This is a genomic window from Sorangium sp. So ce362, assembly GCF_051519845.1.
In the GTDB taxonomy this organism is placed as follows: Bacteria; Myxococcota_A; Polyangia; order Polyangiales; family Polyangiaceae; genus Sorangium.
The window spans coordinates 2,588,616-2,819,301 of record NZ_CP150332.1; the positions used below are offsets into that span (position 1 = coordinate 2,588,616).

Genomic DNA, 230,686 nt, shown 5'->3' on the forward strand with positions numbered 1-230,686 from the left:
CGTTCCCGAGGATCAGGCAGTGCACCTCGTCGGTGCCCTCGTACGTGTACACGCTCTCCAGGTTGAGCATGTGCCGGACGACCGGGTAATCGAGCAGGATCCCGTTGGCGCCGAGGATGCCGCGCGCGGTCCTCGCGATCTTGAGCGCCCAGCCCACGTTGTTCCGCTTGCAGAGGGAGACCTGCACCGGGCTGATCCCGCCGGCGTCCTTCTGCCGCGCGAAATGCAGCGCCATGATCTGCCCCTTCGCGATCTCGGTCGCCATCTCCACGAGCTCCGCCTGGATGAGCTGCCGCGACGCGATCGGCTGGCCGAACTGGACGCGCTCGCGCGCATAGGAGACGGCGGTCTCGTAGCAGGCGCGCGCGGCGCCGAGCGCGCCCCACGCGATCCCGAAGCGCGCCTGCGTCAGGCAGCCGAGCGGGCCCTTCAGACCGACCACCCCCGGCAGCACGTTCTCCTCCGGGACGCGCACCTCGTTCAGGACGATCTCGCCCGTCGGGCTCGCGCGCAGGCTCATCTTGCCGTGGATGAGCGGCGTCTCCAGCCCCTTCATCCCCCGCTCCACCACGAAGCCGCGGATCGACTCGGCCCCTCCGTCATCCACCTTCGCCCACACCACGCAGAGGTGCGCGATCGGCGCGCTCGTGATCCACATCTTCGTGCCCGTGAGCACATAAGAGCTCCCGTCCTTCCGGGCGCGCGTCTTCATCGAGCTCGGATCCGAGCCGCTGTCGGGCTCGGTCAGGCCGAAGCAGCCGATCAGCTCGGCGGCGGCCATCCCCGGCAGCCAGCGCTGCTTCTGCTCCTCGGAGCCGTATTTCCAGATCGGATACATCGCCAGCGAGCCCTGGACGCTGACGAAGCTGCGCAGGCCGCTGTCGCCGTACTCGAGCTCCTGCAGCGCGAGGCCGTAAGCGACAGAGTTCATGCCGGCGCAGCCGTAGCCGGTCAGCGAGCCGCCGAGCAGGCCGAGCGCGGCGATCTCGGGGATCAGGTCGGTCGCGAACTCCTCCCGGGCGAACAGGCTCGCGGCGCGCGGGAGGTACCGCTCGCGCACGAAGCGACGGACGGCGTCGCGGACCATGCGCTCCTCGTCGGAGAGCAGCGGATCGATCGCCATGAGCTGATCGAGCGAGAGGGGCTCCTGCGTGGCCATGGAGCCAGCGTGTAGCGTGCCTTCGAACGGCGCGGAAGACGGAAGGGGCACAGCGCCGGCGAGCGCCGCGGCTCACGGGCGGATGGACCGGCTCACGGACGGATGGAGACGAGCGTGCCCTTCCGCAGCGAGAGCGCGCCGTGCCAGTCGGCCGGCACCTCGGGGGTCGTCCACTCGAACAGCCAGGCGGCGTCGAGCGGCGAGAGGTTCACGCAGCCGTGGCTGCGCGGGGTGCCGAAATCGTCGTGCCAGTAGGCGGCGTGGAACGCGAAGCCCCCGGTGAAGTACTGGACGAACGGCACGTCGCGGAAATCGAACGGATCCTCCTCCTCCTCGTCGCCATCCATCGTGACCGTGACGTGCTTCGTGTGGATGCGGAACAGGCCCTGGATCGTCGAGCGCGTCGTCTCGGGGTCGCCGAGGCCGTCCGCCCCGGCCGAGACGAGGGTCACGTAGACAGGGCGGGTGCCCTCGTACGCGACGAGGCTCTGCTGGTTGATGGAGACGTCGATCCACTTGCGCCCGCGCACCGCCCACGCGGGCGTCCTGGGGAGCGGGTCGATGCGCACGAGGTCGTCGGCGCGGACGAGCGAGCCGTCCCGCGCCTCGTGGTAATCGATGCCGCCGACGCGCCGAGAGGCGCCGGACAGCGGGATCGCCTCGCGGAAGCGAAGCGGGGCGCGGGTGAGGCCGCCGCGCTCGCCCGGGACGAGGCGCGCGGCGTGGCGGCGCCGGGAGAAGGCGACGGGCAGGGGGACGCCCTCCGGGAGCAAGAGCCCGGCGAAGGCGCTCGGCCGGATGACGCGGGTGCGGTCGAGCGGCAGGGCGGCGAGGTCGGTGGTCAGGCCGAAGCGGCGCCCGTCGTGCTCGAAGGTCGAGAGCAGCGCGAAGCCGGAGCGCGTCCGGGCGCGGCCCAGGACGAGCGCGTCGGGCGCTCGGCGGTCGCCGGCGAGCCCGGGCGCCGGACGGCCGTAGAGCAGGACCGAGGGGGTCGCGTCGAGGGGCGGCGGCGCGACGAAGTCCGGCGCGCGGGCGGCGGTCGCGGCGCGGAGCAGGTGCGCGGCGAGATCGGGCTCGGCGCTGCGCTGCTCGTCCTCGCTCGGCAGGCGCGCATAGAGCGGCGGGGTGGGGGAGCGGGACATCACGTACGTGTAGGGCAGCCCGCCGAGCAGGGCCGTGATGTCGCGCGCCTCCGGCGCCGTGTCGCCCGTCTGGAGAGCGGCCGGCGCGGTATCGCCCATCTGGAGAGCGGCCGGCGCGTTATCGCCCGTCTGGAGAGCGGCCGGCGCGGTATCGCCCGTCTGGAGAGCGGCCGGCGCGGTATCGCCGCCCTGCATCGCTGCCGGTGCGACCTCGCCGCGGACGTCCAGTAAGGCGGGCGAAGCGAACCGGCGGACCGGACGGCGCGACGAGGCCTCGACCGCGAGGTCGTGAATGTTGAGCGTCGCGCTGGCGCCAATGCAGACGTAGCCGTTCGGCTCGATGCGGTACCAGCCCCCGGCGCACGACTCTCTGCCGGATGGCTCGGGCCGGCGCGCGACCACGGCGCCGGCGCGCAGGTACCCGATGCGCCGGCCGGTCCAGCGCGGCTCGGCGAAGATCCACGTCTCCCGGGCGATGCTCGCGAGCTCGTGGACCTCCTCGGCCACCGTCGGCGAGGTGGCCGGGGGCGGATCCAGCTCGGGCAGCTTGTCGGATCCGTCATCGACGAGCTCCGGCGGCAGCTCCTTCAAGGCGAGCGGGTCTCCGCCCGGCGTCGCGGCGTCCGCGGGCGGCGGTGTCACCACGGCGCCCGCGCCGGTCAGCGCGGCGTCCTCCGCGGCGGCGGAGGGCGCCGGGGCAGCGACGGCGGGCACCGCCACGACGAGCGGCGCGGTGACAGCGGACGCCGGCGCAGGGGCCGGGGACGCCGCCGTCGGCTCGGAGGCAGGGCGCGGGCAGCTCGCGCTCAGCGTCGAGAGCGCAACCGCTGGCAGCAGGAGAAAGCCTCTCACGCGCATGGAGCGCGCGTACCAGGAGGCGCGGGCGAGGGCCAAGTTCAAGAGGGGAGCCGCGAACCGCGCGCGGGGCCGCGAGCGAGCGCCTCGCCGGCGGAGGCGCTCGCCTGGCGCTCCAGGGCGCGGCCGGCGGCGGGGGAGGGAGGGCGCGGCGGACCCGCGCCCGGAGGGCCTCAGCTCACAGATCGCGCGCGCACGTGGCCGTGACGTAGTAGCGGCGCGAGTTGCTCGCGTAGGAGACCTGGTAGTCCGTCGTCTGCTTGAACCCGGCGGCCAGGAAGCTGCCGCCATGCATGAAGCGCGCGACGGAGTTGTTGTCGAGCCGCGAGCAGTCGTTGCAGGGCGTGAGCAGCTGATAGATATCCGATCCGTCGCGGGTGGCCTTGTACGCATTGCCGGCCAGGTCCATGTGGCCCCACCGCCCGGCGCCGTTCGGGAACTTGCCGACGTCGGTGAGGTCCGTCTGGCTGCACGGGTAGAGCGAGGGATACGACATCTTGCAGGAGCCAGCGACGCTCCCGTCGCCCTGGCAGCACCACGAGGCGTCGTCGATCTCGATGTCCTCGACGCTCGTGCCGCCCCAGGGATAGATGCGCTGCTCGTCGCCGCCGGCAGACGCGTAGTTGATCTCCGCCTGGGTCGGCATCCGGCCGCCGTCCCACGCGCAGAACGCGAACAGCTCGAACCAGTTCGCGCAGACGATCGGCTTGTGCTCCTTGGCCCCCGGGGTGTTGCTCCAGGACGGCCAGCCATACGGATCGCAGATGAGCGCCGACTTGAGCGCGCTCGTGTCGGCCGCGAGCTGCGAGTTCCACGACGGGTCCCAGCCGCTGTTCGGGATCTTCGGGTGGGCGCCCGAGCCGGCGGGCGGCGGGTTGGCCTGCGTCGGGCCGCCGGTCTGCGCGATGTACTGCCGGAAGCGCCCCACCGTGATCGTGTACTTGTCGAGATAGAAGTCGCTGACCGTCGCCGGCAGGCCCGCGTTGTTGAGCCGGTTGAACGTGCCCCCAGGGACCGGGAGCGTCGAGCAGCAATCATCGTTCCCGTTCACGCCGCAGTTCTCGCCGGCGCCCGGCGTGTTGCTGGCGCAGCTGATCGGCGGGCCAGGCACGCCGCCACCACCGCCGCCGACCCCGCCCGAGCCACCGGTGCCACCACCCGAGCCGCCCTCACCGCCAGAGCCCGACGTTGTGGTGGTTGTGGTCGAGCTGGAGCTGGAGGCCGTCGTCGAGCTGGAGCTGGAGGCCGTCGTCGAGCTGGAGCTGGAGGCCGTCGTCGAGCTGGAGCTGGAGGCCGTCGTCGAGCTGGAGCTGGAGGCCGTCGTCGAGCTGCTCGTCGTGGTGGTCGAGCCGGTGCCCGTGGCGCTGTCATAGCAGACCTCGAGATACGGCCGCCGCTCCAGCGCGGCGTTCTCGCTCGCCCTGATGTGGGTGCGGTTCGTGGTCTGCTCGAAGAGGATTCCGTGGTTCGTGTAGGTGCCGTTCACCCAGCTTTGTACGAGTGCGGTGAGGCTGAGCGAGTGGTAGCTGTAGGAGTACCCGGCGCTCGCCGTGAGGGTCCCCAGGTTGCTGCGTTCACCTTCAGGCTTAGTCGCATCGACCCACGCTTCCGCGTGCGTGTTCCAGCTCACGGTGCTCTCCTCCCAGGCCGTCGTGATCCGGTGCGCGCTCATCACCTCCTGGGCCGCGGAGCCCATGTGAACGAAGAGGTCCGCCGAGGTGATGACGGCGTCGGCGGGGATCGACGAGAGGTCGAACCCGATCAGCGAATACAGGCGCTTGCCGTTGCTCTCCGCGCCGGCGTACATGTTGGCGTCGTTCTGCCGGTCCTTGGGCAAGGACTCCTGGATCATCGCGTCTTTGATCACGCCTGTCGTCCCGGTGCGCTTGAGCGTCACACAGACCGTCGCCGCCTGCTGCGCCTCACCGAGCAGCTCGCTGCCCGCGTCCTCTGCGCCGACGCACCCGGCGAGCGCCGCGCCGGAGGCGGCGGCGAACGAGGCAAGGAGCAGATGCCGAGACCCTTTGACGAACGTCCGATTCCTCATGATGCTCTCCGATCCGCGTCGTCGGGCGTGCTCCGCCCGCGAGGCCACATGTGATGCCGTCGCGCAGGAGCGCCAGAGAGCGCACCTGCAAAGCCATCATCTGCCTGCGCGCCGTAAAGCATCACCTTCATCAGGTCAGCCCTCGGATCGTTCTGGCGTTGAATGGCGCGCGAGGAAAACGATACCGTTGTACGGCGTTGAGCGGAATGCGTCAATTGCGAATCGATATTCGTCGTCAAAAACCTGTTGGGGTCACTCGTGACATCGGCACAAAATCTACATTATTGCTCGGTCTCCTCGTGGTTGTCCAGCGCCGCGGACGCATGATCGGCGACGTCGGCGACGTTGGCGACGTTCTCCTCCGCCTGCTCAGCCGCCTCTGCTTCTGCTTCTGCTCAGCTCGCCACGGTCCCGCCGGTCGCGAGGGCTGATGGCCGATTTTGCCGGTCAACAGGTATGAGCGGATGGCGTAGGCGCAGAGAAGCTTGGTTCCGCCTACCTGCCTGCCTGTTTGCCCACCTGCCTGCTCAGGCTGCTTGTCGGCCCATCTGGCGCACCTGCCGCGGCCTATGGGTCGCCTTGTCCGGGCGCGGGATCGTGGCTGGCGGCCGTGGTGAGGCCCTCTTCGACCTCCGTGACGATCATCGTCGCGAGGAGATCGAGCAGCGCGCGGCCCTCGTCCTCGGAGGCCTCGCGCGGAGCGCCGGTGTACGCGGCGTCCATACCCAGCTCGCGGAAGCTCTTCACCCCTGCCTTGATGCCCTCCGCCAGGCTCAACTCGAGATCCGGCAGGTCCCGGGCGATGTCCGCCCGGACGAGCGCGGGGGTCGCGGCGAGGACGAGCGATGTCTCGTAACGTCCGGCGTGGCAGGCGCCGCTCCGGAACTCGGCGGAGAGCGTCCGCGCCCAGCGGCGCGCGAGCGGGCAGGCCACCGACGCGCGGCCCGGGGGCAGGCCGCTCGCGGCGGCGCGCACCGCGCGGTCGTGCTCCGGCTCGAGGTGGTTGTTGATGAAGCAAACGTGCGACAGGCCGGCCGACAGGTGGGCCTCCGCGACAGCACGCAGGAAGGCGGTGAGCGCGGGCGCCGGGATCGAGATCGCTCCGGCGAAGCCCGCCGCGAAGTCGGTGACGCCATAGCCGACGGGCGGCGCGAGGAGCGCGGCGACGCCCCGCTCCCACAGCCGGCGGCCCGCCCGCTCGGCCGCGGCCTCGCCGATGAGCGTGTCCGTTCCGAGCGGCAGGTGCGGGCCGTGCGGCTCCACCGACCCGACCGGGACGAGCGCGACGCACGGGGCGCCGGCCGACAGGAGCGCGGCGAGCTCCGCCGTCGTCAGCTCGGCGAGGCGCGGCGCGGCCTGCATGCGCTACAGGCCCGCCGGTGTCTCGCCGCCGGCCTCGCGCTGCCGGAGGGCCTTGCGATCGACCTTTCCGCGGTCGTTCCTGGGGACGTCATCGACGAAGACGACCCATCGCGGATACTTGTGCTTGCTCAGCCGGTCCTTCACGAACGCCTTGAGCTCCGCGGCGAGCTCGGCCCGCCCCGCCCCGGTGGCGACGCGGCCGCGCGCGTCGTCGCGGACCACGATGAACGCCTTCGGCTTCACGAGGCCCGCCTCCTCGGCGCCGATCACCGCGGCGAGGCTGACGGCGGGGTGCTCGGTCAGGCACTCCTCCACCTCGACCGGCGCGACCCAGACGCCGCCCACCTTGAGCAGCTCGTCGGCGCGCCCGCTGAACCAGAGGTAGCCTTCGGCATCCATGCGGAAGAGATCCCCGGTGCGGCACCAGTGGCCGTGGAAGGTGCTCCAGCTCTTCTCGCGATCCTGGAAGTAGCCGAGCGCGACCGAGTCGCCCTTCACCCACATCACCCCGGTCTCGCCCGGCGCGAGCTCCGGCGCGCCCGGACCGATCGCGTCCGAGGGGAGGATCTTGATCGTGTACCCCTCCACGACGCGGCCGAGCGACCCCGGGCGCACGTCGCCGGGGCGGTTCGTGCAGTAGATATGGAACATCTCGGCGGAGCCGATGCCGTCGTAGACGTCGGCCTGGAAGCGCGCGCGGAAGCGCTCGAGGAGCGCGGGCGGGAGCGCCTCGCCCGCCGAGAGGTGGAAACGGACGCTGGAGAGGTCGAGGCGCGGCTCGCCGCGCGCCGCGCTGGCGTCGTCGTGCTCGAGCAGCTTGCCCATCATCGTCGGGACGTTCGTGACGACGGTGGGGCGGTAGCGCTCGATGTACCGCCCGAGCGACTCCGGCGTCGGCCGCTCGACGAAGAGGCCGGCGGTCGCGCCGACGGCGAACGGGAACATGAGGTTGGTGCCCGTGGCATAGCCGAAGAACAGGCGCGGCACCGAGACGGTGATGTCCTCCTTGCGGTAGCCCGCGGTCGCCTTGGCGTAACACTCGGTGTTGAAGGCGAAATCGCGGTGCGTGTGGACCGCCGCCTTGCTCCTGCCGGTCGAGCCGGACGTGAACAGCCAGAGGGCGATGTCGTCGCGCCGCGTGGGGCGGGGGCCGATCGGAGCGCTCCGCGGCACGAGCGCGGTGCGCCCTTGCGCGAGGGCATTGCGGAGCGAGATGCACCTCAACGGATCGAGGGCCGGCGAGGCGGGGAGGTCGGCCTCGAGGTCGCCGCCGGTCGCGACCTCCGGCACAAGCACGAGCGTCCGGAGGTCCGCGGCCGCGAGCGCGTCCTGGATCGACTCGGCCACGCGCTGGATCGTGACGACCGCCGCGGGCCGCGTGTACTCGATGAGGTACGCGAGATCGGCGGCGGGCGCCTCGGGGTTGCCCATCGCCACGACGGCGCCGTGGTGCAGCGCCGCGAAGAACGCCCAGACGAACGCGGGCGAGTCGTGCAGGACGATGAGCACCCGCTGCTCGGGCGCGACGTCCTCGACCGCGAGGTGCGCGCGGAGCCGGCGGACCTGCCCGGCGACGTCGGCGTAGGTGTGCCGCTGATCGCCGAAGAGCAGGGCGACCTTGTCGCCGAGCCCCTCGCGCAGCCGATCGAACAGGTAGTAGTCGGCGAGGTTGAACTCTTCAGGGAATGTCGGTGCGTCCATGGTCACGCCTCCTCGCGCCTCCACGGCGGCGCCGTGAGCCGCCGCTTTCCTCCGTCCGTCGTCGCCACACCCGGCTCGTCGAGCCCCTCGCGATCCCAGAGCTGGCACGTCACGGGCCGGTGCCGCTGATCGAGCGCCTCGCAGTAGTTGGAGTAGATGCAGCGGCGCACCTCGCCGCCGCGGCCGAGGCGCGCCTTCAGGAACCAGTCCGGATCGGCCAGCGTCTGCCGGGCGGCCCCGATGAGGTCCGCCTCGCCGCGCGCGAGGATCGCCTCGGCCTGCGCGAACGTGCAGATCCCGCCCGCCACAACGACCGGCGTGTCGAGGCCGGCCTCGCGCACGGCCCGCCGGATCTGCGCCTGCTTCGGGACCTGCCGCCCGAACGGCCCGGCCGCGTCCGAGAGCGCCGTCGGCATGCACTCGTACCCGCTCGGGCCGGTGTAGGGGTACGCGGCCTCGCCGACCTTGGGCTGCTTCGCGTCCTCGAACTTGCCGCCGGTCGAGAGCGAGAGGAAGTCCATGCCGGCGCGCGCGAAGGCGAGCGCGAAGAACGCCGCGTCGTCGACCCGGTTGCCGCCGGCGACGACGTCGTCGCAGACGAAGCGGCAGCCCACCGTGAAGCGGGAGGACACGGCGTCGCGCACGGCCGCGTAGACCTCGAGCGGGAGGCGCGCGCGGCGCTCGCGATCGCCGCCGTAGCCGTCCGTCCGGGTGTTCAGCGCGGAGAGGAACGAGGCCATCGTGTAGGCGTGGGCGTAGTGGAGCTCGACCCCGTCGAAGCCCGCCTCCCGCGCCCTCGCCGCCGCCGCGGCGAAGAGGTCGGGCAGCGAGCGCGGCAGGTCGCGGATGTGGGGGAGCGCGACGTCGGTGACGCGCTCGCGCTCGCCGAAGCGCAGCGCCTCGAGCTCGCGCGGCGCGAGCACGGCCTCGAGCCGCGCGTCGTCGAGCGCGAGCAGCCGCGCGCGCACCTCGAGCTCCGGGGCGTCCCGGAGCGGCGGCTCCCCGAGCACCGCGGCGAGGGCGCCCCGGTGCGCGCCGGTGATCTCCAGGAACTGCCGCAGGAACCGCTCCTTCGGCGGGCGCCGGCGGATGCGGAGGAAGTCGATGAGCTGGAGGAGCAGGCGCGTCCGGCCCGCGCTCCGGGCGCGGACCGTCCGGACGAGCTCCCGGAGCCCCGGGACGAACCGATCGTGGCCGGCGCGGAGCAGCGGCCCGCTCGGCACGTCGCGGATGCCGGTCGCCTCGACAACGAGGGCGCCGGGCTGGCCGTCGGCGAAGCGGCCGTACCAGTCGAGCACGTCCTGCGTGACGACCCCCTCCTCCGTCGCCCGCCAGGGGACCATCGCCGGCACCCACGAGCGCTCGGCGAGCTCGAGGCCCGAGGCGAGGCGGAGCGGCGAGAAGAGGCGCGCGCCCGCCGCCTCGCCCGCGGTCGGGGGCTCCTCGCGGGGCAGGGCGTGGCGGATCCTCTCGGGCGGCTTCCACATCGCTACCGCGCCTCTTCTTCTTCTACGCCGCGCGCGGGAGCGTCCTCCGCGAGCTCCGCGGCGGCGCGCTCGAGGATCCCCTTCGCGATGATGAGCTTCTGGATCTCCGTCGTCCCCTCGTAGATGCGCAGCGGCCGGATCTCGCGGTACAGCCGCTCCACCTCGGTCCCCTCGATGACCCCGAGGCCCCCGTGGAGCTGGACCGCGCGGTCGATGATCCGCTGCGCCGCCTCGGTGGCGAACATCTTCGCCATGGCCGCCTCGGTCGAGACGCGCGCGGCCGCGCCGCCCGCGTCGCGCTTGTGGGCCGCGCGGGCCACGAGGAGGCGGGCCGCGTCGAGCTCGGTCGCCATCTCGGCGAGGTAGGCGCGCACCATCTGCTGCTCGGACAGCGGCGCGCCGAACTGCCTGCGGCGCGTGACGTGCGCTACCGCCTCGCGGAGCGCGCGCGCCGCCATGCCGTTCGCCGCCGCGCCGACCGAGATCCGGAAGGCGTCGAGCGTCTGCATCGCGAGCTTGAAGCCGCCGCCCACCTCGCCGAGGCGCGCGCTGTCCGGCGCGCGGCAGCCCTCGAAGCGGAGCCGGCCGATCGGGTGCGGGACCGACATCGGGAGCGGCTCCGCGGCGACGCCGGGCGCGCCGCTGTCGACGAGGAACGCCGTGATCTCGGCGCGCCCGCCGCCGCGTCCGCCGCCGCCGTTGTCGCCCGTGCGCGCGAAGACGACGAGGTGGTGCGCGAGCGGGACGTTAGAGATCAGCACCTTCTCGCCGTCGAGGACCCACCCGTCGCCCTCGCGGCGGGCCTCCGTCCGGAGCGAGGCGACGTCGCTGCCCGCCTCGGGCTCGGTCAGCGCGAAGGCCCCGATGCGGCGCCCCGAGAGCACGTCGGGCAGGATCGCGCGGCGCTGCGCGTCGCTGCCGGCCAGCACGATCGGGTACGAGCCGAGCCCCTGCACCGCGAAGATCGCGTCGGCGAGCGGAGAGACCTGGCCGAGCGCCTCGCGGATGAGGACCAGCGACCGCACGTCGACGGCCATCGGGTCCGCGGGGAGGCCGCCGCCCGCGGGCGCGCCGCCGAGCGCCGCGGGGACGAGGTGCGCGTAGAGCCCGAGCGGCTCGCCGAGGCAGCGCGCCACGGCGGCGGGGTCGCGCGCGCCCGCGAGCGGCGCGAGCGCCTCGGGGGTGAGCCGCGCGGCGAGCGCCGCGTGGCGCTCCTCGAAGAAGACCGGGAGATCGGCCGAGGAGAGCGCGAGCCGGTTCATGTGCGGGGCGTCGCCGGGCCGGTGGACCTCGGGGTGGGGGCCGCGTCCGCGTCTCCGGACGCTGCCGCGGCGTCGCCCTCGAAGCGCGGCGGGCGCTTCGCCTTGTTCGCCTCGTAGGCCTCGCGGAAGTCGGGGTGCGCCATGCAGAGCGCCTGCGCCTGCGCCTCGGCCTCGATCGCGGCGGCGAGGGGCATCGTGCGCTCGCTCTCCAGCATCTGCTTGGTGATCGCGTGCGCGAACGCCGGCCCGCGCGCGAGGCGCTCGGCCCACGCGCGCGCCGCCGGGAGCGCGTCGCCGTCGGGGACCACGCGGTTCACGAGGCCGATGCGGAGCGCCTCGTCGGCGCCGACGAGATCGCCGAAGAAGAGCAGCTCGGCGGCGCGCCCGTGGCCGACGATGCGCGGCAGGAGGTAGGAGGCGCCCATGTCGGCGCCGGACAGGCCCACCTTGGGGAAGATGAACCCGAAGCGGGCGCTCGCCGCGGCGATGCGCAGGTCGCACGCGGCGGCGATCACCGCGCCCGCGCCGACGGCGACGCCGTTGACGGCGGCGATGACCGGGCGCCGGAGCTCGCAGATGCTCTGGATCAGCGCGCCGGTGGCGCGGGTGAACTCGAGCAGCCCCCGCGCGTCGCGCGCGAACAGCTCGGCGATGATCCCGTCGACGTCGCCGCCCGAGCAGAAGCCGCGCCCCTCTCCGGTGAGCACGACCGCGCGCGCGGCCGAGCGCTCGAGCGAGCGGAACGTGGCCGTGAGCTCGCCGTAGATCTCGAAGGTGAGGGCGTTCAGCCGGTCGGGGCGGCTCAGCGTGATCTCCGCGACGCCGCGGCTGACCTCGAGCTGGAAGGAGCGGGGAGTGAGGGTCATCGGGGGGTCTCTGTTCGGTGCGCTGCTCTGGGACGGGTCCGCGCGGTCAGGGCTTGGTTCGCGTGCGCCGCGGCGGGCTCCGCGCGCTGCGCTCCGCGTGCGCGCGGCTGCTGCCGGGGCGGGACGGGACGGGCATGTCCGGCGCGCGGAGCGTGGTGCGCAGCTTGTCGAGCAGCCGCGTCAGGGTGGAGATCTCGGCCTGGCTCAGCCCGGAGAACACCTTGGCGACGCGCGCGGCGTGGCGCCGCTCGGCGTCGCGGAACGCGCGCTGCCCCTTGGGGGTCACGTGCACGCGCCACGCGCGGCGGTCGCTCGGGTCGGCCCGCCGCTCGACCATGCCGTCGCGCGCCGCGCGGTCGACGAGCCCGGTGAGGTTGCCCGCCGTGACCAGCATGCTGCGGGAGAGCGACGCGAGCGTCTGCCCGTCGCTGCGCACGAGGTTCGCGAGGAGGTCGAAGCGCGGGAGGGTCATCTCGTGCTCCAGGTCCTCGCGGATGGCCGCGAGCGCGCGCTTGTGGACCGCGAGGATGCGGACCCAGGCGCGCACGGCCGCCTGATCGCCGCGCGCGCTCTCGGGCGGGGGGGCGGCGAGCGGTCGCCTCGCCGGCGCCCCGCGCCTCACAGGCCGCCCTCGTCGTCCACGCCGCGCGCGCCGGGCGCCGCGACGGCCTCGATCTCGACGAGCGCGCGCGGCTCGACGAGCCCCGCGACGCCGACGAGGGCCATCGCCGGGAAGTGCTTGCCGAACCGCGCTCGCCACGCGGCGCCGATCGCGGCGCGCGAGCTCCTGTACGCCTCGAGGTCGGTCACGTACACGGTCATCCGCGCGACGTCGCCCGGCTCGCCGCCGGCGGCCGCGACGACCGCGAGCACGTTGTCGAGCGCCTGCGCGAACTGCTCGGCCAGATCGTCGCTCCGGATCTGCCCCGACGCGGCGTCCCACCCGATCTGCCCCGCGACGTGCAGCGTCGTCCCGCGCGTCACGACGCCGTTGGCGTAGCCTCGCGGCGCCGGCCACCCGGCCGGCTGCACGATCTCGAGGCCGCCCTTCACCGCATCACCTGTCCGCCGTCGACCGGGATCGCCTGGCCGTGGATGCTGCGCGCCTCGTCGCTGCAGAGCATCGACACGACGAGCGCGACCTCCTCGGGCTCGACCATCCGGCCCTGGGGCGACATCGCCTCGAGCGTCCGTCGCGCCGCCTCCTCGCCGCGCCCGGTCTTCTCGGCGATGCGGGCGATCGCCTCGTCCGCCATTCTCGTGTTCGCCCACCCGGGGCAGACGCAGTTGATGGTCACCGGCGTCCGGGCGATCTCCAGCGCGATGGCGCGGGTCATCCCGACCATGGCGTGCTTCGACGCGCAGTACGCGGTCGAGTAGGCGCACCCGGCGAGCCCCGCGGTGGAGGCGACGTTGACGACGCGCCCGAACCCGCGCGCGATCATCTTCGGGAGCAGGGCGCGGCACAGCACGAAGGCGCCGGTCACGTTGACCGCGAGCATGCGGTCCCAGAGCGCGTCGGTGGTCCTGTCGAACGGCGCGCTCTCGGCTGCGCCCGCGTTGTTGACGAGCACGTCGACGCGCCCGACCTGGCCTTCGAGCGCGGCGAGCGCGGCGAGCGCGCCCTCGCGATCCGCCACGTCGAGCCGGACGGCGACGCCGCCGACGGCCGCCGCCGTCTCCTCGATCTCGGCCTGCGTGCGGCCTGCGACGGCGACGCGCGCGCCGTCCCGCGCGAGCCGCTCGGCGATCGCGCGGCCGATGCCGCGACCCCCACCCGTGACGAGCGCGACCTTGCCTTCCAGGGACATGCGGAGCACCTAAATCATATATATATGAAGTACAGGCCGAAGTCACCCTCGACGCGGCTCGCTGCGGCCTCCCGCTCGCCGGGGCGCCGCGTCTTGCGCGTTCCGGGCGCCTCGTTGCTCTGCCCACTCTGCTTGCTCTTCACTCTCCTTAATCTCCTTACTCTGCCTACTCTGCCTACTCTGCCTACTCTGCTTACCGTGATAGCGCGCATTCATTGATAGCGCGCTTTGCCCTGATGGCCTGTCGCGTAGCGGACGGAATGTGACTGTGCGGAGGACCTGAAACGCGAACGGAGCGGGCGCACCGTGCGCTCTGTCACGCTCGCGTCCGCGACGTAGGCGAGCGCGTCGCGAGGAGGCGAGCGCGTCCGTGACAAAGCGCCTTCGTAAAACGCATCGTGTCGCGCCTGCTCGACTGCTTCTTCGCGCGCTCGGCCTGTCGATCTCGACGGGTGCGTACGCCACCATCTCGTCATGCGTCCCTCCTTCGCGGCGGTGGTGGCCGTGACATCGTCGCTCGTCGCAGCGCTCGGCTGCGGCGACGCGCGCCCGAGCGTCTCGTCGATCTGGATCTCGCCGGCGCAGCACCGCGAGCTCCGCGGGGAGCGCTTCTTCGACGCGCCGTGGCCGAGCGATCTGCGCCGCGAGGGCGGCGCGGTGCGGCTCGACGGCTACCACAACCCGCGGCGGCTCAGGATCCTCGACGAGTACGTCCGCGAGATGGACTCGGTCCTCGACGGCTTCTCTCCGGCGGCGGCGGGGTTCATGCGCTTCGCCGGGCCGATCGACGTCTCCTCGCTCCCCGCGACGCCCGCGTTTGCCATGAGCCCCGTCGCCGCCGTGCAGCTCATCGACGTCGATCCGGGCTCGCCGGCGCGCGGAGAGCGGCGACAGATCTCGGTCCATTTCCGGCGCGAGGCCGGCGTCTACTGGCCAGAGAACACCCTCGCCTTCATGCCCGTCATGGGCTTCCCGCTGAGGCCGCGGACCCGGTATGCGCTCGTCGTCACGGACGCGCTGCGCGGCGAGGGCGGCGGCCTAGTGGAGGCGAGCCCGGCGCTGCGCCAGGCGCTCGGGATCGAGCCGGCCGGCGCCGATGTCGAGGCCGCGCGGGACGCGCTCGCTCCGGCGGTGGACGAGATCGAGGCGGCCGGCGTCGGCCGCGAGCGCATCGTCCACCTCGCGGTCTTCACCACCTCCGACCCGACCGCGGAGCTCTTCGCGCTGCGCGATCACCTGCTCGCGAGCGTCCCGCCGCCGGAGGCGCGGCCCGCGCTCTGGCAGGTCGTGAAGCACGCGCCGTCATGGGACGAGTACACCGGCGTCTACGGGCCGTCCCCGATCTACCAGAGCGGCCGGGCCCCGTACGCGAGCCACGCGGACGGCGGCGGCTTCGCGAGCAAGGCCGGCGAGCCGGTGATCTCCGGCTACTTCGACCTGCGCTTCTCGATCACGGTCCCCGCCGCGGGCCGCTGCCCCATGCCGGAGGCCGGCTACCCCGTCGTGCTCTACGCCCACGGCACGGGCGGCGACTACCGCTCCTACGTCCGCAGCCACACCGGTCCTTCGCTCGCGGAGCGGTGCCTCGCGGTCATGGGCGTCGACCAGATCTTCCACGGCGCGCGCCCGGAGGCGCCAGAGGACGCGGGGCAGGCCGGGTTCCTGTTCTTCAACGTGCAGAACGTGGCCGCGGCGCGCACGAACGCGCGCCAGTCGGCGCTCGACGAGGTGCAGCGGGCGCGCCTCTTCACCGAGTCGCGCATGACCGTGCCCGCCGGCGTCTCCAGCACGGGGGCGGAGATCCGGTTCGACCCGTCGAAGATCCTGTTCTTCGGGCACTCCCAGGGCGGGCTGAACGGCCCGCTCTACCTCGCGGCGGACGACTCGGCGCGGGGCGGGGTGCTCTCCGGGGCGTCGGCGGCCATGTCGGTGACCCTGCTCGAGAAGACGAACCCGCCGCCGAGCATCGCGGCGCTCGTCAAGTCGGTCTTCCTCGGGCTCATGGACGAGGAAGCGGCCGAGGTGAACGAGTTCCACCCCGCGATCTCGCTCGCGCAGTCGATCGTCGACGTCGTCGACCCGATCCACTACGCTGCGCGGCTGTTCGTCGCGCCCCGCGACGGCTTTGCGCCGAAGAGCATCTACATGACCGAGGGCATCAACCCGGACGGCAGCGGCGACACGTACGCGCCGCCGCGCGGCATCGAGATGCACGCGCTGGCGATGGGCTTGCCGCTGCAATCGCCCGCGCAGCGTCTGATCCGCGAGTACGGCTTCGGCGGCCCCGCGCCGGTCGAGGTGCCGCCCGGGGGCCTCGCCGAGAACCTCGCTGGCGGCCGCGCCTCGGGCGTGCTCGCGCAGTGGCCGGTCGCCGAGGGGAGCGATGGTCACTTCGTGATCTTCGACGTGCCCGCCGCGGCCGCCCAGGCCCACGGCTTCCTCCAGAACCTCGCGGCCGCGCCCCGCGGGCGGGTGCCGGCGCCGTGAGCGCGGCCGGCGATCTCGCGTCGCGCGTCGCCGCGCTGCTCGCGCACTCCGGCGTGGAGGCGCGGCCCGCGCCTTCGGACGCCGACGCGTGGCCCCACGGGCTGGCCGAGCCGCCGGACGTCGCGGCGCTCTACGCGGCGACGGACGGCCTCGCGCTCCCGGACGGCACGCGGATCCTGCCGCGCGGCGAGCTCGCGCGGGCGACGGCGTGGCTCGCGGAGGATCGCTCGCTCGACTGGGCGCGCGACCTCCTCGTCATCGGGGAGCGCGAGGATCTCGTGATCGTGCTCGACCTCGACGCCGAGGGGGCGCGCGCCGGGGGCGGCGTGCTGGAGGTGCCGACCGACGGGCTCGCCTCGTTCCAGCGCGTCGCCCGCTCGGCGGTGGGCTACCTGGAGCGGCGCCTCGGCGTCGCGTGGGCCGAGCCCGCGGCGCCCGAGGTGCGGGCGCGCGAGGCGGGGGCGCGCCGCGACCTCCCGGCGCTCCGCGAGGCGCTCGCGGAGGCGATGTATCCGGGCGCGGAGCGGCAGATCGCGCACGCGGCGCTCACGCTGGGTGCGCTCCTGTCGGAGCGCGGGGACGAGGCGGCGCTGGACGCCTTCGCGCGCTCGGTCGAGGCGCGGGTCGCGGCCGCGCCCCGCGGCGCGGGGGCGCCGGAGCGGCGCGCGGCGTGGCGCGCGTGCGAGATCGCGGCGCGGGAGGCCGGGGCGGAGGCGATCGCGGCGGCGTGCGCGGCGCGGGGCAGGGCGTAGGGGAAGAGACGACGCCCCGCCGCTCAGCGGACAGAGCTCACCTCGGGCCCCGCTCCCGGAGCCTCGCTCGCCACGCGCGCACCACCGTCGTCTGGTCCCCCTTGCGCAGCATGAGCTCCGTCAGCTCCCCGACGTCGAGCCCCGGCAAGAACCGGCTTTGCCCCGCCTCGGCGTAACCCTCCGGGCCGAGGAGGTGAATGGAGAGCTTCCCCTTCTTCAGGAACCAGACCTCGGGCACGCCGAGCCCCGCATAGACGGAGAGCTTGTCGATCGTCCCGCTCTTTTCGATCACCTCGATCGCGAGCTCCGGGATCTCCCCATCCTCCGCTGTTCCGAGCACGTAGCACTCATCCGGCTCCACCCCCCGCGCCGCGAGCCGCTTGCGGAGGGTCATGCTGCCGTACCCGCTGAGCGGCAGCTCCGCCTCCTCCGCGTAGGCCTCGACGAGGCGGGCCAGGATCTTCTTTCGCCCCTCGTGCGGTCCGCCCGGGCTCATCAGCTCCAGCACTCCCTCGCAGTACGTCACCCGCACGCCCGCGCGGTCGCCGAGGACCGCCAGGAGGGCCTCGTACTCCTCCCACGAGACGTCGTGGACGACGAAGAGCTGGTCTTCCGAGCCGTCCGCGACCGCGAGCGCGCGTTCGACAGGGGGGGCGAGGAGGGGTGCAGCGGCGGCCATGACAGCGTGCTCCTCCGGGGAGTATCACCGCCGCGCCGCGCGCTGGCAACCCCGGCTCGAGCGCCCGCGCGGCGCTGCCCCGCTGGACGGTCCCGACGCGCGCCATGGTCTCGCCGAGCGCCGCTCGGGGCGATCCCGGGGGGCTCCCCTCAGAACACGCGCCCCAGCCCGTCGAGCGCCGCCACCCGGTAGGCCTCGGCCATGGTGGGGTAGTTGAACGTCGTGTTCACGAAATACCGGATCGTGTTGTTCGGCGAAGGCTGCGACATGATCGCCTGTCCGATGTGGATGATCTCCGCGGCGTTCTCGCCGAAGCAGTGGATCCCGAGCAGCGCGAGCGTCTCGCGGTGGAAGACGAGCTTCAGCATCCCGACCTGCTGGCCCGTGATCTGCGCGCGGGCGAGCGTCTTGAACGTCGACTTCCCCACCTCGTAAGGCACCTTCTCCGCCGTGAGCTCCCGCTCGGTCTTGCCGAGCGACGAGATCTCCGGCGTCGTGTAGATGCCCGTGGGGATGTCCCGGACCAGCTTCTCGTCGGCCTGGCCGCAGAGGTGGCTGGCCGCGAACCGGCCCTGGTCGTAGCTCGCGCTCGCGAGCGCCGGGAAGCCGACGACGTCGCCGACCGCGTAGATGTGCGGCTGGCTCGTCTGGAAGGTCTCGTTGACCTCGATCTGACCGCGCTTGTTCGCCGTGATGCCGAGGCTCTCCAGGCCGAGATCGGCCGTGTTGCCCGACCTCCCGTTCGCCCACAGGAACACCTCGCTCCGGAGCTTCTTCCCGCTCTTCAGCGAGAGCACGACGCCCTCCTTCGTGGCCTCGACCTTCTCGTGCTCCTCGCCGTTCAGCACGCGGATCCCGGTGTCGCAGAAGTGGTACCCGAGCGCGTCGGTGATCTCGTCGTCGAGGAACTCCAGGAGATGGGCGCGCGTGTTGATCAGGTTCACCGCGACCTGCATGTTGCGCAGCATCGACGCGTACTCGCAGCCGATGACCCCCGCCCCGAAGATCGTGATGCTGCGGGGGGTGCGATCCATGCGCAGCAGCGTGTCGCTGTCGAAGATGCGCGGGTGGCTGAAGTCGATGTCGTCCGGCCGGTACGGGCGCGAGCCGGTCGCGATGACGAAGCTGTCGGCCGTGAAGCGCCGGCGCTGGCCCCCGTCGCTCTCCACCTCGATCGCGTGCGGATCGACGAACCTCCCCCGCCCCGGGATGAGCCGGACGCGGTTCCTGTCGTAGAAGCTCTCGCGCAGATCGACCTGGTCGTCGATCACGCGGTTCGCGGTCGCGAGGAGCTCGCCGAACGGGTACTCCGGAACCACATCCATCCGCTTGTAGATGGGGCTCTGGTTGATCAGGTTCATGTGGTAAATCGCGCGGCGCAGCGCCTTGCTCGGGATCGTCCCCCAGTGGGTGCAGCCCCCGCCGACCCGCGTGTAGCGCTCGATCGCCGCGACCGATTTGCCGTGCTTCGCGGCCGTCATGGCGGCGCCTTCGCCGCCCGGCCCCGTTCCGAGGATGATGAGATCGAAGTGCGGGGTGGTCGCCATCGCGTTCCTTGCCTCCGGGGCGCGCCGCGCGCGCACGGGAGAGGCTACTCGAACTGGAGCGGCTCGTCGTCGCCCCCGACGCCGAGCATCTCCAGGATCTGGCGCACCTCCATCGCCGCCTCGACCTCGGGGCCCGCTTCCAGGAAGCCCTGGAGGTGCTTGCGGGCGAGCGCGCGGTTCCCGCGGGCCGCGTAGGCGAGGCCCATCGCGTGCATCGCGTCGCCGTCCTTCGGGAACCGCCGGAGCGCCTCCTTCGCCTGCGCGATCGCCCCGTCGGTGTCGCCGAGGCGCCGGAGCGCGTGCGACAGGGCCACCCGCGCCCCGAGGAAGCTCGGCGCGAGCCGCACGGCGGCGCGGTAGGCGTCGCGCGCCGGCTCGACCTGGCCGAGCTCGTAGAGCGCGTGCCCGAGCAGGCTGTACGCGTACGGGTTCGACGGGGAGGTCTTGATCACGTCGCGCAGCGCGACGAGCGCCTCCGGGATCTGCTCCGTCTGCAGGAGCTCGGCCGCCTCCTCGACCGCCTCCCAGTGGGCGGCGTCCACCGATTCGTCCACCACAGCTCTCAGCACCATGTCCGCAGTTTAACCAGAATCGTCGCGCCGTCCCGGCCCCTTCGTGGTACCGGCCGGGCCGTGTGGCGCGCGCCCCGGATCCGGCTGCTCCTGTGGCACGCGAGCGCAGCGATCCCGGTCCTCGGCGCGGCCGCGGCGTTCTACGCGCCCGCGCTCGCCAGGACGGGCGGCGTCTGGCCGGCGCCGCTCGACGACGTCTACATCCACTTCGGCTTCGCCCGCGCCGCGGCCCTGGGCCACCCGCTCTCGTGGATCCCTGGCAACGGCTACTCCTCGGGCGGGACCAGCCTGACGTACCCCCTCGTCCTCGCGCCCGGGTACCTGCTCGGCTTCCGCGGCCCCTGGCTCGGCCTCTTCGCCGCGCTCCTCGCCTGCGCCGCGCTGCTCGACCTGTGCGGCTCGCTCCGGCGGCTCCTCGCGCCGCGCGCCGGGCCCGGCGCCGCCTCTTCCGGCTGGGTCGCCTGGGTCGCGCCGCTCTTCGTCGTGGCCGTGCCGCTGCTCGACTGGAGCTGGTTCTCCGGGATGGAGGTCGCGCTGCTCGGCGCCGTGCTGGGCCGGGCGCTCGTCGCGGTGCGGCGCGTGGAGCTCGCCCCGCCGGCGCGGCGCCCGGCCGAGCAGCTCCGGGTGGGGCTCCTCGCCGCGCTGCTCGTCGCGACGCGGCCCGAGGCCATCGCGCTGGCGGCGCCGCTCGCCGTCGCCGCCGCCCACGCGGCGGGCTCGCTCGGCGCGGTCGCGTCGCTCGCGCGCGCGTCGCTGCCCGCCGCGCTGCTCCTCGGCGCGCACGCCACGGCGAACCGCGCGCTCACGGGGGAGTGGGGCGCCGCCGGGGCCGTGCGCAAGCTCATCCTGGCGAACCCGTACCCCACGCCGCTCGAGAAGGCGGTGGAGGTGATCAAGAACCTCGCCGCGCTCCGGGTGCAGGCGCTGGAGAGCGCGCTCGGCGGCCCCTCCTGGGCGCTCCTCTTGCCGCTGCTCGGCGCGATCGCGGCGCTCGATCGGCGCTCGCGGCGCCTCGCCGTGCCGCTCTTGATCGGCGCTTACGGCTCGCTGCTCCTCGTCGCGCTCAACACGACGGCGCGCTACCAGAACCTCCGCTACGCCGCCCCGTCGCTCGCGATGCTGCTCATCGCCGCGGCGCTCGGGGTCGAGGCGCTCGCGCGGCGGGGCCGGCTCGCCGCGGGCGTCGCGGCGGCGCTCGCCATCGCGGCCCTCGCCGCGCCCTCCGTGTGGTTCGCGCGGCAGATCGACCACTTCGCCCGCGCCTCGGCGAACATCGCCGGGCAGCAGGTCGAGGTCGCGCGGCGGCTCGGCGCGCGCGCGCCGCGGCCGCGGCGGGTGCTCCTCGGCGACGCGGGCGCGATCCCGTACCTGTCGGGGATCCCCGCCATCGACGGGCTCGGCCTCGGCGGGTACCGGGGGATGCCGTTCGCGCGGGCCTCGGTGCACGGGGTGCCTGCGGTTGTCGAGCTCATCGAGCGGCTCGACGCCGCCGAGCGGCCGGACGTCTTCGCCCTGTACCCGTCCTGGTGGGGCGGGCTCGCGGACGTCTTCGGCAGGCGCGTCGACGCGGTGAAGATCGAGGACAACGTGATGTGCGCCGCCGACGAGAAGGTGATCTACGAGGCGGACTGGTCGACGCTCGCCCCGCCGGGGGAGCGCCGCGACGGGGTCGTCGACGAGGTGGACATCGCCGATCTCGTCGACGAGCGGGCGCACCGCTACGCCTTCCCGTCGCCGCGCGGCGGCTGGGTCATCGGCGCGGTGCTGCCGGGCGGCGGCGACGGCGGCGACAGCGCGCCGCGGTTCGACGCGGGCAGGATCATCCCCGAGGGGCGCGAGCAGTCGTTCGCGATCGGCTCGGCCGCCGCGATCTCCCGGGGGCCCGCCGTGCTCGTGCTGCGCACCGACGGGGGCGGCCCGATCGCGCTCGGCGTCGCGGTCGCCGCCGGCGGCGAGGTGCGCGTCGAGGTGCCCGAGCGCCCGGCGGACCGCTGGTCCGAGATCCGGGTGCCCCTGCGCGACGTCGCGCCGGGCGATCGGATCCGGATCCGGTCGCTCCTCGGGACGTTCCGCAGCTTCCATGTCTGGCTGCTGCGGCCGTGATCGGCCGGATCGGCCGGGACGCAGCGCGTCGGGAGGGCGCGGGGGGCGTCGCGCGACGGATCCATGGTAAGAGCCACCACGTGGTGAGGTGGTTCCGTGCGTCGGCCTTCGCGGCGAGCGCAGGCAGGGAGGTGGCCTCGTTTGCGCGGCAGGCGGTCCTCCTGCCGTACGACACCCTCGCGCCGGTGATCCCCGCCGGGACGTCCGACGGCGACGACGTGGTGATCATCCTGCACGGGCTCTTCGCGTCTGCCGGCGTGCTCCGGCCGTTGCGAACGGCGATCGAGCGCCACGCTGCCACGTCGCGGGCGCCTGGCCGGCGGGGCCCGGCGCACGCCGGTCCTCCCGCGGGGTCGGTCCACACGGCGACGATGTCGTACGCGCCGGGGCCTGGCGTCGAGGCGCTGTCGGCGCGCCTCGCGGGCCTTGTCTCGGCGTTGCCGGACGGGGCGCGCTTGCACCTCGTCGGCCACAGCATGGGCGGCATCGTGTGCCGCTTCTTCGCGCAGGAGGTCGTCGATCCTCGGATCGTGCAGACCATCTCCATGGCGAGCCCGTTCGGCGGCATCCCGCGCGCCGGGCTGCTCGGCTTCGGGGGCGCGCGGGATCTCGACGCCTCGAGCCCGCTCCTCCGGCGTGTCCTCCTCGGGACGGCGCGGTCGAGCGTCCCGCACCTGTCGATCATCGCGGGCGCCGACACGCTTGTCCGCTCGCCCATCGCGCACGCGCTGCCGGGCGGCGAGGTGCGCGTGATGGAGGCGCGCGGGCACAACACGCTCCTCTTCGACCCCGAGGTGGCGGCGCTCGTCGCGCGGCGGATCGTCGAGCGGCGGGGCGGCGCGCGCTGACCTATCGCCGCTCGGCGCTTCGTGGTAGCTCGCTCGCGTGCGTTCGCCGATCGCCTGTCTCCTCGCCCTCGGGGCCCTGCTCGCCCCGCTTGCCTGGTCATCGCCCTCGCGCGCGGACGCCTCCGCGTGGACCTTCGTCGGCGCCGGCGCGGTCGGCTGGAAGCAGGGCGACGGTGATCTCGTCCTCGACAGCGCGCTGTCGCTCGACGTCGGCGTCGGCACAACGCCCGACGCGCCCGTCATCGTCGGCGGCCTGCTGCGCGCGACCCCCCTCCTCGACAGCGGCATCGATCTCGCGTTGCTCGCCCGGGTCGCGACGCGCGGCTTCCAGGCCGGCCAGCTCGGCTTCGCGCTCGACGCGGGCGGCTACCGGCGATTCTGGGGCGCGGGCTCCACCGGCGTGGCCGGCGCGCTCACGCTCGGGGCGCCGCTCGGGATCAGCCTGTCGCTCCAGGGGAGCTACGGGACCGACGACGCCGTGGCGTTCGGCGCCATCGCGGGCATCGACCTGCTGCGGCTCACCGTGTACCGAAAGGCGCTCCTGCCGGTGTGGCCGAACCCGTTCCCCGCGCAGGAGCGCGGCCGGGACGTCGCCTCGCGCTGAGGGGCGCGCGAGAGGCTCTCCGGACAGGACGACGGAGAGCAATCGAGCCGGGAAGCGGGCAGTCGAGGACCGGGCGCGCGGCGCGCATTCGCGCCGCGGACGCCGATTGACCGGCGAAGTCGTGCCCCGGTAGGGCGGCGGCCAGGGGAGCGTCATGGATGTCGTCGCCGCGCTCGCCATCCTCCTCCTCGCGTTCATTCACGTTGCCCCTCGCCGGAACGGATGTCACGCGCGGAGGGGTGTCCGTAACCTAAGCAAGGCGAGGGCCATTCCTGCCGCGACGGCGAGATCAACCGGAAGACGAGTCGACCCTCTGTGGGATTGAAGTTCCCGGTCCCGCCGATGCCGCGAATTGGATGTGAACGAAGTGGGCGACGGGACGGGCCGGAATCGTGTGAGGCAGGCCACCCCGCCTGGCCGGCATCAGCGGGGTGGTCTCATCGACGTGTTCTGTCTCTATGGCAAGAAACGGAGCTGCATCGTTGCTCAGCGATGGCCGCCTCGATGGCCTGGGCCGCTCTGCACCTGCAGCGACGGCACAGCGGAGCACAGGAGCGCAAAATCGTCTTTGGTCATCGTCATGGAGCACAGCTGCTCGTGAGCTACCGACGCAAGCCAATCGTCAGTACCTCTCAGGAGCACGAGGTCCGTCGGCCGATCAGGCCATTCCCAATCGAATATGCCTTCGGCCAGCTCGGACAGCTTCTTTGCCAAGTCGGAATCGAATCGATAGATGTACCGCTTTCTCCGCGATTCACTGTCAGAGATCTCCGCGTTCACCGCAGGGCCACCGATCTGATGAGGCAACAGCTTGTTGAATACATGCATACACCGCGGGTTGATCGTGCCCAGGGGACGCAGGGTCGCGCGATCAACCCTTCCAACCGCAAACCGCAAGAGCTGTCGATAAGTCTCACCTCTCGGCTCGTCGAGATACCAGGTGTAAGTTTGACGAGAGTCCTTCGGCTTTCGCGGATGCATACCTAGCTCCAAAGTTCACGCCTCGGGCGGTGCCGAAGAGGGGAAGAACAGGATCGGGCCTGGCACGAGGTCAAGCAAGATGTCGAGAAAGCTGTCTTCTTCAGACGAGCCGCCCCCGTCAGTCGCCCCCATGGGCATAGCGGCAGGCAACTTACCATCGACGAAACTATGCCCCGGGAATCGATCACGCGGCCCGGTGTGCTGTGCATGGGCATGCGGCAACTGGCCGGGGCCATGCGGGCCATCGCAGACCGCCTTCCCGTTGCCACCCAGCGCCCTGCTAACGTCTTTTTCCAGCTTCCGCGCTGAAGCCATCGAGTCCGTGACGACATCCTGGCCCAGCTTCCGGGCCTCCAGCGCCTCTTTGCGCGTTAACCGACGACCGTAATTCAGGATCGTCTGACCGAGGCGCTGGGCGGCGCGCCACTTGTCCATTCCGGTCGAGTCGATGTAGTTGACCGGATCGTTCCCGCAGTACTCGTACACGTTGATCCCACCCGCAAACAGGATCGGATCCTTCGCCGTCCACTGCCCAGTATGCGGATCGTAGTCCCGCGCCCCCAGGCGTACAAGCCCCGTGTCGCGGTCGTAGAGGCCGCCCGCGAAGCCGAACGGCGTGAAACCCGGGTTGGTGTCGAGGAGCACGCGTCCGAACTCGTCATAGTCCATCCGCTGCGCCACCGTGCCCGTCGCGACGTCCACCACGAGCCGCGGGCTGCCGAGGTGGTCCGTCAGGATGCGGTACGTCACGCCTCCCTTGATCATCAGATCCGGCACGTTCCCCCCTTGCGCGTAGACGAAGCGCGCCACAATGCTGCCCGCACCGTCGAGCTCTGCCGCCACCTGAAGGTCGCTCCGGTACAGGAAGCCTTGGACGTTGACGCCGTTCCTCTGCTTCCAGATGCGATGCCCTTCGCCATCGACGAGGTAGTCGATCTCGGTATCATCCGGCAGCTCGGTGTACCGCAGGTTGCCACGGGCGTCGTAGGTGAACGTCGTCGTTTCCCCCGTCGCCGAGTCGGTCACGCTCGTCCGGTCGCCCGCGGCGTTCATCGCGTATGTCCTGGTCCCGTAGGTCAGGACCCGATCCTGGTCGTCGTAGGTACCGCTCTCCGTCCCTGCGGGCGACGTGCGCGCGAGGCGGTTGCCGTTCGCATCGTAGTCGTAGTGGGCGGTGAGCACACCATCTCGGAACACGTCGGTGAGCCGCCCGACGAGATCGTACTCGTACTCGTAGGAGTGGGTCGCTCCCTGGATCGTCTCCGTCCTCTGGTCGATGCGGCCCAGAGCATCCGGGGTATCGGTCACCTGATAGAGCGCAGTGCCACCCACCCGCGCCACGTACGCCTGTATGCCGCCATCGGCGTTGGGTGTCACGGTGTCGCTGACGACGCCGATGCTGCTCCCGGTGTACAGCCCGTTCTGCGGATGGTGGGCCAGCGTGAGATCGCCGGCCTGGTTGACGAAGCCGTCGACGTCATAACCGAAGCTCGTCGTCGCGCCGCCGTTGACCGTCTCGCTGCTGATGCGGAAGTCGTTGTCGTAAGCCCAGCTCACCGTGCTCGCGCCGCTCCCGAACCCGGCGCCTGTCCACGTCCGGCTGGTCGTCAGCATGCCGTCGTGACCGTAGGCGATCGAGATGCCGGATGGCCCTGCGATGCTGTCGATTTTGCCAGTCGTTGGATTGTACGCGATGCTGATATTCCCCATGCCGAGGGGCAACGTTATCTGGCTGAGCCGCCCGGTCGCCGGTTCCCGCGTGTAGACGCTGGCCGCCTCGCCGGGACGGGTCGAGCCCGTGAGCAGACGATCCAGATCGTAGGCCCAGGAGGTCGTCCTGGGGCCGGATCCGGCGTCGGGAGCAACGTACTCGTCCAGCAGATCTACCGGGGTGTAGCTGAACGTGTGCGCCGGCCGTTCCGGGGGAGTGACCGTATGAGCACGTCCGCCAAGATAGTAGCTCCTCTCGATGATCTCCCCGTCGGCCCTCGTCCTCTGCGTTGTCCGACCGACCGCATCATGGACGAACTGCTCCGTGTGAAGCAGCGGATCCGTCACGCTCGCCAGCCAACCGTTTTGGTACGTGTAAGTCCAGGTCTTCGACCCTTGGGACACGGTATGGAGCCGGCCATCTGGATAGTACACGAAATCGATCGGGGAGATTCCGGGCAGCGCGATGCGTCCGATCCACCCCTGTGGCGTCAGCGTGGTCGTCATGCTCCGCCCTGACGGCAGCGTGGAGACAACGGTGTTCGTGGCCTTGTTGAACAGCTGCGTGAACGGACGCCCGTTGATCGTGAACGTTTCGGTCATCGACGTACCGCTCAGCGCGTTGCCGGGATCCGATAGCGTCACGGAGCGCGCCCCGGTGACCTGCCGCGTCCTCCCGAGAGGCGTCGTGGTCGTTTCTTTGCTGAGGATGGGCGCCTGCATACCGAAGCGCGGATCTCCCGTGACCTCGACGGAGAGCACGGTACCGTCCGGCGTCGTGATCGTCCGGGTGCCGCTCGTGCTGATCTGCTCCACGGTCGAGAGGCCGTCCGATCCGGTGCGGGTGCGTTGCACGCTCCCGTCCGGGAGCTTCGCAATCTCGTATTTGCGGGTCAACCCCATCGCCGTCGTGACCGTGACACGGCGGCCCGCGGACGTCTTGGTCAGGGTGAGCAGCTTGTATCCGTCCGCTGGATCGGAGTCCCTGATGAGGCGTCCTTTCGCGTCGAACTCGAACTCGTGCAGCCTGCTGAGCGGATCCTCCAGCGACTGGAGCAGTCCGGTGTTTGGGTAGTACGTGAGCGTCGTCGTCTCGTTCGCCGGATTCGTGACCGTCCAGAGATACCCCTCGGCATCGTACGTGAGCGAGGTGCTCTGCCCGGTTGGCGCCACGATGGCCGTCGCCTCGCCGCTCGCGTCGCGCTGGATGGTCGTGACCTGCTGGTCGACATCGGTGATCGCGCTCAAGCGACCGGCGTCATCGTAGGCGAACTGGTAGCGCACAGTGCCGAGGAGCGCGTCACGGGTGGCGAGGTGTCTCCCCTGCGGGTCGAAGACGTACACCTCGGTCCCATCGTCGCTCGCGATGACGATATCGGACGCTATGATGCCGGGAAGCGCCAGATCGATGCGGCCCACTAAAGTCGTGTTCGTGCGGGCGTCCACGAACACCAGGCTACCATCAGGTGCTATTGCCAAGGCTGTGGGGGACGTGAGCCATGCCGCGGTCGTTGGACCGCCCAAACCGCAAGGCGATTGGTCGCATCCTGCAGGAACGGGAGCTCGGTTACCAGCGACCGTCGTGAGAATGCCGGCGGGCGTGATCTGTCGAATGAGCTTCGGCGACCCAGACGTCTCGGCGTCCCGGAGGAAATACACGCTGCCGTCCGGTCCAACGGTCAACTTGCCGGGGTAGCCAATCGAGGCCGAGAGCGCGTTCACGCCATCGTTCGACATGCTCGACAGGCCATTGCCTGCGATCGTGACGATGATCCCGCTGCGATCGATCCGCCGGATCCGATTGCTCAGCTTCGCAATTCCATACGCATCCGAAACGTAGATGGATCTATCGGGCCCGATGGACAGATCCCGGATATTATAGAAATACGCCTGGAGAGCAGGCCCACCGTCGCCGAGGCTAGGGACAGCCGGCACGTCCCATGTGCCTGCGACCGTCGTAATGATGCCGTCGGGCGCCACTTTGCGTACCTTCTTGGAGAAGGCCAAGTATAGGCTACCGTCATTGGATACGGCCAGACCATGGACGCTATCATCGATCGAGCCGGACGTGGCAGGTGCGCCATCGGGTACACGCGTGCTCCCGACATACGAGACACCATTGCCCGCAACGGTGGTAATGATGCCGTCGGGCGCGATCTTCCGAACGCGAAAATTGCTCAGGTCAGACACATACAGGCTGCCATCGGGCCCGATCGCGAGTTGTCGAGGAGTGTCCAGGCGCGCCTGCGTGGCGAGCTGATTATCGCCGTTGTATCCTCCTTGATTGCGGATGCCGGCGATCGTGAACACGCTCCCGTCAGGCATGACCTTCCGGATACGGTCGGCCCCCTGCTCGGAGTAGTAGATGCTTCCGTCTGGTGCGACCGCAACTCCCCAGGATCTATCGACATGCACCAATTGGCCCTGGAATCCCTCGTCGTTAAGATTGCTTGACGTGAGAGGCTGGGCACCAGCAACGCGCCGAAGCACGTAGGCAATGTTACGGCTGTCGCGACGCGAGCCGTCGCCACGGTAAAGCGTGGATGTGTTCGGATCGTAGATGTGATGATGACTCAAACTGAAGCCCCCTAGCGCCGCCGAGCCGTTGTGCCAGCCTCCTAGCGCGCTTTCCCAACGTCGGCCCAAGGAGATCTCCTCCCGCGCGCGGTTCCCTGTGATAATCACATGGGTGTAGATCCTTGGCGACGACAAAAGTCCGTGCGCTTTCATGGTGTTGCGCCGAAGGCGCGGTCCCTGGGACCGCGCCCCTATCACATCGACGCAGACGCCCGTCGACGTAGCCGGTGGACTTGGCCCCCCTGCGACGTTGATGCCGTGCACTTATCCGCCGGCCCAAGCGCGAAGCCGCAGCCCAGGTTCGGCCGCGAGAGGTGAAAGAATCCGGGCGCGGGCGAGGCCACATTCGACGGATTGACGATCGTATACTTCGCCACAGGTGATAATTCCGGGCGCGAAAATGCAACGCGTTGAAATTCCACGAATCTGACGTATCCATGGCCTCTGCAAGAGGCCGGTCCCGACAGGCAGGTTGGACCGGCAGGAGGACTTGGTCGTGAGCGCCGCGTACGCCGTTGCAGCAGGTCAGGACCCTTTCGAGAGCGCCCGGGAGCAGGCAGAAGCCATGGAGAAGCATCTTCGGTCATCCGAGTCGATGGAGAGCACGCATGCCGAGCTGGAGGGGTTCGTCGTCGACGAGGGGCGCGAGTACCAGCGGCGGCTCCTCCAGGCCCACCTCGAGCTTCGGGCCGAGCGCGAAAGGCCCGTGGAGGTCAAGGGCGCGGACGGCGTTCAGCGCAAGCATCGACGTCTCAGCAGCAGAGCGCTCATGTCGGTCGTCGGAGAGGTCGATGTGCCACGCGCGGCCTATCAGGCGCCGGGCGTCCCCGGTCTTCATCCGATGGATGCGGCGCTGAGCCTCCCGGACGAGCTCTACTCGCACAGCGTCCGTCGCTACGTCGCCGAGAGCGCCGCCCGCAGCTCGTTCGATGAGGTCGTTGAGGGATTGAGAAAATCGACCGGCGCCGCGGTGCCGAAGCGCCAGGTGGAGGAGCTCGCGGAGCGCGCCGCGCAGGACTTCGATGCGTTCTACTCCACCCGCGCCGTCGAAGTCGAGGACACTCAGGCGCTGCTGGTACTCAGCTTCGACGGCAAGGGGATCGCGATGCGGCGCGAAGACCTCCGACCTGCGACGCGGAAGGCTGCGGAAGCGGGGAAACACAAGCTCACGAAGCGCCTCGCCAAGGGCGAGAAGCGCAACCGGAAGCGAATGGCCGAGGTCGCCACCCTCTACACGATAGACCCCTGGGTCCGCACGCCTGACGACATCGTGAACGACTTGCGCCCTGTGCATGACGTCGCCGCGCAACGGCCGCGGCCGGTGAACAAACGGGTCTGGGCGAGCGTGGAGAAGTCATCGCGAGAGGTGATCTCGGCGGCGTTTGCTGAAGGCCTGCGTCGCGATCCGGAACGCCTTCGGCGGTGGGTGGTGCTGGTCGACGGCAACAAGGACCAGATCACCCTGGTCAAGCGCGCCGCGAAGAAGGCATGCGTCGAGATCACAATAGTCCTCGATATCATCCACGTGCTTGAATATCTCTGGAAGGCCGCGCACTGCTTCTTCGCCGACGGGACCAAGGAGGTCGAGCAGTGGGTGACGTGCCGGCTGCACGAGCTGCTCGCGGGGCGCACGGCCGGAGCCATTGCCAGCACCATCCGGCGCCATGCCAGCAGCCGCGTGGTGGACATGGGGACAGCGGTGACGCTCGATACCTGCATCGGCTACCTCGTGAAGCATCGGACGCTCTTGCACTACGATCGCGCGCTCGCAGCGGGGCTGCCCATCGCCACGGGGGTGATCGAGGGCGCATGCCGCCATCTCGTCAAGGATCGCATGGACCGCACCGGGGCTCGCTGGTCGCTCCAAGGCGCAGAGGCGGTGCTGCGCCTCCGCTCGCTGCGCTCGAGCGGCGACTTCGAAGCCTACTGGGCGTTCCACCTGCAGCAGGAGCATGACCGAACGCACCGTGCACGTTATGCAGGAGGCGATGTCCCCTCACCGCTGCCGCCGCCTCGACCCAAACTGCGCCGGGTGAAATGAGCAAAACGCCCTCGTTCCAGAAGAGCCGCACCCTAATCACATCGGAGGGAGCTCCGAAGGACCGCGGACCTCCGCTCGAGCCGCCGCTCGAGCCACCGCCGGTCGAGCCGCCGCCGCTCAACGTCGCTCCCTGCGCGGCTGGCACAAAGTAGAAGGCTTTGTATACGTAGGCGATGTCCACTGTGACCGGCTGCACTCCGGGGACCGGGCGCCCGAACGCATCTCTGCCGTCCCACTCGAACGTGTACTGCTGGTTCGGCGAGCAGGGACAGTCGACGTTCATATCGAATGTCCTCCCGGCCACGGTGACCTTGAACTCAATCCGCTCCAGATCGCTGGGCACAGCCGACGTCGTCAATGGAATCGCGAGGCGATAACGCTCCCGGTTTCGTCCAGCAGTTCGATCGCTCTTGTAGTAAATGGAGTACGGCGTCGCGGTGATGGGAAGCCTCTCCCCAAGCACCTGATTTTCGCACTCGATGATGGATCCACACTCGGAGCTGGGATCGTCTGTATCCGAGTCGTCGCCTTCATCGCCGTCGCCGCCGCCATCGCCGCCGCCGCCATCGCCATCGCCGCCGCCATCGCCATCGCCGCCGCCGTCGCCGTCGCCGTCGCCGTCGCCGTCGCCATCGCCATCGCCGCCACCAGGGCCAGCCGGCGGCCCCGGAGCGCCAGGGCGCGGACCAAACGGCCAGTTGCAGTCCCACGGGGTGAAATGCGTGACCTGAGACCGCCAGAGGCTCGTCCCCACCGCATAGTGCGCGCCGAGCTGTCCGAGCTCCTCGGCGCTGATCCCGAGCGCGTCGAGCTCGCTCGCGTCGTCCGCCGCGCCGTCGCCGTCGATGTCGACCGACGCTACCCCGCCGCTCACGGCGAGGATCTCGATGACACGCCCGTCCTCCGCCGGCACCCACACGCCCTTTTCCGCGTCGTAGTAGCCGAGCGGCACGTGCATCCCGACCGGGAAGTCGAGGAAGTTCTCGACATAGAACGGAATGGGCTGGTTGAACTCGACCTTCGTAGCCCCGGCGGCGACCGCCTCGTCGAGCCCGAGCTCCACCGCATACGTGTAGCCGCTGGTCGGCGGCAAGGTCCCCGGCATCGCCTCGGGGCCGTTCGGACCGACTGTGTACTCGGTCGCGCGCACGTGCACCTCGGCCGGTAGGGCCACGGTCGTCGTCGCCCCTGGCGGACCGCTCGGGTCCGGCACGGTCATGGTTCCCGTCGTCCCCGAGGGGAAGAGCAGCGTCGCCTGGCGCGTGCCGCTGTCGTCCGTCTGGACGCTCCCGCGCGCGACCTGCGCTCCGGCCGAGCTGCCCAGCGCGACGGGCGTCACCACCGGATCGCTCTCGATCAGCACGACGTCGGGCGCCTCGGACCAGCGCTGCCACTGGGTGCCCACCTGCCGCTGCACCGGCAGATAGCCGGCCTTCTCGTATTTCATCGTGAGCGGCTGGCCTCCCCGCACGACCAGCTCGAAAGCCCCGTCCGCGCGCGTGAGGACCTGCCCGTAGCTCTCCGCGTCTCCCGCGTCGTGGTGCAGCACGCTCACCTTGGCGCCCGAGATCGGAACGCCCGCTCGCGTCGCGACCTTGCCCTTGACGACCGCGACCGAGGCAGGGGCGATCGTCGCGGTCACGCCCGTCTGCGGCGCGTTCGGCCCCTGGTAGATGCAGCCCACGGCATCGATGAGCCGCGTGGCCACGGTCGGATCCAGCGCCGGACAGGCGACGTGCGCGACGGTGCCTGTCGCCGGATCGCACGTATCGATCGTGGTTGGATCACTGTCGTCGGTCGAGATGGGCGTGTGCAGAATGCCCAGCACAGGATCGCAGGTATCGGTCGTGCACGCGTCGTTATCGTCGAGCGTGCCGGTGCAGGTCGCCGCGGTCGTGTAACAGACCTCGAGGCTCGGCCGGTCGTCGACCTGCGGATCGTCGCTGCTCCGGAAGCTCGTCGTGAGAACCGGCGGCTCCTCCAGCAGCATGCCGTGGTTCGGGACGGTGCCCGCGAGCCACGCCGCGGTGAGCGAGGTCAGATCGGCCGTGCGGATCCCGGCGCCGGGCATCGACTGGAACGAGGCCGCGATAGCCGGGTCGAAGTCGCTCCCGTTTCCCAGGTTCTGCCATGTCACCGTCGACTCGGTCCACGGCGAGAGCAGCCGGTGAATGTTGATGGTGCTCGAGGTGGTGTCGTCCCGGTAGATCTGCTCGAGCCGCAGCGTCGCGGAGACGACCGTCGCGGCGGTGGGCACCGGTGAGAGGTCGAAGCGGATGACGGCGTGCCGTACGCCGAATCCGTCCAGGGTGCCCGTGCGGAAGAGCACGGTCGAATCGCTCCAGGTCGGGAACGTCTCCCAGATCGTCGCGTCCTCCACCGCGCCGGCCGTCCCGCGCTGGATCGTCACGCAGGTCGGGTCCTCGGTGCCCGCCGCGAGCTTCGCGGTGCCGTGCAGCTCCTCGTTCGGCGAGCCCGAGCTGCAGGCGGCGCTGAACGCGATGGCGCTCAAGAGGATGCCGCTCGTAAAAAGAATGGGGTGTAGATCCTTGGCGACGACAAAAGTCCGTGCGCTTTCATGGTGTTGCGCCGAAGGCGCGGTCCCTGGGACCGCGCCCCTATCACATCGACGCAGACGCCCGTCGACGTAGCCGGTGGACTTGGCCCCCCTGCGACGTTGATGCCGTGCACTTATCCGCCGGCCCAAGCGCGAAGCCGCAGCCCAGGTTCGGCCGCGAGAGGTGAAAGAATCCGGGCGCGGGCGAGGCCACATTCGACGGATTGACGATCGTATACTTCGCCACAGGTGATAATTCCGGGCGCGAAAATGCAACGCGTTGAAATTCCACGAATCTGACGTATCCATGGCCTCTGCAAGAGGCCGGTCCCGACAGGCAGGTTGGACCGGCAGGAGGACTTGGTCGTGAGCGCCGCGTACGCCGTTGCAGCAGGTCAGGACCCTTTCGAGAGCGCCCGGGAGCAGGCAGAAGCCATGGAGAAGCATCTTCGGTCATCCGAGTCGATGGAGAGCACGCATGCCGAGCTGGAGGGGTTCGTCGTCGACGAGGGGCGCGAGTACCAGCGGCGGCTCCTCCAGGCCCACCTCGAGCTTCGGGCCGAGCGCGAAAGGCCCGTGGAGGTCAAGGGCGCGGACGGCGTTCAGCGCAAGCATCGACGTCTCAGCAGCAGAGCGCTCATGTCGGTCGTCGGAGAGGTCGATGTGCCACGCGCGGCCTATCAGGCGCCGGGCGTCCCCGGTCTTCATCCGATGGATGCGGCGCTGAGCCTCCCGGACGAGCTCTACTCGCACAGCGTCCGTCGCTACGTCGCCGAGAGCGCCGCCCGCAGCTCGTTCGATGAGGTCGTTGAGGGATTGAGAAAATCGACCGGCGCCGCGGTGCCGAAGCGCCAGGTGGAGGAGCTCGCGGAGCGCGCCGCGCAGGACTTCGATGCGTTCTACTCCACCCGCGCCGTCGAAGTCGAGGACACTCAGGCGCTGCTGGTACTCAGCTTCGACGGCAAGGGGATCGCGATGCGGCGCGAAGACCTCCGACCTGCGACGCGGAAGGCTGCGGAAGCGGGGAAACACAAGCTCACGAAGCGCCTCGCCAAGGGCGAGAAGCGCAACCGGAAGCGAATGGCCGAGGTCGCCACCCTCTACACGATAGACCCCTGGGTCCGCACGCCTGACGACATCGTGAACGACTTGCGCCCTGTGCATGACGTCGCCGCGCAACGGCCGCGGCCGGTGAACAAACGGGTCTGGGCGAGCGTGGAGAAGTCATCGCGAGAGGTGATCTCGGCGGCGTTTGCTGAAGGCCTGCGTCGCGATCCGGAACGCCTTCGGCGGTGGGTGGTGCTGGTCGACGGCAACAAGGACCAGATCACCCTGGTCAAGCGCGCCGCGAAGAAGGCATGCGTCGAGATCACAATAGTCCTCGATATCATCCACGTGCTTGAATATCTCTGGAAGGCCGCGCACTGCTTCTTCGCCGACGGGACCAAGGAGGTCGAGCAGTGGGTGACGTGCCGGCTGCACGAGCTGCTCGCGGGGCGCACGGCCGGAGCCATTGCCAGCACCATCCGGCGCCATGCCAGCAGCCGCGTGGTGGACATGGGGACAGCGGTGACGCTCGATACCTGCATCGGCTACCTCGTGAAGCATCGGACGCTCTTGCACTACGATCGCGCGCTCGCAGCGGGGCTGCCCATCGCCACGGGGGTGATCGAGGGCGCATGCCGCCATCTCGTCAAGGATCGCATGGACCGCACCGGGGCTCGCTGGTCGCTCCAAGGCGCAGAGGCGGTGCTGCGCCTCCGCTCGCTGCGCTCGAGCGGCGACTTCGAAGCCTACTGGGCGTTCCACCTGCAGCAGGAGCATGACCGAACGCACCGTGCACGTTATGCAGGAGGCGATGTCCCCTCACCGCTGCCGCCGCCTCGACCCAAACTGCGCCGGGTGAAATGAGCAAAACGCCCTCGTTCCAGAAGAGCCGCACCCAAAAGAATGTGCTTCTGCCAAGGGATGCGTGAGCGCCTGAATAGCTCCAGCTTGCGAAGAAATAATGGATCGTGCTGTTTCACCCGAGTCTCCTGGTTAACGCGGAGGCGCTGCAGAGCGTCACGCAAGAAGTCCGACGCATGGATCTGCAGATCCATAACGACGAGCGGTCTTCGCCCGTGTATCTTGTCACTTCATTCTTCACGATCGGTGATATTGGCCGACCGTGACATGGAACGCAGCTTACATCGCGTCGGGATGCTCGGCGTATAATAAAATAAGAAGAAAGAAGCTTCGCGATTCCTCATGCGGAGTGAACCGAGTGTCTCGTGCTTGCATCCACATGAATGCTCAAATGCCCACTCGCTGTCCGTTCAGGCAGCCGGGAAAAGCGTGATGCGTGTCGCTACCGGAAGCCAAGCTCGGTGGCGTCGCCCGCGAAGGCGACCGATGGGCGGCTGCTCGTGTCGGATCGCGCGCACCTTCGGCGAGCGGTTGCGGTTGGTCGGCGGGGAGTACGACTCGGTGACCGGGCGCCCGCGGCGGACCGGCTGGCTCGACCTGCCGGCGCTGCGCTATGCGGCGCGCGTGAACGGCCTGGACGGGATCACGCTCACGAAGCTGGACGTGCTGACGGGCATGCCGGAGCTCAAGGTGTGGTCGCCTACGACACGCCGTCGGGGCGGACGCGGGAGTTCCCGATCGACGAGATCGCGACAGCGAAGCCGGTGCTCGATCGCTGGGGGCGGCGCGGGCGGGTGTGGGGCCCCCGCGGGCGCGCGGCCGGCGTTCGTGCGTCGGTGACGGCTTAACGCAGCCGCAGCCCGTGATAGCTCATTCCTGGTCGGAGGGGTTGGAGGAGGGGGCTACGTTGAAGAGGTAGGATCCTGCTTCTCCCAATTGAGTATCAAGCTCCGAGCGATGGCCCGTCCATTGGCCAGATGATAGGCGACCCATGCATCGAGGCCGTCGGCAGTTCTCTCATTGGGATCTAGCCAACTCGTAAAGCCACCAGATACGGAACCCGCTGACTCCTCCAGCTCGCGCTTGATCGACGCTGGATCAACTTGGACCCGAACGAACAACGATTCGAGGTATTCGGCCAAGGCGGTGCATGGATGATTCCCGATGGCCCGCAGTCGCTCGATAATCTCGGCGTCGCTCAGCGAGAGGATCCAGACCTCCTCTGGACCATACAAACTGGTGAACTCAGCAAGAATCTCGTCGATCGACTTGGCCATCTCTCGCTCGCAGTGCTCATTTCGCTATACATTGACCAAAGCAAATAGGTCTTTTGCTGCGATCAATACCAGGCCTGTTCCCAGGATACGAACTGCTCCTGCCTCGTCGGCTGCTTCTACAAGGGGAACTCGGTCGAGACCTGCACCAGCCCCGCGCACTGCGGCGCGGCGTCGTTCACCTCGATGGCGACGGCGGAGTGCCTCAACCTGGCCTGCGGCGACTGCTCGGGCGCCGCAGGCCTCGGCGAATCCCTCTGCCCCGAGGCACCGCCCGACCCCTCGTGCACGGGCTCTTCCCTGGGCGGCGAGACGTGCTCGCGGGACAGCGAGTGCATCTCCTGTTTCTGCGACCCGGTCACCCGGACCTGCGATTGACCGCAGCCCGGCGGGGCTGCCGATCGCCGGCGGATCGGCCCGATGATGCGGCTCCGGCCCCGCCGAGCAGGGCCACCGTCGCCCTCCGGAAGCCCTGTCGGGCGGTCCGGAAGGCCACCTCCTGCGGTCCGGAGGCCAACTCGGCGGGCCTCGAAGGCATGCATGGAGCAGTTTATTTCACAAATCCGGCTCCGAGCAGGCCGGATAGAGAGTTTAACTTCACGCCGTGGACCTCGGACATCCGGGATGGAGAATTTAACTTCACGCCGTTGGCTTCGGACATCCGGGATGGAGAATTTAACTTCACTATCGTGACAATTTTCTTCGACCCATGTGAAAATAACCGCACAAACAGGTCCAATTCCCGGCGAAACCCGGCCTCGATCCTGTCAAGATTCATGGCAGCTTGCCGCTTTCCCAGGCTATGCTCCGTCCGAGGAGGCAGCCCATGCCGAGGAACGACGGGTACACCATCGGGGAGATCGCCGAGGAAGCCGGGGTGAGCGAGCGCACTATTCGCTACTGGTACAAGCGGGACCTCTTCGTGCCGCCGCCGTTCGCCGGACCGGGGACGCGGTACTTGCGCGAGCATCGGCTCCAGATCCTGTCGATCCAGAAGCTCCGCGAGCGGGGGCTCAAGCTGCCCGAGATCAAGCGGAAGCTCGCGACGATGTCCCCCGCCGACATGGAAGCGCTGCTCGTGCCGCCGCCGCCGGCGGTCCGGCCGCCGCCGCCCGAGCCGACCTACGCGGCGGAACGCTGGGAGCGTGTCGTGCTGGTGCCCGGCCTGGAGCTCCTCGTGAGCAGCGCGGGCGGGCCGATCCTTCGGCAGATCGCGCAGCAGATCGTGAATCACTTCGGCGGCGCGGCCCCCGGACCGCGCCCGCTCTAGAGCACCGAACAGGCCGGTGCTCCCCCCCGCGGCGCCGTGTGCCTCTTCAGCCCGGGAACCCCGCGAGCGCCTGCACGAGCCGGTCGAGGTCCGCGCGGCTGTGCCGCTCGGTCACGGCGACGAGGAGCTCGTCCCGCCGCCGGGCGTCGATGCGGCCGAGATCGAGCCCCGCGATGACGCCCTGCTCGGCCAGCGCCCGCGTGAGCTTGCCGGCGTCGCCGCCGCGGACCTTCACGACGAACTCGTGGAACGTCGGCGCCGGCAGCGGCAACGCGTACCCGTCGAGCCGCGCGATCTCCCGCTTGAGGTGCTCCGCCTTCGCGAGGCACTGCCGCGCCGCCTCGACGAAGCCGCGCTTGCCGAGCATGCACATCCGCATCGTGACCGCCGTCGCGCACAGGCCGCTGTTCGTGCAGATGTTGCTCGTCGCCCGCTCCCGGCGGATGTGCTGCTCGCGCGTGGCGAGCGTCAGCACGTACCCCCGGGTCCCGTGCTTGTCGACCGTCTCGCCGACCAGCCTGCCGGGCACCTGCTGGAGGTACTTGCGGTCGTTCCTGCACGCGAACAGCCCGACGTTCGGGCCGCCGTACTGCGGCGGCAGCCCGAGAGGCTGGCCCTCCGCCACCGCGATGTCGGCGCCGAGCGCGCCCGGCGACTCGAGCAGCGCGAGCGCGTACGGATCCAGCGTGACCGTGACGAGCAGCGCGCCCTTCTGGTGGCACGCCTCGGCCACCCTCCGGATGTCGCCCACGGCGCCGAAGAAATTCGGATAGCCGACCACCACGCACGCGGTCGTGTCGTCGATCGCCCGCGTCAGCGCGTCGACGTCCGCCGCGCCGTCGCGGCCGACGCCGACGCGGACCAGCGACGCCTTGCCGGTCCCGATGCCGTGCACGTACGTCTCGACCGTGCCGACATAGTCGGGGTGCACGCCCTCGGACAGGACCGTGCGCTCGCGCCCCGTGAGCCGGCGCGCCATCAGCACGGCCTCCGCGACCGCGCTCGCGCCGTCGTACATCGACGCGTTGGCGACCGGCAGCCCGAGGATCTCGCTCACGATCGTCTGGAACTCGAAGATCACCTGGAGCGTGCCCTGGGAGACCTCGGGCTGGTACGGCGTGTAGGCGGTGTAGAACTCGCTGCGGAGCAGCAGCTGATCGGCGGCCGGCGGGAAGTGGTGCTCGTAGGCGCCGGCGCCCAGGAACGAGAGCATGCGCCCGGCGCGGTTCTCCTGCGCGAGCTCCTCGAGGTGCCTCATGAGCGAGGCCTCATCGAGGGCGGGATCCATCGAGAGCGGGCGCGTGAGGCGCGCCTCCTTCGGGATCGCGCTGTAGAGCTCCTCGAGCGACGACAGGCCGACGGCCTGCAGCATCTCGGTGATTTCCTCGGGCGTGTGGGGCAGGTAGCGCATGGTGTCGTGCAGCGGGAAGGGGGATCGGGAGGGGGCTCGGCGCTCAGTGCGCCGCGGTCTTCAGGAGCTCGGCGTAGGCGGCGGGGTCCATGAGCGCGCCGAGCTCGCCCGGGTCCGAGGGCGCGACCTCGATCATCCACGCCGCGCCGTAGCAGTCCTCGTTCACGAGCTCGGGGCGGCTCTCGAGGTCGCCGTTCACGCGCGTGACCTTGCCGCTCACGGGCGCGAACAGGTCGCTCAGCGTCTTGACGCTCTCGATCGTGCCGAAGGCCGTGCCCGCGGTGATCGTGTCGCCCGGCTTCACGTCGAGGTTGACCAGCGTGATGTCGCCGAGCTGATCGACCGCGAAGGCGGTGATCCCGACGACGACGTGGTCGTCCTCCTGCTTTGTCCACTCGTGGTCCTTCGAGTACCGCCGGTCCGTTCGCACATCATCGCTCGCCATGTGACTTCTTCTCCCTTTGCCTTGCCAACCTGGGTCTCTGGTCGTCTCGGCGCGGCCGCTCGGTCAACGCGCCGCACGCGCCACGCGCCCGCGCAGCCGCGCGTCAGGCCCGCTTGTAGAATGGAGTCTTGACCACGATCGCCTCGACCGTGCGCCCGCGGCAGTCGACCTGGAACGCGGTCCCCACCTTGGCCATCGACGCCGGCAGGTAGCCGAGCCCGATGTTCTTGCCGACGGTCGGCCCCGGGCTGCCGCTCGTGCAGACGCCGACCTTCTCGCCGCCGGCGTCGAGCAGCGGGTAGCCGTGGCGCGCGATGCCGCGCCCCACCATCTCGAAGCCGATCAGCTTGCGCGCGGGCCCCTCCTCCTTGATGCGCTGGAGCGCGGCGCGCCCGACGAAGTCGCCCTTGTCGAGCTTCACCACCCAGCCGAGGGCCGCCTCGATCGGGTTCGTCGTCTCGTCGATGTCGTTGCCGTACAGCGACAGGCGCGCCTCGAGGCGGAGCGTGTCGCGCGCGCCGAGGCCCGTCGCCTCGAGGCCGAGCGGGCCGCCGAGCTCGACGAGCGCGCGCCAGAGCCGCTGCGCGTCGGACGGGGAGCAGAAGATCTCGATGCCGTCCTCGCCGGTGTAGCCGGTGCGGGCCACGGTGCAGCGGACGTTGGCGAGCGTCGCGTCGCGGAAGTGGAACGGCGGCAGCTCGCGCAGCGCCGGGCCGTCGCCGCCCGCGAGCGCGACGATGTCGAGCGCCTTCGGCCCCTGGAGCGCCATCATCGCCGTGCGGTCCGACGCGTCCTCGAAGCTGCAGTGGCCCTGCGCCGCGCTCCGGATGTGGGCCGCGATCTTGTCGCGGTTCGACGCGTTGCAGACGATGAGCCACTGCCGCGCGTCGATCCGGTAAACGATGAGATCGTCGAGGATCGTGCCGGCCTCGTTGCACGCGCACGTGTAGTGCGCCTGGCCGTCCTCCAGCTTCTTGACGTCGTTCGTGACGAGGTAGTCGACAACCTGCCCGGCGTGCTCGCCGCTCAGGATCATCTCGCCCATGTGCGAGACGTCGAAGAGCCCGGCGGCGGTGCGCACCGCCCGGTGCTCCTCGGTCACGCCTTTGTACTGGACCGGCATCTCCCAGCCGGCGAACGGGACCATGCGGCCGCCGAGCTTGATGTGCTCGTCGTAGAGCGGGGTCCTGCGGAGCGGAGCGGTGGGGAGCTGCTTGGTCGACACGGGCGCGATCTACTTCGAAAGGCCGGGGATGTCGACCGGCGCGGCGGCCCCCCGCGGCGCGCCATGTCGAGGCCGCCGCCGCCGACGCCGCGCCGGTGCCGCGCTCACTCGAGGCGGGTGGGATCGAGCACCTTGCCGTCCGGCGTGAGCCCGTTGCGACGCCAGCGCTCCTCGACGGACAGCCCCCGCTCCGCAGGCGGTCGGGTCTCGTCGCGGACGACGAGCTCCGAGACGTGCGCGCGCGAGACGACCTCGATGCGGATCATCCGGTGCGGCGCGCTCTTCACGGTCGCGCGCGAGAAGATCGTCTTCGCCGGCCCGGTCTCGACGTTGCTGGCGAGCACGCGCGTGCGCACGTAATTGGCCACCCGCTCGGCCGGGATTTCCCCGACCGCGAAGACGGCATCGGAGAAGCGCGCGCGCACCTTCATGCGCCGCGGGATGGGCAGGCCGAACGCCTGCTCGACGCCCTCGGCGAGCTCGCCCGGCAGCGCCTGGTCGACCGGCGGCCTCGGCGCCGCGGCCTCGCTCGGCGGCGGCGGCGGCGGCGCCGGCGCGCCCGCGTCGCTGCGGCAGGCGAGCGCGGCCGACGCGCACGCGAACGCCGCGGCGAGCGCCACGGCGGCGCGCGACAGGACGCCGCGCTTCATTCGACGAGGGTCGCCCACGAGTCGATCTTAACGACCTTGCGCGGCGGCTGCAGCGTCTTCGTGCTCGTGCGCGTCTCGCCCCCCTGGGCGTCCTCCTGGCCCGCGGCGCCGGTGTGGAACACGAGCTGGAACTCGGGCGGGCTGGACTGCCGGCTGATCGTCTGCACGCCGAAGTACGGATCGTTGTACTCCTCCGTGTTCACGCAGGTCGGCTTCTGGGTCACGGCGACGCCGAAGACGACCGTGCCCGGCGGCTGCACGTCCTCGTGCTCGGGAGGCGCGGGCGGATCCGCGAGCGGATCGACGACGAGGCAGGGGTTCGGGGTTCCCTTCTCCTCGGTGTCGAGCAGGTAGTCGACGCCCCAGATCGAGCCGAACCCGTCGGCGCACGCGTAGGTCCCGGGCGCCGCGGGCGTGAACGTCGCGAAGTACGCGCAGCCGTTGAAGAGGGAGATGGGCCCGGTCACGCGCTTGCCGTTCGTGAAGGGCACGACCCAGTTCTCGGTGAAGCGCAGGGTCGTGTTGTGCGGCCTCTCGGTGATCGACCAGACCCGCGTCTGGATGTCGCCCCCCGCCGTGAACGCCTCCTGATCGCCGGTGGAGAACAGGATGACCGCGTTGCCGAGCGGATCGGTGGTCACGACCGGCGTCGTCTCGATCGGCTGGCTGCTCGCCGCGGTGTCGTCCTCGAACGAGTACGCGTCCCAGGCGAGGGACACGTTCCAGTCGTCCGGGTTCGTGCTCGACAGGCTGACGCGCCAGAGCGTCCCGTCGGCGTCCCCGACGTAGATGCGCTCGGCGACCTCGCCGACGCCCGCAGGGAACGGCACCGGGACGCCGGTGATCGGCGAGTCGAAGTCGACAACCTGGAGCCGCGACGAGTTCAAGGTCGGCGCCTCGCCGGTGTGGCCCCGGAACGTGCGGATCACCTCGCCGGTGTCGAGCCGGACGATCGTGAGCGAGCGCGCCGGGCCAACGGGGTTGCCGCTGCCCGCGCCGCCCCAGCACCGGACCGAGCCGCGGACCTCCAGGTCGCCGGTCGGATAGAAGAGCGGGTACGTCGCGCTCTGCCGGGGGCACGCGGGCTGGCTCGTGTCGAGCGGGGCGGAGCCGCCGGGCAGGATGGCGACCGCGATCTCCCGGGTCACGCCGTCGGATGCCATCTCGACCATGCCGATGGCCGGCGTCGGGGTCGTCTCGCCGAACAGCGCGTTGCCGTCGCGGTCGGTGGAGAGCTGCCAGAGGAACCGCGGCGCGAGGGGGTTCGTCACGTCGAGCGCGTAGTAGAAGCCGCCGCCGAGGCCGCCGCCGGCGAGCAGCACCGTGTTCCACGTCGCGTTGGCGCCGCTGATCTGCTCCGGCGTGCGCTCGAAGACGACGTTCTTCACGACGGGCGCGCCGTCGAGCAGGATCGATTGCTGGTTGAACGTCTGGAGGAGCCGGGGCAGCACGTAGGGCGGCAGGAAGGACCAGAGCTCGTTGTTCTGGACCCGGTCCACCTTGAGATCGTCGTCCGCGTCCGCCGCCGTCACCTGGAAGGCGTGCAGCTGCCCGTCGGTCGTGGCGGTGTAGAGCACCAGCGGCCGGTTCGCCTGGTCGGGGTGCTCCGCGAAGAGCCTGTACGAATCGTCAGGGATGTAGTCGCGCGGCGGTCCCATGACGACGGGGGTGGAGTGATAGATGCTGCCGAGCTCGTTGCCATCGCGGGAGGCGACGTTCGCGGGCATCGCCTCGCCGATCTCCCACTTGATGAGGCGCTCGGCGCAGCTATCGGCGGTGTTCTCCAGCAGCCCGCCCGAGCACTGCGGGGGGACGGCGGCGCTGGGATCGAGGTTGAGCGCGCGCGGCGCGTTGCGGAGCTCGCCCGCGAACGTCGCCGCGAGCGCCGGTGCGCCGCCGTAGGTCTCCGTGCCCGTGTAGTTGCTGAGCCCGTCCTTGTTGGCGGCCGCGGCCGCGGGGCGGATGCTCCGCTGCGACCAGATTTCCTGCGTGGTGGGGTCGAGGTCGCCGATCACGCTGAAGAACCTCCGCGGCGGATCGTTCGAGTTGAGGTTGGCCGCGAAGTCGTCGCCCTTGGCGGGGTCGAAGTCCTCCAGCTTCGTCGTCATCACGCCGAGCACCGACTCGCAGACGAAGCGCTTGCGCTCGAGGTTGCCGCTCCAGAGCGAGCCGTCCGGCGGCGGGCTGAACGAGGCGCCGAACTGGTAGGCGACCCCCGCGTCGCTGCCGTTGTCCGAGGTCCTGGCCGCCGTGGCGAAGACGGGGAGGGTGCGGCTCGTCGAGTTCGCGGCGATGCGCGCGAAGATCTGCGACATCACGGCGGACAGCTCGTTGGCGTCGTCCGGGAAGTAGCCGCGCTCGGTCCCGCCCTCGATGGCGATGCGCGAGAGCGTGCAGCACGCCTTGAGCGCGCCGGTCGCGCTGTCGCAGAGGCCGCCGGTCAGGAAATCGGACGAGGAGATCGCCGAGCAGTCGGTGCCCGCCTCCGTGGAGAGGCCGAACCCGACGGTATAGGTCGGCACGCGCCGGTTCGGGTTCACGTGGGTGTTGAGCGCGTGCGCGATGACGTGCGGCTCCTCGTAAGGGCAGCCCGTCCCTTCCGGGCCGGGGCCCGGGCCCGAAGCGCAGGTCGGGCGCAGATCGAGGTTCGGCTCGCCGTCGGAGATGAGCACGACCGAGGTCTTGCGGCAGCCGCCGCTGATGTACGGATCGTCGCGCGGCCCGAGCGGCTGGCCCTCCCAGATCGAGATGTCGTGGAGGACGTAGTCGCGCGCGTCGGACAGCATCCCCGCGAGCGGCGTGGCGCCGTACGGGCGCGTGGCGATGAGCGCGTTCTGGATGCGATCGTTCCGCGTGCGCACCTCGGTGATGTCGGCGGTGAAGGTCGGGAAGGGGATGAGCGGCCCCTCCCAGAGCGGCGCGGCCGGGTTCCTGGCGCCGACCTCCACGTCCTCGACGGCGCAGTCGGGCGGGTTGCCCCGCGCCGGGTAGCCTGTGCCGTTCTCGAACCCGAGGAAGTAGCTCCACATCCCGCGCATGCCGGTCGCGGCGTTGGGCACGCTGCCGGCGAGCCCGGTGCCCGCGTCGGGGAGCGTGTCGAACGTCATGAGCGAGAACCGGATCCGGTCCCGGTAAACGTCCAGCAGGCCGGGCCCCTGCGCGGGCCACGCGCAGGCCTGGGCCGCATCGTCGTACCTGTGCCATCCCACGCTGCCGTAGGTCGCCCCGGGCCCGGGCGTGCAGCCGTTGGAGAGCAGGCGATGGAAGGGGATATGGTAGTTCGCGTCGTACGGCCGCTCCGAGTCGATGCTGAACTCGTCGATGAACTCGGACTGGGTGCGGGGCTGCGCGTAGCACGAGAAGTCCTGGATCGGGCCGGTGAGCGACTCGACGAGCTTCGTCCAGCGGCTCTTCAGGTCCTCCGAGGCGGGGGGCGTGAGCGGGTTGCAGTCCGGCTCTCCGCCCGCCACCGTCTTCTCCATCGAGCCCGACGTGTCGACGAGCAAGAGGACGTTCGGCAGCGGTGGCTCGACATCGACGGCCTGCGCGCGCGCGCGTGCGGCGAGGAGGCCGACCGTCGCCGCGGAGCCCATCGTGACAAGGACCTTCGTCAGGTTTCGCATCGTGAGCTCCGGTTCGTCACTTCGAGCAGAGGACATCGGCAACGACGGACATGGATTCCTGGCTGCCCTCGGCGGCCAGGGCCAGGGCCGTGTCGCCGGGCCAGGCGATGAGCCGTGCGTTCATGGTGACCGTGCAGTAATCGGCGTTCACGGCGTTCTGGCCACCCTGGTCGCTGCCGGCGCGATTCCCTATCGCGGGCTTGATCTTGTCGGTGATCTCCACCTTGGCGATCCACTGGACGGCGGCGCGCCCGAGGCTCCCCGGTGAATCGGGCTCGGGCGGCTCCACGAGGTCTTCCGCCGCGTTGAAGGTGTGCGGCAGGAAGGACCAGCATTCGTCGGTGATGACCGAGCAGGTCGCCGATCTGGGCATCCCGTCCAGGCCGCCCTGTCGCTCGATCTCGGCGATCGCGAGCAGCATCGCATATTCGGTGAGGTAATGCGTCTGCGTCATCCGGCGCTCATGGCCGCTGGCGATGGTCGACAGCGTGGCGGCGTGGGCCGCGAACAGTCCGATGGCGGTGAGCATCGTGATGACCAGCACGACGATGAACACGGCGGCGCCCCGCTCGCGGGAGCGCCTGCGGGACCGGGCGATGCTTGCGCTTACCATGTGACGTAGGCCTGGTTCGGGAGCGCGATGTCGGCGTAGAGCGTGCGCATCCGGGCGAACACCGGCGGGGCTCCGGCAGGTATGGCTCCAGCAAGCTGCGCGGCCGCCAGCGTGTCGACGCCGGCGACGATGCCAGGGATCAGGAATCTGCGCCTGCGGCCGTCGGGGCCCCCGGGGAGGTCGGCGTCGCGATCGGGCGCCCGGGTGCGGGTCGCGAGCCGGACCTGGACCGACCGCACGCGCTGCGGCATGGCCCCTGACTGGCTGTTCTCGGCGGCGATGTTATACACGTTCCCGTTGTCGGTCTCGGTGATCGGAAACCGCTGGATGGTAGGATTTGTCACGCCCGGAACACCGCCCTCTACCGCGGTGGAGATCCCGAACTTGAGATCGACGGCGTACTCGGCGATGAGCTCGTGCGTCCCCGGGATCGGCTGATCTTCATCGTCCAGCTCGACCCGTACGAGCTCGGTGCGGCCGTTGTCGCCGGTCTGCGCCGGCGCGATGGGCGTCACGAGGGGGTCGTAGGGCGTCCCTTGGCCGACGAGGCTCCGGATCTCGTAGCGGACGCGGTTGACGACGTTCACCCATCCACCGTCGCCGGTGTTGCCGCCGGGGGTCACGCCGCACCGAGCGAGCCCCTCCAGCTTCGGCAGGCCGGGAGCCAACTTGAGGGTGATGGCGATGAGGGTGGGCGGATCGCCCTGCACGTTGGCGCTCTCGATCACCCCATACTGGAACTGGGTCTGACCTCGGACCATGACGCGCAGGATGCGGTTGGGGGCGAAGATCTGGAGCAGACCCTCCCCGCTGCCGTTCGCTCGCGCGAGCGTGCGTTGCACGGCGGCGCTGTTCGGATTGAGCTGGACGATCAGGTTGCCGCTGGCGTCGCTGATATTCCTGAACTCGAAGAGCTCGGTGCTGCTCAAGCTGCCGCCGATGACGATGGAGTCCGGATCCAGCTTGTTGGCCACCACGCTCTGGCCGAGATCCCCCGGGTTGTGGAACGCCGACCCTCCACGGAGGATCGAGATGCCCGCGAGGTGCCGCAGGCCGATCGGCGTGAGCGGGACCTGGCAGACCTCCGGATCGACGAGGATGTTGGGCGTCGAGAGGTACGCGGCGCGCTGCAGGTCCGCGGCGAGCCGGTTCAGCCCGATCGTCGCCGCGAGGTGCGAGGCGGAGGCCCTCGTCTCGTTCTGGAAGAAGCGCGTCGCGTTCTTCGAGAGCAGGAAGGCCGCCAGCGACACGACAAGGCCGGCGGCCATCGCCACGATCAGCTCCACGAGCGTGAAGCCTCGCTGTCCTGAAGCGCGCGCCCGCGCGGGGGGGAGGCGGCGGCTCGTCGTCATCGTCGGTCCTCGCTCGTGTTCCGGAGAATGCCGGTCGTCAGGTACACCGCGCCGAAGCGCCCCGGAGCCTGATCGACGAGGACCGGGTCGATCGTGCAGTCGATCGGGTTTCCATTGCGCTCCCAGATGACGCGGATCTCGGCGCGGATGAGGCTCTCCCAGATCCGCGTACCCGTCACGGGGTCGTTGAACTGGCGGAGGCGGACGTGCGTGCAGAAGGCGACCTGCGACGTCGTGTCGCCCGCGTAGATGTCGGTCCCGAACACGTCGGCGCTCGGCGCCGCCCAGAGCCTGTCGACCCATGGGGGCGTCGCCTTCGCCGAGGTGGGGTTGGTCAGCCGGAGCCAGTCGGTGTCGCTTCCAAGGTCGGGGACCCGCAGGGGGTCGTTCCACTGGAGCGCGTCCACCCGCAACCGCTCCGCCCACGTCATGGCGATGTTGTTGGCGATCACGAGGTTGCGCGCGTTCGTGTTGCTGATGAGCGTCGCCTTCTGCAGCGCGAGCACCCCGGTGGCGCCGATCGCGAGCACGCCGAGCGCCGCCATGACCTCGATGAGCGTATAGCCGCCGCTCGCCGCCCGCCTCGCGTGCGCCGCGCTCACAGGCCGAGCCTCGCGACGCCGTTCGGCGGGACGAAGACCGAGCGCAGGAGGCCGGTCCCGCTGTTGGTCACGTTCACCCGGAGCGCGCCGAGCAGCGGCACGAACTGCCCGCCGGGGTTGTAGCGGACGTACGTCCGCCCCCGCGGCGTGAAGCAGACATCGGCGTCCGCTTGCACGACGCCGTCGGGGGCGGTGGGATCGCGGAGCTCCACCGCGGCCAGCTCGATGCCCGTGGTGCCGAACGTCGTGACGGGGGCGGTCGTCGTCGGATCCATCCAGTTGTCGACGCTGCCGCAGCTCTGCGAGATCAGCGCGCCGGCGACGGTGCCCTGGACCTGCGCCTGCCGCACCTGGAAGTCCCCCGCGGAGGCCGTCCACCGCACGAGCACCGCCGTCCCGCGCCCGATCGCCTGGTAGCGGGCGAGCCGGTAGATGCCGCTGATCTCCATCGCGGTGCGGTTCACGCGGCGATCGCGCATGCCGTTCACGAAGCTCGGCGACGCGGCGGCCGCCAGGATGCCGATGAGGACGACCACCGCGAGCAGCTCCGGGAGGGTGAAGCCACGCGCATCGCGGCGGCGCCGCGCGCGCGCTCGCGGCGACGAAGCCCGCGGTCGATCGGGATCACGAAGGGGAGGTCGCGAATAGGAGAAAGGACGCACCAGATGCCCGGGAAAGGCAAGCCGCATGCCTTTGGCAGTGCGCGCTAAACCATCGAATTGCATGGTGAATCTCTCAAAGCGGTCCAGGGCGGGCGCTAACGATTGCGGCGCTATGAAAAAAGGTGCAAGGCGAACGGGCCATGCGATTCCCGCCGGAAAGGTGTTCATCGAGCGTCCCGTCCACCCACAGCGCGCCTGTCGCGCGCCGCGCCAGGCCCCGGCGCTTCCGCGCGGGGAGGTGCGCGCTGCTCGCGGGCGCGCTCGCCGCCGCGCTGTCTGCGGGCTGCAGCAAGAAGGAGGAGCCCATGGGCGCACCGCCGCCTCCGCCGCCGGCTGCCAAGCCGGAGGCGTGCGCGGGGGGAGGCGGGACGATCGGTGACGCGGCGAGCGCGCCGTTCTTCCCGCGCATGACGGGCGGGTTCTGCCTCGATCCGAACGGCGCCGAGAAGACGTTCGGCGAATCGGCGTCCCTGCCGCTCGACAGCATCTGCGACATGTTCGACGGGGAGTGCGAGATCTACAAGGGATTCGGCGTGCGGCGGGTGGTCGAGGCGCGGTACGTGAGCGGCGCCGGGGGCTCGGCGACCGTCGATGTGCACCTCTCGAAGTTCGGGTCCACCGAGGGCGCCTACGGGATGTTCACGAAGCGCATCGTGGGCGACGGTGACCCCGCCGACGAGGCGACGCCGCGCCAGATCGACGGCGGCGGCGCGGCCGCGATGGGGGTCGGGAACGCGTACCTCTGGCGCGGGCAGTACCTCGCCGAGATCACGTACAACGACGAGGCGCTGGCCGAGGCGGCGCTCAAGTCGTCGAGCGAGAAGGTCCTGCCCGGGCTCGTGAAGGAGCTGGGCTCGAAGCTGCCCGGCGAGCCGTCGCTGCCGCCGGCGGCGGCGGCGCTCCCCAAGGACAACATGATCCCGCTCGGGATCCGCTACGAGACAAAGGACGTGCTCGGGGTCGGCGGCGCGGGGCCCGGCGCGTTCGGCTACTACACGGAGGTCGACAAGCGCTACCGGGTGGTCGCGATCGTGCGCGACGACGTCGATCAGGCCAAGGACGTGCTGTCGACGCTGGCGAAGCTGCCGGGCGCCGCCCGGGAGAAGGGCATCGGCGACGGCTCGGTGCGCCTCATGCACAAGGAAGGCGAGGGCCCCGCCACCGAGTGGATCTTCGCCCGCGCGGGCAAGACCGTCTACGGGGTCGGCGACGAGGCCCGCGTGCTCCGCAGCGGCATGACGGCCGACGAGCACGCCAAGCTGACGCTGCCCAAGGAAGAGAAGTCGGCGAGGCTGAAGAAGTTCGTCACCGCGCCGGCGCGCTGAGCGGCGCGGCGCGGCTGGAGAACGGGGCGCCCCGGCGGCCTGCGGCGCTCTCGGCGCCGCGAGCCGGGGCGCCGCGCGCTCACTGCGTGCGGAGGATGACGTGGAAGCCGAACGGCGTCTCGACGAGCTCGCTCACCTGGCCGACCTTGATCTTCTCGAGGCCCGCCTGGAACTCCGGGACCATCGCGCCCTTCGGGAACTTGCCGAGGTCGCCGCCGCGCCTGTCGGCGCCCGGCTCGTCCGAGTACTCCTTCACGATGTCCGTGAACTTGTTCGGGTCGGCCTTGGCCTTCGTCATGGCCTCGGTCGCGCGGGCCTTCGCCTCGTCCTTCGAGCGCGTGACGGTCGGGGGCGCGCGGCGGCTCCCCGTGTACATCACGAGCAGGTGCTTCGCGCCGAACATCTCCCGAGGCGCCTGCGCTGACTGCGCCGGGCGGGGCTGCGCCTGCGCGGGCGCGGGGGCGGGAGACGCGGCGACCGCGTGCGCGTGCTCGTCCGGCTCCGGGGCGACAGGGGCCGCGAGGCGAGCGAGCGGCGTCTGGTTGAACATGCCGAAGAAGCCGAGGAGCCCGATCAGCACGAGCGCGCTGAGCACCGCGTGCGGCGCCCACCAGTACGGTTCTTCCGCGACGACGCCGTCGTCCTCCGCGTCGTCGTCGTCCTCGTCGTCGTGAGCGTGGCCGCGACCGCGGACCGCGGCGGCCTTCGTTTCTTCCTCCTCCCCGTCGTCGTTGCCTTCGTCGGTCGACTCGTCCTCGTCGAGGTCCTCGTCGTCCTTGGCCCTGTCCTTCTCGGTCGTCTTGCTCATATCGCTTCCCTGATCCGGGCCTCGGCACTTAGCACGCGGCCGCGCCGGCCGTCAGCCGATCTCCGCCCACGCGCTCGTGAGCACGGGATCAGGGCGATCCTTGACGGCGGTGACCACCGCGACCTTGCCGCCGTCGAGCGTGTAGCCCCGCGTGATGAGGGTGTCGCCGGGCCACACCGGCTTGCGGAACTGCGCGCCGTAGGCCCGCAGCCGGCTCGCATCGCCGCCCGCCGCCTTCTGGATGATCGCGCGCGCCGCGAAGCCGTACGTGCAGAGGCCGTGCAGGATGGGGCCCTGCGTGAAGCCCGCCTCCGCCGCGACCTCCGGGTCGGCGTGGAGCGGGTTCTCGTCGCCCGAGAGCCGGTACAGCAGCGCCTGTTCGGGCGCGGTCGCCTGCTCGACCACCCAGTCGGGCTCGCGGTCCTTCGGCACCGGGGCAGGAGACTCGCTGTGCGGCGGGCGCGGCCCGCCGAAGCCGCCGACGCCGCGGGCGATGATCGACCACACCGTGTCGAAGAGCGGCTCGCCGTCGAGCGTCGTCTTCGTCGCGACGATCAGCTGCGCGAACTTCTTGAGATCGTAGATGCCCGTCAGGGTGGCGGTGGTGAGCAGCGTCCCGCTGGTCGGGAGCGGCCGGTGCACGCGGAGCGTCTGACCGCCGTGGACGATGAGCGGCAGCTCGGCCCCGGCCTCCTCGAGCGCCTCGAACACGGCGTTCTGCGAGGGGATGACGCCGAACGTGGGGTAGACCTTCATGCCTCCCGGCGCGCCCTCGTAGAGGTACTCGAGCTCCTCGCGCCGGGCGCCGATGCCGAGCGCGTACGTGGCCAGGGTCTTCCAGTTGACGGTGAAGGCGCTGGGCTGGGTCGTGTGGCCGACCTTCGAGAGATTCAGCGGCATCGGGGGCTCCTCGCTGGATGAGAACGACCGAGGAGGCGTACAGACCTGGCGATGTCGCGTCAACTGCCGGCCGCCGGGCGATCACGGCGGGCATGCCCGCCGAGTGATCGCGGCGCGGGCAGCGGGATCAGAGCGCCACGCGGTACGCGATGAGGACTCCGATGTTGAACATGTCGACGCGCTCGGAGAGCGAGGCGCGATCGCGGGTCGGCGAGACCTTGCGCTGCTCCGGGAGGAACCAGCTCGAGTAGCGGAGGTGGCTCCCGACGCTCCAGTTCTCGGCGAAGGCCCAGTCGCCGCCGATCGCGAGCCCCGCGGCGACCCCTTCGGTGCCGATCGTCGCCGCCCTCGGACCGACGTAGGCCGTGTCCGAGTACGGGTTGCGATCGGCCTCGACCGACCAGGAGTCGTTGACGACGACGCCGCCGAGCGTCGCGCCGACCCACCACTCCGTCTTGAGCGTGCGGAGGGCGTAGTAGCGGAACACTCCGTCGAGCATGAAGTAGCGGCGCGAGTGCTCGCGCTCGAGGCTGCGCGCGCCGCGCGCGGCGTCGGTGCTCAGCGTCGCCGCCCAGAAGATGCCCGCGCCGAAGCCGATGTCGCCCCAGCGGAAGAGGTTGTGGATGCCGAGGGAGACGCTCGTCTCGCCCTGCTCGCACGTGTCGGGGAACAGCGAGACGGGGCAGACGTCGGCGCCGGGGAGCGTCATCACGCCGCCGCTCACCTCCACCATGGTGTAGGGGCGATCTCGCTCGCGCGCGGCGGCGGCGCGGCGGGCGGCCCTGCTCTCGTCGGCGCGCCCCGGGGCCGCGAGCAGGAGCAGGGCGAGCGCGGCGCCGCACGCTGCGCCCGCGGCGCCGCGCTTGGGTCGAGCGCTCTCACGGCGCGGCGGTGCCGCTCGGTCGCGCTCCCCAGCGCGGACGTGGGTGGGCGCTCGCGATGTCGGGTACCAACCGCCTGGATTCACCTTCATTGAATTATAGCCAAGGACCCGTGGACGAGGGGAGCGGCGACGTGGCGTCCGTGGGCAGCGGCGGCGGCGAGGGGGGCAAGACCGGCGCGGGCGTGTCGCTGGCCGGCGGCGAGGCGGCGCCTGTCGTGGCGGGCGCGCCTGAGCCCCTCGGCGCCGGCGGCGGGGCCGGCGCGCCCCGGGGACCCGGCGCCGGCGGCTGGCCGGGGGGCGCGCGGCGGTCCTCGGCCGGCGGGGGCCGGCGCGGCGGGGGCCTGCGGTCGGGGCCTGCGGTCGGGCGCCCGGTGCTCTGCGGGGCGACCTGGGGGGGCGGCTCCGGGGGGGCGGCCGGCGGGCGGTCCGAGAGCTCGGCGACGAGGTGCTGGGCCGTGGTGAGCTCCGGGTGCAGCTCGATCGCGAGCCTGGCCAGGCGGATGGCGCCGGCCCTGTCCCCGGCGTACTTCCGCCCGAGGGCGTCGGCGACGATGCGCTCGGACGACTCGCGCCGGAGCTCGACGAGCCGCGCGTCCCTCGGCCACCGCGCGAGCGCCTGCGAGACGATGTCCCTCACGTTCTCGCCGGGCGGGGTGTCCCACGCGTGCCTGCCCATGCAGTCGCGCGCGCGCTCGATGTGTCCCTCCAGGGAGTCGCTCGCGGCCGGCCCCCCGAAGGCGCCGAGGTGCCGCCCGCCGAGGAACGCGACGAACCCCACCGCGCCGGCGCACGCGAGGAGGGCGGTGGCGCGGGCGATCATCGCGCGGCGGGGGAGCGGCGGCGCTGCGGACGCGACGCCCTGCATGGTCGACGGGGCGGGCGCGGAGTCGCGCAGGGGGTCGACGCCGAGGCCGACCGGCGTCCGCGCGGGCTCGTCCGCCGCGCTGCCGAAGTCCCCCGCGCTGCTGAAGGAGGAGCGCTCGACGCCGCTCGCTCGGGGCGAGGAGGAGCGGTCCGCGTCGCGCACGGAGGAGAGCTCGACGCCGCTCGCTCGGGGCGAGGAGGAGCGGTCTGCGTCGCTCACGGAGGACCGATCCTCCTCGCGGCGAGGCGGCGGAGGGTCTCCGTAGAGCGCTGCCGCGCTCCCCGGGAGGAGCGGCTCGAGGTCGCTGACGTGGGCGCTCTCCAGCGTGGGCGCGGCGATGCCTCCGATCTGGGCGGCGAGGGCGGGGGAGAGGTCGAGCGACTTGGTGCGCGACTTCGAGGCCAGCTTCATGACCGCGCTGGCGCGCAGGAGCCCCGGCTGGGCGGCGATCTCGTCGGGGTCGAGGCCGCTCGCGCGCACGGCGAGGGCGAGGTCGCGGCCCAGGGCGCGCGCGTCGGGGGCGCGCTCCGAGGGCTTCTTGGCGAGGTTCTGCATGACGACCTGCGCGATGGGCGCGGGCACGTAGCTCGATCGCGCGATGCTGCGCAGATCCGCGGGCGGGGCGTGCGTGTGCTGGACGAGCAGCGCGACGGGGGAGTCGCCCTCGAACGGGGCGCGCCCGGCGAGGCACTGGTAGAGCATCGTCGCGATGGAGTAGACGTCCGCCGGCGGGCCGACCCGCTGCCCCTCGGCGCCTTCGGGCGAGATGTACTTGGCGGTGCCGAAGATGAGCCCGGCCTGGGTGGTCATCGCCTTGTCGGCCCAGTCGAGGCGGGCGATGCCGAAGTCGAGCACCTTCACGTAATCCGGGTCCTCGCCGCGGCGGACGAGCATGATGTTCTCGGGCTTGAGATCCCGGTGGACGATGCCCTGCGCGTGCGCCTCGCCGACCGCGTCGCAGACCTGGAGGACGATGTGGAGCGCCCTCGGGAGCGGGAGCGCCTCGCTCTCGCCCGCGGTCCCGGCGGCGGCGAGCGCGGAGAGCAGCGAGAGGCCGTCGAGGTGCTCCATGACGAGGTAGAGCTCGCCGCCGAGCCGGGCGTCGGTCGTGGCGGGGATGCTCCCTGTCATGAGCACCTGGACGACGTTCGGGTGGACGAGCCGGCTCGCGATCTTGGCCTCGCAGTGGAAGCGGCTCACGAGCTCGGCGTTGCTGCTGAGCTCGCGGTGGAGGACCTTCACGGCCACGTCGCGCTCGATCCCTGCCTGGAAGGCGCGGTAGACGCGGCCCATCGAGCCGATGCCGATGAGGTGGCGGAGCTGGATCTGCCCGCCGAGCGTGAGGCCCACGTAGGGGTCGCGCTCGGCGGCGCCGAACGAGGCGCTCTTGCGCGAGCTCGCGAGCGGGGTGCCGTCGAGCGGGCAATAGAGCACGCCCGCGTCGTAGCGTTCACCGCACGAGGGGCAGCTCTTCGCGGGGGACGGCTTCATCGACCGCGCTGATCCTAGCACCGCTCCCGCCAGAAATTCTCGCACGGAGCGGCGTTTTGGCGCGTCGCGCCGCCCGGGGACGCTCGGGCGTGGACCGACCGGCGCCTTGCGATTACGGTCGCGGCGTGAGCGGTTCCAAGGCGGGCGCAGCGAGGGCGCGCAGCGGCAAAGGGCGCGGCAACGCGGGCGCCACCCCTGCGCCCGCCGCCCGCCAGGGCGCCGCCTCGGCCCGCGACGCCGCCGCCGTCGCCGCCTCGCCGGTCCGCGAGGCGGCGGCCGACGCGGGGCCGCGGGAGGGCGAGTACGTCGTCACGCTTCCCACGTTCGAGGGGCCGCTCGACCTGCTGCTGCACCTCATCCAGCAGCACGAGCTCGACATCCTCGACATCCCCGTGAGCTTCGTCACGGAAAAGTACCTCGAGTACCTGAAGATCATGGGCTCGCTGTCGATCGACCTTGCGAGCGAGTATCTCGTGATGGCGGCGACGCTGGCGCACATCAAGTCGAAGATGCTGCTGCCGAGCGTGCCTGCGGGGCAGGACGACGACGGGATGCCGGGCGAGGAGGAGGATCCGCGGGCCGAGCTCGTCCGCCGGCTGCTGGAGTACCAGAAGTACAAGGTCGCCGCGGCCGAGCTGACCGAGCGCGGCACGCTGGGGCGCGACGTGTTCACGCGCGGCATGAGCGAGAGCGAGGTGCCCCAGGGCCCGGCTCCGTTCACGTCGACGCCGATCTTCAGCCTGCTGGACGCCTTCGAGCGGGTGCTGAAGCGGACGAACGTCCAGATCGATCACGAGGTCGTCTTCGATCGCATCAGCATCACGGATCGCATGGTGGAGCTCACGGAGAAGCTCTCGGCGCGGCGGTCGATGCGCTTCGAGGATCTGCTGCTCGACAGCGTGTCGAAGGGGGGAGTCATCCCGCGCTTCGAGCTCGTGATCACGTTCCTGGCCGTGCTCGAGATGTGCAAGCTGAGGCTCATCCGGGTCCACCAGACGGACCCGCTGGCGCCGATCCACATCCAGCTCTCGGCGGCGGACGGCGCGCCTGAGGCAGATTTCGACCCCGAGGACGGGGCGCCGGCGGTGGAGCGGGTCGAGACGGCCGGGGTGGAAGAGGCAGGGGCCCCGCCTGTTGCCGGCGAGGGCGGCGTGGCGGAGCCCGCGGAGATGGCCGAGCCTGTTGACGAGAGGAGCGTCGAGGCGGAAGCACCGGAGCCTGCGGAGATGGCCGAGCCTGTCGACGAGAGGAGCGTCGAGGCGGAAGCACCGGAGGCTGCGGAGGCGCTGAGCGACGAAGCGGCAGGGCCGGAGCTCGCCGGGCCGGCGGAGGAGGCGAGTCGCGTACACGACATCGCAGGGGGCGAGCCTGCGGCGGAAGCAGATGCCAGCCCCGCTCCGGAGGGGACGGAGGGCGATGCGCTCGCGGATCCGAGCGACCTGTCGGCCCCGGAAGACATCGGAGCGCCGCCGACTGAGGTCGATGAGGTGGACGTAGGGAGTGGCCGTGACGGTGGCTGATGCCGTGGCGAAGCGGCGGCGTGTGGCGAAGACGACAGGACAGAGCGCGCCGGCGCAGCTGAGGGCGGCGGCGCATGCATGGCTCGGCGGAACGAAGCGGTCGCGGGGCGCGAAGAAGGAGCCGCGGGCGCCGAAGACGGCCGGGCAGGGCGCGCCGACGAGAGCGGGCGCGCAGGGCACGCCGGCGCGGCTGAGGGCGGCGGCGCACGCGTGGCTCGGCGGAACGAAGCGGCCGAGGGGCGCGAAGAAGGAGCCGCGGGCGCCGAGGACGGCCGGGCAGGGCGCGCCGGCGAGAGCGGGCGCGCAGGGCACGCCGGCGCGGCTGAGGGCGGCGGCGCACGCGTGGCTCGGCGGAACGAAGCGGCCGCGGGGCGCGAAGAAGGAGCCGCGGGCGCCGAGGACGGCCGGGCAGGGCGCGCCGGCGAGAGCGGGCGCGCAGGGCACGCCGGCGCGGCTGAGGGCGGCGGCGCACGCGTGGCTCGGCGGAACGAAGCGGCCGCGGGGCGCGAAGAAGGAGCCGCGGGCGCCGAAGGGGGCGCGGCAAGATCCGGCCGCTCGTCTCCGCGCCGGCGCCTGGGCCCAGCTCGGCCATCCGGCGCGCCGCACCGATGTTCCCGCCCGGAGCGCGACCTCGGCGCCTGCGCAGGCGCCCGGCCTCTCTGCGGTCGCGCGCAAGCACCTGAAGGGAGTGCTGGAGGCGCTCATCTTCGTGGCAGAGCGACCGGTGCCGGCCCGCGAGCTCGCGCGCTCGGCGAACGCAGAGCACCGCGTCGTGCGCGAGCTGCTGGCCGAGCTCGTCGCGGAGTACGACGGGCGGGGGTTCCGCCTGGACGAGGTCGCCGGAGGGTACGTCTTCCGGACGAGCCCTGCATTTGCGCCCTTCGTTCGCGAGGTGACCGATCAGAAGCCGGTCAAGATGTCTCGCGCCCAGACCGAGGCGCTCGCGATCGTGGCTTACCGGCAACCGATCACGCGGCCCGAGATCGATGAGATCCGCGGCGTCGATTCCGGCGCGGCGCTCAAGTCGCTCCTGGAGCGTGATCTCGTGAGGATCCTGGGCAAGAAGGACGAGCCCGGTCGCCCGATGCTGTACGGCACGACGGCGCAGTTCCTCGAGTTCTTCGGCCTGAAGGCGCTCGGCGAGCTGCCGACGCTGCGCGAGTTCACCGAGCTGACCGACGAGTCGCGCCGCGCCTACGAGCGCGAGCTCGGCGAGGAGCCGCCGGATGTGGCGGTGGCGACAGCGGGACAGGAGAGCTTCGCCGGCGCGGAGGGATCGATCCGGACGACCGTCGTCAGCGCGGGGGAGGACCTCTCGGAGGACGTCGGCGTGTCGCCGACTGCGCCGCGGGAGGGAGATGTTGCGATGGAAGCGATGGAAAACGATGTGCGTGAGGAGCGCTCGGTCGTTGGGGCGGATGCCGGGGCTGGCGAAAAGGACGCTGTCCGGCACGGCAACGATGTCGAGGAGGATGCGTTGCGCGACGAAAAGGGGGAGGCCGAGGACGCCGAAGACGAGGACGAGGACGAGGACGAGGACGAGGACGAGGACGAGGACGAGGACGAGGACGAGGACGAGGACGACGAGGACGACGAGGACGAGGACGCCGAGGGCGAGGACGCCGAGGGCGAGGACGCCGAGGGCGAGGACGCCGAGGGCGAGGACGCCGAAGACGACGAGGACGACGAGGACGAGGACGAGGACGAAGACGAAGACGACGAAGACGACGAAGACGACGACGACGACTGAGTTGTCATCTCTCGCTGGTCCTCAGGCGCATCGGCCCGTCGCTCACGACGGTGGAGCGTCCGTCGGGTCCGGATAGGCTTCGGCCAGCTTTATCGCGGCGCTCCTCAGCTCGGGGTGGGAGAGGAGCTTGCGGAAGAGCCGCCAGAGCTCGGGGTCCGAGAGCAGCTGGAGCGGCGAGGCGGTCGCCTGCTTCCTCTTCTTGCGGGGGATCGCCTCCGGACCTTGGCGCCGCAGCTCCTCCATCCTCCCGACGAAGCGCTTCGTTGGAAAGAGGTCGCCGTGCTCCCAGGCGAGCACCGTCTCTTGCTCGATGCCCAGCGCTCCGGCGAGCTCGCGGGCCGTGCAGCCAAGCTCCTGCCGGAGCTTCTTGATGTCCTCGGGGGCCATGCGAGGCGAGGGTAGCGGCCTCGAAAAAAAAAGCGACGCCGAGCAACCGGCGGCGAGCTCCCGCCGAACTCCGTGTCATGACCCAGCACCCCCCGATTCGCCCCGCGTGCACCTCCCGCGCTCTCCGCGCCCTGCCCCTCGCGCTCGCGCCGCTCGTGGCCTCGCCCCTGTCCTGCGCGCCGGAGCTCGCGGCTCCCCCTCGCTTCCATGAGGAAGCGGAACCCGAGACCGCCGACCCCGCAGCCGCAGCCCCCGAGCTCCAGATCGAGCCCGAAGCGCCGCTTCATGCAGCGCCTCCGGTGCTGCGGCTGCGGGTGCCCCTCCCGGGCGCCTCCCTCGAGGGCGTCGATCCCGCGCGTGCGCTGCTCCTCCGCGGCAAGATCGGCGCGGCGCACCTCCGGCAGATAGAGCAAGGCGAGCTGTCGAAGGCGCTCTTGGAGCGCGTCGTCCCGTCGATCGTCTGGCTGAACGGGACGCCCCCGGGCGACCTCTCGCTGACCGTCGCCCCGCTCGCCCCGCTCGCGCCCGGCGAGACCTACGTCGTCGCGAGCGGCAGCCCTGTCTTCTCGCACACCATCGAGATCGCCACGGAAGGCTCACTGCCGGTGCTCCCGCGGCTCTGGCCGCCGCCCGGCGTCGGGGCGAGCCTTGGCCTCGGCGTGTGGTGCGGCGATACGCCCCTCCCGGAGACGGTCGCCGCGGTGACCCTCGAGCCGAGCGGGACGGCGGGCGAGCTGCGCCGCGGCGCCGTCGACGACATCGGCGCGCGCTGCGTGCGCTTCGAGGGAGCGCCGCTCCCCACGGCGCCAGGCGAAGCGGACGAGCTGCGTTTCGTGGGGCCGCCCGTCGCGTTCCCGGGCGAGCCGGCGGCCGTGAGCCTCGATCCCCGTCCGTTTGTGCTGGAATCGGAGCCCCTCCCCACCGTGGCGGCGGCGTGCGCGCTGGACGAGGTGCCTCTGGGGCCGGGTTGCGCTCGGATCGCCGATGATCGGATCCTCGTCCGTTCGCCGGATGTGCCGCTGCTCTGGGCGATCGCGGGCGAGGGGCTGGACGAAGTCCTCGCCCTGGCGCCGGGCGAGCCGTTCGTCCTCGCCCCCTTGCCGCCCCTCACGGCCGTGGAGCTCGCCATGGCCACCGTCGATAACGCCGGGCGCGTGGAGCGACGGACGTTCTCAACCATGACGCTCGCGCCCATGCCCCACGTGATCATCAACGAGGTGCTGGCAAATCCCGTCGGGCCGGAGCCGGGACAGGAGTGGGTCGAGCTCTACAATGACGGTGGGGTCCCAGCTGACCTTACAGGGTATGTCCTTGCCGATGTGGGTGGAGAGACAGAATTGCCCTCTATTTCGCTGGAGCCCGGCGCGTACGCGCTGGTCGTCAACGAGGGATTCGTCTCCGATGATGAGCTCGATCCTCCGGCTCCTCCCGACACGCTCCTGCTCCGTGTGCCAAGACTTGGTAGCCATGGGCTGTCCAACTCGGGAGAACCGCTCAAATTGATGGATGGAGGAGGTGCAGTCTTGTCCAGGTCGCCCGCCACGCCCGGGCCGAAAGCGGGGATGAGCCTGGCCCGCGTCGGGCCCCGCGCTCCCGATGGTTCGGTTGGCTCTTTCATGACCAGCTGGCCGACACCCGGTCGCGTGAACATAATGAACCAGGAGATCCCCTGAAGGATGGGGAGTTCGCCTCCGTACAGGGCGATCTCTCCGAGGGGCCGAGAAAATTCGAGCAAAGCGGGTGACGGACCCGTCTATGAGAGCTAGGTTTCAATCGAGTAGACAGACGGGTGGGGGGGGCCGCCACCTGAGGAGACGCTGCCGCGCTGTGAACGCGAGCTGTGCGGCAGGTGCCTTTCGCGTGGAGTTCGGCGATGGCTGGTGTTCGTGAAAAGCTGTTGACGGCATCGGACCTCGCAGCCTTGTGCGAGGTCGACTTGAAGACAATCCATAACTGGGTAGATCGAGGGAGGATTGCCCATTTTCGTACGCCAGGGAGACACTTGCGCTTCAAGGCGGCAGATGTGGCTGAGTTCCTCCGTGCATGGGGTTATTCGGTGCCCCGGGAGCTCGCCAAGGCGACCTCCAAGTCGATGATGGCCATCGGGAGCAAGGACACGATGGCCCACGTGGCGCGATCCCTGGGGGAAGGCGTGCCCATCCGGCACGCGAGCCACCCGTACGACGCGCTGATCTTCGCGGGGGCGGACCCCGCGGACGTGTACATCGTCGACGTTCGGGCGGTGTCCAGCGACGTGGACGTCACCTCTCTCTTCGAGGCGCTCCACCGAGCGAACTCCCAGGGGACGTTCGTCGCCTTGGCGGACGAGCCGATCAGCCTGCCCTCGTTCGTGGGCAGGATCGGCCGCAACGACGCGCAGCAGCTGAAGGCGTTCCTGATGCCCGAAGCGGCCGCGCAGCCTGGAGCGCCGCTTCAGGCGGCCGCCGGCGGGGCCCCGGAAGAGCCCCCGCGGAGCCTGGCCGCAGGCGGGTCCTCGCGCTGAGCGAGGGCCCCGGCCGTCCTACGCCAGCAGGAGAGGCTCGGCGAGGACGGCCGCGGGCGGCGGGCAGGTGACCCGCCAAAGGACGCAGCACTGCAGAGCGACCCGCTGAGGACAGAATCCCCCCCTCCCGCAGCACAACCCGGGGCCGGTTGAGGGGTCGCTCGCAACCCTGCTGCCGAGTCCGCTCCTGCGCCTGCTGGATGAGCTGAAAACGAAGAGCCCGAGGAGCGCGGCTCCTCGAACGGAAGCGGCTCAGCTTCCGGCGATGGTCATGGCCGAGACCCGGAAGGTCGGAGAGGACGTTGCCGTCCGGAGATCCAGGTCGCTTCCGACGGCGTCGATCCGCTGCAAGAGCTCGTCGAGGTTCAGCGAGATCGTGACCTCGCTAACGGGGTAAGATATCTCACCATTTTCGATCCAGAAGCCGGCGGCGCCCCGGGAGAAGTCGCCGGTCACGGAGTTGAAGCCGAAGCCCATCATCTCGGTGACGTACAGCCCGCGCGGCGTGGAGCGCACGATCTCGTCCGCCGGCGTGGAGGTGGGCTGCAGGATGAAGTTCGAGGTGGAGGGGCCGACGCCGCCGCCGCCGCCGCGCGAGGCGCTGCCGGTCGAGGGGCGCTTGAGCTTCCGGGCGCTGTAGCTGTCGCAGAGGTAGGTCTTCAGGATGCCTTGCTCGACCACGACGTTGCGCCTGGCCAGGAGGCCCTCGCCGTCGAACGGGCGCGAGCCGGGAGCGCGCGGGATCAGGGGGTCGTCGACGATCGTGATGAGATCGCTGGCGACGCGCGTCCCCTCGCGGCCGACGAGGTAGCTCGACTTGCGCCAGACCGCGCTGCCCATGATGCAGGAACCGAGCAGCCCGAGCATCGAGCGGGCGACGTCCGGGTCGAAGACGACGGGCGCCTCGCAGGTCGCTACCTTGCGGGCGCCGAGCTTGCGCAGCGTCCGGCGGGCCGCCTCGCGGCCGACGGCGTCCGGGGCGTCCAGGTCCGCGAGGTGGCGTCGGCCGGTGAAGTAGAAGCCGCGGCGCTTCTTGTCGCCGTTGTCGTCGGCGATCGGAGAGACGACGAGCTGCGCGTACGAGCCGGCGATGCCGCCGCGGAACCCGCCGGACAGGACGAGGGCGTAGGCGCCCGCGCTCCGCGAGAACGTCGCGCCCTCGCTGTTCGTGATGCGGGGGTCGGCGTCGCGCGCGGCCTGCTCGCCCCGGCGCGCGATGTCGATGGCCTGCGCTGCCGTGACCTCTCCGCCCGAGGGATCATAGAGATCGAGCGCGGGGAAGCTCCCCTTGGCGATGAGCTCCGGATCGGCGGGGCCGGCGAACTCGTCCTCCTGCGAGATGTCGGCGAGCTCCAGCGCGTCCGCGACGAACCGATCGAGGCCGCGGGGCGTGAGGTCGGAGGTCGAGGTCAGCGCGACGCGCTGCTTCTTGATGATCCGCATGCCGAGGCCCTTGTGGACGGCCTCCTCGACGAGCTCGGGCTCGCCGAGGCGCACCTTGGTGGTGAGCTCGGAGCCGGAGCGGGCGATTGCCTCCGCGACGTCGGCGCCGCCTTTCCTGGCGCGGGTCACCACCTGCTCGGCCAGCTCCGTCAGTTCTGCGATCTGCTGATCCATGCGGGCTCGTTCGGACATGGGGCGACAGGGTGGTGGAGCGCGGTGGCTCCGTCAACGCGGTGACGCGGCCTGCCACCGCGGTGGCTCCGTCGACGCGGTGACGCGGCCGGCCGTGCCCGCGGGATGCGTCTCAGCCCGGCCGGTTGGAGCGGCCGCCCTTGCCGAGGCCGAGCCGGCGCTGCGGGCGCGTCGAGGCGGGCTGGGGCGGATCGGCCGCGGGCGCCGGCTCGCTGGGGACGGCGCGGGGGCTCGGGCCGAGGGGGGGCCCGGCCTTCTGCCCGCCGCCCGGCGGCTCGCGCCGGAGGAGGGCGCTCACGGTGACCGCGAATCCGGCGGCGAGCATGGTGTGCATCCAGAGGAGCGCGTAGCCGAGCGGACCGCCGGCGACCGGGTGGACGCCGAAGTCGCCCTCGACCTGCCGGTAGGTGCCGTCGATCGCGAGGCGCCGGGACAGGGCGATGACGGCGATCAGGGCGATCGCGAGCGGACCGCCGGAGAAGATGGCCAGCGCACGGACCGATCGCTGCGCGGTCGGCCTGCCGCCGGCGCTCGCGGCGAAGCGCTGCGCGGCGGCGAACCCGGCGGGCACCGAGGCGACGTCGAGGAGGAGCAGCACGAGGTCGACGGCGGACGGGATCCGGCCGGTGTCGACGAGGTACGCGAAGCTCCAGTCGGGCGCGAAGACGAGGAAGTAGGCGCAGACCGGGGCGAAGACGAGGACGGCGAACAGGAAGACGAGGGCGAGCGGCCGATCGCGCGGGCCGGGCGCGAGCCGAGCCTCCGCCGCGCGCAGCGCGCCTGGGCGGTGAGGGGCTGCCGCGCTGAACCAGGCGAGCAGCGCGCCGAGAGCAAAGCCGACGAAGGGAGCGACGAAGGCGGGCACGCGGCGCCGAAAGTAGCCCTGTCGCCCCCTCTTGCGCAAAGAGACTGGAAGATTTTAGTGGGGCCTGCGTCCGAGGAGCACGCGCGCGCGCCGAGCTTCCGGAGGCGTACAGGCGCTCGCCCGGCCAGCCAGGGGGACGGGCGGACGGGGCGGAACGTTTGCCCTGGCCGCGCCGCCGCGCTAAGCGGCTGCGCACATGGAGCCGCGCCTCGTCCGGGAGATGCTTGAGCGCGTTCGAACCGGCGAGCTCGCCGTCGAGGAGGCGCTGGAGGCGCTCCGAGGCCTGCCTTTCCGGGACCTGGGCGTCGCGACCGTCGATCACCACCGCGCGCTCCGGCAGGGCGTGCCCGAGGTGATCTTCGGCGAAGGGAAGACGCCGGAGCAGATCGCTCTGATCGCCCAGGAGATCGCGAGGGCCGGGCAGAACGTGCTCGTGACCCGGATCGACGCCGCGAAGGGCGAGGCGGTGGCGTCGCTCTTGCCGGCGTTTCGCTATGTTCCCCTGGCGCGGACCGGCAGCATCGAGGTCGCGCCCACGCCGAAGCGCGCCACCGGGCCGGTCGCGGTCGTCACCGCGGGCACGAGCGATCTCCCGGTCGCCGAGGAGGCCATCGAGACGCTGCGTGCCGTGGGGCTCGAAGCGAAGCGGCTGTACGACGTCGGGGTGGCGGGGCTGCATCGCTTCCTCCATCGCATCGAGGAGCTGCGCAAGGCGTCCGCCGTGATCGTGGTCGCGGGTATGGAGGGCGCGCTGCCGAGCGTGGTCGGCGGGCTCGTGGCCGCCCCGGTCGTCGCGGTCCCGACCTCGGTCGGCTATGGCGCGGCGCTGAGCGGCTTCACCGCGCTCTTCTCCATGCTCACGTCGTGCGCCTCCGGCGTCGCCGTGGTCAACATCGACAGCGGCTTCGGCGCGGCGATGGTGGTGCATCGCATGTTGCCGAAGGAGTGAGCGCGGGACGAGCGCGACCGCGGGAGCGCCGCACAGCGCAGGCGCCCGGCGAACGGAGCAGGCGAGATATGGGACACGGGCACGATCACGGGCACGACCATGCGCACGGGCATGATCATGCACACGAGCACGGGCATGATCATGCGCACGGGCACGCGCATGATCACGCGCACGCGCATGATCATGCGCACGCGCACGAGCACGAGCACGGGCACGGGCACGCGCATGATCACGAGCACGCGCACGACCCTGCACACGAGCACGGGCATGATCACCCGCGCACGCCGCTCCTCGAGGAAGGCGCGGGCGCCGGCAAGATCCTGTTCTTCGACGCGTTCAGCGGGATCGCGGGCGACATGACCATCGCCGCGCTGCTCGATCTCGGGGTGCCGCTCCTCGTCATCGAGCGCGCCGTCGCGGCGCTGCCCATCGAGGGATTCCACCTGCACCGTGGGCACGCCCACCGGAGCGGCATCGTGGCGACCTCGTTCGACGTGCACGTCGAGACGCCGCAGCCGGAGCGCACCTACGGATCCATCGACGCCATGCTCGCCGCAGCGCCGCTCGATCCGCCCGTCGCCGCGCTGGCGCGCCGGATCTTCCGGCGCCTCGGCGAGGCGGAGGCCGCCGTGCACCGGATCCGCCTGGAAGACGTGCACTTCCATGAGGTCGGCGCCGTCGACGCGATCGTCGACATCGTGGGCGCCGCCGCGGCCATCGCGCACATCGGGGCGGAGGTCGTCGGATCGCCGCTGCCCATGGGCCGCGGGTTCGTCAAGGCGCGGCACGGGATCCTCCCGCTGCCTCCGCCTGCCGCGGTCGCTTGCCTCCGCGGCGTCCCGACGTACGGCGTGGAGCTCGACGCCGAGCTTGTCACGCCCACAGGCGCGGCCATCATCGCCGCGCTGGCGACCCGGTTCGAGCGCTGGCCGACGTTCGCGCCCGACCGGATCGGCTTCGGCGCCGGCCAGCGAGAGCTGCCGGACCGCCCCAACCTGCTGCGGGTCGTCCTGGGAACGCGCTCTGGCGGGGAAGAGAGCCTCGGCAGCGCATCGCACGTGATCGTCGAGGCGAACGTCGACGACCTCACGGGCGAGGTGGCAGGGCACGCGATCGAGGCGCTGTTCGCGGCGGGCGCGCTCGACGCGTGGGCGGCGCCGATCACGATGAAGAAAGGGCGGCCCGCGCTGACGATCGCGGCGCTCGCCGCCGCCCCCCAGGCCGATGCCGTCGCGACGGCGCTGCTCCGCGAGACGACCAGCATCGGGCTCCGGAAGATCCCGGTCGCCCGCACGGAGCGGCCGCGGCGGATCACGACCGTGAAGACCGCGTACGGCGCCATCCGGGTGAAGATCAGCGAGGGGCCGTTCGGCCCGCCGCAGATCAAGCCGGAGTTCGACGACTGCGCCGCGGCGGCGAGGACGCACGGCGTGCCGGTGCGCGAGGTCGTCTCGGCGGCGCTCGCGGCCGCCAAGGGGTGACGCCGCCGGCCGCCGAGCGGTGACGCCCCGCCGCAGCGCCGCGCGCTTGCCTCCGTGACGCGCGCTCGCCCGGCTGGACGCGCGAAGGCGCGCTCAGTCGGGGCGCTCGATCGGCAGCGCCTCGGCTTCCCACAAGAGAAAGCCGCCCTCGAGGAACGCGACGGGGACGCCCTCCTGGGCGAGCTTCGTGGCCACATCCTTCGACTTGTCGCCGGAGCGACAGTAGAGGACCGGCGCGCCGGTCAGCATGTGGAGCTCGGCGAGCCGGCCCTCGATCTCGTCCAGCGGGATGTGCACCGCGCCGGGGATATGGGCGCGGCCGTACGCGGGGCCCTCGCGCGTGTCGACGGCGACCACCTGACCCTCGCGGATCAGCTGCGCCAGCTCGACCGCCCGGATGGCGCCCTCGGCGCGCGGGAGGAATGGATCGAGGAGCTCGCGGAGCTGCTTGCGGTTGAGGACGCCCTGCTCGGCGGCCACCGGGCGGCCCCGGTGGAAGACCATGAACGTCGGGACGGACTGGATGCGCAGCGTGGTGGCGATGCGCTTCGACCGGTCGATGTCGACCTTGACCACCTTGGCCTTGCCTTCGAGCTCGCGCGCGATGGCGTCGACCTCCGGCGCGACCGTTTTGCACGGCCCGCACCAGGTGGCGGTGAAATCGATGAGCACGGGCAACTCGCTGCGGAGCACCTCGCGCTCGAACTCCTGCTCGCTGATCTCGGGAACAGCCATGGCGGGCGAATTCATAGCGGGCCTTTCCATCGAGATCGAGTGGCGCGAGGCCCCCGCCGCCGAGATCGCGGAGATGAGGCCGATTTCGGCGAAATCTCGGCGCTACCTCGGCGCCATCTCGGCGCAGGGCGCCCCCGGGCGGCCGCGCCGCCGGCCGCGGGCGCTCCGTCCAGCTGCCCGCGCCCTCAGCGCGGCATCCGCGCGCGCACGGTGCGCGCGTCGACGGCGTCGCGCAGCGCGTCGGCGATGAGGTAGGAGCCGCCGACCGTCGCCAGGAGCAGCAGCCCGGGGAACACGAGCAGCCGGATCTCGCTCGGGTGCCGCGCCGCCTGGCCCAGCGTCTCCCCCCACGACGCCACGCGGGAGGGCGCGCCCATCCCGAGGAACGAGATCGCCGCCTCGAGCAGGACCACGGAGGCCACGCCGAGCACGGAGCTCACGATCGTGGGGCCGAGCGCGTTCGGGAGGATGTGGCGGTAGAAGACGCGCAGCCGGGTGCTGCCGAGCGCGTGCGCGGCCATCACGTACTCCTCGCTCGACGCCCGCAGCACCTCGGCGCGCACGAGGCGCGCGATCTCCGCCCAGCGGACGAGCGCGACCGCGAGCACCAGCGACAGCGCGGAGGGCTCGCGCTCGATGGCGCGCACGATCGCCACGACGAGGATCACCGGGAAGGTGTCGACCGTCTCGACGAGGCGGACGAGGCCGTCGTTCCAGACGCCGCGCAGCGTGCCGGCGAGCCCGCCGAGCACGACGCCGAGGAACATGCCCACGAGCACCGCGCTGAGCGACAGGCCGAGCGCGGTGCGCGCGCCGTAGATGAGCCGCGCGGCGAGATCGCGGCTCTCGAAGTCCGTGCCGAGCGGGTGGTCGAGCGAGGGCGACGCGTTCGGGCCGGCGTCGGTGCGCTGCTCCGGGCCGTAGCGGATGGGCGGCCAGATCGCGACGCCCACCTCGAAGCGCACCCGGAGCTCGGCCTCGGTGAGCGACTCGAGCTCCGCGGCGTCGGTGACCGCGGGCAGGATCTCGGCGCCGTCCGACCCGAACCGGGCGATCGGCGCAGGGGCGGCGAGGAGCTCGGCGAAGATCGCGAGCAGCGCGAGCACGCCGAGCAGGACGGTGCCCGCGGCGACCCGCTTGCTGCCGACCATCCGGCGGAGGAACGCCGCGGCGTGGGTCACGCCCCGTTCCTCCGCGAGAGCACCGCCGGGCCGAGCCGCGGATCGACGAGCACGTAGGCGAGATCGGTCGCGATCACGCCGAGCGCGGCGATGCCGGCGGCGCCGATGGAGATGGCCATGAGCCAGCTCACGTCGCGCGCCTGCACGGCGAGCAGGGTGAGCTCGCCGAGCCCGTGGAGCTCGAAGACGCGCTCCACGACGAAGGCGCCGCCGAGCGCCATCGGGGGCTCCAGCACGGCGAGCGTCACGACCGGGAGCGCGGCGTTGCGCAGGCCGTGGACGGCGATGGCGCGCGCGGTGCCGGCGCCGCGCGCCCGCGCGGCCCGGATGAAGTCCTGCGTGAGGACGGCGACGAGCGCGGCGCGCTGCTGCCGCGTCGGCGCGGCGATGAGCGAGAGCGCGATGAGGCACGTCGGCAGGAGCAGCGACCGCGCGCCGCCCGAGAGCAGCGCGGCGGCCACGGCCACGACGGCGGTCGGGAGGACGGCGAAGATGAGCACGGCGGCCGCGATGGCGGAGTCGCTCCGCCGACCGCGCGAGGCCGCGCTCAGCGCGCCGAGCGGGACGGCCACGGCGTACGCGAGGGCGATCGCTCCGAACACGAGCGTGAGCGTGACCGGCGCGCGCCGCGCGAGCTCGTCGAGCACCGGCTCGCCGGTCGCCGCGACGCCGAGGCGGTGGGTGACCGCGCCGAGCGCCCACTTGCCGTACCGGGTCTCGAGCACCGTCGCCGCGAGCCGCGCCGGGCCGGAGAACACCTCGAAGTCGCTGCGGTACACGTTCCAGAAGGACTTCCACCGCGTGACGCACGCGCGGGCCTCCGCGAGGTCCTCGCCCGGGGCGATGCGGTCGTCGATCTCCGCGATGTGGGCCGCAACCTCGACGAGGGCGCGCGCCTGAGCGAGCGTCGCCGCGTCGCGCGGCGGCTGGAGCGCGGCGATCACCGGCTGCAGGGCGAACGTGTCGAGCTCGAGCAGCTCGGAGGCGCGCGACGCGGAGCCGTAGCGGACCAGGCGCCGCACCGCGCTCCGGACCGACGCGCTCCGGAACTCGATGCCGCGGTCGTCCCAGAAGCGCGTCCAGAAGGCGACGGCGTGCGCCGGATCGGCGGCCTCGTCGGCGCGCGGCAGGCCCATCCGCGCCGCGACCGGCGCGAGCGCGAGGGCGACGCGGGTGCGCGGCTCGGGCGCGAGCGCGTCGAGCGGCAGGATGTGCGGAAGCGCGGCGCCGCCGAGGCGCCGCAGCTCTTCGGCCGCGGCGGCCGCGCCGTCGCCGCCGGCCGCGATGGCCTGCGCGGCCGCGAGGGCGCGCAGGCGCACGTCGCGCGGCTCCAGGTTGATGAAGCGCGGGAGATCGAGGAAGCGCTCCCGGCGGAGCCGCGCGAGCTCCGCGCTGGAGAGGGAGCTGGCGAGGAGCGGATCGTCCGTGGGATCCGGGACGAAGGAGAGCACGAAGAAGGTCAGCAGCGAGACGCCGACGAGGGTGGGGAGCGTCCAGAGGAGCCGGCGGAGCGCGTGGCGGAGCATGTCTCTCGCGCGGGGATCAGCGCAGGATGGCGTCGAGCAGGTCGATGCGCATCCCGAACTTGTAGGGGGAGGCCTTGACCACCTCCGTCTTCTGGCCGGAGATCGTCTCGTCGTTGCCCTCCAGGTAGCCGCCGGCGTTGATGCCGATGACCTTGCCCTGGCCGTTGAAGATGGGGCTCCCGTTCATGCCGCTCGTGCTGCGGGCGTCGTGCTGGATCAGCCAGGCGTCGGCCGCGGCCGCGGGCCGCCCGTTCGCGCCGGTGGTCCGGCCGATGTTGGCGGCCAGGAAGGTGGCGACGGGGTTCGCGGCGTCCGTGAGGCGCTCGGGGAAGCCGATCAGGTACACGTCGTCGCCCGCGCCGGCCGCGGCGAGCTCCTCCCGGGTGGCGAGCTCCAGGACGGCGGCGGCGCGCCCGGTGATCGACACGATCCCGATGTCCGGGGTGAGCTGGTCCGCGCTCTCGCGGTACAGGGGGTGTGGCCGCATGCTGGTCACGGCGAAGCTTATCTGGCCCCGGCCCTCGTTCTCGAGCGCCACGATCGCGCCGCCGCGGCGCTTGGCCGCGGAGATGCAGTGCGCGTTCGTCACGAGGATGGAGGGCCGCACCGCGAACGCCGTGCAGAACCCCTCGCGCCCCGAGGCGAGCATGAAGATCCCCTTTCTGACGCGGTCGTGGAGGTTGCGCCCGAAGTTCGCGTTCGAGGGGTGAAGCGTGCCGAGGCGGCGCTCGATCTCCTTGCGCCGCGGGTCCTCCGGCGGGAGGCGCGCGAGCTCGGCGCGGAGCTGGCTGATCTCGTCGTGGGAGGAGCGGTTATAAACGATGAGCCCGGCGAGGCTCGCGAGCGCGACCACCAGGAGCAGGGCGAGGACGTAGGTCGTGCGGCGCTGGCCGGCGGTCGCGGCGCGCACCTCCTTGTGGAGCATGGCGTTGATCTCGACGGTGCCGCGGGGCTTCGCGCGCCCCGTGGCGGCCGAGACGGCCGAGGAGATCATCATGGCGATCGTCCGCTCGCCGACCCGCCGGGCGCCGGCCGGCGGCGCGGCGGCGACGTGCCCGGAGTGGGCCGCGGTGGGCGCGGGGCAGCCCGCGGCCGGTGCCGGGGGGGCCGCGGTGGGCGCGAGATAGGCAGCGGCGGGCGAGGGATAGGCAGCGGCGGGCGAGGGATAGGCAGCGGCGGGCGAGGGATAGGCAGCGGCGGGCGAGGGATAGCCGGCGGGCGCGGGGTACGCGGCGGGCGCGGGGTACGCGGCGGGCGCGGGGTGAGGCGGCGGCGCGTGCGCATGCGGCGATCCCGGCGCATGTCGCTCGACGAGCTCGAGCCGCACCCGCGGGCCCTTCGTGCCGAAGGTGAGCTCATCGCCCGAGGCGATCGGGTGCCGCTTGATCCGCTGCCCGCCCGCGTAGGTCCCGTTGCGGCTGTCGAGGTCGTAGAGCACCCAGCCCGCCGCCTCGAGGCGCGCCTCGGCGTGGTGGCTGCTCGCGTCGCGATCGTGGTTCGGGTCGAACACGACGTCGTTGTCCGGCGCGCGACCGAAGCGCACCACGCGTCTGTCATGGAGCTCCACGGACCCGGCGTTGCGCCCGAACGTGTGCACGACGCGCAGCATCACGGCGCGGGGACCCCCTTCAGCAGATCGATGCGCATCCCGATCCGGAACGGCGAGCTCTGCGTCACCGTCGTCTTGCGCCCGTCGATCGTCACGTCGTTCTCGTCGTCGATGTGCGCGGCGTGGATGCCGATCACGTGCCCGTACTGGTTGAAGATGGGGCTCCCGCTGTTGCCCCCGCGCGTGACCGCATCGTGCTGGATGAGGACGGCGCGGTCCGGCGTCGTCGCCTCCTCGTCGATGCCGGTCACCCGCCCGATGCGGCCCTCCAGGAACGTCGCCGAGGGGCTCAGCGGGTCCATCAGGCGACCGGGGAAGCCGAGGACGTAAGCGTCGTCGCCCGGCCCGATGGCCCGCAGCTCGGCGTCGTTCGCGAGCTTCACCGTGTGCGACGCCCTGCCGTCGATGCGGAGCAGGGCGACGTCCGGCGAGCCGGCCCCCGCCTGCCCGGGCTTGTACGCAGGGTGGGCCGACATCGCGACGATGCGGAGGCGGGTCTTCCCCATCGAGTCGTTCTGCGTGGCGATCGAGGTGCCGCCGCGCGCGCGGCAGTCGCGGACGCAGTGCGCGTTCGTGGCGAGCAGATCGGGCGCGATGGCGAAGGCCGAGCAGCAACCGCCGATGCGGTTGTCCACCTTGTAGCCCATCACGTAGAGCGCCAGCCGGTTCTGCTCGAAGATCGCGCGGCCCGAGAGCACCTGCTCCGGGATCTCGCCCGATGGCCGCGCCGCGGGCGTGACCCCGAGCCCGACCTCGCGCGCGAGCGCGTCGGCCGCCTGGCGCGACCGGTACGCGACCACGCCCGCCACCCCCACGGCGACGAGCGCCGCGGCGACGCCGAGCCCGAGGAGCAGGTTGTTGCGCGCCACCCGGCGCTGCGCCTCGTCCGCCTTGGCGCGCACGAGCGCGAGCGCCTTCTCCTCGCGCTGCATCGCCTGCACGACGGCATCCCTGATGATGCGCTGCGCGGTCTCCACGTCGACGCGGCCGTCCGCGTCCGATCGTCGCGGGGCGGACCCTTCCTGCGGTGCGGCCGGAGTCTGCCGGCCGCGCTTGTCGTTGCTGCGCAGCATCGCGGTTGGGGGCGCGCGCACGTGCGCTGCGCGCGCCCTAACGGAGCAGGTAGTAGCCGGCGATGGTAACGCATGCGACAGCGCTCACGATCATCAAGATCACGAGCCACTGCGGCGCGCCGTCGGTCGGGATCATGATCGGCTCGTCGCCCTGGACGGGCGCGCGGGCCTTGCGCTCCTCCAGCGCTTCGTCCGGGGGAAGCGCCGCGATGACGGGGTCGTAGTCGTCGCCGTCATCGCCCAGATCGCCGTCTGCGCCGGTCAGCCACGACTTCGGTGAGGGGGGGCGCTGCGAGATCTTCTTCTCGTCGAGCTCTTTCACCTTGCGCGCCGGCTCGGAGGCGACGGCGTTCTGGGCCAGGAGGTGCTCGGGCAGCGAGTACTTCTGGTAACGGAGCTCCTCGATGTCCACGAGGTCCGCCTCGGCGAGCCCGTCGCCGTCGAACTTCGCGACGACCACCGTGATGTTGTCGTGGCCGCCGGCCTGGTTGGCCCGATCCGTCAGCACCTTGCAGGCCTCGATCGGATCGTCGACGGTCCGCAGCACCTCGCGGATCTCCTCGTTCCGCACCATGCCCGAGAGCCCGTCGGAGCAGAGCATCAGCGTGTCGCCCCGCTTGAGCTCCACGAAGGTGAGGTCGACCTGCACCGAGTCCGCCGTGCCGAGCGCCTGGAGGATGATGTTGTTGTGCTCGAAGGTCTCGGCCTCCTCCTCCGTGAGCTGGCCGGCCTCGATGAGCTGGTTCACGAGCGACTGATCGCGCGTCACCTGCACGAGCCGATCGCCGCGCAGGACGTACGCGCGGCTGTCGCCGACCTGGCCGAGGAACAGGTGATCGTCCATGAGCGCGGCGATGGTCGAGGTGGTCCCCATCCCCCGCCGGGTCCGATCGAGCTTCGCCTCGCTGAAGATCCTGAGGCCCGCGGCCTCGATCGACTGCACAAGCCGCGCCGCGAGCTCGTCGTGGTCCTGCGGGGGGCCGCCGGCGCTCATCCGCTGGTAGATGATGTCGACCGCGAGCTGGCTCGCGACCTCGCCGGCCGCGGCGCCGCCCATGCCGTCGCACACGCCGAGCAGCGCGCCGCGCTCGCCGACCACCTGGTAGCGGTCCATCTCCATCAGGCCGCGGCTCGCCTTGGTGAGATCCGCGACGATGAAGTTGTCCTCGTTGTGCTCGCGGACCTGACCCACGTCGGTCCGGCCGAACAGCCGCAGCACGACCTCGGGTCGTTGCGGCTCGGCCGGCGTTGCTGCCTCGCTGTCCATGTCGTCGGGGCGCTGCGCGCCCTCGGCCGGCTCGCGGCCCGCCGTCGCCTCGCCCGCAAGGGGGCGCCCGGTCGAGCCGTCGCCGACGGCGGCCTCCGCGGCGGGGGGCTCGTCGAGCGCGCCGTCGTTGCGCGACGTGGCGATCGCCGGGGCCGCGCGGGCGGCCTGCGCCTGAGCGGCGGCCGGCGGCGCGTCGGGGATCGCCGCGTCCGCGAGGTCGTCCGACGACCTCGTCGCGCTTCCATCCGCGTCGTCGTCGCGCAGCCCGCCGGCGGTGAGCCGCACCCGCGGCGGTGGGGGGAGCTTCCTCCCGACCTTGTCGGGGCTCGGGGCGCTGGGCGCTTTCATGGGTTTCACGGCGATGCCAGCCTTCTGCTCGCGCGCGGCGTTCACGGCCGAGCGCATCTTGGGCGGCGTGGGCGGCTTCCAGTTCACGGGCTTGCCTGCTTCCAGAGACCCCGCCTTGCCGGACTCGAGCGACGCGGCGCCGTGCGGGGAGTCACCAAGGGCCTTGCCCGCGTTGCTGCTCGAGTCGGTCCCTACCGACGCCGCGCTCGGGAGCCCCTCGACTTCCAGCGCATCGGTCGGCGTTTCGCGGACGGTCTGGTCGCTCATCGGGAGAGATCCACGCGGAACAGGTGCTGCCCGATGCGCACGAAATCGCGATCCAGGAGGCTGACGTCCTCGCGTATGGCGACGTACGTCCCGTTCGACGACTCCAGGTCGGTGAGCGCGTACTCCCCCGTGGCCGGGTTCCTCCGGATGGCGGCGTGGCGTCGCGAGAGGAACGGATCGGCCGTGAACACGATGTCTCCCGTCTCCCGTCCGATCACCGTCTCATCCCGGTAGAGGTGGTACACGTCTCGCGTCACGCCCTCCACCGTCCGCTGGCAAAGTCTCGCCCGCCGGTGGATGGCGGGCGAGCCAAACAGCAACGTTCCATGCTGGATGGCATGGCCGAGGCCTCGCTCCCCGTCGTTCACGGTCTGAAACTGTAACACCTCGAGGCCCAGGAGGAGCAAGTCGCCATCTCGAAGGGGGTGCGTCTTCCGGATGCGCAGGTAGATGCGGTTGACGCTGCCCAGGTCGCGGAGAACCCAGGACCCGCTCTGCGGAATGATCCGGGCGTGCCGCGGCGAGACGTACAGGTCGTCCTCGAGGACGATATCCCCCTCGCTGCGGCCAATGTCGATCTGCGAGCCGGTGAGGGAAAAACTTTTTCCCTCGGTCCCGTCTTCGACGATCACGATGAGCTTGCCCTCGGGCGCCCGGGTCGGCCGCGTGTCGGTCGGGACCCACGCCGGCGGGCGCACCGAATAGGACGCCCGCAGCGGAGCGAGCGGCGCCTGGGAGGGCGGCGGCGTGCTGCCCGTCTCGATCGAGCTCGGCCCGGCGGCGTCGCCCTGCGGCGGCCGCGGCGGGGCGCGCCCGACCTCCGGGACGGGCGAGGGCGCAGGCTGCGGGCGGTCGGCGGCGGCCCGGGACGGGCGCTCGGAGACCGGCCGCTCGCCGTCGAGCGGCGCCCCGCAGTACTTGCAGAACCGCGTGCCCGAAAGGCACTGGCCATGGCAGCGCGCACACTCGATCGGCGGGGTCGGCGTCTGGCGCGACGACGCGATGTCGAGCACCGGCGAGCCGACGATCTTGTCGAGGGGGTTCCCGCTGGTCGCCGGAGGGGGCAGCCGTGGGGGCGGCAGGGCGACGGGGGGCAGCGGAGGAGACGCCGCTCGGCCCGGCGGCGAGGCGCCGGGGCTCTGCCGCTGCGTGTCCCCGCCGCCGGGGCGCTCGTCGCGCGATCCCGATCCGGGCGGAGGCGCGGCCTCGGGCGGAGGCGCGGCCTCGGGCGGAGGCGCGTGCCGGAGCGCAGCGTCCTGGACCCCCCGCGCCGTCGTCCCCGTCTCCTCGAGCGGCGGGGGCGCCACGTCCGGCGCGGCAGGGGAGAGCGCGGCGTCCGGCTCGCCGCCCCTCCCCCTCCTCGACGCGACGCTCGCCGGCTGCGGTGCGCCCGCCGGCGCGGCGCCGTCCTTCCGGTGGAGCGGCGCGCCGCACGTCACGCAGAAGCGGTAGCCCGGCGGGTTGTCCACGCCGCAGCTCGGGCAGGAGAGCCCCAGCAGCGCCTCGGTGATCGAGGGGGTCGCGATCGCCGCGGGCACCGGCGCGTCGCCCCGGCCGGTGATCCTCGGCCCTTGCAGCGCCGGCGCCATCTGGATGGCGCTGTCCAGCGCGCCCGCGGCCGGCGTCGCGGCGCCCTCGCGCGCCGGACGGGCGGTGATCTCCGCGCGGCCGTGCATCGCCGGCATCGCGGGCTCCGTCCTCGCCGAGCCGATCGGGCTGAACGAGAACACCGGCGCCTCCGGGCGAAGGCGCCCCGGGGCGCCGCGAGCGCCCGGCGCCCGGGCGCTCGCGCGGGCGTCGTTCGCCGGCGGCGCGTCGCCCTGCGCGGGCGCCGCCACGGCCGGGAGCGACACCTGCGGCAGGCCGCTCGGCGGCGTCGGCGGGGCGACGCGCGCCTCGCGCACCTTGAGCCGTCGGCCGCAATCCTGACAGAACGTCAGATCGCCCGCGTTGTCGCGACCGCACACATCGCAGATCACGCTGCCGAGGGGACCGCGGAGCGACGGTCGAGTCAAGTAGACGGTGCGTTCTCTCGATCGGCAGGGGAGCCGCTCAGCGCCGACCGAGCTCGGTCCGCACCTCGAGCAGGAGCTCGAAGCCCACGAATTGCGCGATGGCGGTGGCCCGCTCATAGTTGGCCGTGTCCTTCCAGCCCGAGATCAGCACCGGCCGGTAGACGCAGCTGACGCCGAGGACGGCGCGGCGCGACACCTCCAGCTCGACGCCGACGCCGCTGAAGATGAGCGCGCCGCCCGTCTCGACGCCCCACTCGTTGCCGTAGACGATGCCGCCGATGCCGGCGGAAAAATACGGGGCCGCTCGGTAGCCGATGTCCGGCAGGTACCTCATCTCGGCGCGCAGCTGCTGGAAGATTCCAAGCCGGTAGAGGTTGCTCGAGTCCATCTTGGTGAACTGGTACGCGCCGCCGAAGTACCAGGGGCCCGGCGAGCGGTAGCCGCCGCGGATCGCGAGCCCGCCGCCGCTGCCCAGGATGCACGAGTACAGGGGCCCCGACCGCGGGCAGACGGCGCCGGGGTCGAGGCTGATCTCCGCCACGAGGGCGACGCCGTACTGCACGTACTCGACGTGCAGCGGCGGCGGCCGGGCGGCGAGCTCGACGCGCGGCTTGACGGGAGGAGGCAGCGGCTGCGCGGGGGTGGCCTCGTTCCCCTGCGCGGCGCCCTCGGTGGGCGTGGCGAGGCCGCCGTCGAGCCTCTCGTCCGCGGCCTCGCCTGTCCTGGCGCCGGCGGGTGCGTCCGGCGCGGCGCGGGGGAGGTCGCTCTCGGTCTTGCGATCCGGCGGCGCGGCCGGTGCTGTCAAGGACAGCAGGGCTCCTGCTGCGAGGGTCGCGGCCGGGAGCGCGCCGGGCGGAGGTCGTAAACGCACGAGCTGCTTGAGATACGCGAGAGATCTGCCGCCGGCAACGCCCCTCCGCGGCGCGGGGGACGGGGCCCGCGGGCGGCCGTCCAGACCCTGGCCTCTCGGCGCGCCGGCGGCACGCCCCAGGAAAAGAGGGGACGGGAAGGGGAGGCGAGCGGTCTCTTGAAGCTCGACGCCATACGCCGCTTGACGGCGACTGCGAGGGTCGCCTAAACGAAGCCACCTTCATGGAGATTCACCTCGACAAGCGTGCCGTAAAGCAGATCCGCCTCTCTGCGGCGGATGCCGTTGAGGAAGGCGACACCGAAGCGCTGCGCGAGGACGTCCTCGAAGCGTTCTCGGAGGAGCAGGTCGAAGAGATCGAGCGTCGTCTGGACAGCGGTGATTTTTTTGAGTTCTTGACCGACGTGCTCGACGAGTGGGGGGGCGACGACGTGGACGAGCTCTTCGAGCTCCTCGAGACGCAGCTCGGCGACATCGGCATCGATCTGAAGTACGAGCCGCGCGAGGACGACGATGACCTCGACGAGGCCGAGGACGACGACCTCGCCGACGATGACGACGAGGAGGACGACGACGCCGAGCTCGAGCCCGCGGACGACGAGGACGACTGATCGCGGGCGGGGCGCCGCCAGGGCGGCGCCCCCGCGTCAAGGGGCTTTTTCGCCGTCGAGCTCGCGGACGATGTAGTCCGCGCACGGGCGCTGCGCTGCCGGGAGCGACGGGCAGATCGCGTGCGCGCAACGCGCGTAGCGCGAGTCGGGGAGCTCCCGGGTGATCAGCGCCGCGGTGGCGCACGCTTCCCTGGTCCGGCCCTCCTCGCGCCACAGCTTCGCCTCGGCCCAGAGCGCGTCGTCGCGCAGGATGGACGCGGGGTGGTTCGTGTAGAGCTTGCGCAGCTCGCGCCGCGCGGCCGCGCGATCGCCGAGCGCGTCGCGGTAGAGGCGCGCGATCTCCAGCTGTGCGTCGTCGAACTTCTCGCGGTCGTAGCTGCCGGTCACGGCGGGCTCGCGCGGCGCGAGCATCTCCCTCAGGTAGCCGATGGCCTCCTCGGGGCGCCCGAGGGAGGCGGCGAGCTCCGCCGCGTGGAAGAGCGCGTTGTCCGTCAGGTTGCCGGCGGGGTACGGGTGCGCGCGCGCGGCAGCGACGAGCGCGCGCAGCGCGCCCTCGCGATCGCCGCTGCGCTCGAGGAGCAGGCCCGTGTGGTAGGCGACGTCCTGATCGAGCGCTGTCCCGCGGAACGACGGGCCTTGTTGCCGCAGCCACGCGAGCGCGCCGCCCGCGCCGGCGCGCTCCTCCTCCCGCTGGATGAGCCGCTTCAGCGCGTTGCGCGCGAGCCCGTGCGACGGGTGTCGACGCGTCGCCGCGAGGAGCCTCGCGAAGCCCGCGTCGGCGTCGCCGTGCTCGATCGCGAGATCGGCGAGCTCGAACTCCGCGCGCACCGAGCGCGGCCCATGCGGCGAGTCGGCGAGCAGCCGCTCGTACGACGCGCGCGCCTCGCCCCAGGCCTCCGCGCGCTCGAAGGCGCGCGCTTGCATGAGCCGCGCCTCGTCGCGGTCCTTCACGCGCAGCGCGCGCGAGGCGGCGCCGTCGAACGAGCGGGCCGCCTCGTGGTAGCGCCCCGCGTGGTAGGCGCGCTCGCCGGCGGCCAGCGCGGCGAGGTAGGCGTCGCCGCGCGCCGGCGCGCACGCGGGGCCGAGCAGCGCGGCGATCGCGAGGGCGACCGCCGCGGCGGAGGCGTTCGCGGCGATGCGACGGCTCATGCGCGCACGCCCGCGGCGCCGCGATCGCGCGGCGAAGGCAGCACCTCGGCGAGCGCCTCGGCGAGGGCGCTCGCCGCGTGCGCGACCTGCTCGGGCGCGACGTCGAGGTGGGTCACGGCGCGGACGGTGCACCTGCCCGTCGTCCCGATGAGCACGCCGCGCCGCCGCGCTGCGTCGACGAGCCGCTCGGCCGGGATCCCCGGCGCGTCGACGTAGAGGATGTTCGTCTCGGGCTCGTCGATCGTCGCGGGCGGCGCCTCTGCTCCGGCCGAGCGGGCGGCGCGGTGCGCCGCCTCGCGCATCGCCCGCGCGATGGCGCGCGCGGCCTCGTGGTCCTCGGCGATGCGGCCCTGGTGGTGCGCGAGCGCGTACAGGGCGGCGGCGGCGAGCACGCCGGCCTGCCGCATGCCGCCGCCGAGCATCTTCCGGAAGCGCAGCGCGGCGCGCGCCACGTCGGCGCCGCCGCACAGCGCGGAGCCGACCGGGGCGCCGAGCCCCTTCGAGAAGCACACGCTCACCGTGTCGAACGGCCGCGCGAGCTCGGCGACCGTCCGGCCGGAGGCGACCGCCGCGTTCCAGAGGCGCGCTCCGTCGAGGTGGAGCGCGAGCCCGTGCGCGCGCGCGACGGACGCGATGGCGAGGACGTCGTCTTGCGGGAAGACCCGCCCGCCGGCGCGGTTGTGGGTGTTCTCGATCGCGACGACGCGCGTGCGCGGCAGGTAGTACTGCGGCGGCTTGATCGCGTCCTCGACGTCCGCCGCCTTGAACAGGCCGCCGCGCCCGGCGAAGACGAACTGCACGCCGCTCCAGGCGGAGGCGGCGCCGCTCTCGTAGAACGCGCAGTGCGCGCCCTCGCCCGCGATCACCTCGTCGCCGCGCTGCGTGTGGCAGAGCAGCGCGATCTGGTTGCTCATCGTCCCGCTCGGCACGAACAGCGCGGCTTCCTTGCCCGTCAGCTCCGCGACGCGCTCCTCGAGCCTGCGCACGGTGGGGTCCTCCCGGTACACGTCGTCGCCGACCTCGGCCGCCGCCATGGCCGCGCGCATGGCCGCGGTCGGTCGGGTCACCGTGTCGGAGCGGAGATCGATCATCGCTTGCATCCTGAAACCTCGGCTGTCGGCCCGCGCCGACATGCTAGCACCGCGCCCTGCGCCCCTACGCGGGGCTCTCCGCCGCGAGCCTCGGGAAGCGCTCGGCCATCCGCCACGCGATGCGCGTCGCCATCGCCATGATCGGCACCTGCGAGTTCACGCCGATGCTCGTGGGGAGGATGGATCCGTCGGCCACGAAGAGCCCCGGCAGCTCGAAGCACTCGCCGTCCTGGTCGACGATCCCGCGCCGGGGATCGTTCGCCACCCGCGCGCTCCCGAGCGGGTGGAACGCCATGCACTCGATGCGGCGCGCGTCGATGGGCGCGCGCTCGGCCGCGAGCGCGGCGTCCATCGACGTGATCGGCGGCTCGCCGATCATCGCGGTGTAGACCTCGCGCGCGCCGGCGGCGATCGCCATCTCGCTGAGGAGGGTGATCGAGCGGCGCAGCCGCGCGAGATCCCGCGGCGCCATCGCGTACGAGACGAGCGGCTCGCGGCCGGGGCCGGGGCGGACGCGGCCGCCGCCCTCGTCGTGGATCATGGCGCCGAAGACGGCGCAGCGCGGCAGCGCGCGGACCCGCCGCCGCAGCGCGGGCCCGACGCCGGGGAGGCCCGCTGCGAGCACGTTCACCGCCGAGTAGACGCCGACGAGCTTGATCCCCTCGGCGTCGAAGTGGTCGGAGTAGACGCTCTGGAGCGCGCCGTCCCAGCCGTTCAGCGCGTCGTCGAACCGCGCGACGACGCGCACCGCGGGGTGCAGCGTCACGTCGTTGCCGAGCGCGCCGCTCGCCTTGAAGGCGCCCGCCGTGCGGAGGAGCAGCGGCGTGTGCAGCGTGCCGCACGCCGCGACCACGGCCTTCGCGCGCACGCGGAACCGGCGCGGCGGAGCCCCCGGCTCGCCGCCGAGCAGCCTCCCCTCGACGCCGGCGGCGCGCCCGCGCTTCACGTCGATCCGCTCGACCAGCGCGTCGGCGACGACGCGCGCGCCGTGCGCGGTGGCCGACGGCAGGTAGGCGACGTCGACAGAGCGCTTCGCGCCGGCGGGGCAGGTGAAGTTGCACCGGCCGTTCCCCTCGCAGGCGTCGCCGGTGTTGCGGCGGAGCGGGCGCATCGGGATGCCGAGCCGCCTCGCCCCCTCGACGAACCGCGCCGTCGACGCGGAGCGCATCGCCTCGGGGACCTCGCGGACGTCGAGCCGCTGCTCGACGCTCTCGTACGCCGCCTCGAGCGCTCGCTCCGACAGCTCGTCGAGGCCGAGGTCGCGCACCCACCGCGCGTGGACGCTGCCCGGGATGCGGAAGCAGACCCCGCCGGTCACCACCGACGAGCCGCCGACGGCGCGCCCCTGCGTGAGCGAGATGATCGGCGTCTGGCCCACGCCGAACGCCGTGACCATGCCGCCCTCGCGGAACAGCCGCCGCAGCGACTCGCTGGGCTTCCAGCGCTGGTAGTCGTCGGGGCGGTAGTAGGGGCCCTCCTCCAGCACGATGACGCGGCGCCCCGCCTCGGCGAGCAGCGCCGCGACGACCGCGCCGCCGGCGCCGGAGCCGACCACGACGACGTCGCACGGCTCGTCGAACCCGGCCGGCAGGTCGCGCCCGCGGACGATCGGCGCGCTCGACGCGATGGCGTGGGTCACGCGTCACCCCCTGCGCCGGACGTGGCGGCGGGCTGCGCGCGTGGGCCCTCGTCCGCCTCCCCGCGCGGCGCGGCGGGAGCGACCGCGGCCGGGCGGAGCTCGGGCAACCTGCGCCGCGCCGCGGTGCTCTCGCGGTCGAGGCCCGTCAGCGCGAGCTCCGCGCCCTCCTCGAAGGCGGGGATGCACATGGGCACCTTGAAGGCGACGAGCAGCATCGCGAGGAGCCCGGAGCGGCTCGACTCCAGCGCCTCGAGGTAGGCGAGCCGCCGGCCGAGCGAGAGCCGGCTCATCCGGCCGAAGGCGCCGATCACGAAGAGCGGCAGCAGCTCGAGGCACGCGGCCAGCAGCGCGAAGCCGCGCCGCGTCTCGGGGCTTGCCTGCCCGAGCGAGAGATCCAGCGCCGCGACCGCGCGCTCGCACACCTCGGCGCCCGGCGGGGCGAGCTCGCCCCGTTCGTCCTCGTCGCAGAGCATCGCCTCGGCGGCGGACCACGCGACGCGGCGCGCCCACGGCGAGAGCCCGCGCCCGGGGCGGTCCAGCCGATCGAACCCTCGCGCTGCGCGTTCGCGCGCGCCCTCTCCCGCGTCCTCCTGCATGGCCGCGAGAGCCTAGCCCGGATCGACGCCGCGCCGAGATCCAAGGCGGCGCGCGTCGCGGCCGGGTGGCCTCGGGCGCTGGCCTCGGCCACGCAGAGGGGGCGCCCTTGAAGATCGGCCGCTGCTCGCCGCTGCGTTCGCGCGTCGTTGCAGAACGACATCCTGGCGGTCCGCGGGAGATGCGCGCCGCGCGCTCGCGTCGAGGCACGGGTCGCGCCGGGCCGGAGCGCGCTCCGCCGTCGCGCGCGCGGGCTGGGCGTCGCGGATCCGGTTCTGGTATTCAGCTGAACAGCCGGGGGAAGACGGAGGAACGATGGCGGAGCGATCGCTGCAGCACCGGGATTCCGAGAGCAAGGACGACGAGACGCTGAGGAGAGAGGCGCGCGTGCACCTCGCGAGCGAGCCTGCGCTGCAGCTCGTGGCCGAGCTGATCGCGCGCCTGCGCGAGCTCGATCTGCCGTGGTGGACGCCGGTCAAGCTGCGCGAGCGGTTCGGCGCGGTCGAGCGGATGGACTGGTTCCGCGAGCGGGGCGACGTTCGCCAGCAGATCACGACCTCCCTCACCGGCCTCTCGCCGCGGGCCGCCCGCCGCAAGACGCCGGACTTCCAGGGCGCGCTCATCGACTCCGTCATCGACGAGGGCGACATCACCCCGCGCGCGTTCGAGGCCGCGTTCGATCCGCGCGATCTCTCCGTGTACGGCCCGGCCGGGGGTTACTGGCAGTTCTTCCGCGAGTCGATGCCGTGGGATCAGGACACGCCGCAGCACCAGGAGATCGTCGCCTGGCTGCTCAAGGCGCTGCTCGCGGACCGGAGCCCGTTCGAGGGCATCGGCAGGACGCCGATCCTGACGCCGTGGGACGTGCGCACGGCGATCGACGGCCGGCTCTGGCAGACCCGGATCCCGCTCGAGGTCCGCGTCGCCATCGACAACGCGCGGCTCAAGCAGGAGCGCGAGCGCCCGGGCGTGCCGTTCCACGCCGACGGCGAGCTCGCGATCGCCGGGCCAGACGTGATCGCCGCGAACATCCCGCCGCGCGAGATCCTCCCCGTGGTGCAGCTCGCGCAGAAGGCGATGCGCTTCGACACGCCGCGCGCCGCCACGCCGAGGGCGGCGCCGGCGGAGCTGTCGTCGGGCCGCAGCGGCGCGCCCGCCGCCGCGCCGGGCAGCGCGCCCGCGCCGGCGGCCGGCGCTCCGGCGGGGCCGGCGCCGGCGTCGTCCGGCGGTGCGCCCGTGTCGAAGCCGGCGGCGTCGGCGCCCGTCTCGCCGGGCGGTGCGCCCATGCCAGCGTTTGCGGCGTTGGCCCCCGCCTCATCCGGCGGCGCGCCCGCGTCGGCGGCGCCTGCCTCCGTCTTGTCCGGCGTCGCGCCTGATCCGGGCCAGGCCGGCAAGCCCGCTGCGGGCGCCGCTCCGGGCGGGGCCTCCTCCGGGGCGGCGAGCTCGCCGTCGGGAGGTCTCCCGCCCTCGGTGAGCAGCTCGCCGACCGGCTCTCCCGCGGGCCCGAGGCCGGCCGGGAGCATCACGTCCCCGAGCGCCATCGTGGCGAAGCCGTCGGCTGCGGCGGGCCCCGCAGCGGCGTTCATCTCATCGCAGGTGGCCGAGCCGCCGCGCAGCAGGCTCCCGAGCGACCCGGGCACCTCGTCGGCGCGCCCGTCGACGCCGCCCGCGCCGCCCGCGCCCCGTGCGTCGACGCCGCCCGCGCCGCCCGCGCCCCGCGCGTCGACGCCGCCTGCGCCCCCGGCGCCCCGCGCGTCGACGCCGCCTGCGCCGAGCTCCTCGCCGGCCGGGGTCGAGTCGCTCGACGACCTCGAAGAAGAGGGGGACGACGACGGAGTCGACGGTGCTGCGCCCGACAGCGAACGCACGAATCCGTGGGCGGTCTCGGGCGACGAGAAGGCCAAGGCCGACCTGGACGACATCGGCGAGGTGGAGCCGGCGAAGTAAAGCTGTCCGAGGGCGCGAAGCCGCCCGCGCGACACGACGCACCGCTCCGTCGCAGCACGGCGCGGCCGCAGCACGGCGCGCCGCGTCGTCCAGCACCGAGCGCCGCGCGGCTGTCTTCATCTTTCTTCACGCGCGTTCCTGCACATCCTTCACATGCCCTGCGCAGCTTCGTCGTGGCTCGGGGCCGCGCGTCTGCGGCTCCGACCTCGCAGCCCGGGGCCGCGCGTCTGCGGCTCCGGTCACCTGCGGCCGGGGCCGCGCTCGCGTCCGGACGAACCGGGGCCGCGCGGACATTCCCCGTGCACGTATCGACAGCGGAGACGCTCACGGAGGGTACTCATCATGTTGGGATTCGTCGTTGGAACGGCCTGTCTGATCGGCCTGATCATGACCCTGAGGCGCGGCGGCCGGTACGATTGCGGCGGGCACTGGGGCTCGGGGCCGCGCTCCTTCGGCCGGCGCGGCTTCGGCGGCTTCGGCTTCCGCCGTCGCTTCTTCCTGTCGTTCCTCTTCGACCGGCTCGGCACCACGCCGTCGCAGGAGAAGGTCATCGTCTCGGCCGTCGACGAGCTCCGCGCCGCCGCGGACGCGCACCGCAGCGAGATCCGCAGCACGCGCGCGGACGTCGCGGCCGCGATGCGGAGCCCGAGCCTCGACGAGACGCGCCTCGGCGAGCTCTTCGCGCGGCACGACACCGCCATCGAGTCGCTGCGCAAGGCCGCGGTCGGCGCGCTCGGCAAGGTCCACGCCGTGCTCGAGGATCGCCAGCGCGAGCAGCTCGCGGATCTCATCGAGATCGGGCCGGCCGCCTTCCGCGACCTGGGGTCCGGCAGGGCCGGCGGGCGCGGCCACCGCGCCGATCCCTACAGGACCCACGGCGAGTGGGCGTGAAGGAGGCAACGAGACCATGATGCGACGCCAGATCACGATCACGCTGCTCGTCCTCGGCACCGTCTTCGGTTACGCCTCCGGCTTCTCCTCGCTGCGATGCCGCGCAGAGGCCCGCCGCGACGCCTTCCAGCGCCACGTCGCGTCCCTGTGCGTGGACGCCGCGCGCGGGGCCGAGCGCTCCTCGTGGCGGAGCGCCGCGCCCGCGCGCCCCGGAGCGCCGGAGCCCGACACCGGCGCGGACCGCTGAGCTATACACAAAGGAGGCGGCAGCCGCGCGCTGCCGCCCCTGCTCCCCGGGGTCCTCCATGGCGCTGCGGCTGCTGCTCATCGACGACGACACAAGGCTCCACGCCCTGCTCGCGAGCTACCTCGAGCAGAACGGGTTCATGGTGACCGTCGCGGGCGACGGCGCGCGAGGCCTCGCGGCGCTCGCCGCGGGCACCTTCGACGCCGTCCTCCTCGACGTGATGATGCCCGGCATGGACGGCATCGAGGTCGTGCGCCGCATCCGGCAGAAGAGCTCGATGCCGATCCTCATGCTCACCGCCCGCGGCGACGAGGCCGATCGCGTGGTCGGCCTCGAGATCGGCGCCGACGACTACATCGCGAAGCCGTTCAGCCCGCGCGAGCTGCTCGCGCGCCTCCGGGCCGTGCTCCGGCGCGCCACGCCCGACGCCGCCGGCGAGCGGATCGTGGCCGGCGACATCGCCATCGACGTGCCCGGCCGCGTGGTCAGCGTGGCGGGCAAGCCGGCGGAGCTCACCGGCATCGAGTTCGACATCCTCGTGGCCCTCGCGCGGCGCGCCGGCCGCGTCGTCGCCCGCGACGCGCTCCTCGAGGAGGCCGGCCGCGGCGACGTCAACGTCGGCGGGCGGACCGTCGACGTGCACATCTCGCACTTGCGGCAGAAGCTCGCCGACGATCCCAGGTCGCCGAAGCTCATCAAGACCGTGCGCGGGGTCGGCTACGTGCTCGCCAAGGACCGCGCGTGATCCGCTACCGGTCCTGGCTGTACGAGAACGGGCGGAAGGTCTCGATCGGCCGCTTCCTCAGCGCGCGGCTGCATCGCCGGATCTTCATGTGGTTCGGCGCGACCATCCTCATCACCGCGTTCGCCGCGTTCGCGACGGTCGGGGCCATCGACCGCGTCGGCAACTCCGGCTGGCGGCGCGAGCACGCCCGCGCCCAGTCCTTCGTGGGCCACCAGTTCCAGCGGGTCTGGGCCGATCCCGTGGCCCGCGACGCCCTCGCCCGCGTGATCGCCGAGGATTTCGACACCGACCTCGAGCTCCGCGACGCGACGGGGCGGAGGCTCGCGCGGTACGGCCAGCCCTGCCGGGCCCACACCCTTGTCGCGCCGGTCCGCGGCGAGGGCGGTCCGCTCGGCACCGTGCTCCTCTGCCCCGGGCGCGGCCGGTCCGGCGCGCCGCTCCGCCTCGCCCTGCCGCTGCTCGCCGTGGGCGTCGTCCTGTGGGGGGCCTCGGGCCTCATCTCGCGCCGCCTCGCCCGCCCGCTCGTCGATCTGGCCCACGTCGCCCACGAGATCGGCGCCGGCAAGCTGTCGAGCCGGGTCCGGCTCGACTGCCACGGCCAGGGCGAGGTCGGCGTGGTCGCCGAGGCGGTCAACGACATGGCGGGCCGCATCGAGCGCCAGATCGCCGACCAGCGAGAGCTCCTCGCCGCCGTGTCGCACGAGCTCCGCACGCCGCTCGCCCGGATCCGCCTGCTCACCGAGCTGGCCCGCGGGAACGGCGGGCCGAGCGTGTCCGTGCTCGACGACCTCGATCGCGAGGTCATGGAGATCGACGCGCTCGTCGGCGATCTCCTGGCGAGCTCGCGCATCGATTTCGCGGCCCTCACCGTGTCGCGCCTCAGCCCGGCCGAGACCGCGATCCGCGCGCTGGAGCGCGCCGGGCTGGACCCGACGCTGCTGGAGGTCGCCGAGGGGACGCCGGCGTTCGAGGCGGACGCGACGCTGCTGGCGCGCGCGCTCGCCAACCTGCTGGAGAACGCGCGCGCGCACGCGGGCGGGGCCGAGCGGCTGCGGGTCCGTCCCGGCGGTCCGAGCCGCGTGGTCTTCGAGGTCGAGGACCGCGGCCCCGGGTTCGCGGAGGGGGAGGAGACGCGCATCTTCGAGCCGTTCTTCCGGCGCGAGCGGGTGCAGGGGGGCGAGAGCGGCGCCGAGCGCGGCTCGCTCGGCCTGGGCCTGGCGCTGTGCAAGCGCATCGCCGAGGCGCACGGGGGCCGCGCGTTCGCCGAGAGCCGCGAGGGCGGCGGGGCGCGCGTGGGCATCGAGCTCGCGCTGCGTCCGCCCGCCAGCGCCGAGCGGCTCGCCGGCCGCCCTCGCCGCGCCTAGCCCGATCCCGATCGCGATTGGACCGGGCGGGCGGGGGCGTTCCCGCTTGACCGCGCGATGGCGCGGGTGCGACGCTCCGTGAGCTCGCGACCATGCGTATCCTTCTCTGTGAAGATCAGGACGCGATCCGGCGCATGATCGAGGCGCTGGTCGGCGCGAGCGGCCATGAGGTCATCGGCGTCGGCACCGGCCGCGAGGCGGTGGAGCGCGCCTTGACCGAGCCCTTCGACGTGATCCTCCTCGATCTGATGCTCCCCGGGAGCATGGACGGCTTCGAGGTCTGCGCGCGCCTCCGCGCGGATCCGGCCACCGCCAGCCTGCCGATCATCGTGATCAGCGCCCTCGACGACCGCGAGGCGCGCGCCCGCGCCGAGGAGCTCGGCGCGACCGCGTACTACGCGAAGCCGTTCCGGCCTCTCGAGCTCCTGGAGCACATCGGCGGGCTCAAGGCCGCGCTGCGGCGCTGACAGGCTGTCGGGCGGCTCCCCCCGCGACGGCGGCTCCCTGGCCGGCGCAAGAGCGTGCTGGAACGCAGCGCGGGTTTTGACTACACCCGCCGTCATGCACACTCGGTGGCGCGGGGTTATGGCTTCGATGCTCGCGGCGGTCGCCCTGGCGGGGCTCGCGGGCTGCGACGGGGACAAGGGCAAGGCGCAGGTCACCGTCGATGCGGGCGCGCTCGACGCCGGCCCGGGGCTGCCGGTCGTCGGCGGCAAGCTCGGCGCGGCGCTCGCCGAGGCGGCGGCGCCGGGCGGCCCCGAGAAGCGGCCGCCGCCGGGCAGCGCGGCGGACGGCCCGCCGGAGAACGGCGTGTTCTCGCCGCAAGCCGCGGTCGCCGCGCTCCCGAAGGACGTGCCCTACAAGCTCGAGGTCATCGACGACGGCAGCGAGCCGCGGGCCAGGCTCGCCCCGAAGATCGACCCGAAATCCGAGCAAAAGCTCACCATCACGCTCGGGCTGCGCATGGGCGGGCCGCAGGGGATGCCGAACCTCGATTTCGGCGTGAGCCTCAAGGCGGAGAAGCCGGCGGACCCCCCCAAGGACGGCGCGGCCGCGCCCGCGGCGCCGACGAAGGTGACCGCGAAGGTCACGTCGGCGACGCTCGCGTCGATGTCCGTCGGCGGGCCGCCGAGGGAGCTCGCCGACGCGCTGGCGAAGCTGAAGGGCAGCTCGCTGCGCTACGATCTCTCGCCGGCGAACGTGGCCAGCAATTACAGGCCCGAGCTGGCCAAGGACGCCGATCCCGGGCTCCAGCCGGTGCTCGCCGCCCTCGGGGAGGCCATCGCGCTCCTCACGCCGCCGCTGCCGGACAAGCCCGTCGGCGCGGGGGCCTACTGGATGGTTACCGACCGCGTCGTGGTGTCGGGCGCGCAGCTGCCGGTGCTGCGGTACCGGGTCTTCAAGATCGAGAAGGTGGAGGGGGATCTCGTCTCGTTCAGCGTGGATACGCGCCAGTACGCGGAGGGGGCCGATCTCAAGCTGCCGGGCCCGAACGGCGACGTCACGCTGACCATCGACCGGGTCGACTCCTCCGGAAAGGGCACGTTCACCTGGTCGCCGTCGAGCTACGCGCCGGGCACCGCCGACGCCTCGCAGCGGCTCCAGGCGCTCCTCGTGCCCCCCGGCGCCAGCGCCCAGCAGGCCGCCCAGCGCAGCGTGGCCCAGGTCGAGCTCACGGCGAAGTTCGCGGCGCCGGCAGCGCAGTAGCCGCCGGCCCGCCGCGCAGGGGCGAGGGCGGCGTGCGTCCCGGTCGCCGCCCGTGGACCGTGGAGAGCCTGGCGACCGCGCCCTGTCCTGGAGCGGCGCCGCGGCGCCCGGGGGCGTTGGCTAATCCCGTGCATGAGCGCCCATGCGGGGAGGCGTGGCGGCTGTCCGACCCGGCCGGCAGAGGCGGGCGGGCAGGGGGCGCCACGGCGCAGGCGGCATGACCTACGGGTGCGGGCGGAACATGCACGGGTGCAGTCTCGAGAGCTACCTCGAGGAGCCGGGCCTCACCGAGGGACAGCGGAGGCGGCTGCGGCTGTTCCGCACGGTGGAGGACGCCGTGAGCGATCGCGTGGAGCAGCTGTGCACGTGCAGCGGGCTCGACGTCACCGACGTGGCGATCCTCGTCGTGTCTCCGGCGGCGCGCCGGCTGTTCTTCCGCAGCGCCGCGCCCGGCTGCGCTGAGCCGCCGGGCGCGAGCGTCATCCTCGGCCATCGCGCGCGGCTCCACGCGTTCCTGCACGCCGCGCTGCCGCCCGCGGACGAGGCGCCGCTCGACCCCTACGCCGACCTGCTCGCTCCATCGCCGTCCCAGTGCGTCCGCGTGCTCATCGTGGACGAGGACTCGCTCACGATCCTGAACTACGGCACGTTCGTCGTGGTGAGCCTCGACCGCAGCGAGATGCCGACCGCGTAGCGACCGGCCCTCCGCGGGGAGGTCAGAAGCGCACCGTGAGGCGGAGCGGGCCGAGCGCCGCGCGCGGCGGGGCCGTGCGCGGGGCGCCGGCGGCGTTGCCATCGAGGACCAGCACGAGCACGCCGGCGCCCGCCGCGACGAGGCCGGCGCCCGCGACGATGTCGCCCGCGAGCGCCTGGACGCGCGCGGCGTCGGCGGCGTCCCCGTCCCGCGTCGGCGCGTCCGACGCGCTCGCGACGCCGAGGAGGCCGATCGCCACGCCGGCCGCGACGGTGGTCAGGCCGCCGGCGAGCAGCACGATCGGCACGACGCGGACCGTCGCGGCGTCGGGCGTGGCGCGGAGCGCCGCGCCACCGGGCCGCGCGCTCGCCAAGGGCGCCCGCGGCCCGGCGGACGCGTCCAGCATGGCGGCGTCGCGCTCCAGGGTCATCACGACGACGAGACGGCTCCCCGGCGCCGCGGCGATGGTCCGCTGCGCCTCGCGGTAGCCCGGCGCGCTCGCGGTCACCGTGTGGTGCCCCGGGTTGAGCGGCCGCGGCCGATCGAGCGCCGCCACGGGCACGTCGACCCCGTCGATCTTCACCGCGAGGCCGGCGACGTCGTCCGGGGAGAACCTCAGATCGAGCGCCGCGATCTGGCGCTCGAGCTCCTGCACCGCCTGGCGCGCGAGCTTCTCGTACTCCTTCGTCGCCGGCGCGGACGGCTCGACAAGGAACGCGCGGAAGTTCTCCAGCGCCTCGACGAGCTGGCCGGTCTGCTGCTGAGCCACCCCGAGGCTGTAGAGCGTGATCGGCGCGCGCTTGATCGCGAGCGAGCGCTCGTACCGCTTCCGCGCCTCCTCCCAGCGGCCCTGCTTGGCGAACTCGGAGCCCTCGATGAAGATCTCGCGCGCGACGGCGACGTCGGCCGCGCTCTGCGCCGCGGCGGGCGCAGGCGTGGCGAGGAGCCCCGCCGCCGCGAGGAGGAGCGCGAGGGGGCCCGCGAGCGCCCGCGTCCGGCGCGGCGTCACGGTCTGAACCGCTCCCCGTCGGCCACGAGCAAGAGCCCGTCGAGCCCGGACCACAGGATGAGCTCGGTCCCCGTCCAGACCCCCACGCCGTAGCTGTGCTGCTTGGCCGCGGGCGACATGCTCGCGTGCCACCCTGCCGCGGGATCGTACAGTTTCCCGTCCTTTCTGAACATCGCGTCGTTCCGCCCGCCTGCGATGAGCGCGCGCGCGCCGGTCCACCCGGTCCAGCCGGTGCGCCGCTCGCTGCGGCTGCGCCGCGAGGGGGCGTCCTTGTTGTCGATGGCGAGCCAGGTGCCCGCGGCCGCGTCGTAGCTCGCGCCGTCGTCGAGGGTGGCGTCGTTTTTGTCCTGGCCGCCCCAGACGAGCAGCCGGTTGCCCATCCAGACCGCGAACGCATCGGCCCGCGGGCCCGGCGCGCCCGCGGTGGGCAGCGCTCGCCACACGTCCGTCGTGGGGTTGTAGGCGTACCCCTCGTTCGTGGTCGCCTCGCCGGCGCGCCCGCCGAACAGGTAGAGCTCCGTGCCCGACCAGGCCCACGCGACGCCGTCGCGCGCGGGAGCCGCGCCGGCGCTGGAGATCGGCGCCCACGCGTCGGCGACGGGGTCGTAGAGCGCGCCGCCGGCGGCGGGGGCGCCGCCCGCGGTGCCGCCCCAGATCAGGAGGCGCGTGCCGGTCCACACGGCGAACGGCGACCGCCGCGCCGTGGGGGCGTTCGTGGTGCTCATCGCGCGCCAGGTCCGTGCCACCGGGTCGTACGCGCCGCCGGTGGACAGGCCCGACGTGCTCGCGAACGAGCCGCCGCCCCACACGAGCACGAGGGAGCCCGTCCACGCCGCGCCGGCGACCACACGGGCCGAGGGGGCGCCCGCGCCCCCCAGCGACGACCACACGTCGCGCGCCGGATCGTAGAGCGCCCCGTCGCTCACGTCCCCGCTCGCCGTGCGGCCGCCCCACACGAAGAGCGCGTTCCCGATCCAGGTCGCCGCGGCCAGCTGCCGCGGCGCGGGCGCGCCGATCCTCGTCATGAGGACCCACGCGGGCGTGCACGCGCCGTCGCGGCACTCGCGCCCGCTCAGGCAGGCGTTCCCGCACGCGCCGCAGTGCTGGGCCGAGCCCAGGCTGACGCACGCCCCGTCGCACGCCGCGAGGCCGCTGCCGCAGGGCGGGATGCAGGCGCCGCCCGAGCAGATCTCGTCGCCGCTGCAGTCGGCGCTTGTGCAGCACTGGCGGCACGCGATGAGGCTGCAGCACTGCTGTCCTTCGGCGCAGGCCGTGCTCCGGCACACCGTGCCGCCGTCGGCGCACACGTCCGCGGTGCAGCCGTCGCCATCGGAGCAGTCCGCGTCCGAGCAGCAGGCGCGGCAGTCTGCGCCGCAGTCGTGCGGCGTGAACCCCCCGCACGCGCACGCGCCGGCGGCGCACGCGGCGCCCGGCTTGCAGACGGTGCCGCACGCGCCGCAGTGCTGCGGATCCCTGGCGAGGTCGGACTCGCAGCCCGGAACGTTCGGATCGCAGTCGGCGAAGCCCGCGTCGCACGCCAGCGCGCCCGCCTCGCAGTGCTGGTGCGGCCCCGCGGCCACGCCGCACGCGCCGCAGTGCCTGGGGCTGGTCTGCATGTCGACGCACGAGAAGCCGCACGCGGCGAGGCCCGAGGCGCAGGTGGGCATGCACGCGGCGCCGTCGCAGAACGGCGTCTCCGGCGCGCACTGCGCGCCGCAGGCGCCGCAGCTCGTCGGGTCGGTCGCGGGCGACTCGCAGCCGGGCGCGCCGTCGCAGTCGAGGAGCCCGTTCGCGCACGCGCAGCCGCCGCCCGGGTCGCAGATCATGCCGTCCGCGCAGGTGTCGCCGCAGGCCCTGCAGCGCTCGCTCGTGCCGAGCGTGGACTCGCAGCCGTCATCGGCCGAACCGTTGCAGTCGTCGTACCCCGGCTGGCACCCGCACACGCCCGCCTGGCACTCCATGTTCGGCCCGCAGGTGACGCCGCAGCCGCCGCAGTTCGCGGGGTTCGACGAGCCGTCGGTCTCGCACCCCGTGTCGTCGCGCTCGTCGCAGTCGAGGAGCGGCGGCGCGCAGGCGCACTGCCCCTCGTCGCAGATCGCGCCCGAAGGGCAACGGAGGGAGCAACCGCCGCAGCGCTCGGGATCGCTGGTGAGGTCGACCTCGCAGCCGTTGGTGACGATGTTCCCGTCGCAGTTGTCGAAGCCGAAGACGCATTCGGACGAGCAGTGGCCGCCCACGCACAGCGTGTTCAGGCACGGCGCGCCGCAGGCGCCGCAGTTCGTCGGATCGTTCAGCACGCTGGTGCACGACCCGCCGCAGCACGACTCCCCGGCGCCGCAGGCGTTGCCGCAGGCGCCGCAGTGCGCTCCGTCCTGGCTCAGGTCGACGCACGCGCCGTCGCAGCAGGCGTCCGCCGCGCAGCCCGGCGCGCACGCGCCGCCGTTCGGGGGCTCGGCGCCGCCCGCGGGCGGCTTGTCGGAGAGGGCGCTCTCCGCGAGCAGCGAGCAGGCGCCGGTGAGCACGGCCAGCGCGAGCAGCAGCGGCCAGCGCGCGCCGAGCGTGGTCTTGCGATGTCGCGCCTCGCGCGCGGGTCTCACCTCCGGCGGCATCGCGGCTTCAGAAGTTCGGCCGAGCCGGGACCGGCAGGGCAGCGCCAGGGGTCTTCGAGCTCGTCCGCGGGACCGCGCTCCGTCGCGCGCCCGGGTTCCGGGGAGCCGCCGCGGGCTCCCGCTCGGCGGCGCCGCTGTCCGCCGTCCCGCGGCGCGGCTCGCCGATTGCGGGCGGCGCTTTGGCCGAGCGCTCCGGCCCGGCGTGGCCCTGGCTCCCGGCGCTCTGCCCGGGGAGCGGCGCGGCCGCGGCGGGCGTGGCCGCGGCGGGCGCGGACGGGTCGCGCGGCGCGGCGGGCGGCGCCGCCGGGGGCGGCTCGGCGCCGGCGTCCCGCGCGGTCGTGGTGCGCAGGGAGAACAGCGCGAGGCCGATCGTCACGAGCGCCGCGACCGCCGCCAGCGCGAGGACGGCGGCGCGCCGCCGGCCGCCGGTCTCGCGCGCGCTCTCCTCGCGCGCGGCCGTCTCCACGTCCGCGCCGCTCCTCGACGCGCGCGCGGGCGGCCGCTCGGACAGGCGCCGCTGGCCGCCGTCGCTCAGCCAGTGGACGGCGATCGACGTCCCGGCCACGTCCTCCTCGACCCCGTGCTCGGTCGCCCACCGCGCGAGCGCCACGCCCATGTCGCGCATGGTCCGCCACCGCTCCGAGCGCTCCTTCGCGAGCCCGCGCTCGATGATGCCCCACAGCGTCGGGTCGCCGACCCCGAGCTCGGTGATCGGCACCGGATCCTTGACGATGATCGCCGCCACGAGGTCGTGGTAGTTGCCGCCGAGGAACGGCCTCTGGCCCGTGATCGTCTCGTAGAGCACCACGGAGAAGGCCCAGATGTCGGTCTGCCCGTCGACGTCGGTGATGCCGCGCGCCTGCTCGGGCGACATGTAGTCGGGGCTGCCGAGCACCGTGCCCGCCTTGGTCACGTCGCCGCCCGCGGTCTCGCTCCACACCTTGGCGATGCCGAAGTCGACGATCTTGGGGGTGACGTCCCCGCGATCGTTCTTCACGAGGAAGATGTTCTCGGGCTTGAGATCGCGGTGGACGATCTTGCGGTCGTGCGCCGCGGCGAGGGCGCTCGCGATCGGCAGCAGGATGCGGAGCGCGGCCGCGGGCGAGAAGCGCTTCCTGCGCTCGATCGCCTCGACGAGCTGCTCTCCGCGGAGGACCTCCATCACGATGTACGGATCGCGGTGATCGGACTCGCCGAAGTCGAGCACCCGGACGATCGAGGGGTGGTCGATCCGCGCCGCGGCGCGCGCCTCCTGCTGGAGGCGAAGCGCCGCCTCGGTCGAGGTGACCTCGCGCCGGATGAACTTGAGCGCGACGTCGATGTTCAGCACGTCGTTGTGGGCCAGCCACACCATCCCCATGCCGCCTTCGCCGAGGACATAGCGCAGCCGGTACTTGCCGCCGATCACGTCGCCCTCGCGGTAGGTGCGCCGCGTCGACCGCCCCGGGCCGGGCGACGGCGCGCTGGCTTGCCGGAGCGACGACAGGAGCGCCAGATCGAGCGACTCCGGGTCGCCCGAGTCGGGGGCGCTGCCGCGCGGGAAGGCCGCAGAGGAAGGGGAGGAGCGGCTCGCGCTCTCAGCCCGCAGCGTCGAGCTTGTCGATGGTGCGGGCGCGGAGGTTGAGCGCGGCGACATGGAGCGAGGGTATTCTAACTTTGCTGGGCTCCCACAGCCATGGTCTCGCGCTGACCACGCGCGCAGAGCAGCGCGCGGTCAGCGCAGGGGAGCGCGGTCAGCGCCGGCGCGCACGCCCCCGCCGGGGGCCCACACGTCGTGCAACGTGCGACGAGCTGAGACAGGGCGATGGCCGGATTTATGCTCGACGAGGATTTTTACCCGCGGGCCGATGCGCACCGTGAGCGGGCCCACGTGCTCGTGTACGTCACCATCGCATACATAGCGGACCACACCGGAGCGGGCCTCGAGCACCGCGCGCCGGGCGATCTTCTCGAACGTGTGCGCCTCGCCCATCGGCTGCGCTCGCCAGATGTCGCGCAGCTTCCTGACGAAGCCGAGCGCGGAGGTGTGGATGCCCAGCATGTGGAAGCTCTCGGGGCGCTCGTCGTAGCGGTGGAACGGGCGGAACCCGAGGCCGATCTGGTCGACGGTGCCGGCGGCGATGGCGAGGTAGTCGCGGTCCGGGAAGGCCGAGCCGTCCTCGAAGTGGACGCGGCCCTCCCAGCGCGCGGCGACCTGGGTGTCGGTCTTGAGGAGCACGGCGGCGCTCGCGCGGGCGAGGACCTTCGCGGCCCAGAGCGCGCTCCGCTCCTCGCTGCGGTTGTACTCGGCGATGAACCCGTGGACGCAGCCGGTGCCGAAGATGAAGCCGTAGTGGGCGCCGATGTGCATCACGTGGCGCTCGATCCAGCGCAGCGGGTGCCGGCCGCGGTCGGTGTAGCGGGCGATCAGCCCGGCGAGCAGGCCGTCGGGGCGCCCGCGGGGGACGCCGACGGCGTTGGCCACGGTGTTCATCGTCCCGCCGCGCAGGAAGGCGATCGGCGGCAGCGGCTCGTCCTCGTAGACGTCGAGGAAGCCGGTGATGGTGACGTGGTTCGTGCCGTCGCCCCCCGAGATGCCGAGCACGTCGATGGAGAGCTTCCTGAAGTCCTCCGCGATCCGGGCGAGGTCCTCGCGGGTGCGCGCGGTGCGGACCACGCCGTGGTCGCCGAGCGTGCGCGCGAGCCGGACGGCCGCGCGGGGATCGCCCTGGTTCTGGCGCGAGCGGGGGTTGATGATGACGCCGATGCCGCCCATCTAGCGCCGGCCTTGCGGCGTCTTCCACCGCGGCTTGAGGTGGACCCGCATGACGTCCGCCATCAGGCCGAGGTGGGCGCAGTGGTCGGGCTTGTCGTCGCCGGTGTACCCGCGGAGGTGGAAGTCGCCGCGGTCGTAGCGCCGGATCATGTCGAGGCCGAGCACGTCGCGGCGCGAGGCGCCCCTCGGCTTGCCCCGCAGCTGCTGAACGACGAAGCTCGCCGTCTCCTCGGTCGACGCGTAGCCGGGCGGCAGGATGGAGGAGTGGCTCATGAACATGAACGCCTCGCCCGCCGCGGCGCGCCGGGCGAACGCGATGAACGGCTCGATCTGCGCGACCTTGAGCTTGCGCTGCCGCTCGTCGGCGTACCCCGCGTGCAGCGAGTCGAGCAGCACGAGCGCGTCGACCCGCTTGCCGGCCTTCTGGCGCAGGATCTGCTCGATGGCGCCGTAGCCCGCGCTCCACGCCGAGAGGCCGAGCTTCCGGATGTAGACCTTCTTCTTGCCGGTCTTCTTCGCCACCGCGCGCTCGATGCTGTCGAGCAGGTGCTCGAAGACGTAGGGCGCCGAGAACGTGCTCGAGTACGCGCCCGAGCCGATCCCCAGATCGATGCCGACGAGGACGGCGCCGTCGGCCGTCTTCACGAACTCCTTGCGGAGCGCCTCGTGGCCGTGGAAGTGGATGAGGACGTCGAAGCCGCCGCGCTTCGTGACCCCGCCCCGGTGGGGCATGATCATCTGCCCGATCGAGGGCGCGCGGGACCACCGGTCGTAGACGCCCCAGCCCGGATCGGGCGTCATGCACGGGTTGATGTCGCCGCGGCGCTTCTTCGAGGGGGCGGAGAGGCTGCTCGTCGCCCCCGGCCTGTCGCGCCGCGCCGGCCTGCGCTCGACGCGCTGGTCTGCGCCGCCCGCGCTGGAGGGCGGCGGGGTGCCTGCGCCGGCTCCGTCCGCCGCCGGCGCGCCGTCGGCGTGCAGCGCCGGCGCGCCGTCGGCCGGCGAGGGGCTGTCGGTCGGCGCCGGGCTGCCGGCCTGCGGTGCGCTGCCGGCCTGCGGTGCGCTGTCGGCCTGCGGTGCGGCGGCCGGCGGGGCGGCCTGCGCGGCGGGCGGGGGCTCCGGCGGCGCGCCGGGGTGCCCGGCGGCCGGGTCCTGCGCCGCTGCAGGGGGCGCGGCGAGCCACCAGGTGGCGGCGAGCAGCGAGAGGAGCGCCCATCGCCCGGGGGGCCTGCGGGCCTGCAGAGGATGTCTCATGTCGGGAGGGCCTCCATTCCATGAAATGGCGTGTGGATCGAGCGCTCGCTGCACCGGCGCCGCCGCGGCGCTGTCCTCCGCGACGGCGCGCGGGCGTTCAGCGACGGCGCAGGGGGCAGGCGGGGCGCCCTGCTCGGGCGGGCGTCACCCCGGCGGCTTCCCCTGGGGGAAGGCTGCGCCCGCGTCGGCGGCGGCGAGGATGCGCTCCTCGGCTTGCGAGGCGAGCTTCTCGACCGCCGCGGCGGCGTCGGTGGGGGGCAGCGAGCGGAGGAACTGGATGAACTCCGGCTCGAGGCCGGGCTTCACGCCGCTCAGGACGAGCACGATCGGGATGGCCGGCTTCTCGACCTCGGCGAGCTCGGTGGCGCGGGCGCGCCAGCGGCTCGCCCCGATGGCGAGGCGGAAGGCCCACTGCGCGCCGAGGCCGATGAGGAGGCCGGCCATGACGCCCGCGACGAAGAGATCGGCGTCCTTCGGGGCGAGGAGCGCGGCGGAGAGCCCGCCGATGGCCGCGCCGATCACGATGCCGGGCTCGCCGCTGTTGTGCGCGGCCGCGGTCTTCAGGATCTCGGCGGCCTGCATGCCCGGGCGCCCGCTGCGCACGGCGTCGCGCAGCGGCAGCAGCGTCGCGAGGCGGCGCATCGAGGCGGCGCGCACGCCGAGGTAGCTGATGAGCAGGGCGCAGACGGTCAGCCCGACGCCGACGCTCACCGCCACGCGCCGGGAGAAGACGCCCTGGGGGAGCGGCTCGCGGACCACCGCGGTGGTCGCGCGCTCCCGGTCGCGCTCGGCGGTCGCCTTGTAGGCGGCCTCGGCGTCCTTCGTGGCCTGCGCGACCTTGTCGGCGGGGATGTCGGCGAGGAGCGAGAGCAGCTGCTTCGCCGCCTCGAACTGCTCGGCCTCCTCGGCGGCCGGCGGCGTGATCGCGGCCGCCTTGGCGATGGCGTCCCAGGCGGGGATCGCGCTCACCCGCGCCCCGAGGAGCGCCTCGGTTGCCTCGCGGCAGCCCGCCAGCGTCTTGACTTGCTTGTGGAGCGGCTGGGCGGAGGCCCACGCGCCCTGCTTGTCCGGCTCCTTGGGCTTCGGCGGCGGCGGCGTGTTGCGCTGCGCGCGCCTCCTCGTGACCGGCGGCGGCGCCGGGGGCTCCTCGCCCGGGGCGGGCATGCGCGCGGATTTCGCGGCCTTCTTGAACAGGTCGATCTCGACGATGAGCTTCTCGCCGGCGAGGGCGCACGCGCGCGCGGGGGCGAGGCGAGCCTCGGACTCCTCCGCCTGCCGCCGCGCGCCCGGGTCCAGGACGAGCCTGCCGTCCACGGTCACGAGCCGGAGGACCGCCACGGCGATGCACAGGACGAGGATGGCCGAGGCGATGAAGGTGGCGCGGACCTCCTCGCGCCGGGTGTACTCGTTCACGCTCGCTCCCTCGGAAAGACCGGAGATGGGCAGGTCGGCGCGAGAGCGACCGCGCGGCCGGCCCGCCACGGAGCGCCGCGATCGGCGTCGGGGCCGTTACGGCAGGGGGACACCGAAGGAGCGCGAGCCCGTCGCATGCTGATCACCGTTAGACCAGATGCCGGACCGATACCACAGCGTCGCTCGCGATGAGGTCCGCGGCTTCCCCTCGCGTCGACGTCCGGGCGGCCCGGCGCGGTGGTCTGCGCTCCCGAGCGCCCTGGAACTTGCTCAGCCCCGGGACGCCTCGTGTAAGGGTGCAGAGAAGGCGCGGAGAAGGCGCGGAAAACGCGCGGAGAAGGCGTGGAGGCTGCCGTCACATCCCACAAGTCCGTCGAGCCCGCTGTCGTCGCGCTGCCCGAGCAGGGAGCGGAGGCCGTGAGGCGCGGCGCCCCCGCGGGGGCGCCCGGTGCGGCTGGGGAGCCCGGCGTGGCGGTGGCGTCCGGAGCCCCGGCCGCGCGGGGAGCGAGCCGGGGCCTGTGGATCTCGTCGACCTACTTCGCCGAGGGCCTGCCCTACGCGATCGCGCACAAGGTGGCGGGGGAGTTCTTCACGGCGGCGGGGGCGAGCCTTCCGATCATCGGCCTCGTGTCGCTCTACGGGCTCCCGTGGAACCTCAAGTTCCTCTGGAGCCCGCTGATCGACCTCCACGGCAGCCCGCGGCGCTGGCTCCTTGGGGCCGAGATCGCCCTCGCGGTGATCCTCCTCGGGCTCGCCGCGACGGCGGACAGCGGCGCGCTCTGGCTCGTCGCCGCGCTGTTCGGGCTGGTCGCCGTCGCGGCGGCGACGCACGACATCGCGGTCGACGGCTTCTATCTGCAGGCGCTCGACAAGGACGCGCAGGCTGGCTTCTCCGGGTTGCGGGTCGGGGCGTACCGGCTCGCGCTGCTCGCGGGCGCCCTGCTGGTCGCGTTCGCGGGCTGGGCGTCCTTCGGCGCGTCGTTCGCGGTCGCGGCGGCCGGCCTCGCGCTGCTCGCGGGCGCGCACGCGGTGGGGTTGCCGCGCCCGGCGGCTGCGGCGGCGCCCGGAGCTGCGGCGGCGCCCGGAGCTGCCGCGGCGCCCGGAGCTGCGGCGGCGCCTGGAGCCGCCGGGCTGCGGCGGTATGTCGAGCCGTTCCGGGTGTTCCTGCGGCAGCCCCGGATCGTGCCGAGCCTGGCGTTCATCCTCTGCTACCGGGCGGGGGACGCGCTCATGTTCGCGATGTCGTCGCCGCTGCTGAAGAGCCTCGGCCTCGACACGGCGGCGCGCGGCAACGTGGGCGGGATCGGGACCGTCGCCTCGATCGCCGGCGCGACCCTCGGCGGTGTGGTCATCAAGCGATGGGGGCTCGCGCGCACCATCTTCCCCATCGCGCTCGTGCAGAGCCTTGCGATCTTGCTCTACGTCGCTCTGGCGTGGTCGCGGCCGGCGCTCCCGTGGATCATCGCGCTCGTCACGCTCGAGCAGCTCGCCGCCGGCGTCGGTACGGCGGTGCTCGTCGTGTTCCTGATGCGGCGCTGCGTGGACGGGTACAAGTCGTCGCACTTCGCGATCGGCTCGGCGCTCATGTCGGTCTCCGCGACCTTCGCCGGCAGCGTGAGCGGCTACCTGGCCGCCGGCGTCGGGTTCACCGCGTTCTTCGCGATCGCCTTCGCGGCGTCGATCCCGGGGGTCGTCCTGTCGCGCTGGGTGCCGCGGGACTAGCGCGTGGCGGCCGCGCGCGCCGCCTCGCACCTCTTCATCTTCCGCTTCCGCGTCCGCGGTGCTTTCGTTGTCCGTGACAACTTGACAATGGCACCCTTGCCGGGCGCGCCTCGCCGTCCTGGCTCCCGCCCGCTTGCATCCCGGGCCCAGTCGGCTCAACCCTCGCCCCATGCAGAACCGCGCGCGACACCTGCCGCTCCCGCGCTCCGCCCGGCCGCTCCTGGCAGCCGCGGCCGCGGCCCTCTCCCTCTCCGGCCCGAAGACCGCACCGGCAGCGCCTCCCGAGGCCACGCCCTCGCCCCCGAAGGCCGCGCCGGCCGCAGCCCCGAAGGCCGCGCCGGAAACGCCCCCCGCCGCCTCTCCGCCGCCCAAGCTCGACGTCCCCTTCACCAAGTACGCCCTCAAGAACGGCCTCACCGTGATCCTGCACGAGGACCACGCGCTGCCGATGGTCGCCCTCAACCTCATGGTCAAGGTCGGCTCGCGCTTCGAGGAGCCGGGGCGCACCGGCTTCGCGCACCTGTTCGAGCACCTCATGTTCATGGGCACGCGCCGCGTCCCCACGAAGCAGTTCGACGCCTGGATGGAGGCGGAAGGCGGCTCGAACAACGCGTGGACCAGCGAGGACCGGACCGCTTACCACGAGGTGGCGCCGGCCCACGCGCTGCCCCTCCTGCTCTGGCTCGAAGCCGACAGGTTCGCGTCCCTCGCGGACAGCATGGACGCCCCCAAGCTCAACGCGCAGCGCGACGTCGTGAGGAACGAGCGCCGTCAGACCAGCGAGAACGAGCCCTACGGCAAGGTCGGGCTCCTCCTGCCCTCGCTGATGTACCCGAAAGGACACCCCTACCACCACCCGGTGATCGGCTCGCACGAGGACCTCCAGGCCGCGACGGTCGACGACGTGACGGCGTTCTTCCGGCGATGGTACGTGCCGAACAACGTCTCCCTGGTCGTCGCCGGCGACTTCGATCCGCAGAAGGCGCGCGACACCATCGAGCGGTACTTCGGCGGCATCCCGGGGCAGCCGGTCCCCGCGACGACCGCGCCGCCGCCCGTGAAGCTGAGCGGCGTCGTGCGGCAGACGATCGAGGACAACGTGAACCTCCCCAAGGTGGTCATGTCCTGGCACAGCCCCGCGCGCTTCGCGCCCGGCGACGCCGAGCTCGACCTCCTCGCCACGGCGCTCGAGCAGGGCAAGGCGAGCCGCCTCTACAAGGCCCTCGTCTACGACAAGGCGCTCGCCCAGGAGGTGAGCGCCCTGCAGAGCTCCGGCGATCTCGGCTCGACGTTCACCGTCGAGGCGATCGCGCGGCCGGGCGTGCCGCTCGACAAGCTCGAGGCCGCCATCGACGCCGAGCTCGCCCGGGTACGCGACGAAAGGCTGAGCCGCGAGGAGCTCGACCGCGCCAGGAACCAGTACGAGACCGCCTTCGTGACGGCGCTCGAGTCGGTCGCCGGCCGGGCCTCGATGCTCAACCGGTACGAGACGTGGACGGGCCAGCCCGGCTTCGTGGAGCAGGACCTGAAGCGCTACCGCGACGCGACCACAGAGTCGCTGCAGGCGGTCGCGAAGAGCACGCTCGACCCGGACGCGCGGGTGATCCTGCGGGTCGTGCCGAAGGGCAGCGACGAGACGAAGAAGGCGGTGACGAAATGAGAGCGAGGAACGCAGGCGCGGTGATCGCGCTGCTCGCCGCGGCGGTCGGCTGCGAGCCGAAGGCCCCGGCGCAGTCCCCGGCCCGGGCGGAGGCGCCGCGGCCCAGCGCCCCGGCCACGGCCGCCCAGCCCGCGGACCCGATCGGGCCCAGGCCGGAGCTGCCCAGGCCGCAGCCGTTCACGCCGCCGGCGCCCGTGGTGCTCGACGGGCCGAACGGCGCGAAGGTGTGGCTGCTCGAGCGCCACACGCTGCCGATCGTGTCGGTGTCCGTCGCCGTCGCGTCGGGATCGGCGGACGATCCGAAGGGCGCGGCGGGCCTCGCCCACATCACGGCCAGCATGCTCGACGAGGGCGCAGGGCCGCGCAGCGCGGTGGAGCTCTCCAGCGCGATCAACGACCTCGGCGCGACGCTCTCGGTCGGGGCGCGCGCCGACGGGAGCGTCGCGACCCTCTCCGTGCTGAAGAAGAACTTCGGCGAGGCGTTCTCGCTCCTCGCCGACGTCGTCGCGCGCCCGCGCTTCGAGGCGAAGGAGTGGAAGCGCGTCAGCGAGCTCTGGCAGAACGACCTGAGGAAGCGCGGCGACGATCCGACGCGGGTCTCGGCGCTCGTCTCGACGGCCGCGCTCTACGGGCCAGGCACGCCGTACGGGCACCCCGTCGAGGGCCTGCTCGCGGACGCCAGGTCGATCGGGCTCCCGGCCGTCAAGGCGTTCTACAAGACGGCGTGGCGCCCCGATCGCGCGGTGATCACGGTGGTCGGCGACATCACCCGGGACGAGGTGATGCGGGCGATCTCGCGCGACCTCGGGACGTGGTCCGCCAAGGGCGCCGCGCCGGCCGCCAAGGGCGCGCAGGCCGGCACCGCGCAGGCCGCGCCGGCCTGGAAGCCGCCGCGCCTCGTGCTCGTCGACCGCCCGGGGGCGCCGCAGTCGGTGATCGGGGTCGTGCGGGAGGGGGTCGCCGCGAGCGATCCGCGGCGGCCGCTGCTCCAGCTGATCAACACAGCGCTCGGCGGCTCGTTCACGTCGCGCTTGAACCAGAACCTGCGCGAGGACCACGGCTGGTCCTACGGCGCCGCGTCGGCGTTCAGCGAGACGAAGCAGCAGGGCGTCTTCGTGGCCCGGGCGTCCGTTGTCACCGAGGCGACCGGACCCGCCCTGAAGGAGATGCTCGCCGAGCTTGCCAGGATGGCAGACTCCGGGCTGACCCGGGACGAGCTGGCGAAGGTGCAGGCGCACGACCGCGCGGATCTCGTGTCCGCCTACGAGACGGCGAACCGCACCGCCCAGCGCCTCGGGGCGCTGGCGCGGCTCCAGCTGCCCGAGACGTTCGACGGCGCCGCGAGCGAGGCGCGGCAGAAGGCGACGCTCGCCGGCCTCGCGGAGCTGGCGAGGGCGGTGGATCCGAAGGCGGCGACCCTCGTGGTCGTGGGCCCGCGGCAGGAGATCCTGCCGCAGCTCCAGGCGATCGGCCTCGGCGAGCCGGAGGCGTGGGACGTCGAGGGGCAGCCGATCCAGCCGAAGAAGGCGCCCTGAGCGGCGCCGCGCTCCTCCCGCCGCGCGGGCAGCGGGAGGAGCGGCCGCCGCCGCGCCCTCAGGGCGAGGTCGGCTCGAAGTCGAGCGGGTTGCTCGGCGCGCCCTCGTGCAGGATGCCGTCGCCGAACCAGTAGACATAACGAGGCTCCTGGACGCCGTCGAGGTAGGCCTCCAGCCGGACGATGGCGCCCTCGGTCGTGGTGAACGTCATCGCGTCGATGTCCGAGCCGGTTTCGGCGTGGAGGTACGCGATGCCCTCGTCGACGAGGCGCGTCGCGTCCGTCTTCTCGAGGTCGGTCCCCACGATGTCGAACAGCTCGGACGACGTGTCCACCGAGGCGTAGAGGTCGAAGCTGCAGACGACCTTGGAGCTGTTTGTGTCGCAGGTCGTCCAGAGCTTCCACGTCCCGCCGGCCGCGTATTCGACGAAGATGCCGACCCCCTCGCCCGGCTCGCTGCTCAGGACGGCGTCCGTGTCGATGGCCACGAGCCTCGGCTCGTCCGTGGGCGGCGGAGGGGCGTTGTCGTCCTCGTCGTCCCGGTCGTCGTGCTGGTGGTGGTCGTCGTGGCGGCCGTCCTCGTCGACGACGATGCAGCCGGTCGACGCGAGGGGCGTGGCGGCGAGAAGGAACGACCACAGCCCCAGTGAACGATGCTTCACGAAGTCAGCGAAAAACGTCATCGGATCTGCTCCTGCCCGTGGACATCGCAAGACGTGGACCAAGCGCTACCTCGACCGCGGGCGAGACGGCGCCGGCGCCGCCCTGCCCGGGGCCGGGCCCGACGGGACGTGGATCCTGGGGCGCGGGGACGACGGCGCGCTCGGGACGGCGCGCGGCTTAACGGCCGGCGCGCTCTGCTGCGGCGCCGGAACCACCTGCGGCCGCTGCGCCGGCGCCGACCGGTGCGGGACGGCGCGCGGCGCGGGCGGCGCGGTGTGGACGCGCGGCGCGGGCGGCGCGGTGTGAACGCGCGGCGCGGGGACCCCCCGCGGCGCCGGGGCGGGGGCAGGCGACGGGGGCGCGACGGTCGCCCGCGACCCGCGGTGCGGCGCGCTCGCGCCGGCACGGGGCAGGGCGGCTCCGTCGGAGAAGCCCCGCGGCCGAAAGCGGGGCCTGGCGACGGGGGCCGGAGCGTCGCCGTCGTGCGCCCTCGGGGTGCGCAGCGAGGGCGCCGCGCGCCGGTCGCCGACCGGCGAAGAGGGCGCCAGGAGGGGGCGGCGCGACGGCGGGGGCGCGAGGCGCGCGCTCGGCGCCGCGCTCTTGCGCGCATAGGCGAGGGCGCGAGGATCCGCCTTGCCGCGGTGCCTCGGCGCGGACGACGAGGGAACGCCGGCCTCGGCGAGCGAGGGCGACGCGGGGCGATAGCTGCCAGGGCGGATCCCCTGGGACGGGCTCGAGCGCCCCGCGCCCCGCCTGTCGTCCGGGCGGACGCCGTCGCGCCCGCTCCGGCTCACGGTCGGCCGCGCCGGCCTGTAGGTGTGCGAGTGCGCGGCGATGCGCCGGACGATCTCGCGATCGCGGACGACGTGCCGGTGGACGTGGTGGTGGAACACGTGCGTCGTCGGGCAGAAGACGTACGCCGCCGGGGGCACGGTCCACAGCGACACAGCGACGCCGCTGCTCCAGGTGTACGTGGGCGGCATCGGAGCCCAGCCGACGTAGCCGTAGTCGCCGACGCGCCAGACCACCCACGCCGGGGCGTAGACGCGCCCCGGGATCCACGACCAGCCGTGGGCGGAGATCCAGACCCAGCGGCCGTAGTGGAAGGGGATGTGACCCCACGCGTAGTCGCTGACCCACATCCACTCGCCGTCGTCGGTCAGCTCCCAGCGACCCGCGGTCTGGTAGGGCGCGAAATCCGGGCCGACCACGACCGCGGAAGGCACCCAGACCCTGCCGTAGCTCGGGTCGTCGAGCCAGGTGCCGTACGGGGCGAGCGGCTCCTGGAACTCGGCAAGGACGCTCGGATCGGTGTCATCGTACGCGTCCACCGCGATCTCTGCGCTCACGCCGACCTCGGCCTGGACCGGCTGGGTCTCGACGGGCTGTGAAGCCGCGGTCTCACCGGCGGCGGGCTCGTCGGTCGTGTAGCCCTGCGGCAGGCCCTGGGCGGCGGCGCTCGACGGCGCGGCGATGAGCGCCACGATCAGCGTGGCGAGCAGCGGCAGCGCGCCTCCGAGCCGGCGGAGCCGGGCCCTGAAGATGCCCGACGCCGCAGGCGCAGGGCGCGTAGGGGGAGCGGACGGGGGGAGAGGCATCGGGTGCATGATGGGTCCTTCTCGAAGGGGATGCCAGGCAGAGGTCGGGCTGGCCTCGGGCGTCCTCGGACCTCTTCAGACGTCCTCGCGCGCCGGAACAGTCACTGCGCCGTGCAAGCCTCGTTCCGGAGCTCGGCGCCGGCGCTCGTTCCACGCGGCGCGGCGCTCGTTCCACGCGGCGCGGCGCGGCGCGCCATCGCCTCCGCTGCCTCACTCGAGATCGCTGTCGTCGAGCGCCGGCGCCTCCTCGCCCGAGGGCTGTGGCTCTCGCGCGGGCAGCGCCTTCGGCAGGAGCGACAGCCGCGCGTGCGCGTCGGCCAGCTTGCGGTCGGCCTCGCGCAGCCGCCGGTTCAGCACCCGGATCACGGCGTCGGCGATCTCGGCCGTCTCCCGCACCGCCTCGTGGAAATCCTCGGCGGAGACCCGGAGCAGCTCCGCGTCCTCGGTGACCACGGCCGTCGAGCCCCGCGGCTGGCTGTCGAACAGCGACATCTCGCCGAAGACGTCGTTCGCGCCGAGGCGCGCGATCTCGCGGCTGTCCAGGGTGAGGCTCACCTCGCCCGAGATGATCGAGTAAAGCGCGCCGCCCGGCTCGCCCTGGCGGAAGATGACGTCGCCCCGGACCAGCGAGACCACGAGCGAGCCGCGCGCCAGCGCCACGAGATCGTCGCCGGCCACGCGGGAGAAAAGCGGGACACGCTGGAGGAAAAGGACCTTCTCGATCGTTGTATACATCTCGTCCTGGGGCTCGATACCGGTGCCGCCGGTGACCGCCCAGTATCGTGCGTAACGGGCTACGGCGGGGTCGTCATCGGCCCGCAGCGCGACAAGGCGCTCGCGGGCGCCGGGCGGCGACGTGACGGCGATCGCGATGGCGGCGGCCTCGCGGACGAGCGGGTCGGGGTCGTGGGTCGCGGCGAGCGCGTCCCCGGCCGCGCCGGCGATGGCGTACCGGGCGACGGCGTCGAGCGCGAGCGCGGCGCTGTAGGGCTCGCCGCGCGCGAGCTCGCGGCGGACCCAGGCGACGGTGTCGGTCTCCGGCGGCATGGGCCTCAGCGGGAACGCGACCGAGAGCTCGAGCAGGCGCTCGACGAGGGAGACGAGGCGCTCGCGCAGCCGGTGGTCGAGGAGCGACTCCAGCACCTCGAAGGCGTTGGCCCGCAGCGCGGGATCGGGGCCGAAGACGTGGGTGCGCACCAGGGCGACGACCTCGCGCGGGTAGGCGAGCTCGCACAGCCGGAGCACGCGGATGAGCCCCTTCCGCAGCCGGCGGAGCAGGTGCTGATCGAGCAGCGGGCCCGCGACGCGGGGGCGCACCGCGATGTACGCCTCGCGCATGCGCACGTGCTCGATCGTCTCGTCGTCGATGCAGGCGCGGATGGTCCGGAGGGGCACCGGCGGCGCGCGCAGCGCGAGGCGCAGGCGCGAGGCCGACGCGAGCACCTTCTGGCGCAGGGCCTCGTTCGGGTGGTCGATCTGGGCGAGCAGCGCGTCGAGGGCGTCGTGGCTGGAGAGCCGCGCGAGCACCCGCGGGATCGCGAGCCGCGCGGCGCGCGGGGTGCCGTCGTCGCCGAGGCGCGCCGCGAGCTCGGGGATGGCGTCGTCGCCGAGCGCCTCGATGGCCCGGGCCGCGGCCGGCGCGAGGGCGCGCTCGGCGAGCGCGTCGGCGAGCAGGGGGAGCAGGCGCGGATCGGCGACGCTCGACGAGGACCGCACGGCCGCGCGGCGCACCGCGGGGTCGGGGTCGGCGATGAGCCGCGCGAGCGCGCGCTGGAGCGACGCGTGGCCGACCAGGCCGAGGATGCGGGCGGCGGCGAGGCGGTCGCGGGGGGAGGGGCTGTCGAGCAGGGCGCGCAGCCGCGGCGCGCCCTCGAGCATGCCGTCGAGGCCGCAGTAGCGCAGGAGCGCGGCGATCGCGGCGGCCCGGAGCTCCTCGTCGCCGGGCGCGTCCGCGGAGGCGCGCCGGGGCGCGCCGCTCTCCCGCGCGAGCGCGAGCAGCTCGTCGTGGGCGTCCTCCCGCAGCTGCGCGGCGAGGGCGTCGACGGCGGCGACGCGGACCGCGGTGTTCCTGTCGCGGATCGCCGCGCGCGCGATCTCGGCGCCCGCGTCGTGCGCGAGCTCGGCCCCGAGGCGCACCGCGAGCGCGCGCACCCTGGCCGAGCCGTGGCGCGCGAGCGCGGGCACGGCCTCGCGCACGAGGGAGGGGTCGAGCTGCCGGAGCTGGTCGACGGCGAACAGCACCTGCGTCACGGCGCGGCTGTAGAGCGCCTCCTTGAGGACCGCGCGCGTCTGGGGCCCGTAGACGACGCTGTCCGGCGCGATCTGGCGGCGCATCAAGGTGCGGCGCATGGCGTCGAAGTAGCCGCGCCGCACGAGCGGGAGGAGGGCGATGATGGCGACGCAGAGCGGCAGGGAGTAGAGGCCGAGGCGCGCGGCCTCCTCGACGAGCGCGGGGCCTGGCGCGGCGGTGGGCGTGACGGCGAGCACGACCAGCGCGCCGAGGCCGTAGCCGAGGGGCTTGGCGATCACGGAGACGAGCGTCCGCACCCGCTCCCGGAGCGCCGGCGGGAACGGGAAGAAGAGCAGCTGCATCGTCGCGTCGTAGATCGTGAGCTGGAGCGCGTTGTCGCTCAGCTTGAGGATGGAGCCGAAGGCGAGAGAGGGGCTCGCGATCAGCGCGACGGTGCTGGCGGTGAACGCGGCCGGCATGGCGAGCAGCCCGCCGAGCACGCCGTGGCGCCGGAGGACGATGGGCGTCACGCCGAGCTGCACGAGCAGGCCGAGCACGCCGATGGCGCCGTAGAGGAACCCCATGTACCGGGCGAGATCGTCGCGGTCGGGGTAGGCGGTGAGGGCGATCGCCTTGAACTGGTAGTCGCCGATCGTGAGGACGGTGAAGAGGAGGAGGGTGACGAGCGCGACGGTGAGGGCGTAGCGCGATCGCCACACGTCCATGCGGGGGAGGTGGGCCTGGATGAGCTCCTCGTCGACGGACGGGGGCCGCTCCAGGGGGTGCCGCCGCGCGAGCACCGTGGTGAGCGAGGCCATGCCGAGGAGCGCGGCGATGAGCACGAAGATCAGGTTCTCGGTGCCGATCCACGTGACGATGCCGCCGGTCGCGAAGCCGCAGACGACGGTGCCGACGACGCGCCCGCTGCCGATCAGGCCGAAGAGGCGCTTGGCGCTGCGCGGGTCGTGCAGGTCCTGGGCGACGGCCCAGACGAGGACGGCGGTGAAGTTCGCGATGATCTCGGACCAGATGTAGAAGACGAGGTAGGCGGCGCGCACCTCCTGGCCGATGAGGACGCGCAGCAGCGCGAACGTGGCCGCGCCGAACAGGGCGAAGGCGACGCACAGGCGGGCGCGCGGCAGGCGGCGGGCGATGCGGTCGTAGGCGAGCGCGGCGACCGCGGAGGCGGCGCCGTACACGATCCACATCGGCGCGATCCAGGTGACCGGGAACCTGGTGAGGAAGAGCGCGTCGCGCGCCGAGCGGCCGACCACGAAGATGAGGGCGGCGAGGAAGAGCAGGCAGAAGAGCAGCGCGGTCCGGTGCAGCTCGACGCGGGTGAGGGGGACGCCGAGGACGGCGGTGTCGGTGTCCGGCGCGGCGCCGCTCGGCTGCAGCCGGCTGGGCCGGTTCGAGGTCGGGCGCACCGACGGGGCGGACCCGGGCGCAGGCGTGCCGTCCGGGCGCGCGCTGAGCTGCCGGGTGCGCGTCATGTCCGGAGCGGCGGCGCGCTCTTTCGCGCTCGGCTTCGGGGGGGCGGTGTCGGTCGGATCCACTTGCCTCAACCTAGCCGAGGTCTCTCGACGCGCGCGTACCGCAGGGCACGCGGTGCATCCGGCGGCGCGCTGGGGCGAGCGGACCGTCGCGCTCCGGCGCCGCTGCCAACTTGTCAGGAACGGACAGCGAGGAGGGCCAGCTCGTCATTTCGCGCGTCTCCGACGTGGGCTCCGCGGGCGCTGCGGCGCGGGCGTCTGCGGGCGTCCCCGGTGCTTCCGGGAGCGCCGGAGGCGGGCTTCGGACGCGGCTCCGACGGGGGCAGAGGCGCCGGTTTCGCTGCGGCTCCGGGGCTGTGCGGGGCATTTGCGGCGTGGTACGAGCTGTGCTGAAAGGACGCGCCCATGGACACGACAAGGTATCTCGTGCGGCCCCGGCCGCGAGGGCGGCGGCACCTCCACCGGCTGTGCGCGGCGGCGCTCGCGGCGGCGGCGCTCGCCGGAGGCGCGCGCAGGGCCGATGCGGCGGTGACCATCAGCACCGACGTGGACCGCACCCTGGACAGGCGCCAGGACGCGCAGAACCCGCTGTGGATCAGCCGCGAGGACTGCCTGACGGACAACGATCTGCACTTCACGGTCACGCTGAGCGGCTTCTCGAGGGGCCAGACGCTCGCCGTCTGGGTCAGCGAGTCGCAGGACTGCACGCTCTACTCGAACCGCGACACGGGCACGCGATGCCGGCCGGTCTGGGCCGAGTCCAACCTGGATGACACGATGGAGATCACGCTGTCGGCGAGGGCGATCGCGGAGGCCCTTGGCGCCGAGGGGTGCGAGAGCACGAGGACCAGCACCGGCGCGGTGCCGGTCGCCATGTACTTCATGCGGTTCGAGTCCCTGGACCAGGACGGGCCGGATCACGCGAAGTGGGAGACCACCAAGATGGATCTCCAGGGCCCGAAGCCGCCGACGGACGTCGAGGCGCACCCCGGCGATGGTCGTCTCCTCGTCGACTTCAAGCAGAACGAGGACGAGGACGTGGAGGGCTACTATCTCTACTGCGATGGGGAGGGGCAGTCCTCTGCCGACGCGAGCGGGGCGGGGGGCGACGGCGGCGCCGGGGCGGTCGGCGGAGGGAGCGGGGGCGGAGCGGCGGGAGGCGGCAGCTCCGGATGCCAGGCGGCGGGCCTGGTCCCGGGCGAGGTCCCGGACATCGGAAAGCAATGCGGCAAGGTGGGGCGGGCCAACCGTGGCGAGGCGTTGAACCTCGATAACGGCAAGTCGTACGTCGTCGGCATCGCGGCCTATGACCTCGTGGGCAATGCCGGACCGCTGTCGGAGCTGTCCTGTGCGACGCCGATCGACGTCGACGGGTTCTTCGAGAAGTACCGGGAGGCCGGCGGGCAAGCGGGTGGGGGCTTCTGCAGCGTCGAGGGGCCGGTCGGGGCAGGTCGGTGGGGCTCGGTGCCGCTCGGCGCGGTCGTGGCCGGCGCGGCGCTCGGTTTGTGGCGCAGGAGCCGTCGGCGGCGCGCGCGTTCCAACACGCAGGAGAGCCAATGAACTGTCATCTCCGTCATCTGGCGGCTGCGTGCCTCGCCGGCAGCGCGGCGCTCCTCGTCGTCTCCGCGGCCGGCGCGCAGTCGACCCGGAGCGACTGGCGGCAGCAGGATCGGTCGAGGATCCAGCGGGAGGAGCGCTATGGCTCGCCGCAGAGCTTCGCGTTCGAGCTCCGCTTCGCCCCGTACTCTCCGGAGGTCGACGAGGAGCTCTCCGGCGCGAGCCCCTTCGAGGGGACGTTCGGCGACGGCTCGCAGTTCTATTTCGGGATGGAGCTCGACTGGCTGCCGCTGCGGATCCCGTACGTCGGCGTGATCGGCCCGGGGTTCGGCTGGGGATACACATCGGCGTCGGCGAAGGCGTTCGAGGCGGGCAGCGATACGAGGGCCGAGGCGGAGGAGACGTCGCTCACCATCATGCCGATGCACCTGTCGGCCGTTCTCCGCGCCGACGAGCTGATGCGCAAGACGGGCGTTCCGATCGTGCCCTACGCGAAGGCGGGCCTCGGCATGGGGCTCTGGTACACGTCGTCGGGCCCTGGCACGGCGGAGGTCGATGGCGTCCGGGGCGAGGGCATCAGCTGGGGCACGCACCTCGCGCTCGGCGCGATGCTCGCGCTCAACTGGATGGACCGCCGCTCGTCGTCCCAGCTCGACGTGACGACGGGCATCAACCACACCTACATTTTCGGCGAGTGGATGTACGCGAACCTCGACGGGCTCGGATCGAGCCCGCAGATGCACGTCGGCACCTCGACGTGGATCCTGGGGCTGGCCCTCGACATGTGAGGCGCCGCGCCCGGCGCCGGCGCGGGGGAGCGCGGCGCCGGGCGCCCGCTCACGGTGGCTCGCTCACGGTGCGCCGTCTTCGAGCGGGGGGGCGCCGTCGTCCTCCTCGATGACCGTCGTTCCCCGCGGCCGACTCGTTGTCGGGCGGCGCGGGGGGCTGTCGCTCTCGAAGGTCTTGACGGTCTCCGGAGAAGGCGGCCCGAAGATGGGCACGACGAGCTCGCGCGCGGTGCCCTCGCGCTCGTAGGCGATCTTGAGCTCGCTCGCGCTGGCCAGGGCGCGGTAGGCGGCGAACAGGTCGTCCGGGCGCTCCAGCGCCTTGCCGTTCACCTGGGTGACGACGTCGCCCGGCTTGAGCTCGACGGTGCTCCAGTCCGCGGGCAGCGCGAGGATCTTCCAGCCGATGAACGCGCCGGCCCGGACGACCTCCTCGACCGGGACGCGCCGCAGGATCCAGGGCGGCCCCTGCAGCAGCACCCGGTCGACGTCGGCGCGGGCGAGCTGCCCGGCGGGCGCCGCCGGCTTGGCCGGGGCCGCGCCCGTCGCTCGCGGCGCCGGTGCTGCCGCCGGAGCGGCCGCCTGCTGTCCGCCGCACCCGGCGAGGACGGACAAGGAGAGACATGCGCCGAGCATGAGCCTTCCGCGCGTCGACATCGGCGGGACTATGCGCGGGGGACTCGAGGGGGCCAAGTACGCTGCGGGCGCGGCGAGGGCGATGGGAGACGAGCGGCAGACCAGGGGAGCGGCCTGGCCGGGGCGCGTCGGGCTCGCGCGGGGGACGGAAATCGTCGGAGAGGGTCGGGGAGGCGGGATTTGAACCCGCGACAACGAGCACCCAAAGCTCGTGCACTACCGGACTGTGCGACTCCCCGGGCGGAGCGTCCGCGAGCGGGACCATAGACGAGGTGTCCTGCCCGGGCAAGACGGCTCGCTGCGGCGCTCGGGCGCTCGAGGCCGGCGCGGCGCGGGACGCGCGGCTTTCGAGCGGTTTTTCAGGTGCGGCACCGCGCGAAAGGCGCTGGAATGAGGGCGTCGCATGAGCGAGACGCTGTCGTCGCTGTCGGTCCATCACCTGGCCGTGGTCGTGCGCGATCTGGAGCGGGCCGAGGCGTTCTACGCGGGCGTCCTCGGGCTGCCGGTGGTGCGGCGCTGGACGGACGAGGCCGGGGCGCCGCGGTCGGTGTGGCTCGGGCTCGGGGGCGGCGCTTTTCTGGCCGTGGAGCGGGCAGCGGCCGCCGGGCCGACGCGCTCGGACGAGGCGCCGGGCTGGCACTGCGTCGCCCTGGGGATCGCCCCGTCCGAGCGGGAGGCGTGGCGCCGCCGGCTGACCGCGGGGGGCGTGGCCGTCGAGCGGGAGAGCGCCTACACGATGTACGCGCGCGATCCCGAGGGGAACCTTGTGGCGTTCAGCCACTACCCGCAGGTGCCACAGGTGCCGCAGGTGGGAGCGGGCTGATGGCGTGCCGTTGCGGAGCGGAGGGGGGAAGGGCGGCGCGAGGGGCCCGCCGGCTCCTGCGGAGCGGGCGGTGGGGCCTGCATGTGCAGTGCGCGTGGAGCGCCGTGATGGGAAGGTGGAAGATCGGGCGGCGAGCCAGGCTGCTGGAAGCTGCTCGAGGGCAAGCGCGTCGAAGGGGAACGATCGAGCCGGAGGTTTCAAGATGCCGCGTTCAACGTCCGATTCCGTGTCGCCTGATGCTCCTGTGTCGCTCGCGCTCCCTTTCGGGGCGATCGGGCTTGTGGGAGGCTGGCTCACGGCTGACAGGTTCCTTCTGCCGGACCGCTCGTTCCATTGCCTGCTCGCGGGCGTGACGCCGGTCGTCGCGGGGCTGCTGGGCCACTACCTGACGGGGCGGATCGGCGGCGTGGGGAGCGGCCGCGCGGTAGGGGCGAACGGCCCGGGATGGGCGAATGGCCCGGGTTGGGCGAACGGGCCGGGTTGGGCGGACGGCCCGGGACGGTGGACCCGGCGGGGGCCGATCGCGGCGAGCCTGCTCGTGCTGTGGGCCATCGTGGTGGCCGGCGTCGTGAATGGCATGACCGTCGGGCTCGTGCTGGGGCCGGCAGGGATGATCCTCGGTGCGCCGTTCGGTGCTGTGTGCTCGCTGCCGTTCGTTCCGGCGCTCGCGGTGGTGCTGCTCGCGGCGAACCGCGTCGGGAGGGCGCGAGCAGGCTCGATCGTGGCGCGGGCCGATCGGCGCGCCGTGGGGTCCGCGACGGCGGCGGTGATCGCGGTGGCCGCGCTGATGACGCCGGTGCTCTTCGAGAGGCCGGCGGCGCCCGAGGTGGGGCGCTTCGTGGCGGCGCTGGGGATCGCCGTGGTGGGGGCGCTGTTCGTGGTCGACGCGGTGGCCCTGGCGAAGGTGCTGACGCTGCCGTGGCGGCAGATGGGGGCGGGGGAGGCGGGAGACGGAGGGGTGGACGAGGTCGAGGCGGCGGCGATGATGGAGGAGCGGGGGGAGACGATCGACCTCGGCCTCGGGGACGAGGTGCAGGTCGAGGTGGTGCGGCCGACCCACGCCTACCGGGGGGCGCCGCAGATCGCCCGGGTGGTGCGGGGGAGCCGAGAGCGCGCCGCGGGGGCGCTGCGGGCAGGGCTGGCGCGGGGTGGGATAGCGCTGGCGATCGGGGCGGGGCTCTGGGGTGGGCCGTGGACGTGATCGAGGAGCGGGGAGGGCGGCGGAGGGGGGGATGGTGGGGCGGCGGGGTGGGAGAGTGGAGCTGGGGCAGCGGAGGCGGGAGAGCGGGCTGAACGAGACGTGGCCGGGGATCGGGCTTGATGCGTGAGGCGAGGTGTGCGAGGGTCCCGCCCCCGTAGCGGCTGTTGCCCCTGCCCCCGTAGCTCAGTGGATAGAGCAGCGGTTTCCTAAACCGAAGGTCGCAAGTTCAATTCTTGCCGGGGGTGCGAATGATTCCGCGGGGTTACACCTGCCAGGAAACCCCTGGCAAGCCTCCTTGCCAAAAGTTTGCCAAATCTCGTGCGAGAGCCGGAGGCGACGGGCGTAGATGCCGTCCTCCCTCAGCCCGCGCGAGTTGGTGATCCAGGGGCGGGTCGCAGCGGGCTGGTGGGGCTCGAGCAGACGAGCGGGCGCATCCCGCTGAGCGGCGGTGCCAGGCACCGGGCGCGTTCCAGCAACCGATGTGCCCCGGCAGTTGCTCGCCCAGTTCGTCGCGCGATGTTCTCCGTGCCGACGCTGCCGTTGCACTGCATCACCGCGGCAGGAACTGGTGGCCGCTCGTCGAGGTAAGATAGACGCGGATATAGCGCTCGGTCGTCTGCACATCGGCGTGCCCGAGCCACACGCTGACCTGCTTCAGGGAGGCGCCCTTCGCATGCACGGCGCTGGCCCAGGCCCGCCGCAGATCGTGCATGGAGAACTTGGGCAGGCTGGCCGCCTTCCGGACGCGCTGGATCTCTTTCCAGACCGTCTTATCGTCGGTCGCCAAGCCCTTCCTGCAGGCCACGAACGCCTTCACCGCGGCCGCGCTCCGCTTCGAGATGGGGATCTCCCGGTAACGGTAGCCTTTCGTCGTCCAGTTCCGCTTCGGCGTGATGGTCAGGACGCCGCGGGCTTGGTCAACGTCGGCCGCGTCCAAGTGGCGGGCCTCGTCGATCCGGATCGCGCTGCCGGCCGAAAGCCGGAACAGCGCAGCGTAGGCCGGCGGCGAGACTTTGTCGGCCGTGTCCAGGAAGAGGTCCACCTGCTCTGGCGAGAGCGTGACCGCGTTGGGTTTCGGGCGCGGCTCGCGCAGCTTCAGGTTCCGGAAGACCCGAGCCCCGAACGGGTCCTCGGCGATCAGCCCCTCGCGCTCGGCGAAGGCGAACATCCGGCGCACCGCGGTGACGTCCCGGTTCACCGTCGCCGCACCCGCACCCGCCTCTGTACGAGTGCGGGTGTACGTCGACATCAGCTTGAACGTGACTTCGTCGGCGCGGCGGACCTTCTGGCCCTCGGCCCACTCGACGAAGTGGAGGATCCGTCGCGCGTAGCTGTCCGCCGTCTTCTTCGTGTGCCGGGGCGGCTGGCAGTACTCCGCGAAGCGCAGCGCCAGTTCGGTCAAGAGCGGCCGCGGAGGCGTCGGAGCTCCCTCCTCAGTTCCGCCGCGTTCTGCGGCAAGCCCTTGATGTCGGTGCCGGGCGGCGAGGTCGTCAAGGCGGCGCTGCGCTTCGGCGCGGTCGGCGGTGCCGAGGGAGACCTCGCGGCCATCGAGCCAGCCGGTCCAGAGCTTCGTCTTGCCCCGGCGCCGGAGGAGATGCGGCTGGCCGAGCGTGTACTTTCGTTTCGGCATGGATTGGTCCGTTCCGAGCCCTCGATGCGCGAGGTCTCGAGCAGGTGCGTCACGCTCTCGGCGTCGACGCGGAGCTGGCGGTTGATCCGGTAGGTGACGAGCTCGCCTCGCCTGATGAGGCGGCGGATCGTCCGGGTGGACACGCCGAGAACGGCGGCCACCTCCGCAACCGAAAGAAGATCCGGAAGGCCCAGGTTGCTAGCTCGGCCTCCTCTGCGTTTCTTATTCCGCGCCGCAGCTGGAGATTGCTCCTCGGGCGCCATCGTCGCGGCGAGTTTCGGCCTGCTCTCCTCCACGAGGGCGTGCCCGATCATCTCGCTAACCGTCGTGGCGATGGATCGCGCTGGGACCATCGACGGCGAGCACGCGTTGCTGGACGAGGATCTCGCCCACTCGGCGGGCCGTAGGACAATGCGCCTGGGACGCGATGGCTACGTTTGTCTCGAGGGACGCGCCCGGTAAAGGCATCGTCGATGAGATGGACCTCATCGATGATGACCTGATCGGCCATCACGTCGTACGCAGCGGTGTCAATCCGCGTGGCGGTGGCGGCGTGCGCTCGATCTGGCTCTGGTGGTGGCGTCGGATCAGCGGTCGCGTGCACCCGCGTCGACGAGCGTCGGGTCCGGACCGTTCGAGGACGCGGGGCTGGCGTCGGTTCGGGGCGGAAGCGGCATGCTCGATCGCTCCGTGCGCGAGCGCGCTCTTCGCGGGCCTGCTCGGCGCGCTTCGCAGCCCACCTCCGCCGTCTCTCGGCGAGCTGCTCGGGGCTCACGCGGTAGTGGTGGCGGCTGAACTGCACGAACGTGCGCTGAGCGAGCCGAGCCGACGCGACGGGATCGTACTCCCGCCAGTCGTCCTCGGTCCAATCGGCAGGGTCGGAGACGCAGTAGTAGTCCTCTCCAATCCGCCAGGTTTTGCCGTTCGCGTCGTGGTGGTACTCCGAGGGCCCTTCCTCCTCCGCAAGAATGGCTTCGTCCGGAGCTAGCTCCTGAGCCTGATCCAGCTCGTCCATGGGACGAGGCTTCGCCACAGCATCATCTTGATCTTCGAGCGCATCGGCCTGGATCTGGCGGGCGATGGGCTGGATCTCGTTGAACGACGACATGTCCATGTCCATGAGGAACGCATCAGCACATTGCATCGGTTGAACTACTCAGCAAGTACTATTTTGATCAACCGCTCGGTCGTCATTGAACCCACCACCCCTCGTGTCGGCGATCGGTGGCTCTCGATCGTGGCTCTCGATCGTGGAGCTCGAGGGGCTCGCCACAGAAAAAAACGGGAATGTGCTCCCCGCCTTCGGCTGGGTCGCCCCCCCTGGTCATCACCCGTTGGTAACTACCTGATATTACGGCATTTTTCTCGGTTAACCTGTCCCCTTATAGATATAGGCGGGGCAGGTTAACCGGCCCCTGGAACGGGCTGGTTCCAAGCGGGTCCGACGCAGCCGTCAGGCTGCGGAGGGGCACGCAGCTTTTTTTATTGTCAGCATGACGTCGAGAGACTCGAACCGACTCAGGGCATCGTAGATGATCGGGCGGAGACCCCGGTTCTCGGCGTCATGAGCGATTCGATCTCCCGCCAGAGGGCGGTGTGGCCGTATTTCTTCTTCGCCTTGGTGATGGCGGCCTTGCTGACCCCGAGGAGTTGAGCCAGATCCTTCTGCATGATCGCGCCCTGAATGCCCGCTGCCCGCTGAAGCTTCAGTACATCACGGGCTTGGACGAGAAGCGCCGGAGCTTGTCCCAGCAGCTCGCTCTCCGTGGTGAACTCCATGTTGAAGAAGGGGATGTCTATGTTCGAGAAGAAGACGATGGTCTTCGCTCTCGTCGGATCGTACGGTCGCAAGCGAAGCATGGCCTGGGCGTACTCGGCTTGGTGAAACGCGTAGAAGACGAACATGGGGCCGCCCTGGAGATAACCGCGATCAGCGATGCGGGTTCCATTCGTCGCGGTGACATAGCCCTCTGATGGATTGCCTTGCTGGGGTACAACCCGGTAGTCGAACGGTTGCTCGTTGAGCTCAGGTCGGATCTGGGACATGAACGCTCTTGCCCGCGCCTCGGTCTCGAGCGCAGGAAGCTCAGGCGCTCCGAGGACGAAGAGCGCGTCGTAGTCCTTGATCGAGTTGTCCCCCCGGTTGGCCCAGAAGAACATGATGTCGTCCTCCGCCACGCTCTTGAGGATCCGGTTCTTTACGTGGGGCTGCCCGTTGAACAACTGGCGCTTCACCACCATGGCGACCTTGTGCGTCGGGTTGTTCAACTTGTGCCTATCGACGATGCCCATCAGCCGGTCGATCGCGGGGCTCTTCGGATCCATGAGCGTGCGGTCCGGGTAGCGGTGATCGAGGGTCTGGAGAATGCGAGCTGTTTGCTGCACGCGGACGCGGACATCGATGATTGGCCGGCCCGGAAACAGATGGAGAGGGATAATGGGATCGCTCGTGGCGTCCAGGAGCACGACCGGCACGTTCGGAGGGATTGGAGGGACTACAAGCTGGCCAGCAGCGATGCCGCCCTTTCCCTCCGTGGACGGAAGCACGACCACGCACGTGGGCCTCGCTCCGGTATCTGCCGCCAGGGCGTCGGCGAGCTTGTGAAGCTTCGCGCCGAGCCCCCCGGGCAGTTGAAGCTCCTGGATGAGGTACGCCGTGGCCATCGGATCGATCTCCTGGATGCCGTCCACGGCGTCCTTGGCACGCCGTGCGTCGCGATCGTCCGCCTCTGGCTGTCCGTGAACGAGCTTCCCAGCTGCCTGCAGTTGCTCCGCCGCCGTGGGGAGATTGTCGATGAAACGGTAACCGAGATCGCGAAGAAGCACGCGGAGCTCAACCCGGCGGCGGCCGGGAGGTGGATCTTCGAGCAGAGCGAGGACTACGTCGAAGAGCTTCGTGAATACCTGCGCAGCGGACGTGCATAGCCGGGAGCCCTCGAAATCCCTGACGGCCGTGAGAAGCTCGACGATCTCATGCTTCTTCAGGGTGACCGCCTGAAGGATCTCCTTCACCGGCGACTCGTCGATGATGGCGATCTCGCGCCCCTTGAACAGGTACTCGTCCCGGTTGCGCAGCCCGAGGCGGGCGTGCGTGGCGAACAGCCAGCGCGTCGACGGCCGCCAGTTCTGATACCTGCAAGGCTTCAAGTCGGGGCAGAGCTTGCACGCCATCCGCTGCTCGAAGCGCCCGAGGCCGATGAACTGGAGCGGCTTGATTCGCTTGTCGAGCTGAGAGCAGAAGCCGGGATCCTCGCGTGAGGGGCGCTTCTCCAGTTCCGGCGTGAGGCACGGCGCTGTACCGGGCGAGGGAGGAAGCGGCGTAACTCCTGGCAGGGGCGTGTCCAGGAACTCGTACAGCTGCCCCTCCAGCTTCTTCCGCTCGCCGAACCACACGACCCGCCGGTCTCGCAGGAGCTGGGCGGTGATGTGGCTCTTGCCGAGCCCGCCTGGAGCGTCGACGTGGATGAGCGGTGCTGGAACCTCGCTCGAGTCGAACCCCACTTTCAAGGCGTGTGTGAGCCTGTCTACGAGCTCGGCTCGGGCCGTGGTCAGGTCGTTGTTCGGCACGATGACCCTCCGAAGAGGTTGCCGAACGATGACAGGTAATGGAGAATGAACCTGCTCGCGTCGGCCAGGATCCCGCGAGTTGAGGCCCGGTCAGGGTGGAAGCTGACCGGGCCGTTTCTTGTACCTTACCAGGGTTCGTCGCCGGAAAGGGAGAACAGGATGGTGGGCGCGAACTGCTCGCGGTTGCTGTCCCTCACCGCCGTGAGGTGCCCGTCCTTACTCCCGGCTAGCATACCGAGCCCGCTGCGCCACGTCCGAGCGGTGTAGCGTTCGGGGGCGACGCCCGCGTTGACGTGGATGTGCCGAGGGTGATCGCGGCGCAGGATCCGCTCCGCCGTGGCGCGATGCTCCCCGAGCGCGAGGCCGTCGAGGCACGCGTAGAAGGCGCCCTTCTTGTACTGGGGCTCCTTGTGCTTCGTCCGGGCCTTGGGGTGCTGCATCGCCATCCAGACCGTCGCTGCCAGGGCGCAGAGCGGGGCGAGCAGGGGTTGCTCCCGCAGCCTGGCCGCGCCGTTGAACGTCGCCTCGACACGGGGCGCCAGGAAGCTTGCCAGCGCCTCCACCTCGGCCAGATCGCTCCTCCGGGCTCCAAGCGGACGTACGGGCCGCGGCGGGCTCTCGGGCGCGCCTGGCTTCTTCGTGTCGCCGTCGTCGCGGGGCACGGTCACCATGAGCCGGAGCGTGTAGAGCGGAAGACGTGGGGCCTCGTCGGCTGGGTCTGGGCCGGCCCAGGTCAGCTCGCCGTCGCATTCGATCCAGGTGGTGTCCGGGACCTCGCCTGCCAGCTCCCAGATATGGCAAAAGTCGTCGCGGCTCCGGATACGCAGGCGCTTCACGACGTCGATCCACCGTTGCTCCAGACCGAGCTCCCGGTACGGCCCGGACCAAGCGGGGCCTTCCGAGAGCCGCGGGCGCATCAGCGCCCGAAGGACCTGCACGGTCTGGGAGTCGTCGATGTCGGGCGTCCTCTCGATGAGCGGAGTGAGACGGGCTTCGAGCTGGGCCAGCTCACCCGCGGACACGCCGGCCACGACGTCGTCGGCGAACACCTGGGGCAGCACGAGGATCCGGGCCACGGCAGGGAAGGGTAGCCGTACAGCCTGCGGGCACGTCAACCCGAACTCACCCGGCGACACGCCACGCCCGGGGGGGCCAGCGCTCCGTTCCCGGCGCCGGTGCCTGCGACGTGGCGACCCGGCGCCCCCGGATCCTGCTCTCGGGATTCAACCCTTGGCGATCCTGCGTTCGACAGGGGTACCACTGTAAGTGGCTAATATTTGTGAGTTTTTCGCCAAAGCGGCGCAGGCGGCCGTCGAGCGTCTGGTGAGCACCTCCGTGCGCCGTCCCTATGGTGCCCACGGGGATCGGCAGTTTTTCTTGTCGTTCGCCGACCGCCAAAACGCTGCCGCGAGCGGTTTCCCTTCGGCTCCGCCGCACCGCTCCACGTCTCGTACCTCGCTGCGCTGACGGGAGGTGGATCGCTGTAACGGCAGGCAATTACTACAAAAAATCCTAAAATCGGTCTCGTACTTCGGCCGGTATATTTGCCCAGGACGGACGATCTCGCCTTCGCTGAGGGGTGGGCCGCTGAAAAACTTCGGAGGGGGCACCCGACCCGACTCGTCCAGCCCGTCCTCTTCTTCCTGGCCCGAGCCGACGAGGAAGCGGGGCGGCTCCGATGGTCCCACGTGCACTGCTGCGGCCGCGTGCTGCGGGGGTGCTCGCGGCACTGCCGCCCCCGCCCGGCAAGTGGCATTCAGGAGCCCGAGCATCTGCAGGGTAGGCCGAGGGCTTCAAGGCTCGTGGGAGCCCGATCCTGGCACTGCTGCCTGTGGGTGGCCGGAGGGACAAGGCCGGCCCTTGTTCGTCTACGCCACCTCAGGGAGCTCGGCGCGAACGCCATCCTCACGGTCCCGTCGGGGCGCCCGAGAACATGTCGACGCGATCATGGCCATCACGCCCGAGCACATCATCACGGACAGGAAGAGGTCCCCTCGGCGACGATCGGGGTCGAGCCCGACGTCAAGTCGAGTTCCGGAAGGTACGGCAACGACGCGAACGATGTCATGTCGCAGATGACCACCAATTCTGCCGAGGATGTCGAGCTCATCAACACCAGGTAGACACGACCTCGGTGGAGGTGATTTCATATCGTTTGATTTGTGGTTGAGTACGCCCGAACGTCATGACCGTGCACCGGCAGGCACCGCACGCGCTTCTCACATGAGCCGGACGCCACCGCCCGAGGGCGCCACGCACCGTGATGCCTCACGCCCTGACCCAGAACATCCCAAGCGGGTGCAGTGACATCGTTACAGCCAGGATGTCAAAGCCTTGCTCTGCAGCGAGAGGCACGCACGACCGCATGGAAGCTCGGCGGGCTGGAAGAGCACCGTCTCCTGCGGCTGCTTCAACGTGATGGCCCCTCCTCGGCCGGACTGGATCGTGCACGAGCGCTCGCCGAGGAGATCGTGCGCGGTGACCGCGATCGGATCGATGCGCTCCGCCCGCGGATCGAGGCGGCCTTGAAGCTCCCGGAGCTACGCGAGCGAGGCCGCAGGCTGACGGATGGCATCCGCCGTAGTCTCAATTCCCGACCGCTCTGGGGAATAAGAGAGATGAGGAGGATCCCCATGATCATCATCGTTTCTCCGATCCGGTTCCTTTTTGGCCTCTGCTTCTTGTGCGCCGCCGCCTTCGGTCTCGGCGTGGGCGTAGGAAGCGGAACCACCGCCACGGACAAGCCGGAAGACGCGACGAGGTAGTCATACAACAACATCAAAGAGCTGGACATCTGGAGATGAGCGCTGCGGCGCTCGACGAGGGATCCCCCTCGTTTTAGCCTCCAGCCCGTCCGAACGTCGCGTAGGCGATCCAGGGCTAAAGGAACGGGCATGGGCCCGCTCCGCGACATCACGCCGCGCGTCGCATCCGCCGGGTCGGCATGTCCCTTGTGCTGGAGATGGGGACCTGCGACTTGTCGGGCTGGCCCCGTACCCTGCGTCGGACTCGGCTGTCCGGCTGTGCGTCCTCGTGTATCGCCATGCGCTTCGACTGCCGGCGATGAACGGCATCGGGCAGGCAGACGTGCCCGGCCAGGTTCTCGCCGAGCTCCTCGATCCGCCTGCAAATGGCGAACGTCGAGGAGCCGATCTCGCCGGAGATCTCCTCGAGATCGAACCCGGCGGCGCGCAGATCGAGCATCCGCCGGTCGTCCGCGGGGAGGTCCGCGAGCCAGGCGGTGAGATCGATCGCGGACAAGATCCGCCGTGTGGGGTTGCTGCTGGTCGCCTCGGCGAGGCCCAAGCCGACCGGCGCCTCGTCCTCGTCGGGGCCACGGTGCTCGTCCTCGTCGTCGAAATCGCCGAAGCGCAGCTCCTCGATACGCCCCTCCATGAAGTTGCGCGGGTCGAAGACGTCGCACTTCCTCTGGTATCCGTTGCAGGGAACGTAGTACCGGCTCGCGGCCGTCGCCGGCGGGCCGCAGGAGTGGACCAAGATCGCGTCGTCGAGCAGCTCGCCGCGCTCGGCGTAGCGCTCGTACATGGCCCAGGTCTGCGCGATCGCGTCTTGCGGTCGGTCCTCACGAACATGCTCCGGAAGGAGTCGGGACGGGGTTGAAGATGCCGCGCTTGATCTTGTCCTCGAAGCTGCGGCGCAGATCCGTCGGGATACTCAACCTCACGGTGTCCTCCATGCAGCGCGCATACGGAGGCCCATGGCCCTACGTGACGCGCAGAAAAGCGCGCCACGCAGGCGCGATGGACGTTGCTGAACTACATCTTGAAGATCACCGACGGCTCCTCCGTCAGGCTGCTCTTTGCGTGGATTTCTCCATGTTTTGTCCCCGCTAAGAGCCACGGCTTGCGGGAGGGGAGGCGTGATCCGCGTGGGTGCTGGCGCCGAAGCCGCCGTTGAACTTGTGGGCACAAAGTCCAGAAGTTGAACTACAGGCTCGGAACGGCTTCGCGTGGCACCGCTTCATCCATGCCCGTCCTCGGGCTCCAGCAGCTCCCGGAACCTCGCCGCGTCTTCCTCGAGATCCCCCTCCTCGTCCTGCTCGCTGCACAGGCGCAGGTACTCCTTCTCGGCGATGTCGAGCACCCGCTCGCGCACTAGCCGCGCGCCGCGCGGCGCGATGCCGGCCGCGCGGACCATGTTCTCGACCGCGTCCGCCGCGGCGGCGATCAGCGACAGGCTGTCCGCGTCGTCGATCCCGAGGGCGATCGCCCGCGCGAGCATGACCTTCACCACCTCGCGCCCCGTCTGCTCCACGACCGTCGCACGCTCCGGAAGATCGTCGGCCGAGCCGGCGACGCTCCGTCCACGCGGGGTCGGCTCGTCACCGTCAAGCGGCGGCAGCTCCGCTGCCGGGACGAGCACCCGGATCGAGCGGGCCACGCCGGGCTCTCGCGCGATCAGCCCCCGCTGCTCCAGGGCGAGGATCATCCGGTGCACGGACGGCGGGCTCACCTTGAAGTAGTCCTGCATCTCCGCCTCGGAGGGCGCGTGCCCGTGGACGGCCGTGTAGGCGCGCAGGAAGGCCAAGTAGCGTCCTTGCGTCTCGGTGAAGCGCGGCTTCTGCATGACGGCGGTCGGGATTTCAGTACAGCTCGAAGAACCGATCGGTCCCAAGGTGGACCACGAATCGGCTGAGCAGATCCTGAAGCGATCCGCCCGAGAGCGGCAGGAAGCCGCCGGCGCCGCGGTAGGTCATGCGGTGGACCATGTACCGGCCGGGATCGGAACCGTCCCGCACGAACTTCATGACGGGGGTGTACCTCGTCGGGCACGTGCTCGGGACACCGAGCCCGAGCAGCATCCGGCCGGTGCCGAGCTCCCGCGCCAGCGCCGGGATGTCCTCCACCCTGCCGCCCACCGGCTCGCTGATCACGATCTCGCCCCTGCGCACCTCGACGACATGAGCGCGCAGCCGCGACTTCTTTACGAGGAACGCCCGCACCGTCTCCACGTCCTTCGCCGGGATCGCGCTTGCGGGCGTGTCCATGCGGCGGACGCAGACGACGCCCCTGGCGGTCTCCGCGATCTCGAACCCCTCGGGCAGCGCGGCGAGCGCGCCGGGGCCAACCGCCTTGGCGACGAAGTATCGGGGCTTGCCGGTCTTGGTCACGCCATGGTGGAGGTAGTACATCTCGCCGCGGCGGTTCTGGTACGCGAGGGCAGCCGTCTGGGGACGGAGCGGTACCTCGGGCGGCGGGACGAGCTTCAGGTCGGTGTGACGCGGGCGCGAAATCGCCATGCGGAGAAGCGAGCCCCGTTCTCGCGCCGACGTCAAACACGTCCGCCCCTTCTCCTCACTCTCCTCGGCGTCGGCTACTCGGCTCGGTCCGATCGACCGGCTGCGCGTTCAGCGGCCCTCCCGGCGGCTGGCCCGCTGCGCCTCTCGCGGCGTGGGGATGGAAGCCCCCCGCGACGCCTGCTATCGCTGGCCCGATGGTGAAGAAGAAGCCTGCGTGGCTCTCGATCCTGCCGGGCGATCTGGATCCGTCGCGCTTCACGCTCGACCAGCTTCGAAACGTGAAGGCGGCTCACGCCTTCCTCACCGAGAGGATCGAGGGCCCGCCTGGTTTCGCCGAGTACATGCGCGCGTACCGCTTTCTCCTTTTCTTCGGCATCGCGTGCGTCGCGGAGAACAAGTACCCGGCGCTGACCCGCTGCTGGAAGGACTTGGAGAGGCTCTTCATGAGCGACCCGGCCTTCGAGGACGGCGTCTTCGTCCAGAGCTGGGCGCTGATGGACTTCCCCTTCGGCCCCGAGCGCCAGACTGCGCTCGACTACTTCGAGGAGTTCCTCAAGGGGACCGAGGCGGGGGCGGGATTTTTGCGCTTCATCGACGAGGCGCGCAAGAGCCGTCTCGGCCTCTACCAGGACGCCGGACGGACGAAGACCGTCGCGAACTTCCGCGAGCTGATCTCGGGCCAGACCATGTCGGCGTTCCCGTCGGTAGATGCCTACGGCAAGGGCGAGATCCTCCTGACGCGCGCCATCCGCCACGGCGAACAGGTCTTCCTCTGGGGCGACCCGAAGGGCTTTCCCAAGGAGATGAAGAGCCAGATCGAGAACATGGTGCGCGACAAGCTCTTCTACTTCATCGAGGAGACGACGCCCGAGGCCCCGTTCGAGGCGTTCATGAAGCTCGCCGGTCCGTACTGGATGTCGTGCGTCACGAAGAACGACGCGATCCCCATCCTCGAACCGGACCACTACCGAGCGTACCTCGACGGCCGCGCGTAGCTTGCTCCCGGAAACCGCCGGGAGACGTCACGTCGGACCACCTCCGCGCTCGAGCCGCTGCTCGTGCCTTGCCCTGCACCTACGTCCCGCAGCATCTCTTGAACTTCCGCCCGCTGCCACAGGGGCAGGGATCTTGCCGTCCGATCGACGCCGCGCGTGCGCCGGGCTTGCGCCCCGCCTGCTCCGCCTTCAGCAGCGGATCGAGCACCAGCCACGTGTTGCCGGTGTCCACGGCTGGTGGAGCGCCTCAGCGAGCTCGCCCGGCAGGTAGAACTGCTCCGGCGTGCCACGAGCCGTGGCTGCGATGAGGTTCAGCGATACCAGCAGCTTCTTCCCGTCCGTGATCCCATCGGTCCAGGACATCAGCGGCAGCGCGCGGACGAGCTCTTCCTGGATCGGATCGTCCAGCCGCTCGGCCCCCGGATCGAAGTAGCTCTCGCCGATACGGCGGACCACCGCCTCGAGCTCCTCGGCGGGCGCTTCAAGGAGCTGAGCGGTGATCTCGCAGCAGAGCTGCACCTCACGGCGCATCGCCTCCCGGATCCGCTTGGCCTGAGGCGTACGGGCGGTGCTGGGGGCCGCGTGAAGCGCCTTCACGATCTCGGCGCGGGTGTTCTTCGCCCGGGTCCCGATCGCGAGGAGCGCGAACAGCGTGTCGAGCAGCTCGAAGAAGCTCACGTCCTCCGCGAGTGCCCGCTTGTAGTCGGGCAGCATGAGCTTGCCGAGGCGCGCCGCCGCCCACGCGCCCTTGAGGATGAACGTGACGACGCCCGTCCCGGTGAGGGGATAGCTGAACGCGGCCCGCGCTCCCATGTGCTGGTCGGTGGGCGACACGTACTGCTCTCGGTCGGCGGTGATCGCGCCCGAGAGGGCCATGTGCCCCGCGGCGTGCAGGAGGTTCCAGTACGCGTGAAGAACCTCCTCGTCCTGGGCCCGACGGATGCGACGCGTCCGGAGCACGGGCCCATGCAGCGAGAGCTCCCGCCCCATGGCCAGGTAGAGGTCGAGGAACACCGGGCCGAGGAGCGGCTCTCAGGCCGCGACGGCGAGGAAGTCCTCCCGGCTCACCGAGTCGGACGCGACGAGGAGTCGCCGCAGCAGGCGCGCGTGCCCTCGCACTCCGCCGAGCTGCTTCGCGAGGTCCATCCTCTCGCGGAGCCGGGCGATCTTCCGGGAGATCGCGTCGAGCTCGCCGCGCTTTACGACGGGGAGGTCTCCGGCCCGCATGCCCCGACCGAGGCAGGTGACGAAGTGGCCGCCGCGCGTGACGACCAGGAACGGGCCCTGCACGGGATCGTCGAGAGAGATCGCCACCCGCTCCACGCGCTCCGGCAGCGTCGCGGCGTCGAGGACAGCACGGAGCAGCTCCGCGTCGCGGTAGAGCTCGAGCGCGAGATCCACCTCGCTGCGCGGCAGGCGATCGAGGCGTGAGAGGAAGTGCTCCGCGTGTTGCACGCCGGCCTGGGTACCCGCGCGGACAGGGAGGGACAAGTCCGCCACGTCCTCCGCGACCTGGCACGCCCGAGGACCAGCTGCTGGCTGCCGACGTGGAGCCTGACGCGCAGTTCGCTGAGCCGCTCACGGCCAGACGCCTCGACCACGGGCCGGTGCTCGGTGAAACCCGCCTGGAACATCGCCTCGACGAGTACGCAGAGGCCGCGCACTTCGTCGATGCCAGCGCAGCACGGATCGGCCGAGGAAGTGGGTGCGGCTCGTTTCTTCGAGCCCGGGCACGCTGGAGGACGGCGTTGTTCTTCGCCCCCGCAGTGGGGTACATGCCCGAGCGTCAGCGGCCGTACCGCCGCCACCCGCGGCGTCGCCTTCTCCTCGGCATGCCTCCGCGTTGCGCCACTTCTGGCAGATGTCCCCAGGTCTTGCCCTGATCGATGTTCCGGATGGTCTTCGCGTCCACGCCGAAGTCGAAGGCGATGATCCTCGGGCTCACGCCCTGGTCGAGCAGCGTGCAGATCTTCCGGACCTGCTCCTCGTTGAGCTGAGCCCGTGGGTTGTTGACCCCGGAGGCACCTCGCGACGGGGAGGCTGGTGGGAGAACGGCGCGATCGAGCTGCTCGATCCGCGACGCGTCTGCGTCGTGCGGCTTGGGCTTCGTGCCCTCGTACAAGTGCCGCGGGTTGACGCACGACTTCTTGCCGCACGAGTGCAGGACCATCCCGGCGGGAGGACGGCCGTGCTCGATCTCGAACATGTGCCGGTGGGCCATGACGATGCGACTTCCGAGCCGGAAGACTCCGTAGCCGCGGTCGTTCACCGCTCCCCGCCAGTACCAGCACTCGTCGCCGCCGCCATCGGGGACGAGCTTGCTGAACCTCGCGAAGGATGAGGCGAGATCGCCGGGCGCAGTAGAAGATGATCGCCGGGCGTCGTGGCTGGGTTTCTTGTTCTTCACCGCCGTCCCGTTGAACTTCAACTACTGCCACGCGCCTTATCGGACGGTTGAGGCTACGACAAGTACAACGCCAGGATGTCCGAAGTAAGTGCTCTTACGAACGGGCAAGCTGTACTCCTCGGACGCTGGGTGGAGATGGTCGATCGACGAGGAGCTGGATCGATGCCGTAGGGTTCGGAATCTTTCTATTGGGAGTCTATGTTGAGTAGATATTTTTATATAAATTCATGTAGATGGGTGATTTATGTCTGATCCATGGATCCCTACTCAACACCGTATCCTAACTGCAAGAAAGCGGTGGGTAGGGCCTCAGGCTCGGACAACGTCACCCACCCAGGCGTGCCTGGCGGCGCCGGCTTCATGACCGGCGCCAGCCCGAACAGCTTCGCGGAGGAAGTTGTTCTTCAACGCCCGCCGGTGGATCGCTTCCCGAAGGCGGTGGCCAGGATGTCCCGCTTCTTGTGCGGACCCTGGCCAAGATCGAGGAGATCTTCCTCCGGTACATGGCATCAACCGCGAACTACGCGGAGAGGACAACGCGTTGATCCCTCGCAGCCTTCCGACGTGCTCGGGCCCGTTGTTCTACATGCCCGCCGAGATCGAAGACCGCGAGCGCGGAGGTAGTAGTTGAAGAAGAACTGCCCCGGGGCGTGCTCGTCCATGCGCTCGGTGGCGCGAGACGGATGCGGGGCGGGTCGATCGCTGCTTCTACTTCACGGTCCCGGCGCCCGGCGCGACCTCTTCAGGCTGCTGGCGCCAGCGCTCGGCGAGGAACCGCTCGATCTCCACCACGCTCGCGTCGCGTGAGTCCGGCAAATACCGGAGCTCGACGATGACGGGGTGCCAATCGCCGTCCTTGAGCACCTCGAGCAGAGCAGGCGTCGTCGGGGTGGTACGCCGGATGTAGCCCGTCAGCGCGGCGCGGTTCTTGTCGCGCAGATCGACGGACTGGTGCGTCTTCTCCGCGTCGCCGTAGTCGAAGTTGTAGTAGCTCGTGAGCTTCGCCCAGACGCGGAAGAGCCGTGGCTTCTTCGCTCGCTGCGCCTGGAACGCAGCGAGAGACACGGGGTTGTAGCCGACCGAGGAGCGCCAGTCGATCCTGAGGCCGTCCGCGGTCTTCTTGAGGTGGTAGTAGTCGGTGTCGTTCTTCTCGAAGACGGCCTCGACGGAGCAGTAGTCGCCGTCGGCGAGCTTGTCGCATCCCTCGGCCTTGAGCGACTCGAAGGGCTTCACGCAGTCCTTCTGGTCCTTGTAGTGCTCCGCGAGCACAGGCCGGATCGCCTCCGGGTCGAGGATGAACTTCGTCCGGTCGAGGCAGTTCTCCTGGCTCAGGTAGTCCTTGACGATCCTCGTCGGCTCGCTCGAGCAACCGAGCGCCATCACGGCAACGAGTGCCAGGAGCACGACGGCGAAGGCAGTGGCGGGGTGAAGCGTACGGCGGTGGGTGCGGGGGTCCGTGGAAGGCGGCATCGTTTTCTCCGAAACTCAGGTGTGGGATTCGGTGAGGAGGTCAGGCGGCGGCGCGACGTCCGCGGGCTCACAATCGAGCAACTCGCCGAGCGGGCCGGGCTCACGCCGAACTACGTGGGCACCGTCGAGACAGGGAAGCGTGACCCCTCCCTGTCGACGGTGTTGGCGCTGGCGAAGGGCCTGCGCGTGCCCCCCGCCGAGCTCTTCGGGGGGTGAAGGAGCTCGGGCCTGCCGGGGTCGAAGCCGGGCGGCTCTTCGAGGCCGCGGCGCCGGATGTACAGGACGCCGTGCTGAGGCTGCTGCGGGCCGTGACGCGACGGCGTCGATGACCTAGCTCCAGCAGGCTCCGTTGGCGGTAGACGCCCGGGCCGCGTCCCCGAGCCGGGCGTGCGAGGTCCGGCGCGAGTCATCATCGCCCCGCGTCTACTTGTCGATCTCGGGATCGGTTGTGTAGAGCTTGCCGGGGTACTTGTCCTCGAAGTGCTTGATCGCGAGCGCGCCGATCCCCTCGACGATGCTCGCCGCGATCGGCACCTTGAGGAGCCACCCGGCGACGGGGACGAAGTTGAGTAGCTCGAGAACCCCGACCTTGATCCCAAGTGTTACCGAGCCGGCTTGTTGGCGCTCGCTGCAAACCGCGGAATTCCGGACAGCCCGAGCGCTGGGTGAGTCGTTCGTCACCCCCCAGGGTCACCGCGATCGTTTCGGGCGTGGTGGTGGCGACGAGCTGATCGGCGGAGGAAGCGGGAAGGTCACCGCCTCCGGGCGCTCGCGGCGCCCAGGGCAGGCGCAACCGCCGGCTTGGCCCAGGTCGCGGAGGAGGCGCATGCTCGGGCCCGCAGAAAGAATGAGGGCCCGGAGTTCGCCGCTCCGAGCCCTCGGTCGTTCGCGGATGGACGCGGTCGACGCCTTGTGGTGTCGCACGGTCCACCCGGCTCGGCCAACTTTCCGCTCGGTGCGGGATGGACTCCGTTCGCCAGGTTCAGTGCGCAAATCCGGCCTGCGCTCGGCTCTTTTACCTCTGTCCGCGGTGCGACCGCGGCGACTGGTACTGCGGGGCCGTGTGCAAGGACCTCCGGCGTCGGCTGGCGCGGCATGAGAGCGCGCAGCGCTACTGGAGGAGTCCGGAGGGCAAGCACATGACGTTGCTCCGGGTCCGACAGCTCCGGAAGGAGCGCGCGACGATTGTAACGGACGCTGCTACCCGAGAAGTTGCCCCACCCGCGACTCTCCCCTCGCCGGCCGATTCGCTCCTCGTGTCGAGGGGCGCGAGCGCCGGCGAGGAGAAGAGCCATGAGTTCGATCTGGATGGGAATCGCCCCGGGCCCGACCGCGACGCGGGTGCTGGCGATGCACGGCGCGGGCGAGACGCTCCTGAAGGCGAGGCTGCGCCGCGACCCCTCGCACCCGCGCGCGCTCGCGACGCTCCTGGAGGCGATCGCGCTCTGGCAGGGGATGCACGTCCACGCTGCGCTCGCTGCGGACGACGAGCGGACTTCGTGCGACTCGAGTCTCTGTCGAGATCGGTTGACCGACCACGGAATCGATCCGCTGTTCACCGTCGCCTGGGTCCCCGTCGCCGGGCGAAGGCGAAGACGGCCGGGGATCGCGGGGATGGGCCGCTTTCATGATCTCGAGCGACTGCTGATCGGAGAGGTGTCGCGATGATCTCGGAAGAGCTGCGCTCCCGCATGCGAAGGCTCTACTTCGCCGAGCACTGGAAGGTGGGGACGATCGCCGCCGAGCTGGGCGTCCACCACGACACCGTGCGCCTCGCCATCGATGCGACGCGCTTCGTCAACACCCAGTACCGAGCGCACGTTTCGGTCCTCGATCCCTACAAGAGCTTTATCCAGCTCACGCTCAAGGACCACCCGAAGCTGCTCTCCACCCGGCTCTACGACATGATCACGTCCCGTGGCTACGCAGGCTCGGTGGTGCAGCTGCGCCGGTACGTGCGCGCCATCCGACCCTCTTCGCACCACGAGGCGTTCTTTCGCCTGCGCACCCTGCCGGGGGAGCAGGCCCAGGTGGACTGGGGATGCTTTGGGACCCTCCTCGTTGGCAGGGCCAAGCGAGCGCTGTCGTGCTTCGTGATGGTACTCGGGTGGTCGCGCGCCGTCTACGCCTACTTCACCCTCGACCAGACGCTGGAGAGCTTCGTCCGCTGCCACATGCGCGCCTTCGAGGCGCTCGGCGGCGTGCCACGGGCGCTGCTCTACGACAACCTCAAGACGGCCGTGCTCGAGCGGCAGGGAGACATCATTCGCTTTCATCCTCGTCTGCTCGAGCTCGCGGGCCACTACCACTTTGCCACCAAGCCCTGCGCGCCGTACCGGGGAAACGAGAAGGGCAAGGTCGAGAGGGCCATTCGCTACCTGCGCTACTCTTTCTTCGACGCTCGCTCGTTCTCCTCGGTGGCCGACCTCAACACGCAGCTTGCCGCCTGGATCGCGGCCGTCGCCCACACACGCCGCGTCCCCGGCGATCCCGACGGACGCCTGGTCGCCGAGGCGCTCACCGAGGAGCGGCCGCGCCTGCTGCCGCTGCCGCAACATGCCTTCGAGAGCGATCTGGTGCGACCGGCGGCTTCGGGCAAGACGCCGTACCTCCGCTTCGACCTCAACGACTACTCGATCCCGCACGCTCTCGTGCGCAAGCCGCTCACGCTGATCGCCTCGGAGGAGAGTGTCCGGATTGTCGACGGCAAGACCGTCGTCGCCCATCACCGCCGCTCCTACGATCGGCTTCAAACCGTGGAGGACCCGACGCACCTCCAGACGCTCGCCGACCACAAGCGCCACGCGCACGAGCTGCGCGGGCGCGACCGTCTGCGCACCGCCTGCGCCCATGCCGAGGCGTTTCTCGACGCCATTGCGCTGCGGGGCGGGCACCTCGGTGGCACCACGTCTCGGCTGCTGCGGCTGCTCGATCGATTCGGCGCGGCGCCCCTCGATGGGGCGATCGCCGATGCGTTCGGGCGCGGCGCGCTCTCGGCCCAGTCGGTCGCGCACGTGCTCGATCAGGCGACGCGCGCCGCCGGGGCCCCGCCGCCGCTCGAACACGTCATGTCCGACGATCCGCGAATCCACGGACTGCGGATCACGCCGCACGCGCTCGGCCGCTACGACGCGCTCGGCGCCAGCGACCCGGAGGAGCGTCATGAGTGATCTCGCAGAACGTCTTGACGACCTCGGGCTCCGCGCCACCGGCGCGGGGCTCGACGATCTCATCGCCCTGGCAACGAAAGAGCGCTGGAGCCCGGTGCAGCTGCTCGAACGGGTCGTCGATCTCGACGAGAAGGACCGCGTGAGGCGCAGCCTGGAGCGGCGCTTCTCGGACAGCCATCTCGGCCGCTTCAAGCCGATGATCGACTACGACTGGGCCTGGCCGACGAAGATCGACCGCGAGCTCGTCGAGCACTCGCTCGGCGGGGGCTATCTCGCCGCCGCGCGCAACATCGTGCTCGCCGCCCCGCAAGGCCTGGGAAAGACGATGATCGCCCAGAATCTCGCGCACCAGGCCGTCCTGATGGGCCACTCGGTCCTCTTCGTCACCGCCGCGCAGCTCCTGCTCGATCTGGGCTCACAGGAGTCCTCACGTGCCCTCGACCGTCGCTTGAAGCACTACGCGAAGATCAGCCTGCTCGTGCTCGACGAGGTCGGCTACCTCGCCTTCGACAACCGCAACGCCGACCTGCTCTTTCAGGTGGTGAGCCGGCGGTACGAGAAGAAGAGCCTTGTGCTCACCACCAATCTCGCGTTTAGCGACTGGCCGACGGTCTTCCCGAACGCGACGTGCGCCACCGCGCTCATCGACCGGGTGATCCATCATGCCGACGTGATCGCGATCGAGGGGGAGAGCTACCGGTTGCGCGAAGCCAAGGAGCACGCCGGCCGGCGAGCACCGTCTCCGCGAGACGACGGGGTGCCGAAGAACAAGAAGAAGTAGGCGTTGCCCGGCAGCCCGGCCACCCGCTCAGGGGTCGGCCGGGCTGTTCAGATTTCCGCGGTTTGAACGGTCCAGCAACAGCCGGCTGGCTGATGGCACCGCGCGCCGGCTGGCTGATGGCCATCTGGCGGCCGCTCGGCAGGGCGCTATCGGGTGATGGCCATCGTAGGCGCTGCCCCGGCGCCACGCGGCGCGATGGGCATCGTGCGGGCCACCGCCGGTGTGGCGAGGGGATGGCCATCGTGGGCCTGGCGCGATACGGCCCGCGAGGCCGACGCTCCTCGCGGGCCGCGCGCCGCCGTTCAGCCGAGCGCCGAGGAGAGCGTGAGCGTCTCCGCGACGCGGACAACCACGTCGCGGTCGACCAGCTTCCGCTTCCGGCGCGCCGATTCCCGCATCGCCGCCGAGGCGAGGCGGTCGATCTCGCGCAGCGAGCCCGACGCAAGCTCATGCAGCGCGGTGAGCGACTCGCGCGAGAAGATCTCGTGGTCGGCGCCGGCGCCCTTCAGCCGGAATGCCACGTACTCCGTCGTGTCCTCCACCGTCGCCGGCTCGATCATGAAGCGGTGATGGATGCGCGTGAGCAGCGAGCGGTGGGAGCGCAACGCCATTCGGCCCTCGAGCTCCGGAAGGCCAACAAGGACGATCGACAAGAGAGCTCGGCTGTCCCACTCGTGGTTCAAGAGGATATGCAGATGCGCCATCATGTCCGGGTGCAGCAGATGGGCCTCGTCGAGCAGAAACACCGGATGCACCCGATCTCTACGCAGCTCGTGGACATGCCGCTCGACCGCGAGGAACAGGTTCGCCGCGCTCGAGGTCGGCTGCAGCCCGAGCGCGTGGCAGAGGTAGCGGTAGAAGTCGCGGCGCCCGAGCGTCGCATTGTGGCAGTAGGTCAGGCGAAATCCGGCCTCAGGCAGCCGATGTCGCAAGGCTCGTAGCACACACGTCTTCCCGACACCAGGCTCCCCCACGAGAAGCACGCTGGCACGCTCGTGGAGCGCCGCTTCGAGGTCGTCGACGAGCACCTGCTTCGAGGTGGGCAACCACAGCTCGGCATCTTCTTGCTCTTTGGAGAAGGCGGCTTTGCTAAGCCCGTAGTAGATAACATCAGAAGATCGCATCGAGGTCCTCCTCCCCGTCGACGGCGTCCGCGTCGTCCGCCGCAACTTGATCGCGCGCAGCCTTGTCGCGTAGCGCGCCGCCCGGGTCGAAGGCGACCGGCTTTCCCCTGGGCGACGCGCCGGTCCTCGTGACATGGCGCGGCGGCCGCTTCACGTGCGCGTTGTGCACCGGATCGACGAGACGAAGCGGGATCCGCTGCCCCTCGACCTCGACGACCGGGGCCAGAGGCTCGTCGAGCAGGCAATAGGCGACCGTCACGGTGCGGCCGGCGAGGTAGCCGTGATCCAGCTCGAAGAGCTGCCCGCGGACGGAGACGGTCGTATCGCGGCGCACGCGCCGACGCTGCCGGAGCGTGAGCGCTTCGCGTAAGCGGGCCTCGGAGAGGGCGTCGATCTCACGCTGTCCGGGCGCGTACACGAGCCCCGGCGCGCGCCCCATCAGACCGGCGTGCGGGGACGCGTGGTAGTGGACGTCGACGAAGGCCTGGATGCGAGAGGCGATGTCCTCCAGCGAGGTGATCGAGCCCAGGTGGTCGAGCACGTTCTCCCGTAGCGTCCTCCAGAATCTCTCCATCTTGCCGCGCGCCTGCGGATCGTAGGGGCGCGAGTGGAGCAGGGTGATCCCGAGCCGCGAGCAGAAGAGGCGCAAGGCATCACCACGGTAGGTTGCACCGTTGTCCAGGTAGAGCGCGGTCGGAATGCCGTAGAGCCGGAGGGCCCGGACGAGCAGCCGCAGCATGGTGTCTTCCTTCTCGTCACTCTCGACCGAGACGACGAGGATGAAGCGCGAGGCGTCGTCGAGCAGGGCGTGAATCCGCACGGTGACCCGGCGCCCGTCGAGTTGAAGCGTCGGGCCGTGACAGACGTCGCCATGCCAGAGCGCGTCCGGGTGCTCGGCCTGCCACTTGAGCCGGGTCGTCGGCCCCTTGCCGTCGCGCTGCGCGATCTTGTCGAGTCCCTCTTGACGGTAGAGGCGACGCACGGTCGAGGCGCTGACCGTGGCGTCCAGGCGTCCATCGGCGCGAAGGGTGCGCAGGATGAGCGGCACCGAGGCCGCCGGGTGCTCGCGCCGGATGTCGCAAAGAAGCTGCCGGAGCCCGGGGTCGAGCTCCCGGCCACGACCGCGGTCGGAGCGGGCGCGAGGGCAGAGACCTTCGAGCCCCCGCTGACGGTAGGCGTAGAGCCAGCGCTCGAGGGTTGGCACCGCGAAAGAGCGCGTGCACGCGCTCCCCGGCGGGCGCACGCGCTCCTTCGAGAGGGTGCGCAGCGCTTCGACGAGATCGCCATGCTCGAGATCGCGAGCGCAGATCTGGCCGATGAGGCCATGGCGGAAGAGGGCGATTTACTCCGCGTGATCTTTAAGTTTGAGGATGTCCACGAACGGTCCTTTCCACGGGTGCGTGTCGACGACCCGTGGAAACCCAGTGCCAGAGCGCTCCGCCGCCGTGCCCGATCTTGGATGGTGGAGTCGCCGGAGCTCGCGTTTCGCGGAGCATGGGCATCACGCTGCGAGCGCGGCGCCGCGGAACGCCAGGTGAGCGGCGGGCTCGCCGGCGCCGCCCCGAGGAGACAGCGCCACGAGCTGCATCGCCGTGCGCTCGGCGATGTGCGCGCGGCGGCTCTCGGCGCTGTGGCGTCCGAGCCGGGGGAAGAGCTGTCCGCGGCGACTGGCTTCGATCCATCGCGACGGCGCGAGCCACCGCTCGGCCGCCGCGACGCCCACGATCACGGCGCCGCAGACCTCGGCACGGACGACCGGCGTGGTCGCGCCGTCGAGTCCGATGCGGGCGAGCACCCAGCCGATCGCCGATGCAGTGTAGCGCCGTCGGTGCAGCACCCCGCGCGGCACGACGACCGTGATCGCGCCGCAGCCGCTGCAGCGGTAGCGCCGAGCGCGCACCGTGACCTGCTGGGGAGCGCCGCCTGGGTCGAGCGGGCCGCACACCTGGCGCTCGCGCAGGCCGTGACCGCGCATCCCCCGCGGGCCGTTCACGGGGCGGCTGGCCGCGTCACAGCAGGGGCAGCGCGGCGGCCGCATCTGCTCGACCGAGGGCAGCGCGGTCATCCAGCGCTTGATGTCGATGTCGGCTTGAACGATCCTGCATGAGCTCCGTTCCTCCAAGGTCCTCGGAGCACGACGAGGGGAGGACGAGTCGCCACAACACGCATCCCCTCGTCGCCTATTTTGTGGCCGGCCCCGCGCCGATGCTCCGCTCCGCTGCCGCTGGCCTTACGCCGGCGGCAGCGGAGACATGCCGCCCAGTGCAGTGGTAATTGTGGCAATGGATCAGGAATGCTCGCCGTCCGGGAGACGGCGGGCATCGATGCGAGATTTTGTGAGAATTTTGGACGCCCATCCGGAATGCACTTTGGCGAACGCTCGCCGACGCCGCGCCCTCTGGGTCCACCCCGGCTCCATCTTTCGGGTCCGCACCGACTCGATGATGGCGGGGCCGGGAGCAATGGGTGGATATCCATCACGAACAGGGATCGAGATCTGGGGGATGTCCATTACTGGGAGGGCGCGGTAACACCAAGGCTCGCGATCTCGAGCGACGCCACGATCATCAAGACCTCGGCCTTGTCGAGCTTCTCGCCGTAGACCCGGCCGATCCAGTAGACGAGCGTCGCTTCCAGCGCGGCGAGGCCGAACGTGCCCATGCCAGGAACGGGCGCGGCTGCGAGCGCGCCGCCACCCGCCGCCGTTACGTGCACCCACTCGCGCGCCTTGTACTTGCAGGTGATCGCCATCCGCTGCCCCTCACGGCGTAGGTTTGTCGGGACAAACCTCTAGCGCTGCGTGAAGTGCAAGGTCAAGCGTCGGCGCGGCATGCGGCTCTCTGCCGTGGTTTGTCCCGACAAACTACCCGCCCAGGCTCGTTCCGTACGGTCGGCGCGTGCCTCGTCGCACCGAGCCCGACCCGCACGCCCTGGCCATTGGCCAGCGGATCAAGCTCCTCCGCGAGGAGGCTGGGCTGACGCTCGAGAAGCTCGCGTACGAGGCGGACTTCTCGAAGGGCCACTTGTCGAACCTGGAGCGCGGTTACGTCATGCCAACCGTGGCAACGTTGCAGGTCCTGGCGGACCGGCTCGGCGTCCTCGTGGCCGACATGGTGAGCGATCCCGACGGCTCCGACCGCGAGCGCATCCTCGCGCTGACGCGCACGCTCCCCGCCGGCACGTTGAAGAAGCTGGTCAGGGATCTGTCGCCGTCGAAGACAAAGCGCACCCGATGATCGTCACCGGCGGTTGAGCCGCCGGCCGGCGTGCCCGTCTCCGAGCTGCTCGGCGAACTCCGGGCCGGCCCCTGGCTCGCGGAGGTCGTCACCGTCGCCGCAGTGGTGCCGAGGCACCTCCGCCCCTGGCGGCGCTGCGGGCTATGGCGACGCAGAGGCAGGCGCTGCTCCGGCGTCGAGGACAGAGGTCCGAGACCGTGAGGCGCTGTCGTGGGCGGGAGCGACCGTGACGGAGTAGTAGGGCCAGCCCACGATGCGCTCGCCATGTGGAATGTACTGGACGAAGAAGAGAACGATTTCCGCGCCCTCGAGCACGACAACCCGCCCCTCACGGTTATCTTCTTGGCGCCGGACATCGCGCGGGCAGCGGCTGCACCGACGCGTGCCGCCTTCCAGGCGGGGCTGGAGGATGTCCTGCGTCAAAGCCAGGCCAAGAACCCTCCGAAGTTTACGCACGACGACCTCGATCGAATTCGCGCGCCAGTGGGAGGCGCAGCGTTTCAACGGCCCCCCACCTTCAAGCGGTCCGGCTGAGCGCATCATCCTGAAGCTCGTCAGCGCAAGCAGTACTGGCTCTCGACGCCTCGATCCTCCACGCCGAGGTCGAGCCCGAGGTGCTTCTTGAGCACGTTCGCCGTGAGCACGACGCTGGCCGCGGTCTTCGAGACCTGCCCGTTGACGAGCGCCCGGCCCTGCCAGGTCGGGCTTGTGCGCGACCAGTCGAGGGCACCCAGCCCAGCGAGATCCGTCTTCCACGTCTCCGGCCGCTCTCGGGGGAGGGCGTTGCCGGCGCGCCCGATGGCCTCGAGCCCGACGGCATGCGCGTGCAGGCACTTCTCTCGCCGCTCGCTCGCCCTGATCTTTCCCTCGGCGACGGTCTGCCGGTCCCGCATCGCGCCCGCCATCTCGGACCAGAAGGACACGGCAAGCTTCTTCGACTCCTCCCGGTTGCAGTTCGACCCCCGCAGCAGCGCCCGCGTCGCCTCGTGCACCGCGCTCAGCGCGAAGAGCTTGCCCGGCCCGCCCGCGATCGAGGTCTTCTATCCGTCCGTGAGCTTGGCGAAGAGCGGGACCTCATGCACCACCGCCTTCGCCAAGCTCGCGAATTCGTCGCGGTGGTCATAGAGGAGCGCGAGCGAGCCGTTCGGGCGCCCCCGAAGCGGTTCAAGTCGGCGAATTTCTGCGGCGACTTCTCGAGCCCGCCGTCGATGAACAAGACGACGGAGATCGCCTCGTCGCCGAGGCCACCCCCCTTCTTGGCGCTGTCCTCGGGGACAGCCTGCTCGATCGCTGCCCGCCGGTGTTAGCCATCAAGGAGGGCGACCGGCATGGCGCGGCGGATGTCGAGCGTGCCGACCCGCGACTTGTCGGTCGCCGGCTCGAAGCGGGGCAGCCCATCGACGGCGCCGACCATGGGCAGTGCGCATCTCGCGACGCCGGCCGTCTTCTTCGACGGCTTCTTCATCGCGTGCCTCTCGTCGTTCTCGTTGTCGGCGCCAGCCGGCGGGCCCGAGCTTCCTCGAGTCCACCAGGAGCGCGGATCAGTGGAGCGCCAGCCGCTGATGGCGGTACTCGATGGACTCACGCCACGACCCGACGAACCCGCGGCCCTTGCAGAGGGCGTGGGTCAGGATCACGGCCATGTTCACGCGCGGGCTGAACCAGACGACGCGCTCGTCGTCGTCCCCCTGCCAGATTCTTCCGCCGTGCTCGCGGGCGTACATCACTGCGTTGTCGAACGTGTCGAACTCGATGACCCGGGCCCCCTCGATCATCGCGATCCCCGCGGGCGGGCAGGACGCGCTCGCTCTGCCGCAGCGCTCTCGAGCGAGTCGAGCTCGACCGACGCCATGGTGATGTACCAGTGCGCCCGGCAACCCTGGCAGAGCCGATCGATGTCGTAGGCCCAGAGTGGTCGCAGGTTCTTCCGGAAGTTTCGCGCCTGCTCTTTCTTGAGGCACGAGATCGAGCCGGTGCACCGGAGCGCCTCGGACTTGTTCGTGCTGTCGGCGAGTTGCCGCACCCGCTCCGCCAACGCGGCGAGCTCCTTCGCGCGAGCTCTCGGCGTCATCGCACACCTCCCGCGGCCTGCTCGTCGGTTCGGTTGGCCGGGATGTTCGCCCTGAGCCACTTCACCCGCGAGCCGCAGCCGGCGATGCCGCGTAGGGGCTCCTCGGGTCGTGGCAGGTTGTGCCAGTGCGCTCCCTGCGCGAGCGCGCCGGCGTACAATGTACCGGCGAGGATCACGAGCTGGGGCGGCAGCTGGAAAGACGGCAGCAGCTGCCCGACGGTGCGCACGCCCCAGTCCTCGCGCTCGCGCTTGTTGTACAGGCGAAGGCTCCGGTCATATGGGCGGATTGCCGCCTTCGGTGCGACCGCGCCGTAGAACGCCGACACGATGAGCACCGCGTCGCAGGTCCTCTCGGCGTAGTCGTACGCGGCCCGGAAGAGCGCCGACGTGTAGAGCTCGCGCGCCGGCGCCGAGTGCTGCAGCTTCGAGGCCGAGCAGCCCACGAGCGCGACCCGCGGGGCGCCCGGCTTCTTCTCCGTGAACATGGATCTCTCCCATCGCGCAGCGGAGCGGCGCGTGTGGAAGCGCGCCCGAGGGAAGCTCCCCCAGGCGCACCAGGTTGCTGCTTCAGAAGAGCGCCGGCCCCGCTCCACGCCGCGGGAGAGCCTCGACGGTGAGCAGATGCCGATCGGCGACTTCTTCTTCCGTTGTCCTGACGACGCGGACGGAGCTGTAGCCTTCGTCCTCCCTGCGTCGGACGATGACGCGCTCGCCCGCTTCTGTGATGAGATGCACCGCGCCGCCCGGCGCCGTCTCGATGCGGATAACGCGCAACACCTTCATCGCGATCCTCTCGACGAAGAGCGCCGGTCTCATCGCTTCTGCTCGCGCAGGCGCCGGCCGACCATCTTCGCGAGCGCCTCGGCGCCCGCGTTGTCGATGGCCTGGATGAACACGTCCCTCTCCGGCCGGGAGACGGAGATGCCGAGGAACAGCACCCCGTCCATCCGTCGAGCCGCTCGGATGAGCTTCACCACGGCGACGTCACCCCGCACGTGCGCCAGGTTGACGAAGACCGTCCCATCCGATCCCACGGCGAACGGCGCCGTCGCGATCTTCGGGCTCACGATGACAGCCCCGCGCGCGTGATCCGGGACTCCTGCGAAACGGCTTGTGCGAGCGACAGGAAGAAGTCCACGACCTCGTGGACCAAGGGGAAGGGCGGCGGGCCGATCTCCTCGAACGGGTCTGGGATGTCGAGCACGCGCCCGTCTGGGCAGCCGAGCATCAGGGTGTCGATCCAGTGATCCGTCTCGGCGAGCGGCACCACCCAGTGGCCGACGAGGTCGAGGTCAGCGAGCAGGTCCTGGTAGGACTTCATCATCGCGATCGCGAACTGGTGGTAGTAGTCCCACTGCGGGGCCGCGGCCGTGCATGCCCGAAGGAGCCTCCGGGTGAGGCGACGGCGAACGCGGTCCAGGACCGGCGGCGGCACGGTCTTGTTCTTCGCGAGTCTCAGCATTCAATCCTCCAACGAAGAAGACGGCGCGCAGGAGTGCCTGCCCGCCGCCCTCGTGTTCTTGTTGGTCACCAAGGAAGGCGAGCTGCGCTGCCGTCGCGGTCCGGTTCCCTCCGGACGCCGACGTGCTCGGCGATCAGCCCGGGGGCGTGGCCGCGGTTCCCCGAGGCGGGAGCAGCACTGCATGCACGGCCTCGGCGACGTGCCGGGCGTGAACACCGTCGCTGCCGTCGAGGTCCGCGATGGTGCGCGCGACCCGGAGCACGCGGCTGTGGGCCGCCGCTGAGAAGCTCAGCCGCTCGGTCGCCTCGGCGAGTACATGAGCCCCGACCGCGTCCGGCATCGCGACCTGGTCGAGCTCCCGGGGGGAGAGCTGGGCGTTGGTCCGGGCTGTCGCGCCCGCTCGTACTCGCTCCTGCTGCGCAGTGCGAGCCGCGACGACGCGCTTCAGCACCTCGCACGAGGGCTCGTCCTTCGATCTGCTCTGGAGCGCGGCGACGTCGACCGGCGGGAGCGCCACCTGGACATCGAAGCGGTTGAAGAGCGGATCGCTCAGCTTCGCCCGGTAGGCGCGCAGGCGCTCGGGGGAGCAGACGCAGCGCCGCGCGTAGTCCTCCGCGAACCCGCAGGGGCACGGGTTGATGGCGGTAACGATGAGCGCCTGCGCCGGGAAGGTCGTGCGCGTGCGCCCGCGGGCGACGGTGACGCGGCCCTCATCCAGGGGCTGCCGCAGGGTCTCCAAGACGCTGCTCCGGAACTCGAGCAGCTCATCGAGGAAGAGCACCCCGTGGTGGGCCAGGGAGACCTCGCCGGGCCGCACCGGCTCACCGCCGCCCACGAGGCCAGCTCCGCTCACCGTGTGATGGGGCGCGCGGAAGGGACGCGCCCCTATCAAGCCGACCTCCGGCATGAGCAGGCCGGCCACGGAGTAGACCGAGGTGACCTCGGTCGCCTCCTCGAGCGAGAGCGGCGGCAAAATCCCCGGCATCCGCCGCGCGAGCGTCGCCTTCCCGGCCCCGGGCGAGCCCATGAGTAGGAGGTGATGTCCGCCGGCAGCGGCGATCTCCAGCCCTCGCCGCGCGGCATGCATCCCACGGAGGTCGGTCAGGTCTGGCGCCGCCGCCGGGGGCACGACCGAGATGCGCGGTGGCTCCCCCGCGCTCTCTAGCGGGGCACCTTCACGCATGTGGCGCACGAGCTCGACCAGGTGGTCCGCCACGAGCACCCGGATCCCGGGCACGCTCGCGGCCTCCCGGGCATTCGCCTTGGGGACGATGGCCCGGGTGATGCCCTGGGCGATGGCCCCGCGCAGGCTCGGGAGTACGCCGCGCACGGGCCGGATCGCGCCGCCGAGAGAGAGCTCGCCGAGGATCACCATGTCCTCCAACCACGCGGTAGTGACCTGCCCCAGCAGGGCGAGGATGGTGAGGGCCATCGGCACATCGAACGTTCCGTTCCTCGCAACCTCCTCCGGCGCAACACGGACGGAGACCCCGTGCTGATGGAGATCCACGTTGAGCTGCTGCAGGGCGGTGCGCACCCGGATGCGGGTCTCCCTCTGGCGCGCCTCGCTGAGGCCGGTGATCTCGAAGGAGGCGGAGGCCGGCGCCTGTGTGATCGTCGTCTCGATGCGAACGAGATGCGCCTCGAGTCCGAGTAGGGACATCGAAAGTGCGCCGGCACGCAGCGCGTTCTTGGACTGCTTCATATCATGACTCTGAAGAAGCGAAGGCGGCGCACGGAAGTCCCGCACGCCGCCTTCAACTGCTTCTCTGGTTGTGGTTTACGGGTGAAGGCTGGGCGTGCGTCGGAACGCCGCTGAGGCGATCTCTGCGAGGGCGACGGCGACGACGGACTCCGCTACGATGACGGCCAGATTGCCTCCGAGATGGCTGCCACAAGCAGGCCGGCGACTGCCGTGGCGGCGCCCTTCTTCGTCGCGTCCGCGGTGAGCACGCGGATGATGTAGGGCTGGGCGGCGTAGGGGCGCTGAGGGTCGGAAGTGGATACGTTGGACATGAGGACTCCTGTCCGCCCGAGCGGACGCGGTGATACAAGTGCGGGGATGAATGAAGACGCGGCGCGGGTGTGTGGAGCAGCCCGTGAAACGACTGCGTTCAGCTCATGCAGGCGAGGATCACCTGCGCGATCATCGCCAGAAAAGCCGCCGTGATGCGCAGTGCCTTGATGAAGAACTTGGTGTTGCTCATGGGTGCAGTATCTCCGTGAAGGAGCTCTCCTTCACAGCTCTTATCCCGCGTTTCGTGGCTCGTTGCCTCACGATGACGAGGGGCGTCGCGGTCGCGCGCTGCGCGTGGCGACAACTCGAGCTGCTTCAGGGCGCGCTGCCAAAGCAGGGGAGCGACCACCTTCCTGCTGGCTTGCGAGGCCACCCGTGCGGTTCGCTCGGCCCGGAGCGCCGAGAGCACGCGCGGCGAGCAATGTGCCGGCGCGGCGAGCGCCGCGGATCTTCGGTTTGCCGGAGCCATGGCGCTGGCGCACGGAGCGTGAGCGCAAGGCGAAGATCGTCGGGGCAATCGAGCGGCACGAGAAGCGGCTCGCGAAAGTGGACTGGGCCGGGCCAGGGGCATCGACTTCATCTCCATGCACGACGCCATCGACACGAGCACACTGGCCGAGAGGTTCAGCTTCACCATCATCGCCGCCGTGGCCGAGCTGGAACGGGAGCTGTTCCGGGAGAGGACCACGGCCGGGCTCCAGGCCGCGAAGAGGCGTGGCGCCAAGCTCGGCAGGCCCAGGGTCGAGTTCGACCTCGGGCGGGCCGTGGCTCTTCGTGGTCAGGGATGGGTCCATCCGCGAGGTCGCCGCCGCCCTCGGCGTCCACCCGACCACCCTCCATCGCGCCCTCTTGGCTGTTCCACGATCGTCCCCGGAAGGCGCCTGAGCGACGGGCCGGAATCTCGGGGTTTTCGATGCTTCGGATCAGCATCGAACGGCGTGGCGCAAAGGATGGTCTTTGCAACACGTGCCGCCGCTGCGAACCGCTCCATTATCCGCTCCGGGCCTACGTCATCCCCATCTTCGGCCCGTTCACCTGTCGTATGGACATCGCTCGATGGCAAGGCTCAACACCGACAACACCGGGCTGTCGATGGCGCACGGGCTCGGCGGTCGGCAAGGATGGGAAGAATGACCGAAAGCCATCAGCCACGTCAGGCGGGCGAACGGAAGTCCTCGGGAAGCTCCCAGACCATTATCAGCTCCACGGGCGCTTCTCCTAGGACGCGGAAGTGGTAAGTCCCTTCCGGAAGAGCGGCGAATTGTCCCTCACGGATCTCGATCGCCTCCTGAGAGCCGAATCTGAAGGAGCAAGTCCCATGAAGGACGTAGCAGATGCCAGCGCGCATGACGCCATCGTCGTCCTCGCCTGCTGCATAGATGCTGCGGCTAATTCGGAAGTTTCCCGAAGGCCGGTGTAGCATTCGAATCTTGGCGTCCGACATTTCGCCGAGTGTTGCCACATTCCAATCTCGCACTAGAACGTTCATGGGCTCCCTATTACTGTGGAAACGTGATGCCGTGGCGTGCGAACGCCTCCCTACCGACCTGAACACTCTCGGCCGTCGGCCTGAAGTGGCCGCTGAACCTCGAAATTCTCATTCCTACAAACTTTCCGACAACCCCGGCGACCTCTGCTTGTCCCGCCGCAAGCACCGGCTTCCCACCTGACAACACCGCGTGAGAAATCTCGACTCCCTTCACGGTGTGCGGAGAGATGGCCAGTTCACCTGACTCGGTGACAACCCACTTGATGGTGCCCTCGTTCACGGCTGCCTCGAAAGCGGGCGTCCCAGGACGAATCGGTTTCGCGCCCACCTTGGCTGCTTCAGCCAATTCTCCCGCGAGCCGCTTCGGGAGCTGATTCGGAAACGTTGCTTTCGGTGCTGCTTCAGGCGCCGCTGCTCCTCAGATCGCCGAGGTCATCCACCTGCGACGCGTCGACATCTCCTTGGCGCCATCGGCGCGGTGCTCGATCGCCACCGGCCATCTCGCAATGCGAAATGTAACGCAGCAAAGATGCTCATTCGATCAACGATCGTCAGTACCGCCCCAAAAAAACGGTTGCTGAGACTGACGAGGGCGAGCACGGCCAACTTCGACGTCGCTCGCCCGATTCGTCCTCGCCGTTCCTGGCTACGCGACCTCACAGTTTAGATTTGCCATTGGCATTGCGGACAACGAGATGTGGCGCAATGCGCGGTCGGGCGTCAGCAGCCGATGACTTGCACGGTATGATGGCTGTAGCTACCTAATTACCGGTTCTCTGCTGGTGACGGGGCCATCTGTGTCAGATGCTGCGACGCCTCAGAATCGAGAAAGCAGCCTGGCGCAGGCTTTGAGTTCCGCGTTTGCTGCGCGCAAACTCGTCTAATGCATTGCGCGCATCATCATTGGGCGAGACGTGTTCGAGCCACGATAGCGCACGCTCAATGTAAGACGGGGACCGCTGTTGCAATGCGAGACTAAGAACCTTCTGTACTAGATCTCTTGCGCCCGTGCGCAGCTCTTCGTCGTCCCCTATAACACGACCCGTCTGTGAATCAAATTCCGTGTATTCCATGTCGAGAAGAGGCAGGAAGAACAACATGTTCTCAGCAGTTGCAGAGATGAGGCTTTCTGTTCGGGGAACAAATTGCAGCCATTGGCCCTGCTCGTCGACGCCTATTGCTAGCGAAGAGGTGACGACAAGCGCTCGCCAGCGTCGCACCTCATTGGTGTCGCGCACCGGCGATTCCTGCCAACTGCCTACTGAAATGGTTCTTGTCAACATAACCGTCACCATGTAGCTGAGTGAGGCACCTTAACGCCATGTAGCTGAGTGAGACACCTTAACGCCAAAAGACTGCATGAACTCCGTGAACTGCGTTCGGATCTCCGGCGTCCAAAGGTGTCCTAAATGACCGCTGTGCTCATCGGTCCGAAGGCGTGCGTCCTCACGCCAAATCGTGCCACCGACAGCCGAATTGCTTCCCATAGCGAGTGCCTCGTGACCTGATGCATCCCCTCATATAATCCCGAGAATTTCACGGGTCACGGCGTGCTCACGGAGAACTTCGCCGTACGCTGTCATGAGTTGAACAAGCCGCTCTTCCCGCATGCTGGGAATGGCAGTGTACCAGTAGCATCCCTGGTTATAGAGCGACAAGGTTCGATGCTTTACGGTATTGGTCTTCAGGAGGCGATCGAGGCCGGCCCGTTCTCCTGCCTCCCCAAGGAGCGTCAGGAGCACGTGCGCAAAGGCCGCTATGAGCAGGAGTCGGTCGCGTCGGGCAGTGTCGCCAATATGCGTGGCGGAGAGATCCATGCCAAAATGAACGTTCTTGACGTCGCGGAACGTCTCCTCGATACAGAAGCGGCGTCCGTAGAGCTTGACCACCTGCTCGCTGTCAGGTCGGCGCGGCTGGTTGCGAGGCACCAGGACTCCTTCATCCGCTTATCATGAACGAGCACAACCGCCGCGATGGCCGTCTTGTCCTGCGTGACCCGGACGCTCTTCAGCATCTTTGCCCGTCCGGTCGATGCGAGCCACTCGCCTGCAGGACGCGCAGTACCATCGGCATCGGTGACGATGATGCACTCGCGGAACCGAATGATGTAGTCCCAGCCCAGATTGACGAGATGTGCGTACCGCTCCTGGTCGCCGAAGCCCCGGTCCGCCAGCAGTGTTACTCGAGTTGTCTTCGGAAGGATGTCGTGCAGCCGCTCGATTACCTCATTTTCATAGACATTGCGCATACCGGCCAACGACGATTTTTCGACCGTTTTCCACATGAGCGGCGTTGCTCGCCCGTGACGGGTGATCAAGTACAGCGCCAGCGTGGCGTGATTGTCGGCGTCAAAATCCGTCCAATCGATAGCGACCAGCAGCTCCTCTCGCGACCCCACTACGAAGCGAACCCATGCGTCGAACAGAAGCCATGGGGACACATTGTTGTTACTCAGCAGCCGATCAACCTGTTTGGTCGTGTGCTTGGGGCTACCGTCTCTTGCCCACGCCAACCCTCGCCCGATTACGTGAATGCAAAGGGAGACGGAGTACAGAACGCCCAGGGTTGCCAGCGACAAGGACAGCACGGTCTTGACGTGCAGGTCGACTTTCACAGCGGCGTGAAGAAACCGCTCGATGCTACTCGCGCTGAGCCCTACGCGATCGAGTTGCCTGCGAGCCTTCATGGAATGCGACCGCTCCTCCGAGCGCGTCGTCGTCAAGTGCCCCTTCGCCTTGCCTTCCGTGCACGCGTCGACGCCCGCCGATTGCCTCATACTGATACTATTCCGGCCAGCGACCGCAAATTCTCACGTGTCCGTCGTCGGCTCGCCCGAAGCACCAGAAGTTGGTGGGTTCATGCAATCAATCATCCCACATTCACGACCGGTGGGAGCGGCGTGCCTGCGGCGCGCGAATCGACGAATTTGCCGTATAAAATGAGGGGATCTGTCAGGCGACGACTACCTCGCCGCGTACGCGCGCCCCTCTGCCATACGCTCGTGACTACACCACATCTATCTGCTCTTCAGCAGGCGTCGGCCCGCATGACGAAGCTTCTGCGTGGGACCAGAATCGGCGAGCGCTGCAAGCGCTCGTTCTACCTTCGGCGAGCGCTCGATGATATTAGCCCAATCCAGCGCAAGAGAGGCCCAACGCAGGGACTCGCTCGCAAGACCCGTAGCGACCACATCTTCGAACGGAAATAGTTCTATGAACTCCTCCGGTATTCCTTTCATTCGCAGCCCTTCCAGAAGACGTTGACGCGCCTCGACCGGCGTAACCTCCAGGATTGGCAACAGAAATACGCATTCATGCCCCAGCGGGAACTCGCTCGCGGATTTCTCCCCTATTATGACCCACCAGCCATCCGAAGAGATGCCCAAATCGAGTCGTGCGGTCTCGAGCGATGCGACGGGAGTCAACCGTATCACGGGTCCATTGTTCGGCCCATGCAGAACTCTCCAAGGGATCGACAACTCGGCCAGACTTGCCACGAGCTGACGGCGCCGTTCCGTATCCATCAATTCTCCTACGGTGTGTGCGTGACTTTCCACGGTGTGTGTGTGACTTGAACCCCATGCTTGCTCATGAAGTCGACGAACTGTTGCCGAATCTCGGGGTTCTGGCGCCACCCCTCCCCGTAATGGCCGCTCCACTCATCTGTGACCAGTCCTCCAGCCTGCCGCGAGATGCGGCCTCCGAAGATGCCTGGGTGCGGCGAGATCCCGGCCGCATGCAGGATGGCGTCGTGCCCGTGGAGCCGCTTCTCGGTGCTCATGATGAACCTCCCGTTCTTCGCGTCGAAGATGAAGTCCATAGGCGTAGCCGCACCGAAGTTCTGTACGGCCTTCGATGACCGATACGCGTCGCTTACCTCGAAGAAGCCCGCCGCTGGACCACTGCCCCTCGCATGACCTCTTTCGGCGTCAGCGGCACCCTTCTGCTCCGTACTCGCCGCAGCAGGCGATCCTTCAGGCTTAGTACTGGCATCTGGAGTAGCCGGTGCCTGGCCTGCCCCTTGCTCTTTTGCAGCCTCGGGCAGCGGCGGTACCACAGGTGTCATGCCCGGTGATCGCGGCGGCTGCGGAGGTCCAGGAGGAGGGGCTGAGATGCCGCCATCACCCTTGGCCGAGAGTTTCTCGACGAGATAGCTAACACCCAGCTCGAAAAGAACTATCCCGACGCCGATCGCAATCGAAGCGCCGGGGCCGCCGACAGGTGGCGGTCGGGGGGGCGCCGCGCCCCGCGTGGCAGGAGTGATCCGAAAAATCCCAGAAGTCTCACCTCTGGACGGAAGAGCAGGCGGCGCGGAAACTGGCTTGGCAACGGCAGCGCCCAACGCCGCCGGAGTCCCGCCTTCTGAACGCGCCTCCTCCTTCGAACTCTCTGGAGCTGTGCCGCCAAGCCTATTTGTCACAGCGGCGGCGATACCGGTTTTCAACTCGATCGGCTCCCGAGGCCATCGCCATTGAATCGGCGGCTGCGGTGTGACTGTACGCCCATCAGGGTCGAATAACGTCGTGGGATTGTCCCTCGCGTACGTGTACAGGCCCGGCCCGTCCACCATGCCCGCTGGATCCGCCGCCGTCCACCTCCCGAGCCACGGCGCGTAGTACCGCGCCCCGTAGTAGTACAGCCCCGTCTCCTCGTCCTTCTCCTTGCCTATATATCGATAGCGTTTGAGGCTCACCTCCGCGGCGCTTCTGGCCGACCAGTACGCCGTCGTCCCGTACGGGTGGTACTCCTCGTACCCGATCACGAGCCCCGCCCCGTCGACCTCCAGCGACGCCGACCCGAGGTGGTTGTCGAGCTGGTAGCGCACCCGCGGCGTCACCGTGAACGGCCCCGACGTGTCCACCGTCTTCGTCTCCACCATCGCCACCCGCCGCGCGCCATCCATCACGTGCAGCGTCTGCCGCTCCAGCGAAAGCCCCGATCCGTTGCGCCGCCGGTAGACCTCGTAGCCGCCGAGGTAGATGCGCTCGTCCACAAGCCCGCTGTGCTCCCAGACCTTGCGCACGCGCTGGCCCGCAGCATCGTAGTCGTAGTAGACGATCCCGCCTCCGTCGAACTCCGTGCTCCGCACCTGGTCGTTCTCGTCCCAGGTCAGCTCCTCGATGTGCGGCATGGCCGTCATGCTGCCGTGCGCGTCATGCGCATAGGTGCTGAACGGCCCGTGCTCCGGGTCCCCGGTCGTGCTCATCAGCCGGTTGTTCGCCGTCTCGTACGCATACCACCGCGTCCAGCTACCCGTCCCCGCCTGGTGCACCATCCTCAGCAGGTTGCCCACTGCGTCGTAGACGTACTGCTCCGTATAGTTCCTCAGCGCCTGCGTGTTGTTCGGGTGCGGCAGCGACATGATCGGAAGGTCGTTCTGGTCACGCGGCGCGTCCGACAGCCCGCCCGCGTGCTCCCGCCCCGTCCCCTCGATCAGCCGGTAGACCGCGTCGTACACATACTGCGCGCTCGGCGACACCACATCGTCGTTGAAGAACACCGTCTGCTGCGCGCTGTCCCCGATCTCCACGATGTTCCCGACCGGGTCGTACACGTACCTCAGGTTCTGCAGCACCGTGCTGTCAGAGCTCCGCGTCGTCTTCAGGCGCGTGAGCCGGTACGTCAACGGATCATACGTATACTCCGTAAAGGTGCCGTTGCCGTACTCGATCCGCTCGCGCTGCCCCTTCGCGTCGTAGTCGATGTCGTCCACGAACGTCGTCCACGCCACCGCGCCGCGAATCCGCGCCTCCACACGCTCCAGCAGCCCCGCCTCGTTGTACGTCGGCTTCACCTCGCTCGCGTCCGGCGCCGTCACGCTCGTCGGCCGGTTCAGCGCGTCGTACGCCGTCTGCGTGTCGAAGCTCTCCGTCTCCAGCAGCGGCTCGGCCGCCGTCGCGATGGCGGACACATCCGTCAGCGCCGACAGCACCGACCAGTCGGCGTCCGCATGCACATCGCTCCGCAGCCGCCGCGACGCCTGCAGCACGTTGCCCTTGAAGTCGTACGCCTGGCTCGTCACCACACCCGCGCCATCATACACCTGGTACGGCCTGCCGCGCAGGTTCAGCGCCGCCGCCTGCGGGTGGGCTTCGCCGTGGACGTAGCGTCTCACGAGTCGCTCGCTGCCCGAGCCCAGCTGCACGTGCTCGTGCGTCGGCCGGCGCAGCCCATCGTACGACGAGCGGTAGACGAACCCCCGCCCGTTCCAGGCGCGCAGCCGCTGTCCCGTCGCGCCCGCCAGCATCCACCGCTCGCCGCTGTCGTTGCTCTTCTGATAGAGCGGTTGCCCGCCCAGCCCGAAGCGATGCTGCATCGCCTGGTTTCCGCGCGCGTCGGTGATCAGGAGCGGCCGCCCCTCGATATCGAGCGTCGTCTGGGTGATGTACTGCCCCTCGGCCCCGTTGTCTGCCACCGCGCGGAACACCCGCCCCAGCGCGTCCAGGTGGCTCACCGCCGCCGTACCCGCGTGCGCCGCGGCCAGATCCGCCGCACGGCGCTCCGTATCGCCTTGGGGCAGCGCCTGCCGCGCCGCGTACCACGCGCTCTCCAGCACCGTGTCGTTCGGATCGTGCGACGTCTGCTGCCACGCATCGAACACCACCCGCGAGAACGTGCCGTTCGGCAGGTCGGTCCGGATGAGCCGGCCGAGCGGATCGTACCGCAGGATCGGCGTGACCCCCCACTCCACGAGCTCCGCTTCGTCCTCGTACTCCTCCGTCGCGCTGAAGAACGGCTCGTACTGCTTGACCGGATTGCCCTTGTTGTCCAGCACCGTGCGCCCGGTGCCGACCCAGCGCGGCGTCGCATGCGAAAACACCAGGTTGCCCTGCGCGTCGTGTACCAGCGCGCCGTTCACGTCGCGCTCGGGCGCGAGCCCCGGCTCCGCATTCACCTTGCGCAGCACCTCGTTGCCCGAGCCGTCGGAGTAGCTGTACGTCTCGAGCCAGCGCGGGTTACCCGGTCCGTGCTGCTCACGGGCGCGGGCGTGCACCACGTTCGGCTTGCCGGTGAAAACGAATCGCTCGAGGTCGTACGCGAACGTGGCCGTCGGATCCTCGATCGGGTCGCCCTCGCCGCCGCCCGGCTTGCCCATCACCACCAGTAGCGTGACCCTCCCCAGCGCGTCGAAGCGCACCTCGCTCTCGTTGCCGTTTTGATCGGTGAGCCGCCGCGGAGCGAGGACGCGGTAGTCGGGGACGGCAAACACGGCATTGCTCAGCGGATCCGTCACCTGCGTCACGAGCAGGCAATGTGCGTCATAGACCACGTGCGACGTGTTGCCGAACGGATCGACAAACGTCGTCGGCAAGTAGAAGTGGGCCGCCGAGGGCACCGCCCGCCCCGAGGACACCCACCAGTCCGGATCCCCGTCGAGCTGCAGATAGCCGCCCTCCGCGAGCACGGCACTCGTGACGCGGGCCCCGAACACGGACGCGAGCAGCGACGGGGTGAGCACCTTGGCGAAGCTCTCGTGGACCAGCGCCCTGCCGCCGACCTCGCCGAACGGCAGCGGTCCGCTGAGGTCGTCGCGCCAGTATCTCGTGCGCGTGTGCTGCAGAAGGCGCTTCTGAGAGGAGCCGTCCGGCGTGCCGTCGTACGCGAGCACCGCCGCGGCGTCGGCCGCGTGCAGCACCGTGCCGAAGGGGAGCACGCCCTCCTCGCCGAGCGGCAGCCCGTGCAGCTCGTACGTCCGGCTCTCCAGGGGGACACCGATGCGGTAGGCGCCGTCCCCGCTCGGGATCAGGTGCGCCACCTCGTGCTCCGTCAGCGTCGCCTTTCCCTGCGCCTGATCGAGGAACGCTGTTTTCGCCACCCGGCGACGATACCCGATCTGCGCAGAGCGCTTGACTACGCCCTGCCTGTCAACCTCCAGCGTGAGCGTGTGCGTGATGCGCGGATCGCTCGCGTCGCGCTCGTAATGCTGCTCCAGCGTCTCGCGCGCGTGGGCGAAGAACACGCCATGCGCATCGCCCACGGCGGGCTGGAGACGCTGGATCGAATAGCTGTGCTCCGTCACGACGTACGGATGTGGCTCCTGCGCCGAGCCGTCGAGCGCATAGACCTCCTGGCGGAGAATGCGTCCCTTGAGCGCCCGGCACGCCTCACGCATTTCGTCGGCGTGCAGGTTGTCCGGCAGGAGCGTATCGTCCAGGCGAATCGCGTCCACGCCGCCAGCATGATACTCGCTCTCGTACTGCCGGGAGATCGTGCCCCTTTCGAACCAGGCGCCGGTATGGAACCACGTCTTCGTGCGCACGGGCGGCAGGTGCAGCTCGGGATCGGCGTTGGCCGGGGGCGGCGTGGCACCGGCACCGCTGAAGGCCGAAAAGGACTCGGTGTCGAGCTGCTCGACCATGCCGAAGCCGCGCATCTCCCGCTCCACGCCGTCGTAGTCGCCATGATGGTACGCGTACGTGGTGACGAAGCGGTGCCGCGAGACCGCGTCGAATACCTCGACGCGCTCGACGACGTGCACGACGAACGGGAGCTTCGTCACCCAGGGGCGGCCGGCCGCCCGGTCGGCGAGGTAGAAATTCGTCGAAGGCGCATACGCGAGCCGCGTCTCGAGCCCGAGGTTGTTCTTTACCGAGGTCAAGAGATAGGGCTTCTTGCCGCCGAGCAGATCGATGTACCGCAGCGGCGCCGTGCTCGCCCCGGGCAGCGGGCTCGACCACACGAGGCAGCCTGTCCCGGTGCCGAGCAGATCGAGCGCAGCGATCGAGGAGAGCTGGCTCTGGTCCATGAACTTCGGGACGTGGACCGGTGCCGCGAGCGCATTCCCCGCCTCGTTCGCGTAGATGCGCGCCCCCTCGCGGTGGATGTAGAGGATGTCCGTGGTGCCCGACCCGTCGAGGTCGGCGAGCCGGATGCGCCGCGGATCGAACTGGTCCGGCTCATCGAACCAGGGCGCCCGGGCCATCTCCACCTTCGCCCCGAAGCGCCCGTACCCCACGTTGGGCCAGTAGCAGACGCTGCCGTTTCGGATGCGGACCAGATCGGTGAGCCCGTCGCCGCTCATATCGGCGAGGAACAGGGTCTGGGTGCCGTCGGCGAAGATCAGCGCCGGACCATGATCTCCGTCGCGCGGCGCCGGGATCGTGATGGGGTTGTCCAACCCGCCCTTCGCGAGCGACGGGTACCACACCATCACATCGCCGCGCGCGATGAGGATGTCCTCGTGCCCGTCGCCGTTCAGGTCGACGAGCTGGAAGTTCGGGTCCGACCAGTCGATCACCGGCTGCGCGGCAAACGGCACGAAAGGCGCCCAGGAGCCCTCTCTGGTCCGGTCGAAGTAGCCCGCCACCGGCCGCTCGAAGAAGACCATCTCCTTGCAGCCATCGCCGTCGAGATCCAGCACCTCTAGCCCACCGCTGCTCAGCGAAGGCCTCGTCGGCAAGGCGAGCGCCGGCCCGAGCTCCCCGCCGCCGAGGTTGCGCTTGTAGAACAGCGCCTCGCCCTGGCGCACGAGCAGGCCGGGGAGCGCTTCGCCGTCGAGGTCCACCCATGCATGCGCGCCCTGAAGCGCGCCGGCGAGATCCGCCGCGCTCGTCTTGTCGAGCTCCTGGACCGTCGTCTGGATCTCGGGGAGCGAGTAGCCAAGCACGATCGGCGGATACGATTCCTTGGTATAAACGAGCGTCTCCGGATCGCGGACATACCCGGTGTGCGTCACCGACGTGAGCCGGGTGAGAACCGGGCTGTCCGTATAGGCGAGCTCGGTGGCCTTCACCAGGCAAGGGCTTGGACCGAGCTCCTCCAGGGTATGGAACATCAGCACGCGCCGGCAGAGCCGGTAGGTGCGGATCTCGAAGCCGGCGCGGTAGGTGGAGAACGCGTCGGCCCGGCACGGCCAGGTGCCCGGCCCCTCGATCGCCGGCGCCTCGGCGTCGTGTTCGCCGTAATCGAAGACCACCTCGAAGAGCATCGACGACGGGTCTCCCGGCGTCGTGTTGCCGTACCGGATCCGCTTCAGATAGCGGTTCACGATCGCCGAGGCCCCGGCGTGCCGGTGCGCCTCGTGAGGCCCGCCGCGCGTCACGCCGGCGAGATCTTCGGCCTTGTACTCGTACGTGATCACGTTGCCCCGGTCGTCGCGCGTCTCCTCCAGGAGCCAGGAGAAGATGCGCCGCGGCGCCTTCGGATCGGCGATCCGCGCCCCCTCCGATCGCCCGTAGATGCTGGTGACGTTGTCGCGGGTCGTCACCTTCCAGTACACCGCGCCGGTGGTCCGGTGCTGGCGCCGCTCGATGCGCGCGAACTCTCCCTCGACGCGTGGCCGATAGCCGTAGACGAGCTCCTCGCCGTCTTCCTCGCGGTGACGTTCTCCGTCGTCGCCCAGCACGGGAACCAGATCCTCGGCACCGGAGAGCACGAACACGTCTGACTCCTGCGCATCATCGTAGCGCGGCAGCCCTTTCTCGGTCTTGCGCGTGATCTGGGGCACGGACAGCCGCCACCCGACGCCAAAAGGGCCGCTCCCGGCGCCCGAGTCGTACACGAGCGAGAGCTCAGGGTGAAACCCGGATCGGCCGGGGCTCGTAGCGATCGGCACCGTCAGCGTTCCGGTGCCTAGGGCGGCGCCGACGGAGAACTTCTCGCCGATGCCACGGATGGCGCCGCCTCCTTTCGGCAGGGTGGGCGTGGGCGAAGCGCTCGGCCTGATGCCGCCCTCGTGGGCCCCGGTCGTTCGCGTGAGCCCGCGCTCGTTGGTCTCGGTCGTTCCCCATCGTGCGGGCGCTGGGAAAGCATCGCGCTGGGCCTGAGGATCGTTCGTCGAAGATCGATAGGTCATGGTGCCCCCTCAGCCTGCCGTGTAGTGGACGATCAAGGCGATGTCGTCGATCTCAGCGGCGAGCTCCGTCGCAGCCTCGGTCGCCGAGAGCACCCACGTGCCAAGGGGTGCGTTGGAGCAGTCCTTCTCGTCGCGGAGCAGATCCTGGCGAACGGGCTGTTGCTGGTCGTTGAGGATGGGCGCTAGCTCGAAGTCGATGCGTTGAGCGGTGCCCGGAGGAGGCGTCAGCCCGAGAACGAAGGACAGGGCCTTTTGCGGCTTGAGCTTCACAACCGCCTCGACCCGGTGAATCTTCAGCTCCTTGCTCCGGAGCTGGAACGGAAACCGCTCCGGCCCCAGCGCAATGGGGAGCGTGCGATTGCCGGCCGGGTCGACGAAGCCCTGCCACGCCGAGGAGAACTCCTGCCGCAGGCTGATCAGGCGCGCGAGCGCCGTCTCCTCCGCGTTCTTGAGCCATTCATCGCGCGCGGCCCGCGCCGCATCACGGAGCGGCCCGCCGCCGTCGCGCGCCGTGTAGCGCAGGTGGATGACCACGTCGGAGAGGGTGTCGACATCGAACGCCTGCGTGTCCGCCGGCAACTCGATCTGCCAGTCGGAGATCGCCCCGGCGCCCTCGAAGGGCAAGTACCGCTCGTCCCGGAAGTTGAGCTCGAACATCCCGCTGTCGTTCTGGGCATGGCTGGTCGCGATCGCCTGGACCGGCGTGAACCCCCAGGCGACATCCTGCTCCGACTGCGCGGCATAATCGGCGGGGTTCGTGGTGGTACGCACCCTGCTCGACTTCAAGGTCAGTGTGCAATTGACCGAGGCGTAGGGCCCGGTGACGCAGGGCAGTGTCAGGCTGACGCTCTTGATGCGCCTCATGGTGTGTCCCGGGTAGTCCATGTCGAACAGCGCCTCGGGCAGCCTCACGACGCACTTTCCGGTCGCTTTGAGCGTCATGAGAGCGACCGGATCGTGGAGGAGTAGCGACACGTGTTTGGTCAGCTCCAGCTCGCGCCGATCGTGCTCCATGTAGGCCAGCTCCAGGCGCTTGAGGTCGAGGCTCAGACGCTCGCCGGCGAGCAGGCCGCCGCGCAGGTTGTCCCATTGGCCGAACTGGATATAGGACGAAGCGCTGACGCCGCGCTCGAAGCGGAAGGCCTTCTCCGCCCGTTTGGCCATGTCGTACGCGAGCTGGAATGCCTGGGTGTAGACGGCGGCGACCTGTCCGGCCATCCAGTGATAGAGTTGCTCGTTCGTGAACTTGTCGCGCAGGTACGCATGCGCCTCGCGGGCCTGCTCGATCTGGAGATCGTGGGCCGCGAGCTCCTTCTCGGCGATCGCGACGCGCAGCTCGGCGCCGGCGATCTGCTTGTCGAGCTGCACGAGCTCGCGGGCGGCGAGATCCTCCTGCAGCTTCCACTCGTCCCGGCGCCGCTCGTAGCTGCCGATCGTGGCGCTGACCGCCGCCGCCTCGCGCAGGAGCGTGACCGCGATGCTCGCCGCCTTGACGCCGGCCTCAGACGACGCGCCCAGCTTCTCGCCGTCGATCGTGGTGGTGAGGGTGACGGGGCTGGAGATGCCAGCGCCGCCCACGGTCACCGTGGGAACCATGTGCGCCGCGGCTGCTCCGGCCATCGACGCTTCGGTGACGGCCTGGGTCACCGCGGCCGCACCGCTCATCGTCAGATGACCCGCCTCCCACAAGTTGATGTACGACACGTCCCGGTAGAACTGGTGGCGCCGGCTGACCCCCTCGCGCGACGCGCGCAGCGCGGCCAGCCCCTCGCGCGCCTCGGCCACCTGGCGCTCCTTGACCTGGCGCAGGGTGTCGAGCAGCTGCACCTCGTGCCCGGCGCGCAGCGCCGCGAGCGCCTCGGCGTCGCGCTTCTCGCGCGCGGCGAGCAGCGACGCCCCGAGCGCCTTGACTTCGGCGCACAGCTCGCTGGCCTTCTGCAGCAACACCTGAAAGCGGTGGTGCGGCGCCGGCACCGCGACGTCGTTGATCACGGTCGTGAGATCCACGCCCGCCGCGGCCGCCTGCACGAGCAGCGCCGGGTCGATCGGCGGCTCGTAGAGCGGCAGCTGCCGCACGACGCCCTCGATGTTCATGCAGTGGCGGATCTTGAACAGGCGATCGGCGACGGTATCCCAGTAGCCGAGGAGCTTGTCGTTCGGCGGCACGCAGAAGTAGAGCGTCGTCGGAAGGATCAGCGCCTCTCGGTCGCCGCCCTCGTCGTCGTCACTTCCGGCGACATCGGCCGGGTCGACGAAGGCCTCGATCTCGACGAGCGCGTTCGAGAAGCTATCGAGCAGCGGCTCGAGCTCGCGATAGGTCTTGGGGGCAACGGTTGCGCGCGGCGGGATCGCGCGCGGGCGCGGGCCGAGGATGCCGGCCGCGAGCACATAGAGCTGGGTCGCCTCGTTGATCGACTCGATCGTGTCCCGGCGGAAGAGCTGATCGCCCCACCGGATCAGGTTGTCGATGTACTTCATCACGACCGTCTTCTGGTAGGCGACGATCCGCATTCGCGCGAGGAGGTGCGGGTTGAACGGCTCGCGCCGCCAGGCCGCGAGCTGGTTCCGGAGCTGCTGCGAGAGAGGGTCGCGCGGATCGAGCTCGCCGAGCAGTGTGAGGATGGAGTACAGGTGGGTGTTCTCGTAAAACTGGCGGAATTTCCAGAACCGCGCCGGCACCGGATCCGTCGATCCGGTGGTCGGGTCGAAGATGGCGTGGAACCAGCGCTGCGCCTCCGCGAAACGCTGGTTTTCGCTCAGGCGATCAGCGATGAGCAGCGGCGCGTGGAAGAACAGCTCCCAGTTGTACGCGGAGTAAGCGCCGCCCCAGGAAAAATCGATGTCCTCGATGGGGTAAGGGTCGACGACCGCGTCGCCCGGGCTGTACACCTCCTCGAAGACTGGGCGGCTCTCGAGCTGCAGCGGCGGCGTGCGCCGCGACCAGTTGAGCAGGCCGTCGAGCACGCCATGACGGCGCAGCTCGCTGATGAGCTCGCAGACATACGGGTGCTGGAACGTGGCGAAGCGCAGGTGGTGGCGCGGCATCGGCCGGAAGCTGTACATGGGCTCGGACGGCTCGTTCGCCCACTGCTCCACCTCGCGGCTCATGGCGAGGGTGACGCTCTTGAGGCCGGTCGACGCCGTCGCGCGCATGCCAGGGAAGGCGAGATCGACCTGCTGCAAGGGCGGCAGCGGCTCGGGCTCGGGGGTGACGAAGAAGCTGCGGGTGCTGTCCTCGTAGAAGAATGGATCGTTTGCGAGGAAGTCTTCCTCCGAGTGCGGCAGGACGAGCCGGAACGTGCCCGGGGTCCTGTAGAGCACCGTGAGCACTTCGCCGCCCTCGGCGAGCTCCTTGTCCGTCGCCGATTTAACCCTGCCGGCCGGCGCGTACATCCGGCCGTCGTTGGTGCGCGAGGCCAACTCGCGCAGGGCCATCCGGTCCTGCATCGCCCGGCCGGGCCGCCGGCGGTGGACCAGGCGGTATTCGGAGGTGTAGTCGCTCAGCTGCCAGCTCCCACTGCAGCCCGAGAGCACGAACTCGCCGCGCACGATGCTCGGGGACCAGGTGGGCGCGACGTCGAGAATCGCGCTCAATGAAAGGAGGCATTGCACCACGAGCTCCCTGGGCTGGTGATTCCCGCCCGAGCGGGAGAAGGCCCGGAAGTGGATCGAGGCGTCGAAATCTTGCGGCGACTTCGGTTTGACCAGGCGGAGCGGCGGTGTGTCCACGACGCGCCGTGCCGACCACTTCCCATCCTCGTACTCGCTGAATGCGAGCCTTACATGGATGTCGACGCTGGGGGGTTGACCGTTCTGGTTCGTACCCTGATTCTCCTGCGGGACCTCCTCGAGCATGGCCCAGAAGAGCAGCAGCCGGCGCTCGTGGACGACCGGGATCAGGTGCTCGCTCTGGATGTCGAGCTCGATCTTCTCCCACGGCGTCCAGGTCGCGCCGCGCACGAGGCGGCGGTAGAAATGGATGTGCGGCGCGCCGCGGGTGCGGGCGAAGACGTGCAGCAGCTCGGGGGCGGAGTCCATCGCCCTGAACACGCCTTCCCGCTCAGCCACCAAGCCCATCACCTCCAGCCGCGCGACCTGGTCGAGCTTCTCCAGGTAGCCCCGGAACGCGCGCTCGGCGCTGCGCTCGTCGAGATCGCTCTGCAACAGCTCGTTCTCGAGCGCCGTGAAGAACGGCGTCTTATCGTCGCGCAGCTCGGGCTCGATCCAGTTCTCCGGGTACAGGAACACCTTGCGATTGGCCTCCCACACCCGGTAGCTCTTGAGCCACGTCCACTCCCGGGCCGCCTCGTCGCCGAGGACGACATCGCGCTCCAGGCGCAGCAAGGCGCGCTGGACGAAGAGCTGCACCGAGCCGATCGCCTGCTTGATGCGCGAGGTGAGCTGGCACGGGCTCATCTCGACGTCGACGAGGAGCTCGGCGAAGAGCTCGTCCGAGCTCGCATACCCCCGCTTCCAGGCGAGCGTGTCCACGAGCGCCCCGCGCTGGCGCTCGCGCAGCACGTCCCGCAGCGGCCGGGCCAAGGCCGACCACGCCTCTTCGCTGTACTTGGCCTTGACCGCATTGCGAATGCTGACGGCCGTCGTCCGCACGCCGGCGGGCGTCTGATCGACGTCGGCCCAGGGCGTTACCTGTGCGGCGGACATGCCGAGGCGCTTGAGCAGGGCGGTGGCGTCGGCGAGCCGCACCAGCTGCTGATCGAGCCCGAGCGCTGCGAAGGCGGCCGTGAACCACCCGCCCGGCCCGGCGAGCGACGACAGGTCCTCGAGCGGCCAGCCTGTCCGCCCGGCGATCTGGGCGAGCAGATCGATCGGCTGCCCCTGCGCATCGACGCCGGTGGGGTGCAGGCGGAAGAGCTCCGCGAGCGCAGCCTTGCCAGCCGGCAGCGCGTCGCGCACCCGCAGCAGGGCCGTGAGCCGCATCCAGCCGTTGAACAGCGGCTGCTGCGGCGCGGCGGGCTCGACGGGCAGGGCGTTCAGGTCGAGCCACGCAGGGTCAATCACCCACGCCAGCTCGTCCGCGGTGAGCTTCAGCCGGCGGACCAGCGTGGCGATCTTCTCCAGGCGCACGAAGGTGCGGCGCCGGTGCGCCTCGGACGGGGTCGGGCCGCCATCGAGCCCTCCGAGGAAGTCGGCGATCGCCTTGTCGTCCGGATCGACCTCGGCGCGGAGCGTCTCGGTGAGCAGCCGCGCGATCGTCGGCGCGTCGAGGCCGAGCTCCGCGCCGAGCCGCTGGCGCACGAAGACCTCCGCCGAGAGCGCTTCGCCGGTGTCTGCGGGCGTGTTCGCGTCCTCGGGCGCATCCGCTGCGCTCCGGATCCGGGCGAGGCCGGCCGTGAGATCGGCGAGCACGGCGTCGACGCGGGCGTGCTCAGGAACCAGGCCGCTCGCAAGCGGTGCCACATGACGCAGCACGTAGTCGAGGGGAGCCACGCCGAAGCCCGTCGCGCGCACCGCGAGCGCCGCCTCGACGAACCGCCGCGTCACGTCCGGATCGGTCGTCGTGAGGACATCGCTCCCCGACATGGCGCAGAGCGCGAGGAGATCCCGCAAGGGCAGCTTGAGCGCCCGCGAAAGCGAGGTCGCCCGGAACAGCTTCGACAGGTTCGCGAGGTTCAACAGGCCGTCGCTCACGACTGGCGGAGCATGGATGGCCGCCTGGCTCACGGCGTTGTCCGTGAGGAGCGTGAGATCGGCCGCGCTGAGACGGAGCGCGGCGAGCACGGCAGGCGCGTGATCGGCGATCGATTCGTCCGTGTCCGCGAGCTCCGATCCGCTGCTGTTCAGGCGGAACGCCGGATCGATCGGGTTGACCACGGTCTTGTTCAGGAAAAGCCGCTCGTACAGCGAGCGATCCTCGGGCAGAGGACCGGAGCGTGTCTGGATCGGCCCCCAGAGAACAAGCATCTCGAGCACGGGCATGCGCAGCTCGGTTTGCAGAACGCCGGCGCCCGCCAGCCTGATCAGCGTCTCGTCGCTGGCGCCGCCGCCCAGCACCGAGAGCGCCTGGTCCAGCTCGGCAACGGACCAGCCGAGCGCGCGGCGCAGCCGGGTGAAGCGGCTCATCCGGTGCAGCCCTTCGGGCTCCAGGGCCGAGATGCGCAGCTCCGATGTCTTGCACGTCAGCGGGTCCGCCCCGTCGGCCGCGCCGATCTCGAGCAGCCCGTTCGGGTTGAGGAAGCGCGTGTGGAGCAGGGCCGTGAGCTCATCGTAGGTGACCCCGAGGCGATGCATCAGCACCGCGACGTTCCGCAGCACCACGACCCAGCTGCCGCGGATCGGGTCCTCGCTCGCGCCGGTGGGATCGGGGATGGCGTTCGCGCTTTCCGAGAGTCCCCAGTGCGTCCACGGTTCAAAGGGCCCTGGAGCTCCGGCAGGTGGCGCCCCGGCGAGGAGCCTTCGGTCCTCCTCGGAGAGGCGGAGCCGCTCGAGCGCGATGTGGACGCCGTACTCGGCGGGATCGACGCCGTCCTCCCGGCGGAACACCTCCATCAGGTGAGCGCGGGGCACGCCCAGATGATCGAGGTAGAGGCGCGCCTCCTCCTGTCCCAGGTTGAAGGGGAGCCGCCACGGGTAGCGCTGTGTGGCGAGGAGCTCGTACGCCTTGTCGTAGACGACCTGCTTCGACGGCGGGGGCGGCTGGGGCTGGGCGGCGAGCTCGGGAGCCGTACCCACCGTCGCGATGTGATCGGGGAAGCCGACCTTGGGCGAGAGCGAGCTGTTCGCGACGGCGTACTCCAGGATCTCGTTCACCAGGTCCACGTACGGAACGGTCGTGTTCGCGTTCTCGCACGTGAGCTCCAGGCTGGCGATGTCCAGACGCCGCTCGAGGAGCACGTCGCGGGCCGACTTGTGGGCGCTCGGGATCGTGGTGTCCTGCTGCTCGAAGAGGTTGTATCTCGTCTTCGATCCAGCGGCGGGCACGCTGGCGGCCTGGCGCTCGAGGAACTGCAACAGGTCCACGAGGTAGGCGGCCGGGCTGTAGACCGACCGGCAGTGTCCGCAGGCGCAGAAATCCAGCGAGCCGAAGAGCGTCGGCCAGTCGGGCAAGCCCGTCGCGGCCTCGCCCGTGAGCGGTTCAACCTGCGACAGCACGTACATCGTCGTAGCGTTAAACGAGGCATGCTGGCGCGCCGCGAGCGCGTGAGAGCCAGCGAGGACGCGATCTGCAGCCTGGTAGATCGCGGCCGCGCGATCCGACCCGATCTCGGTCGAGACGAGCCTGGAGAAGCGGGCGCGACCCATGCGGACGATGCTCTGCGCGGAGTCGAGCCCGTAGCTCATCAGCGTTTTGATCTCGGAGGCGGAGGATGTGAGCTTGTGCAGCCGCTCCATGCCCGCGAGCTGGGCCATCGTCACGGCAGGCTGCGCCGCGAAGGAGAGGGCGCTCGGGTCGCGGCTCAGGTGCTCCCGGAGCCGGCGATGCCCAAAATCGAACTGCGCCTCGTCGAGGAAACGGACTGCGTCGCCGAGCGCTGGAGCGGCTGTGCGGAGGCGGCCGGCGAGGGCGGCTCCGGGAAAGGCTTTGGGTGTAGATCCTTGGCGACGACAAAAGTCCGTGCGCTTTCATGGTGTTGCGCCGAAGGCGCGGTCCCTGGGACCGCGCCCCTATCACATCGACGCAGACGCCCGTCGACGTAGCCGGTGGACTTGGCCCCCCTGCGACGTTGATGCCGTGCACTTATCCGCCGGCCCAAGCGCGAAGCCGCAGCCCAGGTTCGGCCGCGAGAGGTGAAAGAATCCGGGCGCGGGCGAGGCCACATTCGACGGATTGACGATCGTATACTTCGCCACAGGTGATAATTCCGGGCGCGAAAATGCAACGCGTTGAAATTCCACGAATCTGACGTATCCATGGCCTCTGCAAGAGGCCGGTCCCGACAGGCAGGTTGGACCGGCAGGAGGACTTGGTCGTGAGCGCCGCGTACGCCGTTGCAGCAGGTCAGGACCCTTTCGAGAGCGCCCGGGAGCAGGCAGAAGCCATGGAGAAGCATCTTCGGTCATCCGAGTCGATGGAGAGCACGCATGCCGAGCTGGAGGGGTTCGTCGTCGACGAGGGGCGCGAGTACCAGCGGCGGCTCCTCCAGGCCCACCTCGAGCTTCGGGCCGAGCGCGAAAGGCCCGTGGAGGTCAAGGGCGCGGACGGCGTTCAGCGCAAGCATCGACGTCTCAGCAGCAGAGCGCTCATGTCGGTCGTCGGAGAGGTCGATGTGCCACGCGCGGCCTATCAGGCGCCGGGCGTCCCCGGTCTTCATCCGATGGATGCGGCGCTGAGCCTCCCGGACGAGCTCTACTCGCACAGCGTCCGTCGCTACGTCGCCGAGAGCGCCGCCCGCAGCTCGTTCGATGAGGTCGTTGAGGGATTGAGAAAATCGACCGGCGCCGCGGTGCCGAAGCGCCAGGTGGAGGAGCTCGCGGAGCGCGCCGCGCAGGACTTCGATGCGTTCTACTCCACCCGCGCCGTCGAAGTCGAGGACACTCAGGCGCTGCTGGTACTCAGCTTCGACGGCAAGGGGATCGCGATGCGGCGCGAAGACCTCCGACCTGCGACGCGGAAGGCTGCGGAAGCGGGGAAACACAAGCTCACGAAGCGCCTCGCCAAGGGCGAGAAGCGCAACCGGAAGCGAATGGCCGAGGTCGCCACCCTCTACACGATAGACCCCTGGGTCCGCACGCCTGACGACATCGTGAACGACTTGCGCCCTGTGCATGACGTCGCCGCGCAACGGCCGCGGCCGGTGAACAAACGGGTCTGGGCGAGCGTGGAGAAGTCATCGCGAGAGGTGATCTCGGCGGCGTTTGCTGAAGGCCTGCGTCGCGATCCGGAACGCCTTCGGCGGTGGGTGGTGCTGGTCGACGGCAACAAGGACCAGATCACCCTGGTCAAGCGCGCCGCGAAGAAGGCATGCGTCGAGATCACAATAGTCCTCGATATCATCCACGTGCTTGAATATCTCTGGAAGGCCGCGCACTGCTTCTTCGCCGACGGGACCAAGGAGGTCGAGCAGTGGGTGACGTGCCGGCTGCACGAGCTGCTCGCGGGGCGCACGGCCGGAGCCATTGCCAGCACCATCCGGCGCCATGCCAGCAGCCGCGTGGTGGACATGGGGACAGCGGTGACGCTCGATACCTGCATCGGCTACCTCGTGAAGCATCGGACGCTCTTGCACTACGATCGCGCGCTCGCAGCGGGGCTGCCCATCGCCACGGGGGTGATCGAGGGCGCATGCCGCCATCTCGTCAAGGATCGCATGGACCGCACCGGGGCTCGCTGGTCGCTCCAAGGCGCAGAGGCGGTGCTGCGCCTCCGCTCGCTGCGCTCGAGCGGCGACTTCGAAGCCTACTGGGCGTTCCACCTGCAGCAGGAGCATGACCGAACGCACCGTGCACGTTATGCAGGAGGCGATGTCCCCTCACCGCTGCCGCCGCCTCGACCCAAACTGCGCCGGGTGAAATGAGCAAAACGCCCTCGTTCCAGAAGAGCCGCACCCAAAGTCATCGGCCGGAAACTAGCCCTGTAGAGGCGCTCCAGGAAGAGCACGCAAGCCTCGCCGTCGGCGAGCTGCCCGCAACCCCTGCTCACCGCTTTCGGCGCGATAAAGCTGACTCGACCAGCGCCTGCCAACGCGGCCTGAGCGTCGTTCGTCGGCTACGCCATCGAGGTCGTGTACGAGGGTCATCAGGCGACCGAGGCGGCCGGAACGTTCCGCCCCGTTTACCGGCCGTCGCGAGGTCAGACGGATGTGCTACGCGCCCTCTGTTAGTCCTCCAGCGCTGGCGCCATACGTAGCTCGCTCAGCAACTGGCGGGCGCCGGCTGGGTCCGGCCACGCGTCCGCCTCGAGCAGCCGTTGACACGCCCCGGCCATGCGGCGCCGCAGCTCTCGGTGCATCCGCCGGTCGCGGAGCGCTCGCGCAACCAGGACCCGAGCTCTTCGCTTGAGCGCTGGCGCTCTGCTTCGTGCAGCCGCGACGAGCAGCGCCGGCATGGCGCGGCATGCATCCTCGAAGTCCCCGGCCTTCACGGACGTGGCCACGGCGTCCACGAGCGCCTCGACGAAGTGCCGGTCCGCACGTGCACCACTCTCCCCGAGTGAGGCTGAATTGAAGACGATAAGCGATAGCTGCTGGCTCTCCAGGGTATCGACGTGTTCCCCGAGCCATCGCAGCGCTGCCAGGAAGACCGCGCGAACATCTTCCTCCTTCTCGAGCAGGCTGTTGCCGACCAGCTCATTCAACACCGCGTAGGCGTGGTCGGCGTCCGCGTGGTGACCTACCCACTCGACCGCTTTCTGGACCACCCTTCTCGCGAGTCCGCGTTGCAGCTTCCTGTGTTGCAGAAGCGCCGTCAGGGTCCACCATGATTCTTCCCGGTGCGCGTGCTCGCCGAGCCATTGTTTTACGCTCGTGCCCGCCGCGTCGAGCGTTGTCCTTGCGACGTCTTTTCTGCTGTAGAGGAGCGCTATGACCGGACCCGCAATGTGCGTGCTGGCGTGGTCTCGCAGCCATTCTACCGCCTCGCGCGGCCCGCGCCCATCGATGCTGTGTGCGAGCTCTGGTCGCCCTTGAGCGGCGAACATCAGGCCTGCCAGCGCATATCCGGAGGATTCCGAGAGCTCGTGCGTATCGAGCCATTCGGCTGCTCTGGATACCAGCTGAACGACGGTCGATGTGTCTGCCTCGGGTCTGTCCAGTAGGGCGGAAATCAGCAGTGCGGCCGATTCCTCGTGTGGGTGAGCGGAGAGCCACGACAGACCTGTGGAGACCACGAAGCTCGCGGTGCGCGGGTTCAGGTCGCGACGCGCGGACAACCTCAGCAGCAGCTCGAAAGCACCTGGCTTGTCGCCGTGTGCTTCCAGCCAGGAGATGGCGGTCTGGATATCCTCTGGGATGGCCGGTTCTGCTGGCGGCGGAATGAGGTTCGTTATCAGCGACGATGCCAGCGGATGCCTTGAGTGCCATTGCAGCCATTTCCTCGCGGCTGCGGCGATCGAAACGCCAGGTTTGTTTGTTGAGCGAGATGTGGCGAGTAGAACGTTGATGATGTTGAATGCCTCAAACCGGAGGTTGTGCTGCTCGAGCCAGTTCATCGCCAGCGTCTCGGCGCGAGCCTGGCACTCCGGCGCCAGGTCCTCGCGCGCGAGGAGCGGCGCGATGACGGCGACAGCCCCCAACGTATCGCCGTGCTGTTCCAGCCAGAGCTGCGCTCCCTCGACGAGTCGCGCCATGAGGCCCGGATCGAGATCCGTGCGCACGAGCAGCAGGCGGTAGGCCTGGATTGCGGTGGGGTCCGACGCGTGGCCGTCGAGCCACCGCGTCATCAGCGCCGACGCGCGCCGAAGGAGCGGTGTCTCGATGCCGATGCGGTGGATGATGCTCCCCAGCACTGCGCCGTCCACATTTCGTACAGCGCTGGATTCCGCCTGCGCGATGGCGTTGACCGCGAGCCGGCGCGCGTCTGTGACGTCGACGTGTGGACAGGCGATGCTGGTTGCGAGCACCCACCAGTTCAGCTCGCCGCCGACGTTCTTCTCGAGCCAGTCCAACGCCAGCTCGGCCACCCTGGGTGCGACATCGTCGGGCAGCGTGCCGCGGTCCAGCAGAATACCGAGGAGGAGGCCGGAGAGTGACAGGTCCGGACCCTTCTGCAGGATACTGCAGGCTTCACGGTCGATCGCACCGGCGTGCTCCGCGTCGAGATCGCCGCGCCGGGGGACCAGGTAGAGGAGGATTGTTGCCTGTGGATACCTGTCGTGGGCCGCGGCCCAGCCGAGCGCGATCTTCGCCGCCTGGACGAACCTGTCCGGATCGAGCGCGCTCGTCGTGAGCAGCCCGTGCAGGATGAACGAGACGTGGAACGAACGTCTGCGCCGCTTGAACCATGCCCACGCGGCGTCGAGCACGGCGGGAAGCTGCTCCGGGATCGACTCTCCTCTCAGGAGAAGGCTGCCGAGCACGAGCCCGCTTTCCGCGGTGTCAGCGTGGATGTCGAGCCAGCGGAGCGCGGCATCGACGGCCAGGTGCCAGCGGGCGGATTCTTCGTCGCAGGCCAGCAAGAGCCCGTGGAGGACGTAGCCAGCGGTCCGCGCGTCGCGATGCCGCTCGAGCCACTCCCAGGAAGCGCCCTCGAGCCGCTGGCTCAGCGCAGAGCTGGTGTCCTCTCGCCGGAGCAGCATGCCGAGCGGGAGCCCAGTCTCTTCGACCTCCGGGTGCTCGACCCACCAGCGGAGCGTCTCCGGTCCAAGGCGCTCGATGAGCGCAGGCGGCACCTCCGTGCGCTCGAGGATCCCTCCAAGCACGAGCGCTGCGGAGGGTCTCTGCCGGTACCGCTCATACCAGGACCAGGCCAGCTCGAATAGCCGAGAGGCAATGGCGGACCCGAGGTCCGGCCGGTCGAGGAGCATGAGGAGGATGCTGGCGGCGTGCTCGTCCTCGTGATGCTGCTCGATCCATGCGATGGCGGCCTCCAGCGCGCGCGCGGCGTACGGCTCGGGCAGGTTCTTTCGAACGCAGAGGGCGTAGAGCGGTGGCCAGGCGTCGCTCGACGCCCCATGCTGGTCGAGCCACGGGGCGACGATCTGATCCCAGCACGCGATCGTCGTCTGCTTCCATGGCGATCCACGGAGCATGGCCCACAGCGCCGCGGAGGACTTTGGCGCCGGCGCGCCGGCGAGCATCCTACCCAGCGCAGGGGACGCCTTCCTGAGCCACGCCCGCGCGCACCGCTCCAGCGCCTTCACGAACGGGCCCCCCGCGGTGATGACGCGCCGGAGCGCGGTCGCGAACCGCGCGAGCACGGCAGGCGACCTCGCGCACGGCCGGAGCAACCGCCGAAGAGCATACATGCGCACGGCGTCGCTCGTGGTGCGCAGCGCCTGTTCGAGCAGTTGATCGGTGACCACGTCGTGCGCGACCGTCAGCTTGCCTTCCGCGTTCCGCAGCCAGCCGAGCTCGATGAGGTTCTGGACGATTCGCTCCGCCTGGTCCGCCGCCTTGGCCTTGTTCTCCTCGGCGATGACGCAGGTGATCACCGCGTGGACGTGCTTCGGGCGCGCTGGGCAGAACGCCAGCGCTGCTGCGGCGCCGAGGACGTGGGACGTCGCCTCCTCGTCCCAGCGCGAGGAACCGGTGTCGGCGACGAGCTCGTCCTCCGCGAGGCGGCGCTCGAGCCAGTGGCGGAGCTCGCCGGGCCGGACCGTGGTGTCCTGCGCACGGGTGAGCTTCCTCGTGGCCGCGAGCCGCTCGATCTCCTTGAGCACGAGCAGCGCGATCATCGGCTGATCGCCGGTGAGCTTGCGAACCTTCTCCTCCCCCAGCATGCGGACAGCCTGGGGGGCGATCTGCTGCTCCATGGTGCCTGCGAGGCGCTGCGCCTGCTCCGTCTCAAGGGCGAGACGCACAACGGCGAAAAAGTCGGGGTTCCTGCTGCGCCGCGCGTCGCGCGGAGTACGCGCAGAGGCGAGGATCGCCACCTTGAGCCCGCGCTGGCGCGCCGCGGGCAGGAGACGCTGTCGAATCGATACGACGTCGAGGGCGAGCTGATCGAAGTAGTCGCAGAGGACTAGGGTGTCCCGTCGCCCGTCCACGACCTCCTGGATCAGGTCCGAGGAACTCAGCGGCGGGTCGCCCGAGAGGACGTGGAGCACCCTCCACCCTTGGGCATCGGCGCGCTGGCCCACCTCGAGGAGCGTCCGGGTCTTGCCGACGCCGCCCGCGCCGACGATTAGCACGCCGCGATCCTCGCCGGCGCGCTCGAGAACGTGGGCCAGCAGGCGGTCAGGATGGGTCTGGCTCTCCCGGCCTGGAGCGATGAACGGCAAATCCACTAGGTAACGGCTCACGCCCCTGAGGGAGGCGAGCTGCTCCGCTTGCGAGCGCAACGACAGCCGGCCGAGGCCAAGCCAGCGATCGGCGAGGCGCGGGTTCCGGTCGAGGAACGGGCGCAGGTCGGCCCAGTCGGCAATGACCGGGTGCTCGATCGTGGTCCTGCCATCCCGGCGCAAGCGCTGGAAGAACTGCTCGACATCTTGCTGGAGCCGGTTGCGGGCTTCCTGGTTCGGCAGAACCGCGCTCGTGAGATAGAGGTACGTGCGCGCGGTCGCCCAGGGGCGGTACGGGCCGGGCCACCCCGCCGCGGACTGCTTCGCGAGCTTCTCCTCCACCTTCTTCCATGCCGCGCGCACGTTCTCCAAGGCGCGTCCACGGGCGTCGTCGTTGTCCTTGCACTCGACGATCACCGGCCCGGCCAGGTCTCGCGAAACGAAGGGCAGGCGCACGTCGTTCTCGAGGAGCACATCGATGCCGCCGTCCCGTCCCTCGGTGGGCATGACGCGGACGCCGGCCCCGAGCTCCTCGCGGAGCGCGTCCCCCACGAGCTGCTGGAACGCGTCCTCACGCCGAGCGAATACGGTCGCGCGCGGACCGGCCCAGGCGTCGTGACTGAAGTTGAACCGCTCGGGGAAGGGGAGCATCCGCGGGCGGCTTCGTGCAACGGGGAACGGGGAACGGGCTCGGCCTAGACGCCCGATGCGCCGGGACGGGTAAAAGCGGAGCATGATGTCGTCACGAGATCCGCTCGGCGGACGAGGCTCGCATGACGGCCATCCTACCGCAAGAGAGGGCGGCAGGTGTCCAGTCCCGAGTGGCAGGGCGCGACGACGCGGGGCTGCATCTGGAGCGGATCGAAGCCGTGGAGCACCGCGGTGCCGTGCGGACCGGCGTAGCGACAGTCATCCTAGAGCGGGAGGCCGTAGGCGAAAAGAAGGTGAGAGCGCCGGCGAGGTTGTCGCCGGCCCCGTAAGTTGCCGAGGACCCTCTCGGACGCGTGCGGCGCATCTACCAGCGCGCAGTGGCTGCGGTCGTACGCATCGAGCGGAGCGTTCTCGCGTGGTCGTCGACGCTACCGATGAGCACGTCGGGCGCCACCGCGACAGGCCAGAGCGCCGCGTCTTCGCGGGGCGCCGAAGAAGCTCGCCGCGAAGATGGCGCCCCTCCGCCGTGCTGATCATCCTCCAGCACGAGCTGGCGGCCGAGACGGCGCAGTCGCCATCTGCCAGCTCGAAAAGATCCACCAGCGGGCGCGCTCCTTGAGGACATCGGGCCAATCCTTCTTCTCGATCTCGGCGAGCACACCCTCGGGTGGCACCATCGCCCTGGAGTAACCCTGGCTGAATTGGCTGTACTCGTCCCACTGCTGGGGGGTGGGTTTCTTCGATACGGGCGACGTCGGGCTAGGTGCAGGAGCAACGGTAGTGCTTGGCAGAGCCGTGGTTCTCGCCTGGGTGATCACCTCCGGCGCTCGTCCTGCGCTATGGTTCGGCGAAGCAACGCCCCACGCGCGCAAGTGCTCGGCATGGGTGAACGTGCCGTCAAGCAGCGGCCGGCACTGCTGCGCCAGATTGTTGGCGCCACTCCAGATCCTATCGACGTCGCGTGGCACGGGCTGCCCGCGGTACATCTCGGCGAGCCTTTCGCAGCCCTCATCCATCACCACGAGGCAGTCCCTTACGATCCCGCGCATCTCTTCAAAGGCAGATTTGTTGAGCGGCGCGGTGATCGGCAGCTGGAGGGAACTGCTCGCGGTCGGCGCGTTCTGAGCTGGGCTCGGCGAATGCTTCAATTTCTCGCCTAAGGATGCGAACGCTGCGCGCGTGCCCTCCCTCACCTCTTCGACGAAGGCTGCCTCTGCGGCGCGAAAGAGCGCCGGGGATACGCCATGCTCCTCAAGGCAGTGGAAAAGCGTGTCCCGCCCCGCACCCAGGGCCTGGCCGTGCTCGGTGTACCGCTCGATCGCATCGCAGATCCCGGCGCTCGACGGATTGTCGGCACGCATCGTCGCGTGCTGGTTGCACGCGAGCTCGATCGCCGGCTCGATCTTGGACAGGTATCTGTTTGCGAGATCGAACACCTCGAAAACGCGCAGCACGTCCCCGTGCTCTCGGGCGAGCGCACTGTTCGGGGGCAAAATGGGTTGTAGCTCCTTCACGAAGTTCGGGAAGGTGACCGGCCGTCGAGGAGTGCCCCGGCGCTGCCTGTGATGCGGACGAGAGAGCCGCGCCATCGCCCTCGCCATGTCCGCGAGGGGCTCGACGAGCGCCTCGCCCTCGCGAAGCTCCTCGAGCCCCAGCCCGGGGATCTTCAGTGCATCGTCGGCGATCAGGATCTTCTGAAGCTCGATCACGGCCGCGACGGCGCCGGTGATGTCCGCACGCGGTCGATGCTGCTGCGGTACCGCGGCCCGGCGATGCGTCGCGAGGGCTGCGTCGAGAGCCTCCAGCAACGCGCTGGTACGGACGATCAGCTCCGGAGAGAGGCTGCCGGGCGGCGTGTTGCGCAGGGCGCGTTCGACGAGCGCGATCTGCTCCAGAGTGTCTTCGACGGCGACGTTCGATCGCGCGTGGTCGACGCCTTGCCGTGTCTGCTCCGGCCCTTCGTGCACGTCCTCGTCGACGCCTCGCCTCGCCTCGCGTAGCAGCGCGGAGGCACGAGCTCCTTGCCTCACCTGTGCGACGACTCGACGACGGGTCTGCTCGTCGAGCTGGAGAAGGCGGGCAACGTCGGCGCGCGAGACGCGCGCCCCACGCGCGAGCACCTCGTCCTTGATGTCCGCGCCGACGGCGTCGGCGAGCGCGTCGAGCTGCTTGGCGAAGCGACCGTCCCTGCGGATCGTCTTCTCGTCGACCTTGTACTGCGCCGCGAGCTGCTGCGCGGTCGTCGACTTCTGGGCACTCTGGCCAGAAGTCACGTCGCTGCGGGAACCCTGGTGCTTCATGCCGTTGTACAACTTCCCCCGCAGAAAGGCGTACGCCTCAGGCGTGAGGTTTCGCCGCCCGAGCTGGTGCTCCGCGACCCACCGGATCGCTGCATCGCGGTCCGCGAGCTTGATGAACTTGATCGTGTACGGCACCCCGTGGCGGCGGCAGATGTGGCAGCGGTTGTGCCCATCGAGCAGGATCTTCCTGCGCCCGTCATCCCAAACGGTGAGCGGCTCGCGGCAGCCCTCGGCCAGGATGCTGCGCTCGAGCTGCGCGAGCTCTTCAGGCGAGAGGCTCGGGATCAGCGCGGCGATCTCCTTGTCGACGACGAACTCGGCGCGCTGGCGGCGCTGCGCGCCGCGAGGAACCCGCTTCGCCATCCCGTGAGGACTTCGAGCTGCCTTCTTCACAGAGAGCTCCTTCTGCAGCCGAGGTTCAAGCGCTGCGAGGTGCACGTCGCCGTCAGAACCTCGGCCGCCGCGCCGTGTGTCATCCGATGCGCCATAGGGATGGCGCCCGCCCGCTTGCTGCTGGTGCTGCTGTTCCTCGTGGCGGCGCCGCCGGTGCCCGTGCTGCTCCTCAGCGGCAGACTCGTCGGGCACGTGTGGAGGCGGCAGCTCCGTCCCGACGGGCACGCGCCGCCGCGGCCGTTCTTGCGGGACCGCAGCGTCTGAGGGCGTGGCTGCGAGGCGACGTCTCTCCACCGCGATCGGCACGTCGTTCCAGGTCCGCCCGTCCAGCTCGCGGCCAGCGTTCTTCTTACCGACGCGCTCCATCACCACCTCCGCCTCGCCCTCGACGTCCGGCAACACGATGCGCCGGGCCTTCGGGTCGCTCGACGTTGCCGGTCGGATGTCGCCCCACTGCTTGAAGAAGAAGGAGACCCCCGCCGTCGCGCACTGATCGCGCAGGCTCCGCGCCCACACAGGACGCATCGGTCGCGCACCGTGCCCGCTCTCGCCGCCGACGATCACCCAGTCAATCTCGCCCATCCACGGGCTCAGGTCGATCGGGCCGAGGAGGGGCTCGCACGACAAGAAGCGGATCACCGCCGAGTGTTGGAGCAGCGCCGGGATCCTCTTCGCCGCCCAATCGGCGTTCTCCACGGTCGTGCCGAGCCAAACGTTCGAGGGCCAGTTGGATCCCCACGGGACCATGGCGCCCACGTTCTCCGGCCTCTTGGTGAGCAACAACCAGTCGAGCCACGGCGTCGCCTCGATAAGCTTCCACTGGCGGGCACGCCACGGATCGAGATCGGCGCGGTCCTCGAACACGTCCGCCATCGACGCGCAGAAGACGCGCCTGCGCTGCCCCTCGCGTGCCGCCTTCTCGTTCCAGGCGAGCGGCTCGTCCCAGTGCGCGTCGCCGAAGAAACGCCGCTCGGCGTGCTGGCCCCAGATTGGGAGCCGGAGCCGCTTCGACCACGTCTCGGCGTAACAATGGGCACAGGCCGGTGAGATCTTCGTGCAGCCCCACCAGGGGTTGAACGTGTGGTCGGTCCACTCGATCGCCGAGTCCTTGCTCATGACGCACGCCGGGCAGTCGAGGTCCATCCCTCGCTGCGCCGCCTCGATCCGCCGTGGAGAACCTGCTGCGATGGCGCTCCGGGCCGCGCCGGGGCACGAGGCGCCCCACCGAGCCGTCCCGCTTGGCCGCCATCAGGCGCCTGCGAGGGCCTCCGGCGAACGCGCGCCCGCGTGGGAGTGGATGAGTTCGCCCGGTGGGTTGCTCCCCAGCCCCCCGGCCCGAAGACGGACGTGCCCGGCCCTGCGGCGACAGGACGGTCAAGGAGCCTCACGCGACGACCCCCAGGGGCGCCGGAAGCCGCACAACCCGCAGGCTGGCCGCGCGATCCGGCGCGTGCCCTACCGGGCGTACCCCGCTCGGGGTTCGAACACGCGCAGCCTTCCAACGCCGAGTCCGTCAGTAGATATGGATTTGTGATCCGTCTCACGTATTCAGCGGATGTCGAGCTGCCAGCGCGTGCCAAATCTTTGCCAAATCTCGCGTCTACTCCCGTCCCCTGCTGTCTCGTCCTGTCCACCATTAATTCCTCGAAATAATTAGAAAATTGGCTCAATCCCGCAGCGGCGCGGATCGCCTCGAAGCGGTTTCCTAAACCGAAGGTCGCAAGTTCAATTCTTGCCGGGGGTGCTCGAAATCCCGAGGGATTTTGGCTCCGCACCAGATGGCCGAGCAGGCTGCGGGCAGGTGGCTCCGCGGCCTCGAGCGCCTTGTGCGTGTCGCGGACCGCAGCGAGCAGCGCCGACTCGCCGAGGTGCGCGAGGTGACGGTCAGCGCGGGTAGCACGAGCTTCGTGGACTGCCGGAAGGACCACGAACGGACGCGCCAGCCGGCCGCGAGCGAGGATGCGCGCGGGCGTTGTTGGGGAGATCCGTGCCTGCGCGGCTGGCGGGACCCGAGGCGCAGCTCGGGGACGGGGCTGGCCGCACCGGGACGGCGCTGCCGTGGTGTTGGAATATTTTAATTGAGCGGGTGTCGAGAGGCTCCGGTTTGAGTTTCAACTCTGGCCGGCGGTTCTCGAGAGGCTCCGGTTTGAGTTTCAACTCTGGCGGGTGGCTCTCGACAGGCTCCGGTTTGAGTTTCAACTCTGGCCGGCGGCTCTCGACAGGCTCCGGGTTGAGTTTCAACTCTGGCCGGCGGCTCTCGACAGGCTCCGGGTTGAGTTTCAACTCTGGCCGGCGGTAGCGCGCGACCTCACCAGCTGATCCAGCGCGCTGCCAGTCAGGCGTCAGCACTTCCGGCCCGAGGAGGCGAACAGCAGGTCGGTCACCACGCCCCGTGGTGGCCGGCTCGGCGTCTGGAGCCGAACCGTCGCCATGCGTCCCTGTGCCGTCTGCTCGACCACGGCGAGCACCTGATAGCCCCGCGCCTGCAACTCGCGTGAGAGCACCTCCGCGTCGTTGTCGTCGGTGACCACCACGGCGAGATCAACATCCCTCGTGAACCGCGGTTCCGCCCGTACGGATACTCAAGGCCTCCCACGAGGGCGAGTCGCCTGTTGAGCCCCTCCAGGTCCGCGACTACGCGGCCGAGGGCGTCCTGAAGCGCGCTCACGGGGCGCGTCGCGGCCAGGGGACAGGCCGCCCCTCTGCATCGCCAAACTCGGCGCCGGGACGCTCCAGGGCACGGGCGCCGCGTCGCCGCCTCTCGTCACCTCGCCATCCTCGCTGCCTCCTCGGCCACCGCCTTGCGGAGCGGCGCGGTGTCGGGCGCGAAGCGAATCCTCGCGCCCCCGGGGATCAGCTCCACCTTTGTTACTGGGCACGCCAGACAACAAAAAGCCCTACACGGACAGTCATGGCCGCCATCGCCGCCCTCGGGTCGAGCATGCAGACTTGCCATCTCCTGGGCCCGCCGGTGGATCTCCACCACGCGCTCGCTCAAGGCCGCTCCCGGGAGCAGCTCCGCGTCTCGGCGCAGGGTGAACTCGAGCGCAGCGCCGTCAGACGTCTCCACATAGGTCACCTGTGTGCCCGCGACACGCAGCGGAGATACCTCGTCGAGCCTTCGTTCTATTCTCGCGCGATCCACCTCCGCCCGCTCCGGCGTCGCGGGATCCGCCGTCCGGCCGCCTTGGCACCCGACGAGGACCACGGCGGCCAGGCAGCCGAGCCACGCGAGCGCCTGTCCCTGTGTGACCCGTCGATTCATGATCTCATCCTCCGTGACGCGCTGCCGCGTGGTGCCCGTTGCCCCTGGAGCTCAGGCGGAAGAGCCGCCCGGGGGAGGCGCTCTGCTCAAGCAAACTCGGAGCCGGCCGGGACCGTCTGCGAGGTGCGCAGGTAGTTCAGCGGCGAGTGATCGCCCCAGGAGTATCGCGTGGGCAACCACTGGAGGAGCGGCAGCCCCGACAGCTGCGTCTGAACCCACGCCAGAACACCGACTATCGTGCTGCCCAGAAACGTGCGCACCTGGCTCGCAGACGTGCTCCGGTACACCCAGCCCCCTTCATCCGACTCGAATTCCCTGCCGAAGTGCACGAACTTCCCCGTCGTGCGCGGCGGCAGGCACGGCACGATGTCCTTGCCATAGACGTGCCGAAAGAGCTTCTTTCCGAATTCTTCGTCGAATCGCGCGGCGAAGTCGCTGAAGCCGACCATCGGTTGCCCGTACGTGTAGATGCCGCGCACCTTTTGCCTGATAGCGTCCAGCTCGGGATCGATGTGGATGAGCGCCGCGGCGACGACGGCGAGCGCGCCGCCGAGGCTGTGACCGGTGATGTAGAGCGCGTCCAACCCGCTCCGCTCTTCCTGTGAGGACCGCGGGCCGACGCCGCGCAGCGCCTCCGGCCCCTCCCCGCCGGGGGCGCCAGGCTGGCCGGCCTCGCCGCAAGCGTGAGGCGCCCCGCGGCAGTCCTGCACCTTCGCTCTTTCTTGCATGGCAGCCTCGCAGATCGAGTCGCCGTTCAAGGCGGATTGCAGAAGCGACCGGATCGTCGGCCACAGGAGCAGGGCGGCGCGGTAAAAGCCGCCGTGGACGCGTCCCGCGCTGAGGAACGTGTCCGGTCTGGCGCTCACGTCCGTCAACCAGTTGACGGTATTCTGCAGCCCGGTCCCGCGGAACGTGAGGATCGCGATTTTCCTGCTGGCGCTCTGGACCAGGTACGCCGTCGTATCCACGAAGAGCGCAGGGTTGGTGTTGGTGAGGCCGACGGTCTCGTTGTACGTCGCGATCCCGCGGCGGTGCATCAGCCTGGCGAAGGTGTCGATGTCGGAGTACGACCACGACGACGCGATACCGAGGAAATTGGCGATGTTGCGGTCGTGTATTCCCTCCCGCACATTCAGCATATATTCGGAGACGGCGCCTTCGGCGGAGGACGAGGCGCCCTCGAGGCGCTGGGATCTCTGGGAGAACTCAGCCTCGTGCGCGCTCCGCTGTGGCCTCGCAATACGGACACCCTGGATGATCATGCTCCACCTCGGCTCTCACGGTTCACTTAGCACCCGCGATGCCGCGGCTGTCGTGCAGCAGCGGAGCAGCGGCTGTGCCGGGCGCTCCAGCCGGGCGTGGTTCGCCAGGGGGGCCCGGTCGCTTCGCGCCTGACGGCCGCTCGTCCACGTGGCCGCGCCGCGGCTGCCGACGCTCGCCGCGCTGCGCGTCCGCCGCCCGCAGCCGCTGGCCGCCCCGTGGACAGGGCCCCGGAGCAGGACCTGCGCGCGGTGACGCGGTGACGAAGGCGGCGGCCGCGCTCTCCGACCTGGAGCTCGGCGAGATCCTTGACACCCACCGCCCGGCGACGCACCGTCCGTGGCTCGCGGAGATCGGAGCGAAGCTCGTGCTCACACGGCCAGGATCACAGCGAGTCGCATCGGGAGACGGTATCCTCGGCGCCATCGGCGATACGCCGCTCGTGCAGCTCAAGCGGCTGTTCCCCGGCGCGTCGCGCGAGATCTTCGCCAAGCTGGAGTACGTCAATCCCTCCGGCAGCATGAAGGACCGCTCCGCCCTCCGGATGCTGCAGGACGCCCTCGACGCGCGCCTGATCGATGAACACTCGGTGATCGTCGAGTCGAGCAGCGGCAACATGGGTATCGCGCTGGCGCAGGCGTGCGCGTATTTCGGGCTGCGCTTCATCTGCGTGGTCGACCCGAAGGTGACCAGGCACAACCTCGCCATCCTGCGCGCCTACGGCGCCGAGGTCGAGATGGTGGAGGAGCCGGATCCCGAGACAGGCGAGCTCTTGCCGGCCCGCAAGCGCCGCGTCGCCGAGCTGTCGCGCCGCGTCCCGGGCGCCCACTGGCTGAACCAGTATGCGAATCCGGGAAATGTGATGTCGCACTGCGACGGCACGATGCGCGAGATCGCCGAGGCGCTGGGCGGCGAGGTCGACTTCGTCCTCTGCCCGACGAGCACCTGCGGCACCATCGCCGGCTGCCGCCGCTACATCGTCGAGCACGAGCTCAAGACAAGGCTCGTGGCCGTCGACGCCGTGGGGAGCGCGCTCTTCGGGGCGCGACGAGCGCCGCGCCGCCTGCCGGGGCTCGGCAGCTCCGAGCGTGGGTCCCTGTTCGACCCGGCCTGGGCCGACGTGGTGGTCCACGTCAGCGACGCCGAGTGCGTCGCGGGGTGCCGCCGGCTGCTGGCCCGCGAGGCGATCCTGGCCGGCGGCTCGTCGGGCGGCGGGGTCGCGGCGCTGGCAAAGCTGCGCGAGCGGATCCCGCCGGAAGCGCGCTGCGTGCTCATCCTCCCCGACCGGGGCGACCGGTACCTCGATACGATCTACGCCGACGACTGGGTCCGGCGCGAGCTCGGATCCGTACCGGACCTCGCCTCATGACCGCTCCGCACCCTCCGCGCTCCGGCGACCTTCGCCTGCTCTCGGCCGCCGACGTCGGCGGCCTCCTGGCCGACAGCGAGCCGCAGGTGCTCGAGGCCGTGAAGCGCGCGTACCTGGCCCACTCGGCCGGCGAGACCACCGTCCCCCACTCGCTCTTTCTGCCGCTGCCCGGCGATCCGCGCAATCGCATCATCGCGCTGCCGGCGTTCGTCGGGGGCGGGGTCGAGGCCGCCGGCCTCAAATGGATCGCGTCGGTCCCGGCCAACCTCGAGGCGGGGCGGCCGCGCGCGTCCGCGGTGCTCCTGCTCAACGAGGTGGCGACCGGGCGCCTGCGGGCGGTGATCGAGTCGTCGACGATCAGCGCGTGGCGGACCGCGGCGAGCGCGGCGCTGGCCGCCGCGCACCTCGTACCCGCCGGCCGCGCGGCGCAGGTCGGTCTGGTGGGCTGCGGGCCCATCAACGCGGCGATCCTGCGCTTCCTCCGCAAGGCGCTGCCGATCGGCGGAGAGCTCCTCGTGCACGACCTCGACGCGGCGCGGGCGAGGGGCTTCGCGGCGAGCTTCCCGGCGGAGACCGAGGCGCTCGCCGTGCGCGCGGTCGACGGCATGAGGGAGGTGCTGGCCGGCAGCTCGCTCGTGTCGTTCGCGACCACCGCCGCGGCGCCGCACGTCGCCGATCTGTCGCCGTGCGCCCCCGGGACCACGATCCTCCACGTGTCGCTGCGCGACCTCGCGCCGGAGATCCTTCGCGACGCCGACAACGTGGTCGACGACATCGACCACGTGTGCCGCGCCAGCACGTCGCTGCACCTGTGCGAAGCGCTCGTCGGCCATCGCGGCTTCATCCGGTGCACGCTCGGGGACGTCCTGCGCGGCGCGCAGCCCGGCCGCCGATCCCCCGGCGGCGTGTCGATCTTCAGCCCGTTCGGGCTGGGGGCGCTCGACGTCGCGGTGGGGGCCCTCGTCCTCGAGCGCGCGGAGCGCGAGCGTCGCGGGCTGGTGGTAGAAGGGTTCCTCGGCGGATAGGATCCGGCCGCCGTCCGACGGCGGCGACGCGAGGAAGACGGATGACGCGCATGCAACTGGATGACCCGGCGCCGGTCCGCCGGAGGACCTCCACCGCGCAGGGCAGCTCCGCCGCGCGCCCGAGGCGGGAGGCGCGGCGTTGAGCGGGGCGCCGGTCTCGTCCGCGCAGCTCCGGCTGCTTGTCGACCACGATCTCGATCCGACGTCGGCCGTCTACAGGTATCCGTACGCGCTGTGGTGCAGCGGCCCCCTCGACGTCGGCGCGCTGGAGCGCGCGCTCGAGGGCCTGCTGGAGCGCCACGAGCCCCTGCGGACCACGTTCGCCGGTCCGATCGAGTCCGCGGTGCAGGTCGTGCAGGACGCGCCGAGGATCGCGCTGCAGGTCCACGAGCACGGCGACGCGCCGCCCGGCGCGCGCGACGAGATCGTGAGGAAGGTGGCGCGCGCGCTGGCCAGGCTCCCGATGGACCTGCGCTGGGATCTGCCGCTCCGCGTCGAGCTCGTGTTTTTCGCCCCCGATCTGCACGTGCTCGTGCTCGTGCTCCACCACGTCGCCGTCGACACGTGGTCGCTGGGCGGAGGCGGCCACCCGGGCCGGGGCGCGCTCGTGCGCGACCTGGCCGAGCTGTACGCCGCGCGCTCGGCCGGACGCGCCCCGCGCCTCGAGCCCCCGGCGCTCGCCTATCGCGCCCACGCCGCGTGGCAGCGCGAGCGCGCGGCCAGCCCGGCGGCGGACGCGGCCCTGCGCGAAGCGACGGCGCTGCTCGCCGGTCCGCCGCCCCTCGTCGATCTGAGCGGGGGCAGGCCGCGCGATCGGTCGCAGAGGTCGCCCGCGGACGCCGTCTGCCAGGTGCTGTCCGCGACGTCGGTCGCGGCGCTCCGGGCGCGGTGCCAGCGCGAAGGCGTGACGATGTTCATGGCCTTCCTCGCCGCGCTCGCCGTCGAGCTCGGGCGGGCGACGCGGCTCGATGACATCACCCTGCTGACGTCGTTCGCGGGCCGCGATCAGCGGGGCACCGAGGCGCTGGTCGGCAACTTCATCAACCTGCTCCCTGTCCGTCTCGACCTGTCCGGAGCCCCGAGCTTCCGCGCGCTCCTGGCCCGGGCGCGCGAGGTCGTCGGCGGCGCGCTGCGGCGGCGCGAGGTCCCCTACGAGCGGATCGTGGGGGCGCTCGACCTGCCGCGCCACGCAGGGCGCGCGGTGCTCTCGCCGATCCTGTTCGAGCTGCTGCCCGAGCTGATGCCCCACCCCGTCGACGCGGCGGGCGTCTCGATGCAGCTCCGCGAGCTGCCGCGCGTGGAGCTCGACGTCGATCTGAACCTGGTCGTCACGGTCGGCCCGCACGACATCACCCTCGTGGCGCACTGCGCGGCGGACGCGCTGGCAGGCGACGCGGCCTCGCGCCTGCTCGCGCGGGTGGCGTCGACGCTCGAGCGGGGCATGGAGGAGCCCGAGCGGCGCCCGGCGTCGTTCCCGCTGCCCCGCGCCGAGCAGGCGCTCATCGACGCGTGGGGGCAGGGCGCGCCGGCGGTGGCCTCGGAGCCGGGCCTGCTGCCGGAGCTCGCGCGGATCGCGCGGGAGGACGAGGCGCGGACGGCGATCGTCGCCGGCGACACGCGCGTGACCTACGGCGCGATGCTCGACGCGGCGTCCTCCGTCGCCGCGCGGCTGCGCGCGGCCGGCGCGACGCTCGAGACCCTCGTCGCGGTCCACGCGGCGCGGGGTCCGGGGTTCCTGGCCGCCGTGCTCGGCGCGTTCCTCGCGGGGGCAGCCTACGTCCCGCTCGACCCGAGGGATCCGCCGGATCGCCGCGCGCAGCTCCTCGCCGCCTCCGGAGCGCCGATCCTCGTGACGGACCGGGAGCTCTGCTTCGCGCCGCCCGCGGCGGTCGGGATCCTCGACGTGCGGGAGGCGCTCGAAGCGCCCGCCGGATCCCGGGCCGAGCCGGAGGCGCGACCGCCAGGGACGCTCGCGTACGTGATCTACACGTCGGGCTCCACGGGCGCGCCCAAAGGGGCCATGGTCGAGCACCGGGGGATGGTCAATCACCTCCGCGCCAAGGTCGTCGACCTGGGGCTCTCGGCCGAGGATCGCGTCGCGCAGACAGCGCCCATCGGCTTCGACATCTCGGTGTGGCAGCTCCTCGCGCCGCTCCTCGTCGGGGGTCGGGTCCACGTGTACGACGACGACACGGTGCGCGATCCGGAGCGGCTCTTCGCCGCGATCGCGCGCGACGAGATCACCGTGCTCGAGCTCGTCCCGTCGCTGCTCGCGGCCGCGCTGGAGCTGCCTGGCCTGCCCGAGCGCCTCGCCCTTCGCTGGCTGGTCGTCACCGGCGAGGCCTTCCCTCCCGAGCTCGCGCGCCGCTGGCTCGCGCGCTACCCGTCGATCCCGCTGGTCAACGCGTACGGCCCGACCGAGTGCTCCGACGACGTGACGCACCACCTCCTGGGCGAGCCGCCGCCGGCGGGCGCGGCGCGCGTGCCGATCGGTCGTCCGGTGCTCGGCACGCGCCTCCACGTGCTGGACGAGACGCTCGCGCCGGTCCCCGCGGGGTCGATCGGCGAGCTGTACGTCGGCGGCGTCGGCGTGGGGCGCGGGTACCTCGGCGATCCGGCGCGCACCGCGGCCGCGTTCGCCCCCGATCCGACCTCGACCGAGGCGGGGGCACGCCTGTATCGGACCGGCGATCTCGCGCGCTTCCTGCCCGACGGCGCCATCGATTTCCTCGGGCGCGTCGATCGGCAGGTCAAGGTCCGCGGCCACCGGATCGAGCCGGGGGAGGTCGAGGCCGTGCTCGCCGCGCACCCCGACGTCCGGCAGGCCGCCGTGGCGTGCCGCGCGCGCGGCGGCGAGCACCTGGTCGCGTTCGTCGTGCCCCGCAGCGGCGACGCCGAGCGGGGCGCCCTCGCGGCGCAGCTGCGGGCCCGAGCGCGCTCCGCGCTGCCCGCGGCGATGGTGCCGGCGGCGATCTTCGTCCTCGACGAGCTCCCGCTGACGCCGAACGGGAAGATCGATTCAAAGGCGCTCGCCGCGTACGAGGCCGCGCCGGAGCCCGCCGCCGCCGAGCCCGCGGCCATGTCGGCGGTGGAGCGAACGCTCGCCGCCAGCTGGTCGGAGGTCCTCGGCGTGCCGCGCATCGGCAAGCGCGAGGACTTCTTCGCGCTCGGCGGCGACAGCATCCGCGTGCTCCACCTTGTCGCGCGCGCGGCGCGCGCCGGCCTCGCGATCCTCCCGTCGCAGGTGTTCACGCACCCCACGATCGAGGAGCTCGCGGCGGTCGCGGCCCCGGCCGGCGCGCCCGGAGGGCGCGGCCCGGCGAGCGGCGACGCGCCGCTGACCCCGTTCCAGCGCTGGAGCCTCACCCAGGCGAGGGTCGATCCGTCGCAGTGGGCCTTCCTCGTCGAGCTGGAGCTCACGCGGCCCCTCGCGGTCGCGCTGATCGACGCGGCGCTCGACGCGGTGGTCGCGCATCACGACGCGCTGCGCCTGCGCGTGCTGCCCGAGCGAGGCGGCCGGCGGCAGACGTACGGCGCGGCCGCGCCTCGATCGCCGATCGCGCGCCACGACCTCGCGGGCCTCGATCCCGGCGCGCGAGCCGGCGCGCAGGCGGACATCGCTCGCGGTCTGCGGGCGTCGCTGTCGCTCGACAGCGGGCCGCTCGTCGGCGCCGCCCTGGTCGACACGGGGGGGGCGTGCGTCCTGCTGCTCGCCGTGTGCCACCTGATCGCGGACGGGGCGTCGCTCTCCATCTTGATCGGCGACCTGGAGACGGCCTGGTCAGCCCTCGAAAGAGGCGCCTGCCCGGCCCTCCCTCCCCGAACGGACTCCTTTCGCGCGTGCGGCGAGCGCCTCCTGGCCCGGACGGCCGCGGCGGAGGACACGCTCCCCCGCTGGCGCGCGATCGTCGAGCGGAGCGAGCCGTTGCCGCTCGACCGTCCGGACAGGCTCGGCGGGGACGTCGAGGACAGCGTCCTCGTGGTCCAGCGCGCGCTGTCCGAGCGCGAGACAGCGATCCTGTCCGCGGGCGCCCGGACGCGGTTCCACGCCTCCGTGGAGCAGCTCGTGCTCTCGGCGTTCGGCCGCGCGTTGACGCGCTGGACGGGGCGGGCGGTGCTCGTCGATCTCGAGCGGCACGGCCGCGACGTGTTCGAGGGCGAGCTCGACGTGACGCGCACGGTGGGCGCGCTCGCGACGATTCATCCGGTCCTGATCGACGCCGCCCCCGACGGAGGTCCCGCGGCGGCCGTCCAGGCGGTCAAGCTCGGCCTGGCCGCCGTGCCGGAGGACACGGTCAGCTACGGCGTCCTCCTCCACCTCGCGGAGCATCCCGCGCTGGCGCGGCTGCCGCGCGCGGAGGTGCTGTTCGACTACCTCGGCGATCTCGACCGGATGGTGTCCGCGGGCGGGCCGTTCCGCGTCGGTCGCCTCACGTCGGAGGGCGAGCGCGCGCCGCGCGCGCCGCGGCCGTATCGCCTCGAGCTCCGAGGCGTCGTGCGCCGGCGCAGGCTCTGCCTCGAGCTGCGGTACGGGCCGGCGGTGCTCGACCGGGAGACGGTGGACCGGCTCGCGGACGACCTCGAGGGCGCGCTCCGCGCGCTCGCCGCGACCGAGGACGTCGCGACGATCGAGGACGTGGTCCCGCTGACGCCGGCGCAGGAAGGGATCTTGTTCCACGCGCTGGCCGACCCGGCGAGCGACGCCTACGTCACGCAGGCGACGTGGGCGGTCGGCGCCGCGGAGGTGGCCGCGTGGATCGACGCGTGGCCGCGCGTGGCCGCGCGCCACGCCGCGCTGCGCGCCTCGGCGCTCTGGAGCTCGGTGCCGGAGCCGTTGCTCGTGATCCACCGGGACGCGGCCACCCCGATCGAGCGCCTCGACCTCACCGCGCGCGACGGCTCGCCGGATGCGCGGCTCACGGCCTTCCTCGACGAGGACCGGCGCCGCGGGTTCAGGCTCGCCTCTCCTCCGCTCCAGCGGCTCACGGCGGTGCGGGTCGCGGACGACGACTGGCGGATGGCGTGGACGCATCACCACCTGATCCTCGACGGCTGGTCGATCCAGATCGTGCTCTCCGAGCTGGCGGCGATCGTCGTCGGACGCGAGGGCGAGCGCGCGGCCGCGCCGCCGTCCCGCGAGGTCGCGCGACGGGCGCGCGCGCGGCCGGACGCCGCGGCGCAGGCGTTCTGGCGCGCGCACATGGAGGGCGCGCGCCCCGCCTCGATGCCGGCGGACGCGCCCGACGCGCCGCTCGACCCCGCCGGCGGCGGGCCGCGGTGGGGCGAGGTCCACGCCGCGCTCACGATGGACGAGACCCGAGCGATGGTCGCGGCGGCGAAGGAGCTCCGGATCACGCTGAATACGGTCGTGCGCGCCGCGTGGGCCCTCTCGCTCGCCCGCGTCGCCGGCGCGCCGATCGTCGTGTTCGGCGTGACGGTGTCGGGACGCCGCGCCGATCTGCCAGGCTCCGACGCGATGGTCGGCATGCTGATGAACACGCTCCCCCTGGCGGCCCCGGTGCCGCTCGACAAGGAGGTCGGCGAGTGGCTGCGCGCCCTCCACCACCGCCAGGCCGGGCTCCTCGAGCACGAGCAGTCCGCGCTCGTGGACATCAAGCGGTGGTGCGGCTGGCCGGTCGACGCCCCCTTGTTCGAGACGCTCGTCGCGTTCCAGAGCTACCCGTCGCGGAGCGCGTCGCTCCGCGACCTTCGCCTGGCGGTCGCCAACCACTACCCGCTCACGCTCCGGGCCACGCCGGGGGACGCGCTCGCGCTGACCCTGCTGCACGATCTCCGGCGGTACGGCGCCGCGGCGGCGACGTCGCTGCTGTCCGACGTCGTCGAGGATCTGCGCGCCGTCGCCGCGGACCCCGCGCGGCGAGCGGGCGACCTGGTCCACCGGCGCTCGCGCTCGGCCCGGCAGCGCGAGCTTTCGCTGCTTCAGGCGGCCCGCCGCCGGCCCCTGAAGGTGGGGAGCGCGGCGCGATGACGCCGGACGCGCGGATCCCGCGGCGCCCGGACGGCGCGCCGCCCCCGCTCATGCCGGTCCAGGAGGGCATGTGGCAGCTGGCCGCGCTGCTGCCCGAGGTGCCGGCCTTCACGATGCCCGCCGCGTTCCGCGTGCTGGGCGCGCTCGACGCCGACGCGCTCCGCGAGGCGCTGCGCGAGGTGGTCGCGCGCCACGAGGTGCTGCGGACGGCGCTCCGCTCGACGGCGGACGGGTGCGCGTCGAGCGTCACGCCCCCGTCCGCCTACGACCTGCCGCTCGTCGACCTCACGCGCGAGCCCAGGAACAAGGGCCTCCGCCGCGCCCTCGCGCGCGCGCAGCAGGTGGCCGTCGCGCCGTTCGATCTGGGGGCCGCGCCGCTGCTGCGCGCGACGCTCTTCCGGCTCGCGCAGGACGATCACGTCTTGCTCCTCGTCACGCACCACCTCGTGTCCGACGGCTGGTCGGTCGGGCTCATGTTGCGCGAGATCAGCGTCCTGTACGGCGCGCTCCGCGAGCGCCGGCCGTCGCCGCTCCGGCCGCTCGCCGCGCGCTACGGAGACGTCGCCGCCTGGATGCGCGCGCGCCTCGACGGGGGGCTGCGGGCCCAGCAGCTCGCGTACTGGACCGATCAGCTCTGCGGCCCGCTGCCGGCGGCGCGCCTGCCTCCCGATCGGCCCGGCGCGCCCGGGACGGCGCTGGGGAGGGCGCGCGTCCCCTTTCATCTCGCGACGGAGCTGTCGCTGGCGATCCGCGATCTGGCGCAGCAGGAGGGCGCGACCGAGTTCATGGTGCTGCTCGCGGCGCTCCATGTCCTGCTCGCCGCCGTCCTTCAGCAGCCCGACGTCCGCGTCGGCGCGCACTTCGCGAACCGCGCGCGCCCCGAGACGCACGATCTCCTCGGGCTGTTCGCCGGCACGGTGGTCCACAGGGCGTACGCGGACCCGACGCTGAGGTTCCGCCGCTTCCTGCGCCAGGTGCGGGCCACGGCGCTCGCGGCCTACGAGCACGCGGACGTGCCGATCGAGGAGGTCGCCGCGGCCGTCGCCGCGCGCGAGGACGCGTCGGCCGGCGAGCCGCTCTTCTCTGTCATGCTGCAGCTCCAGACCGCGAGCCCGGCCGAGCTGGAGCTCGGAGGCGCGATCGCCGCTCCGTTCCCGCCGCGCGGGCTCGTCGACGACCGCCTCCGCCTGATGACCCCGGATCTCATCCTGGATCTGACGCCGTCGGCGGCGGGCGTCTCGGGCACCTGCTTCTACCGCCCGGATCGGTTCGACGGCGGGACGGTCCGCGCGTGGCTCGCGGGCTACCAGGCCGTTCTGCGCGAAGCGACAGCGAGCCCCGACGCCCGGTTGCAGGCGCTGTTCTGAGGGTCAATCGTCCCAGGCGACGTGGAGAGAGCCCATCCGCCGCCAGAGCGGGTGCGGGAGCCACGTGACCGGGGCGGGCCCCGCGTGACGCAGGTTCGGCAGGCGGGTGAACAGCGCCTCCAGGGCGACGCGCGCCTCCAGCCGGGCCAGCGGCGCTCCCAGGCAGAAGTGGATCCCGTATCCCAGCGACAGGTGCGAGGCCGCGTCGGGTCGCGCCGGATCGAAGCGGTCGGGGTCCGCGAACCGGCGGGGATCGCGGTTCGCCGAGCCGTAGAGCAAGAGGAGCGAGCTCTCCGCCGGGATCTCCGCGTCTCCGACGCGCACGTCGCGGCGCGCGCGCCGGGCGAGGCACTGCACCGGCGCGTCGTACCGCAGCGCCTCCTCGAAGGCGCCAGCGATCAGCGCCGGTCGGTCCCGCAGCTCCTGCGCGAGCCCCGGGGTCTGAAGCACGCAATGGACCGCGATGCCGATCGCGTTCTTCACGGTCTCGGTCCCGGCGACGAGGATCTGTTGCAGGAGACTGACCAGCTCGGCGTCCGTCATGGGCTCATGCCCCGGCGCGCGGGCCGCGGCCATCTCGCTGATCGCGTCGTCCGTCGGGGCCGCGCGGCGCGCGGCGACCAGGCCCGTGAGGTAATCGCGCAGCGACCGGCGGGCGTCGTCGACGAGCGCCTGGTCCCTGTCATCGAGGATGCCGCCGAGCGATCGCGCGTCGATCTCCACCCAGGCGAGCACCTGTCCGAGATCGGCCCCGGGGATCCCGAGCACGGCGCCGAGCACCCGATCGGCCATGGGCGATGCGAACCGCGCGATCAGGTCAGCGTGTCCGGCCGGCCGCAGCTCGTCGACGAGCGCCGCGATCACGTCGCGCACAATGGGCCCGTAGACCCGGTGCGTGCGGCGGGCGGACCATGCTTCTTGCACGAGGCGTCGCTGCCGCGTGTGCTCGGGCGGGTCCAGCCCCGCGAGCGACTCCACCTCGTCCTCGGCCGGCCCGGCGGTGGGCTGGCAGAGCGCGTCGTCGCTCAGCGTCGCGACGACCTCGTGATAGCGGGTGACGACCCACGCGCCCTCGCTCAGCTCGATCGCGCCGCCTTCGTCGCGCATAAGCCGATAGATCTCGTAGGGATCGCCGCTATCCATCATCTGTCTGTGCCCGGGTTGAGGGTGATTGTTCGGTTGACCTGTCAAGAAGGATCGGCGTAGCCTCGTCGCGAGCCGCTACCATTCACGAGGAGCTACCCCATGATACTCTCCGATCCCTCGAACGACGCGATCGCACTCGGCCTGATCGTGCTCGCCCATGCTCCCGCCATCCTCGGGAGCCGCAAGGAAATCATCAAGATTCGCGACCAGTTCCGTGAATGGGTCTTCGCGCGCGCGGCCGGCAAGAAGGACCTCGAGGCCCCCGAGATCAATCCGGCCTTCGCCGAGGAGCCGGTCGCGACGATCGGCGTGATCAGCGGTCCCGACGTGCTCCTCGCCTCGAGCATCCTCGCCACCGCGATCGAGCAGGCGGTCAAGATGAACAAGGACGCGGCGCTCGCCGAGCAGCAGGGCAAGGTCCTGCGCGAGGCGCTGCGGGAGGCGATGGAGCTCATCAGCTGCGAGGGCACCACCATCGATCCCTCGGAGCGGCTGTACCAGGCCGCGATCGAGCGCCTCTCGAAAGCCGAGAAATGACCTCCTCGGCCGCGCCGCTCCCGCCGTGATCGGCGATGGAGAGGCGGCAGGTAGCGAGATGATCGATTGCCTGCTCATCGGCTTCCACGAGCCGAGCTTCGCGTCCTACGTGGAGCTGGTCGGGAAGATGGGTACGAGCGACGGCGCGTACCGGGATCTCGATCTCGCGTTCGTGCGGCACCGGAAGACACCTCGACGGCTCCTCGATCTGTTGTCGGATGTCGCGCTGCCGGACCCATGTGGGTCCGCCCGCCCCTATCACAACGCCGATTTTCTCTGGCCCGTCCTCCTCGCGCTCGGGAGCTACCTGGCGCGCAGGGGGCTCACGTTCGACTACGTGAACCTGCCGCACCTCGAGGAGGGCTCGTTGAGGGCAAAGCTCGCGGCCGGCCCGCGGACCGTGGCGATCACGACCACGGTCTACGTCTCGCCGCTGCCCGTGCTGGAGCTCGTCCGCGCCGTCCGGGAGCACGCGCCCCACAGCCGGATCGTCGTCGGCGGACCGTACATCGCGAACCAGGCGCGCGTGCTCGAGCGCGAGGAGCTGGAGCGCCTGCTGCGGTACCTGGGCGCCGACGTCTACGTGATCGCGCAGGAGGGCGAGCGGACGCTGGCGGAGCTCCTCGGCGCGCTGCGCGCGGGCGCGCCGCTCGACGCGATCCCGAACCTGGCCTACGAGGAGCGCGGGGCCTACCGCACCACGCCGGCCGCCCCCGAGAACAACCCCATCGAGGAGAACCTCGTTGATTACGCGCTCTTCTCACCCGAGAGCCTGGGCGAGATGGTGTCGGTGCGGACGGCGCGCTCGTGCCCGTTCGCCTGCGCGTTCTGCGGGTTCCCGACGCGCGCCGGCAAATACACGTACGCGGGGGTCGACCTTGTCGAGCGCGAGCTGGACGCGCTGCACGCGCGCGGCGTGACGACGATAAGCTTCCTCGACGACACGTTCAATGTCCCCAAGCGGAGGTACAAGGATCTCCTGCGGCTGATGATCCGCAAGCGTTACGGCTTCCGCTGGAACTCGTTCTACCGCGCGGACGAGGGCGACGAGGAGGCCATCGAGCTGATGCGGGAGAGCGGCTGCGAGGGGGTGTTCCTCGGCGTGGAGTCCGGCAGCGACCGGATGCTCGCGCTGATGAACAAGACCGCGCGGCGCGCCGACTACCTCGCCGCGATTCCGCAGCTCAAGGCGGCGGGCATCGTGACGCACGCGAACCTCATCGTCGGATTTCCGGGCGAGACGCCGGGCTCGGTCCGCGAGACAGAGGACTTGCTCGCGCGCGCGCAGCCCGATTTCTATCGCGCTCAGCTCTGGTACGCCGATCCGTCGACGCCGATCTGGAAGCGGCGGCTCGAGCTGGGGATCCGCGGCTCCGGCTTCTCGTGGCGACACGCCACGATGACGAGCGACGAGGCGGCCGGCTGGGTCGATCGGATGCTGCTGTCGGTGTCGGGCTCGACGTGGCTGCCGCAGAGCGGCTTCGAGATGTGGAGCCTCTTTTACCTGCAGCGGCGCGGATTTTCGCTCGAGGCGGTGCGGCGCCTCGTGCGGTGCTTCAACGCCGCGATCGCCGAGAAGCTGCTCGGGGACGCCGACGCCGACATCGATCCCGCGCTGCTGGCCACGTTCACGGAGGCGGCCCGCGCAGGGCACGCCGACCCGGAGGGGCCCGACGCAGACGCCGTGCGCGCGCTCTCGAGCGCCGCGTACCTCGAGGCCGAGCGCTGGTGGTACGGCTCGCTCGGCGCGCCGTCTCCGGCGGAGGGGGGAGGGGCCATCACCGACGCCGGTCGCGGCGGCGCGCGGCGATGGATCACCACGTCTTCCGTGATCGACGGCGCGCTCCTCGACGGCGCGGCGCGCGCCTTCGGGGTGAGCCCCAGCGCAGCCGCCCTCGCGGCCTTCGGGATCGCGGTCCGCCGCGCGACCGGCGCGGCGCCGCTCCGCGCCCTCGCCGGACAGGGCTCCGCCGACGGGGACGCCTGGGGGCCCGTGCGGCTCGACGACCTCCCGCCCGGTGAGCTCGGGCGCCGCGTCGAGCAACATTTCGCCGCGGCGGCGCGCCACGCGCGGTTCGCGCGGCGCCTCCTCTGCGGCTGGTGCGATCGCGTGGCCGGACGGCAAGGCGCCGTCGGGTGTGGGGCGTGGTTCGCGTGGCGCGAGCCGGGCGCGGGCGACGGCTGGGCAGCGCCGCTGCGCGACGCGATCGACGCGTCCGAGGGGGTCGGCCTGGGGCTCGAGGTCGTCGCCGGACCGACCGTCGAGCTGCGCGTATCCGGCGCCGGCGAGCGCGGGGAGCGCGTGATGTACCGGGTGGCCGCGGAGCTGCTCGCGACGATCGCGGGGTGCAACGACGCGGACCCGCCGCGCGAGCCCGCCCGCGAGGCGGTCGGCACGTTTCGGTTCTGAGCGCGATGGAGCTTCCAGCGCGCGTTCGCGAGGGAAAAAAGCGGTGTCGCGCGCCGCAGGCGCAAAGTAGACTCGCCACCTCTTCCGAGCTGAAGCGATGCTCACAGCGGAAATCCCCACAGCCAAGGACGGTTCATCGAGCGCCCTGCGATCCCTGCCGGAGGTCGTGGGCGCCGAGCACAGGGTCGAGATCCCGGGTCGAGGGCTGCGCCGGGTGGTGCGGCTCAACGCCGCGGCGACCACCCCGCCGCTGCGCGCCACACTCGACGCGGTCACGCGGTTCCTCGGCCATTACGGCGCGCTCCACCGCGGCTCCGGTCCGCTCGCGCGGGCGGCGTGCGAGGACCTCGAGGCGGCCATCGCGTCGATCCGCAGCTTCCTGGGCTGCGGTCCGGAGCATCACCTCCTGTTCTGCGACAACACGAGCGGCGCGATCAGCCAGCTCGCGCGCATGCTCGCGCTGAAGCCCGACGACGCGGTCGTGATCTCCGAGGGCGAGCACACGTCGAACAACCTGCCCTGGCGCTTCACGACCCGCGCGCGCGTCGTCGATGTGCGCTCGTTCGACGACGGCTCGATCGACGAGCAGCACCTGGGAGAGGTGCTCGGCGACGAGCGCCTGCAGATCCGGGTCGTCGCCGTGTCGGGCGCCTCGAACCAGACCGGGTACATCCCCGATCTCCGGCGCCTCTCGGAGCTCGCCCGCTCGAGGGGTGCGCTGCTGTTCGTCGACGCCGCGCAGCTCGCGCCGCACCGGCCGATCGACATGGTCGCCTCGGGGATCGACGCGCTGGCGCTCTCGGCGCACAAGCTCTACGCGCCGTTCGGGGTCGGCCTCCTGGTGGTCCCCAAGCGGCTGCTCGATACAGCGCCGCTGGAGCCGGGCGGCGGCTCGATCGACATGCTCAGCGACGTCCGGGGGGACGCGACCGTGGTCTGGGCGCCGCCCACGCTCCGCCACCAGCCCGGCACCTGGAACGGCACCGGGATCGTGGCGCTCGGCGCGAGCTGCGAGGCGCTGGCGAAGGCCGGCTGGGACGTCGTGATCGAGCACGAGCGGCAGATCGTGGAGCGGATGGCCGCTCGGCTGTCGGGGATCGAGGGGCTGCGGCTCCACGTGCCTGCGGCCGCGTACGGCGAGCACCGGATCGGGGCGTTCCCGTTCAGCATCGCCGGGATGCACCACGCCCTCCTCGCGGCCGTGCTCGATCACGAGCACGCGATCGAGGTGCGCGCGGGGACGATCTGCAACCACCGCCTCGTCCGCCGATGGTTCGGCGTGAGCGACGAGGAGCAGCAGGCCGTCGAGGCGCGGATCCGGGCCGGCGATCGGCTGGCGTCGTACGGGATCGTGCGCGCGAGCGTCGGCATCCACACCACCCTCGACGACGTCGACGCGCTCGGCGCCGCGCTCGAGGAGATCCTGGCCGGAGGGCCGCGCCTTACCTACGAGCCGATCCAGTCGGAAGAGGCGTATCGGCCGGCCGGATGACGACGCGAGGCGCTGATCGATCCGCGCTCGACCGCGCGCGGCGGCGACCGGTCACCCTGGACCAGATCGTCGAGCTGATCGACGGGGCCGACGGCGCGTGGTCCCCGGCGCTGGCGCGGCCGGCGGCGGCCGGCGTGGACCTCGCGTGGTGGCTGTCGAGCCATCGGGACGAGGTCGAGCGGCGCCTCGATCGAGCGGGCGCCGTGCTGTTCCGCGGGTTCGCGATCCCGTCGGCGGACCAGTTCCGGCGCGTGGTCGAGGCGGGCTCGCGCGGGCCGCTCGTGCCGTACACGTACGCATCCACCGACCGGAGGCACCTCGGTCACCACGTCTACACCTCGACCGAATACCCGCGGGCCTACGCGATCCCGCTCCACAACGAGCTGTCCTACGCCGCCGACTGGCCGATGAGGCTCTGGTTCTGGTGCGAGCAGCCGCCGGAGGCGGGCGGCGCCACGCCCCTCGCCGACGCGCGCCGCGTCCACGCGCGCTTGCCGAGAGAGCTCGTGGACCGGTTCGAGCGCCGGGGCGTCCAGTACGTCCGCCGCTACAGGCGCGATCTCGACCTCCCGTGGCAGCAGGTGTTCGCGACCGAAGACAGGGACGAGGTCGCGCGCTTCTGCGCGCGCGCCGGCATCGAGCACGCGTGGATGCCGGACGGCTCGCTGCGCACGTCCCAGGCGCGGCCCGCCGTCGCGAGCCACCCGCGCACCGGCGAGGCGGTGTGGTTCAACCAGGCGCACCTCTTCCACCCCTTCGCGCTGCCCAGCCAGGAGCGGCTCGCGCTTGCGTCGTGCGCGGATGAGGCGCCCAGGACCGCGACGCACGCCGGCGGAGCTCCGATCGACGTGTCCGATCTGGAGGCGATCGCCGACGCCTATGCGCGGGAGGCGGCCCGCGTCCCCTGGCGAGCCGGCGACGTGCTGCTGCTCGACAACATGCTCGTCGCGCACGGGCGCGATCCGTTCGAGGGGCCGCGCCGGATCCTCGTCGCGATGACCGAGATGCGCCACGGCCGCTCCACGATCGAGGCTCCGGGTGGGTGAGCCGGAGGTCGAGGGGTTCCGGCTGACGCCGCAGCAGCAGCGGCTCCTGGCGTCGGGGGTGGGCGGCCTGCGAGCGACCTGCGTGGTCGCGCTGGAGGCCGAGCCGGACATCGCGGCGCTCGAGCGGCGCCTCCAGACGATCGTCGAGCGGCACGAGATCCTGCGCACGGCGTTCCGCGCGGCGCCGGGGCTCGCGTACCCGCTGCAGGTCGTCGGGCCGGCGGCCGGCGCGCTCGCCGACGGCACGGCGCCGGCGCTGCGGGCGCTGCCGGGAGCGCGCGTCGAGCTCGAGGTGTCCGCGCTGCAAGCCGACGCCCCCTCGATGCTGGGGCTCGTCCGCGAGCTGTTCGGAGCGGAGGGGGAGCCGCCGCTTCAGTACCCCGACCTCGGCGAGTGGCAGTGGGAGATGCTCGAGGCCGAGAGCACCGCGCCGGCGCGCGAGCGCTACGCCGCGCGGCGACGCGCCCAGCCGCGCCCATCGGTCCTCCTGGGCGCGCCTCCGGAGCCGGACCCCGGGGGGGCGTGGGCGACCGAGGAGACCGAGGTTCACCTCGATCCGGGGGCGGCCTCGCAGGGCGCGGCGGTCCTCCTCGCCGCCTGGTGGGCGCTGCTCGCGCGCGTCACCGGGGCCGGCGGCGTGATGACGGCCGTGGTCGCCGGCGGCCGATCCTTGCCGGAGGTGGCGTCCGCGCTCGGCCCGCTCGCGAAGCACGTGCCGGTGTCGGCGCAGGACGTCGCCGCGCTCGGCATGGAGGCGCTGATCGAGCGAGCGCGGGCCGAGCTGGACGCCGCTGCCGAGTGGCACTCCTACCACGATCCCGGCGCCCCTCCGGCGCCGACCTGCTTCGAGCGCTGGGACGCCGACGTCGCGCCCGGCGTCCGCGTCGAGCGCCTCGCCGTCCACGCCGATCGCTTCGATCTCAAGCTGTCCGTTCTTGTCGGCCGCACGCCGCGCGCGACGCTGTACGCCGATCGGAGGCGCGTCGAACGGGCGGTCGCCGAGCACCTCGCCCGCCTGTACGAAGATCTCCTCGCCGCGGGCCTGGCCGCGCCGCGCCGGCCGATCGGCGAGCTGCCCTTCCGGGCGCGTCCCTGGGCGCCGGCGCCCCCGCAGGCCGTGGCCGCGCCTCCGGACGCGGCGTCGATCGACCCGCGGATCTGGGCGCATTCTGTCGCGCACGGGGACGCGATCGCCGTCGCCTGCGGCGCCGAGCGGCTCTCGTACGGGGCCCTGGTCGCGCGCGCCGAGCGCCTCGCGCGCCGCCTCGTCGAGATCGGGCTGCCGCCCGAGGCGCGGATCGGGCTCTCGCTTTCGCGATCGCCTGCCTGGGTGACCGCGATGCTGGCCGTCCTCCGCGCGGGGGCCGCCTTCGTGCCGCTCGATCCGACCCTGCCGGCGGCGCGCCTCGAGCGGATGCGGCAGATCGCGGGCGTCTCGCTCGTGATCGACGAGGCCTGGCTCGACGCCCACGCCGGCGCCGATCGCGACGTCGCGCTGCCGGCGCCGCGCCCCGACCGCCTCGCCTACGTGCTGTTCACGTCGGGCTCGACCGGCCAGCCGAAGGCCGTCGCGGTGGAGCACCGGCAGGTGAGCGCCTACGTGCGCGGGCTGGAGGCGCACGTGGGCCGCGGTCTCCGCTGGGCCTGGGTGTCGAGCGCGGCGGCCGATCTCGGCTACACGGCGGTCTTCGGCGCGCTCGCGCTCGGCGGCGCCCTGGAGATCGTCCCGCAGGAGGGCGCCCGCGCGCTCGCGGACCGGCTGCGCGCGTCGCCGGTGGACGCCATGAAGATCACGCCGTCGCACCTCGCGGCGCTGCTCGAGGACGGCGCCGGCGTCCTCCCGCGCTCGCACCTCGTCCTGGGGGGCGAGCGCCTGTCGCGCGACCTCGTCGCGCGGATCCGCGAGCTCGCGCCTGGCTGCGCCGTGTGGAACCACTACGGGCCGACCGAGACCACGATCGGCTGCACCATGGCGCGCGCGGACGCCTCGCGCCCGGGGGCGTACCTGTCGCTCGGTCGCCCGCTCGCGCACGCCACGGTCGAGGTGATCGACGCGAACGGGCGCTCGCTGCCGCCGCTCGTGGTGGGCGAGCTGTGCGTCGGCGGCGAGGGGGTGGCGCGTGGCTACCTCGGCGATCCGCGCGGGACATCGGAGCGCTTCCTCCCGGATCCCGGCTCGGCCCGTCCGGGAGCGCAGCGCTACCGCACCGGGGATCTGGGCTGGATGGACCTCGACGGGACCCTCGAGCTCGTCGGCCGCGCGGACCGGCAGCTCAAGGTGCGCGGGTTCCGCGTGGAGCTGGAGGAGATCGAGGCCGTGCTCGCGCGGGCGCCGGGGGTCGGGGGAGCCGCGGTGATCGCGCGCGACGTCCTGCAATCTGCCGCGCGCGACGATGTCCTCTCCGCGTTCGTGGTCCCCTCCGCGGCCGCCGTCGCGGCCCCGACCGACGCCGAGCTGCGCGCCCACCTCGCGCTCTTCTTGCCGGAATACATGCTGCCGGCGTCGATCTCGATCGTGCCGTCGTTCCCGCGCACGCCGAGCGGCAAGATCGACCGCGAGGCCCTCGCCGGGCTCGTCGCCCGGGCCCAGGCGCCTCGTCGCCCGGGTCCGCGGCCCGCGGCCGGGCTCGAAGCGGAGCTGGCCGCGCTGTGGGAGGAGCTCCTCTCGACGAGCGACGTCGGCGCCGAGGACGACTTCTTCGAGCTGGGCGGTCATTCGCTCGCGGCCATGCGGCTCGTCGGCCAGCTCCACCGGCGCTACCGCGTCGACGTGCCGCTGATGACCGTCTTCGAGGCGCGCACCGTCCGCAGGCTGGCGCGCGCGCTCGACGCCCTGCGAGGAAGCGCTGGATGAGCCGCCTGGAGGCGGCCTCCGCTGCGCAGCAGCGGATCTGGCTCTCGCACATGTTGAACGAGGGCGACTCGTCGCACACGGTGAGCAACGCCCTTTGCTTCTCGGGGCCGCTCGACGTGGGCCGGCTGCGCGCGGCGGTGCGCGCCGTGGTCCGCCGCCACGAGGCGCTGCGGACGACGTACCGGCTGGAGGGAGCCAGGCTCGTGCAGCGCATCGAGGACGACGCCGACGTGCTCCAGCCCGACGTGGATCTCCGCGCGATCCCGCGCGTCGAGCGCGCCGCTGCGGCCGCGGCGGTCGCGACGGCCGACGCGCGCCGCAGGTTCGACCTCGAGCGCGGCCCCGTCATGCGCGCGACGCTCGTCTCGGTCGGCCCGCTCGAGCACCGCTTGCTCCTGACCGTCCATCACATCGCGATCGATCGCTGGTCACGGCACGTCCTCGTGCGCGAGCTCGCCCACCTGTACGGCGCGCTCGCGGCGGACCGGCCGGCGCCGCTCCCCGAGCCTCTCCAGTACGCGACGTACGCAGCCCGCGAGCGCAGGGCCGCCTCGACGCCTGGCTACGCGGAGAGCCTCGAGCACTGGAAGCGCCGGCTCGCGCAGGCGAGCCCCGTGCGGCTGTCGCCGCGCCCGCGTGGCGCGGGCAGCCGCCCCGCGGGATACCGCTCGTTCGTGCTGGCCGCCGGGGCGCTGGCGCCGCTCCGCGCGCTCGCACGCGAGGCGCGCGTGACGTTCTTCGTCGCGATGCTCGCGGTGATCGACGTGCTCCTCTTCCGGCTGACCGCCGCGGAGGACATCGTCGTGGCGGTGCCCCACGCCAACCGCGGCAAGCCGGGGACGGAGACCCTCGTGGGCTGCGTGGTCGAGATGCAGCTCCTGCGCGTGGATCTCTCGGGGGATCCGAGCTTCCGGGAGGTCCTGCGCCGGGCGCGCGACGTCGTCCTGGACGCCCATCGCCACGGCGGCGTCCCCTTCGACGCGCTCCTCCAGGAGCTCGGGCTCGCGAACGACGCGGGGCGGCCGCCCCTGTGCAACGTCGTCCTCGCGTTCGCGAATGATCCCGATCCCGTCCCCGAGCTCGCCGGTCTGGCGGTCCGGGTGGAGGAGAGCCTCGCGGACACAGCGAAGTTCGATCTCACGCTGTCGTTCATCGACCGCGGCGACGCCATCGACGGCTGCATCGAATACGACGCTGGCCTGTTCACCGGGGCGCAGCTCGACGCGCTCGTCTCGCACCTCGCTGCGCTCGCCGCCGGCGCCGCCCTGCTGCCGGACCGCCCCGTTCTCGACCTGCCGCTGACGGTGACCGAAGAAGGAGCCTGACCCATGACGTTCTCGTTAGATCAACTGCTCCGGCAGAGCGCTGAGCGAACCCCCGACAGGCCGGCGCTCCGGTCGGCGGCCGGCGAGCGGACCTACAGAGAGCTCGACGAGGCCGCCTCGGCCGTCGCCGGCTTCCTCGTCGAGCGCGGCGTGCGCCGCCAGGATCGCGTCGGCGTCTACCTCCACCGGGGGTTCGACTCGATGGCGGCGATCTACGGGATCCTGCGGGCGGGCGCGGCGTACGCGCCGTTCGACTCGGCTGCGTCGGAGAGTCACCTCGCCGCCGTCGCCCGCGACGCGGACATCCGCGTGGTGCTCTCGGAGCCGGCGAAGGCGCCTCGGTTGCGGAAGCTGCTCGCGCTCGGGACGCCGATCGAGACGGTGGTCGGCGGCGACGACGGCGGCGGGCTGCCCGTCTCGGCCCCGAGCTGGTCCGAGGTGGCTGCGGCTCGCCCGCGCTCGGACATCGGGGTGATCGAGGGCGATCTGTCGGTGCTGTTCTACACCTCCGGGACCACCGGCACGCCGAAGGGCGTCGCGCACTCGCACCGCAGCATGCTCTCGAACGTCGCGTGGGCCCTCGACAGGTTCGGCGTCCGCGAGACGGACCGGGTCAGCAACGTGACCTCGCACCACTTCGATCTCTCGTGGTTCGAGCTGTTCGTCACGATCGCCGCCGGCGCGCTCCTGGTGCAATTCCCCGAGGACACCGTGAAGTTCCCGGCGAGCCTCGCCGGCGCGCTGGAGCGCGAGCGCCTCACGGTCTGGTGCTCCGTCCCGTCGCTGCTGGTCGGGCTGGTCCAGCGGGGCGACCTCCAGGCGCGCTCGCTCGACACGCTGCGCTGGGTGCTGTTCGCCGGCGAGCGGTTCCCGGTCCCGCACCTGCGCCGGCTCATGGAGCTCGTGCCGTCGCCGCGCTTCTGCAACATGTACGGTACGACCGAGACGCACATCGCGGCGCACTACGAGATCCCGCCGCTGCCGGCCGGACCGCCGGACGTGTTGCCGATCGGGCGCGCCTGCGCCCACGTCAACCTCGAGGTCGTCGATCCGGAGGGCGTCCCGGTCCCGCGCGGGCAGGAGGGGGAGCTGGTGGTGCGCGGGCCGAGCGTGATGGAGGGGTACTGGCAGCTCCCCGAGCGCTCGGAGCGGGCGCTGCGGCCGGTGGCGTTCACCCCGTTCGGGCCGCAGCGCTGCTACCACACAGGCGATCTCGTCGCCGAGCAGCCGGACGGCGACCTCGAGATCCTCGGCCGCGCCGATCGCCGCGTGAAGGTGCGCGGCCACCTGCTCGATCTCGACGAGGTCGAGCGCGCGCTCCTGGCCCACGAGACCGTGCAGGAGGCGGCCGCCTTCGTGCTCGGGGAAGAGGGCGCGGACGCGGATGTCGTCGCCGTCGTCGCGCCGAAGCCCGACGCCGCGATCGAGCCGCCCGCGCTGCGCGCGCACGCCGCGTCGCGGCTGCCCGCGTTCGCGGTCCCCTCGACGTTCGCCGTCGAGCCGATGCTGCCGAAGACAGGGTCCGGCAAGCTCGATCGCCGGGCGGTGCAGGAAGGCCATCGCGCGCGGGTCGGCGTCGCCGCGGCGGCCACCGAGGCACCGGCGGCCGCGCGGGAGGAGGGCGACGACGCCGATCCGATCCGCGCGTTCCTCCGCCGCGAGGCCGCCGCCGAGGGGCTCGATCTGGACGACGACACCGACCTCTTCGTCGTGGGCGTGGTGGACTCGCTGTGCGCGCTCCGGATGGTCGCGTTCCTCGAGGGGCACCACGGCATCCACATCCCGAACGACAGGCTCGCGCAGGAGAACTTCCAGACCATCCGGGCGATCCGGGCGATGGTGGAGCTGCTCCGATGAGCGACGAGGCGCTCCTCGTCTTCGACCGAGCGCTGATCGAGGAGCGCGCCTGGTGGGTGCGGCGGCTCGCCGACGTCGACGCGCGCACGGAGCTCCGCCCCGACGCGGCCGGGCCGGCGAACCGGCGCCCGGCGCGCTTCACGGAGCCGATCCCGGCGCCGCTCGCGGCCGGGATCGCCGACCTCACCGGGAGCGCGCCGCTCCTCGTCTACACCACGCTCCTCTGCGGCGTGGCCGCGTGCCTCGCGCGCACGCACGATCGGCGCACGGTCGTCGTCGGCGCGCCTGCGTGGACGACGGCGCCCGCCGGCGGCACCGACGCGGTCGCGATCCTCGTGGAGATCCCGGCCGAGGCGACCTTTCGCGAGCTGCTGGTGGCGCAGCGCGAGCAGCTCCTCCTCGTCGCGCAGCGCCAGCGTTATCCGCTGAAGCGGCTGCTCGCGGACCTGGGCCTGACGACCCGGGGCGCATCCCCGCTGTTCGGCGTCATGGTCGCGTCGGCGTCCCTCCATCGCCCCGCGCCCTCCGCCGGCCAGGACATCACGATCACGCTCGACGCGTCCGGCGCGCCGGCCCTGGAGATCGAGCTCTTCCCCGAGCGACACGCGGTGTCCACGGTGAGGCGCTTCGCCGGCTACGTGCTCCACCTGCTCTCGGCGGCGCTCCTCGATCCCGACCGGCCCGTGGCCGACCTCCCGATGATCGGCCCGGAGGAAGAGCGGCGCCTCGTCGATGGCTGGGAGGCGCCTCCGCCGGCGGTCCGCAGCCGCGCCCACGCGCTCGCCGCCGGCGCGAACCTGACGCGCAACCAGCTCCTCGTGTGGACCGGGCAGAAGCTCCAGCCCGGCGTCCCGCTCTACAACATGGCCACGCTCTCGCTCGTCGAGGGCTCACTGGACCCGGCGGCGTTCGCGGCCGCGTGGCGCGAGGTCGTGGCCGGCACCGACGCCCTGCGCACCGTGGTGCGCGAAGAGGCGGGCGAGCCCCGCGCTGTCGTCGTCGACGGCTTCGCCGAGGTCGTCGAGCACCTCGACTGGACCGGCGATCCCGCGCCGGTCGATCGCCTCGACGCCTGGGCGCGCGAGCGGCAAGCGCGGCCGCTCGACCTCGCGCGCTGCCCGTTCGACTGCGCCGTCATCACGCTCGGCCCCTCGCGGTGGGCGCTCTACCTGTGCGCGCACCACCTGATCACCGACGGGGTCACGAGCGCGCTGCTCTATCAGCGCGCAGCCGAGCTGTACGAGCGGGCGCGCGCCGGCGAGCCCTTGACGCACCCGCCCTGGCCTCCGTTCGCGCGCCTCGTCGCGGCCGATCATGCGTACCGCGAGGCGCCCGCCTCCAGCGACGCGGAGGCGTACTGGTCGCGCCTGCTGCGGCCGCTGCCCGAGCCGCTGCGCTGGTTCGGGCGGTCGCCGCGCCGGTGCAACGCGCGGACCGAGCGCGTCTCCCGCGGGCTCGGGCGACCTCTGACCGACCGGCTGAAGGCCGCCGCCGCGAAGCCGCCGCTCTTCCTGTTCAACGAGGAGCTGTCGCTGCTGATCAGCCTGTGCTGCGTGGTCGATGCCCTCGTCCATCACCTCGCGGGCGCCTCCGACGTGTCGGTCGGCGTCGTCTTCCACAACCGCGGTGGAGCGGCGGGGCGCGACGTCGCCGGCCTCGTCATGGAGGTCGCTCCGGTGCGCGTCGCTGTCGAGCCCGACAGCACGTTCGCGGAGCTCGGGCGCCGCACCGGCGAGCGCATCCGGTCGCTGCTGCCGCACCTGCGTTACTCGGTCGGAAACCCGGGCGGCAAGGACCACTACGACGTGCTCCTGAACCTCCAGACCGGGAGCTTCGGCCCGTTCGGCGGCGCTCCGGCGCGGACGAGGCGCCTCTCGGCCGGTCACGGTCACGAGAGCCTCTCGATCGAGGCGCACGTCGAGGAGGGCGAGCTGTGGCTCGATCTCGACCTCCGCGCCGAGCAGCTCCGCGCCGAGGAGCGCGAGGCGGTCGCCGACCACCTGGTGCAGCTCGTCGAGGCGCTCGTCGAGGATCCGGAGCGCCGGCTCGACGCGGTGTCGATCCACGTAGCTGGCCACGTCTCTGGCCACGTCTCTGGCCACGTCTCCGGCGCGCCTCGGCTCCCGGTCGTCGAGCCGATCCCCGAGGGGCGGAGCGTGCTCGATCTCTTCGCGGTCCAGGTCGCGCGGCGACCCGACGCGGTGGCCGTGGACGGGGAGGACGGTCGGCTCACGTTCGCCGAGCTCGACCGCCGGGCGACGGCGATCGCGGAGCACCTGCGCGCCACGGCGGTCGCGCGCGAGGCGACGGTCGCCGTGTCGATGCCGCGCGGTCCCGCGCTCGTCGCCGCGGTCCTCGGCGCGCTCCGCGCCGGCGCCGCCTGCGTGCCGATCGACACAGGCCTCCCGCTCGCGCGGCGCCGGCGGATGGCCGAAATCGCGGGCGTCGTCGTGACGCTCCACGAGAGCGACGTCGGGGCGCTCGGCGCCGCCTCTTCGAGCGCCACGTTCGCGCCGCCGCACGGCGAGCAGGTCGCGTTCGTCTACTTCACGTCGGGGACGACGGGCCAGCCCAAGGCCGTCGAGCTGCTCCACGGCCCGCTCGCCCGCTACGCGCGCTTCGCCGCGCGCACCTTCGCGCTGAGGGCCGGCGATCGTGTCCTTCAGTTCGCCTCGCCGTCCGCCGACACGTTTTGCGAGGAGGTGTTCGCGACGCTGGCCGCCGGCGCGACGCTGGTGCCGCGCCCCTTCGACGCCGTCGTCGCGCCGGAGGAGCTCCTGCGCGTCTGTCACGAGCGGCGCATCACCGTGCTCGACCTGCCCACCGCCTACTGGCACGAGCTCGCGTTCGGCTGCTCGGCGGACGCGGCGGAGCGGCTCGAGCACGTGCGCCTGATCGTGCTCGGGGGAGAGCGGCTCGCCGCCGATCGGCTGCGGGCGTGGCGCAAGGTCGCCGGGACCGCGCACCGCATCCTCAACACTTACGGCCCCACCGAGGCGACGATCGTGACCCTGACGCACCCGGTGGACCCCCGCGACGGCGTGTCGAGCGAGGTGCCCATCGGCCGCCCGATCCCCGGGACCCGCGCGTACCTCCTCGATCATCGCCTGCGACCCGTGCCCATCGGCGTCCCCGGCGAGCTCTACCTCGGCGGAGACTGCCTCGCGCGCGGCTACAGGTCGGCCCCCGATCTGACCGCCGCGCGCTTCCTGCCCGATCCTTTCGCGACCGAGCCGGGGATGCGCATGTACCGGACCGGCGATCGTTGCGCGTGGCTCGCCGACGGCTCCGTCGAGTACCTCGGGCGCATCGACGATCAGGTCAAGGTGCGCGGTCACCGCGTCGAGCCGCGCGAGGTCGAGGCGGCGCTCGTGCGCGCTGCCGGCGTCCGGGACGCCGCGGTGGTGGCCAGCGGCTCCCCGGTCCGGCTCGTCGGCTATGTCGTCGGCGAGGAGGGGGCGCCTGCGGACTGGGCCACCGCCCTGCGGCGCGCCCTCGCCGAGGAGCTGCCGGAGTACCTCGTGCCGTCCGTGCTCGTCGCCGTCGACCGGATCCCGAGGACGCCCGGCGGCGAGCTCGAGCGGCGGAGGCTGCCCCCTGTCCCCGCCGACCGCGCCGCGGGCAGCGCGTTCGTCGCGCCGCGCGGCCCTGTCGAGGAGGCCGTCGCGTCGATCTGGCGCGACGTGCTCGAGGTGGAGCGAATCGGCGTCCACGACAATTTCTTCGATCTCGGCGGGCACTCGCTGCTCGCCGTCCGCGTGATGGCCCGCATGCTCGAGACCTTCGGCGTCGAGCTGCCCATGCGCGTCCTGTTCGAGCGCCCGTGCATCGCCGAGCTCGCCGAGGCGCTCGGCCCCGCGGCGCTCAAGTGACCCGCGTCAGCTTCTCGTCCCCCAGCAGCACGACCGTCTCCTCCGCGCGCCGCCGCACGAACACGGCGTTGTGCCCCTTGCCTTCGGACACGACGACCGTGTCCGGGCCGAGCGGCGTGAGCCGCCGCCGCCGCTCGCCCTGCACGAGATAGACGTCCTCCCCTTCGACCTCGACGACGGTGGCGCTGCGCTCGCCCTTGAACGTGCCCACGAAGCCCGGGAGGGCCGCCGGATCCGGCAGCATCGAGGGAGGCTCGGCGCCGAGCGCGACGTCGAGCGCGGCGTGGACGAGCTGCAGCATGGCCGACCAGTGGAAGTTGCTCATGACGACCGCTCCCACCCCCACGTCGGGGAGCAGCGTCATCCCACAGCGGAACCCGACGTCCCACCCTCCGTGCCCCAGCGCGCGGTGACCCCGGTGCTCGTACACGCGGAACACGTGGCCCTGCGAGATGCTCGCGTCCTGCTCCCACGGGACGAGCGGCTTTCCCATGTCCTCGAGCGTCTCGGCCGCGAGGACCCTCACGCCGTCGAGCGCGCCGCGGCCGAGGAGCATGCGGACCCAGCGCGCCATGTCGAGCGCGTTCGAGAACAGCGTGCCGCTGGCGGCGTGCGAGCGCGACCAGGGATAGACGGGCGCCGTCGCCACCTCGCCGGCGTCGCCGAGCACGTGCCCCGCGGCGCGGACGCGCGGATCGGCTGGAGGCGCGGACATGCGGGAGGCGCTCATCCCGAGCGGCGCGAGGAGGGTGCGCTCCACGCGACGCTCGAACACCTCGCCCGTGACCTGCGCCACGAGCGCGCCGAGCACCTCGAAGCCGTCGTTGCTGTACACGCGGCGCTCGCCGGGCGCGGCGAGGAGCTCCTTGTAGGGGAGCTCGCTCACGTAGCGCTCGAGCGCGCGGTCGTCGAGCTGGGGATCGTCCCAGAGCGCCAGCTGATCGCAGTCGGGGAGCCCGCTCGTGTGGGTCAAGAGGTGCCGCACCGTGATGTCCTGGGCGCGCGGATCGTCGAGCCGGAAGAAGGGGACGTGGCGGCTGACCGGATCGTCGAGGGAGATCAGGCCCTGTTCGGCGAGCTGCATGACCGCGACGCCCGTGAACGTCTTCGTGATCGACGACATGGGGAACAGGGTCTCGGGCGTGACGGGCGCGCCGGACGTCAGGTCGGCGACGCCGTACCCTTCCGCGAGGACGACGCTGCCGTCCCGCACGATGGCCACGGCGACGCCCGGGGCGCGCTGGCGGCGCATCGCCTCGACCACGAGCGGGCGGAGCCGCGCGTCCAGATCCGGGTTTGACGAGACGACGGTCGCGAGGGTCATGGCGCCGGACTTCGTATAGTGTCGAGCCGGCGCGTGTCAAAACGCGCTGCGGATCGCCGTCGACGGCGCACCGCAGGACGGATTACCCTCCTACCGCACCAGCCGCTCGGACGGCCGCCGGGAAGATGAGCCCCTCGCGTCTCGATTCTTGCTTCGATGAAAGCGCGGCGCGGTATCCCGATCGACCGGCCGTGCACGCGGCAGGGGCGTGGGTCACCTACGCCGCGCTGCGGGACCGAAAGCGGGAGATCGCGGGTCGCCTGCGCGCCCGTGGGCTCGGAGGCGCCGGCGTCACCGTCGGGCTCCTCGCGGAGAAGGGCGCGGAGGCGTATGCAGGACTCCTCGGGATCATGGAGAGCGGGAACATCTATGTTCCGCTCAGCCCGAGGAGCCCGCGCGCGCGCCTCGCGACGATCGTCGAGGAGGCGCGCCTCACCGCCCTGATCGTCGACGGCGACTCGGCCGGCGCGGCGGTGGATCTGCTCGCGACGAGCGCGCGGCCCCCGCTCGTGATCCCGGCCGAGCCCGGCGCGCCGGCGATCGCTGGCCCCGGCGGCGCGCTTCCGGGGCCGCCCGACGACGTCCCGCGCCGGCCCGGCGACCCCTACGCGTATCTGCTCTTCACCTCCGGGAGCACCGGCAGGCCGAAGGGGGTGGGCATCACGCACGCGAACGGCCGTGCGCTCATCGACGCGCTCGCCGCGGAGATCCAGACCACCCCGGACGATCGCTTCACCCAGTTCGCGGAGCTCAGCTTCGACTTCTCGATCGGAGAGCTCTTCCTGTGCTGGCAGGCCGGCGGCTGCGTCTTCGTCCCCTCGTTCCACGAGGCGCTGATGCCGCGATCGTTCATCCAGCGGCACCGGATCACCGTGTGGAGCTCTGTCCCGACGCTCGCGAACAACCTCAAGGTCCTGCGCGCGCTCCGGCCGGGTGTCTTCGATTCTCTCCGCTGGTCGCTTTTCTGCGGCGAGGCGCTCCCCTCGCAGCTCGCCGAGGCGTGGCAGGCCGCCGCGCCCTCGTGTCGGATCGTCAATCTCTACGGGCCCACCGAGGTCACCGTGTTCGCGACGCTCTATTTCTATGACCCGAGCGCGCCCCCTGCGGCGGAGATCGTCCCGCTCGGCCGCCCGCTCGCGCCGGTCCGCACCTTCATCGAGCCGGGGAGCGGCGAGCTCCTCCTCGCGGGGGCGCAGGTCGCGCCCGGCTACTGGCGCGACTCCGCGGCGACGGCGCGCTCGTTCGTCACGCTGGCCGGCGATCCCGGGGGGCTCGTCTGGTATCGCACCGGCGATCGCGCCGGCACGGACGAGCGGTCGGACCTCGTCTTTCTGGGCCGGTGCGACGACCAGGTGAAGGTCCGTGGCCGCCGCGTGGAGCTGCGCGAGATCGAGGGCGTGCTGCGCCGGGTGACGGCGGTCGAGCTCGTGGCCGTCGTCCCGATCCGCGCGGCGAGCGGCCTCTGCGAGGACGTTGTCGCGTATGTGAACCGCCTCGACGGCACGGACGACGAGGTGAGGGCGAGGTGCCGGAGCTACCTCCCCGAGTACATGGTCCCGCGGCGGATCTTCGTCCTCGCGGAGTTCCCGCTCAACGAGAGCGGGAAGATCGACCACCGCGCCCTCGCGGAGCGCGCCGCGGAGGAGGTCAAGAGGTGATGGCCGGAGTCGACCCGAACAGCCCAGAGGCGGTGACGGCCTATCTCACGCAGCTCTGGCAGGACGTGCTGCGCGTGAGCGAGGTGCGCCCGGAGGACGACTTCTTCGCGCTCGGCGGCGACTCGATGCAGCTCGTCCGCATGCTCGTGACCGTCTCGTCCGAGCTCGGGCGCGAGCTCGACTCCGACCTCTTCTTCCAGCGTCCGAGCATCGCCACGCTCGTCCGGATCGTCACCGAGGGCTGACGAGGCGGGGCGCCGTCACGCGCCTCGCCCGTCCTTCGAGACCAGCAGCAGGGCTGCATTCGCGGCGATCAGCCGGTCGTTGCTGATCATCAGCGGCGCCGCGAGCGCGTCGCGGACGTGGCGCGCGACGCTGTGATCGCCGTCGTTCATGTACCCCTCGATGCCGCAGATCTGGAGGCATTCCAGGCAGATCCGCGCCGTGAGCTCGGACGCTTCGATCTTGAGGTGGTTGATCCGGAGCGCCTGGCCGACGAAGGACGGCGCCCGCGCGCCTTCCTCGTCGGTCCTCGCCCGATCGAGCTCGCGGGCGGCCTCGCGGGCGAGGCTCCGCATCGCCTCCAGGTCCGCGCCGATGCGCGAGAGGCGCGTCGCGCCGGGCGGCGTGATGCCCGGCTTCGCCCGGGCGTCGCGCGCGACCCGCGCTCGAGCGACGGCCCATGCGTCCTCGGCCAGCCCCAGCCAGCCGAACGACCAGAGGACGTGCGAGGTGGGTACCAGCGTCTCGGCCGCGATCGTGCGGAAGGGCTCGGCGAAGATCTGCTCGACCGGAGCGGCGGCCGTGAGGACGTACGGCGGGCTGCACGTCCCGCGCATTCCGAGCGCGTCCCAGCGGCCTGTGCGCTCGAGGGTGTAGTCCTGCTTCTGGAGCAGCACGAGCGCTTGCTGGCTCGGGCTGCTCTCCGGTGCGCTGCGCGCGGTCGTCAGGAGCGCGTCGGCGTGCTCGCCGTAGGAGACGACGGTGCATCGCTTTCTCAGCGTGAACCGATCGCCGTCCCGCTCGACCGGAGCGATGCTCGACCGGAGATCGCCGCCGGTGCCCATCTCGGAGGCGGCGGACGCGATCAGGAGCCGCTCGCGCGCGATCCTCCGGAGGTAGTCGAGGAAGAACGGACTTTTCGCGTGTCGCGCGAGGCACGCCACCTGGCTCGTGTGCATCGCGAAGATCGCCGCCGTCGAGGCGCAGGCGCGCCCCAGCAGCGCGCACGCTTCACCGAGCTCTGCCGTCGAGGCGCCCAGCCCCCCGAGCTCGCGAGGGACGGCGGCCGCGAGGGCGCCGGCCTCCCCGAGCGCCGACATGGCCTCGTGCGGGAAGCGGGCCTCGCGGTCGACGATGGCCGCCAGCGGGCGCGCGACCTCCGTCGCGATGCGACCGACCCTTGTGTGCCACGCGTCGCCCGAGCTCAAGCCACGTGACTTTAGAGCAACGCGTGGGGCCGTTTCCAGCGCCTTGATGCGGCGCCGGCCGAGGGGATGCGCTCCAGGATCGAGGTGGCCGCCCCGCGCCTTCGAGCCGGGGCGTTCTTTCGGATGCCTCGGGGAGCGGAGCCGGCGCGCACGGAGCGAGCCTGCCCACGCGGTGACCGCAATCTCGGAGGCCAACGCCTCTTCGTCTATGCCCGGGTGGGTATCTCGAGCGTACGCAAGAGCAGTGAGGGGGCCGGTGCTCCGCGCCCCTGCGCGCGCTGGAGCGCATTGCGAACATGAGACGCATATTGCCAATATTTTTTGGCTCTCTCCCTCTCGAGCATTGCTGCCGTCGCGCTTGACTTCCCACAGGGCGGTTGGGCATGCTCCCACCCAGCTGCGGCACCGACGCCGAACCCCGACGGCTCCTCCCCCGCAGGATCCCTCGAGTGGGGCAAAGGGGAGAGGACTCCTCCGGCGGGCCGGTCGTGTGTCTTCCGATCGCGCAGCTCAACGGGCGGGGGCCGGGGCGGCGCGGTCCAGGAGAACGTCCCATGACCACGCACCGAGATGTGAAGAACATCATCCGCGAGCGACAGGCGAGGACCGGTGAATCGTATACAGCCGCCCGCGCCCACGTGATGCGCGCCCGAGCGAAGCGCCTCGGGCTTCCGCCCGACGCGCCGAGCCCCATAGGAGCCTTCGGCGCCTCACGGCCTCCGGGGCGCCCAATGGAGACGCATCGCGCAGTCTTCCAGCACACGCGGCGAGGCTCGCCTCGTCGAGAGACGCATTTACCAGCGAGGTGAGCGATGTTGGACGAGGTCACGGCGGCGCTCGCGGCCGTCGAAGCAGAAGGTGAGTTCGCGACCGAGCTCGGATGCGGCTCGGACGATCTCCACATCGAGATCGAGGGGGTCGGTCCCATCCGTTTCCCGATCTCGATCGCCGCGGCGCGAAAGCTGTGCGCCGTCGCCGATCCGGCGCCGTACGGGCGGCGCGACAGGACCGTGCACGACGTGCGCGTGCGCGACACGTGGGAGATCGACAGGCGTCGGATCTCGATCGACACGCGAAGATGGCGGCGCACCCTCGAGCCCAGGCTCGCGATCCTCCGGCAGCGCCTCGGGTTGCCGGAGGAAGGCAAGCTCGAGGCCGCTCTCGACAAGATGCTCGTGTACGGCCCCGGCCAGTTCTTCGCGCCACACCAGGACTCCGAGAGGGACGACGACATGGTAGGATCCCTCGTGGTGGAGCTGCCGTCCAGGCACGAAGGCGGAGCCATCGTCGTCCAGCACCATCGGGAGACGAAGGTCTTTCCTTCGGCCACGCGGGGGCCGAAGGACCTGTCGCTCATCGCCTTCTACGCGGATTGCCACCACGAGGTGAAGCCCGTCGACGCAGGCTACCGGATCACCCTCACGTATCATCTCCTCTTCCGCGGGGCAGCGGAAGCTCGCGTGCCGCTCCGCCCCCCCGCCGTCGAACGCCTCTGCGCGAGCGTCAAGGCGTACTTCTCGACGCCGGTCGCGATCCCGTACTCGAAGGCTCCCCCGCAGCGGCCGGACCGCTTGATCTACCTCCTGGACCACGAATACACGCAGAAGAGCCTGGGGTGGGGCCGCCTCAAGAACGCGGATCGGCTGCGCGCCGCTGCGCTGCGGCAGGTGGCCGAGCGCCTCGATTGCGAGGTGTACCTCGCCCTCGCCGACGTGCACGAGAGCTGGTCGTGCGAGGGGGACGATTGGGACGACGGATACGGCCGGCGCGCCTTCGGACGCCGTGACGACGCGTCCGATGACGCTCGCGACGCGGAGGACCATGAGCTCATCGAGCTCATCATGACGGACGTCGAGCTCCGCCACTGGGTGGGACCGGACGGGCGGCTCGCGCCGGGCCTCTCGGCGCACCCGGCGAGCCACGAGATCTGCTTCACCAGGGGGTCGGTGGAGATGGATCCGTTCCGGTCCGAGCACGAAGGCTACATGGGCAATTACGGCAACACCGTGGACCGCTGGTACCATCGGGCCGCTCTCGTGATGTGGCCGCGAGATCGCGATTTCGTGGTTCGAGCGAAGATTGACCCGTCCTGGGCCGTGGACGAGCTCGCCGCGCGCATCGACGCGGGCGCCACGGACGAAGCGCGCGAGAGGGCGAACGAGCTCCTGCCCTTCTGGAGCCAATCTGCTCCAAAGGACACCGACGAGAGGTTCTTCCTGAAGCTGCTCGAGGTGTCGGCGGCGCTCGGCGATGCCAATCTCGCGCTCGGGCTGCTCTCGCCGTTGGGACCGCACTGGCTCGGCCCCCGCACGACGCCCGCCTTCGTCGCCCTCGTCCAGCGCTACGGCCTCGAGGCTTCGCAACGGGTCTTTTCCGCATGGGCCGAGGACGCACGCTACGATACGCCGCCGTGGCGCTCGTTCCTCCCTCGTCTCTGCGAGGCGCTCTGGGCCGGCGGAGAGCACGGCAAGGCGCTCGCCGCATGGGTCCTGTCGCGCGAGGTGGCCTCGTTCAAACAAAGCTACACCGGCGCGCTCCGGCTGCCCGGGGCCCTCCGGGAAGAGGGCGTCGAACGTCACCTCGACGACACGCTTGCGCTGCTGGAGACCGCCGCCGTGATCCAGGCGCCGTCCATCCGCGACGACCTCATCGCCTCCCTCACCGCGCCCGAGACGGCGCTGCCGGTCATGATGGCCGGCGCGCTGCTCCGGAGGTGCCGGGAAGGACGCACGCCCGCCGCAGTGAGGGCCCTCGGGCTGCAAGCGCTGTATCGCCGTGTCGTGGGTTCGCTCGAACGAATCCTCGCGGCGAAGTCGCGCAGCTCGGATGACTGGTCGATCGAGCCTCCGTCCGGATGCACGTGCGACCTATGCAAAGGGCTCTCGGTGTTCCTGCGCGATCGAGGCCGGATCGAGCATGCGTGGCCTCTTGCGAAGGAGCGGCGGAGGCACATCCATGACGTCATCGAGCTCCATCGCTTGCCCTTGACCCACACGACGATCCGCAGCGGGCGCCCCCAGACGCTCGTCCTGACGAAGCAGAAGGCCCTCTTCGAGCGCGACGCCGAGCTGCGAGCGCGACAGAAGGCCCTCCTGGCCTGGCTCAAGAAGGAAGGGAGGGCGTTCTCGGAGACCCACCCGAGCGCCGCCTCCTCGTAGTCCGAAATCCCCTGCTGATGCGCGAGCGCGCGCCTCGTCCACGCTCATCTCGTCCCGCTGCGTCCGTCAGAACCCGCCCTCCAGGCCGAAGTTCGGGATCGTGACCGGCCCGAACTCGGTCGGCTCGCACGACGAGAACGCATCGCACATCCCCGGCATGGTCTCCTTCGACAGCGTGGAGTTGAGCACGTCGAGGACGAGCGACAGCCAACCTGACTTCCCGATGGGCCAGCGCTTCTCCAGGCGGACATCGAGGCGGAAGAACGGCGGCAGCCGCTCCCACCGCGGCGCTCCGCCGGCGAGGGGTCCGGATCCTCCAGGGACGCCGCCGAGCGGCGGGAGCGTCGCGCCGCCGATCTTCTGGGGAAGCCCGGAGTAGAACACGAAGCGCCCGCCAGCCCTGTATCCGCGACCGAAGTCGTACGTCAGCGCGACGTTCGCCACGTGGGCCCGATCGAACGAGCTCACCTGCCGGCTTCGGCCGATGCTGCGGGTGGAGCGGGACAGCGTGTACGACGCGAATCCACCGACGCGCCGCGTGAGCTTCCGGTGGGCCGACAGCTCCACGCCGGTCGCGGCGCCGAGCGCGCGGAGCGTGAAGGCGTCCTCGATCGAATCCAGGCCCAGAGAGCCGAGCGCGTCGGTCATGTTGAAGAACGCGTTGTGGAACACCGAGACCGTCGCGGTGATGTCCTCCGGCAGCGCGACCTCGAGGCCGGCGCTCGACTGGAAGCTCCGCTGGAGGCCGCCGTCGAGGCCCGGGCGGAAGCCGGGGATCGGGACGACGAAGCTCGGCAGCTGGGACGCGAGGCCGTGCGCCTGCACGAACGTCACGCCGCGCCCCAGGGAGAGCCGTGCAGATAACCGCGGATCGACGGCGAGCGCGACCGTATCGTCCGAGCGGTAGAGATCGAGCCGGAGCCCCGGCGTGATGCGCAGGCGCGAGGTGACCGCGATGTCGGATTCGATGTAGCCGCCCACCGTGAGGTCGACACGGCTCGAGAGGAAGTCGTCGTCCGGGGGGCCGCCGGCGTCGGTGTCGAGATCGATCTCGTTGTCGTCGACCACGGCGTCGATGCCGGCGCGGATCGTTGTCTCGTCGGGGAGCCGATGCGCGAGCGTGAGGCGCGCGCCGAGGCTCCGCGTCAGCGCTTTCTGGTCTCCCCCGATCCCCGTCTCGTCGTGGCCGAGCGTCAGCGCGCCGCGCAGCGCGCTGCCCCGGCCATACGCATGATCGTACCGGAGATCGATCCGGTGAAATGTCGTGTCGAAGAGGGTCGTCCTCTCGCCGTCTTCGTCGGTCGCCAGGAAGTCGTGGGCGCCGAACGCGAAGAGGCTCACCCGGCCTTCCGGGACGATCTCGTAGGACAGCCGGGCCTGGTAATCCCAGTAATCGAGCGCGACCTCGGGGGCGGCGAGCGAGAGGAGCAACGCCGTGTAGGAGTAGCGGCCGCCCACGAGCGCGACCCCGCGGCCGCCGGCGAAGGGGCCCTCGACGAGCCCGCCCACGTCGACGAGCCGGAGCATGCCCTCACCGTGCCAGTACGGGAGCGGCGGCGTCGTCTCGCCGGAGACGATCCCGCCCGCGTACCGCCCGTGACGCGCGGGGTAGCCGCCAGGATAGAGGTCGACGCGATCGACGATCCCGGGATGGACAACGGAAGGCCCGAGCCCGAGGTGATAGAGGTAGGGGACGCGGACGCCATCGAGGAAGTAACCGACGTTGCCCGGCGGCGAGCCGCGGACATAGAAGAACGGTAGCCCCGAGACGATGGGGGTCACCCCGGGGAGCATCTCGATGGCGCGGAAGGGGTCGCCGAACGCGCCGGGGACGATCCGGACCTCGCCGCGGCTCAAGCTGGAGACGCCGGGCGCCGGCAGCTCGCCGCGCACGGTGACCTCGAGCGACCGCGGCGCCTCCGGCGGCAGCCCGGGCGCCCTGGTCGGGCGCTCCGGCGCGGGCGCAGGTGCAGGCGCGGAGGCGCTGGGCGGCGCGGGCGGCGCGGCCTCGATGAAGCGGACCTCGACGCGGATCTTGGCTGCGACCGGCGCGCCGTCCCGGGTGGCCGGCGCAAAGCGGAACGACGTCGCGGCGGCCATGGCGGCCGATGCGAACGGCTCGGGCCCCTCCTCGGCGATCGCGGAGCGGACGGTCCCGTCCGCGTTGACCGTGAGAACGAGGCGAACTGTCGCGTCGCCGTGCGCCCCGTCAGGGTAGTCGGCGCCGAGCGCCGTGAGCGGCGCTGGTGGGACGAGCGCGGCGGGCGGCGTATCGCGGGGCGGCGCGGCGGGCGGCGCATCGTGGGACGGCGCGGCGGGCGGCGTATCGTGGGACGGCGCGGCGGGCGGCGCATCGTGGGACGGCTCCGCCGGCGGCTTGGCATGGGGCAGCGGCGTGTCGGGCGCGGCGGCGGCGGGGCGCGGCGCGAGCGTGCTTGCGAGCAGCGCTGCGGCTGTCGTGGAGCTCCGGAGGAAACGCATCGCCGTGCCGTGGAGAGGCGACCGAGCGAGGACCAGAGCGGAGCGCTGCGCCGTGGAGCTCGGAGGCCAAGGAAGCGAGATCATAGGGGATTTATCGTGAGCGGCTCTCGAGCCGACGTCCTGATTGGCTTGCAGCGAACCGGTTGCGTCTGGCTCGCTCTCGTCAGCATCCTGCCGGGGCCGGCCGCCCTTCGTCCGTATCGTGTGCTGTCCGGCAGGATGGCAGGGGTGTCGACCCGACCCTCCGCGAAAAAAAAGCGCCGCGCACCGGGGCTGTCCCGGAGCACGGCCACCCTCTTCCATCACGATCTACGCCGAACGACGCGCTCACTTCCTCCTCACCGGCCAGAATGCTCACTTCCTCCTCACCGGCCAGAATGCTCACTTCCTCCTCACCGGCCAGAATGCTCACTTCCTCCTCACCGGCCAGAATACAACGTCGGAGAACGCCCGGGTGAGCTCCTACGAGCAACGAGCACCGCGTAGACGCCGCTCTCCGGTCACACGAACGACGCCCGCGGGCAGTAACCGCACGCGCCCTCTCCCGACGCGCTTTCTCTCGACGTGAGTGTCTACTTGACAGTTTTAGTGTCACGATCCAGGATGCTCCCCGTGATGACGTACAAGCTCGACGAGCTCGCGGGCGAGGCGGGCGTGGCGCCGCGCACGGTGCGGTATTACGTGCAGCGCGGCCTCCTGCCGGCCCCCGAGTTCCGCGGGAAGGACACCTCCTACGGGCGAGAGCACCTCGCTCGGCTCCGTGCCATCAAGGTCCTCCAGCAGGCGCACCTGCCGCTCGAGGAGATCCAGGCGCGCCTCGCTGGCGCCGGCCTGGACGAGATCGAGCGCCTCGCCGCGGGGGCGCCGCCCGCCGCGCAGGCGGCTCGCTGCGCCGGTCCGGAGGCGGCGTCCGCGGCAGAGCCCCCCGCCGCCGGAGCGCCGCGCGGCGGGCGCTGGGAGCGGGTCGAGATCGCCGACGGGGTGGAGCTCCACGTGCGGAGCGACGCGCCCGAGCGCTCGCGGCGCATCGCCCTCGATATCGAGTCTCGCTACACACCCCTTGCTCCGAAAGGCTCGCGATGATTCCGACCACCGATCCCTTGCGCCCGGCGACGACGCCGATGTCGTGTCTATGCACCTCGGCGGGCCACCCGGTCCCGCTGCTCGGCGTCTCCCTCTCGGGGGAGGTCTTCGGCGGGGTGGCGCGGCTCGTGGTGCGGCAGCGCTACCGGAACGAGGAGCGCCGGCCGATCGAGGCGATCTACACCTTCCCGCTGCCGAGCGAGGCGAGCATCGCGGGCTTCGCCATGGAGTGCGCCGGGCGCAGGCTCGAGGGGGAGGTCAAGGAGCGGGAAGAGGCGTTCCGGGACTACGACGAGGCGATCGCCACCGGGCACGGCGCGGCGCTGCTCGACGAGGAGCGGCGCAACGTGTTCACGGCCAGCGTCGGCAACCTCCTGCCCGGGGAGGAGACGGTCGTCGAGGTCGCGTTCGTGCAGCCGCTGAAGGCCGACGAGGGGGCGCTGCGGCTCATGATCCCGACCCTCGTCGCGCCCCGCTACATCCCCGGCGCGCCCGGGGGCGAGCGGACCGCGCACGGCGTCCACGAGCCCACGGACGAGGTGCCCGACGCCGACCGCATCTCCCCCGAGATCGCGCGGGTCGACTACGGCATCACCGTGGACATCGTCTTCGACGTCGGGCGCGACGTCGCGATCGAGAGCCCCTCGCACGCGCTCGCCGTGCGCCGCGAGGAGGGGGGGCGACAGCGCGTGTCGCTCCGGAGCGACAAGGCCGCGCTCGATCGGGACATCGTGCTGATCGCCGCGGGCGCGCCGGGCGTGCAGGCGGGCCTGGTCTGCGACAGGGCCGCCGGCCGGGAGGGGACCTTCGCCCTCACCGTGGTGCCGGACCTGTTCGACGCGCAGCGGTCGTCCGCCCGGCGCGACGTCGTGTTCGTGGTCGACGTGTCGGGCTCGATGCAGGGCGCGTCGATCGACCAGGCGAAGCGCGCGCTCCGCCTGTGCCTCCGCCACCTCGCCGAGGGAGACCGGTTCGGGGTGATCGCTTTCTCCAACGATTTCCGGCTGATGCAGCCGTCGCTCGCCCCGTTCACGCAGCGGACCCTCGAGGCCGCCGACGCGTTCGTCGAGGGCCTCGTCGCGTCCGGCGGGACGGAGATGCTGAAGCCGCTGCTCGCCGCCGTGGGCATGCTCGGCGACACGGATCGGGACCGCGTGGTCGTGCTGTTGACGGACGGTCAGGTGGGCAATGAAGCCGAGATCGTCGATCGGGTCGCCGCGGTGGGCAAGGGGGTGCGCGTCTACACGTTCGGGATCGGGGCCAACGTGAGCGATCTGCTCGTGAACGACCTCGCGCGCCGGACGCAGGGCGCCGCGGAGCTCATCCACCCGGGCGAGCGCATCGACGAGAAGGTGACGGCGCAGTTCGCGCGGGCGACGGCGATCCGGGTCACCGGGATCGAGGCGCGCTTCGAGGGCGTCGACGTCGGCGAGCTCGCGCCGGCCGAGCTCCCGGCGCTCGTCGACGGCGAGCCGTGGGTGCTCCACGGCCGCTACGGGCAGCCGGGGATGGGGCGCGTGGAGCTGCGCGGGAGCCTGCGCGGAGAGCGCTTCCACCTCGAGGTGCCGGTCGAGCTCGCGGCGGAGGCGTCGCGGCCCGGGCTCGAGGCGCTGTGGGCGGAGGCGCGGGTGCGTGAGCTCGAGGCGTCGGAGCGAGGGCTGTCCGGCAAGCGCGCCGAGGCGATGCGCAAGCGCATCGTGGACCTCGCGGTCCGGCACCGGGTCGCCTCGAAGCACGCGTCGTTCGTGGTGATCGAGCGGCGGACGGGCGACCGGCGGGCCCACGGGCAGCCCGAGGCGAGGCCGGTGCCGGTGAGCGCTCCGGCGGGGTGGGGGATGTCCAGCCGCCGCGGCCCGGCGGGTCCGGCCGCCGTGTTCGCCGCGATGCCGAGGAGCAGCGGCGGTCCGAGGTTGGGCGGTCCTGCCGTCATGAGGGCCAGGGCCGTCGCGCCCGCTCCGATGGCGGTCCACGACGGCCGGTCGATCGACGCCCTCGAGTCGGCGCCGGCCGCCCGCGGCGGCCTGCTGTCGCGCGCCAAGCAGCTCTTCCAGCCGAGCGCCGTGGCCGGACCGGCGGGCGCCGCGGCCCCCGCGGGCGCCGTCGCGGGGGGTCGACCCGGAGGAGCGCAGCACGGGTCCGGGCCGGTAGCGCCCCCGGCGCCGGCGCCGAGCGCCGCTCCCGGAGGGGCCGAGCCGCAGGGAGCCGGCCCGGGGCGCGTCTTCGAGGAGCAGCTCGCGTCCGGGCTCTGGGAGCGCGGCGAGTCGACAGATCTCGGCCGGCTCACCAGCACGGCGCTGTGCCTCGCGGCGTGCCACGAGCAGGGCATCGACTCGGCGCACTCCATCTACGGCGCCCAGGTGGCCAAGGCGGTCGAGGCGCTCTGCGGGCTGGCCGAGTCGCTCCTCCAGCGCGGCGGCGCCGACAGGGAGGTGGCCGCGGCGCTCGCGGCGGCCTACCTGGTGGCGAGCGGCCGGCGGCTACGGGCGCGGGTCCACGACACCGTGGCGGCCGCCGCGCCGGACGCGGTGCGCGCGGTGCTGGGCGAGCTCGGGGACGCGGGGGCGCTCAGGAGAAGGGTCGAGGCGCTGCGGGGCGCGTGACGGGCTCGCCGCGGACGACCGTCCGCGGCCGCGCGCGGCTCACTTTCAGGGATACGTCTCGTCCGCGCTCTTCACGCCGGCTCCCGGGCGGGCCTCTCCGGCCGGACGAGCCTCTCCGGCGGGGCGGGCCTCGCCGGCGGGGCGGGCCTCGCCGGCCGGGCTCTCCGAGATCTGCGCCGTCCCCTCCACCACGATCTCCAGGCGCGCATCCTGCGGCTGCGCGGGGGCACCGCCGCCCGCGTCGGCCGGCGGAAGGTCGGCGAAGCTCGCCAGGCTCAAGCGGGCGACGGGCAGGCCGGCCTCCTTGGGCTGCGCGAGGAAGAGCAGCACGGCGCGCGCTTGCGCGACCGTGACATCCCAGCCGTTGCGCCACGCCACGCCCGGCGTGCCGTTCGCGGTGTGGCCGACGACCTGGTAATCTAGGCCCTTGAGCGGCTCGTTGCTGCGGATGATCGCGGCGATGTCCCGCAGGATCTTCTCGCCCGCCGGGGAGAACGCGTCGCGGTTCCCCTTGAACAGGACCCGCGTCGGGATCGAGATGACCACGCGGCCGTCGCGCGGCGCGACCGTGACCTCCCCGGCGGCGACCGGGAGGAACGCCCTCAGGACACCGCTGTCGCGCTCGGACGGCGGGCGAGCCCCGGCCGGCTCTCCGCGCTGCGCGCCCGGCGCGGCGCCGAGCTCGAGGCCCTCCGCGCCCAGCGGATCTTCCGCCGACACCCCCGCAGCGCCCCCGCGCGCGGCGTCGTCTTCCAGCCGGCGAACGCGCTGCTGGGTGGTCTGCAGCTCGCGCTGAAGGCGCTCGGACCGGTCCAGCTGGGCCTGCATCTCGAACTCGGTGTAACCGCACCCGACGAGGAGCGCGGGCGCGAGCAGCGCGGCAAGGCGGCGCGCAACACGAGCGGTCCGGACGGGGAGGGAAGGGGAGACCCCGGCGCTTTCCTTCACGCTCACCTCTGCGACACCCAAAGCAGGCAATTGCACTTGGCAGGCTCCTTCTCGCCGGATCATCCGGATCCATCCTCCACGCGCCGGGGCGCTGAGCGGCGGGAGCCTATCCGAGCGGTCCTGGTCCCACAAGGCGCCCGCCGGGCCCCGCCGGAGCGCGCGGACGCAGGACCGCGCCGACCGCGTGCCGGAAGAGCCCGGGAGCGAGCGCGAGCGCGGACAGGAGGCCGTCCCGGAGGCGCGGGCGCCGCGCGACGAAGAGCACCGCGCGCGTCGCCACCGCGTAGCGCAGGAAGGCCTGCCGGAACACGCGGGCATAGGCGGCGAGCGGGGCCGCGCCGCCGCCGCGCAGGGCCGCGTCGAGGGCGGTCGACAGCGCCGCCGCGCCGACGAGCGCGAGCGAGATCCCCTCGCCGGTGATGGCGTCGATGTAGCCCGCCGCGTCGCCGACAAGCACGAAGCGGTCGTCATGGAGCCGCGAAGACGCCCGCTCGAGCGGGCCGCTGCCCCGCGCCGTCGAGTCGACGGGCGCGCCCGCGACCCGCTCGGCCAGCGCCGGGAAGCGGCGCACGAGGCGCTCGGTCGACGCGCGCCCCTCGAGGCGATCGCCGTCCCACAGGAACGCCACCCCGACGCGCTGCGGGCCCGCGGGCGTCACGTACGCCTCGACCCCGTCGCCGAGGTGCACCTCGACGAACGACGACCACGGCGCGCACCGGAAGTGCTGGCGCAGGCCGAGCCGGCGCGGCCCCGAGGGCGGCGCGTCCCAGCCGAGCGCGCGGCGCACGCGCGAGCCGAGCCCGTCGGCGCCGACGACGTAGCGCGCCTCCACGACGCGCCGCCGTGTGATGAGCCGCGCGCCGTCCGCCGTCCGCTCGACATCGAGCAGCGGCTCGCCCGCAGCGAGCCGCGCGCCGGCAGCGCGCGCCCGCGTCGAGAGCGCCGCGGACAGCGCCGTGCGGCGCACGCCGAGCCCCCCGGGCGCCGGCAGCGGCGCCTCGACGCGCAGGCCGTCCGCGCGCAGGTACCGGATGCCCTCGATGGGCGCTCGCTCGGCCGGGTCGAGCTCGGACAGGACGCCGAGCTCGGCGAGCGCGCGGCAGCCCTCCGGCATCACGCCCTCGCCGCACGCCTTGTCGATCGGCCACGACGCCTGATCCAGGACGAGCACGTCATGGCCCCGCAGCGCGCAGCCGATCGCGACGGCGAGGCCCGCCGGCCCCCCGCCGACCACCGCGATGTCGCACCGCGCGGTCACGGCGCCGAGGGGCGCTCCGGTGCAGGGCGGCGGGCCGGCACGAGCCGCGGCAGGCCGCCCATCCGCGCCGCGTACGAGGGCCCGAGCGCCTCCTCCTCGGCGCGGATGCGCACGTGGAGCACGGCCGCGTTGAGCGCGCTGAAGACGAGCGCGGTCAGCCACGCGCCGTGGATCATCGGGATCGCGACCATCTCGACGATCACGGCCGCGTAGTTCGGGTGGCGCAGATAGCGGTACGGCCCGCCGGAGACCGGCGCCGCGCCGGGCACGACGATGATCCGTACGTTCCACTGCTCGCCGAGCGTGGCGATGACCCAGTAGCGAAGGCCCTGCGCGAGGAGCGCGACGAGGAGCGCCGCGAGCCCGACGAGCTCGGGGAACGGCCGGTCGAGCGCGCCGACCTCGAGCGCGCACGCGGCGAGGAAGGCGGTGTGCATCAGCGCCATCACCCGGAAGTGCCCCTGCCCGACCTCGACGCCGCCCTTCGCGAAGGCGCGCCGCGCGTTGCGGCGCGAGATGAAGAGCTCGGCCAGCCGCTCGAGCGACACGGCGCCCAGGAAGCCGAGGTAGAGGAGCTCCGAGGTCACCATCGCAGCAGCGCGATCTCCGAGCAGAAGCCAGGGCCGAACGCCATCATCACGCCGTAGTCGCCGGGCCCGGCGCTCGCCTCGTCGAGGACGTCGCGCAGCACGAACAGCACCGACGCGGAGGACAGGTTGCCGAGCTCGCGCAGCGAGCGCCACGAGCGGGCGAGCGCGTCATCGGGCAGCTCGAGCGTCTCGGTGATGGCCTCGAGCACCTTCGGCCCGCCCGTGTGGACGATCCAGTGGCGGATGTCACCGCGCGAGAGGCGGTGCCGCGCGAGGAACGCGTCGACGTCGCGCCGCACGTGCTCGCGCACGAGCGCCGGGACGCCCGCGGAGAGGACGACCCGGAAGCCGGTGTCCACGACGTCCCACCCCATGATGTGCTCTGTCTCGGGGTAGAAGACGGCCTGCGCGTCGAGCACCGCCGCCCCGCCCGGCCGGCCGGCCTCGCGGGCGGCCTGCGCGCCGCGCGCCACGACGGCGGCGGCGCCGTCGGCGAAGAGCTGCGCGGCGATCACGTTCGCCGCCGAGGTGTCGTCGTGCTGCAGCGTGAGCGAGCAGAGCTCGACCGACAGCAGCAGCGACGTGTGCCCCGGGAAGGCGCGCAGCGTGTCGGTGACGCGCCCGACGCCGGCCACGCCGGCCACGCACCCGAGGCCGAAGATGGGCGTGCGCTTGATGTCGCGCCGGAAGCCGAGCCGGTTGACGAGCCGCGCGTCCAGGCTCGGCGCCGAGATGCCGGTGACCGAGACGAAGACGATGTGATCGATGTCCTCGGGCCCGAGCCCCGCCCGCTCGAGGGCGGCGCGACAGGCGCGCTCGCCGAGCTCCAGCGCGCACGTGTTCCAGCGGCGGTTCTGCTCGGCGAACGTCGAGGCCGCGTAGTAGGCGTCGATCGGCAGCGCGAGGTGCCGCCCCCGCACCTCGATCGACCGCCGCACCCGCTCGACGAGCGTGAGCGCGTCGCCCTTGCCCGCCCAGAGCCGGCGCAGCCCCGCGCATGTTTCCTCCTGCGTCGCGTAGTGCGGCGGCAGCGCCGTCCCCACCGCGGCGATCGTCGGCGCAAATGACATATCCACCCCCTCGAAGCTCATGACGCGCGGCAGTCTCGCACCGAGGCAGGCGGCCGGCCACGGCCATTTCGGCTGGGCTCGCCGGCGAAGCTTCACCGAGCGTTGCGCGAGGCGCGAGGCGCGGGGAAGGTGCGCGCGCTTCACGGTTGATCCATGCCGCCCGCTGCGCGAGAGGTCTGCCGGGAAGGCGAGCCTCCGGGGCCCCGGCGCTCGTCGCACAGCAGACATGGCTCAAGGTTACCTCTTCCTCATCATCGCCCTCGTCTTCAACGCGACCGCGAACATCCTCATGAAGCTCGCCTCGCGGCGCGTCCCGCCGATGGAGGGGCTGACGCTCGTCGAGAAGGGGCTCGCGCTCGCGACGAACTACCACCTCGTGCTCGGGCTCGTGCTCTTCGCGTCGAACATCCTGTTTTACGTCCTGGCGCTCAAGCGCATCAACCTGTCGATCGCCTATCCGATCATGTCCTCGGGCGGCTTCCTGATCATCTCGGTCTTCTCCGTCTACTACCTGCGCGAGACCCTCACGACGCTGCAGATCGGCGGAATCGTCCTGATCGCGGCGGGCATCGCGATGGTCGCGTACAACATGAGCTAACCCGTCGCGGCGGCCGTGATAGCTTGCCGGTCGCACGTCGCCGTGCGCCTGAGCGCCCTCGTCTCGGAGGAAACATCCATGCCCGACCGATCGATCTCGCGCGCCCTCCTCGCCGTGCTCCTCGCGACCGCCGGCTGCGGCAGCGCCGCGGCAGACGACAGCGCGCAGCCGGCGCCCGGGATGACCTGCGACGGCGGGGAGCCGATGATCCGGACCGAGCTCTTCTTCGGTCTGGATCGGTTCGACGAGCCCCCCGTCACCCAGGAGGAGTGGCAGGCGTTCGTCGACACGGTCGTGACCCCGCGCTTCAGGGACGGGCTGACGCAGTTCGACGTCGACGGCCAGTACCTCGCGACGACAGATGAGCTGATCCGCGAGGACAGCCGGCTGCTCATGCTCCTCCACGACGGCAGCCAGGCTGTCTCGGACAGCATCGAGGCCATCCGCGAGGCGTACAAGGCACGCTTCAACCAGGCGTCCGTGCTGCGGATCGACGAGCCCGTCTGCGTCGATTTCTGACGGCGGGGACATGGCTGTCTCGCCTCTCCGGCGTGAGCCAGTCGGCGAAGATTCTTGACCTGAAGGGATCGCGCGACAAAGCTCCTCGTCCGCTGGCCAGCCCTCGATCGCCCACGATCGAGGGCGGCGCCGCGTGGCGCCCGCTCTTCGCTCGTCGGAGGATGGCGCTCGAACCCAAGGCGCTCGACGCGAGCGCCCCCTCGCGGGCGCCGATGAGGCCATACCCGCAGTGAGGCCGATATGCGATCTCTCTCGCTCTCCGTGCCGAACGCCTTGCTCCTCGCCGGCGCGCTCGCCGCCGCCTCGTGCGACCGCGAGAGCGATCCGGCGGCTGCCGGCGCTGATCCGGGTCCGCCGCTCCCGGCGCAGGGCGGCGCGGCGGCGGTGCGATCGGCCCCGGCGCCGGGCGTCGCGGTGCCGGACGAGGAGCTCGTGGATCAGGACGGCGCGCCGGTGCGTCTCCGCGAGCTCGCGAAGGATCGCGTGCTCGTGGTGAACTTCGTCTTCACGACCTGCACAACGATCTGCTCGCCGATGACGGCCATCTTCGGCCGGCTCCAGGACGAGCTCGGCGACGCGCTGGAGCGGGAGGTGCGGCTCGTCTCCATCTCGCTGGACCCCGCGACGGACACGCCGGAGCGGCTGAAGGGCTATGCGGAGAAGTTTGGCCGGCGGCCGGGCTGGGTGTTTCTGACGGGCAGCGGCGAGCGCGTGGGCCGGGTGCTCGACGCGCTCGGCGGACGCGCGCCCATCAAGGAGCAGCACACCCCGATCACGCTCATCGGCCGCGCGGCGGAGGGGCGCTGGACGCGCATCGACGGCATCGCGCCGCCCGCGCGCCTGGCCGAGGAGGTCCGGGCCTTCCTCGCGCGGTGGCCGGCGGCGCAGAGCGCGGGCGGGCGGCGGCTGGATGACCCATGGCGGAATTTCTGACGCGCGGGGCGAGCCGCAGCTCGGCAGGCGACTTCACCGACCCGCGCGGTCGGTGCTAGCCGCCGGACCGGCCCCGGCGCCCCGGCCCCGGCGCGCGCGACGGCTCGCCGGGCCGCGGGCCGCGCTGCTCGGCCTCCCCGCGCCGCCGCTCCTCCTCGGCGGCCCGCGCTTCGTTCAGCGCGAAGAGCCGGTCGATCACCTCATCCTCGAAGGCGCCCGCCGCGCTCCGCTCGCGGGGCGTGACCGGCGTGGTGTACGGCGGAACCTCGATGTCGCCGAACCCGTACGCGGCGAGGACGGCGCGGTCCATCTCCTCGTGGAGACGGCGGAGCTCGACGACGCCCGGGCGCGCGCAGGCAGGGGCCTTGAGGAGATTGTACATGGCGGTCAGGCCCTCTCCCAGCTCGACCATCAGCGCTGCGCGCGCGGTGTAGAGGCGCTCGCCGGCGGCCTCGACGCGCCCGCCCGCGGCCAGGCGCTCCGGGTGAGGGAAGGGGAACGTCTCCACGCAGTCCGACGGCGCATACCGGAGGCCCTCTCCCATCGTCGAGGAGAGCAGGCGCGCCCACGACTCGTGCGCTCGCGACTGGAGGACCGCGAAGCGCGCGTGATCGTCGATGGCGAACACGCATAGCTGGTCCGAGAACGTCCGCCCCGCCGGCTGGAAGGCGAAGCACAGGTGCTTCGTCACCCGCGCCGCGACGAGGCAGCGCCCGAGCGGCGCGATCGTGCGCCGGAGCTCCGGACGCGGGTTGGCGAACTGCCACCATCGCGCCCGGTGCCCCGCGTCGATCCCGGTGAGCCTCAGGCGATCCCGCGCCGGCTTGACCCGACTCCGCACGATCGACAGGAGCGCGGGCCAGCGCCCCGCGTCCTCCAGCCCGCGCTCGCCGAAATCGATGACGTGGCGGTGCGGGCTGTGCGAAGGCGACGAGTTGACCTCCTCGCCGCCCAGGAACGGGCGGAGCACCTCGCCGGCCGCCGGGTCGCCCGCGCAGAGCGCCCGCGCCTCGCCGTCGGTGAGGACGAAGCCGTCGCCGCGGAGGAAGCAGCCGATGAAGCAGAGATCCCGGCTGGACTCCAGCGGCCTCGGGTCGGGCCGCTCCGGCATCGCGCGCAGGTGGGAGTTGATGTGGCGCACAGGGAGCCCGTCGAGCCGGGGCGGCGGGACGCCGTCGGCCGGCGACATGCCCACGGCGAGGTGGACGACGGCGACGTGGACGGCGGCATCCCCGGGCCACGGGACGCTGCGCACCGCGTGGTAGATGACCGCCCGCCCCGCCTCGACGAGCGGCTTCAGGCCCGATCGCCGGGTGTCGCCCTGAGCTATCGTGTTCGTGGCGATGAGCCCCACCGTGCCGCGACCCCCGAGCAGCGCGGCCGCGCGGCGGAAGAAGTGGGCGGCGAGATCGGTGTTCTTCGTGGCGCCGTGCAGCTGCTCGAGCCACGCGGCGTAGGTGTCCCCGTGATCCGTCGAGATCCGCTTTCCCCCGAGGAAAGGCGGGTTCCCCACGAACGCGTCGAGCCGCGCCGGCCGCGGCGCGCGATCGCCGTCCGGGCGGTCCGGGCGCGGCTCCTGGAACACCTCCGGGAACTCCAGCGCCCAGTGGAGCGGCGGCAGCGGCGGCGCCCCGCCTGGCGTGCCCTCCCGCGGCGCCCCCTCCCGCGGCGCCCCCTCCCGCGGCGCCCCCTCCCGCGGCGCCCCCTCCCGCGGCGCCCCCTCCCGCGGCGCCCCCTCCCCCGGAGCCCCCTCCCGGAGCGCCCGCTGCATGGCCAGGAGCTCTTCGGGAGGCGGCCCCCCGCCGCGGAGCCACGCGATCGCGAGCTGCGCGCGCCGGTCGCGCTCCTTCAGCCGGTCCCTGTCCTTCGCGTGCGCGAAGAACGCCCCCACCACGAGGTCGCCGAGGAGCCGCGCCCGGCCGAGCGCCTCCTCCGCCGCGCGCGCGAGCCGCTCCCGCTCGCGCGCGGCGCCGCCGTCCCCGAGCCCGGCGAGCTGCTGCCGCAGCGCGAGCGCCCGCTCGATGGCGGCGTCGATCGCCTCGCAGCACGCCGGCAGCGGCGCGGCGGGCTTCCAGTGGAAGCCGCGCAGCTGGGCGAGGTCGAGCCCCACCAGCGAGTCGCCGTGCCGGAGGGCGTGATCGACGAACGTGAACGGCTCGTCCCGCGCGCGCGTCACGAGCCAGAGCGACAGCCTCGCCAGGCTCACGGCGAAGGGGTTCTTGTCGGCGCCGTACAGGCAGCGCCGCGCCACGAGCCGCCGCGCCTCGCCCACGGCGTCCCCGCCCGACCGGGCGAGCCGCTCCGCCGCGGCCGCGTCGCCGCGCGCCGCCTCGCGGGTCCAGGCGGCCACCACCAGGTCGGCCAGGTACCGGCACGCCTCCATGAGGAACGCGCCGGACCCCATCGCCGGATCGCAGATCGCGAGCCCGAGGAGCCGCGCCGACGGCGGCGCCTCGCCCATCTGCCGGAGCAGGGGCTCGAGCGTCCGCGCGACGATGGGCGCGGACAGGCTGCGCGGGGTATAATGAGAGCTCGTCCGCCGCCGCTCGGCGCCCGGCTGCAGGAAGAGCCGCCCCGCCCCGAGCACCTCGGCGTCCCTCGCGCGCAGCGGTGCGAGCGCCTCGAGGAGCGCGGCCTCGGTCCTCGCGCTGGCGAGCGCCTCGTCGAGCCTCTTCGCCTCGCGCCGCGAGAGCCCCGCCCGCTCGGCGAGCCACGCCGCCCGCCGCGCCGCCGGCTGCGCGAGCGCCTCGGCCGCGCTCACCCAGACCCTCTCGGGCCGGAGGCACACCGTCGGACCGGCGGCGCGCTCGACCCGGTAGCCCATGAGCGCCTCGTAGAGGCCGCCGAGCTGCTCGACGTCGAGCGCCCGGTACGACAGCGGCCGCCCGTCGAGCACGAGGAGCCGCTCGAGCACCGCGTGCACCGTGGCGTCGTCCACCGACGGCGCTTGCCAGGGGCCACCGCTCGCCGCGCGCTCCAGGAACGGGTAGCGCTCGGGGTCGAAGAGCTGCCCTCGCCGCGCCGGCAGGGTCAGCTCGGGGCGGGAGATCCCGTGAAACACGGCGCGGGACAGCGCGACGAGCCGCGCCCACGCCCCGAAGCGCCGCCGCATCGCGGCCGGGCGCGCGCCGTGCTCCGCCGCGAGCTCCCGGAACAGCGGGAGCACGCCGAGGTGCGCCGCGTCGTGCGGGTGCTCGACCGGCAGGAGCCCGCGGGCCTCCGCGTGGAGCAGGAACACGAGCCGGAGGAGCGCGGTAAGCAGCCCGCCGTAGAGGTGCTCCGGACCGCGCGCGAGGGCGTCGGCGAGCGCGCCCGGCCCGTCGCGCTCGGCCGCGTCCTCGAAGCCGCGGAGCAGGACGCCGAGCGCGTCGAAGGCCCGATCCGCGAGCGCGCCCGCGACGTCTACTTGCTGCGCCCTGCTGTCCCCGGGGACGGGCTGATCCATGCCGAGCGTCGGGAGTGTACGCGAGCGCCGCGCGATCCGCTGCAGGTTCTGCCTGACGAACGTCTCGAGCGGCCGGACCGCCGGCCGAGCTCGAACGGAGCTGTTTCAGTCTTCCTCGCGCGCGCTCCCCGGGCGCTTGACGGCCGTCGGGCGGAGCCCAATGGGGCGTTTCCCAAGCTCATCCCTGGCGCCGTGATGGGGAAGAATTCGAACACACAGGATCTGAGCCATAGAGGTACAGAGGACGCAGAGCTTCTTCCTCCTCTCCTCCTTGTCCACCGCCCCGGTGACACGGGAAGCCGTCGACCAGGTCGACGATGAGCTGCGCTGGGCTCGACATCCGAACGCACCCGCGTGTCGCTCCTTCAGGCTTGCTGTGCGTTGCGGCGCACATCCTTTGCTTCCCTCTACCTGCCTCCCTACGGTCTCCCTTCCACCTGCCTTCGACCGCCATGAGCTCCCTGTCGCGGAGCTCGCGCGCCTGTTCCGCGCGCGATCGCTGTCGATGCGGGGATGGCGTCTCCACTCGAGGCTGCGCGCTCCGGCTGCAGGCCTACCAGCGCCAGAGCCAGCCCGCCTGCATGCCCAGAGCCGTGGCCTCGAACCTCATGGAGGATCCGGGCGCGCCGGCAAATCATCGCGACCGACAGAAACCAGGTGCGTGCCTGTTGCAAATTTCTATTGGAGTGTTCGCCTACTGTCATGGTAGGGTGGACCGGCTCGGGGGGAGACGCCCTGTAGGTAGGTGAAAGAGGGGGATTCATGCTGGCCATGCGCGATGGTACGGCCGCGCCATATCCGCTGAATCGGATCGAGGGGGCAACGATGCTTCGGAAGAAGATTCTGCTGGTCGACGATTCTCAGACCATCCTGCGTATCGAGCAGATGGCGCTGAGCAAGCACTACGACCTCATCACGGCGAACGACGGCGGCCAGGGGATCGAAGTGGCCTTGGCGCAGCGGCCGGATCTCATCCTCCTCGATGTCGTCATGCCGCACATGAACGGGTTCGACGCCTGCCGGCAGCTGCGCGCGGAGGATGCGACGCGGAGCACGCCGATCCTGCTCGTCACCAGCCGGAGCGATGTCGCGCACATGGAACAGGGATTCCTGTGCGGCTGCTCCGATTTCGTCACGAAGCCCATCGACACGATGGAGCTCCTGGAAAAGGTCAGGAACTGCCTTGGCGATTGACACGGCGGCGAGGGCATCCGAGGGCACACGTCTCGCCTCTTCCAGCGGCGACGATGGATCCGTACCCCTGCCCGACGATGTCGGCAGAGAGGAGAGGACCCGTCCGTCCGACCCACGGGCGCCGTCCGCGTCGGCCGGACCGCCCAGCTGGCGCTCGCTGCCGGCGGAGGCCCAACACGTCATGCCAGGCCAGCTGTTCGCCTCGCCCGAGCCGACCATGGTGACCACCATCGTTGGGTCCTGTGTGGCGATCTGCCTCTGGGACGCTACCACCGGCGTCGGCGGGATGAACCATTACGTGCTTCCGGAATGTCCAGGCCAGAGGGGGGCGTCGGTCCGCTTCGCCGAGTTCGCATGCCAGCGCCTCCTCGAGCGCCTCGTGGAGCTCGGGGCCTCCAGCCGGGCGCTGCAAGCGCGCGTCGTCGGGGGCGCCTGCCTCATCTCCGCGTTCCGGGAGCGCGGCACCCACCTCGGCGCCCAGAACGTGGATGCCGGGCTCGCGTTCCTGCGCGCGGAGCGGATACGGATCGCCCAGCTCGAGACGGGCGGCGACCGGGGACGCAAGATCGTCTTCCGGACGAGCGACGGCGCCATCTCGATCCAGCCTCTGTGAACCGCATGGATTGCGATCGCGACGAGCTGCTCCAGACGTTCATGCCAGAGGCGCACGAGATCCTCGACGAGATCGAGCGCGCTCTGCTGCAACTCGAGGCCGGCGGCGATGCTCACGATCTCCTCCAGCGCATCTTCCGCGCCACTCATACGCTCAAGGGGAGCGCCGGCTCGGTAGGCCTCGGCGGCTTGAGCGAGCTCGGGCACGCCGCCGAGGACGTCATCGAGGCGCTCTGCCGCGGCGAACTCCCGCTCTCGACGCCCGTGCTCTCGCTGCTGCTCGAGATGGTGGACGCCGCCCGCCGGCTCGTCGCCGAGGTCGAGCGGGGGCAGGCCGAGCGCAGCACCTCGTACAGAGAGGTCGTCGCGCGCCTGGAGGAAGCGCGGCGCGGAGGGCTGAAGGCGAAAGAGGGCGCGGGGGCGGCGAGCGCGCGCCGCGCGACCGAGGACGACGCGGAGGGAGCGACGAGCATCAAGAGCATCCGTGTCGCCGTCGAGAAGCTCGATCGCATGGCGGATCTCATCGGAGAGCTCACCCTGGGCCGGAACAGGATCGCTCGGACGCTCCGCGCGGTGCGCGGCGATGCCGGCGCTGCGCTGCGCGACGAGATGGAGGAGCAAGATCGGCTCTGCAAGGAGCTGGAGGAGGCGGTGCGCGCCGCGCGCATGGTGCCGGTCGGCCCCTGGTTCCGGCACTACGAGCGCACGGTGCGCGATCTCGCCCACGCGCACGGCAGGCAGGCGCGCCTCTTCGTCGTGCACGGCGACGTCGAGGTGGACACGGCCGTGGTCGAGCGGTTCCGGGACGCCCTGACGCACCTCCTGCGCAACGCGATCTGTCACGGCATCGAGCCGCCCGAGGCGCGGCGCGCCGCGGGCAAGGACCCCTGCGGCACGATCACCCTGCACGCCGCGCACGAGCGGGGCGGCATCGCGCTCCGGATCTCCGACGACGGCGCCGGGATGAGCCGCGAGCGCATCGCCGCCCGCGTCTGCGCGCTGAGGAGGCACCCGGCGCCCGAGACGCTCCCCGATCATGAGCTCTTCAGCCTCGTGTTCGAGCCCGGGTTCTCCACGGCGGCGGAGTCCTCCCACCTGGCGGGGCGCGGCATGGGCATGGATGTCGTGCGGCGCAGCGTGGAGTCAATCCAGGGTACGATCCGGATCGAGAGCCGCGAAGAGCACGGCACGTCGCTGTCGATCCAGCTCCCGCTCACCCTGGCCACCATCGAGGGGCTCTCCGTCGGGATCGGCGGCGAGCGGTACGTGATCCCGCTCCGCGCGGTGCTCGCCTGCTGCGATCTGCCCCGCGGCACGCTCGCGCACGGCGGCGCCCAGGGGCTCATGATCCGGCGCGGACGCGGGCTGCCGTGCGTCCGCCTCCGGGCGCTCCTCGGGCTCGGCGGAGCTCCCCCGCCGGATGAGCGCGTCGTCATCGTCGCGCACGACGGCGCCGAGGCCGGCCTCGTGGTCGACCTCCTCGAGGGCGAGGGGCGCACGGTGGTCAAGCCGCTCGGCCAGCTGTTTCGCCGCGTCCGGGGCATCTCCGGCTCGACCATCCTCGGCGACGGCAGCGTGGCGATGATCCTCGACGTCGACGCGTTGCTCGGCGGCGTCCTCGGGGACCTCGGCCCGGTCGACGCCCCCGACGAGCGCAGGGCAGCGCCATCGGCCGCCGGAGGCAGCCCAGGATGAGCCGGCGCCCCGGCGCGCAGGGCGCCCGTCTGTCATCTCTCTCCAATGGAGGCGTCATGATCTCCGACGCGTCGAGCCCCGTGTCGCAATACGTGTCCTTCATCATCGCGGGGGACGAGTACGCGGTGAACATCCTCCGGGCGCGGGAGATCGTCGAGCACAGCGTCACATCGCGGGTCCCGATGATGCCAGCGTGCATCGTCGGCGCCATGAACCTTCGGGGCCGCGTCGTTCCGGTCATCGATCTCGCGGTCAAGCTCGGACTGCCGCCGACGAGGGTGAGCCGGTGGACGTGCGTCCTCATCGTCGAGACCGAGCTCGAAGGCGAGAACACCCGCCTCGGCCTGCTCATCGACGGCGTGGGCGATGTGCTCACGCTCTCCGAGGACGAGATCGAGCACGCGCCGGCCTTCGGCGCGCAGGTGCGCGTGGATCAGCTGCTCGGGATGGCGAAGGTGGGCCAGAAGCTCGTGCTGCTGCTCAACATCGACCGCATCCTCTCGCCGGCGGAGCTCCTGGCCTCGGCGACGCCCGGCCCCTCGGCCCCCGGGGCCCCGCCGGCGCTCCC

Annotated in this window: 170 protein-coding genes, 3 tRNA genes and 5 pseudogenes (2 of these 178 only partly in view); 69 read left to right on the forward strand and 109 right to left on the reverse strand. The window is 71.4% G+C overall.

Annotated elements, in window-relative coordinates:
- The 3 genes from WMF17_RS10325 to WMF17_RS10335 form a co-directional block, all read right to left on the reverse strand.
- On the reverse strand, window positions 1–1,159 hold the 5' portion of the coding sequence (locus WMF17_RS10325) for an acyl-CoA dehydrogenase family protein (protein ID WP_437601811.1). The gene continues 26 nt to the left of window position 1, outside the view; 1,159 of the gene's 1,185 nt are visible here — the first part of the coding sequence; the start codon lies at window positions 1,157–1,159; its stop codon lies off the left edge, out of view.
- 92 nt (window positions 1,160–1,251) lie between these two features.
- Window positions 1,252–3,159: a L,D-transpeptidase family protein gene (locus WMF17_RS10330; protein WP_437649138.1), complete on the reverse strand. Its 1,908-nt coding sequence runs from the start codon at window positions 3,157–3,159 to the stop codon at window positions 1,252–1,254.
- Window positions 3,160–3,334: 175 nt separating this feature from the next.
- Window positions 3,335–5,203: a DNRLRE domain-containing protein gene (locus WMF17_RS10335; protein ID WP_437649140.1), complete on the reverse strand. Its 1,869-nt coding sequence runs from the start codon at window positions 5,201–5,203 to the stop codon at window positions 3,335–3,337.
- A gap of 53 nt (window positions 5,204–5,256) precedes the next feature.
- Here WMF17_RS10335 and WMF17_RS10340 point away from each other — a divergent pair, with 53 nt between their 5' ends.
- Window positions 5,257–5,634 carry a hypothetical protein gene (locus WMF17_RS10340; RefSeq protein WP_437649142.1) on the forward strand — a complete coding sequence of 126 codons (378 nt, stop codon included), beginning with the start codon at window positions 5,257–5,259 and terminating at the stop codon, window positions 5,632–5,634.
- Window positions 5,635–5,770: 136 nt separating this feature from the next.
- On the opposite strand, the gene WMF17_RS10345 is transcribed toward WMF17_RS10340, so the two are convergent.
- From WMF17_RS10345 to WMF17_RS10385, 9 genes are read right to left on the reverse strand one after another with little or no spacing between them, the layout of a single operon-like run.
- The gene (locus tag WMF17_RS10345; RefSeq protein WP_437649144.1) at window positions 5,771–6,565 is read right to left on the reverse strand and encodes a creatininase family protein; all 795 of its coding nucleotides are present in this window, start codon (window positions 6,563–6,565) and stop codon (window positions 5,771–5,773) included.
- Between the two features lie 3 nt (window positions 6,566–6,568).
- A complete protein-coding gene (locus tag WMF17_RS10350) occupies window positions 6,569–8,266 on the reverse strand; it encodes a benzoate-CoA ligase family protein (RefSeq protein WP_437649146.1) in 1,698 nt (565 codons plus the stop codon).
- 2 nt (window positions 8,267–8,268) lie between these two features.
- Window positions 8,269–9,753 (reverse strand): NADH:flavin oxidoreductase, encoded by a 1,485-nt coding sequence (locus tag WMF17_RS10355; protein WP_437649148.1) that lies wholly within the window; start codon window positions 9,751–9,753, stop codon window positions 8,269–8,271.
- A 2-nt stretch (window positions 9,754–9,755) separates the two neighbouring features.
- Window positions 9,756–11,015 carry an acyl-CoA dehydrogenase family protein gene (locus tag WMF17_RS10360; protein ID WP_437601818.1) on the reverse strand — a complete coding sequence of 420 codons (1,260 nt, stop codon included), beginning with the start codon at window positions 11,013–11,015 and terminating at the stop codon, window positions 9,756–9,758.
- The gene (locus tag WMF17_RS10365) at window positions 11,012–11,881 is read right to left on the reverse strand and encodes an enoyl-CoA hydratase family protein (RefSeq protein ID WP_437601819.1); all 870 of its coding nucleotides are present in this window, start codon (window positions 11,879–11,881) and stop codon (window positions 11,012–11,014) included. The genes WMF17_RS10360 and WMF17_RS10365 overlap by 4 nt, the downstream gene beginning before the upstream one ends.
- 46 nt (window positions 11,882–11,927) lie before the next feature.
- Window positions 11,928–12,503 (reverse strand): MarR family winged helix-turn-helix transcriptional regulator, encoded by a 576-nt coding sequence (locus tag WMF17_RS10370; protein WP_437649149.1) that lies wholly within the window; start codon window positions 12,501–12,503, stop codon window positions 11,928–11,930.
- Window positions 12,500–12,934: a RidA family protein gene (locus WMF17_RS10375; protein ID WP_437601821.1), complete on the reverse strand. Its 435-nt coding sequence runs from the start codon at window positions 12,932–12,934 to the stop codon at window positions 12,500–12,502. Before WMF17_RS10375 ends, WMF17_RS10370 begins: the two co-directional genes overlap by 4 nt.
- On the reverse strand, window positions 12,931–13,692 hold the full coding sequence (locus WMF17_RS10380; RefSeq protein WP_437604233.1) for an SDR family NAD(P)-dependent oxidoreductase: 762 nt from the start codon (window positions 13,690–13,692) through the stop codon (window positions 12,931–12,933). The genes WMF17_RS10375 and WMF17_RS10380 overlap by 4 nt, the downstream gene beginning before the upstream one ends.
- 14 nt (window positions 13,693–13,706) lie before the next feature.
- The gene (locus tag WMF17_RS10385) at window positions 13,707–13,835 is read right to left on the reverse strand and encodes a hypothetical protein (protein ID WP_437601822.1); all 129 of its coding nucleotides are present in this window, start codon (window positions 13,833–13,835) and stop codon (window positions 13,707–13,709) included.
- 331 nt (window positions 13,836–14,166) lie between these two features.
- Here WMF17_RS10385 and WMF17_RS10390 point away from each other — a divergent pair, with 331 nt between their 5' ends.
- Both WMF17_RS10390 and WMF17_RS10395 read left to right on the forward strand, forming a co-directional pair.
- Window positions 14,167–16,179: a hypothetical protein gene (locus tag WMF17_RS10390; RefSeq protein ID WP_437601823.1), complete on the forward strand. Its 2,013-nt coding sequence runs from the start codon at window positions 14,167–14,169 to the stop codon at window positions 16,177–16,179.
- On the forward strand, window positions 16,176–16,931 hold the full coding sequence (locus WMF17_RS10395) for a hypothetical protein (protein WP_437601824.1): 756 nt from the start codon (window positions 16,176–16,178) through the stop codon (window positions 16,929–16,931). The genes WMF17_RS10390 and WMF17_RS10395 overlap by 4 nt, the downstream gene beginning before the upstream one ends.
- A gap of 37 nt (window positions 16,932–16,968) precedes the next feature.
- Here the strand turns inward: WMF17_RS10395 and WMF17_RS10400 are convergent, their stop codons facing one another.
- The 3 genes from WMF17_RS10400 to WMF17_RS10410 form a co-directional block, all read right to left on the reverse strand.
- Window positions 16,969–17,610 (reverse strand): Uma2 family endonuclease, encoded by a 642-nt coding sequence (locus WMF17_RS10400; protein WP_437601825.1) that lies wholly within the window; start codon window positions 17,608–17,610, stop codon window positions 16,969–16,971.
- Between the two features lie 149 nt (window positions 17,611–17,759).
- Entirely contained in the window at window positions 17,760–19,157 is a 1,398-nt protein-coding gene (gene sthA, locus WMF17_RS10405) for a Si-specific NAD(P)(+) transhydrogenase (RefSeq protein ID WP_437601827.1), read from the reverse strand.
- A gap of 44 nt (window positions 19,158–19,201) precedes the next feature.
- Complete coding sequence (locus tag WMF17_RS10410) at window positions 19,202–19,729, reverse strand: tetratricopeptide repeat protein (RefSeq protein WP_437601829.1); 528 nt, start codon at window positions 19,727–19,729, stop codon at window positions 19,202–19,204.
- A 60-nt stretch (window positions 19,730–19,789) separates the two neighbouring features.
- Here WMF17_RS10410 and WMF17_RS10415 point away from each other — a divergent pair, with 60 nt between their 5' ends.
- The 3 genes from WMF17_RS10415 to WMF17_RS10425 all read left to right on the forward strand — a co-directional run bounded on the left by WMF17_RS10415 (window position 19,790) and on the right by WMF17_RS10425 (window position 23,284).
- On the forward strand, window positions 19,790–21,832 hold the full coding sequence (locus WMF17_RS10415; RefSeq protein ID WP_437649151.1) for a hypothetical protein: 2,043 nt from the start codon (window positions 19,790–19,792) through the stop codon (window positions 21,830–21,832).
- Between the two features lie 80 nt (window positions 21,833–21,912).
- Entirely contained in the window at window positions 21,913–22,680 is a 768-nt protein-coding gene (locus tag WMF17_RS10420) for an esterase/lipase family protein (RefSeq protein ID WP_437649153.1), read from the forward strand.
- 37 nt (window positions 22,681–22,717) lie between these two features.
- Window positions 22,718–23,284, forward strand: coding sequence for a hypothetical protein (locus tag WMF17_RS10425; RefSeq protein ID WP_437649155.1), 567 nt, complete (start codon window positions 22,718–22,720; stop codon window positions 23,282–23,284).
- Between the two features lie 486 nt (window positions 23,285–23,770).
- On the opposite strand, the gene WMF17_RS10430 is transcribed toward WMF17_RS10425, so the two are convergent.
- Both WMF17_RS10430 and WMF17_RS10435 read right to left on the reverse strand, forming a co-directional pair.
- Window positions 23,771–24,265, reverse strand: a complete 495-nt coding sequence (locus tag WMF17_RS10430) for a hypothetical protein (RefSeq protein ID WP_437649157.1) — start codon at window positions 24,263–24,265, stop codon at window positions 23,771–23,773.
- Window positions 24,266–24,280: 15 nt separating this feature from the next.
- The gene (locus tag WMF17_RS10435; protein ID WP_437649159.1) at window positions 24,281–28,705 is read right to left on the reverse strand and encodes an RHS repeat-associated core domain-containing protein; all 4,425 of its coding nucleotides are present in this window, start codon (window positions 28,703–28,705) and stop codon (window positions 24,281–24,283) included.
- A gap of 343 nt (window positions 28,706–29,048) precedes the next feature.
- Here WMF17_RS10435 and WMF17_RS10440 point away from each other — a divergent pair, with 343 nt between their 5' ends.
- Complete coding sequence (locus tag WMF17_RS10440) at window positions 29,049–30,593, forward strand: ISKra4 family transposase (RefSeq protein WP_437643636.1); 1,545 nt, start codon at window positions 29,049–29,051, stop codon at window positions 30,591–30,593.
- 1,369 nt (window positions 30,594–31,962) lie between these two features.
- Here the strand turns inward: WMF17_RS10440 and WMF17_RS10445 are convergent.
- Window positions 31,963–33,597 (reverse strand): annotated as a pseudogene (locus WMF17_RS10445) (DNRLRE domain-containing protein); the annotation flags it as partial.
- Here WMF17_RS10445 and WMF17_RS10450 point away from each other — a divergent pair.
- Both WMF17_RS10450 and WMF17_RS10455 read left to right on the forward strand, forming a co-directional pair.
- On the forward strand, window positions 33,517–35,061 hold the full coding sequence (locus WMF17_RS10450) for an ISKra4 family transposase (protein WP_437643636.1): 1,545 nt from the start codon (window positions 33,517–33,519) through the stop codon (window positions 35,059–35,061). The pseudogene WMF17_RS10445 and the gene WMF17_RS10450 overlap by 81 nt on opposite strands.
- A gap of 519 nt (window positions 35,062–35,580) precedes the next feature.
- Window positions 35,581–35,831, forward strand: a pseudogene (locus tag WMF17_RS10455) (adenylosuccinate synthetase); the annotation flags it as partial.
- Window positions 35,832–35,960: 129 nt separating this feature from the next.
- On the opposite strand, the gene WMF17_RS10460 reads toward WMF17_RS10455, so the two are convergent.
- Window positions 35,961–36,335 carry a hypothetical protein gene (locus tag WMF17_RS10460; protein WP_437649160.1) on the reverse strand — a complete coding sequence of 125 codons (375 nt, stop codon included), beginning with the start codon at window positions 36,333–36,335 and terminating at the stop codon, window positions 35,961–35,963.
- Between the two features lie 116 nt (window positions 36,336–36,451).
- A complete protein-coding gene (locus WMF17_RS10465; protein ID WP_437601837.1) occupies window positions 36,452–36,670 on the reverse strand; it encodes a hypothetical protein in 219 nt (72 codons plus the stop codon).
- A gap of 488 nt (window positions 36,671–37,158) precedes the next feature.
- Here WMF17_RS10465 and WMF17_RS10470 point away from each other — a divergent pair, with 488 nt between their 5' ends.
- Window positions 37,159–37,602 carry a helix-turn-helix domain-containing protein gene (locus tag WMF17_RS10470; protein WP_437649162.1) on the forward strand — a complete coding sequence of 148 codons (444 nt, stop codon included), beginning with the start codon at window positions 37,159–37,161 and terminating at the stop codon, window positions 37,600–37,602.
- 46 nt (window positions 37,603–37,648) lie between these two features.
- On the opposite strand, the gene gcvPA is transcribed toward WMF17_RS10470, so the two are convergent.
- From gcvPA to WMF17_RS10515, 9 genes are all read right to left on the reverse strand, one after another.
- Entirely contained in the window at window positions 37,649–39,013 is a 1,365-nt protein-coding gene (gene gcvPA, locus WMF17_RS10475; RefSeq protein WP_437601839.1) for an aminomethyl-transferring glycine dehydrogenase subunit GcvPA, read from the reverse strand.
- Between the two features lie 43 nt (window positions 39,014–39,056).
- Window positions 39,057–39,458 carry a glycine cleavage system protein GcvH gene (gcvH, locus tag WMF17_RS10480; RefSeq protein WP_437601841.1) on the reverse strand — a complete coding sequence of 134 codons (402 nt, stop codon included), beginning with the start codon at window positions 39,456–39,458 and terminating at the stop codon, window positions 39,057–39,059.
- Between the two features lie 103 nt (window positions 39,459–39,561).
- The gene (gene gcvT / locus WMF17_RS10485; RefSeq protein ID WP_437649164.1) at window positions 39,562–40,683 is read right to left on the reverse strand and encodes a glycine cleavage system aminomethyltransferase GcvT; all 1,122 of its coding nucleotides are present in this window, start codon (window positions 40,681–40,683) and stop codon (window positions 39,562–39,564) included.
- 104 nt (window positions 40,684–40,787) lie between these two features.
- Window positions 40,788–41,333, reverse strand: a complete 546-nt coding sequence (locus tag WMF17_RS10490; RefSeq protein ID WP_437649166.1) for a hypothetical protein — start codon at window positions 41,331–41,333, stop codon at window positions 40,788–40,790.
- The gene (locus tag WMF17_RS10495) at window positions 41,330–44,956 is read right to left on the reverse strand and encodes a hypothetical protein (RefSeq protein ID WP_437649167.1); all 3,627 of its coding nucleotides are present in this window, start codon (window positions 44,954–44,956) and stop codon (window positions 41,330–41,332) included. The genes WMF17_RS10490 and WMF17_RS10495 overlap by 4 nt, the downstream gene beginning before the upstream one ends.
- Before the next feature lie 16 nt (window positions 44,957–44,972).
- Window positions 44,973–45,512 carry a hypothetical protein gene (locus tag WMF17_RS10500; protein ID WP_437649169.1) on the reverse strand — a complete coding sequence of 180 codons (540 nt, stop codon included), beginning with the start codon at window positions 45,510–45,512 and terminating at the stop codon, window positions 44,973–44,975.
- Between the two features lie 50 nt (window positions 45,513–45,562).
- A complete protein-coding gene (locus WMF17_RS10505) occupies window positions 45,563–46,921 on the reverse strand; it encodes a PilW family protein (RefSeq protein ID WP_437649171.1) in 1,359 nt (452 codons plus the stop codon).
- The gene (locus tag WMF17_RS10510; protein ID WP_437649173.1) at window positions 46,918–47,523 is read right to left on the reverse strand and encodes a type IV pilus modification PilV family protein; all 606 of its coding nucleotides are present in this window, start codon (window positions 47,521–47,523) and stop codon (window positions 46,918–46,920) included. The genes WMF17_RS10505 and WMF17_RS10510 overlap by 4 nt, the downstream gene beginning before the upstream one ends.
- Complete coding sequence (locus WMF17_RS10515; RefSeq protein ID WP_437649175.1) at window positions 47,520–48,353, reverse strand: pilus assembly FimT family protein; 834 nt, start codon at window positions 48,351–48,353, stop codon at window positions 47,520–47,522. Before WMF17_RS10515 ends, WMF17_RS10510 begins: the two co-directional genes overlap by 4 nt.
- Between WMF17_RS10515 and WMF17_RS10520 the strand changes: the two genes are divergently transcribed.
- On the forward strand, window positions 48,326–49,510 hold the full coding sequence (locus WMF17_RS10520) for a DUF6599 family protein (protein WP_437649177.1): 1,185 nt from the start codon (window positions 48,326–48,328) through the stop codon (window positions 49,508–49,510). The two genes, WMF17_RS10515 and WMF17_RS10520, sit on opposite strands and share 28 nt — an antisense overlap.
- 79 nt (window positions 49,511–49,589) lie before the next feature.
- Here the strand turns inward: WMF17_RS10520 and WMF17_RS10525 are convergent, their stop codons facing one another.
- From WMF17_RS10525 to WMF17_RS10540, 4 genes are all read right to left on the reverse strand, one after another.
- Window positions 49,590–50,318 carry a peptidylprolyl isomerase gene (locus WMF17_RS10525; protein WP_437649179.1) on the reverse strand — a complete coding sequence of 243 codons (729 nt, stop codon included), beginning with the start codon at window positions 50,316–50,318 and terminating at the stop codon, window positions 49,590–49,592.
- A gap of 51 nt (window positions 50,319–50,369) precedes the next feature.
- A complete protein-coding gene (locus WMF17_RS10530) occupies window positions 50,370–51,218 on the reverse strand; it encodes a MaoC/PaaZ C-terminal domain-containing protein (protein ID WP_437649181.1) in 849 nt (282 codons plus the stop codon).
- 127 nt (window positions 51,219–51,345) lie between these two features.
- On the reverse strand, window positions 51,346–52,185 hold the full coding sequence (locus WMF17_RS10535; RefSeq protein WP_437649183.1) for a hypothetical protein: 840 nt from the start codon (window positions 52,183–52,185) through the stop codon (window positions 51,346–51,348).
- A gap of 10 nt (window positions 52,186–52,195) precedes the next feature.
- Window positions 52,196–54,457 (reverse strand): protein kinase domain-containing protein, encoded by a 2,262-nt coding sequence (locus tag WMF17_RS10540; protein ID WP_437649185.1) that lies wholly within the window; start codon window positions 54,455–54,457, stop codon window positions 52,196–52,198.
- A 125-nt stretch (window positions 54,458–54,582) separates the two neighbouring features.
- Here WMF17_RS10540 and WMF17_RS10545 point away from each other — a divergent pair, with 125 nt between their 5' ends.
- Together WMF17_RS10545 and scpB are read left to right on the forward strand one after the other, a co-directional pair.
- Window positions 54,583–55,977 (forward strand): segregation/condensation protein A, encoded by a 1,395-nt coding sequence (locus WMF17_RS10545; RefSeq protein WP_437649187.1) that lies wholly within the window; start codon window positions 54,583–54,585, stop codon window positions 55,975–55,977.
- Window positions 55,964–57,727 (forward strand): SMC-Scp complex subunit ScpB, encoded by a 1,764-nt coding sequence (gene scpB / locus WMF17_RS10550; RefSeq protein WP_437649189.1) that lies wholly within the window; start codon window positions 55,964–55,966, stop codon window positions 57,725–57,727. The genes WMF17_RS10545 and scpB overlap by 14 nt, the downstream gene beginning before the upstream one ends.
- Before the next feature lie 42 nt (window positions 57,728–57,769).
- Here scpB and WMF17_RS10555 read toward each other — a convergent pair whose 3' ends face one another.
- Complete coding sequence (locus WMF17_RS10555) at window positions 57,770–58,114, reverse strand: helix-turn-helix domain-containing protein (RefSeq protein WP_437601857.1); 345 nt, start codon at window positions 58,112–58,114, stop codon at window positions 57,770–57,772.
- A gap of 77 nt (window positions 58,115–58,191) precedes the next feature.
- On the opposite strand from WMF17_RS10555, the gene WMF17_RS10560 reads away from it, so the two are divergent.
- Window positions 58,192–59,787 (forward strand): lamin tail domain-containing protein, encoded by a 1,596-nt coding sequence (locus tag WMF17_RS10560; RefSeq protein ID WP_437649190.1) that lies wholly within the window; start codon window positions 58,192–58,194, stop codon window positions 59,785–59,787.
- Window positions 59,788–59,987: 200 nt separating this feature from the next.
- Window positions 59,988–60,617 carry a helix-turn-helix domain-containing protein gene (locus WMF17_RS10565; protein ID WP_437651316.1) on the forward strand — a complete coding sequence of 210 codons (630 nt, stop codon included), beginning with the start codon at window positions 59,988–59,990 and terminating at the stop codon, window positions 60,615–60,617.
- Between the two features lie 252 nt (window positions 60,618–60,869).
- Here WMF17_RS10565 and WMF17_RS10570 read toward each other — a convergent pair whose 3' ends face one another.
- Together WMF17_RS10570 and WMF17_RS10575 are read right to left on the reverse strand one after the other, a co-directional pair.
- On the reverse strand, window positions 60,870–62,234 hold the full coding sequence (locus WMF17_RS10570; protein ID WP_437601860.1) for a TldD/PmbA family protein: 1,365 nt from the start codon (window positions 62,232–62,234) through the stop codon (window positions 60,870–60,872).
- Window positions 62,235–62,364: 130 nt separating this feature from the next.
- On the reverse strand, window positions 62,365–63,117 hold the full coding sequence (locus WMF17_RS10575) for a hypothetical protein (protein ID WP_437649192.1): 753 nt from the start codon (window positions 63,115–63,117) through the stop codon (window positions 62,365–62,367).
- 196 nt (window positions 63,118–63,313) lie between these two features.
- Between WMF17_RS10575 and larB the strand changes: the two genes are divergently transcribed.
- A complete protein-coding gene (gene larB, locus WMF17_RS10580) occupies window positions 63,314–64,066 on the forward strand; it encodes a nickel pincer cofactor biosynthesis protein LarB (protein ID WP_437601863.1) in 753 nt (250 codons plus the stop codon).
- Window positions 64,067–64,134: 68 nt separating this feature from the next.
- Complete coding sequence (gene larC, locus WMF17_RS10585) at window positions 64,135–65,547, forward strand: nickel pincer cofactor biosynthesis protein LarC (protein ID WP_437601864.1); 1,413 nt, start codon at window positions 64,135–64,137, stop codon at window positions 65,545–65,547.
- Between the two features lie 93 nt (window positions 65,548–65,640).
- On the opposite strand, the gene trxA is transcribed toward larC, so the two are convergent.
- From trxA to WMF17_RS10625, 8 genes are all read right to left on the reverse strand, one after another.
- Window positions 65,641–66,282, reverse strand: a complete 642-nt coding sequence (gene trxA, locus WMF17_RS10590) for a thioredoxin (protein WP_437601865.1) — start codon at window positions 66,280–66,282, stop codon at window positions 65,641–65,643.
- A gap of 185 nt (window positions 66,283–66,467) precedes the next feature.
- Window positions 66,468–67,463, reverse strand: coding sequence for an ABC transporter permease (locus WMF17_RS10595; RefSeq protein WP_437601866.1), 996 nt, complete (start codon window positions 67,461–67,463; stop codon window positions 66,468–66,470).
- On the reverse strand, window positions 67,460–68,989 hold the full coding sequence (locus WMF17_RS10600; RefSeq protein ID WP_437601867.1) for an ABC transporter permease: 1,530 nt from the start codon (window positions 68,987–68,989) through the stop codon (window positions 67,460–67,462). Before WMF17_RS10600 ends, WMF17_RS10595 begins: the two co-directional genes overlap by 4 nt.
- Before the next feature lie 16 nt (window positions 68,990–69,005).
- Complete coding sequence (locus WMF17_RS10605) at window positions 69,006–70,598, reverse strand: trypsin-like peptidase domain-containing protein (protein ID WP_437604234.1); 1,593 nt, start codon at window positions 70,596–70,598, stop codon at window positions 69,006–69,008.
- Complete coding sequence (locus tag WMF17_RS10610; protein ID WP_437649194.1) at window positions 70,598–71,671, reverse strand: S1 family peptidase; 1,074 nt, start codon at window positions 71,669–71,671, stop codon at window positions 70,598–70,600. The genes WMF17_RS10605 and WMF17_RS10610 overlap by 1 nt, the downstream gene beginning before the upstream one ends.
- A gap of 37 nt (window positions 71,672–71,708) precedes the next feature.
- Window positions 71,709–73,553 (reverse strand): Stp1/IreP family PP2C-type Ser/Thr phosphatase, encoded by a 1,845-nt coding sequence (locus WMF17_RS10615; protein ID WP_437601869.1) that lies wholly within the window; start codon window positions 73,551–73,553, stop codon window positions 71,709–71,711.
- Window positions 73,550–75,532, reverse strand: coding sequence for an FHA domain-containing protein (locus tag WMF17_RS10620; protein ID WP_437649195.1), 1,983 nt, complete (start codon window positions 75,530–75,532; stop codon window positions 73,550–73,552). Before WMF17_RS10620 ends, WMF17_RS10615 begins: the two co-directional genes overlap by 4 nt.
- Before the next feature lie 73 nt (window positions 75,533–75,605).
- Entirely contained in the window at window positions 75,606–76,373 is a 768-nt protein-coding gene (locus WMF17_RS10625) for a hypothetical protein (RefSeq protein WP_437601871.1), read from the reverse strand.
- 287 nt (window positions 76,374–76,660) lie between these two features.
- Between WMF17_RS10625 and WMF17_RS10630 the strand changes: the two genes are divergently transcribed.
- On the forward strand, window positions 76,661–77,047 hold the full coding sequence (locus WMF17_RS10630; protein WP_437601872.1) for a hypothetical protein: 387 nt from the start codon (window positions 76,661–76,663) through the stop codon (window positions 77,045–77,047).
- A gap of 36 nt (window positions 77,048–77,083) precedes the next feature.
- On the opposite strand, the gene WMF17_RS10635 is transcribed toward WMF17_RS10630, so the two are convergent.
- From WMF17_RS10635 to WMF17_RS10650, 4 genes are read right to left on the reverse strand one after another with little or no spacing between them, the layout of a single operon-like run.
- The gene (locus WMF17_RS10635) at window positions 77,084–78,196 is read right to left on the reverse strand and encodes a tetratricopeptide repeat protein (protein ID WP_437601874.1); all 1,113 of its coding nucleotides are present in this window, start codon (window positions 78,194–78,196) and stop codon (window positions 77,084–77,086) included.
- Entirely contained in the window at window positions 78,193–79,296 is a 1,104-nt protein-coding gene (ltaE, locus tag WMF17_RS10640; protein WP_437601875.1) for a low-specificity L-threonine aldolase, read from the reverse strand. The genes WMF17_RS10635 and ltaE overlap by 4 nt, the downstream gene beginning before the upstream one ends.
- 55 nt (window positions 79,297–79,351) lie before the next feature.
- Window positions 79,352–80,926, reverse strand: a complete 1,575-nt coding sequence (locus WMF17_RS10645; RefSeq protein WP_437649197.1) for a GMC family oxidoreductase N-terminal domain-containing protein — start codon at window positions 80,924–80,926, stop codon at window positions 79,352–79,354.
- The gene (locus WMF17_RS10650; protein ID WP_437601878.1) at window positions 80,923–81,522 is read right to left on the reverse strand and encodes a hypothetical protein; all 600 of its coding nucleotides are present in this window, start codon (window positions 81,520–81,522) and stop codon (window positions 80,923–80,925) included. The genes WMF17_RS10645 and WMF17_RS10650 overlap by 4 nt, the downstream gene beginning before the upstream one ends.
- A 313-nt stretch (window positions 81,523–81,835) precedes the next feature.
- Here WMF17_RS10650 and WMF17_RS10655 point away from each other — a divergent pair, with 313 nt between their 5' ends.
- From WMF17_RS10655 to WMF17_RS10690, 8 genes are all read left to right on the forward strand, one after another.
- Complete coding sequence (locus WMF17_RS10655) at window positions 81,836–83,467, forward strand: hypothetical protein (RefSeq protein WP_437649199.1); 1,632 nt, start codon at window positions 81,836–81,838, stop codon at window positions 83,465–83,467.
- A gap of 342 nt (window positions 83,468–83,809) precedes the next feature.
- Window positions 83,810–84,358, forward strand: a complete 549-nt coding sequence (locus tag WMF17_RS10660; protein ID WP_437649200.1) for a Spy/CpxP family protein refolding chaperone — start codon at window positions 83,810–83,812, stop codon at window positions 84,356–84,358.
- A gap of 16 nt (window positions 84,359–84,374) precedes the next feature.
- A complete protein-coding gene (locus tag WMF17_RS10665) occupies window positions 84,375–84,605 on the forward strand; it encodes a hypothetical protein (protein WP_437601882.1) in 231 nt (76 codons plus the stop codon).
- 58 nt (window positions 84,606–84,663) lie between these two features.
- Entirely contained in the window at window positions 84,664–85,350 is a 687-nt protein-coding gene (locus WMF17_RS10670) for a response regulator (RefSeq protein ID WP_437601883.1), read from the forward strand.
- Window positions 85,347–86,714, forward strand: a complete 1,368-nt coding sequence (locus tag WMF17_RS10675; RefSeq protein WP_437649202.1) for a HAMP domain-containing sensor histidine kinase — start codon at window positions 85,347–85,349, stop codon at window positions 86,712–86,714. Before WMF17_RS10670 ends, WMF17_RS10675 begins: the two co-directional genes overlap by 4 nt.
- A gap of 92 nt (window positions 86,715–86,806) precedes the next feature.
- Window positions 86,807–87,181 (forward strand): response regulator transcription factor, encoded by a 375-nt coding sequence (locus tag WMF17_RS10680; protein WP_437601885.1) that lies wholly within the window; start codon window positions 86,807–86,809, stop codon window positions 87,179–87,181.
- A gap of 118 nt (window positions 87,182–87,299) precedes the next feature.
- Complete coding sequence (locus WMF17_RS10685; RefSeq protein WP_437649204.1) at window positions 87,300–88,421, forward strand: hypothetical protein; 1,122 nt, start codon at window positions 87,300–87,302, stop codon at window positions 88,419–88,421.
- 241 nt (window positions 88,422–88,662) lie between these two features.
- Window positions 88,663–89,115 (forward strand): hypothetical protein, encoded by a 453-nt coding sequence (locus WMF17_RS10690; protein WP_437601887.1) that lies wholly within the window; start codon window positions 88,663–88,665, stop codon window positions 89,113–89,115.
- Between the two features lie 22 nt (window positions 89,116–89,137).
- Here WMF17_RS10690 and WMF17_RS10695 read toward each other — a convergent pair whose 3' ends face one another.
- The 6 genes from WMF17_RS10695 to WMF17_RS10720 all read right to left on the reverse strand — a co-directional run bounded on the left by WMF17_RS10695 (window position 89,138) and on the right by WMF17_RS10720 (window position 98,152).
- Window positions 89,138–90,124, reverse strand: a complete 987-nt coding sequence (locus WMF17_RS10695; protein WP_437649206.1) for a hypothetical protein — start codon at window positions 90,122–90,124, stop codon at window positions 89,138–89,140.
- Complete coding sequence (locus WMF17_RS10700; RefSeq protein ID WP_437649208.1) at window positions 90,121–92,721, reverse strand: Kelch repeat-containing protein; 2,601 nt, start codon at window positions 92,719–92,721, stop codon at window positions 90,121–90,123. Before WMF17_RS10700 ends, WMF17_RS10695 begins: the two co-directional genes overlap by 4 nt.
- 19 nt (window positions 92,722–92,740) lie before the next feature.
- Window positions 92,741–94,369 carry a serine/threonine-protein kinase gene (locus WMF17_RS10705; protein WP_437649210.1) on the reverse strand — a complete coding sequence of 543 codons (1,629 nt, stop codon included), beginning with the start codon at window positions 94,367–94,369 and terminating at the stop codon, window positions 92,741–92,743.
- Window positions 94,370–94,447: 78 nt separating this feature from the next.
- Entirely contained in the window at window positions 94,448–95,488 is a 1,041-nt protein-coding gene (locus WMF17_RS10710; protein ID WP_437601891.1) for a diacylglycerol/lipid kinase family protein, read from the reverse strand.
- Window positions 95,489–96,739: a hypothetical protein gene (locus WMF17_RS10715; protein ID WP_437649212.1), complete on the reverse strand. Its 1,251-nt coding sequence runs from the start codon at window positions 96,737–96,739 to the stop codon at window positions 95,489–95,491.
- A 144-nt stretch (window positions 96,740–96,883) separates the two neighbouring features.
- The gene (locus WMF17_RS10720; RefSeq protein ID WP_437601893.1) at window positions 96,884–98,152 is read right to left on the reverse strand and encodes a hypothetical protein; all 1,269 of its coding nucleotides are present in this window, start codon (window positions 98,150–98,152) and stop codon (window positions 96,884–96,886) included.
- Window positions 98,153–98,494: 342 nt separating this feature from the next.
- Between WMF17_RS10720 and WMF17_RS10725 the strand changes: the two genes are divergently transcribed.
- The 3 genes from WMF17_RS10725 (at window position 98,495) to WMF17_RS10735 (ending at window position 103,069) form a co-directional block, all read left to right on the forward strand.
- Window positions 98,495–99,874, forward strand: coding sequence for an MFS transporter (locus WMF17_RS10725; protein ID WP_437649214.1), 1,380 nt, complete (start codon window positions 98,495–98,497; stop codon window positions 99,872–99,874).
- Window positions 99,875–100,043: 169 nt separating this feature from the next.
- A complete protein-coding gene (locus WMF17_RS10730) occupies window positions 100,044–101,534 on the forward strand; it encodes a M16 family metallopeptidase (protein WP_437649216.1) in 1,491 nt (496 codons plus the stop codon).
- Window positions 101,531–103,069: a M16 family metallopeptidase gene (locus WMF17_RS10735; protein WP_437649218.1), complete on the forward strand. Its 1,539-nt coding sequence runs from the start codon at window positions 101,531–101,533 to the stop codon at window positions 103,067–103,069. The genes WMF17_RS10730 and WMF17_RS10735 overlap by 4 nt, the downstream gene beginning before the upstream one ends.
- A gap of 58 nt (window positions 103,070–103,127) precedes the next feature.
- Here the strand turns inward: WMF17_RS10735 and WMF17_RS10740 are convergent, their stop codons facing one another.
- From WMF17_RS10740 to WMF17_RS10750, 3 genes are all read right to left on the reverse strand, one after another.
- Entirely contained in the window at window positions 103,128–103,751 is a 624-nt protein-coding gene (locus WMF17_RS10740) for a hypothetical protein (protein ID WP_437649220.1), read from the reverse strand.
- A 45-nt stretch (window positions 103,752–103,796) separates the two neighbouring features.
- Window positions 103,797–105,338 carry a DUF6600 domain-containing protein gene (locus WMF17_RS10745; RefSeq protein ID WP_437649222.1) on the reverse strand — a complete coding sequence of 514 codons (1,542 nt, stop codon included), beginning with the start codon at window positions 105,336–105,338 and terminating at the stop codon, window positions 103,797–103,799.
- A 201-nt stretch (window positions 105,339–105,539) separates the two neighbouring features.
- Window positions 105,540–109,115, reverse strand: a complete 3,576-nt coding sequence (locus WMF17_RS10750) for a HEAT repeat domain-containing protein (RefSeq protein WP_437601899.1) — start codon at window positions 109,113–109,115, stop codon at window positions 105,540–105,542.
- Between the two features lie 342 nt (window positions 109,116–109,457).
- Here WMF17_RS10750 and WMF17_RS10755 point away from each other — a divergent pair, with 342 nt between their 5' ends.
- Both WMF17_RS10755 and WMF17_RS10760 read left to right on the forward strand, forming a co-directional pair.
- Window positions 109,458–110,612, forward strand: a complete 1,155-nt coding sequence (locus WMF17_RS10755; RefSeq protein ID WP_437649224.1) for a hypothetical protein — start codon at window positions 109,458–109,460, stop codon at window positions 110,610–110,612.
- Window positions 110,609–111,397 (forward strand): MXAN_2562 family outer membrane beta-barrel protein, encoded by a 789-nt coding sequence (locus WMF17_RS10760; protein ID WP_437601901.1) that lies wholly within the window; start codon window positions 110,609–110,611, stop codon window positions 111,395–111,397. Before WMF17_RS10755 ends, WMF17_RS10760 begins: the two co-directional genes overlap by 4 nt.
- Window positions 111,398–111,460: 63 nt before the next feature.
- Here WMF17_RS10760 and WMF17_RS10765 read toward each other — a convergent pair whose 3' ends face one another.
- Together WMF17_RS10765 and WMF17_RS10770 are read right to left on the reverse strand one after the other, a co-directional pair.
- Window positions 111,461–112,030 (reverse strand): serine protease, encoded by a 570-nt coding sequence (locus tag WMF17_RS10765; RefSeq protein WP_437649225.1) that lies wholly within the window; start codon window positions 112,028–112,030, stop codon window positions 111,461–111,463.
- A gap of 165 nt (window positions 112,031–112,195) precedes the next feature.
- Window positions 112,196–112,269 (reverse strand) — tRNA-Pro (locus WMF17_RS10770).
- A 164-nt stretch (window positions 112,270–112,433) separates the two neighbouring features.
- On the opposite strand from WMF17_RS10770, the gene WMF17_RS10775 reads away from it, so the two are divergent.
- The 3 genes from WMF17_RS10775 to WMF17_RS10785 all read left to right on the forward strand — a co-directional run bounded on the left by WMF17_RS10775 (window position 112,434) and on the right by WMF17_RS10785 (window position 114,299).
- Complete coding sequence (locus WMF17_RS10775; protein ID WP_437649227.1) at window positions 112,434–112,853, forward strand: VOC family protein; 420 nt, start codon at window positions 112,434–112,436, stop codon at window positions 112,851–112,853.
- A 226-nt stretch (window positions 112,854–113,079) separates the two neighbouring features.
- Window positions 113,080–114,054, forward strand: a complete 975-nt coding sequence (locus tag WMF17_RS10780) for a hypothetical protein (RefSeq protein WP_437649229.1) — start codon at window positions 113,080–113,082, stop codon at window positions 114,052–114,054.
- A gap of 172 nt (window positions 114,055–114,226) precedes the next feature.
- A tRNA-Arg gene (locus WMF17_RS10785) sits at window positions 114,227–114,299 on the forward strand.
- A 305-nt stretch (window positions 114,300–114,604) separates the two neighbouring features.
- On the opposite strand, the gene WMF17_RS10790 is transcribed toward WMF17_RS10785, so the two are convergent.
- The 5 genes and pseudogenes from WMF17_RS10790 to WMF17_RS10810 all read right to left on the reverse strand — a co-directional run bounded on the left by WMF17_RS10790 (window position 114,605) and on the right by WMF17_RS10810 (window position 120,327).
- Window positions 114,605–115,684, reverse strand: a complete 1,080-nt coding sequence (locus WMF17_RS10790; protein ID WP_437649230.1) for a tyrosine-type recombinase/integrase — start codon at window positions 115,682–115,684, stop codon at window positions 114,605–114,607.
- A gap of 44 nt (window positions 115,685–115,728) precedes the next feature.
- Window positions 115,729–116,037 (reverse strand): annotated as a pseudogene (locus tag WMF17_RS10795) (helix-turn-helix domain-containing protein); the annotation flags it as partial.
- Window positions 115,995–116,804, reverse strand: a complete 810-nt coding sequence (locus WMF17_RS10800) for a hypothetical protein (RefSeq protein ID WP_437649232.1) — start codon at window positions 116,802–116,804, stop codon at window positions 115,995–115,997. The pseudogene WMF17_RS10795 and the gene WMF17_RS10800, both read right to left, overlap by 43 nt.
- Before the next feature lie 398 nt (window positions 116,805–117,202).
- Entirely contained in the window at window positions 117,203–119,251 is a 2,049-nt protein-coding gene (locus tag WMF17_RS10805; RefSeq protein WP_437649234.1) for a hypothetical protein, read from the reverse strand.
- A gap of 125 nt (window positions 119,252–119,376) precedes the next feature.
- Window positions 119,377–120,327, reverse strand: coding sequence for a hypothetical protein (locus tag WMF17_RS10810; protein WP_437649236.1), 951 nt, complete (start codon window positions 120,325–120,327; stop codon window positions 119,377–119,379).
- A 1,557-nt stretch (window positions 120,328–121,884) separates the two neighbouring features.
- Between WMF17_RS10810 and WMF17_RS10815 the strand changes: the two genes are divergently transcribed.
- Window positions 121,885–122,016 (forward strand): hypothetical protein, encoded by a 132-nt coding sequence (locus tag WMF17_RS10815; protein ID WP_437649238.1) that lies wholly within the window; start codon window positions 121,885–121,887, stop codon window positions 122,014–122,016.
- Window positions 122,017–122,164: 148 nt separating this feature from the next.
- Here WMF17_RS10815 and WMF17_RS10820 read toward each other — a convergent pair whose 3' ends face one another.
- The 3 genes from WMF17_RS10820 to WMF17_RS10830 all read right to left on the reverse strand — a co-directional run bounded on the left by WMF17_RS10820 (window position 122,165) and on the right by WMF17_RS10830 (window position 124,511).
- Window positions 122,165–122,797 carry a hypothetical protein gene (locus WMF17_RS10820; RefSeq protein ID WP_437649240.1) on the reverse strand — a complete coding sequence of 211 codons (633 nt, stop codon included), beginning with the start codon at window positions 122,795–122,797 and terminating at the stop codon, window positions 122,165–122,167.
- 435 nt (window positions 122,798–123,232) lie between these two features.
- Window positions 123,233–123,838, reverse strand: coding sequence for a LexA family protein (locus WMF17_RS10825; RefSeq protein ID WP_437649241.1), 606 nt, complete (start codon window positions 123,836–123,838; stop codon window positions 123,233–123,235).
- 16 nt (window positions 123,839–123,854) lie between these two features.
- Window positions 123,855–124,511 carry a hypothetical protein gene (locus tag WMF17_RS10830; RefSeq protein WP_437649243.1) on the reverse strand — a complete coding sequence of 219 codons (657 nt, stop codon included), beginning with the start codon at window positions 124,509–124,511 and terminating at the stop codon, window positions 123,855–123,857.
- Between the two features lie 194 nt (window positions 124,512–124,705).
- Between WMF17_RS10830 and WMF17_RS10835 the strand changes: the two genes are divergently transcribed.
- Window positions 124,706–125,506, forward strand: a complete 801-nt coding sequence (locus tag WMF17_RS10835) for a hypothetical protein (RefSeq protein WP_437649245.1) — start codon at window positions 124,706–124,708, stop codon at window positions 125,504–125,506.
- A 79-nt stretch (window positions 125,507–125,585) separates the two neighbouring features.
- Here WMF17_RS10835 and WMF17_RS10840 read toward each other — a convergent pair whose 3' ends face one another.
- From WMF17_RS10840 to WMF17_RS10860, 5 genes are all read right to left on the reverse strand, one after another.
- On the reverse strand, window positions 125,586–125,738 hold the full coding sequence (locus WMF17_RS10840) for an SEC-C metal-binding domain-containing protein (RefSeq protein WP_437649247.1): 153 nt from the start codon (window positions 125,736–125,738) through the stop codon (window positions 125,586–125,588).
- A complete protein-coding gene (locus tag WMF17_RS10845) occupies window positions 125,696–126,520 on the reverse strand; it encodes a hypothetical protein (RefSeq protein WP_437649249.1) in 825 nt (274 codons plus the stop codon). The genes WMF17_RS10840 and WMF17_RS10845 overlap by 43 nt, the downstream gene beginning before the upstream one ends.
- A gap of 18 nt (window positions 126,521–126,538) precedes the next feature.
- Window positions 126,539–126,961: a hypothetical protein gene (locus WMF17_RS10850; protein ID WP_437649250.1), complete on the reverse strand. Its 423-nt coding sequence runs from the start codon at window positions 126,959–126,961 to the stop codon at window positions 126,539–126,541.
- 331 nt (window positions 126,962–127,292) lie between these two features.
- Window positions 127,293–127,934, reverse strand: coding sequence for an HNH endonuclease (locus WMF17_RS10855; protein ID WP_437649251.1), 642 nt, complete (start codon window positions 127,932–127,934; stop codon window positions 127,293–127,295).
- A gap of 687 nt (window positions 127,935–128,621) precedes the next feature.
- Window positions 128,622–129,293, reverse strand: a complete 672-nt coding sequence (locus WMF17_RS10860) for a hypothetical protein (RefSeq protein WP_437649253.1) — start codon at window positions 129,291–129,293, stop codon at window positions 128,622–128,624.
- Window positions 129,294–129,404: 111 nt separating this feature from the next.
- Between WMF17_RS10860 and WMF17_RS10865 the strand changes: the two genes are divergently transcribed.
- From WMF17_RS10865 to istB, 4 genes are all read left to right on the forward strand, one after another.
- Window positions 129,405–129,599 (forward strand): helix-turn-helix domain-containing protein, encoded by a 195-nt coding sequence (locus WMF17_RS10865; protein ID WP_437649255.1) that lies wholly within the window; start codon window positions 129,405–129,407, stop codon window positions 129,597–129,599.
- A gap of 1,077 nt (window positions 129,600–130,676) precedes the next feature.
- Complete coding sequence (locus WMF17_RS10870; protein WP_437644268.1) at window positions 130,677–131,051, forward strand: hypothetical protein; 375 nt, start codon at window positions 130,677–130,679, stop codon at window positions 131,049–131,051.
- A complete protein-coding gene (gene istA, locus WMF17_RS10875) occupies window positions 131,048–132,553 on the forward strand; it encodes an IS21 family transposase (RefSeq protein ID WP_437644267.1) in 1,506 nt (501 codons plus the stop codon). The genes WMF17_RS10870 and istA overlap by 4 nt, the downstream gene beginning before the upstream one ends.
- Complete coding sequence (gene istB / locus WMF17_RS10880; protein ID WP_437644266.1) at window positions 132,546–133,334, forward strand: IS21-like element helper ATPase IstB; 789 nt, start codon at window positions 132,546–132,548, stop codon at window positions 133,332–133,334. Before istA ends, istB begins: the two co-directional genes overlap by 8 nt.
- Window positions 133,335–133,636: 302 nt before the next feature.
- Here the strand turns inward: istB and WMF17_RS10885 are convergent, their stop codons facing one another.
- The 4 genes from WMF17_RS10885 to WMF17_RS10900 form a co-directional block, all read right to left on the reverse strand.
- Window positions 133,637–134,503 carry an ExeA family protein gene (locus WMF17_RS10885; RefSeq protein ID WP_437649257.1) on the reverse strand — a complete coding sequence of 289 codons (867 nt, stop codon included), beginning with the start codon at window positions 134,501–134,503 and terminating at the stop codon, window positions 133,637–133,639.
- On the reverse strand, window positions 134,445–135,662 hold the full coding sequence (locus WMF17_RS10890; RefSeq protein ID WP_437649259.1) for a DDE-type integrase/transposase/recombinase: 1,218 nt from the start codon (window positions 135,660–135,662) through the stop codon (window positions 134,445–134,447). Before WMF17_RS10890 ends, WMF17_RS10885 begins: the two co-directional genes overlap by 59 nt.
- 297 nt (window positions 135,663–135,959) lie before the next feature.
- Window positions 135,960–136,580, reverse strand: coding sequence for a hypothetical protein (locus WMF17_RS10895; RefSeq protein ID WP_437649261.1), 621 nt, complete (start codon window positions 136,578–136,580; stop codon window positions 135,960–135,962).
- A 389-nt stretch (window positions 136,581–136,969) separates the two neighbouring features.
- A complete protein-coding gene (locus tag WMF17_RS10900) occupies window positions 136,970–137,209 on the reverse strand; it encodes a hypothetical protein (protein ID WP_437649263.1) in 240 nt (79 codons plus the stop codon).
- 146 nt (window positions 137,210–137,355) lie between these two features.
- On the opposite strand from WMF17_RS10900, the gene WMF17_RS10905 reads away from it, so the two are divergent.
- Window positions 137,356–137,694, forward strand: coding sequence for a helix-turn-helix domain-containing protein (locus WMF17_RS10905; RefSeq protein ID WP_437649264.1), 339 nt, complete (start codon window positions 137,356–137,358; stop codon window positions 137,692–137,694).
- A 264-nt stretch (window positions 137,695–137,958) separates the two neighbouring features.
- The gene (locus WMF17_RS10910; protein ID WP_437649266.1) at window positions 137,959–138,228 is read left to right on the forward strand and encodes a hypothetical protein; all 270 of its coding nucleotides are present in this window, start codon (window positions 137,959–137,961) and stop codon (window positions 138,226–138,228) included.
- A gap of 20 nt (window positions 138,229–138,248) precedes the next feature.
- On the opposite strand, the gene WMF17_RS10915 is transcribed toward WMF17_RS10910, so the two are convergent.
- The 11 genes and pseudogenes from WMF17_RS10915 to WMF17_RS10965 all read right to left on the reverse strand — a co-directional run bounded on the left by WMF17_RS10915 (window position 138,249) and on the right by WMF17_RS10965 (window position 143,243).
- On the reverse strand, window positions 138,249–138,725 hold the full coding sequence (locus WMF17_RS10915) for a DNA sulfur modification protein DndB (protein WP_437651318.1): 477 nt from the start codon (window positions 138,723–138,725) through the stop codon (window positions 138,249–138,251).
- Window positions 138,692–138,985: pseudogene (locus tag WMF17_RS10920) on the reverse strand (DNA sulfur modification protein DndB); the annotation flags it as partial. The pseudogene WMF17_RS10920 and the gene WMF17_RS10915, both read right to left, overlap by 34 nt.
- A 12-nt stretch (window positions 138,986–138,997) precedes the next feature.
- Entirely contained in the window at window positions 138,998–139,159 is a 162-nt protein-coding gene (locus WMF17_RS10925; protein ID WP_437649268.1) for a hypothetical protein, read from the reverse strand.
- A 76-nt stretch (window positions 139,160–139,235) separates the two neighbouring features.
- Entirely contained in the window at window positions 139,236–139,469 is a 234-nt protein-coding gene (locus WMF17_RS10930; protein ID WP_437649269.1) for a hypothetical protein, read from the reverse strand.
- Window positions 139,466–139,765: a hypothetical protein gene (locus tag WMF17_RS10935; protein ID WP_437649271.1), complete on the reverse strand. Its 300-nt coding sequence runs from the start codon at window positions 139,763–139,765 to the stop codon at window positions 139,466–139,468. The genes WMF17_RS10930 and WMF17_RS10935 overlap by 4 nt, the downstream gene beginning before the upstream one ends.
- Complete coding sequence (locus tag WMF17_RS10940; RefSeq protein ID WP_437649272.1) at window positions 139,762–140,250, reverse strand: DUF6884 domain-containing protein; 489 nt, start codon at window positions 140,248–140,250, stop codon at window positions 139,762–139,764. The genes WMF17_RS10935 and WMF17_RS10940 overlap by 4 nt, the downstream gene beginning before the upstream one ends.
- 82 nt (window positions 140,251–140,332) lie before the next feature.
- A complete protein-coding gene (locus tag WMF17_RS10945; protein WP_437649274.1) occupies window positions 140,333–140,548 on the reverse strand; it encodes a hypothetical protein in 216 nt (71 codons plus the stop codon).
- A 29-nt stretch (window positions 140,549–140,577) separates the two neighbouring features.
- Window positions 140,578–140,832 (reverse strand): hypothetical protein, encoded by a 255-nt coding sequence (locus WMF17_RS10950; protein WP_437649275.1) that lies wholly within the window; start codon window positions 140,830–140,832, stop codon window positions 140,578–140,580.
- Window positions 140,829–141,227, reverse strand: a complete 399-nt coding sequence (locus tag WMF17_RS10955) for a hypothetical protein (protein WP_437649277.1) — start codon at window positions 141,225–141,227, stop codon at window positions 140,829–140,831. Before WMF17_RS10955 ends, WMF17_RS10950 begins: the two co-directional genes overlap by 4 nt.
- A gap of 133 nt (window positions 141,228–141,360) precedes the next feature.
- Window positions 141,361–142,890, reverse strand: coding sequence for a YifB family Mg chelatase-like AAA ATPase (locus WMF17_RS10960; RefSeq protein WP_437649278.1), 1,530 nt, complete (start codon window positions 142,888–142,890; stop codon window positions 141,361–141,363).
- A gap of 194 nt (window positions 142,891–143,084) precedes the next feature.
- The gene (locus WMF17_RS10965; protein ID WP_437649280.1) at window positions 143,085–143,243 is read right to left on the reverse strand and encodes a hypothetical protein; all 159 of its coding nucleotides are present in this window, start codon (window positions 143,241–143,243) and stop codon (window positions 143,085–143,087) included.
- A gap of 585 nt (window positions 143,244–143,828) precedes the next feature.
- Here WMF17_RS10965 and WMF17_RS10970 point away from each other — a divergent pair.
- Window positions 143,829–144,482, forward strand: a complete 654-nt coding sequence (locus WMF17_RS10970) for a recombinase family protein (protein WP_437649281.1) — start codon at window positions 143,829–143,831, stop codon at window positions 144,480–144,482.
- On the opposite strand, the gene WMF17_RS10975 is transcribed toward WMF17_RS10970, so the two are convergent.
- From WMF17_RS10975 to WMF17_RS11010, 8 genes and pseudogenes are all read right to left on the reverse strand, one after another.
- A complete protein-coding gene (locus WMF17_RS10975) occupies window positions 144,398–144,733 on the reverse strand; it encodes a cupin domain-containing protein (RefSeq protein WP_437651501.1) in 336 nt (111 codons plus the stop codon). The two genes, WMF17_RS10970 and WMF17_RS10975, sit on opposite strands and share 85 nt — an antisense overlap.
- Window positions 144,734–144,743: 10 nt before the next feature.
- A complete protein-coding gene (locus WMF17_RS10980; protein ID WP_437649283.1) occupies window positions 144,744–145,013 on the reverse strand; it encodes a hypothetical protein in 270 nt (89 codons plus the stop codon).
- 520 nt (window positions 145,014–145,533) lie between these two features.
- Window positions 145,534–146,016, reverse strand: a complete 483-nt coding sequence (locus tag WMF17_RS10985) for a hypothetical protein (protein ID WP_437649285.1) — start codon at window positions 146,014–146,016, stop codon at window positions 145,534–145,536.
- 30 nt (window positions 146,017–146,046) lie between these two features.
- A complete protein-coding gene (locus WMF17_RS10990; protein ID WP_437649287.1) occupies window positions 146,047–146,220 on the reverse strand; it encodes a polymorphic toxin type 43 domain-containing protein in 174 nt (57 codons plus the stop codon).
- 30 nt (window positions 146,221–146,250) lie between these two features.
- Window positions 146,251–147,419, reverse strand: a pseudogene (locus WMF17_RS10995) (IS4 family transposase).
- 330 nt (window positions 147,420–147,749) lie between these two features.
- The gene (locus WMF17_RS11000) at window positions 147,750–148,256 is read right to left on the reverse strand and encodes a hypothetical protein (RefSeq protein ID WP_437649288.1); all 507 of its coding nucleotides are present in this window, start codon (window positions 148,254–148,256) and stop codon (window positions 147,750–147,752) included.
- Window positions 148,257–148,264: 8 nt separating this feature from the next.
- Window positions 148,265–155,527, reverse strand: coding sequence for a SpvB/TcaC N-terminal domain-containing protein (locus WMF17_RS11005; RefSeq protein ID WP_437649290.1), 7,263 nt, complete (start codon window positions 155,525–155,527; stop codon window positions 148,265–148,267).
- 9 nt (window positions 155,528–155,536) lie between these two features.
- Window positions 155,537–162,898: a neuraminidase-like domain-containing protein gene (locus WMF17_RS11010; protein WP_437649292.1), complete on the reverse strand. Its 7,362-nt coding sequence runs from the start codon at window positions 162,896–162,898 to the stop codon at window positions 155,537–155,539.
- A 560-nt stretch (window positions 162,899–163,458) separates the two neighbouring features.
- Between WMF17_RS11010 and WMF17_RS11015 the strand changes: the two genes are divergently transcribed.
- Entirely contained in the window at window positions 163,459–165,003 is a 1,545-nt protein-coding gene (locus tag WMF17_RS11015) for an ISKra4 family transposase (RefSeq protein ID WP_437643636.1), read from the forward strand.
- A gap of 302 nt (window positions 165,004–165,305) precedes the next feature.
- On the opposite strand, the gene WMF17_RS11020 is transcribed toward WMF17_RS11015, so the two are convergent.
- Together WMF17_RS11020 and WMF17_RS11025 are read right to left on the reverse strand one after the other, a co-directional pair.
- Window positions 165,306–170,015, reverse strand: a complete 4,710-nt coding sequence (locus tag WMF17_RS11020) for a hypothetical protein (protein WP_437649294.1) — start codon at window positions 170,013–170,015, stop codon at window positions 165,306–165,308.
- Window positions 170,016–170,548: 533 nt separating this feature from the next.
- Window positions 170,549–173,824: a DUF5131 family protein gene (locus WMF17_RS11025; protein ID WP_437649296.1), complete on the reverse strand. Its 3,276-nt coding sequence runs from the start codon at window positions 173,822–173,824 to the stop codon at window positions 170,549–170,551.
- A gap of 552 nt (window positions 173,825–174,376) precedes the next feature.
- Between WMF17_RS11025 and WMF17_RS11030 the strand changes: the two genes are divergently transcribed.
- A tRNA-Arg gene (locus WMF17_RS11030) sits at window positions 174,377–174,449 on the forward strand.
- 601 nt (window positions 174,450–175,050) lie between these two features.
- Here WMF17_RS11030 and WMF17_RS11035 read toward each other — a convergent pair.
- The 3 genes from WMF17_RS11035 to WMF17_RS11045 all read right to left on the reverse strand — a co-directional run bounded on the left by WMF17_RS11035 (window position 175,051) and on the right by WMF17_RS11045 (window position 177,112).
- On the reverse strand, window positions 175,051–175,242 hold the full coding sequence (locus WMF17_RS11035; protein WP_437601919.1) for a hypothetical protein: 192 nt from the start codon (window positions 175,240–175,242) through the stop codon (window positions 175,051–175,053).
- A gap of 230 nt (window positions 175,243–175,472) precedes the next feature.
- Window positions 175,473–175,973, reverse strand: a complete 501-nt coding sequence (locus WMF17_RS11040; protein ID WP_437649298.1) for a hypothetical protein — start codon at window positions 175,971–175,973, stop codon at window positions 175,473–175,475.
- 86 nt (window positions 175,974–176,059) lie between these two features.
- Window positions 176,060–177,112 carry a lipase family protein gene (locus WMF17_RS11045; RefSeq protein WP_437649299.1) on the reverse strand — a complete coding sequence of 351 codons (1,053 nt, stop codon included), beginning with the start codon at window positions 177,110–177,112 and terminating at the stop codon, window positions 176,060–176,062.
- A gap of 488 nt (window positions 177,113–177,600) precedes the next feature.
- Here WMF17_RS11045 and sbnA point away from each other — a divergent pair, with 488 nt between their 5' ends.
- The 4 genes from sbnA to WMF17_RS11065 all read left to right on the forward strand — a co-directional run bounded on the left by sbnA (window position 177,601) and on the right by WMF17_RS11065 (window position 186,983).
- The gene (gene sbnA, locus WMF17_RS11050) at window positions 177,601–178,602 is read left to right on the forward strand and encodes a 2,3-diaminopropionate biosynthesis protein SbnA (RefSeq protein WP_437651320.1); all 1,002 of its coding nucleotides are present in this window, start codon (window positions 177,601–177,603) and stop codon (window positions 178,600–178,602) included.
- A complete protein-coding gene (gene sbnB / locus WMF17_RS11055) occupies window positions 178,599–179,627 on the forward strand; it encodes a 2,3-diaminopropionate biosynthesis protein SbnB (protein WP_437649300.1) in 1,029 nt (342 codons plus the stop codon). The genes sbnA and sbnB overlap by 4 nt, the downstream gene beginning before the upstream one ends.
- Before the next feature lie 139 nt (window positions 179,628–179,766).
- On the forward strand, window positions 179,767–185,616 hold the full coding sequence (locus tag WMF17_RS11060) for an amino acid adenylation domain-containing protein (RefSeq protein ID WP_437649302.1): 5,850 nt from the start codon (window positions 179,767–179,769) through the stop codon (window positions 185,614–185,616).
- Window positions 185,613–186,983: a condensation domain-containing protein gene (locus WMF17_RS11065; protein ID WP_437649304.1), complete on the forward strand. Its 1,371-nt coding sequence runs from the start codon at window positions 185,613–185,615 to the stop codon at window positions 186,981–186,983. Before WMF17_RS11060 ends, WMF17_RS11065 begins: the two co-directional genes overlap by 4 nt.
- Window positions 186,984–186,986: 3 nt before the next feature.
- On the opposite strand, the gene WMF17_RS11070 is transcribed toward WMF17_RS11065, so the two are convergent.
- Window positions 186,987–188,129: a cytochrome P450 gene (locus WMF17_RS11070; RefSeq protein ID WP_437649305.1), complete on the reverse strand. Its 1,143-nt coding sequence runs from the start codon at window positions 188,127–188,129 to the stop codon at window positions 186,987–186,989.
- Window positions 188,130–188,228: 99 nt separating this feature from the next.
- On the opposite strand from WMF17_RS11070, the gene WMF17_RS11075 reads away from it, so the two are divergent.
- From WMF17_RS11075 to WMF17_RS11110, 8 genes are all read left to right on the forward strand, one after another.
- Window positions 188,229–188,666 carry a hypothetical protein gene (locus WMF17_RS11075; RefSeq protein ID WP_437601978.1) on the forward strand — a complete coding sequence of 146 codons (438 nt, stop codon included), beginning with the start codon at window positions 188,229–188,231 and terminating at the stop codon, window positions 188,664–188,666.
- Between the two features lie 58 nt (window positions 188,667–188,724).
- A complete protein-coding gene (locus WMF17_RS11080; RefSeq protein WP_437649307.1) occupies window positions 188,725–191,076 on the forward strand; it encodes a PhpK family radical SAM P-methyltransferase in 2,352 nt (783 codons plus the stop codon).
- 97 nt (window positions 191,077–191,173) lie between these two features.
- The gene (locus WMF17_RS11085; protein ID WP_437601981.1) at window positions 191,174–192,568 is read left to right on the forward strand and encodes an aminotransferase class V-fold PLP-dependent enzyme; all 1,395 of its coding nucleotides are present in this window, start codon (window positions 191,174–191,176) and stop codon (window positions 192,566–192,568) included.
- The gene (locus tag WMF17_RS11090; RefSeq protein WP_437649309.1) at window positions 192,565–193,614 is read left to right on the forward strand and encodes a TauD/TfdA family dioxygenase; all 1,050 of its coding nucleotides are present in this window, start codon (window positions 192,565–192,567) and stop codon (window positions 193,612–193,614) included. Before WMF17_RS11085 ends, WMF17_RS11090 begins: the two co-directional genes overlap by 4 nt.
- Complete coding sequence (locus WMF17_RS11095; protein WP_437649310.1) at window positions 193,607–196,468, forward strand: amino acid adenylation domain-containing protein; 2,862 nt, start codon at window positions 193,607–193,609, stop codon at window positions 196,466–196,468. The genes WMF17_RS11090 and WMF17_RS11095 overlap by 8 nt, the downstream gene beginning before the upstream one ends.
- A complete protein-coding gene (locus WMF17_RS11100) occupies window positions 196,465–197,793 on the forward strand; it encodes a condensation domain-containing protein (RefSeq protein ID WP_437649311.1) in 1,329 nt (442 codons plus the stop codon). Before WMF17_RS11095 ends, WMF17_RS11100 begins: the two co-directional genes overlap by 4 nt.
- A gap of 3 nt (window positions 197,794–197,796) precedes the next feature.
- Window positions 197,797–199,650 carry an amino acid adenylation domain-containing protein gene (locus WMF17_RS11105; protein WP_437649312.1) on the forward strand — a complete coding sequence of 618 codons (1,854 nt, stop codon included), beginning with the start codon at window positions 197,797–197,799 and terminating at the stop codon, window positions 199,648–199,650.
- On the forward strand, window positions 199,647–203,522 hold the full coding sequence (locus WMF17_RS11110) for an amino acid adenylation domain-containing protein (protein ID WP_437649314.1): 3,876 nt from the start codon (window positions 199,647–199,649) through the stop codon (window positions 203,520–203,522). Before WMF17_RS11105 ends, WMF17_RS11110 begins: the two co-directional genes overlap by 4 nt.
- Here the strand turns inward: WMF17_RS11110 and WMF17_RS11115 are convergent.
- Entirely contained in the window at window positions 203,515–204,846 is a 1,332-nt protein-coding gene (locus tag WMF17_RS11115; RefSeq protein WP_437649315.1) for a serine hydrolase domain-containing protein, read from the reverse strand. The genes WMF17_RS11110 and WMF17_RS11115 overlap by 8 nt on opposite strands.
- A 125-nt stretch (window positions 204,847–204,971) precedes the next feature.
- Between WMF17_RS11115 and WMF17_RS11120 the strand changes: the two genes are divergently transcribed.
- Together WMF17_RS11120 and WMF17_RS11125 are read left to right on the forward strand one after the other, a co-directional pair.
- Window positions 204,972–206,504, forward strand: a complete 1,533-nt coding sequence (locus WMF17_RS11120; protein WP_437649317.1) for an amino acid adenylation domain-containing protein — start codon at window positions 204,972–204,974, stop codon at window positions 206,502–206,504.
- Window positions 206,504–206,749, forward strand: coding sequence for an acyl carrier protein (locus WMF17_RS11125; RefSeq protein ID WP_437651322.1), 246 nt, complete (start codon window positions 206,504–206,506; stop codon window positions 206,747–206,749). The genes WMF17_RS11120 and WMF17_RS11125 overlap by 1 nt, the downstream gene beginning before the upstream one ends.
- A 15-nt stretch (window positions 206,750–206,764) precedes the next feature.
- Here the strand turns inward: WMF17_RS11125 and WMF17_RS11130 are convergent, their stop codons facing one another.
- On the reverse strand, window positions 206,765–207,934 hold the full coding sequence (locus WMF17_RS11130; protein WP_437649319.1) for an acyl-CoA dehydrogenase family protein: 1,170 nt from the start codon (window positions 207,932–207,934) through the stop codon (window positions 206,765–206,767).
- 812 nt (window positions 207,935–208,746) lie between these two features.
- Here WMF17_RS11130 and WMF17_RS11135 point away from each other — a divergent pair.
- Window positions 208,747–211,092 (forward strand): 2OG-Fe(II) oxygenase, encoded by a 2,346-nt coding sequence (locus WMF17_RS11135; protein WP_437649321.1) that lies wholly within the window; start codon window positions 208,747–208,749, stop codon window positions 211,090–211,092.
- 66 nt (window positions 211,093–211,158) lie between these two features.
- On the opposite strand, the gene WMF17_RS11140 is transcribed toward WMF17_RS11135, so the two are convergent.
- Window positions 211,159–213,573: a TonB-dependent receptor domain-containing protein gene (locus tag WMF17_RS11140; RefSeq protein ID WP_437649323.1), complete on the reverse strand. Its 2,415-nt coding sequence runs from the start codon at window positions 213,571–213,573 to the stop codon at window positions 211,159–211,161.
- Window positions 213,574–214,188: 615 nt separating this feature from the next.
- Here WMF17_RS11140 and WMF17_RS11145 point away from each other — a divergent pair.
- Together WMF17_RS11145 and WMF17_RS11150 are read left to right on the forward strand one after the other, a co-directional pair.
- Window positions 214,189–214,656, forward strand: a complete 468-nt coding sequence (locus WMF17_RS11145; protein ID WP_437651324.1) for a helix-turn-helix domain-containing protein — start codon at window positions 214,189–214,191, stop codon at window positions 214,654–214,656.
- Window positions 214,653–217,256: a VIT domain-containing protein gene (locus tag WMF17_RS11150; protein WP_437649325.1), complete on the forward strand. Its 2,604-nt coding sequence runs from the start codon at window positions 214,653–214,655 to the stop codon at window positions 217,254–217,256. Before WMF17_RS11145 ends, WMF17_RS11150 begins: the two co-directional genes overlap by 4 nt.
- Before the next feature lie 45 nt (window positions 217,257–217,301).
- Here WMF17_RS11150 and WMF17_RS11155 read toward each other — a convergent pair whose 3' ends face one another.
- The 4 genes from WMF17_RS11155 to WMF17_RS11170 form a co-directional block, all read right to left on the reverse strand.
- Window positions 217,302–218,204, reverse strand: a complete 903-nt coding sequence (locus WMF17_RS11155; RefSeq protein WP_437649327.1) for an OmpA/MotB family protein — start codon at window positions 218,202–218,204, stop codon at window positions 217,302–217,304.
- A gap of 106 nt (window positions 218,205–218,310) precedes the next feature.
- Entirely contained in the window at window positions 218,311–219,462 is a 1,152-nt protein-coding gene (locus tag WMF17_RS11160; RefSeq protein WP_437649329.1) for an NAD(P)/FAD-dependent oxidoreductase, read from the reverse strand.
- Window positions 219,459–220,052, reverse strand: a complete 594-nt coding sequence (locus WMF17_RS11165; RefSeq protein WP_437649331.1) for an isoprenylcysteine carboxyl methyltransferase family protein — start codon at window positions 220,050–220,052, stop codon at window positions 219,459–219,461. The genes WMF17_RS11160 and WMF17_RS11165 overlap by 4 nt, the downstream gene beginning before the upstream one ends.
- Window positions 220,046–221,122 carry a type III polyketide synthase gene (locus tag WMF17_RS11170; RefSeq protein WP_437649333.1) on the reverse strand — a complete coding sequence of 359 codons (1,077 nt, stop codon included), beginning with the start codon at window positions 221,120–221,122 and terminating at the stop codon, window positions 220,046–220,048. Before WMF17_RS11170 ends, WMF17_RS11165 begins: the two co-directional genes overlap by 7 nt.
- Before the next feature lie 226 nt (window positions 221,123–221,348).
- Between WMF17_RS11170 and WMF17_RS11175 the strand changes: the two genes are divergently transcribed.
- The 3 genes from WMF17_RS11175 to WMF17_RS11185 all read left to right on the forward strand — a co-directional run bounded on the left by WMF17_RS11175 (window position 221,349) and on the right by WMF17_RS11185 (window position 223,172).
- On the forward strand, window positions 221,349–221,720 hold the full coding sequence (locus WMF17_RS11175; RefSeq protein WP_437489535.1) for a DMT family transporter: 372 nt from the start codon (window positions 221,349–221,351) through the stop codon (window positions 221,718–221,720).
- A 78-nt stretch (window positions 221,721–221,798) separates the two neighbouring features.
- Window positions 221,799–222,239, forward strand: coding sequence for a DUF3574 domain-containing protein (locus WMF17_RS11180; protein WP_437602021.1), 441 nt, complete (start codon window positions 221,799–221,801; stop codon window positions 222,237–222,239).
- A 240-nt stretch (window positions 222,240–222,479) separates the two neighbouring features.
- A complete protein-coding gene (locus WMF17_RS11185) occupies window positions 222,480–223,172 on the forward strand; it encodes an SCO family protein (RefSeq protein WP_437602022.1) in 693 nt (230 codons plus the stop codon).
- A 55-nt stretch (window positions 223,173–223,227) separates the two neighbouring features.
- On the opposite strand, the gene WMF17_RS11190 is transcribed toward WMF17_RS11185, so the two are convergent.
- The gene (locus tag WMF17_RS11190; protein WP_437649335.1) at window positions 223,228–226,617 is read right to left on the reverse strand and encodes a DNA methyltransferase; all 3,390 of its coding nucleotides are present in this window, start codon (window positions 226,615–226,617) and stop codon (window positions 223,228–223,230) included.
- Window positions 226,618–227,379: 762 nt separating this feature from the next.
- Here WMF17_RS11190 and WMF17_RS11195 point away from each other — a divergent pair.
- The 4 genes from WMF17_RS11195 to WMF17_RS11210 form a co-directional block, all read left to right on the forward strand.
- On the forward strand, window positions 227,380–227,811 hold the full coding sequence (locus WMF17_RS11195; RefSeq protein ID WP_437602024.1) for a response regulator: 432 nt from the start codon (window positions 227,380–227,382) through the stop codon (window positions 227,809–227,811).
- Window positions 227,812–227,992: 181 nt separating this feature from the next.
- A complete protein-coding gene (locus tag WMF17_RS11200) occupies window positions 227,993–228,424 on the forward strand; it encodes a chemotaxis protein CheD (RefSeq protein WP_437602025.1) in 432 nt (143 codons plus the stop codon).
- A 5-nt stretch (window positions 228,425–228,429) separates the two neighbouring features.
- A complete protein-coding gene (locus WMF17_RS11205) occupies window positions 228,430–230,118 on the forward strand; it encodes a chemotaxis protein CheA (protein WP_437602026.1) in 1,689 nt (562 codons plus the stop codon).
- Between the two features lie 56 nt (window positions 230,119–230,174).
- A protein-coding gene (locus WMF17_RS11210) for a chemotaxis protein CheW (protein ID WP_437649336.1) crosses the window boundary here: on the forward strand, window positions 230,175–230,686 show its 5' portion. The gene runs 43 nt beyond the window's last position; 512 of the gene's 555 nt are visible here — the first part of the coding sequence; the start codon lies at window positions 230,175–230,177; the stop codon falls past the right edge of the window.

Coding starts and splice junctions, on each gene's coding strand:
- WMF17_RS10330 (WP_437649138.1), bottom strand. CDS start 3,159: ATGCGCGTGAGAGGCTTTCTCCTGCTGCCAGCGGTTGCGCTCTCGACG.
- WMF17_RS10335 (WP_437649140.1), bottom strand. CDS start 5,203: ATGAGGAATCGGACGTTCGTCAAAGGGTCTCGGCATCTGCTCCTTGCC.
- WMF17_RS10340 (WP_437649142.1), top strand. CDS start 5,257: ATGCCGTCGCGCAGGAGCGCCAGAGAGCGCACCTGCAAAGCCATCATC.
- WMF17_RS10345 (WP_437649144.1), bottom strand. CDS start 6,565: ATGCAGGCCGCGCCGCGCCTCGCCGAGCTGACGACGGCGGAGCTCGCC.
- WMF17_RS10350 (WP_437649146.1), bottom strand. CDS start 8,266: ATGGACGCACCGACATTCCCTGAAGAGTTCAACCTCGCCGACTACTAC.
- WMF17_RS10355 (WP_437649148.1), bottom strand. CDS start 9,753: ATGTGGAAGCCGCCCGAGAGGATCCGCCACGCCCTGCCCCGCGAGGAG.
- WMF17_RS10360 (WP_437601818.1), bottom strand. CDS start 11,015: ATGAACCGGCTCGCGCTCTCCTCGGCCGATCTCCCGGTCTTCTTCGAG.
- WMF17_RS10365 (WP_437601819.1), bottom strand. CDS start 11,881: ATGACCCTCACTCCCCGCTCCTTCCAGCTCGAGGTCAGCCGCGGCGTC.
- WMF17_RS10380 (WP_437604233.1), bottom strand. CDS start 13,692: ATGTCCCTGGAAGGCAAGGTCGCGCTCGTCACGGGTGGGGGTCGCGGC.
- WMF17_RS10390 (WP_437601823.1), top strand. CDS start 14,167: ATGCGTCCCTCCTTCGCGGCGGTGGTGGCCGTGACATCGTCGCTCGTC.
- WMF17_RS10400 (WP_437601825.1), bottom strand. CDS start 17,610: ATGGCCGCCGCTGCACCCCTCCTCGCCCCCCCTGTCGAACGCGCGCTC.
- sthA (WP_437601827.1), bottom strand. CDS start 19,157: ATGGCGACCACCCCGCACTTCGATCTCATCATCCTCGGAACGGGGCCG.
- WMF17_RS10410 (WP_437601829.1), bottom strand. CDS start 19,729: ATGGTGCTGAGAGCTGTGGTGGACGAATCGGTGGACGCCGCCCACTGG.
- WMF17_RS10430 (WP_437649157.1), bottom strand. CDS start 24,265: ATGCATCCGCGAAAGCCGAAGGACTCTCGTCAAACTTACACCTGGTAT.
- WMF17_RS10435 (WP_437649159.1), bottom strand. CDS start 28,705: ATGAAAGCGCACGGACTTTTGTCGTCGCCAAGGATCTACACCCATGTG.
- WMF17_RS10460 (WP_437649160.1), bottom strand. CDS start 36,335: ATGGCCAAGTCGATCGACGAGATTCTTGCTGAGTTCACCAGTTTGTAT.
- WMF17_RS10465 (WP_437601837.1), bottom strand. CDS start 36,670: ATGCACTCGCTGTCCCGCGAGCACGTCTCGCCGCCCAGGGAAGAGCCC.
- WMF17_RS10470 (WP_437649162.1), top strand. CDS start 37,159: ATGCCGAGGAACGACGGGTACACCATCGGGGAGATCGCCGAGGAAGCC.
- gcvPA (WP_437601839.1), bottom strand. CDS start 39,013: ATGCGCTACCTGCCCCACACGCCCGAGGAAATCACCGAGATGCTGCAG.
- gcvH (WP_437601841.1), bottom strand. CDS start 39,458: ATGGCGAGCGATGATGTGCGAACGGACCGGCGGTACTCGAAGGACCAC.
- WMF17_RS10490 (WP_437649166.1), bottom strand. CDS start 41,333: ATGAAGCGCGGCGTCCTGTCGCGCGCCGCCGTGGCGCTCGCCGCGGCG.
- WMF17_RS10495 (WP_437649167.1), bottom strand. CDS start 44,956: ATGCGAAACCTGACGAAGGTCCTTGTCACGATGGGCTCCGCGGCGACG.
- WMF17_RS10505 (WP_437649171.1), bottom strand. CDS start 46,921: ATGACGACGAGCCGCCGCCTCCCCCCCGCGCGGGCGCGCGCTTCAGGA.
- WMF17_RS10520 (WP_437649177.1), top strand. CDS start 48,326: ATGCGATTCCCGCCGGAAAGGTGTTCATCGAGCGTCCCGTCCACCCAC.
- WMF17_RS10515 (WP_437649175.1), bottom strand. CDS start 48,353: ATGAACACCTTTCCGGCGGGAATCGCATGGCCCGTTCGCCTTGCACCT.
- WMF17_RS10525 (WP_437649179.1), bottom strand. CDS start 50,318: ATGAGCAAGACGACCGAGAAGGACAGGGCCAAGGACGACGAGGACCTC.
- WMF17_RS10530 (WP_437649181.1), bottom strand. CDS start 51,218: ATGCCGCTGAATCTCTCGAAGGTCGGCCACACGACCCAGCCCAGCGCC.
- WMF17_RS10540 (WP_437649185.1), bottom strand. CDS start 54,457: ATGAAGCCGTCCCCCGCGAAGAGCTGCCCCTCGTGCGGTGAACGCTAC.
- WMF17_RS10555 (WP_437601857.1), bottom strand. CDS start 58,114: ATGGCCCCCGAGGACATCAAGAAGCTCCGGCAGGAGCTTGGCTGCACG.
- WMF17_RS10560 (WP_437649190.1), top strand. CDS start 58,192: ATGACCCAGCACCCCCCGATTCGCCCCGCGTGCACCTCCCGCGCTCTC.
- WMF17_RS10565 (WP_437651316.1), top strand. CDS start 59,988: ATGGCTGGTGTTCGTGAAAAGCTGTTGACGGCATCGGACCTCGCAGCC.
- WMF17_RS10570 (WP_437601860.1), bottom strand. CDS start 62,234: ATGGATCAGCAGATCGCAGAACTGACGGAGCTGGCCGAGCAGGTGGTG.
- larB (WP_437601863.1), top strand. CDS start 63,314: ATGGAGCCGCGCCTCGTCCGGGAGATGCTTGAGCGCGTTCGAACCGGC.
- larC (WP_437601864.1), top strand. CDS start 64,135: ATGGGACACGGGCACGATCACGGGCACGACCATGCGCACGGGCATGAT.
- trxA (WP_437601865.1), bottom strand. CDS start 66,282: ATGGCTGTTCCCGAGATCAGCGAGCAGGAGTTCGAGCGCGAGGTGCTC.
- WMF17_RS10600 (WP_437601867.1), bottom strand. CDS start 68,989: ATGCTCCGCCACGCGCTCCGCCGGCTCCTCTGGACGCTCCCCACCCTC.
- WMF17_RS10605 (WP_437604234.1), bottom strand. CDS start 70,598: ATGCTGCGCGTCGTGCACACGTTCGGGCGCAACGCCGGGTCCGTGGAG.
- WMF17_RS10610 (WP_437649194.1), bottom strand. CDS start 71,671: ATGCTGCGCAGCAACGACAAGCGCGGCCGGCAGACTCCGGCCGCACCG.
- WMF17_RS10615 (WP_437601869.1), bottom strand. CDS start 73,553: ATGAGCGACCAGACCGTCCGCGAAACGCCGACCGATGCGCTGGAAGTC.
- WMF17_RS10630 (WP_437601872.1), top strand. CDS start 76,661: ATGGAGATTCACCTCGACAAGCGTGCCGTAAAGCAGATCCGCCTCTCT.
- WMF17_RS10635 (WP_437601874.1), bottom strand. CDS start 78,196: ATGAGCCGTCGCATCGCCGCGAACGCCTCCGCCGCGGCGGTCGCCCTC.
- ltaE (WP_437601875.1), bottom strand. CDS start 79,296: ATGCAAGCGATGATCGATCTCCGCTCCGACACGGTGACCCGACCGACC.
- WMF17_RS10650 (WP_437601878.1), bottom strand. CDS start 81,522: ATGCAGGAGGACGCGGGAGAGGGCGCGCGCGAACGCGCAGCGCGAGGG.
- WMF17_RS10655 (WP_437649199.1), top strand. CDS start 81,836: ATGGCGGAGCGATCGCTGCAGCACCGGGATTCCGAGAGCAAGGACGAC.
- WMF17_RS10660 (WP_437649200.1), top strand. CDS start 83,810: ATGTTGGGATTCGTCGTTGGAACGGCCTGTCTGATCGGCCTGATCATG.
- WMF17_RS10665 (WP_437601882.1), top strand. CDS start 84,375: ATGATGCGACGCCAGATCACGATCACGCTGCTCGTCCTCGGCACCGTC.
- WMF17_RS10670 (WP_437601883.1), top strand. CDS start 84,664: ATGGCGCTGCGGCTGCTGCTCATCGACGACGACACAAGGCTCCACGCC.
- WMF17_RS10680 (WP_437601885.1), top strand. CDS start 86,807: ATGCGTATCCTTCTCTGTGAAGATCAGGACGCGATCCGGCGCATGATC.
- WMF17_RS10685 (WP_437649204.1), top strand. CDS start 87,300: ATGGCTTCGATGCTCGCGGCGGTCGCCCTGGCGGGGCTCGCGGGCTGC.
- WMF17_RS10690 (WP_437601887.1), top strand. CDS start 88,663: ATGCACGGGTGCAGTCTCGAGAGCTACCTCGAGGAGCCGGGCCTCACC.
- WMF17_RS10705 (WP_437649210.1), bottom strand. CDS start 94,369: ATGTCGCCGCGCTCAACCTCCGCGCCCGCACCATCGACAAGCTCGACG.
- WMF17_RS10710 (WP_437601891.1), bottom strand. CDS start 95,488: ATGGGCGGCATCGGCGTCATCATCAACCCCCGCTCGCGCCAGAACCAG.
- WMF17_RS10715 (WP_437649212.1), bottom strand. CDS start 96,739: ATGAGACATCCTCTGCAGGCCCGCAGGCCCCCCGGGCGATGGGCGCTC.
- WMF17_RS10730 (WP_437649216.1), top strand. CDS start 100,044: ATGCAGAACCGCGCGCGACACCTGCCGCTCCCGCGCTCCGCCCGGCCG.
- WMF17_RS10735 (WP_437649218.1), top strand. CDS start 101,531: ATGAGAGCGAGGAACGCAGGCGCGGTGATCGCGCTGCTCGCCGCGGCG.
- WMF17_RS10740 (WP_437649220.1), bottom strand. CDS start 103,751: ATGACGTTTTTCGCTGACTTCGTGAAGCATCGTTCACTGGGGCTGTGG.
- WMF17_RS10745 (WP_437649222.1), bottom strand. CDS start 105,338: ATGCACCCGATGCCTCTCCCCCCGTCCGCTCCCCCTACGCGCCCTGCG.
- WMF17_RS10755 (WP_437649224.1), top strand. CDS start 109,458: ATGGACACGACAAGGTATCTCGTGCGGCCCCGGCCGCGAGGGCGGCGG.
- WMF17_RS10760 (WP_437601901.1), top strand. CDS start 110,609: ATGAACTGTCATCTCCGTCATCTGGCGGCTGCGTGCCTCGCCGGCAGC.
- WMF17_RS10765 (WP_437649225.1), bottom strand. CDS start 112,030: ATGCTCGGCGCATGTCTCTCCTTGTCCGTCCTCGCCGGGTGCGGCGGA.
- WMF17_RS10775 (WP_437649227.1), top strand. CDS start 112,434: ATGAGCGAGACGCTGTCGTCGCTGTCGGTCCATCACCTGGCCGTGGTC.
- WMF17_RS10790 (WP_437649230.1), bottom strand. CDS start 115,684: ATGCCGAAACGAAAGTACACGCTCGGCCAGCCGCATCTCCTCCGGCGC.
- WMF17_RS10800 (WP_437649232.1), bottom strand. CDS start 116,804: ATGGACATGGACATGTCGTCGTTCAACGAGATCCAGCCCATCGCCCGC.
- WMF17_RS10815 (WP_437649238.1), top strand. CDS start 121,885: ATGATCATCATCGTTTCTCCGATCCGGTTCCTTTTTGGCCTCTGCTTC.
- WMF17_RS10820 (WP_437649240.1), bottom strand. CDS start 122,797: ATGTACGAGCGCTACGCCGAGCGCGGCGAGCTGCTCGACGACGCGATC.
- WMF17_RS10825 (WP_437649241.1), bottom strand. CDS start 123,838: ATGCAGAAGCCGCGCTTCACCGAGACGCAAGGACGCTACTTGGCCTTC.
- WMF17_RS10830 (WP_437649243.1), bottom strand. CDS start 124,511: ATGGCGATTTCGCGCCCGCGTCACACCGACCTGAAGCTCGTCCCGCCG.
- WMF17_RS10835 (WP_437649245.1), top strand. CDS start 124,706: ATGGTGAAGAAGAAGCCTGCGTGGCTCTCGATCCTGCCGGGCGATCTG.
- WMF17_RS10860 (WP_437649253.1), bottom strand. CDS start 129,293: ATGGCGCTCGGTTGCTCGAGCGAGCCGACGAGGATCGTCAAGGACTAC.
- WMF17_RS10870 (WP_437644268.1), top strand. CDS start 130,677: ATGAGTTCGATCTGGATGGGAATCGCCCCGGGCCCGACCGCGACGCGG.
- istA (WP_437644267.1), top strand. CDS start 131,048: ATGATCTCGGAAGAGCTGCGCTCCCGCATGCGAAGGCTCTACTTCGCC.
- istB (WP_437644266.1), top strand. CDS start 132,546: ATGAGTGATCTCGCAGAACGTCTTGACGACCTCGGGCTCCGCGCCACC.
- WMF17_RS10900 (WP_437649263.1), bottom strand. CDS start 137,209: ATGGCGATCACCTGCAAGTACAAGGCGCGCGAGTGGGTGCACGTAACG.
- WMF17_RS10910 (WP_437649266.1), top strand. CDS start 137,959: ATGTGGAATGTACTGGACGAAGAAGAGAACGATTTCCGCGCCCTCGAG.
- WMF17_RS10925 (WP_437649268.1), bottom strand. CDS start 139,159: ATGAAGAAGCCGTCGAAGAAGACGGCCGGCGTCGCGAGATGCGCACTG.
- WMF17_RS10930 (WP_437649269.1), bottom strand. CDS start 139,469: ATGATCGAGGGGGCCCGGGTCATCGAGTTCGACACGTTCGACAACGCA.
- WMF17_RS10935 (WP_437649271.1), bottom strand. CDS start 139,765: ATGACGCCGAGAGCTCGCGCGAAGGAGCTCGCCGCGTTGGCGGAGCGG.
- WMF17_RS10940 (WP_437649272.1), bottom strand. CDS start 140,250: ATGTTCACGGAGAAGAAGCCGGGCGCCCCGCGGGTCGCGCTCGTGGGC.
- WMF17_RS10945 (WP_437649274.1), bottom strand. CDS start 140,548: ATGAAGGTGTTGCGCGTTATCCGCATCGAGACGGCGCCGGGCGGCGCG.
- WMF17_RS10955 (WP_437649277.1), bottom strand. CDS start 141,227: ATGCTGAGACTCGCGAAGAACAAGACCGTGCCGCCGCCGGTCCTGGAC.
- WMF17_RS10960 (WP_437649278.1), bottom strand. CDS start 142,890: ATGTCCCTACTCGGACTCGAGGCGCATCTCGTTCGCATCGAGACGACG.
- WMF17_RS10965 (WP_437649280.1), bottom strand. CDS start 143,243: ATGTCCAACGTATCCACTTCCGACCCTCAGCGCCCCTACGCCGCCCAG.
- WMF17_RS10970 (WP_437649281.1), top strand. CDS start 143,829: ATGCACGACGCCATCGACACGAGCACACTGGCCGAGAGGTTCAGCTTC.
- WMF17_RS10975 (WP_437651501.1), bottom strand. CDS start 144,733: ATGAACGTTCTAGTGCGAGATTGGAATGTGGCAACACTCGGCGAAATG.
- WMF17_RS10985 (WP_437649285.1), bottom strand. CDS start 146,016: ATGTTGACAAGAACCATTTCAGTAGGCAGTTGGCAGGAATCGCCGGTG.
- WMF17_RS10990 (WP_437649287.1), bottom strand. CDS start 146,220: ATGGGAAGCAATTCGGCTGTCGGTGGCACGATTTGGCGTGAGGACGCA.
- WMF17_RS11000 (WP_437649288.1), bottom strand. CDS start 148,256: ATGGATACGGAACGGCGCCGTCAGCTCGTGGCAAGTCTGGCCGAGTTG.
- WMF17_RS11005 (WP_437649290.1), bottom strand. CDS start 155,527: ATGACCTATCGATCTTCGACGAACGATCCTCAGGCCCAGCGCGATGCT.
- WMF17_RS11010 (WP_437649292.1), bottom strand. CDS start 162,898: ATGGCCCAGCTCGCGGGCATGGAGCGGCTGCACAAGCTCACATCCTCC.
- WMF17_RS11020 (WP_437649294.1), bottom strand. CDS start 170,015: ATGCTCCCCTTCCCCGAGCGGTTCAACTTCAGTCACGACGCCTGGGCC.
- WMF17_RS11025 (WP_437649296.1), bottom strand. CDS start 173,824: ATGAGCAAGGACTCGGCGATCGAGTGGACCGACCACACGTTCAACCCC.
- WMF17_RS11040 (WP_437649298.1), bottom strand. CDS start 175,973: ATGAATCGACGGGTCACACAGGGACAGGCGCTCGCGTGGCTCGGCTGC.
- WMF17_RS11045 (WP_437649299.1), bottom strand. CDS start 177,112: ATGCTGAATGTGCGGGAGGGAATACACGACCGCAACATCGCCAATTTC.
- sbnB (WP_437649300.1), top strand. CDS start 178,599: ATGACCGCTCCGCACCCTCCGCGCTCCGGCGACCTTCGCCTGCTCTCG.
- WMF17_RS11065 (WP_437649304.1), top strand. CDS start 185,613: ATGACGCCGGACGCGCGGATCCCGCGGCGCCCGGACGGCGCGCCGCCC.
- WMF17_RS11070 (WP_437649305.1), bottom strand. CDS start 188,129: ATGATGGATAGCGGCGATCCCTACGAGATCTATCGGCTTATGCGCGAC.
- WMF17_RS11075 (WP_437601978.1), top strand. CDS start 188,229: ATGATACTCTCCGATCCCTCGAACGACGCGATCGCACTCGGCCTGATC.
- WMF17_RS11080 (WP_437649307.1), top strand. CDS start 188,725: ATGATCGATTGCCTGCTCATCGGCTTCCACGAGCCGAGCTTCGCGTCC.
- WMF17_RS11085 (WP_437601981.1), top strand. CDS start 191,174: ATGCTCACAGCGGAAATCCCCACAGCCAAGGACGGTTCATCGAGCGCC.
- WMF17_RS11090 (WP_437649309.1), top strand. CDS start 192,565: ATGACGACGCGAGGCGCTGATCGATCCGCGCTCGACCGCGCGCGGCGG.
- WMF17_RS11100 (WP_437649311.1), top strand. CDS start 196,465: ATGAGCCGCCTGGAGGCGGCCTCCGCTGCGCAGCAGCGGATCTGGCTC.
- WMF17_RS11105 (WP_437649312.1), top strand. CDS start 197,797: ATGACGTTCTCGTTAGATCAACTGCTCCGGCAGAGCGCTGAGCGAACC.
- WMF17_RS11110 (WP_437649314.1), top strand. CDS start 199,647: ATGAGCGACGAGGCGCTCCTCGTCTTCGACCGAGCGCTGATCGAGGAG.
- WMF17_RS11115 (WP_437649315.1), bottom strand. CDS start 204,846: ATGACCCTCGCGACCGTCGTCTCGTCAAACCCGGATCTGGACGCGCGG.
- WMF17_RS11120 (WP_437649317.1), top strand. CDS start 204,972: ATGAGCCCCTCGCGTCTCGATTCTTGCTTCGATGAAAGCGCGGCGCGG.
- WMF17_RS11125 (WP_437651322.1), top strand. CDS start 206,504: ATGGCCGGAGTCGACCCGAACAGCCCAGAGGCGGTGACGGCCTATCTC.
- WMF17_RS11135 (WP_437649321.1), top strand. CDS start 208,747: ATGTTGGACGAGGTCACGGCGGCGCTCGCGGCCGTCGAAGCAGAAGGT.
- WMF17_RS11140 (WP_437649323.1), bottom strand. CDS start 213,573: ATGCGTTTCCTCCGGAGCTCCACGACAGCCGCAGCGCTGCTCGCAAGC.
- WMF17_RS11145 (WP_437651324.1), top strand. CDS start 214,189: ATGACGTACAAGCTCGACGAGCTCGCGGGCGAGGCGGGCGTGGCGCCG.
- WMF17_RS11150 (WP_437649325.1), top strand. CDS start 214,653: ATGATTCCGACCACCGATCCCTTGCGCCCGGCGACGACGCCGATGTCG.
- WMF17_RS11165 (WP_437649331.1), bottom strand. CDS start 220,052: ATGGTGACCTCGGAGCTCCTCTACCTCGGCTTCCTGGGCGCCGTGTCG.
- WMF17_RS11170 (WP_437649333.1), bottom strand. CDS start 221,122: ATGTCATTTGCGCCGACGATCGCCGCGGTGGGGACGGCGCTGCCGCCG.
- WMF17_RS11175 (WP_437489535.1), top strand. CDS start 221,349: ATGGCTCAAGGTTACCTCTTCCTCATCATCGCCCTCGTCTTCAACGCG.
- WMF17_RS11180 (WP_437602021.1), top strand. CDS start 221,799: ATGCCCGACCGATCGATCTCGCGCGCCCTCCTCGCCGTGCTCCTCGCG.
- WMF17_RS11185 (WP_437602022.1), top strand. CDS start 222,480: ATGCGATCTCTCTCGCTCTCCGTGCCGAACGCCTTGCTCCTCGCCGGC.
- WMF17_RS11190 (WP_437649335.1), bottom strand. CDS start 226,617: ATGGATCAGCCCGTCCCCGGGGACAGCAGGGCGCAGCAAGTAGACGTC.
- WMF17_RS11195 (WP_437602024.1), top strand. CDS start 227,380: ATGCTGGCCATGCGCGATGGTACGGCCGCGCCATATCCGCTGAATCGG.
- WMF17_RS11200 (WP_437602025.1), top strand. CDS start 227,993: ATGCCAGGCCAGCTGTTCGCCTCGCCCGAGCCGACCATGGTGACCACC.
- WMF17_RS11205 (WP_437602026.1), top strand. CDS start 228,430: ATGGATTGCGATCGCGACGAGCTGCTCCAGACGTTCATGCCAGAGGCG.